Source organism: Sphingomonas sp. PvP055 (genome assembly GCF_040546365.1).
GTDB classification, from domain to species: Bacteria; Pseudomonadota; Alphaproteobacteria; order Sphingomonadales; family Sphingomonadaceae; genus Sphingomonas; species Sphingomonas echinoides_A.
In genome coordinates this window covers 2,459,405-2,688,834 of sequence record NZ_JBEPNS010000001.1, presented here as the reverse complement: position 1 = coordinate 2,688,834, position 229,430 = coordinate 2,459,405, and the positions used below count along the sequence as shown (strand labels likewise).

The following is a 229,430-nucleotide window of genomic DNA, read 5'->3' as shown; positions in this document are numbered from 1 at the left end:
TCGCGTTCCAGCTGGCGATCGAGCAAGCCAAGCCCGGATCGATCATGTGTTCGTACAACCGGGTCGACGGCACCCATGCGTGCGAGAACACATGGCTGCTGACCGATGTGCTGCGCCGCGACTGGGGCTTCAAGGGCTATGTCATGAGCGACTGGGGCGCGGCGCACAGCACGGTCGCCGCTGCCACCGCCGGGCTCGACCAGGATTCAGGGTTCCCGTTCGACAGCAAGCCGTTCTTCGGGCGCCCGCTGCGCGAGGCGATCGACCAGGGAACGGTCAAGCCGGCGCAGCTCGACCTGATGGTTGAGCGCATCCTGTACGGCATGTTCGCGCAAGGGCTGTTCGAGCATCCGTTGCAGCAACAACCGATCGACATGGTCGGCCATGCCGCCGTCACGCGGGCCGCCGCCGAAGCGGGGACGGTGTTGCTCAAGAACGCGCGCAACCTGCTGCCGTTGACCGCAAGCGCGAAGCGGATCGCGATCATCGGCGGTCATGCCGACAAGGGCGTGCTGGCGGGCGGCGGATCGTCGCTGGTCTACCCTGCCGAGGGCAATGCGGTGCCGGGGATCGCCCCGACGTTCTGGCCCGGGCCGGTGATGTATTATCCGTCGTCGCCGATGGCGGAAATCCAGCGGCAAGCGCCGGGCGCGGTCGTACGCTATGCGGACGGAAACGATCCGGCCGCCGCCGCGGCGCTGGCGAAGGACAGCGACGTCGTGATCGTGTTCGCGACGCAATGGGCGGGGGAATCGTTCGACGTAGCGATGGCGCTCGACGGCAAGCAGGATGCGTTGATCGACGCGATCGGTGACGCCAATCGCAACACCGTGGTCGTGCTGGAAACCGGCGGACCGGTGATGATGCCGTGGCTCGACAAGGTTGGTGCGGTGCTGGCGGCGTGGTATCCCGGCACCGCGGGTGGGGCGGCGATCGCCAACGTGCTGACGGGCAAGGTCAATCCGTCGGGTCGTCTCCCCGTCACCTTCCCGCGCGGGGTCGATCAGTTGCCCGATCCGGCGGTGCCGCACAGTGGCGACGTGGTGTACCGCGAAGGTGCGACGGTCGGGTATAAATGGTTCGATGCGAAGGCGTTCAAGCCGTTGTTCCCGTTCGGTTATGGTCTGTCGTACACGCAGTTTGCCGGGAGTGGGCTGAAGGCGGGCGTGGCGAACGGGGCGATCACCGCGCGCTTCCAGATGCGCAATACCGGTGCGCGGGCCGGGGCTGCGATCGGGCAGATCTATGTCTCGCCGGTTGCGGGTGGCTGGGAAGCGCCCAAGCGGCTTGGGGGTTTCGCGAAGGTGGCGCTGGCGCCTGGCGCGAGCAAGAGTGCGTCGGTGACGGTCGATCCGCGGCTGCTCGCGACGTGGGACGAGGCCGGGCAGCAGTGGCGGATTGCGGGTGGTGCGTACCGCGTGATGCTGGGGACCTCCGCTGCGGACATCGTGCAGACGGTGACGGTGACGGTCCCGGCGCGGACAATGCCCGCGACGTGGCGGGCGCGGTAAGACCGTCGTACCGTTGAGGCCGATCGAGTCCGGGTACAACCGCTCCCGGACTCGATCAGGCGCGCCACCCGGTGTCGATCTTGTCGACCAGCCGTACCATGGCGGCGAAATCGGCTTGGCCGGGGCCACCCGGAACTTGCGCCATGTGCAGGTCGCGCTGATGCACCGCGACCACCTCCGGCGACACTTCGAGTGGGGTGCCCATGCTCGCGGTAGCAATCTGGATCTCGCACGCGCGTTGCAGCGACCAATGCTTGATGAACGCTTCCGGCAAGGTCCGGCCCATCACCAGGATCCCGTGGTTCTTCAATAGCATCACGCGCTTGCTGCCGAGATGTTCGAGCAAGCGGGCGCCTTCTTCGTCGCGCACCGTCACGCCTTCGAAATCGTGATAGGCGATCTGGCCTGCGAAATTGCACGCGTAGAAGTTGGTCGGGCGTAACCCGCCCTCGACTGAGCTGACCGCCATGCCCGCGGTGGTATGAGTGTGCATGATGCAATGCGCATCGGGGAGGTGCCGGTGGAACAACGCGTGCTGGACGAACCCGGCGCGATTGACCGGGTAGGGGCTGTCGTCGAGCTTGTTGCCATCGATGTCGATCTTGACCAGGCTGGACGCCGTCACTTCGCTGAAATGCAGCCCGAACGGGTTGATCAGGAACGCGCCGTCCTCCTCGGGGATCTTGAGCGTGATGTGGTTGTAGATCATCTCCGACCAGCCGAGCATCGCGAACACGCGGTAGCAGGCGGCGAGCTGCTGGCGCGCTTCCCATTCGGCCTCGGACATCGACACGGTGCGGACTGCGGCGGTGGCCATGATCGTCTCCTATGCTGCTTTTCGTGAAATTATCGCATGATCGCTGGGGCCGCGCAAATCACAGGAGCGCCGCGATCTCGGCGGCGGTGAACCCCGCTTCCTGGAGGATCGCCGCGCTGTCTGCCGCGCCGGCCATCCGGGGCGGGACGGTCGCACTCGCGGAATAGCGCGGGGCAGGGGCGGGTTGGACGACGTTTCCGCTGGTGACGAACGTTCCCCGCGCGACGTTGTGCGGATCGGCGACGGCTTCGTCGAAACCGAGCACCGGGGCGACACAGGCTTCATGTCCGGCGAAGGCGTCGATCCAGGCGTCGCGCGAGCGTTCCCGAAACCGTTCGGCCAGCAGACCTTTCAGCTTTGGCCACTGCGCCACGGCGAACTGTCCGTCCCATTCCGCCCCGTCGAGTGCCATCACGCGGCGCAAGGCGGCATAGAATTGCGGTTCGATCGCACCGACCGCGATCCATTTGCCGTCGGCGGTTTCGTAGGTGTCGTAGAAGGGCGCTCCACCGTCGAGCAGGTTGTTCCCGCGCGCGTCGCTCCACATCCCCATCGCGCGGAAGCCCCAGACCATGCTGGAGAGGACGGCGGCACCCTCGGTCATCGCGGCATCGACGATCTGACCCTCGCCGCTTGCTTTCGCGTGGAGGATCGCGGCGAGCATCCCGAACGCGAGCATCATCCCGCCGCCGCCGAAATCCGCCGCGAGGTTGATCGGCGCGGCGGGCTTGCGGCCCGCCTCACCGAGCGCGTGGAGCGTGCCCGAGATCGCAAGATAATCGATGTCGTGCCCGGGCACGTCGGCGAGGGGGCCGGTCTGCCCCCAGCCGGTCATGCGACCGTAGACCAGCCGCGGATTGTCCGCGAGCAACAGATCGGGCCCCAGGCCAAGCCGCTCCATTACCCCCGGACGATACCCTTCGATCAGCCCGTCGCACGTGCCCGCGAGATGCCGCACCGCCGCGACCGCGTCCGGCCGCTTGAGGTCGAGCACGATCGTCCGACGCGATCGCAATAACGGGTCACGCGACGGGTCGGTAAGGCCGCCGCTGGAGGGCCGTTCGACACGGATCACCTCCGCGCCGTGGTCCGCGAGCATCATCCCGCAGAACGGCCCCGGCCCGATCCCCGCCAGCTCGAGGATGCGCAATCCAGCGAGGGGCGGGGGCGCGGGCATCAGAAGGCCGCGATGCCGGTGATCGCGCGCCCGAGGATCAGCGCGTGGACGTCGTGCGCACCTTCATAGGTGTTGACGGTTTCCAGGTTCATCATGTGCCGCATCACCTGATATTCGCCCGAAATGCCGTTGCCGCCGTGCATGTCGCGCGCCATCCGCGCGATATCGAGCGCCTTGCCGACGTTGTTGCGCTTGACGATCGAGATCATTTCCGGCGCGAACCGGCCCTGGTCCATCAACCGCCCGACCCGCAGGCTCGCCTGCAGCCCGAGCGCGATTTCGGTTTCCATGTCGGCGAGCTTCTTCTGGAACAGCTGCCGCCCCGCCAGCGGGGTGCCGAACTGGTTGCGATCGAGCCCATATTGGCGCGCTGCATGGAAACAGAACTCCGCCGCGCCGAGCGACCCCCAACTGATCCCGTAACGCGCGCGGTTGAGGCAGCCGAACGGACCCTTCAGGCCCTGCACGTTCGGCAGCAGCGCGTCTTCGCTCAGCTCGATTTCGTCCATCAGGATCATGCCGGTGATCGATGCGCGCAAGCTGAGCTTGCCCTCAATCTTCGGCGCGGACAGGCCTTTCGCGCCCTTCTCGACGAGGAAGCCGCGAATGCCGTCGCCGTGCGCGTCCGACTTTGCCCAGATCACGAAGACATCGGCGATCGGGGAATTGGAAATCCACGTTTTCGCGCCCGACAGCAGATAGCCGCCATCGACCTTCTTCGCGCGCGTCGTCATCCCGCCGGGGTCGGACCCGGCATCGGGTTCGGTCAGCCCGAAGCAGCCGATCCATTCGCCGGTCGCGAGCTTGGGCAAATACTTCTGCTTCTGCTCTTCCGAACCATAAGCAAGGATCGGGTACATCACGAGGCTCGACTGGACCGACATCATCGAGCGATAGCCCGAATCGATCCGCTCCACCTCGCGGGCAACGAGGCCGTAAGCGACATAGGACGCGCCGACGCCGCCATATTCCTCGGGCACGGTCGGGCCGAGCAGACCGAGCGCACCCATCTCGCGGAAGATCTCGGGGTCGGTCGTTTCGTTCTGGAATGCATCGACGATCCGCGGCGCGAGCTTGTCCTGCGCATAGGCGCGCGCGGTGTCGCGGATCATGCGTTCGTCGTCCTCGAGCTGGTCGTCGAGGAAGAAGGGGTCGGCCCAATCGAAACGCGCCATGTCGGCCATGAGATACTCCGTTGATTCTATCACGCGCTTCCCAGGCGAAGGCCGGGGTCCAGTTGCGGGACGATCGTTATCGAGCGCGGCGTGCGCAAACGGGATCGCTCACAACTGGCCCCCGGCCTGCGCCGGGGAGACGCGCAGGGATTAGGTGTTCAGCACCCGGTCGTCGAACAGGCCGAACACGATGGTGGAAGCGTAGTACGCGATCGCTTTGTCGCGCGGCATCGTGCCGGCCCATTTGCGCATGTCGAACGCCGCATTTTGCAAGGCCATCAACGCCTGCGCCGCGATCAGTGGATCGACCGCGCGGACCGATGCCTCGGCGACACCGTCGCTGATCGTCCCAGCGTAGCGCCGTGCGATCCGATTGGAGCGATCGACCATCGCCCGCCGTCCCTCGGCGGGGAGGCCAGACAAGGCGGTCGTCCGCAACAAGGGGCCGCGTTCCGAGAATTGCACGTCGAGCAACGTCGCGATCGTTCCTGAAAGCCGATCCCATTGCGACCCGCCGCGTTCGTCCGCGAGATGCTGCGCATCGGCGATCGTATCGAGGCTGCGTTTGTAACAAGCGAGCACCAGATCATCCTTGGCGTCGAGGTGATGGTAGAAGCTGCCCTTGGTGACGTTGAGCTGCGACGCAATCCGCTGGACCGACGCACCGCGATAGCCGAGCTCGTTGATCAGCCGGGTCGCTGCGAGTAGGAACGCCTCACGCCCGGGCTCGGGTTCGTCGTGCACCAGGTCGATCAGTTCGGGGTCCCAGCGCGCCTTGGGGGCGGCGATGCCGTGTGCAAACACGTCCATCAGGCGTTCCTCGACCCGGGCATATTGATCGGGTTCGTAGCGCACGAGCCAGATCGGCAACCAGAAGGTATTCTCCAGGAGGACGTGCGCGCGGGCGCCGAACAGATCGGTCTGGGCGCGGTTCGTGGCCGTGCCCCACAAGCTGCGGGTCTTGCGGAAGACTTCGCGCCATCCGGTCATCAGGCGACCGAGCACGGGTTCTTCCATCGCGCGTAGATCCGACAGGATCGCGAACGCGGTCTCTTCTCCACGCTGAATCGCCGCCAATCGCTCGAAATTGAGCGCGAGATAGCGCGCAACGCGGTCGCGTGGCGTCGCCTCCGCGAGCGATTCGTCGAGCATCGCCTGCAACCGCTCGAGCGTCTGTTCGAAACATGCTGCGGCAAGGTCTTCCTTGCGCTTGAAATAATAGGTGACGCTGGTGGTGTTGAGGCCAACCCGACGCGCGACGTCGGCGAACGTCATGCCCTTGGCACTCTGTTCGTTGATCGCCTCCGCCGCAGCGGCCAGGATCGCATCGCGCTTGGCGCGGAATCGCTTGGTGCTGGTGCCGGGATCCGCCGCCTCTGCGGTCTGTTCGATTGCTGTTTCCTCCATGCCGGAAACCTTACCAACATCTTTTAGAAGAAACAGTCCTTTTTCGATCGAGCCCGTGTGGCCGCAATTTCGTGTTCGAAGCGGCTTTACCGAAAACCCGGTACGGTATACCCAACGCCGGTGAAGGCCGCAAACGGCCACCCTTGGAGAGACGCGATGGACTTCAGCTTCACCGAACGCGAAACCTATTTCCGGGATCGCGTGAAGAGCTTCATCGACGAACAGATCCGCCCGCGCCAGTCCGAATATGACGCGCAGGCGCATGAAGGCGAGCGCTGGAAGGTCATTCCCGTGATCGAGGAGATGAAGGAGAAAACCAAGGCCGCCGGCCTGTGGAATTTCTTCATGCCCCCGCATTCCGGGCAGAATCACGTCGACGACACGTTCGAGTTCGAAGGCACCCAACTCAGCAATCTTGAATATGCGTTATGCGCCGAGGAGATGGGCAAGGTCGGCTGGGCGAGCGAGTGTTTCAACTGTTCGGCACCTGACACCGGCAACATGGAAGTGCTCCATCGCTACGGTACGCGCGAGCACAAGGATCGCTGGCTGCGGCCGCTGATGCACGGCGAGATCCGCTCCGCCTTCCTGATGACCGAACCGGCGGTTGCTTCGTCGGATGCGACCAACATCGAGACGTCGATCGTCCGGGACGGGGACGACTATGTCATCAATGGTACCAAATGGTGGTCGTCCGGCGTCGGTGACCCGCGCTGCAAGGTCGCGATCACGATGGGCAAGACCAACCCTGACGCCTCGCGCCACAGCCAGCAGAGCATGATCCTGGTGCCGATGGATACGCCCGGTGTGACGATCAAGCGGATGCTGTCGGTCTATGGCTATGACCATGCGCCGCACGGGCACGGCGAAGTGGTGCTCGAGAATGTCCGCGTGCCCGCCGAGAACATCCTGCTCGGCGAAGGCCGCGGGTTCGAGATCGCGCAGGGGCGGCTCGGGCCGGGCCGGATCCATCACTGTATGCGGACGATCGGCGTTGCCGAAACCGGGATCGAGGCGATGGCGAAGCGGCTGCTGAGCCGCGTCGCGTTCGGCAAGCGGATCGCCGACCAGTCGGTGTGGGAGCAGCGCATCGCCAAGGCGCGGATCGACATCGAGATGACACGGCTGCTGTGTCTCAAGGCTGCGGACATGATGGACAAGGCGGGCAATAAGTCCGCGCAGCTCGAGATCGCGATGATCAAGGTGCAGGCCCCCAACATGGCGCTGCAGATCCTCGACGATGCGGTCCAGGCGCATGGCGGCGGTGGGGTGTCGGGTGACTTCCACCTCGCGCATGACTGGGCCGCGCTGCGTACGCTGCGGTTCGCAGACGGGCCGGACGAGGTTCACAACCGCGCAATCGCGCGCAACGAGTTCGGCAAATATGCCGATCTGCCCGCGGCGGTCGCGGCGAAGGACGCGGTGCGGCGGTAACATACTCCCTCTCCCCGCTTGCGGGGAGAGGGTAGGGGAGAGGGGCAGTCCGCTAACACATGAGATCAGAGCCGATGTGGAGAGACTGCCCTCTCCCCGGCTCTCTCCTGCAAACGGGAGAGGGAGAAGACATGAAAGCCGCCGTCCTCCACGCCCCCAACACCGACCTCGTGATCGAGGATATTCGCGTCGCCGATCCGGCACCGCGCGAAGTGCTGATCCGCACCGTCGCGTGCGGGGTGTGCCGGTCCGACCTCCACTTCGTCGATGGTGCCTTCCCGCATCCGATGCCGACGGTTCCCGGCCATGAAGCCGCCGGGATCGTCGAGGCGGTCGGATCGGACGTCGCGCATCTGAAGGTGGGGGATCACGTCGTCACCTTCTTCACGGTGTTCTGCGGGTCTTGTGAGATGTGCGTGACGGGGCGGCCATCGTTGTGCGTCGATCCGTCGACCCGTCGGCCCAAGGGCGCGGACCCGCGGTTGAGCCTCGCTGACGGGACGCCGCTCGCGCCGTTCCTCAACCTGTCCGCCTTTGCCGAGATGATGCTGGTTCATGAGAACGCCTGCGTCGCGATCGACAAGGCGATGCCGCTCGACCGGGCGGCGCTGCTCGGGTGTGCGGTGATTACCGGGGCGGGATCGATCTTCAATGACAGCCAGTTGCGTCCCGGCGAAACCGTCGCGGTGATCGGGTGCGGTGGGATCGGGCTCGCTGCGATCAACGCTGCGAAGATCGCGGGCGCGGGAATGATCCTCGCGATCGACCCGGTCGCCGAGAAGCGCGCGTTGGCGGAGAAACTCGGCGCGACGCACAGCTTCGATGCGAATGCGCCGGATCTGGCGAAGCAGGTCGCGGCACTGACCGGGGGCGGGGTGCATTATGCAATCGAGGCGGTCGGGCGGTCCAACACCGCTGAACTTGCCTGGACGATCCTGCGGCGCGGCGGGACCGCGACGATCCTCGGCATGATCGCGCCGGGCAATGAGGTGAAGATCCCCGGCCCAACCTTCCTGACCGGCAAGAAGCTGCAAGGCTCGCTGCTCGGGTCGACCCGTTTCCCGATCGACATGCCGCGGCTCGTCCGGCTGTACCTCGATGGGAAGCTCGACCTCGATACGATGGTCGCCGAGCGGATCCGGCTGGAGGACGTCAACCACGCGCTGGGCAAGCTGCGCAGCGGGGACACCGTTCGCTCGGTGATCGAATTCGCATGACCGACTTTGCGCCACAGACGATGGCGGTCCCCGAAAAGGATCGCCTCGACGAGGATCGGCTGACCGCGTGGATGGCGGCGAACGTCGCCGGGTTCGAGGGCCCGTTGACCTATGCCAAATTCTCGGGCGGGCAATCGAACCCCACCTTTAAGATTTCCGCTGCCTCGGGCGACTATGTGTTGCGGCGCAAGCCGTTGGGCAATCTGCTTCCTTCCGCGCATGCGGTCGACCGCGAATATCGCGTGATCGCCGGACTGTACCCGACCGGCTTTCCGGTCGCGCGGCCGTATGGGCTGTGCACCGATCCGGCAGTGATCGGGACCGACTTCTACGTCATGGGGTTCGCCGATGGGCGAAATCTGTGGGACGGGACGCTTCCCGATTTTGCGCCCGCCGAACGGACCGGCATCTACAACGCCATGTGTGACACGCTGGCGGCGCTGCACACCACCGATCATGAAGCCGCTGGGCTCGGGGATTATGGTCGCCCGGGCAATTATTTCGAGCGGCAGGTCGCGCGCTGGACGAAGCAATATCGCGCGTCGGAGACCGAGCGGATGGAATCGGTCGAGAGACTGATCGACTATCTTGGGCGGACCGTGCCGCCGCAGACGCGCACGTCGATCGTCCACGGCGACTATCGCATCGACAACATGATTTTTCACAAGACCGAGCCGCGCGTGATCGCGTTGCTTGACTGGGAGTTGTCGACGCTCGGCGATCCGCTTGCCGATTTCAGCTATTTCCTGATGAGCTGGGTGACCGCGCCCGAGGGGCGTTCGGGCGTGCTTGGCCATACCGGGCCTGCGACGGGAATCCCGACGATCGACGAGATGGTCGCGCGCTATTGTGCCGCGACCGGGCGGGACGGGGTGCCCGATCTCAACTGGTACTTCTCGTACAATCTCTTCCGACTGACCGGGATCGTGCAGGGCATCAAGAAGCGGATCGTCGAGGGTACGGCATCGAGTGCGCAGGCCGAGAAATCGGCGGCTGGTGTGTATCGGCTTGCCGATGCTGCGTGGGAATTCGCGGTGAAGGCGGGGGCTTAAAGCACTCCCTCTCCCCTCAGGGGAGAGGGCTGGGGAGAGGGGCAGTATCGGGACGCGGCGCTTGTAACAGCCCCTCTCCCCGGCCCTCTCCCCGAAGGGGAGAGGGAGAAGAAGATGTCGCAATTTGATTTATCGGGCAAAGTCGCCATCGTGACCGGTTCGTCACGCGGGATCGGCAGGGCGAGTGCCTTTGAACTCGCGGAACATGGCGCCAAGGTCGTCATCTCGAGCCGCAAGCAGGATGCATGCGATGTGGTCGCCGCGGAGATCAACGCGCGGTTCGGTGCGGGCAGCTCGATCGCGGTGGCGGCGAACATTTCCGACAAGGCGGGGCTGCAACATCTGGTCGATGCGACCCGCACTGCGTTCGGGCAGATCGACGTGCTCGTCTGCAATGCCGCCTCCAACCCCTATTACGGCCCGCAAGCTGGCATCGCGGACGACCAGTTCCGCAAGATCCTCGACAATAACATCGTCTCCAACCACTGGCTGATCACGATGGTCGCCCCCGAAATGCGCGATCGGCGCGCCGGATCGATCATCATCGTGTCATCGATCGGTGGCTTGCGGGGGTCGACGCTGATCGGGGCCTATTGCATCTCCAAGGCTGCCGACATGCAACTGGCGCGCAATCTCGCGCACGAATTCGGCCCCGACAACGTCCGCGTCAATTGCATCGCGCCGGGGCTGATCAAGACCGACTTCGCGCGCGCCTTGTGGGAAGATCCCGACCGGATCGAAGCCGCGAACAAGACCGTGCCGCTGCGCCGGATCGGCGAGCCGGAGGAGATCGCGGGCGCGGTCGTCTTCCTCGCCAGCCAAGCGAGCAGCTTCATGACCGGGCAGACGATCGTGCTCGACGGCGGCGTAACGATTTAGGGGGAGGCCAGCATATGACGCAGCGTTTCACGGGCAAGTCGATCATCGTCACGGGCGCGGGGTCCGGCATCGGCCGCGCCAGCGCCTTGCTGTTTGCGCGGGAGGGCGGATCGGTGCTCGTCGCCGACCGCAGCGATACGGTGCACGAGACCGCGGCGCTGATCGACCAGGCGGGGGGCGCCGCCCACGCGATCCAGATCGATGCGGGCGACGAAGCGGATGTCGTCCGCGCGGTGCAGGTGGCGTGCGAATATTACGGCGGGCTCGACATTATGTTCGCCAACGCCGGGATTTCCGGCGGGATGGCGAACCTGTTCGATACCGACGTCGCGCTCATCACCGAGGTCTTGCGCGTGAACCTGATCGGTCCGTTCCTGGCGATCAAACATGCCGCGCCCAGGATCGCGGAACGTGGCGGCGGGGCGATCGTGCTGACCGCGAGTGTCGCGGGGATCCGGTCGGGGGCGGGATCACCGGCGTATTCGGCGTCGAAGGCGGGCGTGATCAACCTTGCGATGGTGTCTGCCCAGCAATTGGCGGGATCGAACGTGCGGGTGAACGCGATCTGCCCGGGGCTGACCGAAACCGGCATGACCAAGCCTACGTTCGACTATGCGCGCGAGGCGGGGAAGATCGATCGGGTCGGGCGGCTCAACCCGCTGCGGCGCGGTGCCCAACCCGAGGAACTGGCGGAGGTCGCGGCCTTCCTAGCGTCGGATGCCGCGAGCTACGTCAACGGTCAGGCGATTGCGGTCGACGGGGGGCTGTCGAGCAGCCACCCCGTCACCAAGCAGGAATATGGCAAGACCGCTGTCTGATCAGTCGAGCGCGGGGAGCGTTTTGGGTTCGTGGATCGGGCAGCGGTTGAAGTCGGCGCGGAAGTCCGACGACATCTGATACGCCGATTTGCGGACTCGGTTGATCTGGCCGAGCGGCTGGTGCGCGGCGAGCCCGGTCCACACGCTGAACCGCATCTCATCGTCGATCGCCTTGGCGCGGTCGGCCGTCCAGCTCGGCTGCGCGGAGGCGCGGAGCGTCGCCACCGTGGTGAAGGGGCTTTCCGCCTCATCCCAAACTTCATTGGCTTTCTCAATCGGCATGGTCTCCAGATCGCGGCACAATTGTACGCGAAGCTCCCAGACCGCGTCCCCCGCCGTCATCACGGCGTTGATTTCCTCGCGCAACGCGTTGGGGCGGTTGTGCGTGTCGACCTTCTCCTTGGTGTGCGCGGTCAGGTTCGGCGAGACCGGCGCGAGCGAGAATTTCGCGATATACTTGCCGAAACGGAAGGGCGTCGCGCTGTAATAGGTCTCGCCAAGCGGATGGATGTTGGGCGCGCCGCCGAGTGTCTGCAGCGCGGGGCTGGGCAAGCCGATCGCTTCCAGCGCCGCCTCGGTTCCGCGCAGGACGGCGGACAGCACCTTCTTTGCGCCCTCCGCCTTGTCGGTGGTCTTGGCGAGCAGCTTGAGGTTGGCGAGGAACGGCTTTGCGTTCGGCGTTGCGAAGGCTGGGCCGTTGATCATGATGAAGTCCTGCGTCGTCTCGCTCTCCGAGCCGGGGAGGCGATCGCCCGCAACGTCGAGCAACTTGAACGCAAGCCCGCGCGGCACGGAGATCGAATCGTCCAGGATATCGCCCGGGTTGGTCGAGAAACGCATCACGACGGGATGCTCGCCCGCCTCGGCGAAGACGCCCTGTGCGAGCTCGGCGGGCAGAGTGTCGTGGATCGTCAGCGTGCCTTCGAGCAGCCCGTGGCTTTTGGCATGGACCGACCGAACGGCATGACCGTAGTTTTCGGAGGTTGTCTCGAGGATGTCGTGGAGCGCCTTGTTGAGGCCTTGCGACGTTTCGCTCTCGTCTTCGGTGGTCGTCTCGACAGTGGGGGTGAAGGCGACGGGGGGCTTGAGCGCTTCGGACATCGGATACTCCATACAACGGTACGCCGATGATAACCTGCCGATCCGTTCGGTGTTCCGCTCGTCTATTTTGCCCATTTATTCTCGGAGGCGGATCAGCCCTTCCTGCGCGACACTTGCCACCAGCCGCCCGTCGCGCGCGAAGATCTTGCCGCGATTGAACCCGCGTGCGTGGCCCGCCCACGGGCTGTCGCACGCATAGAGCAGCCAGTCATCCGCGCGGAAATCCTCGTGCAGCCACAGCGAATGGTCGAGGCTCGCGGTCTGGAGCTTGTTCATCATCCAGTTGACGCCGTGCGGCAGCGTCGCGGTGCCGAGCAGCGACATGTCGGACGCGTAAGCGAGGATCGCGCGGTGCATCGCGGGGTCGTCGCCGATCGGTGCGACGACTCGGAACCAGCTGTTCTGGAACGGCGGATGCGGAACCGGATCGAGCCAGCTGCGCGGGGAGACCGGGCGGATCTCGACCATCCGCGGACGCAGGAACATCGTGCGATACCGTTCGGGGATCCGGTCGATCATCGCGAGCCGTAAGTCGCGATCGTTGGTCAAATCCTCGGGCGGGGGGACGTCGGGCATCGTATCCTGATGCGCGAGCCCATCCTCGGGGATTTGCAGCGAACAGGCGAGGTTGAGGATCGGCACGCCGCGCTGCGTCGCGATCACGCGGCGAGTCGAGAAGCTCTTGCCGTCGAAGTCCCGCACCACGCGGTATAGGATCGGGTGGTCTTCTGCGCCTGGTCGCATGAAATAGGCGTGGAGCGAATGCGCGGCCTTTGGCGCATCGGTCGACCGCTGCGCCGCCTGAAGCGCCTGCGCGATCACCTGTCCGCCGAACACGCGACCGAACCCGTCGTTGCCCCTCGGGCCACGGTACAGGTCGGTGTCGATCTCCTCGACGTCGAGAAGATCGATCAGGTCTTGCGCCAGGGTGGCGGGGTTTGGGTCGGTCATAGCCTGTCGGTAGTCACTTGGCGCTCCCCGGCCAAGACCGGGGAGGTGCTGCTGGGCAACGCGGCGGTCAATATCCCGCCGCGCGCGCGATCCGGTCCGCGTGGAAATTGGCGTCGCCGAACATCTCGGCGAGTACGCGCGCGCGCTTCATGTAGAAGCCGATGTCATATTCGTCGGTCATCCCGATCCCGCCGTGCATCTGGACACCTTCCTGCACCGACAGCGTCGTCGCGAGCGCGGTCATCGCCTTGGCGACTGACACCGCCTCGTCCGCATGCGCGCTGCCCGCATCGAGCAATTGCTGCGCCTTGAGTACCGCTGCGCGCGCGACTTCCATTTCCGAATAGAGATGCGCCGCGCGGTGCTGGAGCGCCTGGAAGCTGCCGATCAGCGTGCCGAACTGCTTGCGTTCCTTGAGATAGCCGACGGTCATGTCCATCGCGCCGCCGCCGACGCCGAGCAGTTCGGCCGACGCGCCCGTCCGCCCGGCGCGCAGGAGACGGTCGAGCGGGGTGCGCCCGCCGTCGACATCGCCGATCACCGCGTCGGCATCGACTTCAACGCCGTCGAACTCGAGCCGCGCTGCGATGCTGGAGTCCGCGAGGCGTTCGGGGGTGGCGGTCAGGTTCGCGGCGTCTTTGGGGATTGCGAACAGCGTGACGCCCTCGGTATCGGTCGCGCCGCCGGCGGTGCGCGCGGCGACGATCAGCAGGTCGGCGACGTGGCCGTGCGTGACGAACTGCTTTTTGCCCGACAGTTTGAAGCCGTTGCCCGAACGCTCGGCGCTCAGCGTGACGGTGTCGCGATGCTTCGCGCCCTCGTCGATCGCGAGCGCGGCGATGGTTTCGCCGCTCAGGATGCCGGGGAACCAGCGCGTGGCGTGCGCGCTGCCCTTGAGCGCCTCGACTGCGGCGACGGCGGTCGTGAGGAAGGGCGAGGGCGACAGGTTGCGACCGATCTCTTCCAGCACGACGCCCGCCTCGACATGGCCAAGCCCGAGACCGCCATCCGCCTCGTCGATCAGGATGCCGGTGAAGCCCATTTCGGCGAAACTGCGCCACAGGTCGCGGCTGAAGCCGGTCGCGTCGTCTGCGTCGCGAAGCCCGCGCATGTGGCTGACGGGGGCCTGCTCCGCGACGAAATCGCGGATCGTATCCTGGAGGGCGGTCTGGTCGTCGTTGAGATACAGGGGCATCGTTCTTCCTTCTTCTCCCTCTCCCCGGTGGGGAGAGGGTCGGGGAGAGGGGCGGTTCCGGGACGCTACCGTCCGCGTTTTTGCCCTCTCCCGACCTTCGCTTCGCTCGGCCACCCTCTCCCGCGGAGCGGGAGAGGGAGAATTACGCCGGCAATTCCAGAATGCGTTTGGCGATGATGTTGAGTTGGACCTCGCTGGTCCCGCCCTCGATCGAGTTCGCCTTGGTGCGCAGCCATGCGCGCGCTTCGCGGCCGCCGCCCGAGGCTTGGCTTTCCCATTCGAGCGCGTCGGAGCCGCCGGCTGCCATCTGGAGTTCGTGGCGGCTCTTGTTCAGCTCGGTGCCGTAATATTTCATCATCGAGGGCTGCGCGGGGTCGGCGCGGCCGGCTTTGAGTTCGTCGATGAAGCGTTCGGACATCGCCCCGAACGCCTTCGCGCGGACTTCGAACAGGGCGATCGTTGCACGCAGGAGCGGGTCGGCAAGGCGGCCTTCGTGGTCGAGGCCGACGGTCGCAATTGCGCCTTCTATTAACGGATTGCCGCCCGTACTTGCGAGGCCCATGCCGGAGATCATCTCGCGTTCGTGGCCGAGCAGATATTTGGCGACGTCCCAGCCCTTGTTCTCCTCATGGATGCGCTGGGACTTGGGCACCTTCACATTGTCGAAGAACGTCTCGCAGAAGGGGGAATAACCCGAGATCAGCAGGATCGGCTTGGTCGAGACGCCTTCGCTCGCCATGTCGAACAGCACGAAGCTGATCCCGCCTTGCTTGGACTCCTTCGAGGTGCGGACGAGGCAGAAGATCCAGTCGGCCTTGTCGGCGTAGGAGGTCCAGACCTTCTGACCGTTGATCACATAATGATCGCCCGCATCCTCCGCCGAGGTGGCGAGCGAGGCGAGATCGGAACCGGCGTTGGGTTCGCTATACCCCTGGCACCAGCGGATTTCGCCGCGCGCGATCTTGGGGAGATAGTCGAGCTTCTGCTCCTCGGTGCCATATTTGAGCAGTGCCGGTCCAAGCATTGAAATACCGAACGAGTTCAGCGGGTTGCGCGCCTTGATTGCCGCCATCTCTTCGCGCAGCACTTTGGTCTCGGCAGGCGAAAGGCCCCCGCCGCCATAAGCCGCGGGCCAGTCGGGGACGGTCCAGCCGCGCGACGCCATCGCGTCCATCCATTCTTTCTGGCCGGGTTGGAAGTCCGGGTTGCGCCCGCCCCAGCAGGCGTCTTTCTCCGAGCGGATGGGTTGGCGCATTTCGGGGGGGCAGTTCGCCTCCAGCCATGCGCGCGTTTCACTGCGGAATGTGTCGATATCCTGCGTCATTGGGTCAACTCCTCACCAGTTCGTGCGCCGCGCGCGCCACAGCGATCGCGGTAAAATCGCGGTTATAGTCGGCGATCACCTGCACCCCGATCGGCAGGCCATCGGGATCGGTCCCGATCCGAACGCTCGTCGCGGGGAGCATCGGGAAGGTGGCTAGACCGGGATAGGCCATCTGAAGTCCGGCGGGCGTGTCGAGCCCGTCGATCGCGGTGATGCGGGTCATCAGCGGGGTGTCGTCGTGGGGGTAGGCGGTGGTGCCCCAGATTGGCGCGATCACTGCGTCATAGTGCGTGAACAGACGCGCCCAGTCGCCTCGGCATTTGGCTTGCGCATCGATCAGCGTGAACCAGTCGGGCAAGGATAGCGGCTGGCCCCCGTCCATCGGCGCGCCGCGCGCCATCGCGACGACGAGCATGTGGATATAGGCGCCGTGTTGCGCGACGAGATCGGGCAGGAGCGCGCTGGCGTCGTCGACCTGCGCGCCTGCTGCCCGGAAGGCGGTGCCGACCGCGGCGATTGCTGCCTGGATCGCGGATTGCGATTTGGCGAGCGGGTGTTCGGGGAGGAGCAGGATGCGCCAGTCGCCTGAAGCGCGGGGGGCGGGTCTGGCGAGCGCATCGCCGCCCATGACGGTGAACAGCGCTTCGAGATCGTCGGGGTCGCGCGCGAGCGGGCCGACGACGTTGAGCGCGACGCCACAACTCTGTGTTCTTGGGAAGTTATGGCCAAAGGATGAGAGTGCGTTGTAGGTTGGTTTGTGACCCCAGATGCCGCAGAAGGCGGCGGGGAGGCGGATCGAACCGCCGATGTCCGAGCCGATCTCGATGGGGACGAACCCTGCGGCGAGCGCTGCTGCGGCGCCGCCGGAGGAGCCTCCGGGGACGCGGTCGTGGTTCAGGGGGTTGCGAGTGCGGCCGTAGACCGGGTTGTTGGTCTGGAGGTCCGCGAGCGCGACGGGGACGTTGGTCTTGCCGAGGATGACTGCGCCTGCGTTTTTGAGGCGGGTGACCTGGACGGCGTCTTCGGTTGCAACGAAATCGGCGTGGTCTTCGAACCCCCAGCAGGAAACTAGGCCGGCAACGTCGAAGCTTTCTTTCACCGTCATAGGGACGCCCAGAAGGGGGCGGGTGTCGTCCTTTGGACTGGCGTCGATGGCGCGGGCGGCTTCGCGGGCTTGGTCGAAATCTCGGACGACGACGGCGTTGATCTCGGTGTCGCCAGACTCGATGCGGGCGATCGCGGCTTCGCATTCTGCGAGCGCGGTGGTTTCACCGGCTCGGATGGCGGCAGCGGTTTGGAGGGCGGATTTCACTTCTCCCTCTCCCCGCAGGCGGGGAGAGGGCAAGCGAGGCGAAGCCGATGCGTGGGAGAGGGGCAGTACAGAGAGGTCGCTCTGCTGGACTGCCCCTCTCCCCGGCCCTCTCCCCGCAAGCGGGGAGAGGGAGAAGAAGAGTGCTTACCCATTGAACCGACCACCGCTTTCGGCCTTGCTCTTCAGCAGTTCCGCCACCGCGAACCCGTGCTTCTCCAGCCCCGCGACGATCGTCTTCAACCCCTCGGTATCCGCCCAGAACATCGGTCCGCCGCGATAGACCGGCCAGCCGTAGCCGTAGATCCACACCACATCGATATCGCTCGCGCGCTGCGCCATCTTCTCCTCGAGGATCAGCGCGCCTTCGTTGACCATCGTGTAAAGCGTCTTCTCGACGATCTCCTGATCGCTGATCTCGCGCTTCTGCAGGTTCGATTTGGAGCGGAAATCCTCGATGATCTCCGCGACCCGAGGCGAGGGCGTGGGGTTCCGTTTCTCGTCGTAATCGTAGAAGCCCTTGCCGGTCTTCTGCCCCCAGCGACCTTCGGCGGCGAGCGCGTCGCGGATGTTCTCGATCCGGGTGGGGTCGCGGTGCCAGCCGATGTCGACGCCGGCGAGGTCGCTCATCTGGAACGGCCCCATCGGCATGCCGAACGCGACATGGACCTTGTCGATTTGCTCGGGCGTGGCGCCTTCCATCAGCAGCTTCATCGCCTCGACCTGGCGGGGCTTGAGCATCCGGTTGCCGATGAACCCGTCGCACACGCCCGCGACCACCGCGACCTTCCGGATCGTCTTGGACAGCGCCATCACGGTCGCGAGCACATCGTCATCGGTCTGCGCGCCGCGGACGACTTCGAGCAATTTCATCACGTTGGCGGGCGAGAAGAAGTGCATGCCGAGCACGTCGCCGGGCCGGTTGGTCGCGGCGGCGATCTCGTCCACGTCGAGATAGGAGGTGTTGGACGCGAGGATCGCGCCGGGCTTGGCGATCGTGTCGAGCCGCGCGAAGATCTCCTTCTTGACGGCCATGTCCTCATACACCGCCTCGATGATGAGATCGCAGTCCGCGAGCGCGTCGAAATCGAGCGTCGGGGTAAGCGCGCCCATCGCGGCCTCGACCTGCTCGGGCTTCAACCGGCCCTTGGCGGCGGAGGCTTCGTAATTCTTGCGGATCGTGCCGGCACCGCGATCGAGCGCTTCCTGCGCCATTTCGACGATCGTCACCGGGATGCCCGCCGACAGGAAGTTCATCGAAATGCCGCCGCCCATCGTGCCCGCGCCGATCACGCCGACGCGCTTGATCTCGCGGAGCGGGATCTTCGGATCGATTCCGTCGATTTTGGCGGCCTGACGCTCGGCGAAGAAGATGTGGCGCTGCGCGGCGGATTGCACGCCCATCATCAGCTTCATGAATTCCTGGCGTTCGAACGCGATGCCCTCGTCGAAGCTCGATCCGTCGGTCGCTTTCTCGACGCAGGCGATGTTGGCGGCGGGGGCTTCGAAGCCGCGGAAGCGTTTGGCGTTGTCCTTCCTGAACTGGGCGACGGCTTCGGGGTCGGCCTGCGCCACCTTGTCGCGCGCGCGGGGCAGGGGCTTGGCGTCGGCGACTTCGCGCGCGAAGGCAATCGCGTCCGCTTCGAGACTGTTTTCGTTGGCAAGTCTGTCGATCAGCCCGGCGGAAAGCGCGAGCTTGGCCGGGATCGGGTCGCCCTTGGCGGTGAGTTCAAGCGCGAGTTTGACGCCCGCGATGCGCGGCAGGCGTTGCGTTCCGCCCGCGCCGGGGAGGAGGCCGAGCTTGACCTCGGGGGTGCCGATCTTGGCCGAGGGCACGGCGATGCGATAATGGCAGCCGAGCGTGACCTCGCACCCGCCGCCGAGCGCGGTGCCGTGGATCGCGGCGACGACGGGCTTGTCCGATGCCTCGATCATGTCGACCACCGTCGGGAGACCGGGCTCCTGCATCGGTTTGCCGAACTCGGTGATGTCCGCGCCCGCAAAGAAGGTGCGGCCGTCGCAGCGGATCACCATCGCCTTGACCTGCGGGTTGGCGAGGCCTTCCTTGATCCCGGCCTCGAGCCCCTGACGGACGGCGGCGCCGAGCGCGTTGACCGGTGGGTTGTTCGAGATGATGACGAGGACGTCGTCGTGGAGCTGAGTGGTGATCGGGCCGGTCATGTTTCTCTCCTCTTTGTTCTCCCGCGAAGGCGGGAGCCCAGGCCGCGGGCGCGGCGGTCGTATCTCTGGGCTCCTGCCTGCGCAGGAGCACGGCGGGGGTCAGGTCAGTGCACTGTAAATCAACGTCTTCAGCTCGCGGCGGATCGGGTAGAGGCTGGACGGCGAGACTTGCGTCATGAACACCATGTGCAACTGCTCCACGGGATCGATGAAGAAGGCGGTCGAGAACATCCCGCCCCAATAATATTCGCCGACCGAGCCGGGGATCATCGAGCGCGCGACGTCCACGTTGACCGCGAAGCCGAGCCCGAAGCCGGTGCCTGCGTTGGCGGCCTCGCTGAACAGCGACTTGGACATTTTCGACAGATCCGATCCGCCGGGAAGGTGGTTCATCGTCATCAGGTCGATCGTCTTGCGCCCGAGGATGCGGACGCCTTCGAGCGCGCCACCGCCCAGCAGCATCGTGCAGAAGCGGTGATAATCGAGCGCGGTCGAGACGAGCCCGCCGCCACCGGAGACCAGCTTCGGCACGCGGCTCCAGGCGCTTGCGGCGCCGCGATCGTAGAGGATGCGGCCCTTGTCGGGGACGAATGTGTAGCAGTCGGTGAGGCGGTCGATCTTGTCGTCGGGTACGTGGAAGAAGGTGTCGTCCATCCCGAGCGGCGCAAAGATGCGGTCGCGGAAGAAGGTTTCGAGCGGCATCCCCGATACGCGCTGGACGACCGCGCCGAGCACGTCGGTCGCGACCGAGTAGTTCCACGCGTCGCCCGGCGAGAATTCTAGCGGCAGTTTCGCCAGCGCGGCGATGAAGCCATCGAGGTCGTGGTTGCCGTGCCAGCTTTCCAGCCGCAGTTCGCGGTGCGCGGCGTCGACATTGGAGCGGTTCTGGAAGCCGTAGGTGAGGCCCGCTGTGTGGCGCAGCAGGTCGATCATCCGCATCGGCTCGGCGGTCGGGCGGTTCTGGAACGGCACGCCGCCACCGCCGCCGGCATAGACGCCAACCCCTTTGAACTCGGGGAGGACGTGGTGGACTGGCATGTCGAGCGCGACGCGGCCTTCCTCCACCAGCATCATGAATGCGACCGAGGTGACCGGCTTGGTCATGCTCGCGATGCGGAACAGCGAGCGTTCGTCGATCTGCGCTGCTTCGCCGTCGCGGGCCGAGCCGAGGGAGGAAAAGTGCGCGATCTCGCCGGCTTGGGCGATCAGGATCTGCGCGTGCGGGAGTTTGCCGGTGTCGAGATAGCGTTCCTGCAGGAATGCATCGATCCGGGCGAGGCGGCGCGCGTCGAATCGGCCGGTTACGGGTGACGCGATGTTCATCTCGGCTTCCATACCCCCCATTCGAAACGCTTGCCACCCTATTGCCTTGAGTGGCGCGCAAATCAACACTAACCTGCATGAAACAGCATCGCGCGGCAAACCCGACCTTCAACTTCGGGTAAGCGCGCCGTCAGGAGAGAGTCGTCTTGGATATGCAACCGCTTGTCGCGCTCGACCCGGCCTGGCCCCGGATGACGCTCGCCGATGTCACCGCCGCGCTGACCGCTGCAGGGACGAAGTTCGAGATGGAGACGGTCGACGTCGAGGGTGTGCCGACTCGCGTGTGGAAACATGCGCCGCCGTCGCTCGGCTGGCTCGCGGCGGCGTCGCGGGCGCATGGGGCGCGGGTGTTCACGGTCTATGAGGACGAGCGGGTTACGTATGACGCCAATGCGCGCGCGGTGGCGGCGTTGGCGCAGGCGTTGCTTGCGCGCGGGGTGGCGAAGGGGGACCGGATCGGGCTGGCGATGCGCAATCTGCCGGAGTGGCCGGTGATCTTCTTTGCCGCCGCGAGCGTGGGGGCGATCGTCGTGCCGCTCAACGCGTGGTGGACTGCGGGCGAGCTCGCGTACGGGATTACCGATTCGGGGTGCCGGATGCTGTTCGTCGATGACGAGCGGTATCGGCGGCTGGTCGAGCATGCCGCGGATTTCCCGGCGCTGGAGACGATGGTCGTGGCGCGCGCCTCGGCGCCGCTTGGCAGGAAGGCCGCGCGGTTGGAGGATCTGATCGGCACGCCGCACGCTTATGCCGCGCTTCCGGAGCCGGTTTGGCCGGAGGTGGCGGTCGCTCCGGATGATCCCGCGACGATCTTCTACACCAGCGGCACGACCGGCGCGCCAAAGGGGGCGCTGGGGTCGCATCGCAATCTGACGACCAACATCCTGTCGGCGGCTTATTCCTCCGCGCGCGCGAGCTTGCGGCGGGGGGAGGCCCCGCCCGAGCCTACGCCGAAGACGCTGCTGATGGTGATCCCGTTGTTCCACGTCACCGCCTGCTCGGCGACGATGATGGGGTCGATCGCGGCGGGGAACACGCTCGTCTTCATGCGCAAGTGGGACACCGTCCGCGCGATGGAGCTTATCGAGACCGAGCGGGTGCATCTGACCGGGGGCGTGCCGACGATCGCGTGGCAGATCCTCGAACATCCCGATCGCGCGCGCTACGATCTCTCCTCGCTCGAGGCGATCGCTTATGGCGGCGCGCCGTCCGCGCCCGAGCTGGTCAAGCGGATCTATACCGAATTCGGCGCGCTGCCCGGCAACGGCTGGGGGATGACCGAGACGATGGCGACCGTCACCAGCCATGCGGGCGAGGATTATCTCAACCGCCCGACCAGCGCGGGGCCGCCGGTCGCGGTCGCGGATCTCCGGATCATGGACGAAGCGGGCGAGCAGGAACTGCCCACGGGCGAGGTCGGTGAATTGTGGGCGCGCGGGGCGATGATCGTGAAGGGCTATTGGAACAAGCCCGAAGCGACCGCCGAGACCTTCGTCGACGGTTGGGTACGCACCGGCGATCTTGCGCGCGTCGACGACGAGGGGTTCGTCTATATCGTCGACCGCGCCAAGGACATGATCATCCGCGGCGGCGAGAACATCTATTCGTCCGAGGTCGAGAACGTCCTCTACGCGCACCCGGCGGTCACCGATTGCGCGCTGATCGGCGTGCCGCACCGCACATTGGGCGAGGAACCCGTCGCGGTGGTCCATCTCGCACCCGGCAAGACCGCAAGCGAGGCGGAGTTGCAGCAATGGGTCAAGGATCGGCTCGCGATCTTCAAGACGCCGGTGGCGATCCGCTTCGTCCCCGAGACGCTGCCGCGCAACGCCAATGGCAAGATCCTCAAGAAGGACCTGAAGACGTTGTTCGCCGACCGGTTCGAGGCGGCGGCCTGACCCTACGGCAGGGGTAGGCGAAGCACGCGCCCCACAGTATCGGGCAGCATGCCGCTGCGTTCCCGTCTCATCCTTCCGCTGGCGCGCCTGCGCCGGGGGATCCGCGCCAGCGAATTCGCGCTGATCGCGCTGGCCGTCGTGATCGGCGCGTCGGCGGGGCTCGGGACGGTCATTCTCGGCGCGCTCGCGCGGACGTTGCAGCACTGGATGTTCGCGCTGCCGACCGGGCAGCGGTTGAGCGCGACCGATTCACTCAGCTGGGCGCAGCTCGCGATGCTGCCGGTCGGGGGCGCGGTGCTGTCGATCTTTTCCTGGGGGGTGCGCAGCAAGCGGCGGCGGATGGTCGACGCGGTCGAGGCCAATGCGTTGCACGGCGGGCGGATGGCAGTGCCCGACAGCCTGGTCGTGGCGGGGCAGACGGTGATCTCGAACGGGTTCGGCGCCTCGGTCGGTCTCGAAGCGGCTTATGCGCAAATCGGCAGCGTGGTCGCGTCGGTGGCCGGGGCGGCGCTGCAATTGCGGCGCAGCGACCTGCGCAATCTCGTCGGCGCGGGGGCAGGCGCATCGATCGCCGCCGCGTTCGGCGCGCCGCTGGCGGGGGCGTTCTATGCGTTCGAGATCGTGATCGGCGCGTACACGCCCTCCGCCATCGCACCAATCGCGGCGGCGGCGATTTCGGCGGTGTTCGTTTCGCAGCTCTTCGGCGCGCAACCCTATGTCATCGACACGGTCGCGCTGTTTCCGTCCGAATCGCATCATTACCTTCTGTTTGCGGGGCTTGGCGGGCTGTGCGCGATCCTCGGGATCGGGTTGATGCGGCTCGTCGCGATCGTCGAGCAGGGATCGCGGACAATGCCGCTGCCCGACTCGATGCGCCCGATCCTCGGCGGCGCATTGCTGATGCCGATCGCCTTCTGGTCGCCGCAAGTGCTGTCGTCGGGACACGGCGCGCTCCACATGGATATCGCGGTCGGCGCATCGCTTGGTTTCGTGGCGCTGGTGTTTCTCGCCAAGGCATCCGCGTCGGTCGTGTCGCTCGGGTTCGGCTTCCGCGGCGGATTGTTTTTCGCGTCGCTGTTTCTGGGAACGTTGATCGGGCATTTGTTCGCGGGGGTGCTCGCGCTGATCGCCGGCTATCAGGTGGTCGAACCGCACGACGCCGCGATGGTCGGGATGGCGGCGCTGGCGGTGGCCGTCGTCGGTGGCCCGATGACGATGGCGATGCTGGTGCTGGAAGCGACGCAGGACTTTGCGCTGACCGGCGCGGTGCTGGCGGCGGCGCTGGTGTCGTCGACGATCGTGCGCGAGACGTTCGGCTATTCCTTCTCGACCTGGCGGCTGCATCTGCGCGGTGAGACGATCAAAAGCGCGCGCGACATCGGCTGGATCCGCGCGCTGACGGTGGGCAAGATGATGCGGCGCGAGACGCGTGCGACCGATTGCGAGATCAGCATCCGGGAATTTCGCCAGCGTTTCCCGCTCGGCTCCGCAAGCCGCGTAGTGTTGATCAACGCTACGCAACATTATGCCGGCATCGTCCAGACGCCGGTGGCCTATGCCGATGGTCTGGACCCCGATGCCGGCGTCGGCACGATTGCGATCAACGCGGAGGCGGCGCTTTCGGTCGATATGGACATCGTCACCGTGATGAAACGCTTCGACGCCTCGGGTGCTGACGAACTGGCGGTTCTCGATTCGGATCGCCACGTGGTTGGCATCCTGTCCGAATCCTATGTCCGGCGACGCTATGCGGAAGAGCTTGAGAAGGCCCAGAACGACTTGTTCGGCGAACGTTAGGCGTGTGAATTATATTGCTTAACCGGGGCAGGTTGTAGATCCGGGGCACATGATCCTCGTCATCGTCCACCATGTACGGTGGCATGACGGGTAAGACGCTGCGCGGGTGTGTCGCGGAGCTTTGTTGCTGACGTGTATGTCAGAGTGGTGGAGTAAAGCGTGAGTATCGTAGAGCGTATTCGCAAGCTGAGTGAAGCCCACACCCGTCTGATCGCGCTGAGCATCATCGCAATGGGCGTGCTCGAACGGCTCGTCTGGCTGCATCAGCACCCCGACACTAAAAACGGGTTGGCCGAGGCGTATAACGTCGCGGCGTCGTTCGCGCGCGACGGAACCATCGCGGATACATTTCGCAGAGGCAGCGGCCTTTCCACGCATTTCACGCCGGTCCTGCCGACCATAGCCGGATATGTCTATCGGACCTTCGGGCTTCAGACGTTTGCGGCGCAAGCGATCCTGACGACGCTGGCGCTGGGAACGGTGCTGCTGAGCGGGTATGTTCTGTTTCTCGTTTTCGAACGCTTGGGGATGCCGGTCGTCTGGCGGTTGATCGCGCTGGGCATCTTCAGCCTCCTTCCGCTCTTCCCGTATCTCGAGACGGTCATGTTCCAGATCTGGGAAGGTGGCCTGGCATGTTTGTTGAGCGCGTGGGTGTTGCTGCGTCTGCTCGACGCCGATCGGTCGCACGACGCGGGAATGCGACCCTGGATCGGCACGAGCTTCATTGCGTCGTTCCTGTTCTTCCTCAACCCCCCGTCGGGATTGGCGTGTTTCGTCATGATGGGGTTCTGGCTGTTGCGGCGGCGCCCGTTGCGGACGTGGCCCGGTCATGCGGCGTGGGGCGCGCTTGCACTGGCGCTCGTTCTGGCACCGTGGACGATCCGCAACTATGAGGCGTTCGGACAATTCATCCCGTTGCGCAGCAACATGGGGCTCGAACTCGCGCTCGCCAATCATCCGGCCGCGGTGAGCGGCAAGGATGCGCGGCAGGTGTTCGAGACACGCCTCAATACGATCCACCCGCAGACCAGTCAGGCTGCGTTCGACCGGATGGAGGCGATGGGCGGCGAACGCGTGTATGCCAAACGGTTGGGCGACGAGACGAAGCAGTGGATCGCCCACAACCCGGGCGCGTTTGCTACGCTGTCGCTCCGGCATCTCGTTCAATTCTATTTCCCGCCACGCTGGCAGTGGGAATTGAACCAGGGTGGCAACAGCGCGACGGGCGTGAAGCAGGCGCTGACCTGGCTGTTCGCGGGGATCGGGCTGTTGGGCGCGGTGTTGGGCGTCTTGGTCTGGCGGGGGCTGTTCTTTTACCCGGCGACGCTGATCATCGTTCCGGCGCTTCCCTACATGGTCGTCCAGCCGATCCTGCGGTACCACTATCTGATCTACGGGATCACGCTGTTCTTGGGGGTCGAGGTGGTTCGGCGTTGTATCGCCGCCATGGTTCCAAGCCGCGCATCCGCCGCTTAGGGCTTCGCGCCGTCAGGCCTGGCGGAGACCAAAGGCCGGACTGGTCGAGGAGGATGGCACCACCGCTTCGACCAGATCATAGAAGGGCGGAGGGTACCCACACCGGCGCTCTCCGTCGCGGCAAATTCAGCGGCGATTGCCCGGTGCCGGATAGGAAAGATACGCCAACCGCCGGACTTCGAGGCGTCCACGAACGACCGTATCGAGGATCAGTCCGGTGAAGACGTTGAGCGCGGCGAGCGTCACCAGTCCGGTGATCATGATGAACGTCGGGAAGCGCGGGACCAGGCCCGTGTTCGCATAGGTGATCGCCAGCGGCACCGACAGGATCGCCGCGAGCAGCAGGAATACCGCCCCGATCGCCCCGAAGAACAGTACCGGGCGTTCGATCCGGTACAGCGCAAGGATCGTGCGCAGGATGCGCCAGCCGTCGCGATAGGTCGACAGCTTCGAGGTCGAACCCTCGGGGCGCGCATAATAGGGCGTTTCGATCTCGGCGACGGGCATCTTGAGCTCGAGCGCGTGGACGCTGATCTCGGTCTCGATCTCGAACCCGGCCGACAGCGACGGGAAGCTCTTGGTGAAGCGGCGCGAGAAGACGCGATACCCGGACAGGATGTCGGTGAACGACCGACCGAACAGCTTGGCCAGCATCCCGGTCAGCAACGCATTGCCGAAGCGATGCCCGCGGCGGTACGATTCCTGGACTTCGCTGATGCGCGAACCGACGATCATGTCGAGCTGTTCCTCGACCAGACGCGCGATCAGCGCGGGGGCGGATGCGGCGTCATACGTCGCGTCGCCGTCGGCCATGATGTAGATGTCCGCGTCGATATCGGCGAACATCCGGCGGACGACCGCGCCCTTGCCCTGGATGCGTTCGCGGCGAACGATCGCGCCGGCGGCACGGGCCACTTCGACGGTACGATCCTTGCTGTTATTGTCGTAAACGTAGATTGTCGCGTCAGGCAACGCCGCGCGGAAGCCCGCGACGGTCTGCGCGATCGCGGCTTCTTCGTTGTAACATGGCAATAGCACGGCGATCGACGGCGCGGTCATTGATGATTCCCTCAACTCTGTCTGGATACCCCGCGTCAGGGTTTTCCGAGTCGGGCGATAGCTCGTGCCGCCGGATGTTACTACCTTTACGGTAACAAATTACGGCTGGCGCGGCGGAGACGCACGTATCCTTTTGGCACGGACGGGCTTCAGCGGCCTTTCGCGCCGATATCTTCGGCCAGTTCCTCGGAGCGCCGCTTGAGCTTGATTGCCTCGTCGATCAGCTCGGCGGCGTGGCTGGTGTCGCGTTCGCGAACCGCGAAGGTGACGCAATTCATCGCTTCCTTGTGCAATCGCGAGGCGCGGGACTGGGATCGGTCAGGTTTGGCGGGCATTGGTCTTCAAATACAAAAGGGGAGGCAATGCTTAAAAAAAGCGTCAGCCGGTCAATAGGTTCCAACTCAGCGGGTCGGATCGGGGGGGCGCTGTGACATGGCGCTCACGCCTGTGCCTGTGCAGCTTTATACCTTAACGCCTCAGGGGCATACCGTCGATTGCGCAACGGCGGAATGGCGCTACGGTCTCCGGCATGGCGGACCCTAACGATATCCCGACTGGTGCCTTCGGGCTGGCACCTTCCGGTGGCGACATTGAAGACGAGGCGCGTGTAGCGTTGAGACGAGACCGGCTGTTGGCGGCGTTGACGCTGACCGCAGGCGTTGGCCTGGCGATGGCGATGCCGTTCGCGCTCAAGGCCGGCGCGGAGTTCTTCCTGCCGACCACCACCGCGCTGGTGATCGCGGTGGCGCTGGTGCCCGTGCTGGAATGGCTCGAGCGGCGGCGGGTGCCGTCGGCACTGGCGGCGCTGACGTGCGTGTTGCTGTTCCTCGTCGCGGCGAACGTCGCGCTGGCGGCGATCGTCGTGCCCGCGACCGAATTCTTCCGCCGCCTGCCGGAGCGGATCGACCGGATTCAGATGAACATCGCGCCGCTGATCGACCTGTATTCGAGCCTCGAGAAATATCTCAATCGCACGGTACAGCATCTGGCGGCGTCGGGCCCGGTCAAATCTCCCCAGACCGCCGCCGTGTCCCCGCCGAGCTCGATCCTCGAGCTTGCCGCCACCTCCGCGCCGTCGGTGATCGTCCAGGTGTTCTTCGGGGTGCTGGTGGTGTTCTTCTTCCTCTCGGGCTGGACGCGGATGCGCAAGCGCACGATCACCAGCCGCGCAAGCTTCGGCGGCGCGATGGCGACCGCGCGGGTGATCCAGAGCGTGGTGGACGATACCTCGGCGTATCTCGGCACGATCACGATCATCAACTTCATGCTGGGCGTCGCGATTGCGGGCGTGTTGTACGTGATGGGGATGCCGTATCCGCTGATGTGGGGCGGGATCGTCGCGCTGCTCAACTACGTGCCGTATTTCGGGCCGATCGCGGCGGCGGGGTTGCTTGCGCTGGGCGGCTTGATGACGTTCCACGACATCTGGGTCGCGTTGCTGCCCGCGTTCATCATGATCGGCTTCCACGTCGTCGAGGCGAATGCGATCACGCCGCTGATCGTCGGGCATCGGCTGACGATCAACCCGATCCTGATTCTCGTCTCGATCAGTTTCTGGTCGTGGGTGTGGGGGACCGCGGGGACGCTGCTGGCGGTGCCGCTGCTGATTATCCTGCAGACCGTGGTGCGCGCGGCGGGCAAACCCGACATCGCCGGATTCTTGTTTGAACACGGCACGTTGACGCAACAGCGACGCGGAAGTTTCGCGCCATCGAGCGAGGAAGCAGAAACGGGTGTTGACAGGGTAGGGGGTGTCGCTTAACAGCCGCGCCTCACGCTTCTCAAGCGGGTGTAGCTCAGTTGGTTAGAGCGCCGGCCTGTCACGCCGGAGGTCGCGGGTTCGAGTCCCGTCACTCGCGCCATCCTTTCCCTGTTCGGGGATCGGTATGGTTGCGAAGCGCGTCATGATCCGGTTCATCGGGCCCTCGGGTTCGATCTGCGCGGGTGTAGCTCAGTTGGTTAGAGCGCCGGCCTGTCACGCCGGAGGTCGCGGGTTCGAGTCCCGTCACTCGCGCCATTCCTTCCACCCCAGCGGTGCGGGAATGGCGCTTCGAGGTCCGGCTCGGTCAGCCCCAGCGGCCCGTTTCCATCCAGACCAGCATCCGCCTGAGCGGCAGCACCCAGATCCACGCGATTCCGGCGACGAGATAATAGACCGCCTGCAATAGCGGGTGCCATCCGCCGACCACGGCGGACAGGCTTGCGGCGAGCACGCACCAGATCGTCACCGCAGCCAGGATGACGAGCATCCCGACGGGTTTGCGCCAGCTGGGGGTCATGGTTTGGAACTCATCGGCAAGGGGATCCACGCGGTTTCGGTGATGACGGCGTGGAGCGGCATGTCCCACGCATCGGTCGGCAGGGTTTCGACCTGCTGGACGCTCCACGCAACCCCGATCCGCTTGGCGTCGGGAAACTGCGCGAAGGCGCGATCGTAATAGCCCGCCCCCTGGCCGAGCCGATCGAGCTTGGCGTCGAACGCGAGCAAGGGGGTGAGGATGATGTCGGGCGCGAGGACTTGCGACTCACCGTGCGGCTGACGGAGACCTAAGGGGCCGCGATGGAGCGTCTCGTCGTCGTTCCAGCGCAGGAAGCGCATCGGCTGGTCTCGGCTGGTGACATGCGGCAGGGCGATCGCGCATCCCGCCGCTCGCGCCGCCTGGACGAGCGTAGCGGGGTCTGCCTCGCTGCCGACCGGGACATAGGCGCTGACGGTGAGGCCGGGCTTCAGCAGGGCGCGGAATGGCGCTGGCGCGGCGATGTCGGGTGCGCCTCCGGCAACGAAAGCGTCGCGGGCGGCGCGGATGCGAGCGCGCAGCACGGGTTTGTCGGTTGGGGGCATGGAGGGTTCGGTCATACGCGCCGCAATACGCCCAAGCGGTGCCGCGCGCACTGCCGCTTTACCGTCACCCGGCGAGGTGGTGTGCGTACCGCTCGCCGAGCGCGCCCGAGATGGCGCGGCGGGGCATGAAAGCGAAACGGAGGCGGGGTGGCGGGACCGCCGTGGCCGTGTGCCGGGTTATCCTCTGACGCACGGTACGTCAGGTGGGGATCATGTGCGTCGGGCCAGGGCCCGGGCAGGGACAACCCCCTTGGATGAAGAATAGCCTCAGGGATAATAAAGGCTCGTACCGGGCAGTGCCCGCCATGAATGGATATAGGCGCTTCCGCCTTATTGCTCAAGGCGGTCCGCGAGCAATTCGAGCTGCTCCGCGACCAGCCCCAACAGGACCACGTCGCTACTGATCACGGGCGCGACCGCGGGGCGGCGATTCGCTTCGTCGAGCGCGTCGGCGAGCATCAGCGCGATGAACAGCATGGTGCGTTCGCCGCTCAACCCGGCGGAGGCGCGCTCGGCCATTTCATATTTGTCCGCCAGCATCGCACCGAGGCGGCGAAGATGGTCTTCCTGTCCGTCCGGACAAGCGACGGTGTGGCGGCGCGTGCCGATCGTGAGCGTGATCTCGGCCATCAGGCGTCTCCCCCCTCGTCGACGTTGGTATCTGGATCTGTCTCGGTCTCGTCCGCGGTGGCGGCGTCCGCCGCCGCCAGGACCGTATCGAGCGTGGCGACCGTTTGGGTCATCCGGTCGCGCAGCGCATGATGCCGCTGCTCCATCCTGCTCAATGCGTCGGCGCGTTTCTGCGTCGCGATCTCGATCCGCGTAAGTGCGTCCTCGATCCGATCGACCATGATCTTCTGCGCGTCTTCGGGCGAAAGCGCAGCCGACGCCGTCGGCGCTGCCGAGGGCGCAGGGGGGGAAGCGGTACGATCGGACGCGACTGCTGGGGGTGCCTGGGTGGCGGTGGGGTCTGCCATCGTCGCGAGATAGCATGGCTCCGCCGCGCTACAAGGCGCATTTGTGACGGGATTGCGTCATGCCGGGCGGTTGACGCGCCCGCCCGCGCCCCGCAAAGACGCGCACGTCCCATAGGAGTCGGCGCAGCGGACATGCCGCGCCGCGCATGAGCTTGAGGAGCGCATTACGATGACGGTCAAGGTAGCGATCAACGGTTTCGGGCGTATCGGTCGCCTCGTCGCGCGCGCCATTCTCGAGCGTGCCGACAGCGGGCTCGAGCTCGTCACGATCAACGATCTCGCCGACGCCAAGTCGAACGCGTGGCTGTTCAGCCGCGATTCGGTCCATGGCCGCTATCCGGGTGAGGTCTCGGCCGAGGGCAACGACCTGGTCGTCGACGGCAAGCGCATCCGCGTCACCGCCGAGCGGGACCCCGCCAATCTGCCCCATGCCGAGCAAGGCATCGACATCGTGCTCGAATGCACCGGCTTCTTCACCGATCGCGAGAGCTGCCAGAAGCATCTCGACGCGGGCGCCAAGCGCGTGCTGATCTCGGCACCGGGCAAGGGCGTCGACCTGACGGTCGTCTACGGCGTCAACCACGACAAGCTCGAAGCCGGGCACACGATCGTCTCGAACGCATCGTGCACGACCAACTGCCTCGCGCCCGTTGCCAAAGTTCTGAACGACGCGATCGGGATCGAGCGCGGACTGATGACGACGGTCCATGCCTATACCAACGACCAGAAGATCCTCGACCAGATCCACCCCGATCTGCGGCGCGCGCGTGCCGCCGCGATGTCGATGATCCCGACCACCACCGGTGCCGCGCGTGCGGTCGGTGAAGTTTTGCCCGAACTCAAGGGCAAGCTCGACGGATCGGCGATCCGCGTGCCGGTTCCCGATGGCAGCCTGATCGACCTGACCTTCATGCCGTCGCGCGAGACGACCAAGGAAGAGGTCAACGCGATCCTCAAGGCGGCCTCCGAAAGCGGTCCGCTCAAGGGCGTGCTGGTGTTCTCGGACGAGCCGCTCGTTTCGATCGACATCGTCCATACGCCCGCCTCGTCGACGATCGACAGCCTGGAGACCGCGGTGATGGACGGCAAGCTCGTCCGCGTCGTCAGCTGGTACGACAATGAGTGGGGCTTCTCGAACCGCATGGTCGACACCGCGGGGGCGATGGGCAAGTTCCTCTGATGGGAACCCTGGCGGGGATCGCTCGCCACGGCCGGCCCAAGGGACCGATGGAGACGATCGACCACGTCGAGGTGACGTTGGACGGTGGTCTCCACGGCGACTTTCGCGGGACGGTCAAGCCCGGCGGGAAGGGGCGGCGTCAGGTGACGCTGCTCGAACGCGGCGACTGGGACGCCGCGATGGCCGAGGTCGGGCACAGCCTGCCGTGGCAGGAACGCCGCGCCAACCTGCTGGTCGACGGGCTCGACCTGCCGCAGGTTCCCGGCGCGCGCTTGCGCATTGGTGACACGGTCGAACTGATGATCACGCGCGAGACCGATCCGTGCGAGCGGATGGAAGCGCTCGCACCCGGTTTGCGCGCGGCGATGATGATCGACTGGCGCGGCGGCGTATGCTCGCGCGTCCTGGTCGGCGGGACGATCCGCGTCGGCGATCCGATTATACTTATCGAGGAGTGACGACATGACACGGGCCTTCAAGACGCTGGACGATATCGGCGATGTTCGGGGCAAGCGCGTGCTGGTGCGCGAGGATCTCAACGTGCCGATGCAGGACGGGGCGGTCAGCGACGACACGCGGCTGCGCTCCACGCTGCCGACCGTCACCGAACTGGCGGACAAGGGCGCGATCGTCCTGATCCTTGCGCATTTCGGGCGACCCAAGGGCAATCCTTCCGCCGAGCTGTCGCTCAAGCAGCTGGTCGAGCCTTATGCCAATGTGCTCGGGCGGCCGGTTACCTATGTCGACTGGGAAGGCGATGCGGCGGCGGTTGCAGCACTCGCGCCGGGTGATGTCGCGATCCTCGAGAATACGCGTTTCTTCAGTGGCGAAGAGAAGAACGATCCGGCCACGGTCGATCGGTTCGCATCGCTTGGCGATCTGTACGTCAACGACGCCTTCTCGGCCGCACACCGCGCCCACGCATCGACCGAGGGTCTGGCGCACAAGCTGCCCGCGTTTGCTGGGCGCGCGATGGAGGCTGAACTCGACGCGCTCGACAAGGCACTCGGCAATCCCGAGCATCCGGTTGCGGCGGTCGTCGGCGGGGCGAAGGTCTCGACTAAGCTCGACGTGCTCAAGCATCTCGTGACTAAGGTCGACCACCTCATCATCGGCGGCGGGATGGCGAACACCTTCCTCGCGGCGCGGGGCGTGAACGTCGGCAAGTCGCTGTGCGAGCATGAGCTGACCGGTACGGCGGACGAGATCTTCGCCGCGGCGGACGGTGCGAACTGCACGATCCATCTGCCGTATGACGTGGTGGTGGCGAAGGAATTCCGCGCCAACCCGCCGATCCGGACGGTCAACGTGCACGAGGTCGCGGCGGACGAGATGATCCTCGACGTCGGTCCGGCGGCGACCGAGGCGCTGGCCGACGTGCTCAAGAATTGTCGGACGCTGGTGTGGAACGGCCCGCTCGGCGCGTTCGAGACGCCGCCGTTCGACACCGCGACGGTCGCGCTGGCGAAGACTGCTGCGGCCTTGACCAAGAGCGGATCGCTCGTGTCGGTTGCGGGGGGCGGCGATACCGTCGCCGCGCTCAACCAGGCGGGCGTGGCGGAAGACTTCACCTTCGTCTCGACCGCGGGCGGCGCGTTTCTGGAATGGATGGAAGGCAAGGACCTTCCGGGCGTCGCGGCGCTAGCGCGCGGCTAAGCTTTCGGCATCTGTGAACGATTTCTTCTCTCCCGCGAAAGCGGGAGTTTTGCAAAACCGTCCGTCATCCTGAACTCGTTTCAGGATCCAGCCCTCCACAAGTCCTGACTAGGCCTGTCGCGCGGTGGATGCTGAAACGAGTTCAGCATGACGGAAGCCTTTGGGGCGCGGGGTGGCGATCAAACCTCGGATTGCCTCTATGCAGAGGTCTCGCATCGCAGGATCACGGCTACGTCAGGCGGGCTTCAGCCGCGCCTGGATCTCCTGAATCCGCGCGGCCTGCTTTTGCAACGCGGCCTGCGCCTTCTGCCGCAAGGTCGCGATCGCGGGATAGTCGGGCTTGCCCGCCGCTGCACGGGTCAGCGCCAACTCATCCAGATCGGTAATCGCGGACGACGTCGTCGCGCGGAGCCCGTCGAGCTGCCCTAGTGCCGTCTGCGCGGCGATCCAGCGGTCGCTGCCGACCGCATCCCCCTGCGCGGCCTTGGCGTTGCGGTCGGCGTCGTCGGCGGCGGCATCGAACGTCTTGGCGGCGGTATCGATCGCCTTCTCCAGATCGACCAGCGTCGCATCGGTCGCGGGCTCGGTCTCGACGATCATGACCGGCGCGACCGGCTCGGCATCGCTGCGCGATTCGATCGCTCGGGGCAGGAGCGAGGGGAATTCGGCGGACCGCGGTGTGGTGCACCCGCCCGTCACAAGGAGGAACGCCACGACGAGGCGGCTGGGATTTGCACGGTAGGTCATCTGCATTCGCTCTATGCCGATGGCTCCGCCCGCGCAACGTTCGAGGATCGGCACAAAAAATTGCCGCAACGCGGAAAAGGTCTTGCGCCCCCCGAACGGCCCGGCTAACAGCGCGTCTCCAGGCACCCATAGCTCAGCTGGATAGAGCATCAGACTACGAATCTGAGGGTCGGGCGTTCGAATCGCTCTGGGTGCACCATCTATTTCCGCGGGAGCGGGCAGGGGCCGGAACAGCAATGTTCCGGCCCTTTTTGCGTCTAGGCGCAAGGGTTTGCCGCGTTCCTGCGGAGGCAGGAACTCAGAGTGGCGTATGTCACCCGAGCGTTGTTCGGCTGGACCCTGGGCTCCTGCCTTCGCAGGAGCGCTGCAACGCTCAACAGCGCCGGAGACGGCCGCTTAGGCGCTCGCCTTGGCAACCTCGGCCAGCACGCGCTCGGCATATTCGGGGCGGCAGATCAGCACGTCGGGCAATAGCGGATCGCGGCAGTTATACACCAGGTCGCTGCCGTCGATGCGCGACGTGTGCAGTCCGGCGGCACGGGCGACCGCGACGGGAGCGCAATTGTCCCATTCATATTGTCCGCCCGCGTGGAGGTAGATTTCGGCGCGACCCTCGACCACCGCCATCGCCTTGGCGCCGGCGGACCCCATCGGGATCAGCTCCGCGCCGATCGCGGTGGCGACCGCGTTGACGATCGGATGCGCGCGGCTGCGGCTGACGACCATCCGCGGATGTGACGGGGCGGCGTCCCATTGCGGCGGTACGTCGTCCGACACGAAGACGCGTTCCGCCGCGGGCAAGGCGACTGCACCGACGGCGGGCACGCTGTCGATCGACAGGCCGATGTGCACCGCCCAATCGTCGCGCCGTTCGCGAAACTCGCGCGTGCCGTCGAGCGGATCGACGACCCATACGCGGCGTTGTGCGCAGCGCAGCCCGTCATCGGCGGATTCTTCGGACAGGATGAAGTCGTCGGGGCGCGCCGCGCGCAACAGATCGAGGATCAGCTCATTGGCTTCGGCATCCCCGCGCGGCCCCAAGTCCACGTCCGCGCACGCCCCCGCCTTGCACAGGTCGCGCAACAACACCGCTGCGGCGAGCGCGACGCTGCGCGCAACCTGCGCGTCGGTTTGATCGGTGGTGTTCAAAGATCGGGGCTCCACACACCGAGGATATGTTCGACGATTCGCTCGGCCGCAGCTTCTGGGCTCTCGCGGGTGGTGTCGATCCGGATATTGGGATGCTCCGGCGCTTCATACGGGCTGCTGATCCCGGTGAAGTTGGCGATCTCCCCGCTGCGCGCCTTGGCGTACAACCCTTTCACGTCGCGCGCTTCCGCTTCCGCCAGCGGCGTATCGACGAAGATTTCGACGAATTCGCCCGGGAGCATCGCGCGCACCATCTCGCGCTCGGCGCGGAACGGCGAGATGAACGCGGTCAGCACGATCAGCCCCGCATCGGTCATCAACCGCGCGACCTCGCCGATCCGGCGAATGTTCTCGACCCGGTCGGCGTCGGTGAAGCCGAGATCCTTGTTGAGCCCGTGGCGGACATTGTCGCCGTCGAGCAGGAAGCTGTGGCGACCGAGCGCGTAGAGCTTCTTCTCGACCAGATTGGCGATCGTCGACTTGCCCGAGCCCGACAGGCCGGTGAACCACAGCAGTCGCGGCGTCTGGCCCTTCTGCTGCGCGTGCGCTTCACGCGTGACGTCGATCGCCTGCCAGTGGACGTTCTGCGCGCGGCGCAGCGAGAAGCTCAGTAGCCCGGCGGCGACGGTCGCGTTGGTGGTGCGGTCGATCAGGATGAACCCGCCCAGGTCCGCGCCATCCTCGAACGGTTCGAACACCAGCGGGCGATCGGTATAGACCTCGGCGACACCGATATCGTTGAGGCCGAGCGTCTTGACCGAAAGTTCGGCCATCGTGTTGACGTCGATCGCGTGGCGCGGCTCCTGCACCGTCGCGCCGACGGTCTGCGTGCCGAGCTTGAGCCAGTAGCTGCGTCCCGGCAGCAGCGCGGTTTCGCCGAGCCATACGAGCGTCGCCTGGAACTGGTCGGCGACCTGCGGCGGCGCGTCTGCGGTGGCGAGAACGTCGCCGCGCGAACAGTCGATCTCGTCCGCGAGCGTCAGCGTGACCGACTGGCCTGCGACCGCCTCGGGCAGATCACCCCCCATCGTGACGATCCGCGCGACGCGCGAGGTGCGCCCGCTCGGCAGGACGCGGACGGGATCGCCGGGGCGGACGGTGCCGCTGGCGATCAGACCCGAGAAGCCGCGAAAGTCGAGGCTCGGGCGGTTGACCCATTGCACCGGCAAGCGGAACGCGCGCTGCTGCGCGGCATCGGTGCCGACGTCGACGGTTTCGAGATGGTCGATCAGCGTGGGGCCATCGTACCACGGCATCGCGGTCGATCCTGCCGCGATATTGTCGCCGCCGAGACCCGAGATCGGGATGGCAGTGAAATCCGCGATCCCGATCGAATCGGCGAACGTGCGATAGTCGGCGACGATCTGGTCGAACACGGCTTGATCGTAGCCGACCAGATCCATCTTGTTCACCGCGAGCACGACGTGGCGCAGCTTGAGCAGATGGACGAGGAAGCTGTGGCGGCGCGTCTGCGTCAATACGCCCTTGCGCGCGTCGATCAGGATGACGGCGGCGTCGGCGGTCGACGCGCCCGTCACCATGTTGCGGGTATATTGTTCGTGGCCGGGCGTATCCGCGACGATGAACTTGCGCCGCGCGGTCGAGAAGAAGCGATAGGCCACGTCGATCGTGATGCCCTGCTCGCGCTCGGCGGCGAGGCCGTCGACCAGCAACGCGAAATCGATGTTCTGCCCCTGCGTACCGACGCGCTTGCTGTCCGCCTCGAGCGCGGTGAGCTGGTCCGCGAAGATCGCGCGCGTGTCATAGAGCAGGCGGCCGATCAGCGTCGACTTGCCGTCGTCGACCGAACCGCAGGTGATGAAGCGCAGCAGCGACTTGCTCTGGTGCTGCGCGAGATAGGCGTGGATGTCCTCCGCGATGAGGGCGTCGGGCCGATACTCCCTCTCCCCATCGGGGAGCATCGGGTCGGTCATGCCCCCGGCATGACCTGAATGACGCGGGGCGTCATTCACCCGATGCTGGTAGGGGAGAGGGGCAGTATCGAGCGGTATCGCCTGCGGCAGCCCCTCTCCCCGGCCCTCTCCCCGGAGGGGAGAGGGAGAAGTCATGATCGTCCCCATCAGAAATACCCCTCCGCCTTCTTCTTTTCCATACTCGCGCTCTGGTCGTGGTCGATCGCGCGGCCCTGGCGTTCGCTCGTCGTGGTCAGGAGCATTTCCTGGATCACTTGCGTCAGGTCGGTCGCGTCGCTCTCGACCGCGCCGGTCAGCGGGTAGCAGCCGAGCGTGCGGAAGCGGATCGAGCGTTCGACCGGGACTTCGCCCGGCGCGAGCCGGAAGCGGTCGTCGTCGACCATCAGCAGCATCCCGTCGCGCTCGACCGTCGGGCGCGGGGCGGCGAGGTACAAGGGCACGATCTCGATCTGCTCGGCCAGAATATACTGCCAGATGTCGAGCTCGGTCCAGTTGGACAGCGGGAAGACGCGCATGCTCTCACCGCGTGCCTTGCGGGCATTGTAGAGCCGCCACAGTTCGGGGCGCTGCGCCTTCGGGTCCCAGCGTTGATGCGCGTTGCGGAAGCTGAAGATCCGCTCCTTCGCGCGGCTCTTTTCCTCGTCCCGGCGCGCGCCGCCGAACGCAGCGTCATAGCCGCCCGCGGTCAGCGCCTGTTTCAGCCCCTCGGTCTTCCACAGATCGGTGTGGAGGCTGCCGTGATCGAACGGGTTGATTCCCTGCGCCTCGGCGTCGGGGTTCTTGTGGACGATCAGCTCCATCCCCGCGTCGGCAGCGGCGCGATCGCGCAGCGCGTACATCGCGCGGAACTTCCACGTCGTGTCGACGTGGAGCAGCGGGAAGGGGGGCGTGCCGGGAAAGAACGCCTTTTTGGCGAGATGAAGCATCACCGCCGAATCCTTGCCGACCGAATAGAGCATCACCGGCCGTTCGGCCTCGGCGACGACTTCGCGCAGGATGTGGATGCTCTCGGCTTCGAGGCGCTGCAAGTGAGTGAGCGAAACGGTCATGGCTGGTCTGAATAAGGCACAATCGGCCCAAGGCGACGAACTTCTACTGTTGGGCGCAATAGTTCGCGTCGTCGCCAATCCCCGCCGGGGAGCGCCTGCCGCCAAGGTCAGCCGTGATCCCGCTCGACCGAGTCCAAAATCCGCGCGCCGGCCATGAACACTGCGATCGGGCAGACCGCGAACAGCAACCATCCGCCGAAGCCGGGATATTGTTCAAGATAGTGCGCGCCCCGCTCGACCGCGCCGACCGCCAAGGCGTAGATCACGCCAAAGGCTTCGAATTTGTTCTTGATGATGAACAGACTGGCGAATTTGGTCCACATGCGCCAACAGCCGCAACAACCGGGCCAACCCCGGATTGCCGCGGGTCCGGCTTAACCGGCGTGGTTAATCGTAAGTTAACGCGACAGGTGCCGCTTGGTCACCCCAGCTCGGTCAGCTCGAGCGCTTCGAGCAGCGCCGACCGGGCCGCGCGGATCGTATCGACCAATGCGAGATCCGGCCGTTCGCCGAGGATCTGCGCCGGTACGATCGTCTCCGGCCAGCTCTGCGCGATCACCCCGGCGATCCGGTCGAGCTTCGCCGCATCGACGAGGAAGCGCGGATCGACGGTCGCGGGATCGGCCACGACACGAAGCCGAAGACAGGCCGGGCCGCCGCCATTCGCCATCGACTGACGGACGTCTACCGTCCTGACGTCGCGGATCGGGCCGTTGCTCGCGGTCATCGCGGTCAGCCAGTCGGCGACCGCGGGGTCGGCGGTCGCTTCGGCGGGGACGATCAACGTGGTTCGTCCGTCCGGTGGCGTCACCAGCTGGGCGTTGAACAGATAGGACTTCACCGCCTGCGCGAGCGAAACCCGGTCGGCCGGGACCTCGACGATGTCGACCCACGGTGCCGCCGCCTGGATGGCGGCATAGGCAGCAGCGGGATCGGCGAATGCCTGTTCGTGGACGAACAGCACGCGCTCGTTCGCGACCGCCACGACATCGTTGTGGAACGCGCCAGCGGCGATCGCCGCCGGGGATTGCTCGACGAACACCGTCCGCGCCGGGTCGAGACCGTGCGCGCGGGCGATCGCCGCGCTCGCGTCGCGGGACTGGCGCGCGGGGAAGGCGCCGCCGGTCACGCCGTAGACGAAGACCTCGACCCCGGCTTCGTCGTGAGACGGCGCGAGGCGCATGTGGTTGGCCGCGCCTTCATCGCCGAACGGCGCGGGGACGGGCGGGTGATGCGCGAAATACGCGGGGTCCGCGAAGGCGAGCGCAAGCTGGCGCGCGGTATACGCCGCCTCGTGGCTGCGGTGCGGCATGGTGACGAGGTTTGCGGGCGTAAGGTGGCAGCGTCCGTCCGCGGCATCGGCGGCGGGGGACACCGTCGCGGCATTGGCCGCCCACATCGCCGACGCGGACATCGCCTGCGCGCGCAGCAGCGGCGGGGCGTCGGCATAGGTCGTCGCCAACGCCGCAAGCCAGCGATCGTCGGGCCGGTCGTGCGGCAGCAGGATCCCTTGCGGCAGCCCGAGCGCGAGACAGGCACGCATCTTGTCGATCCCCTCGAGCGCGGCGCGGCGCGGGTAGGAGGGGGTGCCGGCATTCTGCGTCGCGGCAAGGTTCCCGTGGCTCAGCCCCGCAAAATTATGGCTCGGGCCGACGATGCCGTCGAAGTTGATCTCGGTCGTCATCACACCCTCGCGACGTGGCAGACGGTGGCATCCTCGGCGATCTCGAGCGCGCGAGCGGATTTCGGCGAAATCACCACGCCGCCCGTGCACGACCGCACGTCGCCATAGACGCAACGGAAATCCGCAAGATGGCCGCTGGCGATCAACGACGCGTCGCCGCCGTCGAAATCGAGCGCGACGACGTTCGCGCTCTGCACGTCGCGGATCGTCCGGACGTCGTTCGTCCGCGCGATCATGGTCGGGCCGCCGTCGAAGATATCGACGTAATTCTCGAACGAAAATCCTTCGTTCTCCAGCATGCGCATCGCGGCGCGGCCTGAGGGATGCGGCAGGCCGATCACCGCGCGCGCGCTCTCCGGGAGCATCGCAGTATAGATCGGGTGTTTGGGGAACAGGTCGGCGATGAATTGGTGCCCCTGGACCGCGTTGAACTGGTCGGCGTCCTGGAAATTCATCCCGAAGAAGCGCCCGGCCAGCCCGTCCCAGAACGGCGAACCGCCCGCTTCGTCGATGATCCCGCGAAGTTCGGCAAGCACCCGGTCGGCGAACCGCGCGCGATGCTGCGCGATGAACAGATAGCGGCTGCGCGCGAGCAGCAGGCCGAGCCCGCCCGCACGTTCACCTGGATGGAGGAACAGCCCGCCGACTTCGCTGCACCCTTCGAGGTCGGTCGTCAGCCCGAGCATGTCGGCGCGGAAGGTCCGCCCGAGTTCCTTCGAATGCTGCGTCAGCGTGCCGAGCCGGTAGCTGTAGAACGGGTAGCTTTGCCCGACATGCGTAAAGATCTGGCACGTCCCGCGGACTTCGCCGGTATCGGTGTTCTCGAGTACCAGCACGAACAGATCATCGGCCTTGTCGTCCTCCGCGCGCGCGAAGGCGGCGGCGCTGCGTTCGAGTTTCGCGGCGAGCGCGGTCCGGTCGGGCGGCAGGTTGGTGAAGCCACCGCCGGTGAGCTTGGCCATTTCGTACAGCGGCTTGAGGTCGGCGTCGCACGCGGCGCGGATACGGTAGGTCACAACTGGCCCTTTTCGGCGATACGCAAGAGAGTGAGCGCGGACAGGGCCGCACGTTCCGGGAGGGAGTCGACGATCAGATATTCGTCGGGGGAATGGATCGCGCCGCCGCGCGCGCCCATCGTGTCGACCACGGGAACGCCGCACGCCGCGATCGTGTTGCCGTCGCACACCCCGCCGGTCGCGCGCCAGCCGATGTCGAGGCCGAGGTCGGCGCCGCACGTCTTGACCAGGTCGAACAGCTTGGCCGCGACGGGGTCGATCGGCTTGGGCGGGCGGTTGAAGCTGCCGTGCAGCACGATGGTCACGTCATGCTGCGCCGCGACCTCGGCGATCGTGGTGTCGAGCAACGCCTGCGCGCGGGCGATCGCGGCGGGGTCGGCGGGGCGGAAGTTGATGCGGAGGACGGCATGATCGGGGACGACGTTGTTGGGTCCACCGCCCTCGATCCGCGCCGGGTTGACCGCGAGGCCGTCGCCGCGCGCGGCGTGGAGGCGGACCGCGAGATCCGCGGCTGCGACGATCGCGTTGCGACCGTCCTCGGGGTTGCGCCCGGCGTGCGCGCTGCGCCCGGTGACGACTATCGAGAAGTTGCCCGTGCCCCCGCGTGCGCCCGCCAGCGTGCCGTCGGGGAGCGCGGGTTCGTATGTGAGCGCGGCGATCTTGCCCTGCGCCATCCGGCGGATCAGCGCGGAGGAGGAGAAGGAGCCGGTTTCCTCGTCGGAATTGATGACGACGTCATAGCCGATCCGGTCCGCCAGCGGGCTGGTTTCGACCGCGACCAGCGCGGCGAGCATCACCGCGAGCCCGCCCTTCATGTCCGCGACGCCGGGGCCGTTGAGCGTCCCGTCGTCGCGCATCGTCAGCGCCTGGAACGGGTGATCGATCGGATAGACCGTGTCCATATGGCCGGTCAGCAGCAGTTGCACCGGGGCTTCCGGGCGTACGCTGAGATGCAGGTGACGGCCATGATCGAGGACAGCAACGCTTCCGTCGGAGCCTACGCTCTCGGCGGTATCCCCTTCGATCAGCGCAACTTTTCCGGGAAGTGTGTCGAATGCCGTACGGAGCATGTCCGCAACCTCGGCCAATCCGCCAAGATTGCGCGTCCCCGAATTGACCGCCGACCATTGCTCGACCTGCTGCAGCATCGGCTGCGCCCGCGCGACCAAGATCGCCGCGGTTTCGTGTTCGTTCAATCCCCTCATCCAGGCAGCCTAGCGCTTCCTCTCGATCGGCTCCAGCCCGTTGCGAATGAAACCATCCACGGCTGCGGTGCGATGGCGGCTACGGCGTTCCTGCAGCAGCATGGCGTTTCAGCCCAGGTGCTTGGCGAACACGGCAAGGACTTCGCGGTACAGTGGCGCCTTGAACGGGACGATGATGTCGGGAAGGGTCGCGGGGTCGACCCACTGCCATTCCTTGAACTCCTCATGTTCGGTCGCAATATCGATGTCGCTGTCCAAACCCTTGAACCGGAACAGGAACCAGCGCTGCCGCTGACCCCGCCACTTGCCCTTCCACACGCGCCCGACGAGCTCCTCGGGCAGGTCGTAGAACAGTTCGTCGGGGGATATTGCGATCAGCTCGACCTTGTCGGCGGTGATCCCGGTTTCCTCGCGCAACTCGCGCAAAGCGGCGGTTTCGGCATCCTCGCCGTCGTCGATTCCGCCCTGGGGCATTTGCCACGCTTCGACTTGGGTATCGATTCGCTGGCCAACGAAGACTTTGCCGTCCGCGTTGAGGATCATCAGCCCGGCGCACGGGCGGTAGGGGAGCTTGGTCGGATCGCTCATGCCGCGGCCTGCGCCATCACGCGCTGCGCTTCCGCTTCAGCGATCATTGCCTTTGCAGCGGTCAGCGCGCCGGCGACGTCCCCGACCGACGACGGGATCGCCTTGCGCAGCGTGACGAAGCCATGAATGGTGCCGACGGCTTCCCGGAACACGACCGCAACGCCGGCCTCCGCCAGCGCAGCGGCATAGGCGCGGCCCTGGTCGCGGATCGGATCGAGGCTTGCCGTCACCACCACCGCGGGCGGCATCCCGGCGAGATCGCCGCGCAACGGCGACGCGCGAACATGCTCCGCCTCGGCTTGGTACGCGGCGTTGAACCAGTCCATCGTCGCGCGGGTCAGCAAATAACCTTCGGCGAACTGATCGTAGGACGGATAGGGCTTGGTCGTATCGGTCGCGGGATAGAAGGGCAGGTGCGCGATCACCGGGGCCGCGGCAGGCGCATCACGCAAGGCAGCCGCGACGACGATCGCGAGATTGCCACCCGCGCTGTCGCCGCACGGGACCAACGCGGTAACGCCGCGCCCGAGCTCGGCGGGCCCGCTGGCGGCCCAGCGCGCAGCCGCTTCGCAATCGTCCGGCGCGGCGGGCCAGGGGTCTTCGGGCGCGAGCCGATAATCGACCGCGAGCACGGGGAGATCGAGCGCGCGCGAAATCTCCGCGCAGAAGCTGGCGTGCGTCTCCAGATTGCCGATGACGAACCCGCCACCGTGATAGAAAAGCACGAGCGGCCCCGGCAGGCGATCTGCCTGAACGTCGAACAGCCGCGCGGGGATCGGTCCGGCGGGCCCGGGGATCGCGATGTCCTTGATCAGCCCCAGCGCGCCGACCGGTGGATCGGCGACGTCCTTCATTGCGGCATAAGCAGCGCGCGCGGCAGGGGGCTCCATCTCGTGCGTGCGGGGGCCAGGCAGATTGTTGAGAAACGCCAGAAAGCCCGCGACGTCCGGGCGGACGTAGGGGGAAGGGGGCGAGGTCGGGTTCTGGGTTGGCGTGCTGCTGTCGGCCATGCGGCGCTCTCCATTGGTCTCTGCCAGTCTCGTGCCTACCTAGGCACGATGATCCCGGTCGTCCATCACCCTGCCTATGTCGCTTCAGGACAGGCGAACAACCCCAGCCAGCTCAGCAAGAACGCGGCGATCCGCAACCGGCTGGAGGCGGAAGGCGCGGGCGTGGCGTGGCATGTGCCGGAGGCGATGCCGGTGCGCTGGCTCGAGGCGGTGCACGATGCGGAATATGTCGCCGAAGTGCTCAACGCCCGCGTGCCGCGCGAAAAGGAGCGCCGGATCGGCTTTGCGGTGACCGAGTCGGTGGCGGCGCGCGCAGCGGTGGTGCCGGGCGGGACCTGGCTCGCGGGCAAGCTCGCGCTGGAAACCGGGTTTGCGGCGAATACCGCGGGCGGGAGCCATCACGCCTTGGCGGCGACCGGGGCGGGCTATTGTGTCTTCAACGATCTCGCGATCGCCGCGGTCCGCCTGTCGGAGGAGGATGGACTGCGCGTGCTGGTGGTCGACTGCGACGTGCATCAGGGCGATGGCACCGCGGCGCTGACCGCGGGCTATCCGGGGATCGCGACCTATTCGATCCATGCCGAGAAGAATTTCCCGGCCCGCAAGGCGCGTTCCACCCTGGACGTCGCCTTGCCCGACGCGACCGACGATCCGCGCTATCTGGAGACGCTCGAAGCGACGCTGGTACCGCTGCTTGACGAGCTTCGCCCGCAGATCATCCTCTATCAGGCGGGGATCGACCCGCTCTTGAACGATCGGCTCGGGCGGTTGGCGTTGACCGACGCGGGGCTGGTCGCGCGCGAGACGTTGGTCGCGCGGCTGGCGATCGAACGGCAAATCCCACTGGCGAGCACGGTCGGTGGCGGCTACGGTGCCGACACGGTCGCGCTTGCCGAACGGCATGTCCGCGCGATCCTGACCTTGGGTGCCGCCTTCGCCGGTGCCGCCTGATCGGAAAGCAACAGTTGTCGCGCCCCTTACTGAAACTACCTTGGCCGTCCGCCGTTCGAGGCATAAGGGCATGACAACGATTACCCGTAGGACAAGACGCTGATGGCGACCGCCGCGCACGAAGTTACTCCCCAAGAAGCCTCCGCCCACCCCACCGCAGAGTCCGTCGTCGTCCGCTTCGCCGGCGACTCGGGCGATGGTATGCAGCTCACCGGGGGGCAGTTCACGCTGTCGACCGCGCTGTCGGGCAACGATCTGGCGACCTTCCCGGATTTCCCCGCCGAGATCCGCGCGCCGCAAGGCACGCTGTTCGGTGTGTCGGCGTTCCAGATCAACTTCGGCTCGACCGCAATCGAGACCGCGGGCGACGCGCCCGACGTGCTGATCGCGATGAACCCCGCCGCGCTCAAGGTGAACGCGCCCGCGCTCAAGCCGGGTGGCCTGATCATCGCGGATGAAGGCGAGTTCGGTGAGCGTAACCTTGCGAAGGCGAAATACGCCGCCAACCCGCTGACCGACGGCAGCCTCGCCAAGTGGCAGCTGCTGAGCTTCAACATCTCGCAGCTGACGCTGGACGCGGTGAAGCCGTTCGGGCTTGGCAACAAGGAAGCGCTGCGCTGCAAGAACATGTGGACTCTGGGGCTCGCGCTCTGGATGTTCGATCGTGACCGCGCGCCGATCGTCGACTGGCTCAAGACCAAGTTCGCCAAGGCGCCCGTCCTTGCCGAGGCGAACATCGCTGCGCTCAACGCGGGCCACGCTTATGGCGAGACCGCCGAACTCGCCGGCCCGATGAAGCAGCATCACATCGGCGTCGCGCCGACCGCGCCGGGGCTCTACCGCACCGTCACCGGTGCCGAGTCGATCTCGCTCGGTCTGGTTGCCGGCGTCCAGCTCGCCAACGTGCCGATGTTCTTTGGCGGCTATCCGATCACGCCCGCCTCGGCGATCCTGCACTTCCTGTCGCGGCTCAAGGAATATGGCGTCACCACCTTCCAGGCCGAGGACGAAATTGCCGCGATCGCATCTGCGATCGGCGCGTCGTTCGCGGGCCAGCTTGGCGTGACCTCATCGTCGGGTCCAGGGATCGCGCTCAAGGGCGAGGCGATGGGGCTGGCGATCATGACGGAGCTGCCGCTCGTCATCGTCAACTCGCAGCGCGGCGGGCCATCCACGGGCCTGCCGACCAAGACCGAGCAATCGGACCTGTATCAGGCAGTCTATGGCCGTAACGGCGATGCGCCGATGCCCGTCCTCGCCGCACGCTCGCCGTCGGACTGTTTCGACGTCGCGATCGAGGCGGTGCGGCTCGCGGTCCAGTACATGACTCCGGTGATGCTGCTGACTGACGGTTATATCGCCAATGCCGCCGAGCCGTGGCTCGTCCCCGACATGTCGAGCTACGCGCCGTTCCCGGTCGAATATCTCGAGGACGTCCCCGCCGAGGGCTTCCTGCCGTACGCGCGTGACGAGAATCTCAAGCGTCCGTGGGTCAAGCCCGGTACGCCCGGCCTGCTCCACCGCATCGGCGGGATCGAGAAGGCGATCGGCACCGGCAACATCGATTACGGCGCCGAGAACCACCAGAAGATGACCGAAATCCGCCGCGACAAGGTGGCGAACATCGCGGTTCCGGACCAGACCGTCGAACTCGGCGAGACTTCGGGCAAGCTCGCGATCGTCGGCTGGGGCTCGACCTTCGGGCCGATCCACCAGGCGGTTCGCCGTGCGCGCGCCAAGGGGCGTGACGTGGCGCACATCCACATCCGCCACATCTGGCCGATGCCGGCAAATCTCGGCGATTTGCTGCGGGGTTACGACACCATCCTCGTTCCGGAGATGAACACGGGGCAGCTCAAGACGGTGCTTCGCGACCAGTTCCTGGTCGACGCCAAGCCGCTCAACAAGGTGTCGGGCCAGCCGTTCCTCATCTCCGAGATCGAGGATGCGATCGATGGCCATCTGCCGGCCGAGGGCGACTTCGTGCCGCCGAGCGAAACTCAATTGCCCAGCCCGGAGGCTGTGAACCCATGAACGACATGACCCCCATCGTGAAGACCACGCCGAAGGATTGGGAAACCGACCAGGAAGTCCGCTGGTGCCCCGGCTGCGGCGACTATGCCGTGCTCAAGGCAGTGCAGCGCACCATGCCCGAAATCGGTGCGCGGCCGGAGAACACCGTGTTTGTCAGCGGCATCGGCTGCTCGTCGCGCTTCGTCTATTATATGGAAACCTACGGCTTCCACACGATCCACGGTCGCGCGCCGGCGGTGGCGACCGGCGTCAAGCTCGCCAACCCCGATCTCGACGTGTGGATCATCACCGGCGACGGTGATGCGCTGTCGATCGGCGGCAATCACACGATGCACCTGATCCGGCGCAATCTCGATTGCCAGGTGCTGTTGTTCAACAACGAGATCTACGGCCTGACCAAGGGGCAATATTCCCCGACGTCGCGCGTCGGCACGCGGACGCCGTCGACCCCGTTCGGGTCGGTCGACACCCCCGCCAACCCATGCGCGTTTGCGTTGGGCGCTGGCGGCCGGTTCATCGCGCGCGCGATCGACGTTCACAAGAACCTCGTCGGCGTCCTGAAGGCGGCGCATGCGCACAAGGGCACCGGCTTCGTCGAGATCTTCCAGAACTGCATCGTCTATAACGACGACGTCTTCGCGCCCTTCACCGAGAAGAAGAACGCGGCGGCGAACCAGATGTGGGTCGAGCATGGCAAGCCGTTGGTGTTCGAGAACGGCACCCGTGGGCTGGCGATGGACCTGGAGCGGTTGGTGCTCAAGGTCGTCGACGTCATCGACGGGGATTGGCAGGCGGCGGGCGTGATCGTGCACGATCAGACCAACCGGGGCCTTGCGCACATGCTGGTCGAGATGCCGTTCGGGACGTTCCCGATGGCGCTTGGCGTGCTGTTCGACGATCCCCGGCCGACGTTCGAGAGCGCTGTAGTGACGCAGAATGCCGAAGCGGCGAAGGGCAAGACGCCCGACCTGCAGAAGCTGCTGTCGCAGGGGCAGACGTGGCAAGTGGAGAAAGAGCCGCATTCGATGTGATCGTTCTGCCTTCAGAGGCAGAAGGGTTTGATCACGCAAAGGCGCGAAGACGCTAAAAGAGAAGAGGCGGTTGAGCGAAGCTCTGGAAACCCTGGCGCGGCATGCAGTGGACTGTGGGTTCAAGCTGCATGCGGCGCTTGGGCCTGGGTTGCTTGAGTCCGTTTATGAAGTCTGCCTGTTTGAAAGCCTCGCCAAGCGAGGCTTTTTTGTTGAGCGGCAGAAGCCAATCCCGATCCGGTTTGACGGACTGGTCATCACCGAGGGGTTCCGGGCCGATCTGCTGATCGAACGCCAACTGCTTCTGGAACTCAAATCCACCGAGAGCTTTGCGCCGGTGCATGCCAAGCAGGTGCTGACCTATTTGCGTCTGATGGACCTGCCGCTCGGCTTGCTGATGAATTTTGGTGCCAGCACCTTCAAAGAGGGCGTCCGGCGCGTTGTAAACAACTATGCCGGTTGATCCGGCGCCTTCGCGCCTTTGCGCCTTTGCGTGAGTAAAGCTTCTTGACCATCCCAACCCTCCTCTGGCTCCGCCGTGACCTCCGCCTGGCCGATCAGCCCGCGCTCCTTGCCGCGATCAACGAGGGCGCGGTGATTCCGGTGTACATCCTCGACGACGACACCCCCCAGAAATACGCAATGGGCGGCGCCTCGCGCTGGTGGCTGCACCATAGCCTCGAGAGCCTCGATGCTGACCTGCGCGAGAAGGGATCGCGTCTGATCCTTCGCCGCGGCTCTTGCGACACTGTGCTGAAGGATCTCGCCGAGGAAACCGGCGCGACGCAAGTTCACTGCATTCGGCATTTCGAACCGTGGTGGCGCAACGCCGAACGTGCGGTCGCCAAGCATCTGGACCTCGTCTGCCACGACGGTAATTACCTCGCGCCCCCGGGCTCGATCACGACCGGCAGCGGCGGGCAATATAAGATCTACACCCCGTTCTGGCGTGCATTGAAGCAGCACATGCCGCCCCCTGAACCGATCCACAAACCCGCCAAGATCCCGTCCCCGTCTAAGTGGCCAAAGAGCGACACGCTTGAGGACTGGAAGCTGTTGCCGATCAAACCCGACTGGTCGGCCGGTTTCTCCGACGACTGGACACCGGGTGAGGACGCTGCGCACCACCGGCTGTCGGCCTTCAAGAAGCAGGCAGACGACTATGACGACACGCGGAACTTCCCCTCGCAAGAGGGCAGTTCCCGCCTGTCGCCGCACCTGCATTTCGGCGAGCTGTCGGCGGCGCAGGTATGGCATGCCGTTGCCGACGTCGGCGGATCAGTCGATGTCTTCCTGAGCGAGATCGGCTGGCGCGACTATGCGCAAAACGTCATCCTGCAATATCCCGAATATGGCGCGAAGAACGCCCGCGAGAAGTATGACGCAATGCCGTGGCGTAGCGGCAAGCAGGCCGACGCCGATCTCAAGGCATGGCAGCAGGGCCGCACCGGTTATCCGATCGTCGACGCCGGGATGCGGCAGCTCTGGAAAACCGGCTGGATGCACAACCGCGTCCGGATGATCACCGCGAGCTTCCTGATCAAACATCTGCTGATCGACTGGCGCGAAGGCGAGCGATGGTTCTGGGATTGTCTGGTCGATGGCGATTACGGCTCGAATTCGGTCAACTGGCAGTGGACCGCGGGCACCGGAATCGATTCGAACATGTTCGTCCGCATTATGGCGCCGCTGGTCCAGTCGCCCAAGTTCGATGCGGGGGACTATATCCGCGAGTGGGTGCCCGAGCTCGCCGACGTGAAGGGCGATGCGATCCACGACCCCGAAGAGGCCGGCTGCCGTCCCAAGGATTATCCGGCCAAGATCATCGGCCACCGCGAGGCGCGCGAGCGCGCGTTGCAGGCGGCGAAACAGGTGCGCTGAGCGGCTTGGCAACCACGCCCCGGAATGCGAGGGGGGCGCGATGTTTGGGGTATTTGTAAAACCGTTCGACGCCGTGCTCGACCGGATCGATTCCGGTCTGATCGAGGGGTCGCTTGCCGCGACCTTGCCGGGGGGACGCAAGCGGCTGCTCGGCGGGCGCGCACCCGGGCCGGCGGCGGTGGTCGATCTGGTCAGCTGGCGCGCGCTGTTGCGGCTGGTGACGGGGGGCTCGGCGGGCTGGTATGTCGCTTGGTCCAAGGGGGAGTGGACGAGCCCCGATCCGACCGTGCTGTTCGAGCTGTTCATGCGCAACCGCGTCAGTCTGGGCGGGACGGCGCGGTCCGGCGGGATGATCCGTACGGTGCGCGGATGGCGCAACAGTCTGCGCCGCAATTCGCGCGCGGGGTCGCGGCGGAACATCCATTTCCATTACGATCTGGGCAACGACTTCTACAGTCTGTGGCTCGATCCGAGCATGATGTATTCGGCCGCTTTGTTCGATGAAGCGGCGATGACGACCGAGGATCTGACTGCGGCGCAGGCGCGCAAGAACGCTGCGATCCTCGATCGGCTGGAACTGGCACCCGGGCAGACCGTGCTCGAGATCGGCTGTGGCTGGGGCGGCTTTGCCGAGGCGGCGGCGCGGCGCGGGCTGCGGGTCGATGCGATCACGCTGTCGAGCGAACAGGAACGCGCGGTCAACGACCGGATCGCGGATGCCGGCCTGTCGGGTGTGACCGTTTCGCGCACCGATTACCGCGATGTCACCGGCCAGTATGACGGTATTGCGAGCATCGAGATGGTCGAGGCGGTCGGGCAGGACTATTGGGGCACATATCTCGCCGCGATCGCACGCGCGCTCAAGCCCGGTGGACGCGCGGCGATCCAGTATATCACGATCGATGACGCGATCTTCGAAGCCTATGCCGCGAACGTCGATTTCATTCAGCGGTTCGTCTTTCCGGGTGGGATGCTGCTGTCGGAAAGCCGCTTCCGCGCGCTGGCAGCGGAGCAAGGGCTCGAGTGGCGCGACAATCATCGATTCGGATTGCATTATGCCGAGACGCTGCGGCGCTGGCGCGTTGCGTTCGACGCGGCGGTCGCGGCGGGGCGGTTGCCCGCGAAGTTCGACCGCAAGTTCGTCGAGTTATGGCGCTATTATCTGATGTACTGCGAAGGCGGGTTTCGCGGGCAGGGGATCGATGTGGCGCAGGTGACGCTGGTAAAAGCGGGGGGCTGAGGGCTGTCAGCTTCGCCACCATTCGTCGTCATACCGGCAAGGGAGAGAGGTCTGCAAAACCGCCCGTCATCCTGAACTTGTTTCAGGATCCAGCCCTCCGCGAATCCGGACTATGCCTGTTGCGCGGTGGATGCTGAAACGAGTTCAGCATGACGGCAGCTTTTGGGGGCGGTCGACTAGCAAACCTCCGATTGCCTTTATGCAGAGGCCTTGCCTTCGCGGGAATGACGTACGGGGGGAGGGGATCTATCCCTCCCACTCGAAAACTCTCACCCGACCCGTTCGAAATGTCCCGTAACGAAATCCTCGGTCAGCAGTGCGACAATCCGGTCCGCGACCACGCTCGGCTCCTTGACCGACTTGGGGTCCTCGCCCGGATAGGCGCGGCGGCGCATGTCGGTGCGGGTTGCGCCAGGATCGACGATCGCGGTGCGAATCGCGCTGATCTGCTCCATCTCGTCGCCGTAGGCCGAGACGATCGTCTCGAACGCCGCCTTCGATGCCCCGTACAGCCCCCAATAGGCGCGCGGTTTCCGCCCGACGCTGGACGTCATGCCGATGACGCGCGCGCGCTTGGACTTGCGCAGCATCGGGTCGAACGCTGCGATCAGCGCGGCTTGCGCGCTGATGTTGAGCGTCAGCACCGCCGCCATTTCCTTGGGGTCGATCGCCGGGACGGGGGCGAGCGTCCCCAGCATCGCCGCGTTGAGCACGAGGATGTCGAGCGCCGGCCACCGCTCGCCGATCGCGCTGCCGAGCCGCGCAATCGCATCCGCCTGGGTCAGATCGAGCGGTGCAATCGTCGCCGAACCACCCGCATCGAAGATCGCATTCTCGACCGCCTCGAGCGACGCCGCGGTCCGTGCGGTCAGCACGACATGCGCGCCCGCTGCCGCCAGCGCGATCGCCGTTGCGGCGCCGATCCCCTTGCTGGCGCCGGTAACGAGCGCAACTTGCCCCGACAGCGGACGATCGACCGCGGCTGCGGCAGCGTTGATATCGGTCATCGCAGAGAGTCCTTAACTGACGCGTTCGGCCAATAGCGCGAACTGGTCGACCGACGAGACATCGTCCTGGTCGGTCAACGTCGTCGGGTAATCGCCGGTGAAGCAGGCATCGCAATGGCTCGGCCGGATCGCGTTGCGCTGCGGCTCGCCGAGCGCCTTGTACAGGCCGTCGATCGACACGAACGCGAGGCTGTCGGCCTTGATATACTCGGCCATCTGCTCGAGGTTCTTGGTCGCGGCGAGAAGCTTGGCGCGCTCGGGCGTGTCGACGCCGTAGAAGCAAGAATGCCGCGTCGGCGGGCTTGCGATCCGCATGTGGACCTCGGCCGCGCCCGCTTCGCGCATCATCTCGACGATCTTGAGGCTGGTCGTCCCGCGCACGATCGAATCATCGATCAGCACGATCTTCTTGCCCGCGATCAGCGCGCGATTGGCGTTGTGCTTCAATTTCACGCCAAGGTGACGAACCTTGTCGCCCGGCTGGATGAAGGTGCGCCCGACATAATGCGAGCGAATGATCCCGAGTTCGAACGGGATCCCCGACTCCTGCGCATAGCCCAGAGCCGCCGGGGTGCCCGAATCGGGGACCGGGATGACGAGGTCGGCGTCGACCGGGCTCTCGATCGCGAGCTGTGCGCCGATCGCCTTGCGCACGGTGTAGACGCTGCGGTCCTCCGAGATCGAATCGGGGCGCGAGAAGTAGACGAATTCGAAGATGCACGGACGCGCCGAGACGGGCGCGAACGGGCGATGCGAGGTGATCTCGCTACCCTTGACCATCACCAGCTCGCCCGGTTCGATCGATCGGACGAAGGTGGCACCGACCACGTCGAGCGCGACGGTCTCGGACGCGAAGATGACCGCCTCGCTACCATCCGACTGTTCGATCTTGCCCATAACCAGCGGGCGGATGCCGAGCGGGTCGCGGCACGCGATCATCCCCTCGGGGGTCATTACGATCAGCGAATAGGCCCCTTCGACGCGCTTGAGCGCATCGATGAACTTGTCGACGACGGTTCGGTAGTTGGAGGTCGCGACGAGATGGATGATCGTCTCGGTGTCGCTGGTCGACTGGAAGATCGAGCCGCGCCGGACGAGATCACGACGGAGCCGCAATGCGTTGGAAATATTGCCGTTATGCGCAATGGCGAACCCGCCCGAGGCGAGGTCGGCGTAGAGCGGCTGGACGTTGCGGAGCGCCGTCTCGCCGGTGGTGGAATAGCGCACGTGCCCGCACGCGACGGTGCCGCGCAGCGGGACCATGATGTCTTCGCGATCGAAATTGCCCGCGACGTGACCCATCGCGCGATGGGTATGGAATTCGGCACCGTCGAAGCTGGTGATCCCAGCCGCTTCCTGCCCGCGATGCTGGAGCGCGTGGAGCCCCAGCGCGACCAGTCGGGCGGCATCGGCCGCACCGGAGATACCAAAGACACCGCATTCTTCATGCAGTTTGTCCCCGTTTTCGGGGGCTTCGAACGGATTGGTTGTGAGCATTGGTGCCCTTCGGGGGAGGGTAGAGCTTCGAGGGGCCATATAGGGACCGACTTCGCGTTTGTCGCGCTTTTGTCACATCCCCCGGAGCGATTGGTCGCATTGGTCGTTTCCGGGGGCGCGCAGGATGGAATATTGCTCACCACGGGAGGATGAGGATGGCGAAGGATCACGGCCCGAGCGTCAAGGACGACGAGCTGTACGAAGAATTGCGGGCGGACGGCGCTTCGCCCCAGAAGGCCGCGCGAATCGCCAACGCCAAGGCAGCGGGCACGATCGACCATCGCGGCGGTGGCAAGCTGGAGGATCGGACCAAGGATGATCTGCTCGACGAAGCGGGCAAGATCGGGATCGATGGCCGGTCGACGATGACCAAGGAAGAGTTGGTGAAGGCGATCCGCAAGGGGTGACGCGCGCTGGCAACCGCGGTAGGTCGGCCGCATGGCAGACCTTCGCGAAACCGGGCTGGAGCTCGACCCAAAATATGACGCCGCCGGGCTGATTACCGCAGTCGCGACCAATCGCACCACCGGCGAGATGCTGATGCTCGCGCATATGAATGCCGAGGCGCTGCGGTTGACGGTCGAGACCGGCGACGCGCACTTCTGGTCGCGGAGCCGCAATTCCTTGTGGCGCAAGGGCGAAACGTCCGGGCACGTGCTGCGCGTCCACGACATTCGGATCGATTGCGATCAGGATGCGGTGTGGCTGATCGTCGATCCGGCGGGCCCCGCCTGCCACACCGGCGCGCGCAGTTGCTTCTACCGTCGGGTCGAGGGCGATCGGCTCGTCCGGGTCGCGTGAAGTTCGGGCTGCTCGCGGCGCTGGTGGTGCTTGCGGGATGTCGGCAGGCGCAACCCTCCGGTCAGCCTGCGACACCGGCACCGACCGGGCTCGAAGCGGCCGCGATCCAGGCGGGGATCATCCCCGACCCGGCGAGCACCGACATCACGGGGCTGTACGCTCGCGAAACCGACCGGGTGTGCATCGTCCCCAGCGCGACCGCGTATCGGATCGGCGTGACGGTCGACTATGACGACAGCGAACATTGCAGCGGGAGCGGGGTCGTGACGCGTGTAGGCGAAACGCTCCACGTGACGTTGGACACGGCGCGGACCGCCGCCGGATGCCGCTTCGACGCGCGCTTCGAGGGTGACCGGATCGTCTTCCCCGGGCGTTTGCCCGCCGGGTGCCAAGCCGTCTGTCAGGATCGCGCCTCGATCGCGGGGCTCGCCCTCGATCGACTCAGCGACGCTGCGTCCGAGGCGTCTACGCTGCGCGATCCACGAGGAAAGCTGTTGTGCGGGGATGACGCTCGCTCATGATCGTTTCGGCGTATTGACGTTCACGTAAAGGGCAACTAAATCGGTGGCATGAGCACCGGTGCCGCATATGCCCTCATCGATCGCCATCCGACGCGCGATCACTTCTCCATTTCCGACCTGTCGGCGGAATTCGACGTCACCGCGCGGGCGTTGCGCTTCTACGAGGATGAAGGCCTGATCGCGCCCGAACGGCGCGGAACGACTCGCATCTATTCGCAGCGTGATCGCGCCCGGCTCGCGTGGATCCTGCGCGGCAAGCGCGTCGGCTTCTCGCTCGGCGAGATCCGCGAGATGATCGACCTGTACGACATCGGCGACGGGCGGAAGATCCAGCGCCAGACGACGATCGAACGCTGCCGCGACCGGATCGCGCTGCTGACCGCGCAGAAACGCGACATCGATGCTGCGATCCACGAACTCGACGACTTCGTGACCTTGCTCGAAACCCATGGCTCATCCGGCCAGATGAAGGACTGAACCCATGCCCCAGTACACGCCCCCCGTCCGCGACACGCGTTTCATCCTCGATCATGTGATCGGCCTGCAGAGCCACGCCAATCTCCCCGGCTTTCAGAACGCGACCCCCGACGTGGTCGACGCGGTGCTCGAAGAGGGCGGCAAGTTCGTCGCCGAGGTGCTGTTCCCGCTCAATTATTCGGGCGACCAGGAAGGCTGCGTCCGCCACGACGACGGCAGCGTCACCACGCCCAAGGGGTTCAAGGAAGCGTATCAGGCCTTCGTCGAATCGGGCTGGGGCACGCTCAGTGCGCCGGAGGAATTCGGCGGGCAGGGGATGCCGCATGTCGTCTCGACTGCGTTCCAGGAGTATATGATCTCCGCCAACATGGCGTTCGCCATGTATCCCGGCCTGACGCACGGCGCGATCGCCGCGCTGCTGGTCAAGGGCTCGGACGAGCAGAAGGCCAAGTACGTCCCCAAGATGGTCAGCGGCGAATGGGGCGGGACGATGAACCTGACCGAGCCGCAGTGCGGCACCGACCTCGGCCTGATCCGCACCCGCGCCGAGCCGCAGGGCGACGGCTCCTATGCGATCACCGGCACCAAGATCTTCATCTCGTCGGGCGAGCATGACCTGACCAGCAACATCATCCACCTCGTGCTGGCGAAGACGCCGGGTGCGCCCGAAAGTTCGAAGGGCATTTCGCTGTTCGTGGTGCCCAAATTCATGGTCGGCGACGACGGCGCGATCGGCGCGCGCAACGCGGTGTCGTGCGGCTCGATCGAGCACAAGATGGGGATCCACGCCAATTCGACCTGCGTGATGAACTATGACGGCGCGATCGGCTGGCTCGTCGGCGAGGAGATGAAGGGCCTGGCGGCAATGTTCATCATGATGAACGCCGCGCGTCTCGGCGTCGGGTTGCAGGGCCTCGGCGTCGCCGAAGTCGCCTATCAGAATGCGGTGCAATATGCGCAGGACCGCCGCCAGGGCCGCTCGCTCACCGGCGCGAAGGAGCCGGGCGAGAAGGCGGACACGCTGTTCGTCCACCCCGACGTCCGTCGTATGCTGATGGAGTCGAAGGCGCTGACCGAAGGCCTTCGCGCCCTCTGCCTCTGGGGCGCGCTTCAGGCCGATCTCGAACATGCCGCGGTCAGCGACGAAGAGAAGCAGCTCGCGGGCGATCTGCTCGGGCTGCTGACGCCGGTCATCAAGGGCTATGGCACCGACAAGGGCTATGACATCGCGACCAACGCGCAGCAGGTGTACGGCGGCCACGGTTACATCGCCGAATGGGGGATGGAGCAATACGTCCGCGATGCGCGGATCGCGATGATCTACGAAGGCACCAACGGCGTGCAGGCGATGGATCTGGTCGGCCGCAAGCTCGCGCAGAACGGCGGACGCGCGGTGCAGGCGCTGTTCAAGGTCGTCGCCGAGGAAGTCGCCGCCGCCAAGGCCGATCCCGCGACCGCCGTGTTCGCGGGCGCGCTGGAAAAGGCGAAGGGCGAGCTCCAGCAGGCGACCCTGTGGTTCATGCAGAACGGCATGCAGAACCCCGACAACGTCGGCGCGGGCGCGCACAGCTACATGCATTTGATGGGGATCGTCGCGGTCGGGCTGATGTGGCTGCGGATGGCGGTCGCCGCGACCAAGCTGAAGGCCGCGGGCGAGGGGGACGTGAAGTTCCTCGACGCCAAGCTGATCACCGCGCGTTATTTCGCGGAGCGCGTGATGCCCGAGGCTGGCGCGCTGCGCCGCAAGATCGAGGGCGGGTCCGAGGCGCTGATGGCGCTTTCGCCGGAGATGTTTGAGGCGGCTTGAGGGTCGCGCTGACCTTGAACTAGGCGTCACCCCGGGCTTGGCCCGGGGAGCACCGAGGTATTGTCTCGCCATGCGCCGAAGCGTACCGCAGTGGATCGCGGCCATCACGGGGATGACGGTGGGGCGGGGCTGAACAGCGGCCGCGCAGCCGAGGTTTAACGCGCACTATGCAAGATGACGCCCTGTCGATAGGCGAGCTTCGCATCGCCGTGAACGCGCGTTCCGCGCCGCGTAACCTCGATCCCTATGGGACGATCGATTCGCGTCATCAACACCCCGAGGCAGTCATACTTTTCCATGCTGACCTCCCGGTCAGTTTCCACATGAATAGCAATACGTTCAGGGTCTCCGCTGAAATTGCGCAGCACAATGTCTTCGCCGAAAAATCGCCGGATCGTCTCGCTTATGAATCTCGCGTCATCACCGAGCAAAGGAACCGGTGAGGTGGGGTAGGGACTGAGGGCGGGCGGCGGGCATGGGAACAGCGTAGTCGGTTTCTAAACGTCCGTAATTGAGAACGTCATCGCGGATTGTGAACGTCCAAACATCTGCTCTAGTCGAACGGCCGTTTCCGAAAGATAGCTGTCGTCTGCTGCAGTAAAATCACTCAATCAGTTCCTAGTCGAATTGGTCGTGGTTCATGCGAGAACGCTTCCTGTTTCCAGGAAACAGCCTCCATGCACTCGCGAAAGACAGCAATTGCGTCACTCTTCTTAGCGACAGCGTCGGGGTCTTTCGCCGCGATGTGCTCAAACAGGGCAAAGGCGACAGCTGTGTCGCCAGCAGCAGCAGCTTGCAGCCGCATATCGGGATCGAGCATGTTCAGCCTTGTTGTTGTGTATGGCCCACGGTGACTTCGCGCTACGGAATGCGCAAGCTGATCGATAGCGGGGAAACTCGGCCGATCGTTGGTTTCCGAAGGCTGGGAGCAGCGCGTGCACTTGCCTTCGACTCCGCTTGCCGAGTCAAGACCGCGTTGATGGGGATGTTCATCCATTATTGCGCGGAACCGGAACCGCTGCGTTTTTGGCAGAGACCGGTTATCGTACGATCCCTGCAACGAAAGGCCCCCAATGCCCGCCACTCTGTACGGCATCCCCGCCTGCGACACCGTCAAGAAAGCCCGCACCTGGCTCGACGCCAACGGCATCCCCTACACCTTCCACAACTACAAGACCGCTGGCGTAGACCCCGCGCTGCTGCGCGGTTGGATCGACCAGCTCGGCTGGGAAACCGTCCTCAACCGCGCCGGCACCACCTTCCGCAAGCTCCCCGACGCAGACAAGACCGACCTCGACGCCGACAAGGCGCTCGCGCTCCTGCTCGCCAACCCCTCCGCCATCAAACGTCCGATCCTCGTCAAGGACGACGTGCTGCTGGCAGGCTTCAAGCCCGATACCTATGTTGAGGCCCTCAAGCCCTGACATGAAGGACCAAGCCCATGCCGACCGCACGCTGGAACGGAGCCGTGATCGCCCAGTCGGACGAGACCGTGATCGTCGAGGGCAACCATTATTTCCCCGCCGACAGCATCGTCGCCGACCTGTTCGAACCGAGCGCGACCCACTCGCATTGCCCGTGGAAGGGCGACGCGAGCTACAAGACGGTCGTCGTCGACGGCAAGCGCAACGTCGACGCGGCATGGTATTACCCCGACCCCAAGCCGAAAGCCGCCGAGATCAAGGACCGCTTCGCCTTCTGGAAGGGCGTCACGGTCGACTGACCGGGGGCGCCCGCCGTGCCCGACTGGCGCGCGGGCGCGCAAGCCGCTATTCGGGCGGGCATGTCCACGACCTTCACGATCGACACCGCGACCAGTCGCGCCAACCCCACGCCAGCGCCGATGAAGCGCCTCACCGTCCCCGCGATCCGCGCGAGTAAGGGGAAGGGCGCCGACCCGCTGGTGATGCTCACCGCCTACACGATCCGCACCGCGCAACTGCTCGATCCGCATTGCGACATGCTGCTGGTCGGCGACAGCTTGGGGCAGGTGATCTATGGCCTGCCCTCGACGGTCCCCGTCACGCTCGAGATGATGGCGGCGCATGGCGCGGCCGTGGTGCGCGGCAGCTATCATGCGGTGGTCGTCATCGACATGCCGTTCGGCAGCTACGAAGCCTCCCCCGAGAAGGCGTTCGAAAGCGCCGCATACCTCTTGAAGCAAACCGGCGCGGCGGCGGTGAAGCTGGAAGGCGGTACCGCGATGGCGCCAACCGTCCGCTTCCTCAGCGAACGCGGGATTCCGGTGGTGGGGCATGTCGGTCTCACCCCGCAGGCCGTCAACGCCTTGGGCGGCTATGGCGCGCGCGGGCGCAGCGCCGCCGAAGCCGAGAAGATCGTTGCGGATGGCTGCGCGATCGCCAAGGCGGGCGCGTTCGCGCTCGTCATCGAAGGCGTGGTCGAGCCGATCGCGATCGAACTGACCCGGATGGTCGCTTGCCCGACGATCGGGATCGGCGCGTCGGCACAGTGTGACGGACAGGTGCTCGTTACGGAGGACATGCTCGGCCTGTTCGAACGCACCGCGCGGTTCGTGAAGAAATACGACGATCTGGGTGGCCGCATTTCCGCCGCAGCCGCGACCTATGCGGCGGAGGTGCGTTCGCGCGCCTTCCCGGGTGCCGAACAGGTTTACGCGCCGAAGGATTGAGTCCCGACTGTTTCCCTATCGTACCGCAGCGTAACGATTGCCCGCTTTTGTTTGGGCAAGCGGAAGGCTAAGGTCCGCAGCTTCCCGCCCCGATCGATGGAGTTTCCCCAAGTGGCCGTGCCACCCAACACCGATGCCGCATTCCTCCGGGAAGTCGACGAGGAACTCCGCCGCGACCAGATGGCGACCGCTTGGCGCCGTTACGGCATCGCCGCGATTGCGATCGTCGTGCTGATCGTCCTCGGTTTCGGCGGATGGCAGATTTATCGCGCGCACCAGCAATCGGTTGCGGGCGAAGAGGGCGAGGCGCTGAGCAAGGCGTATGAGGACAGCGCCGCGCGCCGTCCGGCTGCAACGACCGAGTTTGCGGCGCTGACGGATTCTAACGTCGAGGGGTATCGCGCGCTGGCGCTGATGAGCCAGGCGGATGCGCTGCTGCAGAAGAACGATCTGCGCGGTGCCGCGGCCAAGTTCGCGACGATCGCCAACGACGGCTCGATCGGGCAGCCGTTCCGCGATCTTGCGCTGATCCGTCAGACCAGTGCGGAACTCGATACGATCAAGCCCGACGTCGTCGTCGCGCGGCTGCGCGGGCTCGCGGTCAAGGGCAATCCGTGGTTCGGCAGCGCGGGCGAAATGGTCGCCGTGTCGTATCTCAAGATGGGCCGTCGCGATCTCGCGGGCACGCTCTACGGCCAGATCGCGCGCGAGCCCGACGTGGCCGAATCGGTTCGGCAACGTGCCGTTCAGATGGCGGGCGTATTGGGCGTTGATGCTGTGAACCAGCCGAAGGAACAGAAGTCGCAATGAAGATGACCAATCGAGTTCTCCTGGTCGCGGTCTCCGCCATCGCCTTGAGCAGCTGCGCGACGTTCAAGGGGAAGAAGAAGACCCCGGTGCTCGGCAATCGCATCGCGATCCTGCAGGGCGAGAACGACGTGATCGCGGACAAGACGATCGCCGAGGTTCAGGTCCTGGTGCCGCCGGCAACGACCAACGACAGCTGGGCGCAGCCTGGCGGGAGCGCGTCGAAGTCGCTCGGGCAGTTGACGTTGGGTACCTCGCTCAATCGTGCGTGGAGCGTGACGATCGACGGGGGCAGCAACCGCCAGCGGCTCGGTGCGGCGCCAGTGATCGCGGGCGGCAAGCTGTACGCGATCGACGTCAACGCGATGGTCCACGCCTATTCGGCGAGCACCGGCGCCTCCGTTTGGGAAGCCAATATCGCGACGGCCGACAAGAAGGCGCGCAGCGCGCGCTTCGGCGGCGGCGTCAGCGTCGACGAGGGCAAAGTCTTCGCGACCGACGGCCTTGGCGACGTGGTCGCGCTGGATGCGGGGACCGGCAAGGAATTGTGGCGCGCCAAGCCCGGTGCGCCGCTGCGCGGTGCGCCCTCGGTCGCCAACGGCCAGGTCTATGTGCTGAGCCAGGACAACCAGTTGTACGTACTGTCGCAGGCCGACGGCACGGTGGTGTGGACCGCTTCGGGTTCGATCGAGACGCAGGGCGTGTTCGGCGTCGCAGCACCCGCGGTCAGCCAGGGTACGGTCGTTGCGGGCTTCTCCTCGGGCGAACTCAACGCCTATCGCTACGAGAACGGCCGCACCTTGTGGCAGGACGCGCTGTCGCGCTCGTCGATCTCGACCTCGGTGTCGTCGCTTGCCGATATCGATGCCGATCCGGTGATCGACCGCGGGATCGTCTTCGCGGTCGGGCAGGGCGGCCGCATGGTCGCGCTCGAGATCGTCTCGGGTCAGCGCCTGTGGGAACAGAACTTCGCGGGCATCTCGACCCCATGGGTCGCGGGCGAATGGGTGTTCATCGTCACCGACGATGCGCGTCTCGTCTGTCTGGCACGCGCGACCGGTAAGGTGCGGTGGATCAGCCAGCTCCGTCACTTCGAGAGCGAGAAGATCCAGAAGGACGGCACGATCAAGGACAAGAAGAAGTCGAATGCGATCACCTGGTATGGCCCGGTGCTCGCAGGCGGTCGTCTGGTCCTGACCAACTCGCTCGGCGAGATTGTCTCCGCGTCGGTCGAGGACGGCAAACTTGGCACCGTGATCGAAGCGAAGGCGCCGTTCACGCTGCCGCCGGTCGTCGCCAATTCGACGCTCTACGTGCTCGACCAGAAGGGCCGTCTGGCTGCATATAAGTAACCGCACCACGGCGGGGTGACGTGGACGTGCGCTTGCCCTAAGGGGAGCGCATGTCCAGTCTCCCTGTGGTCGCTATTATCGGCCGTCCGAACGTCGGCAAATCGACGCTCTTCAATCGTCTCGTCGGAAAGAAACTCGCGCTCGTCGACGATCGCCCCGGCGTGACTCGCGATCGGCGCGAAGGCGCGGCGACGCTCGTCGGCCTCGATTTCCGCGTCATCGACACCGCCGGTTACGAGGACAAGGACGCCGCGTCCTTGCCCGGCCGAATGCGCGCACAGACCGAGGCCGCGGTCGCGCAGGCCGACGTTGCGCTGTTCCTGTTCGATTCGCGCGCGGGCATCGTCCCGCTCGACGAAGAGATTGCACGCTGGCTGCGCGGATCGACCACCCCGGTCATTCTCGTCGCCAACAAGGCCGAGGGCAAGGCTGGCGCGGACGGCATTCTCGAATCGCTGTCGCTCGGCTTCGGCGATCCGGTCGAGCTGTCGGCCGAGCATGGCGAGGGTCTGGTCGAACTGTTCGATGCGCTGCTCCCCTTCATCGAACCCGAGAAGGATGCGGCGGGCGACGACATCCCCAATGCGGACGTAGATGAGGAATATGCCCCCGACGCGCCGCTCAAATTGGCGATTATCGGACGTCCGAACGCGGGCAAATCGACGCTGATCAACCGCATTCTGGGCGAAGATCGTCTGATTACCGGTCCGGAAGCGGGCATCACGCGCGATTCGATCGCGGTCGACTGGATCTGGCACGACCCCGAGCGCGAGCCCGGCGAGGATGCACGGAAAGTCCGGCTGATCGACACCGCGGGCATGCGCAAGCGTGCCAATGTGCAGGACAAGCTCGAGAAGCTGTCGGTCGCCGATGCGCTTCACGCGATCGATTTCGCCGAAGTCGTCGTGCTGCTGCTCGATGCGACACGCGGCCTCGAATCGCAGGACCTCCGCATTGCCGATGCCGCGCTCCAGGAAGGCCGCGCGCTGATCGTCGCGATCAACAAATGGGACGTGGCGGAGAATGCCTCCAGCCTGTTCAACGGCATCCGCACCGCGCTCGAGGACGGCCTCAGCCAGATCAAGGGCATGCCGGTGCTGACCGTCTCGGCGGCGACCGGCAAGGGGCTCGACACGTTGCTCAAGGTCGCGTTCGACACGCGCGATGCGTGGTCACGCCGCGTCGGCACGGGCGAACTCAACCGCTGGTTCGAACGCGCGGTCGAGGCCAACCCGCCGCCCGCACCGGGGGGCAAGCGGATCAAGCTGCGTTATCTCACGCAGGCGAAGACGCGTCCGCCCGGCTTCGTGCTGTTCGGCACGCGAGTCGATCAGTTGCCGACGAGCTATCAGCGGTATCTGATCAACGGCATCCGGCGCGATCTCGGGTTCGGTGCGGTTCCGGTGCGGTTGACGTTGCGGGCGCCGAAGAACCCGTTCGACCGGTAAGTGAGACTGAGGACCCGCAACGGGTAGGGATTTTTGATTGCCCGCTCTCATCAAACGAACGCCGCGATCGCGGCGCGGCGTACTCTGAAATCAGTTTAGGGTGACGCCGGGTGGGGGCACGCCGGGATTCTCATATCAGCCGTCATGCTGAACTTGTTTCAGCAACCACCGTGCAGCGTGCGTGGACCGTCATCGTGGCGCGGTGGACCCTGAAACGAGTTCAGGGTGACGCCGGTGTGAGAACGCCGGAAGGCGCAGACTTCACGCTCGCGGTTGCGCGCCCAGCACCTGATACGCCATCACCGCGGTCGCGACGGCGGCGTTGAGGCTGTCCGCCTTGCCCAGCATCGGGATCTTGACCAGTGTGTCGCATTCCGCGGCGTAAGCGTCGGGCATCCCCTGCGCCTCGTTACCAGTCAACAGGAAGGTCGGCGCCCGATACGTCGCCGCGCGGTAATCGGTCGTCGTGTCGAGGCTCAGCCCCACCAATTGCCCAGCGCCGCCGCGCAGCCACGGCACGAACGCTTCCCATTCGCACTGCACCACCGGCACGGTGAACAGCGCCCCCATGCTCGCGCGCACCGCCTCGACCGAGAAGGGGTCGACGCACTCCCCGATCAGGATGAGTCCGCCCGCACCGACCGCATCACCGGTGCGCAGGATCGTGCCAAGATTACCCGGGTCACGCATCCGCTCGGCCACCAGCCAGATCGCTGCGGAGTCGCGGTCAAGGCTGTCGAGCGTCCGGGTGAACTCCGCGAACACGCCGACCACTGCCTGCGGATTGTCTTTGCCCGACAGTTTGGAAAGGATGTCAGGAACGGTCTCGATCGCCTCGCCGCCGGCGGCCTCAACCGCATCGACGAGTGCCAGCACCAGCGGATGCGCTGCACTGTCGCGTGCAAAAAACAGGAACTCGGGAATACGCCCGACCGCTCGCGCTTCGGTGAGGATGCGCAGCCCTTCGGCCAGGAACAGGCCCTCTTCGCGACGATGGCGTTTCTCGCGCAGCGCGCGGACGCGCTTGATCAGCGGGTTGGAATAAGCGGTAATTTCACGGGGCATTGGGGCGATCAATCCTCGCCGAACTTGGCCTCGACCAGCTCGCATAGCGCACTGACGGCGGACTCGGCATGGTCGCCCTCGGCGGAAATGACGATCGTGTCGCCCATCGCGGCACCCAGCATCATCAATCCCATGATCGACGTGCCCGTCACCGATCCGGCACCGTCCTTCTCGACATGAAGTTCGCACGGCTGGGTGGCTGCGAGGGTGACGAACTTGGCACTGGCGCGGGCGTGGAGGCCACGGCGGTTGGTGATCAGGACGCTGCGGCTGACGGACATCAGGCGGCTGCCTCGCCCAGCACTTCGGAAGCGACCGAAATGTATTTGCGCCCGGCCTCGCGCGCGGCGGCGACCGCATCGACGACCTTCATCGTCTTGCGCGCCGATTCGAGCCGGATCAGCATCGGCAGGTTGATTCCCGCGATCACTTCGATCCGCCCGCGTTCGAGCAACGAGATTGCAAGGTTGGACGGAGTCCCGCCGAACAGGTCGGTCAACAGAATGACGCCACGTCCGGCGTCGACCTGGCCGATCGCGGTGGCGATGTCGTTGCGGCGTTCTTCCATGTCGTCTTCGGGGCCGATGCAGACCGTCGCCACGCGCTCCTGCTTGCCGACGACATGCTCCATCGCTGTCACGAATTCGTCGGCCAACCGGCCATGCGTCACGAGAACCAGCCCGATCATCGTACCGCCCCAATCATGCAACCGACCATTTCACGCTTCCGCCGTTCCGTCTTGCTGGCGATCATCGGGCACCCCTTCGAGCGAGTCCTGGGGGGCGGCGGCGAGATCGCGGTGTGTAACCGTGGGCGAAAATCCGGCGTCGCGCAACCGCGCCGCAACGCGTTCGGTGACGTGGACCGAGCGGTGTCTCCCTCCGGTACAGCCGAAGGCGATCGTCAGATACGACTTGCCCTCGGCGCGGTAGCGCGGGAGCAAGAGCAGGAGCAGGTCTTCGATCCGGCTGACCGCGGCTTCGTACGCCGGGTCCTGCGCGACATAGGCGGAGACGTCGGCGTCGAGTCCCGTACCGGGACGCAATTCGGGCACCCAGTGCGGATTGCGGAGGAACCGCATGTCGAACATCAGGTCGGCCCCGCGCGGAACGCCGCGCGCGAAACCGAACGACGTCACCGTCAAGGTCGGGCCGGCCTGGTGCTCCCGCGAGAAGGTATCGCGGACCTGTTCCGCAAGCTGGTTGCCGGTCATGTCGGTCGTGTCGATCAGGCGGTTCGCCCAGCGCCGCAATGGCGCGAGCAAGTCGCGTTCACGCGCGATTCCGTCGGCGGCGGGGCGGTCGACCGCGAGCGGATGGCGGCGGCGGGTTTCCGAATACCGCCGCTCGAGTTCGCCGCCTGCGCAATCGAGGAACAAGGTGCCGACGTCATGGCCATAGGTTTCGCGGAGATGCTTGATCCGGTCGACGATCCCGTCCGAGTCGAAATCGCGCGTCCGCACGCCGATGCCGATCGCGAGCGGCTGGCTCGATTGCTCCGCGCCCTGGGGCAAGGGCGAACTGAGAAGGCGGTCTAGCAGCGCTAGAGGGAAATTGTCGACGACCTCCCAGCCGAGATCCTCGAGCGTGCGGAGCACGGTCGACTTGCCCGCGCCGGACAGGCCGGTGACGAGCAGGATTTCCTTGGGGTCTAGCGTCATGACGCCTCTGTAGCGTGGCGGACCGCCATTTCCACCTTGATCGGCGCAGACGCCTCGAAAGGTGCGATCGCGATCTGCGGAATCGCAACCCCGTGATACGTTGCCTGCGTTTCGAGCGGCAGGCGTTCGACCGGCTGGTCCAGCCGTACCGCGAGCCTTATCGGAACGTCATCGATCGCATCGATGGGCATGATCCCGACCCCTCGAACCTCGATCTTCCCGCGGATCGTATCCGGCGCGGTTGCGCGGAGCGCGCCGTCGTGGACAGTTACGACGGTGTAATCGTCCGCGACCAGCACCGCACCGCGGTCGATGAGCCGGAGCGCGAGATCCGATTTCCCCGAACCGGACGGCCCGAGCAACAGCACCGCTACACCATCGATCGCGACCGTGGTGGCGTGGATCGGTGCAGGGCTCACCGCGGTTCCCCGACGGGCAAACACACCATGAACCGCGCACCGGAGACCCCGGTATGGCGGGCCTCGGCGGTGATCCGTCCCTGGTGCGCATCGACGATCGTGCGTGCGATGGCGAGGCCGAGGCCGGAATGCTTGCCGAACGCCTCGTCCGCCGGGCGCAGCGACTGGAACCGCTGGAACACTTTCTCGCGCGCGTCCGCAGGAACGCCGGGGCCCTCATCCTCGACCGCGATGACGACCTCCTCCGGCGTGCGGGACAAAGTGATGTCGATCCGTCCGGCTTCGGGTGAGAAGGACACGGCATTGTCGATCAAATTGTCGATCACGCGTTCCAGCCGCCCGCCTTCGCCCAGCACCACGAACCCCGCACCGCCGTCGTCATGCAGGTGAAGCCGAAGACCGATTCCCCGCTCGATCCCACGTTCCTCGCGACCCGCGATCAGCGCGGCAATCATCGCGCCCAGATCGACTTCCTCGAACTTCGCGCGGCTAAGCTGCGCATCCAGCCGCGACGCTTCGGCGATGTCGGTGATGAGCCGGTCGAGCCGATGGACATCGTCGCGGACGATTGCGAGCAGCCGCTCCTGGAGCTCGGCATCCTTGACCAGCGTCAGCCCCTCGACCGCCGAGCGCAGCGACGCGAGCGGGTTCTTCATCTCATGCGTCACGTCCGCCGCGAACGCCTCGATCGCGTCGATCCGCGCGCGCAGCGCAAGGCTCATGTCCGACAGCGCGCGCGCCAGCATCCCGATCTCGTCGCGGCGATAGGGCAGGCGGGGGACGACGACTTCGCGCGCGCGCCCCATCCGCACGCGCACCGCGGCATAGGCGAGCCTGCGCAACGGCCGGACGATCGTGCGCGCGAGGAACAGCGACAGCAGGATCGAGACGATCGAGACGATCATCAGCACGATCCCGAGCCGGAACCGCTCGACTCGAACGGTCTGTGTGATGTCGCGGACGTTGTTGGTCGTCATCACGACCCCCCCGTGCGCGAGTTGCGCGGCGGCGGTGATTACCGGGGTACGGTCGGGGGCGCGCCACACCGTCGCGGAGACGGTCGGGGTTGCGCGGACGGTCCGCACGTCCGGCCAGTTGAGCCCCGAGAGATGTTCGCGATACAGCGGCGCGCGCGGCGTGCCGACGACGGTGTCGATGATCGCGTCGAGGACACGCGCGGAGGCCTGGCTCCAGTCCTGCTTGTCCGGGTCCTGCAGCACGAAATTGCGAAGCCCGAGCTTGCGGGTATCGATGATCGGCAGGTCGCGTCCGTCGTAGATCCGCAACCGCACGCCCGTCGCGCGCGCAAGCCTGAGCGCCAGTTCGGGGCGTTGCTGCTCGGGGACCGAGACGATCGACTCGGCGACGAGCCGCGCTTCGCGGATCGACTGCCGCACGCGTTCGTCGACGATCCGGCTACGGTACGAATCGAGGTAGAAGAACCCGCCCGCCAGCATCGCCAGCGCGAAGACGTTAACGAACAGGATCCGCGGCGTGAGCGACACCCGCGCGGACCAGCGGAGCGACAGCGCGCGAGCATCCTCGTCGCGCGCGGGCTCGTCATTCCTCGGAGAATCGATAGCCCGCTCCATAGAGAGTTTCGATCGCGTCGAAGTTCGGGTCGACTTGCCGGAACTTGCGGCGGACGCGCTTGATGTGGCTGTCGATCGTGCGGTCGTCGACATAGATATCGTCGTGATACGCCGCGTCCATCAACTGGTTGCGGGTCTTCACGATGCCGGGGCGCTGCGCCAGCGTCTCGAGGATCAGGAATTCGGTGACGGTCAGCGTGACCGGCGCACCCGCCCAGGATACGCGGTGGCGCGCGGTATCCATCGCCAGCCGACCGCGGATCAGGCTGGTTTCGGCGGTGGGTTCCTCGCTGCCCGATCCGCCTTGCGATCCTTCCGCGCGCCGCAGGATCGCGCGGATCCGCGCGATCAGCAGGCGCTGCGAGAACGGCTTGGAGATGTAATCGTCCGCGCCCATCGCCAGCCCGAGCGCTTCATCGAGTTCATCGTCCTTCGAGGTCAGGAAGATGACCGGGACCATGCTCTTCTCGCGCAGGCGGCGCAGCAGTTCGAGCCCGTCCATCCGCGGCATCTTGATGTCGAGGATCGCAATGTCGGGCGGATTGTCGATCAACGCCTTGAGCGCGGTTTCGCCATCCGAATACAGCCGGGTCACGAAGCCTTCGGCCTGCAGGGTGATCGACACCGACGTCAGGATATTGCGGTCGTCGTCGACCAGCGCGATCGTTGCCGTCATCGGCGAAGGGCCTCGTGTCGTGAAAGGGCGGACCTAATCCATTACGGCCCGCGCCTCAATGCAAGCTGAACGGACACTGTCCCACCTTGTGATCGCACCGCCAATCGCTTGTTTGACCCTGCCTGTCCTCAGCGATATGCGCCAAGGATCGAAGCATAACGATGCCGACCCTCGATGGTCGGCACGGTAGGAGAGTGATATCGTGAGCGACCGCATCCCGGTTTCCGGGCTGGACACGCAGGGCATCGAGACCCGCGCCAGCCTCCATTGGAACCTCGTAACCGCCCGTCTGATCCAAGCGGCGATCTCCCGCGGCGAGGGCAAATTGTCCGCCGATGGTCCGTTGGTCGTCGAGACCGGCGCGCATACCGGCCGATCCGCTCAGGACAAGTTCATCGTGCGCGACGCCGAGACCGAGTCCACCGTTTGGTGGGGCAAGAGCAACAAGGCGATGAGTCCGCAGCATTTCGCCGCGCTCAAGACCGATTTCCTCGCGGCCTTGCGCCACAAGGAAGACCTGTTCGTCCAGGATTTGTTCGGCGGCTCGCAGCCCGAGCACCGCGTCAAGGTCCGCGTCGTCAACGAACTCGCGTGGCACAACAGCTTCATCCGCACGATGCTGGTCCGCCCGGCGGAGGCCGAGCTGCGCGACTTCGTACCCGATTACACGATCGTCGACTTGCCGAGCTTCCGCGCCTCGCCCGAGCGGCACGGCTGCCGCAGCGAAACCGTGATCGCGGTCAACTTCACCGAGAAACTGATCCTGATCGGCGGCACCCGCTATGCCGGCGAGATGAAGAAGTCGGTGTTCAGCCTGCTCAACTACCTGCTTCCGCCGACCGGTGTGATGCCGATGCACTGCTCGGCCAACATGGGCCCCGACGGCGATACTGCGGTGTTCTTCGGCCTGTCGGGCACCGGAAAGACGACGCTCAGCGCAGACGCCAGTCGCACGTTGATCGGCGACGACGAGCATGGCTGGTCCGACACCGCGGTCTTCAATTTCGAGGGTGGCTGCTACGCCAAGATGATCCGCCTCTCCGCGGACGCCGAGCCGGAAATTTTCGCGACGACCAAGCGCTTCGGCACGATCCTCGAGAACGTCGTGATGGACCCGGTGACGCGCCAACTCGACCTCGACGACGCGAGTCTCGCCGAGAACAGCCGGGGCGCCTATCCGATCGACTTCATCCCCAATGCGTCCGAAAACAACATGGGTCCGGTGCCGCGCAACATCGTGATGTTGACCGCGGACGCCTATGGCATCCTCCCGCCGATCGCGAAGCTGACGCCCGAACAGGCGATGTATCACTTCCTCTCGGGCTACACCGCACGCGTCGCGGGGACCGAGATCGGCGTCACCGAGCCCGATGCGACCTTCTCGACCTGCTTCGGCGCGCCGTTCATGGCGCGGCACCCGTCGGTCTACGGCAATCTGCTCAAGGAGCGGATCGCCAAGGGCGGGGTCGACTGCTGGCTGGTCAACACCGGCTGGACCGGCGGCAAGTACGGCGTCGGCAGCCGCATGCCGATCAAGGCGACGCGCGCGTTGCTCAACGCCGCCCTCGACGGTTCCTTGAACGATGCCGAGTTCCGCACCGACCCGAACTTCGGGTTCAAGGTGCCGGTCGCTGTGCCGGGGGTCGACAGCGCGATCCTCGACCCGCGCGCGACCTGGGCCGACAAGGAGGCGTATGACGCCACGGCGGCAAGACTCGTCGATCTGTTCGTTGAAAACTTCGCGCAGTTCGCGGAGCATGTCGACGAAGGCGTGCGCCAATCCGCGCCGAAGGTCCACGCGCCGGCCTGATCCGCCCGGGAACCGGCACCGGGCCTCTTGCGGAGGTTCCGATGCCGATTGCCGAACCAGGACCCAGACTGTTCCCCGATGACGCCGCAATTCGGCGCATCGGGGAGGGGTTGTTGGCTTGCACTCTGGCCAAGGCCGACTGGACGCACGAAGCGCATATCGCTGCGACGTGCTGGCTCTTGCGCGATCGGCCCGACGTAAACGTAGATGCGGAGATCGCGACTATCATCTGCCGCTACAACGAGTCGGTTGGCGGGGTGAATGACGACACCCGTGGCTATCACGCCACGATCACCCAGAGCTTCGTCGCGGGGATACGGTCCTATCTTGCGCATGCGGCCCCCGAGACGTCGCTGGCGGTGACCGTCAATACGCTGCTACAACGCGCGGAAGGGCGGCGCGACTGGCCGCTCCGTTTTTACTCCCGCGATCGATTGTTCTCGGTTGCTGCACGACGCGATTTCGTCGCACCCGATCTCGCGCCGCCTGCCGGGTGCGTGATAGGAGCGCGGTCGGCGTTAAGCAGCGTAAGAGGATGGATCGATGGGAATGTTCGACGGCGTGCTGGGACAGGTGCTGCAGAATGTCGACGTGGCGACGCTCGCCGCCAAGGTCGGGCTGACCCCGCAACAGGTCGAGCTCGCCTTGCAGGCGCTGGGGCAGGCGCACGCCGCGCCCGGGGATACGGTCGGCACCGCGGCGGCAAACACCGGACTTTCGCCAGAGACGCTGCAACAGCTGCTCCAGATGATCGGTGGCGAGGAAACGCTCGCCAAGGTCGCCGCAATGCTCGGCGCGCAGGGCGGGGTGCTTGGGCAGCTCGGCACGCTCGCGTCGGGGTTCTTCGCCAAGCGCTGAGGCGGAAATCGGGCTGCGGTCTGGCGCTTTGCGGGGTCGGCGGTTACATGGACCGCCACGACTCGCTTTTCTCTTCCCGCGCAGGACCGGCACCCATGGACATTCGCCTCGGACTCACTTTCGACGATGTCCTCTTGGTGCCCGCTGAATCGGACATCGTCCCGAGCCAGACCAACACCGCGACGCGCGTGACGCGCGGCATCTCGCTCGACATCCCGATCCTGTCGTCCGCGATGGACACCGTGACCGAAGCCGACATGGCGATCGTCATGGCGCAATTGGGCGGGATCGGCGTGCTCCACCGCAACATGGAAGTCGACGAGCAGGTTGCCGCGGTGCGCGCGGTCAAGCGGTTCGAAAGCGGCATGGTCGTCAACCCGATCACGATCGAGCCGCACGCGACGCTCGCCGATGCGCAGGCGTTGATGAAGCATCACCGGATCAGCGGCATTCCGGTCGTCCGCGCGGATGGTGTGCTCGTCGGCATCCTCACCAACCGCGACGTCCGCTTCGCCGAGAACCCGCGCCAGCCGGTCTCCGAGCTGATGACGCACGAGAATCTCGCGACCGTCTCCCCTGGCGTCACGCAGGAGGAAGCGCGTCGCCTGCTCCACCAGCGCCGGATCGAGAAACTGCTGGTGGTGGACGAGGCGTATCGCTGCATCGGCCTGATCACCGTCAAGGATATCGAAAAGGCCGTCACCTACCCGAACGCGACCAAGGACGCCGCCGGGCGGCTCCGCGTCGCGGCGGCGACGACGGTCGGCGACAAGGGGTTCGATCGTACAGCCGCGCTGGTCGATGCCGAACTCGATCTCGTCGTCATCGACACCGCGCACGGCCATAACCGCGACGTCGCGCGCGCGGTCGAGCGGGTCAAGAAGCTCAGCAATTCGGTCCAGGTGATCGCGGGCAACGTCGCGACCGCCGAGGCCACGCGCGCGCTGATCGATGCGGGCGCGGACGGGATCAAGGTCGGGATCGGCCCGGGCTCGATCTGCACCACGCGCGTCGTCGCAGGCGTCGGTGTGCCGCAGCTGACCGCCGTCATGGATTGCGCCGAAGTCGGCCAGAAAATGGGCGTGCCCGTCATTGCGGACGGTGGCTTGCGCACCTCGGGCGATCTCGCCAAGGCACTCGCGGCGGGCGCGTCGGCATGCATGATCGGCTCGCTGCTCGCGGGCACCGAGGAAGCCCCGGGCGACACCTTCCTGTTCCAGGGCCGCGCGTACAAGTCGTATCGCGGCATGGGCTCGGTCGGCGCGATGGGGCGCGGCTCGGCGGATCGCTATTTCCAGGGTGATATCAAGGACCAGATGAAGCTCGTTCCCGAAGGGATCGAAGGCCAGGTCGCATTCAAGGGTCCGGCGCGCGACGTGATCCACCAGCTCGTCGGGGGCATTCGCGCGGCGATGGGCTATACCGGATCCTCCAGCATCGCCGCGCTGCAGGAGCGTGCGCGCTTCGTCCAGATCACGGGCGCTGGCCTCAAGGAAAGCCACGTCCACGACGTCGACATCACGCGCGAAGCCCCCAACTACCCGACGCGGTAAACGCTTGGGCATAGGCGCAGGTCGGGGAACGACCGGCCTAAGGCCCGGTACCCCCTCCGCCGCGTTCGATCCATCACCGCAAGCCAGGGCATGGCAGGAAGCAGAATGACTGCTTCCTGCCATGCCTTCGCTGCGCTCTGGTTTCCTGCCAGAACATAGGGTAGGGGGGTATCCCTATGGGACATCTCAGCGATAAGAAGGGCGACTTGCTCGCCCGCGTGAAGCGGATCGCCGGACAGGTGGCGGCGGTCGAGCGAAGCCTGGAGCGCGACGCCGATTGCGTAGACGTCCTCCACCTCGTCGCGGCGGTCCGCGGCGCGGTCAACGGGCTGCTCGACGAGATCGTGGTCGACCATCTGCACGAGCATGTCGTCAAGCCAGGCCTGTCGGATGAGGCGCGCTCGAAAGGTGCCGAAGATCTGGTGACGGTGATCCGTCGGTACGTGAAATAGGACGTTCCATGGCGACCCACTCCGCAGTCGATACCGTACCGCACGACCACGTCTTTCTCAGCGCATCGCACGATGAGAATGCCCGGCGCACTCTCTGGGTCGTCGCGCTCACCGCCGTGATGATGGTCGGGGAGATCATCGCCGGCTATATTACGGGATCGATGGCGTTGCTGGCGGACGGGTTCCACATGGCGACGCACGCCGGTGCGCTCGGCGTTGCGGCAGCCGCCTACGCCTACGCGAAACGCAACGCCACGGATCGTCGCTTCAGCTTCGGCACGGGCAAGGTCGGGGACCTCGCCGGTTTTGCCTCTGCGCTCGTGCTCGGTCTCGTCGCCTTCGGGATCGGCGTCGAGTCGCTGTTGCGCCTGTATCGGCCGATCCACGTCGCGTTCGTCGAGGCGACGTGGATCGCGGTGGTCGGGCTGGGGGTCAACATCGTCAGTGCGTTCCTGCTCTCCGGCAGCCATTCGCACGGTCATGGTCACGGCCATAGTCATCCGCACCACGACCATCATGGCCATGACCACGGACCGGCCGTGAAGAGCCAGGACAACAATCTCCGCTCCGCCTATGTCCACGTCCTCGCCGATGCGCTGACGTCGGTGCTCGCGATCGCCGCGCTTCTGGCCGGTCGCTACCTCGGCTGGATCTGGCTGGATCCCGTGATGGGGATCGTCGGGGCGATCGTCATCGCACGCTGGTCGTGGACGCTGATGCGCGACACGGCCGCCGTCCTGCTGGACGCGACCGACGACCCTGTGGCCGACGAAGTCCGCGGCCTTCTGGGCGATGCGAATGGCGCCGACATTCTGGACCTGCACGTCTGGCGGATCGGACCCGAGGCTCATGCCGGTATCGTCAGCGTGGCAGCGGGGCCCGGGATCGACCAGCAGATGATCCGCCAACGCCTGCGTCCAGTCCACGAACTCGCCCATCTGACGGTGGAAATTCGATGAAGTCCCCGTGCGTCGAAATCTGCGCCTTCGACGGACGAACCGGTTGGTGCCGGGCGTGCGGGCGGACCAAGCCGGAGTGCCGCAGCTGGAAGAAGGCACAGCCGCATCAGCAGAGGAAAATTGCCGCCGACCTGCCGCGGCGGCTGTCGAAACTAGCGTCTGCCAAACCGGAGTAGCGGCGGCGTCCGCTGACGGTCGACAAATGGACGCTGAGCGACCACGAGCAGTAGTCCTGACCCGCACCATCGTTTCGCGAAGGCGCGAAACTGATCTAGGGGCAACCTTCAGATCCGCCAACACCCCGGAAAGACCGCCAATGACCCCCGCCGCAAGAACCCAGGCCGCGATCGAGCTGCTCGACGAGATCATCGTCGCCGCGCGCGATTCCGGCGCCGCGGCGGATACGCTGGTTGCCCGCTACTTCGCCAACCGGCGCTATGCCGGGAGCAAGGACCGTCGGGCCGTCCGCGAGCTGGTCTACGCTGCGATCCGCACGTTAGGCGAACGCCCGCGCTCTGGCCGGGCGGCAATGCTCGCGCTCGCCGCCGAGGACCCGGATCTCGCCGCGACCTTCGATGGCGTCGGCCATGGCCCTGCCGCGATCGGCGTCAGCGAAAGCAAGGCGTGGCCCGGGGTTGCGCCCAACTGGTTGCTGGAACGCCTCCGCGGGTCCGCGCTCGACGATAGCGAATTCCCCGCGTTGATCGACCGCGCGCCGCTCGACGTGCGCATCAACCGGGACAAGGCGGCCGACCTCGCGATCGACGGCGCCGAACCGATCGCTGGCCTGCCGGACGGGTTGCGGCTGCCGACCGGCACCGATGTCGACCGGATCGAAGGCGTCCCCGAGGGCGCGCTCGAAGTCCAGGACGCGGGCAGCCAGTTCGTCACGCTCGCCGCACAGGCCAAGCCGGGCCAGCGGATCGTCGATCTCTGCGCGGGCGCGGGCGGCAAGACGCTCGCGCTCGCCGCGGCGATGGGCGGGGAGGGGACGATCCTTGCGACGGATACCGATCGCAACCGGCTGTCGCGGCTAACCCCGCGTGCCGAGCGTGCGGGCGTCACGAACGTCGAAACGCGGTTGCTCAACCCGGGACGCGAAGCGGAGATGCTGGCCGACTGGGGCGGCAGCGCGGATTGCGTGCTGATCGACGCGCCGTGCTCGGGCACCGGCACGTGGCGCCGCAATCCCGAGGCACGCTGGCGGCTAAGCCCCGAACGGCTCGATCGTCTGGTCGCGACGCAGCAGCATGTCCTGTCGATCGGCGCGGCGCTCGTCCGGCCGGGCGGGGCGCTGGTCTACATCGTCTGCTCGCTGCTCGACGAGGAGGGGGCGAACCAGGTCTCGGCGTTCCTCGCGGACCATGCCGGCTGGCATGCCGAGCGGCTGTCCTTGCCCGCCGGTCGCGCCCATGGCGCGGGCCTTCGGCTGACGCCTGCGCACGATGCGACCGACGGGTTTTTTGTCGCACGATTGACGCGTGGGTGATACCGCTGTGCGCGTGACGAAGCTGGAGTATCTCATGCGCTACACCCCCGTTGCGATCGCGGCCGCGATGACGCTGCTGACGATCGGAACCGCCGTTCAGGGCCAGCGCGCCGAAGATGCGATCGACGCGCGCTCGCTCGCGCTGCTCGCCAAGGGGCGGGCGTTGCAGAGCGCGGGGAATCTTGATGGCGCGACCGACATGCTCGAGAGCGCGGTCACGGTCGACCCGCGCAATCGCGATGCCTTCGTCGCGCTCGGACAGGTCGCGCAGGCGCGCGCATTGCCCGGCAAGGCGATCCGACTGTACCGCGAGGCGCTATCGCTCGATCCGAACGACATCGCTGCATTGCGCGGGCAGGGCGAAGCGCTCGTCGCACGCGGGGCGGTGCAACGGGCGCGCGAGAATCTCGCCAAGATCCGGACGGTCTGCGCCAAGCGGGCCTGCCCGGAGATCGCGGCGCTGACTGCATCGATCGCCAAGGGGCCCCCGATCGTGACGGCGGCTGCGGCGACGGTCGTGCCGCCACCCGCGGGGACGCCGACCGCCAAGGACTGAGGCGGGGTCGTCTTGCTTACGGCCTGACCTTCCGGCCAGGGACGCGCGCCTAACCCAGCGCGCGCGCGACCGCGACGAATTCAGCGACGCTGACCGTTTCCGCGCGGCGAGTTGAATCGATGCCCACCGCCTCCAGCGCAGCGAGCGCGCCGGGCACGCCCTTGAGACTTTGCCGCAGCATCTTGCGGCGCTGACCGAACGCGGCGCCGGTCAGGCGTTCGAGCGTCGCGAAGCGAACGGCGTCGGGTGCGGCTTCGGGCACGATATGCACCACCGCAGACATCACCTTGGGCGGCGGCGTAAAGGCCGAGCGGTGGACCGGCATCGCCAGCGTCGCCTTGCTCCGCCACTGCGCCAGCACTGCTAGCCGCCCGTAAGCGTCGTCATCGGTCCTGGCGACGATCCGGTCGGCGACTTCGCGCTGGAACATCAGCGTCAGGCTTTGCCACCACGGCACCCAGTCCGCCGACAGCCACCGCACCAGCAGGGCGGTGCCGATATTATAGGGAAGGTTGGAGGCGATGTGCGGTTTGCCTTCAAACAAGGGCACCGCGTCGATCTCGAGCGCATCGCCTTCGATCACCCGCAACTGACCCGGAAAGGCTTCGCTCAGCTCGGCCAGCGCCGGGATACAGCGCCGGTCACGCTCGATCGCGGTTACCCGCGCCCCTGCGGCGAGCAGCGCGCGGGTCAGGCCACCCGGACCAGGTCCGATCTCCAACACTTCCGCGCCCTGCAAATCCCCCGGAATGCGCGCGATCCGCGCGAGCAGTTGCGCATCGAGCAGGAAATTCTGTCCCAACGCCTTGCTGGCGGCGAGCCCGTGGCGGGCGATGACGTCGCGCAATGGCGGCAGATCGGGGCGCGCGGGTGCCCCCTCGGGCGAACTCACGCGCCGATCGCGGCGCGACGATCGGCAGCGTCGCCCGCCAGCCGGATCGCCGCGATCATCGCGCCCGGTTCGGCAATGTTCTTGCCCGCGATATCGAACGCGGTCCCGTGATCGGGCGACGTCCGCACGATCGGCAAGCCCAACGTGATGTTGACGCCCTCGTCGAAATACAGCGTCTTGATCGGGATCAGCGCCTGGTCGTGGTAGCAGCACATCACCGCGTCATAGTTCAGCCGAGCGCGCGGGTGGAACAGCGTGTCGGCGGCGAACGGTCCGGTCGCAGCGATGCCCTCGGCGCACAAATGGGCGACCGCCGGGGCGATGATGTCGATTTCCTCGCGCCCGATCGCGCCGCTTTCGCCCGCATGCGGATTGAGCCCCGCGAACGCGATGCGCGGCGCTGCGATACCGAAGTTGCGAGTCAGCCCACGCGCAGTCGCGCGGCCCTTGGACACCAGCAGCTCGACCGACAGCAAGCCGCCGACATCCGCGAGCGCGACGTGAGTCGTCATAGGCACGACGCGCAGGTCGGGACCGGCCAGCATCATCACCGCATTCTCGCCCGCAATGCCGCAGCGTTCCGCAACGAATTCGGTCTGGCCCGGATAGTTGAACCCGATGTGGTAGAGCTGCGCCTTGGAGACCGGCGCGGTCACCAGCGCGCGCGCGGCGCCCGACCGGACGAGGCCCGCCGCAAGCTCCAACGCGCGCAACGCACAGCGCGCACCCGCGACGTCGGGATGGCCGGGAACGATCTCGCCGCCATCCTCCACCGTCAGCACGGGCAGGGCATGGTCGAACACGCCGCGCGCAGCGTCCGGGTGGAGGATCGCCTCGACCGGGCCATCCCATACCGCCGCGATCGCGCGCACGTCGCCCGTCGCGAAGAACGCCGGCAAACCGGCATCGCGTCGCTTCATCCAGGCCTTCGCCAGGATTTCCGGACCAATCCCGGCCGGGTCGCCCATCGAGACGACAAGCGGCGCGAGCTGCGTCGAGGCGACCGTCTCAACGATATTCGATGATCGCATCACGGCGGAGATCGCGCAGCAGCTGGTTGGCGCGCAGATTGGTGCGTGCGTTCTCCATCTGGCCGCGCACCTGCTCCACGCCGGGGACCGTACTGCCCGACGCTTCATCGCGACCGCACAGGACGAGCGACCGGATGCCGTCCTTGGCCGAACCGAACGGCGGGGTGGACTCGCCGACGCTCAGCTTTGCCATGATGTCGCGCAATGCCGGCGGAAGATCGCGGATCCGGACCGAATCATTGTCGACGACTTCGGCACCGAGCGCCGAGGCGACCTTGGCCACTTCGCCGCAACCCCGGATCGTCTTGGACAGTTTCGCGAATTCGGTCACTCGCGCGTCGGCCTGCGCCTGCGAGATCCCTTCGGGGAAGCGCACGCTGAGCTGCTTGAGCGTCAGGCGCGAATCGAGCGGGTCCGCGACGCCGACCTTGCGCGTGTCGACCAGATAGATGATCGAGAAGCCGCCGGGGACTTCGATCGGCCCGGCCAGATGCTCGGGCTGCATCGTCTTGATCGCCTCGACCAGCGACGGCGGAAGCTGTGCCAGCTGGTTCTCGTTGAGCCACCCGAGATCGCCGCCGGTCGAACGCGTCGACGCCTCCGACATGGCACCAGCGTAATAGCCGAAGCTGTCGTCGCCCTTCTCGCGCTTCTGGATCGACGCCATGATCTGCTGTTCCTGCGCGAACACTTCCTGGCGCGCGGTCACCGCCTGCGGATAGGTAGATCTCGCGCACGTGATATTCGGTCGTGCCCTGCTGCTTCTTCAGCTTGTCGATGATCGCCTGGACTTCCTCGTCGCCGACGCTGATGTCGACCTTGCGCCGCAGATAGCGGTTCCACGACAGCTCTGCCTCGACCTGCCGCTTGAACGAGCGTTCCGACGACCCGACGCTGCGCAGATAGGTGCGCATGTCCGCGGCCGACTTGCCGAAGTTGCTGCGGACGATCGAATCGTAGCTCTTGTTGACTTCCTCGAGCGAGATTTTGACGTCCGCGGTCTTGGCTTCCTGGATCTGGAGCGTCTCGTCGATCAGCTGACGGATCACGAGCAGGCGGTATTGCGCCATTTCCTGTTCGGACAGCTTCATGTCGCGCGCGGCGAGCAGAAAGGCGAGACGCTGGTCGACGTCGGTCCCGGTGATCACCGTTCCGTTGACGATCGCGGTTGGCTTGCGGACGTTGGGATCCACCTTGCCAAAAATCTCTGGATTGCTCGGCAAATTGAGATTGCCGGTGCGGTCGACCGATGCCTGCGGCGGGGCGCCTTCCTGCGGCGCGGCGTCGGGAGCGGTCTGCGCGATCGATCCTCCCGCCATGGCGAGAGAAGCCGCGAGCATCGTACCGAACCCGAAACGGCGCACCGTGCGCGCCGTCTTGCCTGTAGTCGTCGTCACCAAATCTCAATCCCATCCCGCATGGCCGAACCCTGGCCATGCCCCTAATGCGGCCATGTGGCTGAACCGTGGCTTAGCGGCCACAGGTCGTACGCCTAGTAGCGTTAGCGCCCCAAATTCTTGAACGCCAGCGTCAACAGATAGCTGTTGCCGCTGCGCGCGTCGCCGGTGTTCTGGTAATCGCGCCGCCACGTGACGCCGAGCCGAAGGCAATCGTCTTCATATTGGACACCCAGGCGGTGGCGGACCGGGTCGAATCCGTCCGCCAGCGACAACGAATCCTCGCTGCGATTGGTCAGGTCGACCACGGTCGAGCCGAACGCCGACCAGAACCGCGCGAACTGGATACGCCCGCCAAGGCGGATTTCCTCGCGGTCACGCAGATCCTCCAGCGTCGGGTCGATGTTGCGGTTGAGTCGGAGATAGCCGACCAGGAAATATGTGCTGCGCGAGCCGACGGTGGCGTCGAGCTCGTTGCGGCGCACCGCGAACCCGTCCTTGTCGAGCCGATAGCGATGGATCACCGACACGAAGTCGCGGAAGCGCAACTCGGTCCGTCCGACGACATCGGACAGGCGGCGCGACAGCCCGGTCCCGTCCGGAAAGAACGGCGTTTCGCTGTTGAGGCGGTAGCTCTGACCGATGTTGGTGCTGAACGACAGCCCGGGCAGGTCCACCTGCCAGTCGGCACCGTAAGTGAGGCGGGTCGAAGCCTCGAACCGATCGTACCCTGGGAAACGATTGAGCGCGAACAGGTTCGAATCTTCGAGATCGACCGAGCGGGCATCCTCGTTCGGAATCTCGAGCGAACCGGTCTGCGGCGAGGTCACCACCTGGAAACGCGGAATCAGCCGCTGCGTACCGCTCAAGAACGTGCCGATCAGCGGATATTTGATGTCGACCGCGAACGCGCCGATCAAGCGACCGTGGAACCCGTCCACGCCGCGATAGCTCGCCACCGACGTCGAGATCGCGTCGTTGGTGTTGTACACGTCGCCGCGTCCGAATGCGGTAAAGGTTACTTCCTGCCCCCAGGGGGTAACCTTGCGCAAATCCCAGCGGGCGCTGGCAAAGGCGCGCTGGGTGTCCTGCCCGTCGGTGCGGCTGATGGCGAGGCTGTTGACCTGGAATTCGAACGTGCCGCCCAGCAGGCTGTTGGGCATGCGGCGGCGATAGTCGATCGCGGGCAGTGCGAACGGCTGGGTGCCCTGTGGGTCGGCCGCCCGCAGCGTCTGCACATACCATCCCGCGAGCGAGAAATAGCTGTTTTCGTCGATCCGCTCGAGATTGATCGTCGTGCGCAACCGATCGTCGCGCGAGATGTCGTAGCGGCGCAGGAAGGTTCGGTCGCTGGCAAGCCGGAGCGAGCCGGACACGCTCCAATTGGGGTCGAGCTGGAACCGGCCCGAAGCGTCCAGATAACCGCGGAACGAGTTGGGCGTGTTGGGCGGGGTCGGTAGCAGCAAATTGTTGCTGCGCGGGCTTTCGGTGACATAGCCCGAAATCCGGTACGCACCGAGCGTGTTGAGCGCCTGATAGTCCGCCTGGAGCATCGGCAACACGCGGCTGAAGATCCGCGGCGTGATGGTCAGACCGCGGTTGGGCGACAGCGCGATATGATAGGGTTGCGCGAATTCAAGCCCGTTCACGCGTCCGTAGCGGAAATCCGGGCTCAGCAGACCGCTGTCGTTCCCGCCACCGATCGGGTTGGAGAAAGCGGGCAGCGGAATCGACGGCAAGCCGAACAGGTCGATCCGCGCGCCCTTGTAATAGATCCGGCTGCGCTCGGGCCGATAGATCACGCGGACCGCGGTGATCTTCCAGGACGGTTCCTTCGGGCAATTCGAAGCGTCGGTAACGGCGCACGGGGTATAGGCCGCGTCCTCCAGCGTGACGGTCTCGTCGAGCGCACGCGTGCCCTTGCGCGCCGCCAGCCTGCCGCCTTTTTCGAGGACCAGCAGCATGTTGTCGACCATGCCGTCCTTCAGCGCATCGGTCAGTTCGATCGAATCGCCATAAGCGGTGTCGCCGCCGGGATTGACGATCGCGATGTTGCCGGTGGCCATGACCTTGCCGGTCTTGCGGTTCCACACGACCTTGTCGGCGCGCAGGCGATCCCCCGCGCGGTACATGCGGACGTCGCCGGTCGCGGTGACGATCTCGTCGTCGATGTCATATTGCAACGTGGCGGCGTTGAACTGGACCTGATCGTCGCTGACGCTCGTCGTAGTGGCCGGGGGCGGCGGGGCGACGGTACGGGTCTGCAGATCCTGCGCGACGGCGGGAAGGGCGATCAGCGCGGCAGGCGCGACGCAAGTGGCGAGGAAAACAGCACGCTTCACGGCGGTAGAACATCCAAATGCGATGGGGCCGGCGGCCGTTGGTCGATCATGCCCTATCGCATCGACGCGGAGCCGCTGCAATCGCGCAAAGCGCGCTTTGCCAGCGACGGCGCACTGGCCTAGAGACTGACGACTCACCGTGACCGACCGATCGAGGCTTGTTTCCATGCATATCGAGTTTTCCAGTGCAGCCCCCGCAGCCGATGCGACGCTTGCCCTCATCGTCGAAAAGGACGGGCTGTCGCGGCTCGCCAGCGGCTTTGTCGAGCAGAGCGCGATCGATCTGCTCAAGGCCGCGGCCAAGGCGAGTCGCTTCGACGGCGAGACCGGCGCGATCGTCGAGACGTTCGTCGATCGGGACGGCAGCGCGCAGCGCGTGCTGTTGATCGGCGCCGGTGCCGGCGGCGAGATGGACTTTGAAAAGGCCGGCGGTGCCCTGACCGGACGCCTGCTCACGTCGGGAGTCACTCAGGTGAGCGTCGATTTCGCCGGTGCGGGCGCAACCGGCAAGGCCGCCGCACGGTTCGCCGGCGCAGCCGCGCAGCGCAGCTGGCGGCATGACATCTATCGCACCAAGCTGCCCGAAAAGTCGAAGCCGACGTTGACCAGCATCGTGCTCCACAACGCGCCCGACGGTACCGATGCCGCCTGGGCACCGCAGAAGGCGCTGACCGAGGGTCTCGAACTGACCCGCACGCTCGTCGCGGAACCGCCGAACGTCATTTACCCCGAGAGCTTCGTCGCCAAGGTGCTGGCCGAGGTCGAGGGGCTCGGTCTCGAAGTCACCGTCCTCGGCGAGGACGAAATGCACGCGCTCGGCATGGGCGCGCTGCTTGGCGTGAGCCAGGGCTCGGTCAAGAACGCGCAGCTGCTCGCGCTCAAGTGGAGCGGTAAGGGTGCTGGCGATCCCGATCTGGCGCTGGTCGGCAAGGGCGTGACGTTCGACACCGGCGGCATCTCGCTCAAGCCCGGCGCGGGCATGGAAGACATGAAGTGGGACATGGGCGGCGCAGGCGCGGTCGTCGGCGCGATGAAGGCGATCGCCGGGCGCAAAGCCAAGGCCAACGTCATCGGCGTGTGCGGCCTGGTCGAGAACATGCCCGATGGTAACGCGATCCGCCCGGGCGACGTGCTGACCTCGATGTCCGGCCAGACGATCGAAGTGCTCAACACCGACGCCGAGGGGCGTCTCGTGCTGTGCGACGCGCTGACCTGGGTCCAGCGGACGCATCGCCCCAAGACGATCGTCGATCTGGCGACGCTGACCGGCGCGATGATCGTCAGCCTCGGCCACGAACATGGTGGCTGCTTCGCGAACGACGATGCTCTGGCCGACCAGTTGCTCGCGGCGGGCAAGGCCTCGGGCGACCTGCTGTGGCGCTTCCCGATGAGCGATGCGTACAACAAGCTGATCGACTCGCCGATCGCCGACATGAAGAACGTCGGCCCGCGCGGCGCCGGATCGATCACCGCGGCGCAGTTCCTGCTGCGCTATATCGAGAATGGCGTAAAGTGGGCCCATCTCGACATCGCCGGGATGGTCTGGTCGGACAAAGCCGGTCCGAACTACGAAAAGGGCGCGACCGGCTATGGCGTTCGCCTGCTCGACCGGTTCGTGGCGGAAAACTTCGAAGGCTGATGTGCCAGCGGCTTCTGTTCTCCTGCGAAAGCAGGAGTCCAGGAGTCCGATAAGCCGCGGGTGTTATCTTGCATGACCTTGGGTTCCTGCTTTCGCAGGAATACGGCGAAGGAAAGCAATGCAGGTCGATTTCTACCACCTGACGCTCCAACCACTCGATCGCGTGCTTCCCCGGATCGCGGAGCGCGTGGTCGGGGGGGGCGGGCGTTTACTCGTCGTTGCCGAGAGCAGCGACCAGTGCGTCGCGCTCGACCGATTGCTGTGGACCTATGCGTCGGAAAGCTTCCTCCCGCACGCACAGGTCGCGGGGGATGACAGCGATGCGCTGCAACCGATCTTGATCTCAGCCGAGCCGAACGCCGCCAACGCCGCGCGCAACGTCGCGCTCGCCGATGGGGTGTGGCGCGAGGACGCGCTCGGCTTCGACCGCGCGTTTCATTTCTTCGACGACGAACGGATCGTAGAGGCCCGTGCTGCGTGGCGGGCGCTGGGTGACCGCGACGGCGTTGACCGGCGCTATTGGAAGCAGAATGACGAAGGCCGCTGGGAACAGGCTGCGTGACCTGCAGGGCGCGGCTTGCATCGCTCAAGCGCCCCGACTAGGGGTCGCGCACTTTCCACAGTTCATCATCAAGGAGCTTCACGGTCATGGCCGCGAACCGCACGTTTTCGATCATCAAGCCCGACGCGACGCGTCGCAACCTGACGGGCGCCGTCACCAAGATGCTCGAGGAAGCCGGCCTGCGTGTCGTCGCCTCCAAGCGCATCCAGATGACCCGCGAGCAGGCCGAGGGCTTCTACGCCGTCCACAAGGAACGCCCGTTCTTCGGTGAACTGGTTTCGTTCATGATTTCCGGCCCGGTCGTCGTGCAGGTCCTCGAAGGCGAGAACGCGATGCAGCGCAACCGCGACATCATGGGCGCAACCAACCCGGCGAACGCCGATGCCGGCACGATCCGCAAGGAGCTCGCCGAGTCGATCGAAGCCAATTCGGTCCACGGGTCGGACAGCGACGAGAATGCCGAGATCGAGATCGCCTATTTCTTCAAGCCCGAAGAAATCGTTGGCTGATTCCAACTGGCGCGTGCGGGCGGCGGGGCCGGCGGATGCCGATGCCCTGTCGCTCGTCGCGTCGGCGACGTTTCTAGATACCTACGCGGGGTCGCTCGACGGCAGCGACATGGTCGCGCACTGCGCCGCCAATAACCGGCCCGAGAAATTCGCGGGCTGGATCGCCGATCCCAGCGATGCGGTGACGATCGCCGAAATTATTCCCGGGTTTGCGCCGGTCGGGTACGCCGTGCTGACCAGCGCGGTCGACTTGCCCGTCGCGCCCGAACCCGGCGACATCGAGCTGCGCCGGATCTACACCCTGTCGCGGATGCGCGGGTCGAGGCTTGGCCCCGCCCTGATGCAGCATGTGCTGGACGATGCCGCCCGTCTGTCCTGCCGCCGGATCCTACTCGGCGTGTGGGGCGAAAACCACCGCGCGCACCGCTTTTACGAGCGCCAGGGCTTCACGGTCGTCGGAACGCGCCAGTTCCGAGTCGGCACCGTCGTTCACGACGATCTCGTCTACGCGCGGACGGTCGTCTGATCGGCTCAGGCCGCGAACTGCTCCATCGTGATCCGGTCATCGAGCGCATGTTCCGGGTCGAACAGCAACGTCAGCTCCCGGTTTCGGTCGATCACGATCTCGACCAAAGCCACGTCGCGAATCTCGCGTTGGTCCGCCACCGCGCTGACCGGACGCTTGCCGGGCTCGAGCACACGCAACCGGATTCGCGCCTTGTCCGGCAGGATCGCCCCGCGCCAGCGCCGTGGGCGGAACGGACTGATCGGCGTCAGCGCCAGCATGTTCGACCCGAGCGGCAGGATCGGCCCCTGTGCCGATAGGTTATAAGCGGTCGACCCCGCCGGAGTCGCGACCAGGATCCCGTCGCAGGCCAGTTCGGGCAGCACGACCCGGTCGTTGACCGTTACTTCCAGCTTGGCGGTCTGGCGCGTTTCGCGCAGCAGCGACACCTCGTTGATCGCCGGCAGCGCATGGACTTCGCCGCTGATCGTCGTCGCGGTCATCGCAAGCGGGACGACCTTGAACGCCTTGGTGCGTTCCAGACGCCCCTCAAGACCATGCGAGCGCCATTCGTTCATCAGGAACCCGATCGTGCCGAGGTTCATCCCGAACACCGGCACCACCGGTTTGCGCCGCTCGAGCATCGCATGCAGCGTCTGCAACATGAAGCCGTCCCCACCGAGCGCGACGATCATGTCGGCCTCCTCGGGCGGGACCCAGTCGTGACTTTCGTTCAGCGTCTGGAAAGCCGCTTGCGCCGGGGGGGTAGGCGACGCGACCAGCGCCCGTCGCAACGGCTGGTTCATCCGCCCGTGACGCTCATGTGCCGTGCGACCGCAGGGGCGGCGGCATCGATGTCAAAGTCGTGGCGCGCGGGCTTGGTCAGCATTGCGGCATCCAGCGCAGCATCCAGCCCATCGACGCCCTGTTCGCGCAACACCGCCTTGAGATCGACCTTATCGTCATGCCCTAGACACGTGTAGAGTACACCCTCGGTCGTCAAGCGCACGCGGTTGCACGTATCGCAGAAATTCCCAGTCAGCGGGGAGATTAGGCCAAGCTTGGTGGTCGTCCCGTCGACTCGCCAGTAGCGGGCGGGGCCGCCGCTGCGATGCGAATCCCGGACCAGCGGGAACTTGCCCGACAGATCGTCGAGAACCGCGGTGAGCGGAACGAAGCGGTCAGCGCGATCTTCGTCGATCTGGCCCAGCGGCATCGTTTCGATCAACGTCAGATCCAGACCTTCGGCAATGCACCAGTCGAGCATCGGAGCGATATGGTCCTCGTTCAGCCCCTTCAAGGCGACCATGTTGATCTTTACGGACAGCCCGGCATCGCGCGCAGCGAGGATGCCGGCCGTTACCCGGGCCACGTCGCCGTGGCGCGTGATGTATCGGAACGTCTCCGCGTCCAAGCTGTCGAGGCTGACGTTGATCCGCCGCATTCCCGCCGCGACCATCGCTGCGCTATGCTCGACCAGCGCATTGCCGTTGGTCGTCATCGTCAGCTCGTCGAGCCCGGTGCCGACGTGCCGGCCAAGACGCCGGACCAGTTCGCCCACATCGCGCCGCACGAGCGGCTCGCCGCCGCTAAGCCTGATCTTGTTCACGCCGCGCGCGATAAAGCGTTCCGCGATGATCGCGATCTCTTCCAGGCTCAACAATGCACTGCGCGGAAGGAACGTCATTTTTTCGGACATGCAATAGCGACACCGCAAATCGCACCGATCGGTCACTGAAATCCGCAAATAGCTGATCGTCCGCCCGTGGCGATCCTGCAGCGGGCGGTTGAGAGAGGGGGAAAGTATCGCCATCATCCTTGAGCTAAGCCTTGGGATCATGCGGAACAAGTCCGTCACGCACCCTAGGCCATCGTGTTGTAATCTTCTAAACCCCGCTCGGGCACATCTGCTCCCGCCGATCGAAGAAAGACGTCCGCCATCGCCCCGCCGTCCGCTCCTTTGTTCGTTTTGTCGTTCCGCCAACGCGACGAACTCGCTTCGATTGCCGCAACCGGCGGATGGCACGTCGTTGCGGCGCGCCGGGCGGGGGGTGCCGAACGGCGGTTCCTGTCGAGCGGCGCCGCGGTTGCGGTCGTCGATGCGCGGGGAGCAACCGCAGAGGGAATCTCGGCCACGGCAGCGCTGGGCAGCGCGGTCGAAGCCAATGGCGGCGCCCTGCTGACGCTCGTTTCGCGCGGCGAAAATGCCTCGATCACCGCGCTTTATGGCGCCGGGGCAACGCATTTCCTCGCAAGCCCCTTCAGCGATGCCGAATTCCTCCAGGCTTTGCGATTCGCCGCGCGGCATGCCGAGCGAATCGCACGCGAATGGCACACCGGCGCGGTGTTTACGCCGCTCGGGTGGCGGTACACGCTCGCTGATCGTTCGCTCGTCCTCACGCCAGGACTTGCCGCATTGCTCGATTGCGCAGAGACGCTGACGGTTCGGGAGATGCTGCGCCTTTTGGATCGAAACGACCGGCTGGCCGCAACGTCGGCGTTCCGGCGGATGTCGCCGCAACGATCCGCGACGGCATTTGCGCATGACATTGCGGGGGTCGGTCGGATCGTCCAGCACCTCCAGTTCGATGCCGCCGCTGGCCAGATCGACACGGTGGTCGAGCCGCTCGGCACGACGCCCGAACCCGCCGCCGAAGTCCGCGAGGCGCTTTCCGGCGCGCGCGACGCCGGAAGTGCGCGCCGCTGGATCACCCGTCATCTTGGGGAGGCGGCCGGCCCGCCGCTCCACCTCCTGCTCATCGCGCTCAATCGGTTCGAAACCGTCAACACCGCTTACGGGCGCGTGGCGGGGGACGCGCTGTTGCGATCCGCGCAAACCCGGATCAACGACGCGGTCGTCGAGATGCTCGGGCGGGATGCGCTGGTCGCGCGGATGGGTGGTTCGACCTTCATGGTTGCGACGCAAGCGCCGCGATCGCGCGTGGACCTGGTCGCGGAGCGAATCGTCGGGGCGCTGACTCGGCCGTTCGTCAGTGGCGATACGATTGCCCTGCTCGGATGCCGGATCGGGCTGGCGGAGGCGGGGCCGGAGGACGATGCCGCCCGGCTGCTGCGGCGCGCCAGCGAAGCGTTGGCTGAGGCGCGCGAATCAGACAGCGCCACGTTGCGCGTCGCCGACGCGGAGAATGGCGGGGCGACGATCGGACGACTGGCGGTCGAGCTGCACCATGCGATCGAACACGGTGACATCGGCATCCTGTTCCAGCCGCAGGTCTCGATCGCGACCGGAAAGATCGTCGGCGTGGAAGCACTTGCGCGTTGGCAGCATGCGACGTTCGGCACGATCGGGGCGGAAACACTGTTTGCCGCCGCGCAGCGCGCCGACCTCGAAATCGGACTGTCGGATCATATTCAGCAGCTCGCGCTCGCCAAGGCGGCGAAGTGGCCAGCGTTGCTTGCCGACGTACGCCTGTCGCTCAATCTCACCGCCGCCGATATCGCACGGCCCGGATTCGCCGACCTGTTCCTGGCACGGGTCGATGCCAGCGGGTTCTCCCGCAAATGCCTCACGCTCGAAATTACCGAAAGCGGGCTGATCGAGGATCTCGGCATCGCGTCGGCGTTGCTGTCGCTGCTGCGCGGGGCAGGGTGCCGGACCGCGATCGACGATTTCGGGACGGGCTATTCCAGCCTCGCGTATCTCAAGGCGCTTCCGCTCGATTATCTCAAGATCGACAAGAAGCTGGCGCAGGACATCACTGGCTCGCCGCGCGACCGGATCGTCGTGCGCGGCGTGATCGACATGGCGCGCTCGCTGGGGCTGACCGTCATCGCGGAGGGCGTCGAGACACAGGAACAGCTCGACGGACTGGCAACCGAAGGCTGCCAAATATACCAGGGCTTCCTCTGCGCCGAGCCGCTGACCGAACCCGCGCTGATCGCCCTGCTCGACCGGTCGTAACGAGCGGCGCTTAGCCCGCCGCCCGTGCCAGTCCCTTCGACAATTGCAGCGCACCATGCAGCCGCGCCTTGGGATCCCCCCAGCTGCGCGTCACCACCAGCTTCGAGTCGGGCCGCAACCGCGCTACGCCATCGAGTTTAGCGACCCACGCCAGCAAGCCATCGATATTGGGCGGCTTGTCGTCGAAGAACGACACGAGTGCGCCCTTCGGGCCGACATCGATCTTCGAAACGCACGCCTTCTTGGCGTTGAGTTTGATCTCGATGAGGCGGACGAGGTTCTCGGTCGGCCCCGGCAGCGCGCCGAACCGATCGATCAGTTCCGCCGCGAACCCTTCCAGCGCATTCTGGTCCTCGACGTCGTTGAGGCGGCGATACAGGCCCATGCGCAAGTCGAGGTCGGGGACGTACGTCTCGGGAATGAGGATCGGCGCGTCGACGGTGATCTGCGGCGAGAAATCCTTCGGCCGGAGGCGCTGCCCGCCCGCCTTGGCGTCCATGATCGCCTCTTCCAGCATCGACTGGTAGAGTTCGTAGCCAACCTCCTTGATATGCCCCGACTGTTCGTCTCCGAGCAAATTGCCCGCACCCCGCTGGTCGAGATCATGGCTGGCGAGCTGGAACCCGCCGCCGAGGCTGTCGAGGTCGGACAGGATCTTGAGCCGCTTCTCCGCGGTCTCGGTCAGGATCCGGTCGGCAGGGGTTGTGAGATAGGCGTAAGCGCGCGTCTTGGCGCGTCCGACACGACCACGAAGCTGATACAGCTGCGCCAGCCCGAAGCGATCCGCGCGGTGGATGATCATCGTGTTCGCGCTCGGGATATCGAGCCCGCTTTCGACGATCGTGGTCGAGACGAGCACCTCGAACTTCTTGTCGTAGAACGCCGACATGCGCTCCTCGACCTCGGTCGGCGACATCTGCCCGTGCGCGACGACGAAGCGGATCTCGGGGACGGATTCCCGCAGGAATTCCTCGATCTCCGGCAGATCCTTGATCCGCGGTGTCACGAAGAAGCTTTGCCCGCCGCGATAATGTTCGCGCAGCAGCGCCTCGCGGAGCACGATCGGATCCCACGGCATGACATAGGTCCGCACCGCCAGCCGATCGACCGGCGGGGTCTGGATCACCGACAATTCGCGCAGGCCCGACATCGCCATCTGGAGCGTCCGCGGGATCGGGGTCGCGGTCAGCGTCAGGACGTGGACGTTGGCCTTGAGCGACTTCAGGCGCTCCTTGTGCGTGACGCCGAAGCGTTGCTCCTCATCGACGATGACGAGCCCCAGGCGCTTGAAATCGATGCCCTTCGCCAGGATCGCATGCGTGCCCACGACGACGTCGAGCGTGCCGTCGGCAAGCCCCTCCTTGGTCGTCTTCGCTTCACCCGCGGGCACGAGCCGCGACAATCGCCCGACGTTGAGCGGAAAGCCTTCGAGCCGCGCCTTGAAGTTGTTGAAATGCTGCCGGGCGAGCAAAGTCGTCGGACAGACGATCGCCACCTGCAACCCCGCCATCGCCGCGGCGAAGGCGGCGCGGAGCGCGACTTCGGTCTTGCCGAAGCCGACGTCGCCGACCACGAGGCGGTCCATCGGCGTGCCCTTCTCGAGATCGCCCATGACGTCCTCGATCGCGCGATCCTGGTCCTCGGTTTCCTCATACGGGAAGCGGTCGACGAAGGCGGCATAGCCGCTGTCGCGTTCGATCGTGTCCGCCGGGCGCAACGCGCGTTCGGCGGCGGTCGCGATCAGTTCACCCGCGATTTCGCGGATGCGTTCCTTCATCCGGCTCTTGCGGCGCTGCCACGCCTCGCCACCCAGCTTGTCGAGGCTGGCACCGTCGGAATCGGCGCCATAGCGCGTCAAAACCTCCAGATTCTCGACAGGAACGAACAATTTATCGCCACCAGCGTACGTCAAAGCGACGCAATCGTGTGGTGCCTGGCCGACCGGGATTGAGGTCAGCCCCTCATACCGACCGATGCCATGATCGGCATGCACGACCAGATCGCCCGGGGTGAGCATCGCCAGTTCGGCGAGAAACGCATCCGCCGACTTCTTGCGCTTGGTCCGCCGCACGAGCCGGTCGCCCAGCATGTCTTGCTCGGTCAGCAGCGCGACTTCGGGCCCGGAAAAGCCATGATCGAGCGGGAGCACGAGCAAGGCGACCGATTTGGCACCGACGCCGAGCGCCGCCTGCCAGCTGTCGACCTTGACCGTGTTGGTCAGTTCGTGATCGGCAAGCAACCCAGCGAGGCGATCGCGCGACCCGGTCGAGTAACTGGCGAGGATCGCTTTCTTGCCGGAATTCCGAATCTTGTTGAGATGCTCTACGACGGCTTCGTAGATGTTGACGCCATTCGCCCGCTCCGCGCCGAAGTCGCGCGGGCCATCCACGCCGAAGTCGAGCACGCTCGCGCTCTCCGGTTCATGGAACGCGGTGATGCGGTGTGCGGGGGCGCCATCGAGCCGCTCGGCAAGGTCCGTAGCGGTCAGGTACAACGCGTCTGGCGGCAGCGGGCGATAACTGCCCGGGTCGCTCGACTGCGCCTTGACGCGATTGCCGTGGTAATCGGTGATCGCTTCGAACCGCGCCTCCGCCGCCGCAACCGCCCCGGCATCGCGGACCATGACCGCGTCGTCGCCGAGATGGTCGAACAGCGTCGCCATCTTCTCCTCGAACAGCGGAAGCCAATGTTCCATGCCCGCGAGGCGCCGCCCGTCGCTGATCGCCTGATACAGCGGGTCGCCCGTCGCGGTCGCGCCGAAACGTTCGCGGTAGCGCGCGCGGAACCGCTTGATGCTGTCCTCGTCAAGCAGCGTCTCCGAAGCGGGGAGCAGGACGAACCCGTCGATCCGCCCGGTGGTTCGCTGGTCCGCCGGGTCGAACGTGCGCACGCTCTCGATCTCGTCGCCGAAGAAATCGAGCCGAAGCGCCTGTGATTCCCCCGACGGATACAGATCGACCAACCCGCCGCGCACGGCAAACTCCCCAGCGTCTGCAACGGTTTCGACGCGGACATAGCCATTGGCTTGCAACAAGGTGGCAAGCCGGTCACGCCCGATCCGTTCCTTCGGCGCAAGCCGCGCGACGAGGTGGCGAATACGGAACGGCGTCAACGTGCGCTGCGCGATCGCGTTGACCGTCGTCACCAGCAACTGCGGGCCGCTCGGCTTCTGCTGGAGCCGGTGCAGCGTCGCCATCCGCTCCGCCATTACGCGCAACGTGGGTGACGCACGGTCGTATGGGAGGCAGTCCCACGCCGGGAAGGTCAGCACCTCCAGTTCTGGCGCAAACGTCTGCGCGGTCGAGGCGATCGCGCGCATCGCAGCTTCGTCCGGCGCGACGAACACTGCGCGTGCCTTGGCGGCGCGCGACAGGTCGGCGAGCAGCCACGGCTCGAACCCGGTCGGGACGCCCGCCAGCGTCAGCGGGGTCTTGGCGGTGAGGATCGTCTGAAGGTTGGGCATTCTTTTCTTTCTCCCTCTCCCCGCTTGCAGGGAGAGGGGGGTATTACTTGGCGACCGGCACGTAATTGAGCTGTTTCAACGCCTCGACGATCGACCCGGCATAGCGTTCCGGCGCGGGTTCCATACCGATCGCCCAGGCCATGATATCGACGTCCTGTTCCTCGATCAGCTCCTCGAACAGCGCGATCTCGGCATCGCTCCAGCGTGCGTGCGCGGAATCGAAGAACCCGCCGATCAGCAGGTCGGCTTCCTTGGTGCCGCGATGATGGCTGCGGAAATGCAAGCGCTTGAGGCGGATATCTCGGTCCATGCGGATCCCAACGACAATTGCCCGATACCCGCGCGCGGGTGCTGGCGGCGGGGATCGGGGAGGGGTAAGAGCGCTTCAGATAGACATGCGACCCGACATCCTCAATCCATTGTTCGCCGAAGTTACGGCATTGAAGGGCATCGGCCCCGCGCTCGCCAAGCCGCTCGAGCGGCTCGGGCTCGCACGCGTGGTCGACGTGGCGTTCCACCTGCCGACCGGCTGGGTCGATCGGCTGCCCCGCGAAGAGCTCGACCTGGCCGATTCGGGGCGGGTGATCGTCATCACGCTGACCGCCGTTTCGTATCGCAGCAGCAACGGGCGTGGACCGACCCGTGTTCAGGCGACCGACGCCAAGGGCAATTACGTCAGCCTCGTGTACTTCGGCGGACACCCCGGCTGGGCGAAGAAACTGGCGCCGCTGGGGGAACCGCGCCGCGTGTCGGGCAAGCTCGAGCATTACGGGCAGGACTTGCAGATGGTCCACCCGGACTATGTCCTGCCGCTCGACGAGGCAGGCGAGATGGTCGAGCGCGAGGCGATCTATCCGCTGTCGGAAGGCATGTCGTCGCGGCGGATGGGGCAGCTGACGGCGCAATCGGTCGAACGCGCGCCCGATTTGCCCGAATGGATCGAACCCGGCTTGCTCGCGAAACAGGAATGGCCCGCCTGGCGCGCGGCGCTCGCGCGGATCCATGCCGATCCCGCCGATGCGAAGGCCCGCGAGCGGCTCGCCTATGACGAGCTGTTCGCCAATCAATTGGCGTTGATGCTCGTCCGCCAGTCGTCACGTGCGCGCAAGGGGCGTGCGCTGGCCGGGGACGGGCGGCTGCGCGATGCGCTGAAACTCCCGTACGAGCTGACCGGCGCCCAGGCGCGCACCGTCCGCGAGATCGAAGGCGATCTGGCGCAGGCGCAACCGATGCTCCGTCTGCTGCAAGGCGATGTCGGATCGGGCAAGACGCTGGTCGCGGCGCTTGCGATGCTGGTCGCGGTCGAAGGGGGCGCGCAGGCCGCATTGCTCGCGCCGACCGAAATCCTCGCGCGGCAACATTATGAATCGCTGCGGCGGCTGCTCGGCGGCTTGCCGATCGAGATCGCGGTGCTGACCGGGCGGGACAAGGGCCGTGTGCGTGAGGGGGTCCTCATGGGGCTCGCCGCAGGGCAGATCCATATCCTGATCGGCACGCACGCGATCTTCCAGGAAACGGTCGCCTACAAGGACCTTGGCCTGGTGGTGGTCGACGAGCAGCATCGCTTCGGGGTCGCGCAGCGAATGCTGCTCCAGGCGAAGGGACGCAGCCCGCATTTGCTCGCGATGACCGCGACCCCGATCCCGCGGACGCTGACGCTCGCCAATTACGGCGAGATGGATGTCAGCCAACTCGACGAAATGCCCCCCGGGCGCCAGCCGATCGAAACGCGCGTGATCTCGGAGGATCGGCTCCCCGAAGTGGTCGAGGCGCTGGCGCGGCATCTCGCGGATGGCGGGCAAGCCTATTGGGTGTGCCCGCTGGTCGAGGAAAGCGAAAAGAGCGACATGGCGGCGGCGGAAGCGCGCGCGGAGACGTTGCGCGCGCGTTTTGGTGACGCGGTCGGGCTGGTCCACGGCCGGATGAAGCCTGCGGACAAGGACGCCACGATGCAGGCGTTCGCCGAGGCGCGGCACGGCGTTCTGGTCGCGACCACGGTGATCGAAGTCGGGGTCGACGTGCCCAATGCGACGCTGATCGTGATCGAGCATGCCGATCGCTTCGGATTGGCGCAGTTGCACCAGTTGCGCGGGCGAGTCGGTCGCGGCGGCGGCAAATCGAACTGCCTGCTCATCCGCGGCGGAAGCCTCAGCGAAACGTCCCGCGCGCGGCTTGCGCTGATGCGCGAGACGACCGACGGCTTTCGCATCGCCGAGGAGGATTTGCGGCTGCGCGGGGCGGGGGAGTTGCTCGGGACTCGCCAATCGGGCGAGGCTGGGTTCCGGCTTGCGACTCCGGAGATGCTGGGCGCGTTGCTTCCGGTGGCGACCGACGATGCCCGCTTGCTGATCGACCGTGATGGCGGGCTGGAAGGCGTACGCGGGCAGGCGGCGCGGACGGCGCTGTACCTGTTCGAGCGGGACGCCGGAGTCGCGCTACTACGTTCTGGCTGAGGTCAGCGCCGCATCGCCTCAAGGACACGGGGATAGTCCGCCGTGTCGATCGGGGTCGGGAAGGCGAAGCCCATCCGGCCGCCGAGCACCCAGCGGATTTCCGCATCCCAGGCGCCAACGATCGGCAAGCTGATTTTCACGAGATCACCGACGCCGCCGGGCATGTCGCCACGCGCCATCAGGCCCATCGCGGTGATGTTGACGATCAACAGGGTCATGCCGCTGCCGTTCGGCGCGATGAACCGCGCGCGAACCTCGACCTCGTCACGCTCCAAGGCGCGCGTGTGTGCCGTCGTCAGCGCCAATGCCTTTTCCATCACCGGGTCCCTCGTGCGGAGCCGCCATGGCTACCCGTCCCGCATGAAGCAGCACCCAACGATCTTGGTTAAGAGTGCAATGTCCTCGCCGTGCGTACCCTCGAAACGGCGGCGTAAATGGCTGCAATCATGCGCAGAAACGGCGATTATGCGCGGATAAGGATGCCGTGATGCTTCTTTCCGGCGGCAATCCGCACGGGATCGTCGCCGACGGTGACGACCAACGCCTCGTCAATGACCTTGTCGGCGCCGACACGCGCGCCACCGCCCTTGATCAGGCGCCGCGCCTCACCCTTGGACGCAGCGAGACCCAAGCCAACGAGAGCGTCGATGATCCCAATGCTGCCAGTGACCGCAAAGGTCGGCAACGATCCGCCAGCACTGCCTTCCTCAAATGTTTTTCTTGCAGTTTCAGCGGCTTCTGCGGCGGCGTCTTTTCCGCGACACAAGGCCGTCGCGGCGTCCGCCAGTATCTTCTTCGCCTCGTTGATCTCGGCACCATCGAGCGCCTCCAGACGCGCGATCTCATCGAGCGGAAGATCGGTAAACAATCGGAGGAACCGCCCGACATCCCGGTCATCGGTATTCCGCCAAAATTGCCAATAATCGAAATGCGGTAGCTGGTCCTCATGGAGCCACACCGCGCCCGCCATCGTCTTGCCCATCTTGGCGCCGTCGGCGGTCGTGATGAGCGGCGTCGTCACGCCGAACACTTCGGTCCCGTCCATCCGGCGCGCAAGCTCGATCCCGTTGACGATGTTCCCCCATTGGTCCGATCCGCCCATCTGCAGCCGGCACTCGGCGCGCCGCGATAGTTCAAGAAAATCGTAGGCTTGCAGGATCATGTAGTTGAATTCGAGGAAGCTGAGCGATTGTTCGCGGTCGAGCCGGAGCTTGACCGAATCGAAGCTCAGCATCCGGTTGATCGAGAAATGCTGCCCGACGTCGCGCAGGAACGGGATGTATTCGAGCGCATCGAGCCACTGTGCATTGTCGAGCATCACCGCATCGGTGGGACCATCGCCAAAGGTCAGGAATCGCTCGAAAATCCGCCGGATCGAGGCGACGTTGGTCGCGAGCGTATCCTCGGTCAGCATCTTGCGCGCTTCGTCCTTGAAGCTCGGGTCGCCGATCTTGCCGGTGCCGCCGCCCATCAGCACGATCGGCTTGTGCCCGCTCTGCTGGAGCCGCCGGAGCAACATGATCTGGACCAGGCTTCCGACGTGGAGCGAGGGGGCGGTGGGGTCAAAACCGATATATCCTGGAATGACTTGCTTGCTCGCCATCGCGTCGAGCGCGGCGGCGTCGGTCACCTGATGGATGTAGCCGCGCGTCGACAGGAGGCGGAGCAGGTCGGAAGAGAAGCTGGTCATGCGCGCTGCTCTACAAAAGTCCGATCGCCGCGTCACCCTGCAAGCAGCGGGTCAGATCGCGGGCAATTGCCGCTGCGGGTCGATCGGCGTGCGGCCCTTGCGCATCTCGAAATGTACCTCGGGTCGCGGGGCGCCTCCGGAATCCCCAGACATCGCAATCGTCTGACCACGGCGGACCGATTGTCCACGCTGAACGAGCAACTTGCTGGCGTGTCCGTAAACCGTCGCCCAGCCTTCGCCATGCCGGATGATGATCACGTCGCCCAATTGCGGAATGCCGCCACCCGCATAAGCGACGACGCCATCCGCGGCGGCGAGCACGGGTGTGCCGCGCGGGACCGCGATCTTGACGCCGTTGTAGCGCTCGCCACTCGCACCCGGCCCGAACCGCGTGACGATCCGGCCGTGGACCGGCCAGTCGAACCCGCTGCTCAACCGGGTCGGTGCCGCGATCGCCTGGGTCGGCGCCAGAACGCGCGCGGAGGATGTGGTCGGCCGCGCCGGGCGCTGGTTCGCGGCGAGCGCTGGCTCGCTACCGGTGACGAGATCGTCGATGTCGAGCGTGAAGGCGGCGGCGCGTTCGGCGGCGGTACTGCGCGACGCGGATCCCGGGATCAGGACGCGCATGCCGACGCGCAGTGTATAGGGTTCACGCAAATCGTTGGCGCTTACGATCCTCGACCAGTCGACGCCGTAAGCGCGCGATATCGCGATTCCGGTCTGCCCCGCCGCAACCCGGTGGTATCGTCCCCCCGGAATGGAAAGCCGCTGACCCGTGCGGACGGTAAACGGAGCGGCCAGCCCGTTGGCACGCGCGATCGCCTCCGATCCTGCGCCGGTGCGGTCACCGATTGCCCCGAGCGTATCGCCAGGGCGCACGACATAGGTCGAGGGGTCGACCTGCTGCGCGGACGGTGCGACCGGGCGGGCTTGCCAGGGGGATAGCGAGACTGGAGAGGAGCGGACCGTGCCGTGATCGTCGGGGTCAAGTCTCTCCGAATATCGCGGGCGATAGCCGCCTCGAGGCTCGTACGGCTGTTGATCGTCGCGGGGTTCGTATCGGCGTTCGGGGGCAGCGCGCACCGGACGGTGCGGGCGGCTTCGCGGCGGTGGTGGTTGTCGGTAGGCGTCGTCTCGCCAGTTGCGGGGCGTCTCGTCCGGTGCCGATCGCGGGACGGGGCGGGCCGGCGCTGCGCGAGGCGGAGCGTCCGGGCGCGGGTACTCCCCGACAGGTCGATCATCCTGCGGAATGCAGGCGGGCAAGGCGAGGACCATCGCCGCAACCGGAAAGACCATCATTCCGAAAGGTCCCTTCCGCATCCCTTTAGCCGTACCGCTCCGCGAGCATGGCCATCGACGAACGATGCGTCAGGTCGAGATGCAGCGGCGTTATCGCGATGTACCCGTCTGCAATTGCTTCCAGATCGGTCGAGTGTGCTGGCGTGTCCACCGCCTGGCCCAGCGCAAACCAGTGATACTCATACCCACGCGGATCACGGTTGGTGACGATGTTGAGCCGACCGTAATCGCGCAGTCCTTGCTGGACGACTTTGATGCCCTTGACGGCGTCCGCGGCGACCGCCGGGAAGTTTACGTTGACGAGGCTGCGCGGTTCGAGCGGCGCATCGAGCAGCGGACGCAGCACGCGTTCTCCCCAAGCCGCCGCCGCGTCGAACGGAACCGCGTCGCCGGCGCCTTCGCGGCTGTAGACCTGACTGAGCGCAATCGAGCGGACGCCCGCGAGCGCGCCTTCCATCGCCGCCGACACCGTCCCCGAATAGGTCACGTCCTCGGCCAGGTTCGCACCGCGGTTGACGCCGGACAGGATCAGGTCGGGTTTGTGATCCTGCATGATCCGCGCGAGCGCCATCATCACCGCATCGGTCGGCGTCCCGGCGACGGCAAAACGCTTGTCGCCATGGTGTCGAACGCGGATCGGACGGGTCAGGGTGAGCGAATGCCCGGCACCCGACTGTTCCTCCGCTGGCGCTACGACCCAGACGTCATCCGACAGGCGCGCGGCGATCGCTTCGAGAACCTTCAACCCGGGTGCGTGATAACCATCGTCGTTGGTCAGCAGGATCCGCATCAGCGCGCGGGCTCGAGCAGCGTCATCCCGCCGAGATACGGCACCAGCACGTCCGGAACGGTGACCGTGCCATTCTCCTGCTGATAATTTTCCAGTACCGCGACCAGCGTCCGACCGACGGCGAGGCCCGACCCGTTCAACGTGTGGACGAACCGCGTGCCCTTTTCGCCCTCAGGGCGATAGCGCGCGTTCATGCGCCGTGCCTGGAAATCGGTGCAGGTCGAACAACTGGAAATCTCCCGATAGCGATCCTGCCCGGGGAGCCACACCTCAAGGTCGTAGGTTCGCGCACCGGTGAACCCCATGTCGCCGGTGCACAGCTTCATCCGGCGGAACGCAAGACCGAGCGCGATCAGGATCGACTCGGCGCAGGCGGTCATCCGCTCGTGCTCGGCTTCGGAAGCCTGCGGGGGGACGATCGAGACCATCTCGACCTTCTCGAACTGATGCTGTCGAATGAACCCGCGCGTATCGCGTCCCGCAGCGCCGGCTTCGGACCGGAAGCAAGCCGTGAGCGCGGCAAAGCGCAGCGGCAATTCGGTCTCGCCCAGAATGCGGCCCGCGACGATATTGGTCAGGCTGACCTCGGCGGTCGGGATCAGCCAGCGCCCATCGGTGGTGTGGAACAGATCCTCGGCAAACTTGGGCAATTGCCCCGTGCCGAACAGCGCTTCGTCACGCACGAGCAGCGGCGGGACGACCTGTTCATAGCCGTGCCGGTCCGAAAGCGTATCGAGCATGAACTGCCCGAGCGCGCGGTGCAGCTTTGCGGCGGCACCGCGAACCAACGTGAACCGGGCGCCGGACATCGCTGCACCCGTATCGAAGTCCAGCCCGAGCGGCGGGCCCAACACGTCGTGCTCGATCGGTTTGAACGCGAAGGTCGGACGCGTCCCATGTTCGGCGACAACGACATTGTCGTCCTCATCGGCGCCTTCGGGGACATCGGCCAGGGGAAGGTTGGGCAAGACCGCAAGCCGTTCCTGCAGCGACTCGCCAAGCGCCTTTGCTTCCGCTTCGATCGCCGGAAGCCGTTGCTTCAGAACCGCAACTTCTTCCATCAAGGCAGCGGAGGCGGTTTCGTCCTTTGCAGCCTTGGCGGCGCCGATCGCCTTGGAAGCCTCGTTGCGTCGTGCCAGCGCGGTTTGTGCTTCAGTGGTCAGCGCGCGGTGGCGCTCGTCGAGCGCCACCAGATCACTGGCAACCGGGGCTACGCCGCGCCGGGCAAGCGCGGCATCGAAAGCGGCGGGATCGTCGCGGATAAGGCGTATATCGTGCATGGTCCGGCTATGACGCGGCCCTGACGGCTAGGCAAGCCGCCGCACTGCCTTCCGGGGTATCAGGGCAGGGTATCAGGACGTCGCGGCGGTGCGTCGACCCCAGCGATTGCGGATGACGAGTGCCGCTGCCGCCGCGCCGAACAGCCATACCATCGGAGGCGCCGGAACCGGGGCCGGAGGTCCCCCCGGGGACCCTGGGACGCCGGTTCCCCCGGCGCCGGGGAGGTCCGATGGCACCGTGCTGCTTCCGCCGGAAGAGGGACGTTCCGCTGGGGAACCGTTTTCCGCATCGCCATTCGTCGACGACCCAACCGTCGGCATACTCGTTGCACTACCTGATCCGCTTCCGGTTGATGAAGGGTTTGTCAGGAAAGTGGAACCACCCCTGGTTGATCCCGGACGGTTGGTACCGTCCCCCGGCAAGGAGCCGTCCCCCGGCAAGGAGACGGAGCCAGTACCCGGGGTGTTGGAACCAATGATCGTGGCCCTGCCTGGAGCGCCGGCACCCGGCCCGCCCGTAAATCCGGCGGACAAAAATCCATTGCCGCCGAAACCACCCGCTCCACCGAGGATCGTCGGCCCGCCATATCCCCCACCGGTAAAGCTGGCTGGACCCGAACTTCCGCCAAGGTAGGTCGACGGATCGTTCTGCGGAGCGAGCAGGGCGTTTTGCGGCACGCCGCTGGTGCAGGGGGCAACGGGCGCTGCACGAACGCTGCGGTGCGCAGCCACCGGACGTGCCGCGTGCGCTGCCGGCCTGATCTTTCGAGGGGCATGATATGCGCGCGGTGGCGCACGGTCGACCAGATGAACCGCGCCGCCGCCCATGACCGCCCCACCGCATACGCACGCACAGAGTTTGGCCGCAGCCATCCGAACTGACATCACGCTTCTCGCTACTTGTCCGCGAATACAAACGCGGTCTTCCGCCCCGAAGATTGCCAGAAGACAGGTGGAGATTGCGTTAAGTCGGCCGCCGTGCGCGCAGGGGTCTGGTACTCCGCGGCTGATTTGTCTCGGTATGAAACGACTTCCAGCAATGGGGTTGTCTTTCCCGTCTCAGGAAACCGTTTCCGTCAAAATTGAAGGCTGTCTCGCAATCATTCGGCAAGAAAGACCAGCCGCTTGGTAACAGTGCTGCTTGTGGAGTGGCGGCGTCATGCTATAGGCGCGCTCACTAGGGAGTTGGCCCGGGGGGGTCCGGAGATGCACAACGCATCCGGTGACCGAGCGGAGAGATTGGGATGGCGACGGTCTTGAATCGATTGGACGAATCCGAGCAGTTCGCGGTACCGGAAGGTACTGACGACGGTTACCGACCGAGCGCCGATGAGGCGTTCATGAATCCGCGGCAGCTTGCCTATTTCCGAAACAAATTACAGGCTTGGAAAGAAGCGATCTTGCGGGAGGCGGCGGGGACGTTGTCGCAACTGCAAGTGGACACGCTTCGCGAAGCGGACTTGACCGATCGCGCGTCGAGCGAGACCGATTGGTCGATTGAACTCCGCACACGCGATCGCCAGCGCAAGTTGATTTCCAAGATCGAAGCGGCGCTGCGGCGGATCGACGAGGGCGAATATGGATATTGCGACGTGACCGGAGAGCCGATTTCGCTCGCTCGCCTCGAGGCACGCCCGATCGCGACGATGACTGTCGAAGCGCAGGAGCGCCACGAACGACACGAGAAGGTTTCTCGCGAGGAATAGCCGGAGCGCCCCGGCCACCCCGATTTTAATCCGTTCTAAACCAGTTTTTGTGTATAGAAGCGCTTTGAACGGGATCGGCACGACCTTCTGCAATGGACCAGTATTCGTCAGAGCATCCATCCGTTTCCGCTGATGACGCGGAATCAAACCGGCAGGACCCGCGCGACAGCCTGTTCCTGATGGCACTGTTGCGACTGGCGAAGACCGACGAGGGGACCCCGGTCCGGGTGCGGAACCTCTCCGCGGGGGGTATGATGGCCGACTACCCTGAGGGGCTCGATCGCGATGTCACCCTTGAAGTCGAGATTCGCGGTATAGGTTGGGTTCCGGGACACGTTGCATGGTCGACCTCCGGACGAATCGGGATTGCTTTCAACCGTCCGATCGATCCGATGCTCGCGCGCAAACCTGTCGGGCAGGGGGCGCACACCCCGGTGTTCGTAAAACCGATCCTGCCGCGCGGTAACTTGCGTTAGATCGTCTAAAACGATCCGGGCGCATCGCGCCCGGACCAAGCGCCTTATTGAAGTTGTTCGATTTCCTGTTTGATCTGCAGCTTCTGCTTCTTCAATGCCGCGATCGTCGCCGTGTCGGGCAAGGGCCGTTGCGCCTCTGCGGCGATCTGACGGTCGAGCACTGCATGTTTGGCTGCCAGGGCCGAATGATGTGCGGTCTGCATACTCTGCGTACCTCCTTCATGTGCTGCTTGGGGAGATGAGTAAACCATCACCGGTTGCTCTTGTCTCCCTATGATTTCAGGATCGCGAGATACATTCACCGATTTGTGCGACCGATTGCATTTTATCCGGACCAAGCGGCTTCGATTTGCTAAGCGAGAAGGATCGAATGGGGACCCGATGGACGATAGCCTGATCGCAAAGCGCTTGGAGATTCTACGAGTCGAACATCGCGATCTGGATTCCGCAATCGCGGCGTTGCTGGACGGATCGTCGACCGATCAGCTTCAGCTTGCCCGCTTCAAGAAGCGCAAGCTGCGGTTGCGCGATGAAATAGTGCTGCTCGAGGACCAGCTGGTACCCGATATCATCGCCTGATTGCGGGAGTGTTCCGTTTTGGGACGATCGGCGGTTCGTCGCACGGGCCGGGCGAAACCGTACCGCGCGCGATGCATTTGTGCGAGATGGACGCAATGACCGCAGCTTCACACGAATCGCGAATGCACCGCCGCGTGATCGACACGCTCTACATGGACGCGATGATCCTCGCAGACGAAGCGCGGAGTTACTTCGACGACGGTGGACGCTGCGACCGCGACGCGTTGGAGCCGATGGCTCGCGTCTCGTTCAGTTGCGAATCGCTGAAGGTGACGACGCGGTTGATGCACGTGATCGCCTGGCTCCTGACGCAACGTGCGGTCGACTCCGGGGAGATGGAGTTGCGTGAGGCACTGGATCCGTCGCGCCGGCTCGCGGACGCGCCGGCCAGTGACGGCGTGGCGCTTTTCGCGCTGCCGGCGGGAGCGCGCCGTCTCATCGCCGCCAGTTGCCAGTTGCACGACCGCGTCGCCCGGTTGGACTCGGCGCAGGGAAGCACGCCGCCGGTGGTGTCCAGCCCGGTCCATTCGCTACAGGGGCGTCTGGCGCTCGCCTTCTAGCGCAGCTCAGACGTTCAGCCGCGCTTTCGCCGCTCGATACTGCCGCTCGAACCGATCGACCATGTCGGCAACCGACTCGACCCGGTCGATTACGCCGATGCCCTGACCCGAACCCCAAATGTCCTTCCATGCCTTGGGCTTCGATCCGTTGCCGGTGCCGAAATCCATCGTCTTCAGGTCCCCCTCGGGCAGATTGTCCGGGTCCATTCCGGCGCGTTCGATCGAACCGCGCAGGTAGTTGCCGTGTACGCCGGTGAACAGGTTGGAATAGATGATGTCGGACGCTTTGCCGTCGACTATCCCCTGTTTGTATGCCGCATCGGCATTGGCCTCGATGCTGGCGATGAACGGCGACCCGATATAGCCGAAGTCCGCGCCCATCGCTTGCGCGGCAAGCACCGCATCCCCCGTTGCGATCGACCCGGACAGCGCGAGCGGTCCATCGAACCACTGGCGGATCTCCTGAATGATCGCGAACGGCGAAAGCCGTCCCGCGTGCCCGCCAGCGCCAGCCGCCACCGCAATCAGGCCGTCCGCCCCTTTCTCGATCGCCTTGTGCGCAAACCGGTCGTCGATCACGTCATGCAGCGTGATCCCGCCCCAGCCGTGTACCGCGGTATTCAGGTCCTCGCGTGCGCCGAGCGAGGTGATCACGATCGGAACTTGCCATTTGGCGCAGGTCGCGAGGTCCGCTTCAAGCCGCTCGTTCGAGCGGTGCACGATCTGGTTGACCGCGAAGGGAGCAGCCGGGCGATCCGGGTGCGCGCGATTGTGCGCGGCCAGTTCCTCGGTGATCTGGTGAAGCCATTCGTCGAGTATCGCCTGCGGACGCGCGTTGAGCGCCGGGAAGGATCCGACGATCCCCGCCTTGCACTGCGCGATGACCAGTTCCGGTCCCGAGATGATGAACAGCGGCGAGCCGATGATGGGAAGCCGCAAGCGATCGAACAGCGGAGGAATGCTCATATGCGTTTCATAGCGCAACCGAAACGCCTGTCCAGCGAGCCTATAGTTGCAGCGGTAACTGAAACGCGTAAGGACCGTGAAAATCCTGCGATTCCGGAGTTCTGTGCGTGAAGATGTCCCTTGCCGCCGTTTTGCTGTCTGCCGTCGCGACTCCGGCGTTTGCCGTCGGGCAATTGCCGACCGGCGTTACCCCGTTGACCTATGACATCACGGTCCGTCCAAATGCCAAGGCGATGACCTTCGCTGGCGAAGAAACCGTGGCGATCGACGTAACCAAGCCGACGTCGACGATCGTCCTCAACGCCGCCGACCTGAAGATCTCGCGCGCGACGCTCGACGGCAAGACGGTGTCGTTCCGGCTCGACGAAGCCAAGCAGCAGCTCATCCTGACCCCCGGATCGACGGTAGCGGCGGGCAAACATGCACTCGCCTTTGCGTGGACCGGCACGATCAATACGTCCGCGGCCGGCCTGTTCGCGATCGATTATACCAACACTGACGGGTCCGCCTCGCGCATGCTCGTGACGCAGTTCGAAGCCCCCGACGCGCGCCGCTTCGCACCGCTGTGGGACGAACCCGCCTTCAAGGCGCGCTTCACGATCAGCACCGTTGCCCCCGCCGGGCAGACCGCTTTCTCGAACATGCCCGCCAGCAGCGTGACCAAGCAGAACGACGGCAGCACCCTGTATCGCTTCGCCGAAACGCCAAAGATGTCGAGCTACCTGATGTTCCTCGGCATGGGCGACGTCGAACGCAAGACGGTGATGGCGGGCAAGACCGAAATCGGCGTGATCACGCGGCGCGGCGTGGTCGATCAGGGGGACTATGCGCTGGCGCAGGGCAAGCGGCTACTGGCCTATTACAACGACTATTTCGGCCAGCCCTATCCGCTCCCCAAGCTCGACATGATCGCGGGGCCGGGGTCGAGCCAGTTCTTCGGCGCAATGGAGAATTGGGGCGCGATTTTCTACTTCGAGCCGGAACTGCTCTACGACGCGAAGCGCGCAACCCAGAGCGGCAAGCAGCGCATCTTCACCGTGGTCTCGCACGAAATGGCGCACCAGTGGTTCGGCGATATGGTGACGATGAGTTGGTGGGATGACCTGTGGCTCAACGAGGGCTTCGCCTCGTGGATGGAAAACAAGTCGAGCGTGGATCTTAACCCCGAATGGTATGCCGCCGCCACCGCGGTAGCGCAGGACCGCGAGGGGGCATTGCAGGTCGACTCGACCAGCGGCACGCACCCGATCATCCGCCACGTCGAAACGGTCGATCAGATTGGTCAGGCGTTTGACGGCATCACCTACATGAAGGGTCAGGCGGTCATCGGCATGCTCGAATCGACGCTAGGAGCGGATACGTTCCGCGCGGGCATCCGAAGCTACATGGCGAAGTACAAATACGGCAACACCGCCACGGATCAACTCTGGCAGGAATTGTCCGCCGCCGCCGGAACGCCGGTTGCGCCAATCGCGCATGATTTCACGCTGCAGCCCGGCGTGCCGCTGGTGACGATGGCGGGGTCGCGCTGTGTCGCCGGAAAGACCCAGGTCACCCTGTCGCAGAGCCGCTTCGCCTATGACGATTCCGCCAAGAAGGCCCAGACATGGCGCGTCCCGATGACGCTTGGCGTCCTTGGACAACCGGACAGTCGGGCGATCGTGCGGGGGCCAACGAACCAGGTCGTCACCGCACCGGGATGCGGCACGGTCGTGCTCAACCGCGAAAAAGCGAGTTACGCCCGGGTCCAGTATAGCGCGCCCGCGCACGCCGCAATCGTGCGCGATTTTGCCAAGCTCAAGCTGACTGACCAACTCGGTACGCTGGGCGACGATTTTGCTCTGGCCAAGAGCGGCAGTCAACAGCTCGACCGCTATTTCGCGGACGTCGGCGCGATCGGGATCGAAGCGAACCCATTGCTGTGGCAGACCGTTGCAAGTCAGCTGTCGGACCTCGATGGCCGGGTGGCGAAGGGGCCAACGCGCGACGCAGTCAGCGCCAAGATCGTGCGCACGTTGCAACCCGTTATGGCGCGTGTGGGTTTCGATGCTGGAAGCGACGAAGGCGCGTTGACCGCCACGCTGCGCGAGACGCTGATCTCCGTGCTGGGCAATCATGGCGACCCCGCTGTTGTGGCGAAATCACGCGCGTTGTTTGCAGCATTGCAGCAGAACCCCGATGCGATCCCCGCGGCGATCCGAGCGCCGATTCTCGGAGTCTTCGCACACAATGCAACATCGGCGGATTGGAACGCCTTGCTTGCACTGACCGTCGCCGAAAAGAATCCCGTGACCAAGAACAGCTACGTCCGCCTGCTCGGCGCAGCGAACGACGATGCACTGGCGCAGCGGGCGCTCGACTTGCTCGCAACGGACCGCTTTACGGCGCCACAGAAGGCCAGCTTGTTACGCACGGTCGCAAACGAGCATCCCGACATGGCGTTTGATTATGCTGTCGCGCACATCGCGCTGGTCAATACCCTGGTGGAGACAAGCACGCGTGCTGGCTTCGTCGCGGGACTTGGGGCAGGGTCGGACGATCCGGCAATGCCGGCCAAGATCAACGCCTTCGCTTCCGCCAATCTGCCCGCCGAGGCACGCGGGGCCGCGACACGCATCGTCTCGACGATGGCAGCGCGCCGTCAGGTCGATGCGCGGATCCGTGACGACGTTGCGGCATGGGGGCGGACTGCTTCCTGATCATCTGGGACCGGCCCCGCCGCTGACGTTCGGCGCGGGGCCGACCGGTTTCGATCAAGGAAGTCGAGGCGGCGTAAGGCGGCCGTTCCGTTTTCCGACCCGTTTGCTAGAATCAACCCTCTACATCGGTCGCCCACATTCGTTGGTCGACCGCTAAGAGCAGACGTAGCCAAGAACAGAATACCCCTCAAGGTGAGTATGGTCCTGCCTGCTGAGGCATGGTAATCGAATAGGTAACATAGAAAATAGCGATAGGCCGGGCCGGCACTATGCAGGATAAAATGGTGTATTTGTCCGGTGGAGGCTGCGCCGGAAATCACGGTATGCTTCCTTATAGCCTTTTCATTATGCCGCCTTCTGGAAAGAAGCGCTATCTGTATTCGCTGGACTTCGCGCGCGGCGCAGGCGCAATTGCAATTCTGTTCTGGCACTATCAGCACTTCTTCTATCATGGAGCCGATCATCGGCGATCCGTTCCGATCGAACAGCAGCCGCTCTATTCCGTCTTCGGCTTGCTCTACCGCCACGGGGATTGGGCGGTTCAGTTCTTCTGGCTGATTTCCGGCTTCGTTTTCGCGGCCACATACGCGGGTCAGCGCGTTCCGGCGGCGGCGGCGTTCGTTCGGGTGCGGGCGTCGCGCTTGTATCCGTTACACTTTCTCACGCTGATCGTCGTTGCTGTCCTCCAATACGGCAGCGTCGCCATGCTCGGGCACTCGCAGATTTACGGTAACAACGACGCGTATCATTTTGGCCTCAACCTGTTCTTTGCCGCCTCCTGGGGGTTCGAACGCGGGAGCTCGTTTAACGGACCAGTCTGGTCAGTGTCGGTCGAAGTTCTGGTCTATGCCGTTTTCTGGCTGTGCATGGGACGCATTTTCAAGCGGGGCGTCGTCTTTCCGCTGGGCGTTGCGGCGTCGGCGCTTTTCCTAAGGTTCATTGCCCCGCCCGGCGACCTGAAACAGATCAGCACGTGCTTGGCGTATTTCTTCATCGGAACCGCGGTGTATGTTGCTTATCGCGCGGTGGAAGCGAAACCGATCGTTCTCCTTGTCGCGGCGGTTCCGCTGGGCGTTCTGGGGATCGTTGCGAGCCAAATGTCCGGAACGGTAGGCACTGCGGGATCGGTCCTGTTCTTGAGCGGCATCCTCGTCGCGGTCTGCGCGGTGGAGGCGTCGACGCAGGGGAGGCATCTGGAACGACTGCGCTGGATCGGCGACAACAGTTACGGAACGTATCTCTGGCACGTGCCGATCCAGATAGCGACGTTGGTGCTGCTCGACCGGTTCCGGATCGACCACGACATTGCTCGCAGTCCGCTGTTCTTGGCGGGGTTCATCGCGCTTGTGATGATCGTCGCCAGAATCTCGTACCTCTGGTTCGAGCGGCCACTTCGCAACTGGCTTCGTACTTCGTCCTGAGCACGGACGAAGCCGCTCTCCGTTGCAGGGTCAGGCGCGGTCGCGCTCCGCCATATTGCTCCATGCGGAACGCATGGCGCGGTGTAACATCCGGCCCCGCGCCATCGACGCTCTGCGCAGCCGCCCGCTGGCAGCGACGAAGTCGAGTCCGGGCTGCGACGCCTGATCCAGTCCCTCGACCTGCATCAGCCAGAGCTGGCGGAACGCTCCATCCTTCTGGCGCAACAGTTGCTGCGGTGGTCCATCCTCGATCACGCGGCCACGCTCGACGACGATCACACGGTCGAACCCGACGATCGTGGACAGGCGGTGCGCGACGGCAATCACGGTACGGTTGCGAACGAGGGCGTCCAATCCGTTCTGCACTTCCAGTTCGCTTTCCGAGTCGAGCGCGCTGGTTGCCTCGTCGAGCAGGACGATGCGGGCGTTCTTCAGGAAGGCGCGCGCGATCCCGATGCGCTGGCGTTGGCCCCCGGAGAGGTTCGAGCCGCGCTCCCCTACGACGCTGTCATATCCGTGGGGCAGGCGTCGGATGAAATCGTCGCATCCGGCCGCCTCGGCTGCTCCGTAGACGTCCTCGTCGCTGGCGTCGGGTCGCGCAATCCTGATGTTGTCGATCACTGAGCGGTGGAATAGCAACACTTCCTGCGGCACCACTGCGATCGCATCGCGCAGCGATTCTTGCGTCACGTGGTCGATCCGATGCCCGTCGATCATAATATGGCCGATCTGCGGGTCGTGGAACCGCTGGATCAACTGCAGCAGCGAAGACTTGCCGCCCCCCGACGCCCCGACGATGCCGACCTTCTGGCCGGCGGGAACGGTCAGCGACAGGTCGTGGATGATCGGATCGCTGGCATCGTAGCCGAAGGTGACGTTGGCGAGTTCGACATGGCCTTCACCGACGCGCAGACGCGGGGCGTTGGGCACGTCGCTCAGCGTTTGCGGAACACCGATGATATCGAGCGTTTCGCGCAGATAGCTGAATTGCTGGCTGGTATCGATCACCGCCATCGCAAGATCGCGCGAACCGTGCAGGATCCGGAAGGTCATCGTGCTGATGATGACGACATCGCCGGTCGAGATCGCGCCGGTCGACCAGCGTCCGATCGCCCAGATCAGGGTCCCGCCGACCAGCACCGCCAGCGCGAGGTCGTGCAGGCCGCGCATCTGCTCGACGAAAAACCAGCCGCGCCGCTGTGCGCTTGCTTCCTCGTCGAGGAACCCTTCGAGCCGACTGAGTTCGCGGTCGCGCGCGGCGAAGGCCTTTACTACCCAGATGTTTCCGATGAGATCGATCAGCTCGCCCCCCGCGGTCCCGGCATGCTGTGCGAAGGCGGTGTGATGGACGTGTCCCCGCAGGCCGAGGAGGATCAGCACGGCGGTGACGCCAAGAAAAACGGCGCCCAGAATCGCCGCCATTGCGGCGTCAATCGTCACGAAAATCAACATGGCGCCGGCAAAAGTGATGAGAGGTGGCGTCACTTCGCGCAGCAATCGATGCACAATTGCACCAAAAATCCCGGCCAGCCCGGAGATGCGGTGCCCAAGCGATCCCGCCCGCTGGTTCTGGAAGAAGGGCATTTGGTGCCCGGTCAGGTAGTTGACCATGTCGAGGCGAATGCCGACACCGGAACTAACGGTCGCTTGCCCGAGGGTCAGCGCAGACGCTCGTTGCAGGACGCTCTCCAGAACCACCAGGCCAAGGAATCCGGCGAGCGCACCATACACCGCACCGCGGGCGCGAACCCCGCCGGTCATGGCGTCGATCAGCATCTTCATCGCATATTGCACGCCGATCGAACTGATCGATGCGGCGGCGACCAGAAGCCCCAGCACCATGAAAATACCCGGACGGGCGGCGACATAATGTGCGAGGAACCGTGTCGGGCTCTGCAGGAAGGGCAAGGAAGCGGCTCTGTCCATAATCCGCATTTGCTGCAACGCAGCACCCATGGATGCAACCCGAAGTTTCAGGATCAATCCGTATCCGGGGCAGTTGGTGCGTCAGACCGCATGAAATGAGCAGGTGGCCCATGCGGGCAACCCGGGCTGCGTCGCGATTTTCTGATGCAATTGTGAGGATGCGTCAGTCAATCCGCTTCAGACCCGTCGCATAGCGCTCCGCGTTCGACACGTAATGTCGAGCGGATACCAGCAACATGGCCTTCGCCGCCGCATCGAGTTCCCGAACCGCTCGGGCCGGACTGCCGACGATCAGGCTACCCGGCGGAAAGATCTTGCCCTCCGTGACAAGCGCGCCGGCGCCGACCAGCGAATCTTCCCCGATCACGGCATGATTGAGGATAGTCGCTCCCATGCCGACAAGCACACGATCGCCGATCGTGCAGCCATGCAGGATCGCGTGGTGGCCAATCGTGCAATCTTCGCCGATCGAGAGGGGCGCGCCAGGATCGGAATGCCCCATCGCGCCCTCTTGCACGTTGCTGCGCGCGCCGATTGTGATCTGGGTGTTATCGGCGCGGATTACGCTTCCGAACCAGACGCTTGCGTCTTCGCCGAGAACCACGTCACCGATCAGTTCGGCACTTGGTGCGACCCAAGTGTTGCTTTCCAGGGTGGGGGCTTTTCCGTCGATTTCGTACAGCGGCATGGGCCTAATCCTTAGTGGTGGATCCTCTTGTTGCCATACCGGCATGGAAAGTCAGCAAGGCTTTGGGTAACGTCCCCGAATGATGTCGCAATTTCCCGTAGTTTCGTGACGTCGCCGTTGCACATTTACGTCGATGCCGACGCCTGTCCGGTGAAGGACGAAATCTACAAGGTCGCGCTGCGGCGGTCGGTGCCGGTGACCATTGTCAGTAACAGTTTGATTCGTATCCCGATTCATCCGCTCCTCGGGCGGATTGTCGTTGGGGCTGGGTTCGATGCGGCCGATGACTGGATCGCCGAGCGCGCCGGCAGCGGGTCTGTTGTCGTGACCGGCGACATCCTCCTGGCCGACCGTTGCCTCAAAGCCCGCGCTATGGTGCTGGCACCGAACGGAAAACCGTTCACCACGGCGTCGATCGGGAACGCCATCGCGGTGCGCGCGATCATGGCGGATTTGCGGGCGGGGGGCGATGCGATCGGAGGGCCGGCACCCTTTGCGAAGACCGATCGGTCGCGCTTTTTGTCAGCGTTAGACGACGTTCTGGTGCGGCTTTCGCGCCGTTAGACACACGTTTGAGAACGAAAAAGGTTCCTTCCTGTCCGGAATGTGTGCGGTTTACGCCGGGCCACGTCGTCATTGCAGCAGGGAGACCTGCCTTGCCGATCGCGACGCTTAACCTGAATCACTTGTACACCATTTCGAACGATTCGTCGAGTTCCGAGACCGAGACGCACTGGACCGTCGTCATACCGTTCTTTAACGAACATGCGTTCATCGCGAGCACGTTGGAGAGCCTCGCCACGCAGGACGTGCCGTTCGTGCTGATCCTGATCGACAACGGCTCGACCGATGGGAGCGGCTCCGCGGCGGCGGCGGCCTGCCGGCGATTGGGACTTCGCTACACGCTGCTCGTCGAGCGGCAGCCGGGCAAGGTCAACGCGCTTACGACCGGGATCGCGCAGGTCGGAACCCGCTACGTCGCGACGTGCGACGCCGACACGGCGTACCCGAGCGATTATCTGCGGCAGGCGGGACGCTTGCTGGATGGTGGTGCCGTGGCGGCGGGGGCGTGCTTTGTCAGCCCCGGCGCCGACCCGCAGGAACAGGCGCGGGCCGGGCGCCGGATCGAACGCGCGGCCACCGTCTTTCCGCGCCAGTGCCATACCGGTGGTGCGGGGCAGGTCTTCCGCACCGCCGCCTTGCGGCGCGCCGGGCAGTTCGACTCGCGACGGTGGGGCTATGTGCTCGAGGATCACGAGATCATGCACCGGATCGCGCATTTGGGGGCGATTGCCTATAGCGGCGCGTTCCGGTGCACCCCGTCGCCGCGCGACCGTGACCGGGAATCGATCCGCTGGACGCTCAGCGAACGTCTCGCTTATCATCTGACTCCGGGGATCGCGCGCGACTGGTTCTTCTACTCGTTCCTGGCGCGGCGACTCGCGGGCCGCCGGCTGACCAGCGATCGTATTCGCGAACGGGCGTTCCAGACGCAGGACGGCGCGCCGCAGCAATCCGCCCACACCATCCTGCAAGAGGGGCGTCTGGCTGCCTGAACGTGCTTCGGTCGTGGCATACAAGCTTGCGAAGCGCGAAGATCACGGCTCTAGAATGGCAATAATGTCATGTGATTCTTCCAAACTGTGACCGAAACCGGGTTGAAGGCGGTGTTCCTGCAGGAGCGACCGATGCTGCTGCGCTTGCTGGCAGCGCGGTTGGGCACGATGGAGGATGCCGAGGACGCGTTGCAGGACATCTGGCTCAAGCTCGATTCGCTCGATGGGAGCGAGCCGATCGGACGTCCCGTCTCGTATCTCTGTCGGATGGCATCGAACCTTGCGACCGACAGGCGCATTGCCGCGGCGCGGTCCGGCTCGCGGGAAACATCATGGCATGACGTCCAACCGGCGGCTGATGAACATCCGGATGCGGAACGCACGCTGATCGGGCGAGAGCGGTTGCGCGAGATCGAAGCGGAAATCGCGACGATGCCGGAGCGCATGAGGGTGGCGCTGCGCCTGTACCGAATTGAGGAACACCCCCAGAAGGAAATCGCCGCACGGCTCGGAATGACGGTGAGCGGTGTCGAAAAACTGCTCCGCCGGGCGGTCAAGCAGATTTGCGATGGCCGTCGCGATGCAACGTCCGATGATAATCCGCCTTCGGAAAAGGAAACCAAGGCGGAATTGAGGCCGCTGAGTCGTCTGCAAGACGAAGGGAGTGGCCGTGAGTAGTGATGGCGCCGACAAGACCGATCAGGCGATCGACTGGCATTTGCGTCAGAACGACATGGACGACGCCGCGTGGCGGCGCTTCGTGGACTGGCTCGACGCGGATCCGGCAAACGCAGCGGCATATGATGCGGTCGCGCTCGATCTCGGCCTGATCGCCGATCATCCCGAACTGTTCCCAGTCGACGCCGCCGAAAGTGTGCCGCCCGCCGAGCGTCGCCGTGCGCGATCCTGGCTGCGGTGGGGCGTTGGCGGAGTCACGCTTGCGCTCGCTGCAAGCCTGTCGCTGGTCGTCCTCCCATCGCTTCCGAATACGGGCGCGGAACCCTATGTCGTAGCGACCAAACCCGGTGAGAAACGCGCGATCGCACTGGCCGATGGAACGCGGATTGACCTCAACGGCGCCACCCGGATCGAGCTTGATCGATCGAACCCGCGGATCGCGACGCTGGCGGCGGGGGAGGCGACCTTCCACGTCCGCCATGACGAAGACACGCCGTTCCTGCTGCGCTCGGGCCGCTTGAGCGTTCAGGACGTGGGTACCGTCTTCAACGCCGAACGCGAGGGCTACCGGCTCGATGTCCAGGTCGCCGAGGGTGCGGTGATGTTCCAGCCGCGAAAGGACAAGGTCCTGCTGCAAGCGGGCGCCGCCGTGACCGCGCGGGACGATACGGGGCATGTTGCGGTCTCGCGCGTCGATCCGTCCCGCGTTGGGGGCTGGCGGACCGGAGACGTCGTGTTCACCGGCGAACCGTTGTCGCGGGTGGTCAGCGTCCTGCGCCGTCTCGATGGCGTTGAAGTGGCGATCGAGCCGGTCTTGTCGCAGCGCCCCTTTACCGGCATGGTTCATCTGACGGGGGTAGCAGCGCAAGACGTGCCGCACATTGCCGCATTGATTGAGGCTGATTCGAATCACGATGGCAAGCGGTGGGTCATCTCACCCCGGTAGATTTCGGCTGTTTCGAGCATTCGCTCTTTACGGCATCGCCATGGGTATGGCCGCGCCCGCTGGAGCGCAGACCGTCCAGATCAAGCTGGCCTCAGGATCGCTTCAACAGGCATTGACCGAACTGGCCCGGCAGACCGGGGCCGATATCGTCAGTACCGAAACCGGTTTGTGGTCGTATGCTTCACCCGGAGTCTCGGGGAACATGACGGCGCGTGCAGCGCTTGAGCGATTGTTGCGGGGGACGGGGTTTCACGCAGTCCCGATCGGTCGTCATGGGTTTCGGATCGTACGAAACCCCGTTTCCGCGCCCAAACCGATCGCGCCGATACGACATCAGCCTGCAAAACATCCTCCCGTGGCGAAAGCGGAGCCTGGACCGTCGTCCAGCGGCAAGGACATCATCGTAACGGCGACAAAGCAGCAGTCCCCCTTCCTGCGCTTTCCCGGCAGCGCGATCCTGATCGAGGGTTTTGCGCCGGAGAAACGGGGGCTGCGACCGATCGACATGGACGATCTCACCCGCGCGACGCCGGTGCTGCAGAACACCGAGCTTGGCGCCGGCCGAAACAAGATCTTCATTCGAGGGATTGCCGACAGCAGCTTCAACGGCGCTACCCAGTCCACCGCCAGCCAATATTTCGACGAGGTCCCGCTCGGTTTTGCGGGGCCGGAACCCGCGCTGAACCTGTACGACATGCGCAGTGTGCAGGTGCTCGAGGGACCACAAGGCACGCTGTACGGGTCGGGGGCGATCGGGGGGATCATTCGCCTGACGCCCAACCCGGTCGATCTCGACAAACCTTCTGCGGCGCTGACGGCTGGGGTTACGACGACGGACGACGGTGCCCCCGGCTTCGATCTGGCGGGAATGGTCAACATGCCGCTCGTAGAAGGCCGTGGCGGCGTGCGCGTAGTCGGATATCGCCAACGGGCAGGGGGCTATATCGACGATCCAAGTCGGAATCTCTTCTCGATCAACCGGACCGATACGGTCGGTGGGCGTGTGACGGCACTTGCAGATGCTGGCGATGGCTGGACGGTGGAGTTCGGCGGGCTGTTCCAGGCGATCAACGCGGCAGATGCGCAATATGCCGAAGCCGGGGCGGGGGCACTCCAGCGCAAATCGCGCTTTGCGCAGCCGTATTCCAGCAGGATCAAGCTCGTGCGCAACGTTCTCCGCAAGCATTGGGACAACGGCCTCAATCTTGTGTCTGCGACGGGATATGTCGATGCGCAGACGGACGATACGTTCGATGCGACGCGCGCGCTCGGGAGTGTCGGGCCAGTGCTGTACCGCAATGTTCAGACCGACAAACTGTTCGTCCAGGAAACGCGGCTGACGCGCGCGCCGACGACGCGGATCGGCTGGTTGCTGGGCGTGTCCTATCTGAACGACCGCGACGTTCAGTCCCGCTCGCTCGGTCCACCAGGGCAGACCGCAACGATCATCGGGGTCACCAACCGCACGCAAAGCTATTCCGGTTTCGGTGAGGCGACGTGGCCGATCAGTCCTTCTTTCTCCTTGACGGCGGGAACGCGTTTGACCGCCGGGCGTACCGATGGCGAACCCACCGTCAACCCGCGGAACAAGGGGTTCATCCGCGGGCGGGGGACGTTCCGAGTCGATCCTACGCTTGCACTGTCGTGGCTGGTGGCACCGCATACCGCGGTGTTCGCGAAGGTGCAGTCCGGGTATCGGACCGGGGGGCTCGCGGTGGCGAACGGAGTCGGTCGGGTGACCGACTATCGTTCCGATTCCATCGTCGTCGGCGAAGCGGGGATAAGGCGACAACGCAGCGGAGAGACCGGCCTCGAGCTATCGAGTGCGGTTTCCTATGCGCGCTGGCGCTCGATCCAGGCCGACCTCTACAGCCGGCGTGGGCAACCCTACACCGCCAATATCGGCGATGCCGACATTCTGGCGATCGAGGCGCAGGGGGACTGGGCACCGGTGCGGGCGCTGCACGCCCACTTTTCCCTGCTGTACACCTATAATCTGGTCGACGGGGCGTTGGCGCAACTGGCGCGGAGCCGGAACCGCCGGTTGCCCGAGACGCCGCCGTTCGCGGGTAATACCGGGCTATCCTATCAGTGGGCCGGTCATGGCACGCAGCGGTTCGACGTCGGGGTGGACGCGCGATACGTCGGGCGTTCCGTGCTCGGCACGGGCGACTTTCTCGAGCTGAGTCAGGGGCAGTATGCGACGGTCGGCGCGCATCTCGGCTGGCGCTGGCGCAACGTCGACATGACGCTGACCGGCGACAACCTCACGAACGTCCGCGGGAACCGGTTCGCCTTGGGCAATCCGCTCATCCTCGCCACCCGCTCGCAGACGACCCCGTTGCGACCGCGTAACCTGCGGATTGGCGCATCGATCGTGTGGTGACAGCGCTCTGGGGAGGGGCCTCAAGGGGCGGATTTGGGGTCTGCGGCTTTCAGGACGGGTGCGGCCACGGTCGGGCGCGTGGCCGCAGCGGATTTTTCCTTGGGCGCCGCGTCTTTCCGACGGACGCCCGTCAACCCGTCCGATAGCATCGGGACATGCGGCGGCAGTGCCGCTGCAGGGCTGGCCTCCTCGTCGGCCTTCAACGACTCGCTGACGATCTGCGCCGTCGTGAGGAAGGTTTGCGCCTTCATGCACTGGTTGGCCGCCGGGCGACGGAATTCGCGGCAATTCCACAAGGCCTTGTCATAGCCGCGCGAGCGATCGCGCAGGTAGCTGAAGGCCATGGACGCGATCTGGGACGGCTGGAGCGGCAGCGTTGCCGGGGTCTTGGTCGGATCGATCCAGCCCATGACCTTGCAATAAGCGCGGTCCCCGCAGGTACGGGTCGCATATTGCGCGAACCCGTCGGGCGACATCGTGTCGGGATCCAGCGTCACGAGGAAGCTTCCCGATGCGCCACTGACGGCGGGCGGGAGCGGCGTTTCCGCGGCGGTCTGATCGTACAGCGGCCCGGCGGCGCCCAGGAACGGCCCACTCCCGTCGGCCGCGCCGCGATGCGCCTCCGAATAGGGCGCGAGCGCCGCGATGACGGGCTCGTCGCTCGATACGTGCCGGTTGAATGCCGGTGCGGTGCCCCACCATCCGGTCCAGCGGAAGAACAGGTGCGTATCGACCGCGGCGATCTTGTCGAGGCTGGCTTGCCAGTATGGGACGACCCAGTTGGTGTGGTAATGCGTCGCGTAGCCGACCTTGCCGAACACCGTTCCGTTCAACGCCGCCGCCGCCACGGTCCGCGCCCGGTTCCATTGCGTCTCGCTCCAGCGGTTGCGGATCAGCGCGCCGTCGCAGGCGAAGGTGAACTGGCAGCCGGTGCTGCGCTCCGAACCCTGGAAGACGACGCCGCAGATCGTCTTGGGGAACGCCGGGTGGCGGACCCGGTTGACGACCACCTGTGCGACCGCGCGCTGCCCGACGGTATCGTCGCCGGCTTCATAGAGGACCGCCGCCGCCATGCAGTCGGTCGCGCGCGCGCGTGCGGCCAGGTCGCCTGAGAGCCGGAACGGACGGGCTGCCGGGTTCGGGCCGTCGACGAAGGGAATGTCGGCATTGTAGGAGCGCGCATCCTGCGGATCGAGATCCTGGAACGCGACCGGTTCCACCGGCGGCAGCTCGGCCTTCGGGACGACGCGTTGCGGCACCGGGCGGATATGGTGGCGCCGCGGAACGGTCGGTGCGGTGCGGACGAGCAGGAGCGGAACCAGGATCGCCAAGAGAGCGATCACGATCAGGACTGCGCGCAAGGCGAGGCTTGGCGGCGGGGAAGGACGCACGAGTTTCAGCGGATCAACAGGGGGCGCAGAGACGGGTTCACGGAAGGCTCCTGACCGAGATGGTCGGCGCCCTTAGCGCATTTATGCGGCGATGCGAAATACACGTCGCGCGCGGCCCGATCGACCGGCGCGACGTGCGTCCCGAAACGGATCAGCTCTCGGGCAGGAAGTCCGGCACCGACAGATACCGCTCGCCCGTATCGTAATTGAAGCCGAGCACCCGGACGTTATCCGGCAAGTCCGGCAGTTTCTGGAGGATCGCCGCGAGCGTCGCGCCGGAACTGATCCCGACGAGCATGCCTTCCTCGGCGGCGGCGCGGCGTGCCATGTCCTTGGCCACCGCAGCGTCGACCTTGATCGCGCCGTCGATCACCTGGGTGTGGAGGTTGGCGGGAACGAATCCGGCGCCGATGCCCTGGATCGGATGCGGGCCGGGCGTACCGCCCGAGATGACCGGCGATGCATCCGGCTCAACCGCATAGACCTTGAGGTCGGGCCATTCCTTCTTGAGCGCCTCGGCCACGCCGGTGATGTGACCGCCGGTGCCGACCCCGGTGATGATCACGTCGATCGGCGAGTCGCGGAAGTCGTTGAGGATCTCGATCGCGGTGGTGCGGACGTGGACGTCGATGTTGGCGGGGTTCTCGAACTGCTGGGGCATCCATGCGCCCGGCGTCTGCTCGACGAGCTCGAGCGCACGCTCGATCGCGCCCTTCATGCCCTTTTCGCGCGGCGTGAGGTCGAAGGTCGCGCCATACGCGAGCATCAGGCGGCGGCGTTCGAGCGACATGCTCTCGGGCATGACGAGAACGAGTTTGTAGCCCTTGACCGCCGCGACCATCGCGAGGCCGACGCCGGTGTTGCCGCTGGTCGGTTCGATGATCGTCCCGCCCGGCTGGAGATGGCCGTCGCGTTCGGCCGCTTCGACCATGGCGAGCGCGATGCGGTCCTTGATCGACCCGCCGGGGTTCGAGCGCTCGGACTTGATCCACACCTCGGCGCCGGGAAAAAGCTTCTGGATCCGGATATGCGGCGTGTTGCCGATCGTATCCAGGATGGTGTTCGCCTTCATGACTGCGCAACTCCTGCGGGGGTCTTGGTTAAAGCTATGTCGGGCTGGTCGAACGTCTTGGCAAGCCTGAGTTCGGGAAACAGCCGGACCCAGAGGATCGTCACGACGATCGCGCCGATCCCGCCGAACATCACCGCGCCGACGGGGCCAAGCAGCGCGGCGAGCAGCCCACTCTCGGCTTCGCCGAGTTCGTTCGAGGCGGAAATCGTCAGCTGCGATACCGCGCTGACGCGCCCGCGCATCGCATCCGGCGTGTGCAACTGGATCAGCGACTGGCGGACATAGACCGACACCATGTCGCCACATCCGGCCACCGCGAGCGCGGCGGCGCTGAGCCACAGGTTCCGCGAAAGCCCGAAGACGAGCACCGCTGCGCCGAAGACCATCACCGCGGCCAGCATCTTGACCCCGACGTTGCTCTTCATCGGACGGACCGAGAAGACCAGCGCGGTGACGGTCGCGCCGGCGCCCATGCTCGCGGCCAGGATACCGAGTCCCTGCGGCCCGACATGGAGGATGTCGCGCGCAAAGACCGGCAACAGCGCGGTCGACCCCGCCAGCAGCACCGCGAACAGGTCGAGCGTGATCGTCGCCAGAACCAGCCGGTTGTGGCGGACGTAGGCGAACCCCTCGATAATCCGGTTAAGCGGGCGCTGGTCGGGTTGCGAGGGCGGCTGCGGGACCGGACCGATCAGGAACATCGCCACCAACGCCACGGTGAGCAGCGCGACGACGACGCCATAGGCAAAATCCGGATGCACCGCGAACATCAGCCCGCCAAGGCTGGGCCCGGCAATCGACCCGACTTGCCACGCGATCGAACTCACCGCGATCGCAGTCGGCAAGCTCGCGCGTGGGACGAGATTGGGCGCGAGTGCGGAATAGGCCGGCCCCGAGAAAGCGCGGACGATGCCGAACACGACTGCCGCGGTGAACAGCGCGGTCAGCGTGAGCGTATGCGTCGCGGTCAGCACGCCGAGCGTGGCGGCGGTCAGCAACATCACCGTGGTCGTCACCCGCACGATCCAGCGGCGGTCGACCGAATCGGCGACGAGACCGACGACCGGGGTGAGCAGGAACAGCGGCAGGAACTGCGCCGCGCCAATCATCCCGAGCAGGAACGCGGCTTCTCGAATCCCCATGGTGGCGCGCGCCAGACCGTACACCTGCCATCCGACGATCAGCGCCATGGCGGTGATCGCGACCGTCCCTGCGAGGCGTGACGCCCAATATGCGCGGAAATTGGGAATGCGGAACGGGTGGAGAGTCTCTGCCATTACCGCACGCCTTAGGCGCAGCCGCGCGGGGGCCGCAATCATCGACTTTCTTGCCCCGCTGAAACTTGCGTTCGTTCGGTCTGTCATCAGTGATTTGACGCCAGACATTGATATGCGCGGCGCAACGGGCCTATAGGCTCGCGACATTCCCCAGGATACGAGGTTGATCGTCCGTGGCCAAAGCCCCCGCCCTTCGTAAAGCTGAACCCCCGGTGCCGAACCGGGAGCGTCCCGATGAACCGAAGCCCTACGAGGCTTCGAAGGACGAGCTGATCGAGTTCTACAAGCAGATGTTGCTGATCCGCCGTTTCGAGGAAAAGGCGGGCCAGCTTTACGGTCTCGGCCTGATCGGCGGGTTCTGCCACCTGTACATCGGCCAGGAAGCCGTCGCGGTCGGCCTGCAATCCGCGCTGACCGAAAAGGACAGCGTCATCACCGGCTATCGCGACCACGGCCATATGCTGCTCTGCGGTATCCCGCCGCAGGACGTGATGGCGGAGCTCACCGGGCGCGCTGCTGGCATTTCGAAGGGCAAGGGCGGCTCGATGCACATGTTCTCCGTCGAACATAAGTTCTACGGTGGGCACGGCATCGTCGGCGCGCAGGTGTCGCTCGGCACCGGTCTCGGCTTCAGCCACAAGTACAAGGGCGACGGCGGCGTTTGCCTCGCCTATTTCGGCGACGGCGCGGCGAACCAGGGCCAGGTCTACGAGAGCTTCAACATGGCCGAGCTGTGGAAGCTTCCGGTCATCTACGTGATCGAAAACAACCAGTATGCGATGGGGACGAGCGTCAACCGCGCATCGGCCGAAGACCAGCTGTATCGTCGTGGCGAAAGCTTCCGCATCCCGGGTATCCAGGTCGACGGCATGGACGTGCTGGCGTGCCGTGGCGCCGCCGAGGAAGCGCTGGCGTGGGTTCGTGCCGGCAAGGGGCCGATCATCCTCGAGATGAAGACCTACCGCTATCGTGGCCACTCGATGTCCGACCCTGCGAAATATCGCAGCCGCGAGGAAGTCCAGGCGGTTCGCGACAAGTCCGATCCGATCGAGCACGTCAAGAAACTGCTCGAGGAAAAGGGCGTCACCGAAAGCGATCTCAAGGTCGTCGAGCAGCAGATCCGCAAGATCGTCAACGAGGCGGCCGATTTCGCTGAACAGACGCCCGAGCCCGATGCGGCCGAGCTGTATACCGACGTTCTGGTGGAAAAATACTGATGCCGATTGAGATCAAGATGCCCGCGCTTTCCCCCACCATGGAGGAAGGCACGCTCGCCAAGTGGCTGGTCAAGGAAGGCGACGTCGTGAAGTCCGGCGACATCATGGCCGAGATCGAAACCGACAAGGCGACGATGGAATTCGAAGCGGTCGACGAAGGCACGATCGGCAAGATCCTCGTCGCCGAGGGCACCGACAATGTGAAGGTCGGCACCGTCATCGCGACGCTGGACGGCGAGGGCGAAGAGCCGTCGTCGGGCGAGCGTGCGGGCGATTCCGCCAACGCGCAGCCGAAGGAAGAACAGCCCGCCGACAAGGCGCCGCCAGCCCCCGAAAGCAACGTGCCGATGGCCGCCGAGAGCGGCACGCAACAGCTCCACGCCGCTGCCGAGCAGAAGGCCAAGGTCAGCGACCCCGCGATCCCCGAGGGGACCGAGATGGTCAAGATCACGCTGCGCGAAGCGCTGCGCGACGCGATGGCCGAGGAAATGCGCGCCGACGAGCGCGTCTTCGTCATCGGCGAGGAAGTCGCGCAGTACCAGGGCGCGTACAAGGTCACGCAGGGCTTGCTCGCCGAGTTCGGCGACAAGCGCGTCATCGATACGCCGATTACCGAATACGGCTTTGCCGGCGTCGGGGCTGGCGCGGCGATGGGCGGGCTTCGCCCGATCGTCGAGTTCATGACCTTCAACTTCGCGTTGCAGGCGATCGACCACATCATCAACTCGGCCGCCAAGACCAACTACATGTCGGGTGGCCAGATGCGCTGCCCGATCGTGTTCCGTGGGCCCAACGGTGCGGCGTCGCGCGTCGGCGCGCAGCATTCGCACAACTTCGCGGCGTGGTACGCCAGTGTTCCGGGCCTGATCGTGATCGCGCCGTATGACGCGGCGGACGCCAAGGGGCTGATGAAGGCGGCGATCCGTACCGATGACCCGGTCGTCTTCCTCGAGAACGAGCTGCTGTATGGCCGCACGTTCGAGGTGCCCAAGCTCGATGACTACGTCCTGCCGATCGGCAAGGCGCGGATCATGCGCGAGGGCAAGGACGTGACGATCGTCAGCTATTCGATCGGCGTCGGGCTCGCGCTCGAAGCGGCCGAGAAGCTGGCGGGCGAGGGGATCGATGCCGAAGTGATCGATCTGCGCACGCTGCGCCCGCTCGATACCGAGACGGTGCTGGCAAGCCTCAAGAAGACCAATCGCCTGGTCATCGCCGAAGAGAATTGGGCGACCTGCTCGATCGCTTCGGAAATCCAGGCGGTCTGCATGGAGCAGGGCTTCGACGATCTCGACGCCCCGGTGCTGCGCGTCACGAACGAAGACGTGCCGATGCCGTATGCGGCGAACCTGGAAAAGCTGATGCTCGTCACCGCCGACAAGATCGTCGCTGCGGTGAAGAAGGTGACCTACCGCGGCTGAAGCCTTGGTATAGCCTTGTGAGAAAAAGAACGGCGCGGGGGGATCTTCCTACCGCGCCGTTTCTGCGTTTCAGCTGGTGTACAGATCACAAGTGGAGCGTTTGGCGGCGGGCGAAGGGTTGGACACGAGCGCGAACGTCCGCCGGTCCCGCACGATGAACGACGCGACCGAATGCAGCCGCTGGTTCCCGAGCAACCACGTTCCCGTCACGGGTACGTATTTGTAATTGACCTCGACGAACATCACGCCCGAGTCCTTGGGCGCGAACACCTTGCTGTCGGGATCGCCCATTCCGCCCTTGATGACGCTGCCGGGATGGCTCGCCGAATCGTCGGTTCCGTCGGTCTTGGTATTGGTTCCGGCGGTCGGATCATACGCCGCGCCGGTGTCGTCCGCGGTCGAGGGCGTGGTGCCCTTGATCGTCGTCCGCCCATAGCTCGAATCGTAGTCGGTGCCTTTCTGCAGCCCGAGACAGCGTTGCCAGTGGATCCGCTGAACGCCCCCCGATTCCTCCAGGCTCGAAACCGTGATGCGACCGTTGGTCGTCAGCTTGAGATCGTTGCTTTGCAGGCGAGTCGCCTGCAGCACGTCGTTGATATCGAATTCCCGCAGTTGCTGTTGCGCAAGCCCGTTATCGACTCCGACCCGAGACGCGTTGTCGGCAAGCGCGAGCGCGATCTGGCTGACCTTCATGTTCGCCAGCGCGAGGTTCGAAATCTCGATCCCGTACAGGCCAATGGCGAGGACGATCGGCAAGGACAGCGCGAACTCGAGCATCGCGACGCCGCGGCGATCCCCGCCCAGATGCTGCATCTTGGCGCGCGCCATCAGGAGCACACCGGCGCCGATGCGGTCGCCGTTCCGGTCTGCGTCTGGTAGGGCTGGTTCTTGAGGAGCGTGCTCGCGACGATCGTCTGCGTCGTCGGCCAGCCGAACAGCCCCGAGACCGGGAAGACGCGCATGTAGGTGACCCGCATCGTGTAGACGGTCACGTCGCTCGCGCCACCCTGACCGCTGTTCCCGGATCCCGGGCTCGCGTCCCATTTGCCGTTGCCGTTGATGTCGGAATAGCATTCGGTCGATTGCCGGATGCCGTCGTTATTGTCGTCGTTGAACGGTTCGGGACCCGCTTGCGCGAAACTGGTGAAGCTGGTGCGGGTCGAGCACCAGGTTCCGGCGGCCGGCGTGTCCGCACAGGATTGCGCCGTCGTGCCGATCAGTCCCGACATGACGCTCATGACGCGCTGGTCGAGCGTCCCGGTCTGATCCGCGCCACCCTGGATCGTGCCGTCGCGCGCCGCCTTCTGGACCGCGCCGTTGAGGACCGAGCGGCAATAGGTCTGGTACAACAGATCGCACAGACCCATCATCAGCATGATCATCACCGGCGCGACGAAGGTGAATTCCACCAGCGTCGCGCCACGGCGGTCGCGGATCAGCGCGCGCGGCTTCACTTGGAGACCCGCAGCATCGCGACTTGCTTCGCGATCGTCTGAAAGGCGTCATCCAGCCCCTTGTTGTTGCTGGCATAATAGGCCTGACCATCGGACGCGCAGGCGGTGAGCTGCGGGGTCAACGTCTGGCCGAACCCGATCACGAACACTTTGATGTTGCGGGCCTTCGCAGCGGCGCATTCGGCCAGGAAACGCTGGTTGTGGTAGTTGGTATAGGTCGTCGCATTGGACGAATTGCCGTCCGTGACGCGCTTGTCGTAATATTCGATGCCGTACATGCCGTAGATCTGCTCGTTCGGCGCCATGTCGCCGTCCGTCATGAAAATGATGTACCGGTTGGGGGCGTTGCGACCCGGCCATGCCGAGGTATCCGCCTTGAAGATGCCGTTCGGGGAAATCATCCGCGTTCCCCAGATCATCCCGGTGTCGTGATACGTACCACCCTGCGGAACGAAGTCGGATGCGTTGACATAGTCGCTGATCTGCGTGCGCGAGAGCGTGTCGAGCCGCTGGACTGGCTTGCCGCAGGACACGAAACCCGACGAGATGTTGGCGTACATGTTCAGCGCGGTGAATGGGCCAAGCTGGTTCGTGCCCGTATAGTCCCCATATGGACTGTTGGAGTTGCTGTAGCTTGGGTACGACGCCGAATCGAGGCTTGTGAACGAAGACCGGTAATAGATCACGTCCGACCACATTGGGCGCCACTTGGTGTCAGGATCGGAATTCGGAATGAAGTCCGGGTCGAGATCCTTGGGAAGGTTCTTCTGGTCGAAGGTCAGCGCGCCTGCCGTAGTGTCCCGTTCCTCCAGGCAACCCTGCCATTTGCTCGTCGCGCTCGTGATCTTGGTGGGATCGTCGGTCGTTTGACCCATGACGAGGGGTGCGACGTCCCACACTGCGTTTTCGTAGCGCCAGTTCGGTTTCTTGGGCGTGCCGGTAACGGTGCACGTGCCCAGACCATTCGATCCGCTTTGCCCGTTATTGTACGCGAAACTCGTGGTGTAGAGGGTCGCCTGGCCGTTGGTCGTGAAGCCCGTTGCGGGGCTTCGCCCGGCGTAGCCGTTGCACGTCGCGGTGGTCACGTTGTTATACGTCGCCGTCGAGTTTGAAATCGCGGTGTTGTTCATGTCCCCGATCACGCGACGCGTATCGTAATTCCAGCTGTTCACCATATAGAGCGGATAGTTCGCGATCTTGGTGTACGTCGGGTCGGTCGGCGATACCGCCGAGACGGCGAAACCGGCGTTGACCGTCGACGTGTAGGTGACGAAGCCGTAGCGGATATGGGTCGTCGGATCGGCAGTCTTTGCGACGGTATCGTAGAAGTTCAGCACGGCGGTCCGCACGCCGGACAGCTTCGAGCCGGAGACCTCCTGCGCATAATATCCCGTGGTGCCGTCGGGGCGCGTGTAGGTTTTCGTCGCGGGACTGCAACCCGACGTCTGCGATGCCAGGCATGCCATCGATCCGGTCGTGTCGAGCACGAACATCACGTCGGTGTCGGCGACGTCGTAGCGCGCTTCGCACGTGACGTTGATGGTCACCGCGCTGGTGCCGATGATCTTGGAGACCGTCATCGGAACGGTCGCGGAGGCGGTGCCGGCGACTTGATTGTCCGACGTCTTGGTCGGCGTGAAGCTCACCTTGGTGCTGCCGAAATAGCCGGGGGCGGCCGGCGAGGTCGTGTCCTTCTTGAAGTTGTTTCCGAAGAACGCCTGCGCCTGCGCGACGGCTTCCGTGTTGAGCGTCGCGCTGTCGCTGTCGATCAGACCCTTTCGGCCAGCCAGCGCCCCTGCGTCGCACGCTTGCTGCAAGCGGGTCTTGACGACATAGAGGCGGCTCATGTCGACGGCGGACCCCACCAACCCGGTCAGCGGGATCAGAAACATCGCCATCATGGCCAGCGTGTTGCCGCGAACGTCGCGCGCGAGCGTCGACATCAGGCCACGCGCGGGCGTTTTTGTCCTGGGTGCTTGCCCCGCCATGCTGCCTTCGTCCCTTGTACCTGATCACGCGTCTTGGCCTGCGGCTATGCCGCAGGAGGGGATAATCATGGGTGAGCGAGCATGGTTAAGCCCCGGTAACCCCGCGGCATTGCAGGGGTTAACATGAGCGCGACCGACGATCCCGAACGCGCGCTGGCGCTCTCCTATGCGCCGGTGGGGATGCGCGGTGCGATGGAGGCGCTGCTGGCGCTGGATGCGACGCTTGGCGGAATCCTGCGCACGACTCGCGAACCGATGGTTGGCCAGATGCGGCTGACCTGGTGGCACGAAGCCCTGTCCGCGCTCGATACCGCGCCGCCACCCGCGCAACCGGTGTTGCAGGCGCTGTCCGCCGACGTCGTCGCGCACGGGATCAGCGGGACGGTGCTGGCCGGGATGATCGACGGCTGGGAAATGTTGCTCGAGCCCGAACTGCTCGACCGGGATATGCTCGAAAGCTATGCGAAGCACCGCGGCGGGAAGCTGTTCCTGATCGCGGGCGAGCTCCTCGGGACGGGTCCGCGGGATCCGCTCGAGCGGGCCGGGGAAGGGTGGGCGCTCGCCGATCTTGCGCGGCATTCGCGCGATCCGGTCGCGGCCTCGCGAACGCGCGATCTCGCGATGACGGTCTTGTCCGATGCGATGCAGCAACGCTGGAGCCGCAATGCCCGAAGTCTCGGTGCCATGACGTTGAGTGCGCGGTTTGATCTGGCCGGCGACGGCGTCTCGGCGCCGGTCACCTCACCCGCGCGGATCGCGCGACTGGCGTGGCATCGGCTTTCGGGGCGCTAGGCTTTTCCGGCACCGCCAAACCGGATATCTCTCGGGTCGGGGACTTGGGGGATGAACGATGTGGCGGTATATCGCAGGATGTTTGGCCACGCTTGCCTTGGTGACGGCGGGCGTGTTGCTCTACAACCGCAACGCGCGGTCGGTTGCGGCTTTGCCGCTCGCAGCGATCCAGCAAGATGCGCGCGGTGGCGAAGACGCGAGCCTGCCGGATTCTGCCCCAGTCGCGTCCGAAGAGACGCGGGCGGCGAAGCGTTTCGCGCGGTATGACCAGGACGATAACGGCGCCGTTGCGCGGGAAGAGTATCTTGCGCCCCGCCGCAAGGCGTTCGCCAAGCTGGATGCCAACCATGACGGCGCGCTGTCGTTCGACGAGTGGGCCGCGAAGACCGAGGCCAAGTTCGCCCAGGCGGACGCGGACAAGTCCGGCAGCATGACCCCCGCCGAATTCGCCACGACCGCGCCGAAGCGCAAACCTCCGCGCATCCGGCGGGACTGTCTGCCAGCAAGTGCCGCCGCCGCACCCGCCGACGACGGCTGAACGATCAGGCCACCGCGAGCCAGTCGCCGAGCGCGGTGCGGGCGCGATCGGTGTACATTTTCTTCCGGTCGGCCTTCTTGGTCCGGCCGGGGATTGGCGGGAACAGGCCGAAATTGACGTTCATCGGCTGGTAGGTATCCGCGATTGCTGCGCCGGTAATATGGTGGAGGAGCGCGCCGAGCGCAGTCGTCACGGGTGGCGGCGTCATCGCGCGTCCGCCGAGTTCGGCCACCGCGAACCGCCCCGCCATCAGCCCGACCGCAGCGCTTTCGACATAGCCTTCGCACCCGGTGATCTGCCCGGCGAAGCGGACGTTGGGGCGCGACTTCAGCCGCAACGTCGGGTCGAGCAATTCGGGCGAGCGGATGAAGGTGTTGCGGTGCAGGCCACCCAGCCGCGCGAACTCGGCATTCTCGAGTCCCGGGATCGTGCGGAACAGGCGGACTTGTTCGGAATGCTTGAGCTTGGTCTGGAAGCCGACGATGTTCCACAGCGTCCCGCTGGCATTGTCCTGCCGCAACTGCACGACCGCGTACGGCCAGCGCCCGGTGCGCGGATCATCGAGCCCGACCGGCTTCATCGGCCCGTAGCGCAGCGTATCGACCCCGCGCGAGGCGGCGACTTCGATCGGCATGCAGCCTTCGAAATAGGGCGTGTTCTGCTCCCATTCCTTGAACTCGGTCTTCTCGCCTTCGATCAGACCGGTGTGGAAGGCGATGTACTGCTCCTGGTCGAGCGCGCAGTTGATGTAGTCCTTGCCTTCGCCCTTGTTCCAGCGCGACTGGAACCAGGCGGTGTCCATGTCGATGCTGTCGAAATGGACGATCGGCGCGATCGCATCGAAGAACGCCAGCGAGTCGGCACCCGTCGCGGACCCGATGCTCGACGCGAGCCCGGCGGCGGTCAGCGGGCCGGTTGCGACGATCACGGGGGTGTCCGGCAGGGTATCGACACGCTCCCGCACGACCGTGATGTTGGGATGCCCCTCCAGCGCGGCGGTCACGCCCGCCGAGAAGCCGTCGCGATCGACCGCGAGCGCGGACCCGGCGGGGACCTTGTGGATGTCGGCCTCGCGCAGGATCAGCGACCCCAGCGTGCGCATTTCCTGGTGGATCAGGCCGACCGCATTGCTGTCGGCATCGTCCGAGCGGAAGCTGTTCGAGCAGACCAGTTCGGCCAGCCCATCCGTCTGGTGCGCGGGGGTCATTTCGCCGCCGCGGTCCGCGGGCGCACCGCGCATTTCCGAGAGACGGACCTTGAAGCCCGCCTCGGCGAGCTGCCATGCGGCCTCCGACCCGGCGAGGCCACCGCCGATGATGTGAATGTCCTGTGTCATGCGTGTCTCTTTGGCGATCATGGCACACCGGTCAACCATTCCTCCGCAGGTCGAGGTGGTTGCGACCGGGTAACCCACGATACCATATGGCTATTGGCGGCATGGTTCGTCGCTCGACCGGGAACGCTTCGCATGAAAATCTTCACGATCGGCTATGAGGCTGCGACGATGGACGGGTTCCTGTCCGCGCTCACCAGGGCGGGCGTTGCGCGCGTCATCGACGTTCGTGCGTTGCCGTTGTCGCGGCGGCCCGGGTTCTCGAAAACGTCGCTGGCGGCGTCGCTTGCGACGGTCGGGATCGACTATATTCATCTGAAGGCGCTCGGCACGCCCAAGGCGGGGCGCGATGCTGCCAAGAAGGGCGACGTGGCGACGCTCGAAGCGGTTTACGCCGATCAGCTCGAACTTCCCGAGGCGCAGGTGCAGGCGGCCCGGATGCTCGAACTGGCGGCGGAGCGCCCTAGCGCGCTTCTATGCTACGAACGCGACCCCCGGCATTGCCACCGCACGCTGTTGCTGGAGGCGGAGGCAAAGGGGGCCGAGGTCGTCGACCTGTATGTCGATTAGGCGGGTAGTGGTCGGCGGTCAGCCCGCGACGGGCAGCGCCACCTTGCCATCATCGCCGCGCGTCAACGGACCGTAGGCAATCACCGTCTCGAGCAGTAACGGCCCGCCGTACAGATGCGGGAACAGCTGACCGCCGCGCGACTCTTCCCACTTCAGCCCCGCTCCGAACGATCCGAGATCGACCGCTGCGACATGCAGATCGCTTTGCCCGGCGAAATGCTTGTCGACGGTTTCGGTCAGCTGCGCGGCAGTCGACAGATGGATGTAGCCATCCGCCAGATCGACCGGGGCGCCCGCGAACGCCCCGTCCGCTTCCAGCGTCGTCATCTGCTCGGCGGTCAGCACCTTGTAGGCGGTGAGGGGCAGCTCGCTCATTCGCCATCCTCCGGGCCAGCCGCGCTGTCATCGCTGGTGTTCGCGCCATCGTCCGGCGCGAGTTCGACTTGGGTCAGATCGCGGACGTCCGCCTCGGCATCGCCTTCGGCTTCCTCGATCCGCGCCGCCGAGACGACATGCTCGTTCTTGCCGACGTCGAACAGCCGCACGCCCGCCGAGTTCCGCCCGATCACGCGCATCGAGCCGAGCGTGGTGCGGATCACCTTCGCCTGGTCGGTCACGAGCATCAGCTGGTGGCCCTTGGTCGCGGCGAAGCTCGCGACGACCGGACCGTTGCGCGGGATGTTGTCGATGTTGGTGATGCCCTGGCCGCCGCGCCCGGTGCGGCGATAGTCGTAGGCGGAGGACAGCTTGCCGTACCCGTTGGCGCAGACCGTCAGGATGAACTGCTCGCGCTCCATCAGTTCCTGATAGCGCCCCGTGTCCATCGTCGGCTCGCCCTCGCGCTCGCCCTTCCACGGGGCGAAGCGGAGGTAATCCTCGCGCTCCTCCGGCGTCGCGCCGACGCGGTGGAGGATCGAGAGCGAGATGACCTTGTCATCGCCCTTGAGCAGCATGCCGCGCACGCCGGTCGAATTGCGGCTCTGGAACTCGCGCACTTCGTCGGCGGCGAAGCGGATCGCCTTGCCCGCGCGCGTCGCGAGCAGGACGTCGTCATCCCCGCTGAGGAGCGCGACGCCGATCAGCCGGTCGTCGGCATCCACGCCTTCGAACTTCATCGCGATCTTGCCCGCGGTGGGCACGTTGGTGAACGCATCCATCGAGTTGCGCCGCACGCTGCCGCCCGCAGTCGCGAACATCACGTGGAGCTTGGCCCATTCGGCCTCGTCCTCGGGCAATGCCAACACGGTCGAGATCGTCTCGCCCTCGGCAAGCGGGAGCAGGTTGATCATCGGACGTCCACGCGTAGCCGCGCCACCTTCCGGCAGCTTCCAGACCTTCATCCGGTAGACCTTGCCGAGCGTCGAGAAGAACAGGACCGGGGTGTGGGTGCTCGTCACGAACAGGTTCGTGATCGCGTCCTCATCCTTGGTCGCCATCCCCGCGCGACCCTTGCCCCCACGCGCCTGCGCGCGGAAGGTGTCGAGCGTGGTACGCTTGATATAGCCCTGCATCGTCACGGTGACGACCATGTCCTCGCGCTCGATCAGGTCCTCATCGTCGATGCCGTCAGCGGCAGCGGCGATTTCGGTCTTGCGTGGCGTCGCGAATTCGGCGCGCACCGCGACAAGCTCCTCGCGCATGACCGCGTACAGCTTCGCGCGGTTGCCGAGGATCTCGAGCAGTTCGGAGATCGAATCGGCAAGGCCCTGGAGCTCGTTGCCGATCTCGTCACGGCCCAGCGCGGTGAGGCGGTGGAGGCGGAGATCGAGGATCGCGCGGACCTGCGCCTCGGACAGGCGATAGGTGTCGCCGGTGACCTCGGCTTCGACCGCCTCGACCAGCTTGATGTAGGGCGCGATCTCGGCGACCGGCCAATCGCGGCTGAGCAACGCTTCGCGCGCTGCGGCGGGGCTGGACGATCCGCGGATGATCTTGACGACTTCGTCGAGGTTGGTGACCGCGATGACGAGGCCGAGCAACAGATGCGCCCGCTCGCGTGCCTTCGCGAGCTCGAACTTCGAGCGCCGCGTGATCACTTCCTCGCGGAAGGTGATGAACGACGTCAGGATGTCGCGCAGGTTGAGCAGCTCGGGCCGACCGCCGCGAATCGCAAGCATGTTGGCGGGGAAGCTCGATTGCGCAGGCGTGTGCCGCCACAACTGATTGAGCACCACGTCCGGGGTCGCATCGCGCTTGAGATCGATGACGATGCGGACGCCTTCGCGGTTCGATTCGTCGCGAATGTCGCTGACGCCTTCGATCCGCTTTTCCTTTGCGGCGTCGGCGATCTTCTCGACCAGGCCGTTCTTGCCGGTCTGGAACGGGATTGCGGTCAGGACGATCGAGCGACGGTCGCCGCGGCCTTCCTCGATGACGTAGCGCGAGCGCACTATCACCGAGCCCCGCCCGGTTTCATACGCAGAGCGCGCACCCGCGCGGCCGAGGATGATCGCACCGGTCGGGAAATCGGGGCCGGGGACGATCTCGATCAGTTCGTCGGTGGTAACTTCGTCACGCGCGCCGGTCGAGGCATCGATCAGCGCGAGCGTCGCGTCGACGACTTCGCCGAGATTGTGCGGCGGGATGTTGGTTGCCATGCCGACCGCGATTCCGCCCGCGCCGTTGACGAGCAGGTTGGGAAAGCGTGCCGGGAGAACCGCAGGCTCGCGCTCCGAGCCGTCATAGTTGGGGACGAAGTCGACCGTGTCCTTGTCGATATCCTCGAGCAGCGAATTGGCCACCTTGGCGAGACGCGCCTCGGTATAACGCATTGCCGCGGGCGGATCGGGATCCATCGAGCCGAAGTTGCCCTGACCATCTATCAACGGCACGCGCATCGACCAGTCCTGCGTCATGCGCGCCAACGCGTCGTAGATCGAGCTGTCGCCGTGCGGATGGTATTTACCCATCGCGTCACCGACGATGCGCGCGCACTTGCGATACGGCCGGTTGTAGACGAACCCGCTTTCGGACGCGGACCACAGGATGCGGCGGTGAACCGGCTTCAGGCCGTCCCGAACGTCGGGCAATGCACGCGCGACGATCACGCTCATCGCATAGTCGAGGTAGCTCGACTTCATCTCGTCGACGATCGAGATCGGGGCAATATCGGAAGGGTCGGCGAGTAGCGTCTCGTCGGTCAATTTGCGGCGCCTTAGGCTGTGTTACGGGATTGCGACAACCCTAGCGGGTCGTGCGTGTGAATGCCACCCCCGAGCGGCATCCGGAACGATCAGAAGGGCACTTCTCCGCCCTCGTAATCGAACAGTTTTCCAGAGTCCGGCACCTTCAACCCCTCGATCGTGTCGAGCAATTGCAACGCGGCGCGCTCGGCATCGAACAGACGACCCGGCTGGACGTTGCCCTGGAACGGTTTGGACAAAGCGGTGTCTACGGTGCCGGGGTGCAGGCCGACGACGATCGCGCGGTCGTTGCGGCGCTTCTCCTCGATCGCAAGCGTGCGGATCAGCTGGTTGAGCGCCGCCTTGGACGCGCGATAGCCATACCAGCCGCCGAGCTTGTTGTCCGAGATGCTGCCGACGCGCGCCGATAGCGCCGCGAACACGCATCGTCCGCTGCGCGGCATCAGCGGCAGAAAGTGTTTCGCGACGATGGCGGGACCGATCGCGTTGATCGCGAAGGTCTTGGCAAGCCACTCGGGATCGAGTTCGCGGAGTGACTTTTCCGGGCCACGGTCGCCATCGTGCAGCACGCCGGTTGCGATGACGATCAGCGTGGGCGCCGGCCCCGTCGACACGGTCGCTGCCGCCGCTGCGATCGTCGCTTCGTCAAGCAAGTCGATATGCCGGTCGCCGCCATACGACCGTGCGAAACCGTACACCTTGTCGAAGGTCGCCTCTTCCACCAGCGCGGCTTCCAGTGCCGCACCGATCCCGCCGGATGCCCCGATGATGACCGCCGAACTCATGCGCGGGTGAACCGCCAGCGATCGGGCGTGCTTTCGTCCGGATCGAACCGATAGCCGTCGCTGTCGAATCCCTGCATCGCGTCGATGTCCGTGATGCGATGTTCGCACATCCAGCGCGCCACCATGCCGCGTGCCTTCTTGGCGTGGAAGCTGACGAACCTGGGACCGTCCGGGCCGGGTTCGCGAAAATCGACGTCGATGACCCGGATGTCGCCGAGCTTGCCGGAAACGGCGTAGAAATATTCCTGGCTCGCGAGGTTGAGAACGACCCCGGATCCTTCGTCGGCCACCGTCTGGCGGAGCGCGTGTGCGATCCGGTCGTCCCACCAGTCATAGAGCGTCTTGCGCCGGGGTGCCCACCGCGTGCCCATTTCGAGCCGGTATGGTCGCATCGCATCGAACGGGCGGAGCAGGCCGTACAGTCCGGAAAGAAGGCGAAGATGATCCTGCGCGAAATCGAGCGCGGGAGCATCGAGCGTCGCGGCCTCCAGCCCGGTGTAGACGTCGCCTGCAAACGCGAACAGCGCCGGGCGTTCGGGTGATTCGGGGAAGCTCGCAAAGCGATCGGCGTTGAGTTTCGCGAGCTTGGGCGAGATGCTCATCAATTCGGCCAGCCGTTTCTGCGACAGATGCGATGCCGCTTTCGCAAGCGTCGTGGCTTCGGCTTCGAACTCGGGACGGGTCGGATCGATCGGCGGCAGCGCGCTGTCGTAATCGAGCGTCTTGGCGGGGGAGAGCAGGGCAATCATGGTCCGTGGCGGTAGCCGTGCGGCGCTTGCGCGTCAAAGTGTTGCCACAGCCGGAAGACGGGAACTCGCGGCGGTTCAAGCGTTGTTCAGCACGGTCGCGACAATCGGTGTCGCTTGACGGTGTTACCCGTGACGCTAGAGCGGCTTGGCATTTCCCCCGCAAGGTCGCCCGTTCGAGGCATGAGGAGAGTTCGGCAATGAAGAAGATTTCGAAAATGGCACTGGCCGGGGCGCTTGTCGTCTCGATCAACGGTGCTGCGTTGGTCTCCCCGGCGTTCGCGAAGAAGAAGGAAGAAGCTTCCAACGCGCCCACGATCTCCAAGGAAGTTCGGGACAACTTCGTCGCGGCGAAGGCTGCGTTGGACGCAACCCCCAAGGATCTTCCCAAGGCTGAAGCCAGCATCACCGCGCTGGATGCCGCAGCAAAGTCGGATTACGAAAAGTACATCGCAACCAGCCTGCGTCTCGCTCTGGTCAGCGCGCAGAGCGCCAGCCAGACCGACGCACAGCGCGCCGCTGCGCTTGCCCCGCTGCTCGACGCGCTGATCGCCAACCCGGCGACCCCGAAGAACGAAGTCGCGATCCGCACCAACGAGCGCGCCGGCTTGTACTTCACGCAGAAGCAGTATGCCCAGGCCGCTGCTGGATACCAGAAGGCAAAGGACCTCGGGTACACCGATTCCGACCTGCTGCTGAACATGGCGCGTTCCAAGGTCGAAGCCGGCGACGTCGAGGGTGGCGTTGCGGCGCTCGATCAGGCGGTCAAGGTTGAGGAAGCCGCTGGTCGCGTGCCGCCTGAGGCGTGGTACAAGTACGCGTTCACGCGCCTGTACAAGGCTGGCAAGGATGAGGCTGGCGACGCATGGACCGCTGGTTGGCTGTCGCATTACGGCACCAAGCAGAACTGGCGCGCAGCAATCTACACGTTCGGCTTCCAGGGTCCGAACGCTGCCAAGTACAGCAAGAACCGCGTCGATCTGTTCCGCCTGATGTGGGCGACGAAGAGCCAGGCTGGCCAGACCGAATATCTGCAATATGCCGATTCGGCGCTGAAGGTCGGTTTGCCGAACGAAGCCAAGGTCGTTCTCGACGAAGGCATGGCGTCGAACGCGGTTCCGGCCACGAACGTCCTCGGCAAGGAACTGGCCGGTCTTGCAAAGACCGGTATCGCGGGCAGCACGCCGGCAGCGACCAAGGAAAAGAACGCACAGGCCGCCGCAAAGGGTGATCTGGCCGGGCAGGCGGGCGACGCCTATTTCGGCTCGCGCAACTATACCAAGGCGGTCGAGATGTACCGTCTGGCCGAGAGCAAGGGCCCGACCGACGCGGACCGCAACAGCCTGCACCTCGGTATGGCGCTGGCGCTGTCTGGCGACAAGGAAGGCGCGAAGGCCGCGCTCGCCAAGGTTGCGAGCGAGCCGAACAAGTCGATCGCGCGTCTGTGGCAGACCTACGTGGCGGCACCCCCCGCCGCGTAACGTCTTCACCAGGCATAAAAAAGGGCGGTCCGATCGGGCCGCCCTTTTTGTTTGTGGCGCTCAGGCGCTGCGGATCGGGATCCCGGGGAGCGACTTTGCGGTCCTGATCGTCAGTGACGTCTTGACGCTGGCGACGTTCGGCGCGGGGGTCAGCTGCGTCATCAGGATGTCCTGGAACCCCTTGAGATCGCTGGCGACGATCTTCAGAATGAAATCGATCTCGCCGTTCAGCATGTGGCATTCCCGGACTTCCGGGATGGTGGCGACGTGCTGTTCGAACGCGGCGAGATCCTGCTCGGCCTGGCTGCGCAAGCTGACCATGGCGAAAACCGTGATCGGATATCCGAGAGTTGCGGGGTCGATTTCCGCGTGATAGCCGAGGATGGCACCGGCTTCCTCGAGCGCACGGACACGCCGCAGGCAGGGCGGGGCGGTCAACCCGACCTTTTCCGCCAGATCGACGTTGGTCATGCGCCCGTCATCCTGGAGCAATTCCAGGATACGCCGGTCGATGGAATCAAAGGACATTACGTAAAGCTCCTGAGCAAAGCGCCGATCGCGTCGCATGGATGGCGCGCGATATAATATAATTGCGGCAGAACGCAATTGTCCCACATTGCTACGACGTAAAATCTTCGGTTCCGAAAGCGGTTGCGTCCGGGTAGAACCCAGGCGACGCTCAACCGTACTGACACCCCTGAGGATTGCCGCTTTTGCGTTTCGACGACAGCCTTGAAACCGTTCTGTCCGGCGACATGTCGTCCCCGATCGGCGCGCAACTCGCATGGCGGCAATTGGTCGATCTGGTCGGGCGGGGCCGGGTCGAGGCCAGTGACCGCGTGATCGAGCGGTTGCGGTCTATCCGCGCCGCCGTGCCGCCTCCGGTACGGACCGCGAGTGCGCGGGCGGTGGCAGACGCTTCTCCGCCGCTGTCCCTCGTCACGCTTTTTGCGGAGGACGAAATCGCGGTCGCCGCGCCGGTGTTGCGGGTCGTGCAGATGGTCCCGGCGGACTGGGCCGAACTGCTGCCGCTGCTGTCCCCGACGGGCCGTTCGATCGTCCGGCATCGGCGCGATTTGCCGTGCGAAGTGATTGCGATGCTCGCAAGCTTCGGTAGCGTCGATTTCGTGCTGGCGTCCCCGGATGCCCCGTCGAGTTCCTCTGTCGATTTTCCCATTACGACCCCGAGCGATCCAGACCCTATGGTGCCCGAGTCCGTCGATCCTGCGCCGGCCGAGGCGGAGGTTGCGGCGGAGGGGCGGGCACCGAGTGCCGCCCCCAACGGCGCCTCCGAAATTGCGGATATGCTCAAGCGGATCGCCGCGTTCCAGCGCGCCCGTGCGTCGTCTTCGCGGGATTCCGCCCCCGCGAACGACCCTGTCGTCGATTCCAGCGAGGAACGCTTTAATTTCGAAACCGATTCGGCGGGCGTGATCCGCTGGGTCGAAGGCGTATCGCGCACGACGATGATCGGGTTCACGCTTGCACAGGTCGCGAGCGAAGGACTGTCCGGTGTCGATGCTGCGGTCGCAGAGGCGTTCAAGGAGCGATCGGCATTTGCCGATCTCGGTCTCTTCGTCGCGGGACAGTCCGATGCTGCGGGCGCCTGGCGGCTCAGCGCGGTCCCGCTGTTCGATCGCGCGACGGGGCGGTTCAACGGTTACCGGGGGAATGCCTGTCGCCCGCACCCCGAGCGGGTTGCCGATGGCACGATGCCCAATGCCGCCGCGATCGCGGATGCGCTGCGCCAGCTCGTGCACGAATTGCGGACGCCGACCAATGCGATCGCCGGTTTCGCCGAGATGATCGAGACCGAAATGCTCGGTCCGGTGCCCGAGGTGTACCGCGGCGAGGCGACCGAAATCCGCAACCAGACCGCGGATCTGCTCGTCGCGATCGAGGATATGGACGCCGCCGCGCGGATCGAAGCCGACGCGGCGCAGCCACGGTCGGATGGATTTTCGATCGCCGATATGCTCGATCGGATCGCGACCGATCTGGCGCCGCTCGCAACCTTGCGCGGTGCGACGATCGCGCTTCATGGTCTGGACGAAACCCTGCGCATCCATGGCGACGGCCGTGCGATCGAACGGTTGATCGCGCGGTTGCTCGCGACCCTGGTCGCCGCGACGAATGCGCGCGAGCAGATCGGCGTGGTCGTGTCGCGCAAGACCCCGTCGCGGATCTGCCTGGTGTTCGATCGCCCGCGCGATCTGGCAAGTCCTGCCGACGAACCCGATTGGGACAACGATACACGCTCGCTTGGAACGGGCTTTGCGCTACGGCTTACCGGAAAGCTCGCGTCCGAGCTGGGCGGCACGCTCGACATCGACCGGACCGTCTTGACTTTGGAGCTGCCCATCGGAGACTTTGGACGGATGGGGCAGGTTCGCAGCAACTGACCGTGGTCGATCCGGCTTCATCGGACGGCTATCGGCCATCTCCGCCAGCGCAAGCGGACCGCATTGTCTGGCCTCCGTCTTTCGGGACACGCTTCATCGTCTTCGTCGACACCGAAGAGGAGTTCGACTGGAACGCGCCCTTGCGGCGGACCGGCTATGGTGTTTCGGCGATCGATGCGCTGCCGGCGGCGCATTGCCGTTTTGCAGAGCGCGATGTGCCGCTGACGCTGCTGGTCGACTATCCGATCGCGACCGATCCCCGCGCGATCGCCTGCGTCCAGGAGGTTCTCGCGGACCCCCGCTGCACGGTCGGCGCGCATCTCCATCCGTGGGTCAATCCGCCGTTCGATGAAATGGTCTCGGCGTATAACAGCTACGCCGGCAATCTCCCGCAGGAGACCGAGGCGGCGAAGCTGGACGTGTTGACCGACGCGATCGAATCCGCCTTTGCAATCCGCCCGCGGTCGTATCGGGCGGGCCGCTATGGGATCGGGCCTGCGACGCTCGGGCTGCTCGCATCGCGTGGGTATTTGGTCGATAGCTCGATGCGGTCGCGCTACTGTTATGCCGCCGACGGGGGGCCCGATTTCGGTGCGATCGACAATAATGCTTTTTGTACGGGTCCTGGCGGCGCGGTGATCGAGCTTCCGCTGACGACGGCGCATATCGGTCTGTTTCGTCGTGGCGGGGAAGGACTGTATCGGGGGCTCCAGCGAGTCCCGCGCGGACGCGGGATTTTTTCCCGGTTGGGCCTGCTCTCGCGAATCGCGCTGACGCCGGAAGACATGCCGGTCGCGGCGGCGCTCGAGGCGATTGCGGTCGTGCTGGGCGAGGGGCTCCGCTTGCTCAGCTTTGCCTTTCATTCTCCGTCGCTCAAGCCGGGGCATACGCCCTACGTCCGCGACGCGGAGGATTTGGCGCGATTTCACCACTGGTGGGACCGGATCCTCCAAGACTTGCAGCGGCGCGGCGTGGCGGCGGCATCGCTCGACGAGGTGATTGCGGCAGCGGGCTTGCCAGCGGCGCCCGGTGGACGCTAACGAACGGTTCGGGGGGCCTGTAGCTCAACTGGTTAGAGCTGGCCGCTCATAACGGCTAGGTTGCGGGTTCAAGTCCTGCCGGGCCCACCATTCTTTACTTGCCAACCGCCACCGCGCACGGCAAAGGCACCGGCACGCGACGCCCTGGTGTCGCAGTCCGGGAATGCCGGGCCAAGCGAACCCTTTTCGCTTCGCCCGAACGGGATCGGGGAGTGGCGCAGTCCGGTAGCGCGCCTGCTTTGGGAGCAGGATGTCGCAGGTTCGAATCCTGTCTCCCCGACCATCCTTTTCACCATCTATCCGCGTCTTCTTGACGGTTTTCCGCCGTTGCGGTTGCTCAGCTGTTGGCGACGATCTGCGCCGTGGGCGTCGGTGCGATCAAGCGCCACGGCGCCGGTCGGCCGAAGCGATAGCCCTGGACGAAGCGACAGCCCAGTTCGATGAGGATGTTCATCTGCGCCTCGTTCTCGACGCCCTCTGCGACGACCGTCTTTCCCAAACCGTGCGCAAGCCCGATGATCGCGCGAACAATCTCCTCGGCATTGTCGGATTCGTGCTCCAGCGCGGCGATGAACGACCGGTCGATCTTGAGCGTATCCACCGGGACTTGTCGCAAATGGCTGAGCGAGGCGTAGCCCGTTCCGAAGTCGTCCAGCGCGATCCGGACGCCGGCATCGTGCAGCGTGTGCAGCGTACCGATCACCCCGTCGGCCGCGCGGCCCAGCATCACGCCTTCGGTCACTTCAACACACAAAGCGGCCGGCGAAACCTGGAAATGCTCGAGCCGGGCCAGAACGCGTTTCGCCGCAACCGGACCGGACAATTGCGCCGACGTGAAGTTGACGCACAGATACGGGATTTCCATCGGATTGTCGCGAAGGAGCCCGAGTGCGATGTCGAGGACATGGTCCTGTACGCGCGGGCCGATCCGTTCCTCGACCAGGATATCGCCGAACTGGCTCGGGATGAGCAGACCATGTTTGGGGTGCTGCCAGCGTAACAGGCCTTCATATCCAACGACGCGATCTTCCTGCAGGTCGACCAGCGGCTGAAGATACAGGCGGAACTCATCGCGTTGCATGGCGAGTTCCGCTTCCTGCGCGAACGCCGTGCTGACTTCGAGCAACGTGCGCAGCGCGGCGTCGTAGCGGTGGTGGCGGCTTCGGCCCAGGCGCTTGGCCTGGTACAGCGCAAGGTCGGCGTTGCGATACAACAGGTCGGGCTCGCGCCCGTCGACCGGACAGCGTGCCGAGCCGATGCTGAGCGACAGCGCCCGCTGCTCGGTGCCATGATGCCAGATCGCGCCCTGCAACTGCATCAGGTCTGCCTCGACGAGCGCCGACCGGTCGTCGGCATCCGCGGCGACGATTGCGAATTCGTCCCCGCCGAGCCTGACCGGGATGGCGCCATGCGTTTCCGTCAGCGCAGCGAGGCGCGATGCGATGTGGCAGAGCATCGCGTCGCCGACCGCATGACCGTGTCGGTCGTTCACGTCCTTCAAATGATCGATATCGATCAGGAACAGCGTGAACGGTGCGTCGCGCCGGGTGGCCACGTGGGTTTGCAGCGCACTCTGGAACGCCGCCCGGTTGCCAAGGCCGGTCAACGGATCGGTCAGCGCGGCACTTCGCAGTTTCTCGGCCTCGATCAGCCCCCATTCGCGGCTTTGTCGCGCGAGCTCGAGCTCGTTGCACAAGGCGCGGAAGCGGTCCGACGTCGCAAGCGACAGGATGATGGCCTCGAACGCCAGCGCGGCGAACATCGCGATGTCGAGCGTATCGCCCTGCGGGAACATGCCGAGGTTGCGCAACACGCGCGCGGCAAAAATCGCGATGACGGGGCCCCAGCCGATGACATAGAACCAGACGACGCGGCTACCGCGCCGGATGGCGTACGCGATGCCCAGGAATGCCATGATCGCGCTGGCCATGACCGACAGGTTGAGCAAGCGATCCATCAGGATCGGGTGAAACACTGCGCCGTCGGTCGCAGCGAGCAATCCGAAAAGCAGCCCGATCCCGGCGAGCCCCCGGCCTGATCGATGCAACCACCGCGGTAGCAACCGGTCTTCGACGAGCGAAAGGAAGAACATGCCCCCGGCGGCGACGAGCAACCCGACCAGAATATAGTCGAGCGTGACCGCGCTCGGGCCGACCAGCCCGGGAATGAGGAGTCCCGCAACGTTCGACCAGGTCAAGCCATACGCCAGCGCGATCGCGATCCACGCAAGATACCATCGCTGGAACGGAAAGCGCCGACCCCGGTCGATCATCACGTTGTACGCGAATGCAGACAGCAATGTGCCGGAAAACAGTCCCATCAGGATCAACCAGCGATCGTGCGACTTCGCTGCTTCTTCGCGTGTCGCGGCGGTTACGGACCGGACCAGCGCCAGATCGTCGATTTTCTCAAACCCCAGGTAGACGGCGCGGATCTCGTTTCCACGGGGCTCGACCGGGAACCTCAGTACGCCACCCGGCGCACCGATACCCTGCATCTCGGTCCACCGTCGGTCCAGGCGGGTCACCGTTCCGTCGTGCTTGATCGTGATGAGGGCGACGCGTTCGAACCGCGTCTGGTCGACGATCAGGCGCCATTCCCGCGGCAGGCTGCCGATCGCGGGTGCATCGAGCCGAAGCCACGTCCACCGACGGGTGTCGGGGCGAACGCTCCTATCGCAGGTGTAGCGAAGACGCTCCACCTCCGCAGTGGAGGGGAGGGCTGTGTCGGTAACGGCGAAACACGTGCTCTGCAGCAACGGAACGGCCGCAAGAGCAGGGCATTCCGGCGTCAGTATCGCAACGCATAGCGCGAAAATGCGAATAACCTTGCCGAACACTTCGCCCCCCTACGAACAATCCATCGACCGCTGCCATATCGGAGTGTGCGTCTCGTTAACGGCACCCCTTTTGCAAGTTTGGTTTTAGCGAATTTCCCACAAAACCTGACGATGCCACCCACCGTCAGGATGAGCAACTCGTCCCCAGAAGACAAGCGTTCATGATCAATGACATGTTTCGCAAAGTTGGAACAGTTGGCGGCGCGTTCGCAATCGGCGAGCGTGGATGTTACCCGACCGACCTACAATCCCGGTGCACGTTTCAAGGGCGTTGCTCTACGCCAGTACGCAAACAATCCATAGCCCGCTCAAGGAAGCGCGCTGGAACCGGACCGATCGTTGGACCGGGATGATGAGGTCACCAGGGCCGGCAACGGGGATCGAAGGATCGTCCATCCGTCCGGAAGATAGTCGGCGGACATGTAGAAATAGAAAGCGCATGATCCGTCAGGACGGTAGCTCGCGCCTTTGAGGATCCCGAGCGCGGTCGTGCCGGTGAAGACCGGGGCGCCGCTGTCGCCACCCTTGCAGGTCGGCCCTGAGACGGCGACCCACGTCGGCAGGCACGCACCGCCGCACAGGTCGCCCGCGGGGGCGAAATCCGTAAACTGGACGACCGCGCAACTATACCCGGTCCGCTCGCCGCGATGGCATACGAAATCCCCTGCGCGCGTGCCGGCGCGGCTGCGCTGGCCGGTGACCGAACGGACGCGCGTCTTGGCGGTGTCGGCAAAGAAGGTCGGTGCCAGGGGTTCGGGGGACAGGTTGATCTGGACGTCGCGGTACCCCCAGCCCCATTGCGCGACGAACGGCAGAGGCACCAGCGCACCGGTGCGGTCTCGGTAGCTCAATTCGTCGACGCAGTGCGCCGCCGTCGCGATTGCCGAGCGCGTACCGTCGGTCACCGCAAACCCTGTGGTGCAGAGATACCGTTTGCCGTCCCCCGGATTGACGCCCTCGACCCGGGCTCCGCCTTCGACCGCGAGATTGACGTCGACATGGTCGACCGCACGAACCTGGACCGGGACACCCGCGATTGCTTCGATCCTCTGCCGGATCGCCTCGGTTCCATCGCGCGCGTCGCGGTTGCCGATCGTCAGGACAAGTTCGCCGGTGCGCGGGTCGAGCCCCATTCCGGGCGGGGTGCGCAACGCCGCGCGGATCGCGGCCTGGTGATTGGTCATCGCCCAGATCACTCGGTCACGCGTCACGGGTGCGCCGGTGCGGAAGATGATCGGAACCGAAGAAACGCCGACGGTGACGCGGCGTTCGGCGACCGGTTCTGTCCCGGTGAGATAGACGGAGATCCGATACGTCGGGCTATGGTCTATCGCGATACCGGCGAGCCGGTCTCGATACCGATCGGCAATCGCGTTCGTCGCAGTGACGCTCGCTTCCTGCAAAAGGAGACGCCGACGCGCTTCCGCGATCGAGACCGCAAAGTGCCGGGCATATTCCCGCGCATCGTCGGTGAGGGCCTCGTCGGTCGATTCGAGGATCGGCGCGGGGAGAGCCGTTGCGTCGACGGGCGCGGTCCGCACCGGATCGACCGGGAGGATCCGGACGATCGGTGGTGGTGCGGGGGGGGGCAGCGTTTGCGCCATCGCGGGCGAAACCTGGAGAAGAAGCAACGCTCCGACGAGCTGGACGATACGCACGAGACGATCGTACCAGCTTCGCCGGAGCAGTGCGAGGCCGCTTAGTGCGTCCAGGCGTCGAACGGGAGGTCGAGCGCCTCGGCGACGGCCTCATGCCGGATCTTGCCGTTGGACACATTCAGTCCGTTGGCGAGGTGGGGATCCGCCGCCATCGCCGCTTCCGCGCCAAGCCCCGCGAGCTTCAGGACGAAGGGCAGCGTCGCATTGTTGAGCGCGAAGGCCGACGTGCGGGCCACTGCGCCCGGCATGTTGGCGACGCAGTAGTGGATCACGCCGTCGACTTCGAACACCGGATCCTCGTGCGTGGTGGCATGGCTCGTCTCGAAGCAGCCGCCCTGATCGATCGCGATGTCGACCAGGACCGAGCCGCGCTTCATCGTCTTGAGCATGTCGCGCGTGACGAGTTTGGGCGCTGCGGCGCCGGGCACGAGCACCGCGCCGATGACCAGGTGCGCGTTCTTCACCGCGGCTGCGATCGCGGCCTTGCTGGCGTAGGCCGTCTTGATCTGGCTGCCGAAGAACATGTCGAGCTCGGCAAGACGCGCGTTCGAGATGTCGTAGATCGTGACGTCGGCGCGCATGCCGACCGCCATCTGCGCCGCGTTGACGCCAGACACGCCCCCGCCGAGGATCGCGACGCGCGCCGGGGCAACGCCGGGAACGCCGCCGAGCAGGACGCCGCGACCGCCCTGTTCCTTCTCGAGATAATGCGCGCCGACCTGGATCGACATGCGGCCGGCGACTTCGCTCATCGGCTTGAGCAGCGGAAGCGAGCGGTCGTGCGCGGTCACCGTTTCGTACGCGATGCAGGTCGCGCCCGACGCCATCAGCCCTTCGGCCTGCGGTTTGTCGGCGGCGAGGTGCAGGTAGGTGAACAGCAGATGGCGGCTTTCGAGCAACGCGATCTCGCTGGCTTGGGGCTCCTTGACCTTCACGATCATGTCGCTCTGCGCGAACACGCTGGCGGCATCCGGCAGGATCGACGCACCCGCCGCGACATAGTCCGCATCCTCGAAATCGATGCCGAGGCCAGCGCCGGTCTGGACCGCGACGCTATGACCCGCTGCAACGAGCTCGGCCACCGACGGCGGCGTGAGGCCAACGCGGTATTCGTGGTTCTTGATTTCCTTGGGGACACCGACGCGCATGAAACTCTCCATTTTCGTTGGCGGCAGAATACACCAGCCGAGCCGGAAAGTGCTTGCAAAGTCCGCGCGCGTCGGCCCTCCAACAGGACGATATTGCGTTGGATGCCGGTTTCGCGCACGGAATAGCCGTATGGATGCTATCGACGTCAAGATCATCGCGGAACTGGGGTCGGAGTCGGGCTTGACCAGCGAAGATCTCGGCGCCCGCGTCGGCCTGTCGCCGTCCGCCGCGCATCGCAGGGTCAAGGCGCTCGAACAGCAAGGCATGATTCTGGGCTATCGTGCCCGTTTGTCCCCTGCGGCGCGGGGCAACCCGTCGACCGTTTTCGTATCGGTCACGCTGACCGATCAGCGGCAGGCGACGATGCTGGCGTTCGAGCAAGCGCTTTCCCGCACCGCACAGGTCAGCGAGGCGCATCTGATGAGTGGTGAATCGGATTATCTGCTCAAGGTTCTGGTGCGCGAGGACGACAGCTACGAACGCATCCATCGCGAGGTGCTTTCGGTGCTTCCCGGCGTCCACCGTCTGGTGACTCAGTTCACGATCCGCACGCTTGCGACCGAGGCGTAAGGGTGGTCCCGCTTGCGGACATCCTGGCGGGGCGGCGCGTTGCGGGGGGACGGGGCGCGTGCTATTGCGCCGCACCATCGAGGCGCTGGCAACCTGCGGTCGATCCGACCTACTTGTTTGAAATCGGCTTGAGATCCAGAATATTGTGAGAACTGTGGACGCATCCGCAACTGACCTGACGACCGTAGGCGACCCCGCCACGATCGAGCCGGAACATCGCAAGAATGGGCTGCTTCGCCTGGCCGTCGGCGCGGTCGGAGTCGTGTTCGGCGACATCGGCACGAGCCCGATCTACGCGTTTCGAGAAACCTTCGCCGGGCATCACCGCCTTGCCGTCGATGCGCTGCACATCATGGGCGTGGTCAGCCTGATCTTCTGGTCGATGATGATCGTGGTGACGTTCAAATACGTCGCGATCCTGATGCGGGCGGACAATAAGGGCGAGGGCGGCAGTCTTGCCTTGCTCGCGCTGGTCAACGGACGGACGACGACGCGGCGCTGGTCGCGCGGGATCATCCTGCTCGGCGTGTTCGCGACCGCCTTATTCTACGGCGACAGCATGATCACGCCGGCGGTGTCGGTGCTGTCGGCGGTCGAGGGGCTCAAGGTCGCCGCGCCGGGCTTGTCGCAATTCGTGCTGCCGATCGCGATGGCGATCGTGATCGCGCTGTTCTCGATCCAGCGGAGCGGCACTGCGCGCGTCAGCCTGTTCTTCGGACCCGTGATGATCGTGTATTTTGCGGTCATCGCCGCGCTCGGCGTGTTGAGCATCGTCGAGACGCCCCAAATCCTGTGGGCGCTCTCGCCGCATTACGCATTTGAATTCTTCGCATCGGACCCGCTCCCAGCGTTCCTTGCACTGGGTTCGGTCGTGCTGGCCGTGACGGGCGCAGAGGCGCTGTATTCCGACATGGGGCATTTCGGGCGCAACCCGATCCGCGTGTCGTGGCTGTGCATCGTGCTGCCCGCGCTGATGCTCAACTATATGGGGCAGGGCGCGTTGCTCTCGCGGATCGGCATGCCTGCACTCGAGAGTCCGTTCTACATGCTCGCGACCGAGCATTTCCGCCTCCCCCTGGTGTTGCTGTCGATCGCGGCCGCGGTGATCGCTTCGCAGGCGGTGATCTCCGGCGCGTTCTCGGTGACGCATCAGGCGATCCAGCTCGGCTTCATCCCGCGGCTCCGCATCGAGCACACCAGTGCCGCGACGGTCGGCCAGATCTATCTGCCGTTGATCAACTGGATTCTCGGCACGATGGTGCTGCTGCTGCTGGTGTTCTTCCGGACGTCGTCGAATCTGACATCGGCGTATGGAATCGCCGTCACCGGTGCGATGCTGATCGATACGTGTCTGCTGTCGATCGTCCTGTTCCGCCTGTGGAACTGGTCCCGTCTGCTCGCCATCCCGCTGCTGGGGATCTTCTTCCTGGTCGACGGGGCCTATTTCACTGCGAACCTCACCAAGGTTTCCTCGGGCGGCTGGTTCCCGCTGCTCGTCGGGTTCTTCATCTTCGTGGTGCTGACGACCTGGTCGAAGGGGCGGCAGTTGATGATCGACCGGATGCGCGAATCGGCCATGCCGATCAAGGTGTTCATCCAGTCCGCGGCGACGTCGGCAACGCGCGTTCCCGGTACCGCGGTGTTCATGACCTCATCGCCCGAAGGCGTTCCGCATGCGCTGCTGCACAATCTCAAGCACAATAAGGTGCTGCACGAGCGGATCATCCTGCTCACGGTCAAGATCGCGGACGAACCATACATTCCCGAGGGGCAGCGCTGCTCGATCGACGACCTGGGCCTCGGCTTCCACCGGATGATCCTGCGGTACGGTTTCGTCGAGGAGCCTGACGTCCCGAATGCGCTCGCCAACGTGCACCGCTGTGGCGCGGAGTTCCGCATGATCGACACCAGCTTCTTCCTGGCCCGCCAGACGTTGTTGCCGTCGTCGCGTCCCGGAATGATGATCTGGCGCGAGAAGCTGTTCGCGTGGATGCTGCGCAATGCGGAAAGCGCGATGGAATTCTTCCGCTTGCCGACCAATCGCGTGGTCGAACTCGGCAGTCAGCTGGAGATTTGACCGTCGACGCCCCCCCTGGCGCCCCGATCATCGTGACGGCGCTGTTCGGCCCCGCGGACACGGCGTTCTTCGACGATCTGCGCCGCACGCACTTTCCGCCCGAGCGGAACCAGCTCGCCGCGCACCTCACCATGTTCCACCACCTCGCGCCGAGCCTGGAGCGGGAGTTGAAGCAGCGCCTGACCGCCGAGACGCGCAGTGTCCCGGCACCGGTCGCGCGAATTTCCGGGCTGCTGTCGCTGGGGCGCGGGGTGGCGTTCCGAATCGCCTGTCCTGAACTGGAAGAGATTCGGGCCGGCTTGGCCGAGGCGTTCGAGACGGTCCTTACGCCGCAGGATCGGGCGGGCTGGCGTCCGCACGTCACCATCCAGAACAAGGTCGAACCGGCTGTCGCGAAGGCGTTGAAGACGACTTTGGAGGCCGATTTCCGCCCGCGCGACGTCCGGATCGTCGGTCTGGCGAGCTGGTGGTATCGCGGCGGACCGTGGGAACCGCTGTCTCGTCACATATTTGCGTAAAAGGCGGTTGACCGCGCAACGGTCCCGCACCTATAGCGCCGCTTCTTCGATACGGCTTGGCGGAGTAGCTCAGCTGGTTAGAGCACGGGAATCATAATCCTGGGGTCGGGGGTTCAAGTCCCTCCTCCGCTACCAAATCGGTAGCGTCGCCGTATCGAAGTGCTAAGCGTGCGCTCCCAAACAGACATAGGGAGCTGGAACGTGTTCAGTCATATCATGGTCGGGTCGAACGATACCGACGCATCGCGCGCTTTCTACGACGCGACTTTGCAGGCGCTGGGCGGCAAGGCCGGGATGGTCGATCCGTCGGGTCGTGTCGTGTACATGCACGACGGCAGCCTGTTCATCGTCACCAAGCCGATCGACGGCGCTCCGGCGTGCCATGCCAATGGCGGGACGATCGGTTTCGCGGCCGAATCTCCAGAGGCGGCGGACGCCTGGCATGCCGCCGGGCTCGCCAGCGGCGGGACGGCGTGCGAAAATCCTCCCGGGGTCCGTGAAGGCTCGTTCGGCAAGCTGTATCTCGCATATCTGCGCGATCCTGCTGGCAACAAGCTGTGCGCGCTGTACCGGATGCCCGCCTGAACCCCGTAGCGCGCCGCTCAAGCCCTTGCTTGACGGCGCGCGCCACCCATGTTGTCAGCCGGCCCGCTACGCCCCTGAAGGCGGCGGGCCGACAGGACGAAAGTGATCATGACCACCTATACCACGCGCATGTTGATCCTCGGTTCGGGCCCGGCTGGGCTGTCCGCTGCCATTTATGGCGCGCGCGCCGGGATGAAGCCGATTCTCGTCCAGGGCATCCAGCCCGGCGGGCAGTTGATGACGACGACCGACGTCGAGAATTATCCCGGCTTTGCGGACGTCATCCAAGGTCCGTGGCTGATGGAGCAGATGCAGAAGCAGGCCGAGCATGTCGGTACGCAGTTGATGTACGATACCGTGGTCGAGGTCGACCTGACCCAGCGTCCGTTCCGCCTGATCGGTGACGGCGGCGACGTGTACGAGGGCGACGTGCTCGTCATCGCGACCGGCGCGCAGGCCAAGTGGCTCGGGCTCGACAGCGAGGATGCGCTGAAGGGCAAGGGCGTCAGCGCGTGCGCGACCTGTGACGGCTTCTTCTATCGCGGCAAGAAGGTCGCGGTGATCGGCGGCGGCAACACCGCGGTCGAGGAAGCGCTGTACCTGACCAATCATTCCCCCGACGTGACGTTGATTCATCGTCGCGATTCGCTTCGCGCCGAACGCATCCTCCAGGAGCGCCTGTTCGCACACAAGGGCGTGACGGTCCTGTGGAACAAGGAAGTCGACCAGTTCGTCGACGGCGGCGGGACGGCCGGGCTCGTCGCGATCGACCTGATCGACACGGTCACTGGCGAGAAATCGCGGCTCGATACCGAAGGTGGCTTCGTGGCGATCGGTCATCACCCGGCGACCGAGCTGTTCCGCGGGCATCTCAAGCTGGACGAAGACCATTATATCTGGACCGAGACCGGCTCGACGCGAACGAACGTGCCCGGCGTGTTCGCGTGCGGCGACGTGATGGACAAGGTCTATCGCCAAGCGGTCACGGCGGCTGGGACGGGCTGCATGGCCGCGCTGGATGCCGAGCGGTTCCTGGCCGAAATGGAATTCGAACTGGCCGAGGCTGCCGAATAGCACCGCAACCGGTGGCTGGAACGCCGGTCAGTCGCGCAGGATCGCGGCGAGGATCTGGCGTTCCAGCCACGCCGCGTCCGCCCCGCCGGCAAAGCTGTGGCTGGCGGTGTCGCAGACATGCACTGGCACAAGATCGCGCGTGGCACGGTCGCTCGTGTCCCAAACGTCTTGAAATGCGATGGCCGTGGCATCGTGCCGGGCGAGCAGGATCGTGGTTGCCGCCGCATTTCTGTTGATCGCCTCGATGCATTGGACGCGAAGGCTGTCGTTCCCTTGTGAACGCCTTTGAACCAGCTTTCCCAAGCCACGAGAAAGCTTGACGAGATCCACACCACCGCGGGCGAGGCGGAGCCACTCGCGCGGGTCGCGCAGTTTGGTGCGGTACCGTGCCCTTATCGCGGCTGCGGGCGGTAACGGATCGGTTTCTTCGATGACCCATGGATTGGCGAGGATCAGGCGATCCACGCCGGCGTCGGCGCCATACAGCGCCAGCGCCGTTGCGGCATCGCAATTCCCGAACGCGATCAGTCGATCGATCCGGGCGACCTCGCGAAACCATGTCGCCGCAGCGGTAATGTCCGGCCCGGAGGAACGAAAGCCGCGATTCTTTCCGGTTGAATCACCAATCCCGCGCCGATCGAACCGGAACACCGGGATCCCCTCAAGCGCCAGCCGCTGGGCGAGGAGCGCCATGCCGCGATGGGCGCCGATCCGTATTTCGTTTCCGCCGGAGACGATCAGCAGGCCGGTCGTGCCATGCGAACCGTCCAGCGTTCCGAGCAACGTTTCCCCCGCACAAGGAAATGCGGTTACCGTTCGCATGCGGCGATCCACGCGACGATGTCGCTCGCGAGCAGCGCGGCGAGTGCCGGGTCGTTGCCGGGTTCCGCGCGCCGCCACAGCGCTGATCCTTCGACCACTCGGTCAGCCGGTTGGGAAGCGTGGCTCAACCGGACGATACGCTGCGGAAGGTCACCGTCGCCGTCTGCACGCTCCGTCCGAAGGCTTTCCAGAAGACTCGCCGGAATCCGGTTCCCCGCGATCTCGACCAGCGGCGTGTCAGGATCCTGTTCGCCGGACGCTCCGGGAGCGAGCCGATCCGACGTGCGCCTGATCCGTTCGAGAACCTGAACGAGGTTGGCACCGCTTTGCGGCGCAAACATCCAGCGTCCGGCTTTTGCAAGATCCTGATCGAGCAACGCGCCGCTCCGCAGCGCGACCGAATAGGGCAGGTTGCGGTCCGACCGGCCGAACGCGGCGCCCGCCGCCGCCATAGCCGAGCGCATATTGGCGAGTGTACACGACCGCAGATCCGTCAGGCTTTCGCCTTGCCCGGGTACGTCCGGCAGGACGCTTGCGATATCACTGTCAGCAAGCGCGCGGCAGAGCGTGACGGCAAACGCGCGGAGGCGGTTGGCTTCCTCGAACAAGGGCAGGGTCACGATCGCCAATGGTCCTTCGGCAGGACCGAAACGCAGCATCAACTCTTTGCCGCCGCGCCAGACGTACTGGTCGATCACCCCGCCGTCATCGCGGCGCGTGCGCCGATGCGAAGCGGACGAGCGCGCCGAAACTCTCGAGCATTTCCCCGTCGACCTCGTCGTCTTCGATCAGAATGCCGAGCCGTTCCTCGATTTCGGTCAGCAGACCTGCGACCGCCATCGAATCGAGTTCGGGAAGCGCACCGAACAACGGCGTATCGTCCTGGAACGCCGCGACCCGCGCCTCGCTGAGGCCGAGCACGTCGCGCAGGCAGGCGCGGATGGTTGTGTCGATCTCGCCATGGTTTTCAGGGAGCACGGAACGCCTCGATTGGATCTGGTTACGGAGGGTTGCGATAGAGAATGCGCGGCGCGCTGCCAAGGGCACTGCGCGCAGGGCCTTCACAGCCGGGCACGGCGGGCTATCAGAGGGCATGATCCCGCTCGATCCCACGCCGCATCCGATCGATACGTTACCGTCGCGCGGAAACGCATCGGATATCGCCCTGCTCGATCATTACGGATCGGTGACATTCGCGGATCTGGAACGGATGACCGGTCAGATTGCGGCTCGGCTTGCCGCATTGGGCCTGCCGCCCGGCTCGCGGATCGCAAGCTGGTTGCCCAAGACGCGCCTCGCATGTGTGCTGCCCCTCGCCGTTCCACGCGCGGGGTTCGTGCACGTGCCGATCAATCCCATGCTCAAACGCGCGCAGGTTGCGCATATCGTCGCGGACAGCGGTGCGGCGATGCTAGTGACCCAACCCGGACGACGCGAAACGCTCGAAGCGGGAGATATTGGCGGATCTTGCACGCTTTTCCTCGAAGCAGATCTGAGCTTCGAGGGGGCAGTTTTGCCACCCTCGACCGCCGATACCGACACCCTGGCCGCGATCCTCTACACGTCCGGATCGACCGGGCGTCCCAAGGGGGTCATGGTGAGCCATGCCAATCTTTGGCTCGGCGCGATCAGTGTCGCGCGATATCTCGCGATCGAACCGAGCGACCGGGTGCTGGGTGTCTTGCCGTTGAGCTTCGATTACGGCCAGAACCAACTGTTCTCGACCTGGGCCGCCGGCGCGCGTTATGCCCCGCTCGAGTATCTGACGGCGCGTGATGTGGTGAAGGGGGTGGCCAGGACCGGGGCGACCACCTTGGCCGGCGTGCCGCCGCTGTGGGTTCAGCTGCTTGAGACTGCGTGGCCGGAAGACGTTGCAAGGCAATTGAAACGTTTGACGAATTCTGGCGGAGCGTTGACCTTGCCAATGATTGCCGGGCTCCGCGATCGGTTTCCCGAGGCGCAGATCTTTCCGATGTATGGCCTGACGGAAGCGTTCCGCTCCACCTATCTGCCGCCCGATCTCGTCGCGGATCATCCGGAGTCAATCGGCCGGGCCATTCCCTTCGCCGAAGTGCTCGTCGTACGCGCGGACGGATCGCAGGCGGACGCGGGGGAGGCGGGGGAACTGGTGCATGCCGGTCCGTTGGTCGCGAAAGGGTATTGGCAGGATGCCGAGCGGACCGCGCAACGCTTCCGCCCCGCACCGGCATGGGCGCGCGAAAGCGGGATGGCGGTGTGGTCCGGCGATACCGTGGTCGCGGACGCCGACGGCCTGTTGCGGTTCGTCGGCCGCGATGACGAGATGATCAAGAGCGCCGGGAACCGCATCAGCCCGACCGAGATCGAGGACGCGGTCCTTTCCGGTGGAGAAACGCGCGAGGCGGTCGCGATCGGCGTGTCCGATCCCCGGCTGGGGCAAGCGATCGTCGTGGTCGCGCGCGGGGACGGCACGCGCGAAGCCGAATTGCGCGCGCGATTGCGCCGCGAACTCCCGAGTTTCCAGCAACCGCAACGCTATGTCTGGCGGGCGGATTTGCCGCGCAACGCGAACGGAAAGCTCGATCGGGCGGCGTTGAAAGCGGAGATCACGGCATGAAACCGATGGGCGCCATTCCGGCAGACTTCGGGACGACCACGCCGCTGCAAATTGCGGGGCAGACTGCCGCCGAATGGGTCGCAAACGCCGGCGATACGCCGCTGTTCGTCTACGATTTCACGGTGATTGCCGCCCGAATAGCGCGCTTTCGCAGCGCAATGCCGACGGGTGTCGATCTGCACTATGCGATCAAGGCGAACCCGTTCGCGCCGCTGCTGGCGGCCATCGCCCCGCTGGTCGATGGCTTCGACATCGCCTCGGCCGGGGAGATGGATATGGCGTTGCCGCACAAGCCGGCGACGGCGATCAGTTTCGCGGGGCCCGGGAAACGCGACGACGCGCTGACGGCGGCAATCTCCGCCGGTGTCACGATCAACGTTGAGTCGGCAAACGAAGCCGCGCGCGCGCTCGACATTGCGGAGCGGGTCGGCGTGACCCCGCGGCTTGCGGTCCGGGTCAATCCGGATATCGAATTGCGCGGGTCGGGGATGCGGATGGGCGGGCGCGCTTCGCCGTTCGGGATCGATGCGGACGAAGCGGCGGCGGTTGCGCGAACGATCCTCGCCGCCGGGGCGGACTGGCGCGGGTGGCATATCTTTGCGGGATCGCAAGCGCTCGATCCCGCGGCGATCATCGAGACGCAGGCAGCAACGCTGGAACTCGCGGATCGGCTCAGCGAGGCGGCGGGCGCGCAGCCGCCGCTCGTCAACCTCGGCGGGGGTTTCGGCATTCCGTACTTTCCGGGCGAGCAGCCGGTCGACATCGAGGCGATCGGCGCGGCGCTCGGCGACCGGTTGAGCGAGCGTGACCGGACCGGCACCCGCCATGCGATCGAGCTCGGGCGCTGGCTGGTCGGAGAGGCGGGGGTGTATCTGACGCGGATCATCGATCGCAAGCACAGCCGCGGGGAAACCTTTCTGGTGGTGGATGGCGGCCTGCACCACCAACTCGCCGCCACCGGGAACCTCGGCACGGTGGTTCGGCGCAACTATCCCGTGGCGATCGCTTCGGGCGCGGGCGGTGCGATGGAGACGGTCAGCGTCGTCGGACCGCTGTGCACGCCGCTGGACCGCTTGGCCGACCGGGTTTCACTGCCGGAGGGACAGGTCGGCGACCTAGTCGCGGTGTTCATGGCCGGGGCGTATGGGCTCACTGCCAGTCCGACGGCGTTCCTGGGCCATGCGCCGCCGCGGGAACTGCTCGTGCGGGCTCCTGTCGAGCCCTAACGCTATCTTCACCCCTTCCGGGCCATAGCGGCACCATTACCGCGCGCGCGCCGCAGGACGTCAGACAAGACGCCACGGTCGCTGTGCCCGGCAGGAGGTGTTTATGGTGCGCGTTTCCCGGAGTATCGCAGGTATCGTGCTCGCGAGCGTCGTGGCGACGACGATGGGGGGATGCGCCAGCGCGGATCGCCCGGTGCTGCCGCAAGCGGCGTTCGTGGCCGCGCAGGACAAGCCGAGCGAAGAATATATCATCGGTCCGCTCGACCAGCTCAACATCTTCGTCTGGCGCAATCCCGAGCTGTCGACGAAAGTTCAGGTCCGCCCCGACGGCCGGATCACCACGCCGCTGATCAGCGACATGCCCGCAGTTGGCAAGACGCCGCGGATGCTTGCGGACGACATGAAAATTTCGCTCGGCGAATACATCAAGGACCCGATCGTCTCGGTGATCGTCGAGAATTTCTCGGGGACGTTCAGCCAGCAGATCCGGATCGTGGGGGCGACCGAGAAGCCCGCGTCGATCCCGTATCGCGCCAACATGACGTTGCTCGACGCGATGATCGCGGTCGGCGGGCTCAACCAATATGCCGCGGGCAATCGCGCCCGGCTGGTCCGCTACGATCGGACGAGCGGCAAGCAGGCCGAATATGCGCTGAAACTGTCGAGCTTGCTCAAGGATGGTGACAGCCGGGCCAACGTTCGGCTCGAACCCGGAGACGTCATCATCATTCCCGAAAGCATGTTCTGAGGGTGCGGCGGCAATGAACGGGTTGTTTAATGAATTGCGCCTCGTGGCGTATGCGATCTGGATGCGGCGGTGGACCGCGCTGGCGATCGCCTGGGGTGTCGCGCTGCTGGGGTGGCTGGTGGTTGCGCAAATCCCCAACGTCTATGAATCCCGCGCACGCGTGTTCGTCCAGCTTCAGACGGTCCTCCCGTCCGCCGTCGGGATCACGGTTGCCGATCAGCAGAAGGACGTCGATACGATCCGCCAGACGCTGACGTCGGCGACGAGCCTCGAAAAAGTCGTGCGGGGGACCGATCTTGCGGCGACGGTGCGAACCGATCGGGATCTCGCCGAGCGCGTCGCCGGTTTGCAGAAGGCGATCAAGATCACCGCGCAACAGGACAATCTGTTCGAGATCGTCGCGAGCGGGTCACGCCCGAAGGTGACGCAGCAGGTCGTGCAGAAGCTGATCGACCTGTTCGTCGAACAGAATCTGTCGGGCGACCGCGACGAGACCAGCCAGAGCCTGACCTTCCTCGACGCGCAACTGGCCGAGCGGCAGAAGCAGTTGGCGGACGCGGACGCCAAGCGCACCGACTTCCAGAATCGGTACCTGGGGAGCTTGCCGGGAACGGGGACCCTGACCGATCGGATGGCCTCCGCACGATCGGCTATGGCACAGGTCGAGAGCGATCTCGCCGCGGCGCAATCGGGGCTTGCCGCGGTCAACGGGCAGATGGCGGGGACACCGTCCAATATCGCAGGCGCTGCGGGTGCCGTCAGCATGGGGCCGGCCCGCGCCCGGTTGAACGCGATCCAGGGACAATTGGCGGACGCGCGCGCGCGCGGCTATACCGAGGCGCATCCCGATGTCGTCGCGCTGCGCAATCAGCTTGCGGCCGCGCAGGCTGCGGCGAAGGCCGAGCCGCTGATCGTCGGGGGCGGGGCAGGGGCTTCGTCCAATCCGGCCTATCTGTCGATGCGCTCGATCCAGGCCGAGAAACAGGCGCAAGTCGCGGCGCTCAACGCACGTCGGGCGCAGCTGCAGGCGGATCTCGACCGGATCACCGCGAAACTGTCGGGCGATCCGGCGGTCGCGGCGGAGCAGTCGCAGATCGAGAACGATTATCAGGTCCTGAAGGACTCCTACTCCAAGCTGCTTTCCGACCGCGAGACGATCAACTTGCGCGGGCAAGCGCAGACGCAGACCGACTCGATCAAGTTCAGCGTGATCGATCCCCCGTCGGCGCCGCGCGTTCCCGCGACCCCCAACCGGCCATTGCTGCTGACTGGGGTTCTGGTCCTCGCGATTGGCGCAGGCGTCGCGGGAGCGTTTGCGCTGGCGCAGCTCAAGACGACCTTTCCCACGGTCGCGCGGCTGGAAAAGGCGACCGGCATGCCCGTCATCGGCGGGATCGGCGAAATGCGCGGGCCCGCGCAAACGGCGACGCGGCGGCGCCTGCTGCTCTATTACGGCGGCGCATTCGCCGGATTGGGCGTGGCGTATGTCGGGCTGCTCGGTGTCGAAATGATCCAGCGAGGATTGGCAGCATGAGTGATCCCTTGGCGCGCACATCGCCCGCCTCGCTGCTCGAGCGCGCAGCGGCGGTCTATGACTTCGAGGCGCATCTGCGGAGACGGGATGCGGCGACCAGCCCGGTCGTTCGGGGGGCGCCGGATGAAACGCCTGAGGACGACCCCATCGTCGTTCCGGTACCGGAGAAATCCGCGCCACCGGCGCCGAACGCTCTCGTTCCAGGCGCCTGCGCGCACGTCGACCGAGCGTTGCTCGCCGAGCGGCACATGCTCGTGCCCGGCGCGGCGGTCGGTGCGCTGGCCGAGGAATTTCGGCTGGTGAAGCGGCACCTGTTGATGACAGCGCGGTCGCTGCGGCCGCACGACGACGTTGCCGCGCGCACCTTCCTGGTCACGTCGGCCAATCCGGATGACGGCAAGACTTATTGCGCGCTGAACCTCGCCATCTCGCTGGCGGCCGAACGCGATGTCGAGGTTCTCCTGATCGATGCGGATTTTGCCAAGCCGGACGTGATGTCCCGGATCGGGCTGCGCGAGGGGCCGGGGTTGCTGGATGCGCTGGCGGATCCATCGATCGCGCTGGAATCCTGCGTCATCCGGACGGATATCCCGCAGTTGAGCGTGCTGCCGTGCGGAACCAAGACGACGATGGATACCGAACTGGTCGCCAGCGCGCGGACCGGAGCGGTCATCGCGCAGTTGCTCGCGGCGGATCCGCGCCGGATCCTGCTGTTCGATTCGCCGCCGGTGCTCGCCGCCTCACCGGGCGCGGTGCTTGCGAGCCATGTCGGTCAGGCGATCGTCGTGGTGCGGGCGGATCGCACCGGCGAAAGCGATCTGCGCGAAGCCGTCGCGCTGCTCGACGGATGCGAGCACCTGCAGCTTTTGCTCAACGCGGTCGCTTATGCGCCGGGCGGGCGGCGGTACGGCAGCTATTACGAACGGCAGGACGGCGCGCAGTGACGTCCTGCCGCCGTTTGTGGGTTCTCGGGGTGGCGGCGATCGCTGCTTCCCCCGGGGAGTCCGCGGAGCGCCAGAAATCCGTCGCGCCGTATATCGAGATCGGTCAGGTCGTGACGGCGGATCTGACCAACGATGACGTACTGACCTATTCGACTCTCGCCGCCGGCGTCGAAGCATCGGTGCAGACGCGACGGACGCAGGCGCAGGTCAGCTATCGGTATGAGCGGCGGATCTCGTACAGCAAGCGCGTTGGCGACACCGACGTGCATAGCGGCCTCGCGCGCGCAGCGATCGGCGTTGCGCCGGGAGTCCGAATCGAAGGCGGGGCGATCGCCACGCGTGCGCGCTCTGACATAAGGGGGGGCGCACCGGTCAATCTCGTCGGAAATGTCGACAATATCGCACAGGTCTATTCGGCCTATGTCGGCCCGAGCCTGACCAAGACCGTCGGTCCGGTCGGGATCGCCGCGAGCTATCAATACGGCTACACCAAGACGGAGGCCCCAGGTCGGGTCGCGCTTCCCGCCGGAAGCCAGCCGCTGGACGTGTTCGACAGCGCACAAAGCCATGTCGTCACCGCCAGCGCCGGGGTTCGCCCGGGCCGGGTGCTTCCGGTCGGCGTCACCGTTTCCGGCGCATATGAGAACGACACCGCGTCGCAGCTCGACCAGCGGTACGAATCCGGGGTCGTCCGCGCGGAGGCGATCCTGCCGGTGGCGTCGACCCTCGCGGTCACCGCCGGGGCGGGGTATGAGAAGATCACCGTCATGCAGAAGGACCCGCTGCGCGATGCGGCTGGCGCACCGGTGGTGGATGCGCGGGGCAGGTTCGCGACCGATCCCGTAACCCCGCCGCGGATCGCCTATCAAACCGACGGGCTGATCTATGACGGGGGGATCATCTGGCGGCCAGGGCCACGCACGTCGCTGCAGGCGCGGATCGGGCAGCGTTATGGCGGTATGACCTATAGCGGAACGCTGACCTACGCCGCGTCGCGCGCGATCGGCATGCAGGTCGTGGTCTACGACAGTGTCGATACCTTCGCGCGGCAATTGCGACAGAGCTTGTCCGGCTTGCCGACGAGCTTCGTCGATCAGCGCGATGCCTTCGGGCAACAGTTCAGCGGCTGCACGTTTGGCGGGGCGGGCAGCGCCACAGGCGGCGGGGCAGGCGGGGCGGCGGGCGGATGCCTCAACGGCGTCTTCCAGTCGATCTCGACCAGCGCGTATCGCGCGCGCGGCGTGGACGGCGTCGTGTCGGCGCACCGCGGCGCGTTCAACGTCGGCGTCGGCGCGGGCTATGCCAGCCGGCGGTTCTCCACCCCGGTCGGATCGGGCTTCACCGTCGACGGGGTCACCGACCAGAGCGTCTACGCGCAGGCCTTCTTCGCCGTCCCGATCGACCGCGTCTCGGGTATCAACGGCAACGTCTTCGTCAACGCCTATGACAGCGGCATCGCGGCGGCACCGTCGATCTTCAGCACAGGCGCGACCGGGCTCTACTACCACAGTTTCGGCCGGATCGCCGCCCAGGCGTCGGCGGGGGTCTATGCGTTCAACCAGAAGGGCATCGACGATCAGCTCTCGGCACAGGCGCAGCTCGGGATGCGGTATCACTTCTGAAACGATCGACCGTGTAAAGGTTCGGCAAGGATGATGTTATGTACGATGATCATTACGGACTGACCGGGCGACCGTTCCAGCTGACCCCCGATCCGCGCTTCTGGTTCGAGACCGCGACGCACCGCAAGGCGATGGCGTATCTGGGCTTCGGCCTGGCGCAAGGGGAGGGCTTCATCGTCATCACCGGGGACGTCGGCGCGGGCAAGACGACGCTGGTCGGTCATCTGATCGCGACGACGGATCCGACCCGGTTGCACGTCGTCAAGATCGTCTCGACCCAGATCGAGGCGGAGGACCTGCTGCGGATGGTCGCCGCCGGGCTCGATATCGAGGGCAAGGGGCTGACCAAGGCGCAACTGCTCGCCGCGATCGAGCAGGGGCTGCACGGGATCGCCAGATCGGGGCGGCGGACCCTGCTGATCGTGGACGAGGCGCAGGCGTTGCCGGTCGCGAGCCTCGAAGAGCTTCGGATGCTGTCGAATTTTCAGGCCGGTGCGCAGGCGCTGCTGCAGATCGTCCTGCTGGGGCAGCCCGAGTTCCGCGACCGCCTGTACGGGTCGGATCGGCTCGAACAGCTCCGGCAGCGTGTGATCGCGGTCCATCACCTCGAACCGATGGGGCGGGAGGAAGTCGCGCCCTATATTCAGCACCGGTTGTCGGTGGTCGGCGGAGTCGACCGCCCGAGGTTTACGCGCGACGCGTTCGATACGCTGTACGACGTGTCCGAGGGGGTTCCGCGGCGGTTGAACCAGTTGGCGGGTCGGGTGCTGCTGTTTGGCGCGCTGGAGCAATTGACGACGATCGATGCGGACGCGGTCCGCGTCGTCGTTGCCGATATCGCCGGGGACTTGCCGGGCGCAAAGCTCGTCGCGCCGCTGGCCCGGGCTCCGAGCGTCGGGAGCGAGCCGACTCAAATCTTCCGCGTTGCGTCGCCCTCGAATGATCACGATCCTGTCCGTTCGATCGCGGCCCCAGACAAGACGCTCGATTCCGGTCAGGATCTGGATCAGGCAGGCAACGCGTCGTCGGCTGCGCTGGAGGGGCGGATCGCTAGGCTGGAAGCCCGGATCGAGGAACAGGACGTCGCGTTGCGCCGGGTGCTGACGCTATTGGTCGATTGGGCCGAAGCTGCACCCGGTCCGGCTGGTTTCGCTCACGGCAGCGGGAACTGAAGGCGATGCAACACGCAATGTCGGTCGACGTCGAGGATTGGTTCCAGGTCGGCGCGTTCGAAAAGGTCATCGACAAGGCCGACTGGGCGAGCCTGACCCCGCGCGTCGAGCGCAATACCGATGCTGTCCTGGCGCTGTTCGCCGACAGCGGGGTGAAGGCGACGTTCTTTACGCTCGGCTGGGTCGCGGCGCGCTATCCTGCGGTGATCCGCCGGATCGTCGAGCAGGGGCATGAACTGGCGAGCCACGGCTGGGACCATGCTCGCGTCTTCACGATGACGCCCGATGAATTCCGGAGCGACGTTGCCCGCGCGGGCTGCGCGCTGGAGGACGCGGGCGGGGTGGCGGTGACCGGCTATCGCGCGCCGAGCTTCTCGATCGATGCGCGTACCCCCTGGGCGCATGATGTGCTCGCGGAGGCGGGCTACGCCTATTCGTCGAGCATCGCGCCGCTGCGGCATGATCATTACGGCTGGCCCGAGGCGCCTCGCTACGCCTTTCGTCCCCGCGCGGATGCCGCGTTGATCGAAGTGCCCGTGACCGTGGCGGAATTGGGCCGTCGGCGGATGGCGACGGGCGGCGGGTTCTTCCGGCTGTTTCCCGCAGCGGTCACCGATTACGCGGTGCGTCAGGTCGATCGTGCGGGGCAACCGGCGGTATTCTACTTCCATCCTTGGGAAATCGATCCCGGCCAGCCCCGCGTGAACCACGCGCCGATGCGGTCGCGGTTGCGCCATTACAGTCGGTTGGGCGCAATGTCGGGCAAGCTTCGCGGGCTGATCGCGCGGCATGACTGGGGCCGGATGGATGCGATCGTCGCAAGGCTCGGTTCCGTTCCGGTCGGGATGGGCGCGTGACCATGGCTTTGCTCACGAAGCCGGTCGCGGTGCGGCTGGTGGATTTGCGCGACGTGCGGGAGCGGCTGCGGGTCGAGGTGTTCGTCCGGGCGCATCTGGCGGGAACGCCGTTCCACTTGCCTAAATGGAGCCTCGGCGTCGCGGAAGGGTGCCGGCAGACATGCCATCTGCTGGTCGCGGAACAGGCGAACGGCGGTTTGGCGGGGATCCTGCCGATGACAGAAATACAGTCAAGACTCTTCGGTAAGGCGCTGATCTCCAACGGGTTTGCGGTCGGTGGTGGAATCCTGGCGGAAGATCTGGCCGCAATCGCGCCGTTGGCCGAGGCGGCCGTCACGCTGGCCGCGCAACGCGGCTGCGCGACGCTCGAGCTGCGCGGCGGGCCGGTGCCGGAGGGGGCTTGGGCGGAGGATGCAGAGACCTATCTGGGGTTCGTGCGCGCGATCCCGGAGAGCGAGGCCGCGATCCTGGCCGCGATCCCTCGCAAACAGCGCGCCGAGGTGCGCAAGGCGCTCGACGGAGCGCTGACCGTGTCGGTCGGGACCAGCACCGAAGATCGCCGCGCCCACTACGCCGTTTACGCCGAATCGGTGCGCAATCTGGGCACTCCGGTGTTCCCGCGACGCCTGTTCGACGCCGTTCTCGACCGGTTTGGTGCCGATTGCGACATCCTGACCGTGCGATCGGACGGCACGCCCGTCGCGAGCGTGCTGAGCCTGTATTTCAACGGCACCGTCTACCCCTATTGGGGCGGCGGCACGCAGGCGGCACGGGCGCTGCGCGCAAACGACCGAATGTATTTCGCGCTGATGGCGCACGCCAGCGAGCGCGGCTGTTCGCGGTTCGACTTCGGGCGATCCAAGGCCGGGACCGGCCCCGCCGCGTACAAGAAGACCTGGGGGTTCGAACCGACCCCGCTCGTTTACGCCAAGCATGTCGCGCCGGGCGCCGAGGCCCGCGAAGTCAACCCGCTCGACCCGCGCTATGCCCGTAAGATCGACCTGTGGAAGAAGCTGCCATTGTGGGTCGCCAACGCGGTTGGGCCGCACATTTCGCGCGGCCTGGGGTGATGGGCGACATTCTGTTCCTCGGGCACCGCGTGCCCTATCCGCCCAATCGCGGCGACAAGATCCGCGGCTATCATGTTCTCCGCTATCTGTCCGAGCGCGCGCGCGTGCATCTGGTCGCGTTCGCCGATGATGCGCGTGATCTCAGCGGCGCGGGGGGGCTGTCGGCGATCACCGCCGATCCGACGATCGTCTGGCGGTCCGGATCGCGGGTGCGGTCCGCGGCAGAGGCGATCGTGCGTGGTGAACCGATGTCCCTGAGCGCGTTCCGCAACCCTTCGGTCAAGCGCGCCGTCGACAAGGTGCTGGCCGAGCATCCGATCGACACGATCTACGTCTTTTCCAGCCAGATGGCGCAGTATCTTCCCAGCAATCCGCGGCAGCGCGTCATCATGGATTTCGTCGACATGGATGCGGCGAAGTTCGAGGCGTATGCGGAAGGATCGCGCGGGCCGATGCGATGGGTGCTGCAGCGCGAAGCACGGTTGCTGCTGCGGCACGATCGCGGCATCGCGGAGACCGCGCACGCCAGCCTGTTCGTCAGCGCAGCCGAGGCGGCGATGTTCGCGGATAGGACCGGGCTCACCGATGTCCACGCGGTCGAGAACGGGATCGACACCGGGATGTTCGATCCCGCCGCGTCCTTCACCCCCGCCGATCTGCCCGCGCCCGCGATCGTCTTCACTGGGCAGATGGACTATCGCCCCAATATCGAAGCGGTCTGCTGGTTTGCCGAGACGATCCTGCCGCTGATCCGCCGACGCCATCCGGACGCGCGCTTCGCGATCGTCGGGCGGGCACCGACCGATGCGGTCCGCGCGCTGGCGACCCGTCCGGGGGTGATCGTGACCGGCGAGGTGCCCGATGTTCGCGGGTGGCTCGCGGCAGCTTCGGTGGTCGTCGCGCCGCTCAAGCTGGCGCGTGGCGTGCAGAACAAGGTCCTCGAAGCGATGGCGATGGCGCGACCGGTGGTGACGTCGCACGCCGCCGCCGAAGGGATCGACCACGCCGGCACGATCCGCACCGGCGAGACCGCGGCGCAGATCGCGGGCGGCAGTGGTGGCGGTGCTCGACGACCCGATCGCCGCGGCACGCATGGGGGCGGACGCGCGCGCGCAGGTGCAGCAGCGCTATAGCTGGGCGGCGCGGCTGGCGCCGCTCGACGCGCTGTGCGGCTTCGCGCCGACCGCACGCGCCGTCGTCGGCTGACATGACGAGCCTCGCGGGGGAGCGCGCCTATGCGATCGATCCGGGCCACACCGTGCGACCTGCGGCGACGGCGTGGCTCGATCCTCTCGCGTTGCTGGCGGCAACCGTCGCCGGACTGCTGGTGCTGTTCCGGCAGGATCTCGCGGTCCTCGCGCGGATCTGGTGGACCAGCACGACCTTCGGGCATTGCCTGTTCATCGCGCCGGTCGTCGGCTGGCTGGTGTGGCAGCGTCGCGACGGGCTGGCGCGGCTGACGCCGGTTTCGTGGCTGCCGGGCTTGCTGCTGGTCGCCGTGGGGAGCTTCGCCTGGGTGACGGGGGACGCGGCGGGCGTGGCGCTCGCGCGGCATCTCGGGCTGGTGCTGATGGTGCAGGGGACGGTGGTGACGATCCTCGGTCCCAACGTGGCGCGCGCGCTGCTGTTTCCGATTCTCTACGCCGGGTTCCTCGTCCCGTTCGGCGAGGGGTTGGAAGCGCCGCTGCAACGCGTGACCGTCGCGATGACGATGCCGCTGTTGCATCTGTTCGGCGTGCCCGCAACGGTCGACGGCGTGTTGATCACCATACCCAACGGCTATTTCGAAGTCGCCGAAGCGTGTTCCGGCGCGAAGTTCGTACTCGCGATGACCGCTTACGGTGCGCTGGTGGCGAATGTGTGCTTCGTTTCGTGGCGACGGCGCGTGGTGTTCATGGCGGTGGCGCTGGTCGTGCCGGTCCTGGCGAACGGCGTCCGCGCGTTCGGGACGATCTATGCGGCGTACCGGACGTCGGTCGCGCAGGCGACCGGGCTCGACCATATCGTCTATGGCTGGCTGTTCTTCGGGTTCGTCATGGCAGCCGTGCTCGCGGTCGGATGGCGGTGGTTCGACCGATCGCCGGACGCACCGATGTTCGACCCCGACCGCTTGCAGGCGATTCCCCGCTGGCGGGTCGATCCCGTCCTCGCCGGGATGCTCGTGCTGACGCTCGCGGCGGGCGGTCTCGCCTGGTCGGGCGCGATCGCGCATCGATCGCAAGCGGTGCCCGATCGGATCGCGGCGCCGGTGATCCCGGGGTGGCACCGCGTTGCACCCTCGGCAGCGTGGGAGCCCTATTATCCCGGCGCTGATCGGACGCTGTTCGTCCGCTATGCCGATGCGAACGGCGCGGTGGTGGACCTTGCGGTTGCGGTTTTCGGCAGCCAGCGCGAAGGGAAGGAACTCGTCGGCTTCGGGATCGGGGTGCTGCGCGCGGAAGACCGCTGGGTCCGGATCGGCGATTTGCCCGATCTGGCGGGGGGATCGTCGCTTCGGATCGTCGGGCCGGGGCGGATCGAACGCGAAGTGGTGACATGGTACCGGGTTGGTGACACGGTGACGCATGCGGGAAGTGTGGTGAAGTTGGAAACGCTTAGGGTTCGTCTGTTGGGAGGACCGCAACGCGCGGTCGCGGTGCACGTGTCGGCGGAACAGCGGCCGGGACACGCCCCACGAACCGACCTCGCGCGTTTCGTCGCCGCGCTCGGGCCGATCGATCGCCTCGCGGATCGCAGCGCGGGCGTGCTTCGCTGATGTGCGGGATTGCGGGGCTCTATTACACGGCGATGCCAAAGCCGGTGGACCCGGCGCGGGTGCGCGCGATGGCGGACGCGCAGGCGCATCGCGGGCCGGATGGCGCGGGGGTGTGGACCGCGCCCGGCGTCGGGCTGGGGCATCGGCGGTTGTCGATCATCGACCTCGAAGGATCGCCGCAGCCGATGACGAGCGCCGATGAGGCGCTGACGATCATATATAATGGCGAAATCTACAATTTCGCGGCCGTGCGGACCGAACTCGAAACGCTCGGCGCGACGTTCCGGACCGAGGGCGATACCGAGGTCCTGCTGCACGCGTGGGACCATTGGGGACCGGCGATGCTGCCACGGCTCAACGGGATGTTCGCCTTCGCGATACACGATGCGCGGCGGCAATGCCTGTTCCTGGCGCGCGACCGGTTGGGCGTGAAGCCGCTGCATTATGTGACGCTGGCTGACGGCGCGTTGGCATTCTCGTCAGAACTCAAGGGGTTGCTGGCGCATCCTCTGCTCCGGCGTGAACCCGATATTCGCGCGGTCGAGGATTATCTGGCCTACGGATACGTGCCCGACGACGCGTGCCTGGTGGCGGGCGTGTGCAAGCTGCCCGCGGGGCACGCGATGCTGATCGAGCGCGGGCGTCCGGTGCCGCTGCCGCAGCGCTGGTGGAGCGTCGACTTCTCGACCCGGGCAACGGGAAGCGCGCGCGATCTGGCCGCCGAACTGCAAGGGTTGCTGCGCGAGGCGGTCACCTCGCGGATGGTTTCGGACGTGCCGCTCGGCGCATTTCTTTCCGGCGGGGTCGACAGTTCGGCGGTGGTCGCGCTGATGTCGGAAGCGTCGCGCGGTGCGGTGCGGACCTGCACGATCGGGTTCGATGAGGCGAGCCTCGACGAACGTCGCTATGCGACGGACGTGTCGCGACGCTTTGCGACCGCGCACCGCGAGCGGGTCGTCGCGTCCGACGATTTCGCGTTGATCGATACGCTGGTCGCGGCGTTCGACGAACCCTTCGCCGATGCGTCCGCCCTCGCCACCTACCGCGTGTGCGAGCTGGCGCGCGAGGATGTGACGGTCGCGCTGTCGGGCGACGGCGCGGACGAGGCGTTCGCGGGATATCGCCGCTACAAGTTCCAGGCGGCGGAAGAGCGCGTGCGCGGGTTGTTGCCGCCGGACATGCGGCGCAGCGTGTTCGGGACGCTCGGGCACTATTATCCCAAGGCCGATTGGGCGCCACGTCCGCTCCGTGCAAAGACGACGCTGCTTGCCCTCGCCGAGGATGGCGCGGAGGCGTATGCGCGCTCGGTCGGCGTGACGACGCCTGCGCTGCGGGCTGCGCTGTTCACCGACGCCGCGCGGCGGGCGCTGTCGGGGCATCGCGCAGAGGACCGCTACGTCACCACGATGCGCGATGCGCCTGCGCGCGATCCGCTCGACCGCGCACAATATGCCGATTTGCAGCACTGGTTGCCGGGGGACATCCTGACCAAGGCGGACCGGACGAGCATGGCGGTCGGGCTCGAAGCGCGCGAACCGCTGCTCGATTACCGGCTGGTCGAGTTTGCGGCGAAGCTTCCGGTCGGGATGCGGCTGCGCGGCGGGCAGGGGAAGTGGCTGATGAAGAAGGCGCTGGAGCGCTATTTGCCCAACGACATCCTCTACCGGCAGAAGATGGGGTTCGTTACCCCGATCAGCGCCTGGTTCCGCGGACCGCTGGCGGATGAAGCCGCGGCGCTGGCGCGATCGCGCGTCCTCGGCGGGACGGGCTGGTTCGACCTCGCGACGATCGCGCGGATCGCGGCGGACCACCGCGCGGGCGTTGCGGAGCATGGGCGGACCTTGTGGCAGCTCGTCATGCTGGAACGGTCGATGGTGCGGCTTTTCGGCTGAAGCCCGCTTGCGCTAGGCGAACACCGCCATCGCCGCATGCAGGGTCAACGCGACCAGCGCGAGCGACGATCCGAGGAACAGCGCGAACCGCACCGACACCTTGTTGACGGTCGCCTGCCAGACGCTGTGCGCGATCCGGAGCAGGACATAGGCCCAGGCGATCCAGGCATTGACTCCGTTGCCGGTGCCGGTCAGCGCAATCACGCCGCAGACCGCATAGAACAGCGTAGGTTGTTCCATCAGGTGATTGTAATTATGCGCCTTCCACTGGACCTTCGGGGGTAGCCGTCCGTCCGCATCGGCGGGTTTGGTGCCGACCAGCGTGTTCAGGTCGACCCCGGATGCCTTCATCGCGGGCAGCCGCGTGAGCATCATCCACAGCAGCATGACGAGCGTCCAGGCGATCAGCACGACCACCGGTTTCAGAATTTCGCTATGCATCCGTCATGCCCTCTCCGATTGTGCAGCCATGCTGCCGGATCAGCGGGGCGGGGGCAACCCGTCGGACTTTACCGGCGCCCCATCACTTCGCCGATCCAGCGGTCATATTGGTCGGGCCACAGCGACCCGCTGTCGGTGGCCGGCAGCCGCGCGGCGAACCCGTGCCCGCCGCGGAGCAGGAAATGCGCCTCCACCGGGATCCGTGCCGCGCGCGCCCCCGCGAACAGGTCCATCGCGTTGGTGAACGGCACGGTCGGATCGTCCTGCGCGTGGACGATGAACAAAGGCGGCGTCTCGCGCGTGATGTTGCGGTCGCACGCATAGCGCCGTTCCATCGCCGGATCGGGGTTGGGACCGAGCAGATTGGTGCGCGATCCGCCGTGGCTGCGGCCCAGGTCCATGTTCGACACCGCGTACATCAACCCGCCGAAATCGGGCCGCGCGGACACTGCGTCGGCGGCGTCGACGCGGTGATAGACCGGCGTCTCATATTGCGTGAGCAGCGACGCGGCGAGATGCCCGCCCGCCGAGAAACCGAGCACGCCGATCCGGCGCGGGTCGATCCCGTAGCGTTCCGCGTTGTGGCGGATCAGCCGCAGGGCGCGCTGCGCGTCCATCAACGGTGTGTTGGCGCGATCGACCCAGCCTTCGCCCGGAAGCCGGTAATTGAGCACGAAGCCGGTAATCCCGCGTGCCGCGAGCACCAGCGCGATATCCAGGCCTTCCTTGCGGATCGAGGTGAAGCTGTACCCGCCGCCGGGCATGATCAGCACCGCGCGACCGTCGGGCCGACGCGGGCGCACCACGCCGACGTCCGGGCGGACGACGCCGCGCAGCCACAAGTCGTGATATTCGCCGGTCCGCCCGGTGATTTCGGATCGTGGGAGCGGTTCGGGTGTGCGGGCGCCGGGGGCCGCGCCAGCCCATAACGGGAAATTCTCGCGCGGGGGCCAGGTTGGCGTCGCGGAGAGTGAGATCGCCCCCGGCTGAAACGGGAGCGCGGTGCGTTGGGCAGCGGCCGCAGCAGGGGCTGCGGCCGCGCCGATCGAGAGCGCCAGGATGTTGCGACGATTCTGCATTCCGGGCGCTTAGCGGGTTCAGTCGAAGCTTGCACCCCAACGACGCTTCACGCGGTCCTTCCAGAGACCACGGTGATAAGCATCCGACGCCAGCAGCGGCATCACGCTGCCCGCTTCGGCGAACACCATCTGTTCGATCGCGGTGTTCACCTTGCCCCACGATGCCGCTTCCTGCAGCGTCGAGGACGAGCAGGCGCCGTCGCGCACGTCGGCGACGGTGATCTGCACTGCATATTTGTGGACCTGAACGTCGTCATGCCCGAGGATCTCGGCGCAGACGACCGTGTCCTGGATGAAGTTCTTGGGCACGCCGCCGCCGATCATGAGCAGGCCAGTGACACCCGCCTTGATCTTGATTTCGGTCAGCTCACGGAAATCGGCGATCGCGTCGAGCACCATGTACGGCTTGCCCGCCTTCACCGAATCGACCTGATGCTTGACGAGGCCGAAGCCCGCCGAGCTGTCGACGAACGCCGGGCAGAAGATCGGAACGTCATGCTCATAAGCGAGCTTGACCAGGCTGTTGTCCTTCTTGCCGTGCTCGACGAGATACTTGCCCATCTCGCGGATGAACTCGCGGCTCGAATAGGGGCGCGGTTCGAGCGTCTCGGCGATCTCGAAGATCGTGTGGTCGACGTGCTGGAGCTGTTCCTCGTCGATGTACGTGTCGTAGATCCGGTCGATCAGCAGCGAGCGCAGCGTGTCGTCGTCCGGCACTTCGAGCGCCTGGTAATGCTTGTGGCCAAGGCCCTCGAAGAAATCCATGTCGACGATCGACGCGCCGGTCGCGACGATGCCGTCGATCATGTTGTTGCGGAGCAGCTCGGCATAGAGATCCATGCAGCCGCCGGCCGAGGTCGAGCCTGCGATGACAAGGAAGATCGAGCAATCCTTGTCGGCGAGCATCTGGTTGTAGATGTCGGTCGCACGACCGAGGTCGCGGCTGGTGAAGCTCATCTTCTTCATCGCGTCGACGATCGGGCGCGCGTCGAACTTGGTGATGTCGATATGCTCGACGGTGGTCGAGAGCAGCTCGGCCTTGCGGTTGGTGTTGAGGACTTCGGTCATGGGGTCATACCCTTTTTCAACAGCCGCCGTCGTTTAGGGGACGCGGAAACCCGGAGAGAGGCGGTGCATCGCTGCACCGCCCCCCCGATTCGTATTGATTATGAAATGCCTGTTACAGCTTGACGACGTTCGACGCGACGTGCGGCATGGCTTCGCTGTACAGCGACACCATCGGTTCGTCCGCAACGATCACCGTCTCGTCCGATCCGAACCCGTTGAACGCGGTCCGCATCGCCGAACCATAAGCGCCGAGCATCCCGATCTCGAGATAGTCGCCCGCCTGGACGTCGGCCGGAAGGTAGAACGGTCCCGCCATGTGATCCATGTCGTCGCACGTCGGCCCGTAGAAGCTGAACGCCATGTCCTTCGACCGGCTCTCCGGCTCGCGCAGGAGCTCGACCGGGAAGCGCCAGCCGATGTGTGCCGCATCGAACAACGCGCCGTAAGCACCGTCGTTGATGTACAATTCGTCGCCGCGACGCTTTTCCACGCGCACCACGATCGAGCTGTATTCGGCGCACAGCGCACGACCCGGTTCGGCCCACAGTTCGGCCGAATAGCTGACCGGCAGCGATTCGAACGCACGGTGGATCGTCTCGAAGAAGTGCTCGAGCGGGGGAGGCTCCATGCCCGGGTAGGACGAAGGGAAGCCGCCGCCGACGTCGATCACGTCGACCGTAACCGCCGCATCGACGATCGCCGCACGAACCCGCTCGAGCGCGTTGGAATAGGCTTCGGGCGTCATCGCCTGGCTGCCGACGTGGAAGCAGATGCCGAGCGCATCCGCCGCCTGACGCGCGCGGAACAGCAATTCCCGGGTTTCGCCGGGGGCTGCGCCGAACTTCGAGGCGAGGCTGAGCTTCGAATGCTCCGACGAAACGCGCAACCGGACGCACAGCGTCAGGTCGGTCGCCTGGTCGGTGGCGTCCATGATCTTGTCCAGCTCCTCGATCGAATCGAGCGAGAAGGTGCGGACACCATAGTCGAAATAGGCAGAGCGGATCGCTTCGGGAGCCTTGACCGGGTGCATGAAGCACAGGGTTGCGCCCGGGATCGTCGTCGCGACGAGCCGGACTTCGGCGATCGAGGCCACGTCGTAATGCGTGATCCCCGAGTCCCAAAGGATTTTGAGCAACTCAGGAGCCGGATTCGCCTTGACCGCATACATCGAGCGACCCGGGAACTTCTCGACGAAGAACCGAGCCGCACGCGCTGCCGCGTGAGGACGAACCAGCGTAACCGGCTGAACCGGCCGCTGCTGAGCGATGTCGATACCCGAAACCGAGTTCGAAGGGGTCTTCGCTAACCCCAGCGCGCGATGATGCTTGTGCAACTCAAGGGACCTCCAAGTGGCTTGCGCCGAACGGTGAAAAAAGCTGCCTTGCGGTTGGAAGTCCCATGGGGCAGCGGATGGGCGAGATACGGTCGCGCTTTTGCAATGTAAAGCGGTTTTGGACCCCCGGAGACAGATGGTGACAATTTTAAGACAGCCGACACGGGCCGGGGTGCGGGATGCAGCGGCGAAGGTCGGCGCGGTGGTGCCACCAACACCTTTATTTTCCGTGGAAATATCGGGGGTTACGGTCGCTTTCAAAGCGGAAAATCTGCAGCCGATGGGCGCGTTCAAGCTGCGCGGGGCGTGGCATCGGTTGACCGCAATCGAACCCGATTTGCGATCCAGAGGCGTGGTCGCGTTCTCGTCGGGGAATCATGCGCAGGGTGTGGCGTGGGCAGCGAAGCGCCTCGGCATGCCCGCGACGATCGTGATGCCGTCGGACGCGCCCAAGGCGAAACGCGACGGCACGCTGGCGCTCGGCGCGGAGGTGGTCGCCTATGATCGCGCGACCGAGAGCCGCGAGGCGATCGCGGCGCGGCTGGCGGAGGCGCGTGGCGCAGTGCTGGTGCCGAGCTTCGATGATCCCTGGGTGATCGAGGGGCAGGGGAGCGCAGGGATCGAAGCGGCAACGCAAATGGCGGCGCTGGGGTTGGGGCGACCGCTGCACGTCGTGATCCCGTGCGGGGGCGGCGGGCTATCGGCAGGGATCGCGCTGGCGCTGCCCGACGCGACGATCACCGTGGTCGAGCCGGAGGGCTGGGACGACATGCGGAGATCGCTCGCCGCGGGACGGATCGAACCCGTCGGCGCGTCGCCACCCCCGACCGCGTGTGATTCGCTCCAGACGATGCGCGTTTCGCCGCTCACGTTCGACGTGTTGCTCCGGCGCGGTGCCACGGGGGTCGCCGTCAGCGAACGGGAGATCCGCGACGCACAACGCTGGGCGGCGGATACGCTGCGGCTGGTGGTGGAACCGGGCGGAGCGGTCGCGCTCGCCGCGATCCTGGCGGGCGAGGTGCCGCCTAAGCCGGGAATGCTCGTGCTGCTGTCCGGCGGCAACGTCGATCGCGCCGCTTATGCCGCGGTGCTGGCGGGGGCGGCATGAGCGGGATCGAATCGCTCGCACCCGCGATCGCGATGCTGGCGGCGTTCGCCTGTCTGATCGGGGGCGGTACGATGATCGTTCGGCGCAGCGACGTGCGCAAGGGCGTGTTGCTGATCGTGATGGCCGTGGTCCTCGTCGGGAACGTCGCGATCTGGACAGTGTAACGCCGCGCCAAGTGGCGTTTCTGGCGTGGCGGCGATAGGTTGCGGCGATGACACCACCGCCAGCCGATCCCCGTCACATGCTTTCGCTCGCACGCGGCCTTGCCGTTTTCGAGGCGCTGGCGGAACTCGGACCGGGCCAGAGCGTGGCGCGGATCGCCGAAGCGACGGGGCTGGCGCGCGCGGTCTGCGGGCGATGCCTGTTCACGCTCGAGGCGGCGGGCTACGTCGAATGCCAGGACCGGCGCTATGCCTTGCGGCCCAGCGTGTTGCGGCTGGCGGCAGGCTATATGGGCGAGCGGTCGCTGCCCGCGCTGGCGCAGCCGCTGCTCGACCGGTTGCGCGATGCGGTCGGCGAAAGCGCATCGCTCGGCGTGCTCGATCGCAGCGAGGTTCTCTATCTGGCGCGGGCGTCGCGCGACCGGATCATGGCGGTCGGCCTCCACGTCGGCAGTCGCCTGCCGCTCGCGACGAGTTCGATGGGCCGGGTGTTGCTCGCGCAGCTGCCCGACGAAGCGCGCGATGCGACGCTCGGCGACCACCCGCCGGTGGCGCATACGCCGCGCACGCTGACCGACCCCGAGGCGGTGCGTGAGGAGCTGCGGCGCGTCGCGGAGCGGGGGTATGCGCTGGTTGACCAGGAACTCGATCTCGGCCTGCGCTCGATCGCGGTGCCGGTCCGTGCGCGTGACGGGCGGGTCGTCGCGGCGATGAACGTCGGCGCGCATGCCTTGCGCGTTTCCGTGGCTGAGATGACCGAGACGATCCTCCCCCAGCTCATCGCGACCGCGGGTGAACTGGGCGGACAGCTCGGCTGAAAGGACTTGCCGAACATCCGGCATCGGCGTATTTCGATGATCGAACACTTAGTTCGTTAATCGAACAACGGAGAGGGTATGACCCGGAAGATTTTCGATACGCCAGCCGCGGCGCTCGACGGATTGCTCTTTGACGGCATGACGATCATGTCGGGCGGCTTCGGTCTCTCGGGCAACCCGGAAAGCCTGATCCCGGAAATTCGCGCGAGTGGCGTCACCGGGCTGACGGTGATTTCGAACAATGCGGGCGCGGACGGTTTCGGTCTGTGGATGCTGCTGGAAAGCCGGCAGGTGGCCAAGATGGTCTCCAGCTACGTCGGCGAAAACAAGCTGTTCGAACAACAATATCTTTCCGGCGAACTCGAGCTCGAGCTGACCCCGCAGGGCACGCTGGCGGAGCGCATTCGCGCAGGCGGCGCGGGCATCCCGGCGTTCTTCACCAAGACCGGTGTCGGGACCGTGGTCGCCGAGGGGAAACCGACCGAAACGTTCGACGGCGAAGAGTATGTCCGCGAAACCTGGCTCCGCGCCGATGTTTCGATCATCAAGGCGTGGCGCGCCGACCCGGCGGGCAACCTGATGTTCCGCAAGACCGCGCGCAACTTCAACCCCAACATGGCGACCGCCGGCAAGGTGACGGTCGTCGAGGTCGAGGAAATCGTCCCCGCGGGGACGTTCGACCCGGACTGCATCCACACCCCCGGCATCTATGTCGACCGGATCGTCCTCAGCACCATCAACGAGAAGCGGATCGAGAAGCTGACGACCCGCGCAAGGGAGGCCGCATAATGCCCTGGACTCGCGAACAGATGGCCGCACGCGCGGCGACCGAACTCAAGGACGGCTATTACGTCAATCTCGGGATCGGCATCCCGACGCTCGTCGCGAACTATATCCCCGAGGGGATCGACGTGACGCTCCAGTCCGAGAACGGCATGCTCGGTATGGGGCCGTTTCCGTTCGAAGGCGAGGCGGACCCCGACCTGATCAACGCGGGCAAGCAGACGATCACGCAGCTTCCGGAATCGAGCTTCTTCTCGTCCGCCGACAGCTTCGCGATGATCCGCGGCGGCCATATCGACCTGACCGTGCTCGGCGCAATGGAGGTGTCGGCGAACGGCGACATCGCCAATTGGACGATCCCGGGCAAGATGGTCAAAGGCATGGGCGGCGCGATGGACCTGGTCGCCGGGGTCAAACGTGTCGCGGTAGTGATGGACCATGTCAGCAAGAACGGCACGTCCAAGATCCTGCGCGAGTGCAGCCTGCCGCTGACCGGCAAGGGCTGTGTCGACCTGATCATCACCGATCTTGCGGTGATCGCGTGCGACAAGCCCGGTCTGCGGTTGCTCGAATGCGCCCCCGGGGTCAGCATCGAAGAGATCCGCGAGAAGACGGACGCCCCCCTTACGCTGGCGCAGGAGCTTGCCGCATGACCGATGCCTTCATCTGCGATGCAATTCGCACCCCGATCGGCCGTCTCAACGGTGCGCTCGCAAGCGTACGGGCGGACGATCTCGCGGCGATCCCGATCCGGGCGCTGATGGCGCGCAACGCCGGGGTCGACTGGCAGGCGGTCGACGACCTGCTCCTCGGCTGCGCGAACCAGGCGGGCGAAGACAATCGCAACGTTGCGCGGATGGCAGGCCTGCTGGCGGGTCTCCCGGAACAGGTGTCGGGCGCGACGATCAACCGGCTGTGCGGGTCGGGCCTGGACGCGGTCGGGTCGGCGGCGCGGGCGATCCGCTGCGGCGACGCGGACTTGATGATCGCGGGCGGTGTCGAGAGCATGACGCGCGCGCCGTATGTAATGGGCAAGGCGGGGAGCGCGTTCGATCGATCGCAGAAGATCGAGGACACCACGCTGGGCTGGCGGTTCGTCAACCCGGCGATGCAGGCGGCATATGGCGTCGACACGATGCCGCAGACCGCCGAGAACGTCGCCGACGACTGGGGGGTGAGCCGCGAGGATCAGGACGCCTTCGCCCTCGCCAGCCAGACCAAGGCCGCCGCCGCACAGGCAAATGGCCGCTTTGCCGCCGAGATTGTTCCCGTCACGATCCCGCAGCGCAAGGGCGACCCGGTCCTCTTCGATCGCGACGAACATCCGCGCGCGACGAGCCTGGAGGCGCTCGCCAAATTGCGCCCGGTCGTGCGCGCCGACGGCACCGTGACCGCGGGCAATGCGTCCGGCCTCAATGACGGCGCCGCGGCGATGCTGGTCGCGTCCGAAGCGGCGGCCCGCCGCCACGGCCTGACGCCGCGCGCGCGTGTGGTAGGCATGGCGGCGCACGGGGTTGCGCCGCGCGTGATGGGGATCGGCCCGATCGAGGCGGCCCGGCGCTTGCTGTCGCGCACCGGGATCGGTCTCGACCAGATCGACGTCATCGAACTGAACGAAGCGTTTGCCGCGCAGGCGATCGCGACGCTGCAGGATCTCGGTGTGGATCCGGCCGATCCGCGCGTCAATCCGAACGGCGGGGCGATTGCGCTGGGGCATCCGCTCGGCATGTCGGGCGCGCGGATCACGCTGTCGGCGGTCGAGGAATTGCAGCGGACGCAGGGGCGCTATGCGCTTGCGTTCATGTGTATCGGTGTCGGTCAAGGGATCGCGCTGCTCATCGAGCGGGTGTGACCCTGAACATCGCTATCGTCGGAAAGCATAGGAGCCCATAGCCAAAGAGCATTTGCTGTTCGCGTCGGCGATCCTACTTTCCATGATGTTGGCTGATCATGCCAGCGTGTAGGAATTGGAGAGTATTTCGTGATCAGCAAGCAACTCCTTGCTTCCGTCGCTGCTGCGGTCTGCGCCGTTTCCGGGCCTGCCGCCGCGCAAACGGCCGAGGTCGCGCGTGTCCTCGTCAAGAAGGGGCCGGTCCAGATCGAAGTGCTCGAACAGGGGCAGGGCAAGACGATCGTCATCCTGCCATCGCTGGGCCGTTCGGCGGAGGATTATGATGTCGTCGCGCAGTATCTTGCGAAGGACGGCTTCCGGGTCCTTCGCCCCGAACCGCGCGGTATCGGGAACAGCACGGGGCCGTTGGCCGATCTGACGCTACACGATTTCGCCGCTGACGTCGCGATGGTGATGGAGGATCGGAAGACCGGTCCCGCGATCATCGTCGGCCACGCCTGGGGCAGCCAGCCCGCGCGGATGCTGGCGGTCGACCGGCCGGATCTGGTGCGCGGCATCGTGATGGCGGCGGCGTCGGTCGGCAAGGTGCCGCCGGGGTCGAAGGAAAAGCCATACGGCCGGCTTCGCGACGCGATCGATGGGTCCGGCAATCCCAAGCTCCCCGTCGCGCAGCGGATCACCTATCTGAAACAAGCCTTCTTCGCGCCCGGCAACGATCCGCGCGCATGGCTTGGCGGCTGGTATCCCGAAGCGCACGACGCGCAGGCGCACGCCCGGAACGTCACCCCGGTCGACACTTATTATGCCGGGGGAACGACCGTGCCGATCCTTGATTTGCAGGGCGAGCATGACGCCGTCGTCGTCAAGAACGTGCTGCAGGCGCTGGTGCCGGAGCGCGTCGAGACCAAGGTGATCGCCGGGAGCGGCCACGCGATGGCGCCGGAACGCCCCAAGGCGATGGCCGATGCGATCGCGGCCTTCGCCAACCGGGTCTATGCGGCGGCGCCAGCACCCGCTCCCCGCTGAACGACCTGCGCCGCCGACCTTAGCGGACGGCGGACCGCAGATCCGCGGGCAAGTGATCGATCGGGCAATAGCGATAGGCGGTGCTTTGCCCGCGGATCTTGACCGAGAAGTTCAGGGCGTCGCGAACGGTGACCGTCTGGCGTTCGGTAAACCGCGGTGCCGGCCCGACGCCTGCATCGACGCAGGACTGGTCGACCACGAAGGTCGACCCGCGACGCGAGACGATTCGGACACGGCATGCGGAACTGTGCGCCCCGCTGATCCCGCGGCCGTCATATTGCCGGATCACCGCGTTGGGCGGAGCCTCGCAGCTTTGTTTGCCCGCAACATAGATGCCGGGTTTGAGCGGGTAGACCCCGCCCGGTTTCGGGGACCGATCGACACTGGCCCATACAGGCGCAAGGATCGTCGCGCCGGCCAGGGCGGTGATCGCCAGGAAAACAGGTGTTCGCATTGAGAGGCTTGTTCGCTCAGGCGGGACCCGCGTCAAGGCGTACCCGGAGAACCGCACGTCAAACGCAAATGTCTCCGGTGCGGCGATGCGCACCGGAGACGATGGTCGAGAAGTCGGCGATCGAGCTCTCGGCCTTAGAAGTTAAGTCGGAAGCCGATGTCGTAGCGCGGTCCGAAGTTCTGATAGTTGAGCAGCTGGTTATCGAAGCGACCCGTCGTGATGTACTTCGCGTTGAACAGGTTGGTGCCTTCGATGAAGACCTGCGCGGTCTTGTTGACCGCATAGGAGATGCTGCCGTCGAACTGCCCGTACGTCCGCACGAACACGGGTTCGTTGCCGGGGCCGCCCGCCAGCGTCTGCAGGAACCGCTCACGCCGGTTGTAGGCGATGCGGGCCGACAGACCGTACTTTTCGTAGAACACGGTCGCGTTCTGCGAATTGCCGATGCCTTCCGCCGCGAACGACTGGCCGATCTGCGTCACGTCGAAATTGCGGTTGGTGCTGACGAAGGTCGCATTCGCCTGCACGCCGAACCCGCTCAACACGCCAGGCGCCCAGTCGAGCGTATGGACGAGGTTGAGCTCCAGCCCGCGGATGTCGAGCGCGGTCGCGTTGCGCGGACGCCGCACGCTGAACCGCGCGGTGGTCGGGCTGATGATCAGGCCGCCGACCGGCAAGTTCCCGGCGTTGGCGATCGTGAACGTCTCCGGCGCGAAGGTCTGGACGATGAAGTCGTCGATGGTCTTGAAGAACACCGCCGCCGACAGCGTCGTCGTCCGGGTCGGATAATATTCGAACGACAGATCGAAGTTGGTCGCGCGATAGGGCTTCAGATCGGGGTTGCCACCGCTTGCGGTGAGCGTTGCCGGACGGAGCGTATCGTAGTTGAGGTTCGGCGCGAGATCGTTGATCGCCGGACGCGTGAGCGACTTATAGGCCGCGAAGCGCGCCTGGAACTTCGGCGCGATGTTCACGCGCACGTTCAGGTTGGGCAGGAACGTGTTGTAGGTGGACTGCTTGTCGACCGCGACCGTCTGGCGGTTGTTGGCGAAGACACCGTTGTAGATAGTCGGATCGCCCACAACCGGCAACAGATCGGTCAACTGCAACTGCTGCCCGAACGATCGCAGCTCGGTGTGCTCGTAGCGCGCACCGACGTTGACGAACCACGGAACGCCGCCAAGCGTGCCCTCGAAGTCGACGTCGGCATAGCCTGCGTAGACCGTCTCCTTGACGCGCGTCGAAGGCTGGGCGGTCGCGGCATAGCCGTTCGACGCCGCATACAGCGCAGCCGTCGTCCCCGGCGCGTTCCCGCGGGCGCGGTCCAGCGCCGCCGTGGCCGCCGGGCTGGTGAGGAAATTCAGATACGCACGCGGATCGAAGGTGAGGAACGTCGTCGGCAACCGGCTCGGGTTGAACGACCCGATCGTGAACGGCGACAGCAGCGACGGATCGGCGAAGGTCGAATAGCCGCAATAGACGCAACCGACGTTGGGATCGGACGTGACCGGCACGTTCTGTTTGTCGCGCGAGGTCCGCATCAGGCCGAAGCGCAACGTCTTCAGCGCGCCCGAATCCGCCTTCCACTCGGTGTTCAGGCGATATTCGGTAACCTTTTCGGTTACGTCATTGCCGCTGACGCCAGCGATATGGGTCTTGCCGAACGCCGGGTTCGTGAGAGCATCCGCCCGGTAGCCGAAGGTCGACGGGATTCCGCCATTCTCGCCCGCGGTGAAGCTGTACGGCGTCGCTGCGCCGATGACCGCGAAATAGCCCTGGCCGCCACCCTTGTTCTTCGCGCGCGATTGCGTCGCGTCGAGCACGACCTTGACGGTGTCACTCGGCTTCCACTCGACGTTGCCGCCGAATTCGTAGGTCGTCGTCTCGCGAACGCTGCCCGACGAGATGAAGTCGGCGTTGCCGTTCGTCGTCAGGCCAATAATCGACCGGTTGGAATCGATTGTTGCGTCGGTGTAGCTGGAAGGCTCGAACCAGCTGCCGAGGCCGCGCGTGGTCTGGTCGCTCTTGAACCGGTTGTACAAGCCGTCGACGGTCAGCGTGAGCGTGTCGGTCGGGGCATATTGCCCGACCAGCGTCGCGCCGAGGCGCGAGCGACGATCGACGGTGTTGGAAATGTCCTGGTTACGCGGCGCATAGACGTTCGTGTATATCGGCGCACTGTTCGCGCCGACCGACGTGCCGGGGATGTAGCCCCCGGTGGAGATCGAGTCGATCGAGGCGATGCGCTTCTGATAGGACAGCGACGCGAGCACGCCGATCCGGCCATCCGCGAACGTGTCGCTGAGCAGGCCGAACAGCTGCGGGGTGAACTTCTCGCTGTTCTTTTCGTACAGGCCCTTGGCGCTGAACACGCCCTTGAACTTCTTGAGGTCGAGCGGACGCGGGGTCTGGACGTTGATCGTCGCGCCGATGCCGCCGCCCTGCAGCGGCGCCTGCGTGCTCTTGTAGACCTGCGCGCCGCTGATCAGCTCGGCCGGGATGAGGTCGAACGAGAAGGCGCGGCTGTAATTGTCGGAGGCGAAGCTGCGACCGTTGAACAGCACGGTGTTGAACGCTGGCCCGAGACCGCGGACGGTAACGGACTGGCCTTCGCCGCTGCTGCGGTCGATCGCGACGCCCGGAATACGCTGGAGCGATTCGGCGACGTTGGCATCCGGGAACTTGCCGAGATCTTCGGACGAGATCGCATCGAGAATGCCCGAGGAATTGCGCTTCTGCGCAGCCGAGGAGGCGAGACTGCCGCGGATACCGGTAACGACGATGTCCGTCCCGGCGTTGTCCTGCGCGAGCGATGGCGGAACCGAGGAGGCGGTGGCAGAGTCTGCGGGAAGTTCGGTCTGCGGCGCTTGCTGAACCTGCGCCTGCGCTGGCATGGCAGCGGTCAGCATCGCCAGAGCGGCGACGGCAGTCCCACCCATCAGTGTGGCAACCCGCCGGTCAAAAACCGTGGTCCGCGAAAAGTCCGACATATATCCTCTCCCCTTGTCTGCTCATTTCGCATCATTCTGCGCGAATATGATGGAGCCTCCATATTTCATTTGTCCGATATATCAAGGTCTATTCGCAGCCTCTGATCTGCGGCATAAGCGGGGCAGGGAGAGCGCATGCAAAAGCAGCAGCAAACGGACAGCATTCCGGGCATCATCCGGACGATCGTAGTCGTCGGCGGGGGATCCGCGGGTTGGATCGCGGCCAATCGGCTCGCCGCGAAAGGCGCGCGCGGATCGGACGATATCGTCGTCAAACTGGTCGAATCCGCCACCGTCCCGACGATCGGCGTCGGCGAGGGAACGTGGCCGACGATGCGCAACACGCTCGCCAAGATCGGGATCGGCGAAACCGAATTCCTCCGCTCGTGCGACGCCGCCTTCAAACAGGGCGCGCGCTTCGTCGGCTGGAAGGACGGATCGCCGCGCGACGCGTATTATCACCCGCTCAATCCGCCCGCGGGCGCGGCGGACCTCAACTTGTCGCCGCACTGGCAGCAGGCGCTGGCGGATACGCCCGATCGCGATTTCGCCGACTGGGCCGATTTCCAGCAGGCGCTGTGCGATGCTGGGCTCGCCCCCAAGACGATCACCGCGCCGGAGTTCGGCGGGGTCGCGAACTATGCCTATCATCTCGACGCGGGGAAATTCGCGACCTTGCTCCACGACCATGCGGTCAATCGCCTGGGCGTCGAGCATGTCGTCGGGGACGTTACCAATGTGGTGATGGCCGACAATGGCGATATCGCCTCGCTGGAGCTGGCCGACGGACGCAGCATTGCGGGCGATCTGTTTATCGATTGCACCGGTTTCGCGGCGCTGCTGATCGGCAAGGTCTACGGCGTCCCGTTCCGCCCCTGCAACGACGTGCTGTTCGCGGACCGCGCGATCGCGATGCAGGTGCCGTATCTGACCGAAGACGCGCCGATCACCAGCCACACCGTCTCGACCGCGTCGGACGCGGGGTGGTTCTGGGACATCGGGCTGTGGGCGCGTCGTGGCACCGGCTATGTCTACAGCAGCGCGCACATCGACGACGATGCCGCCGAAGCCGCTTTGCGCGCCTATGTCGGGCCGCAAGCCGAGCAACTGTCGACGCGGCGGATCACGATCGAGGCGGGGCACCGCGCGCGGTTCTGGGAGAAGAACTGCGTCGCGGTCGGCCTGTCCGCCGGGTTCCTCGAACCGCTCGAAGCCTCCGCGCTGATGCTGGTCGAGGCGTCGATGGACGCGATCGCGGATCGCCTGCCGCGGACCCGCTCCGCGATGGACGTCGCCGCGCGCCAGTTCAACGACTCGTTCCGCCATCACTGGGACCGGATCATCGAGTTCCTCAAACTCCATTATGCGATCACCAAGCGGACCGACACCGCCTTCTGGCGCGACAATGCCGCGCTGGAATCGATCCCGGATTCGTTGAAGGAACGGCTCGAGCTCTGGCGGCAGCATCCGCCCGCACCGCAGGATTTCGCGCACGCCCGCGAAGTGTTCTCCTGGCCGAGCTACCAATATGTCCTCCACGGCATGGGGTTCGAGACGCAGTACCCTGTGGTGCCCGCGACATCCCCCGACGCCGCGCTTGCGCGCCGCTGGATCGGGCGGATGGAGCGGATGCGCGGGGATGCCGTGGCGCAGATGCCGCGCCATCGCACGTTGCTTCGCGCGATCCGCGAACACGGGTTGCAGGCGGTATGACCCGCCTGGTCGCGCTGGACCCCGCCCGGCATCACGCCGTCCACGTCGATCCCGTGGCCGGGGCGGCGGTGCGGCAATTCTGTCAGATCGGCGTGTCGGAGATCGCGCTCGCGGCGGCGGATATGCCGCTGTTCCTGGTCAAGGACGCGCAGACCGGCCGGTTCAACCTGATCGCGCTGTTCGGCCTGATCGAGCCGCGCAACCTGTTCTGGTACAATGACGCGATGCAGCTGACCTACCTGCCGCGCGCGGCGTCACTCACGGCGTTCCGGCTCGATGCGGGCGGGGCGGCGGGGCTGGCGCTCGACGAGGCGGATGCCGCGGTCGGCACGCGCGGACAAGCGCTGTTCGCAGCCGATCGCACCCCCGCGTCGTTCCTGGAGACGACCCACGACGCGCTGAACGCGGTCGTCGCCGACGTCGCAGCCGCGCAGACGTTGGTGGACGGGTACGCGCAGCAGCGGCTGATCCGCCCGTTGTCGCTCGTGCTGCGCCACGCCGACGGGCATGAACATGCCATCGGCGGTCTCTACGGCCTCGACGAGGATGCGCTGGCGAACCTCGACGACGCGACGGTGGTCGCGATGCACCGGGCGGACCGTCTCGCGCCCGCCGCGGTGATCGCGGCATCGCACGCGCAGGTCGAACGCTTGCGGCAATTGCACAACGCCGCAGGGTTGCGCGCGATTGAGGCCTTCACCCTGGCGCTTGCCGAATAATCCCTTTGGCAGCCCACCCGTAAGGTCGGTGTAAGCCACCCCTACTAGCGACGACAGACGGCGATGCGGGAACGATCGCGTTACCGGCACGACGTTTCGTGTTCCGTTGTTGCTTGGAGGATTGGTCATGACGTCCCGCTGGGTTCGTGCCATCGTCGCGACGATCCTCGCGATCGTTTTCGTCTCGATGGTCATCACCGGGTGCACGCTTGCCGCGCCCAACAATGCCGCGCCGACCTTCGCGATGACGTGCCTCGCGTTCGCCATCATCGCGTTCTTCGGCGGGCGGATGCCGACCGCGGTCGCGGTTGCGGTCGGCGCGCTCGAACTGGCCTTCATCCTCCCGGGCGAGGGGTTTGCGGTCAGCGATCCGGATCATGCGATGGGCCTGATCGCGGTGATCGCCACCGGGGCGATCATGGCGTGGTATGTCGGCCGCCGGGATACGCTTTCCGCGGCGCTGGCGGCGGAAGCCGAAGCCAGCCGGAACGTCGCCGAATGGCGCAGTGTGGCGCATTCCGAACTCGCGCACCGGCTGTCGAACGATCTGTCGATCATGGTATCGATGGCCGCGATCAAGGCGAGCGACGCGACCAGCCCGGAAGCGCGCGCGGTTCTGGCGGACATCAGCGGTCGGCTGGTCGTGCTGGGCCGGGTGTATCAGCGGCTGGAAGTCCGCGACCGGGATACCCAGGACGCCGTCGCCGCCCGCCAGTTCCTCCTCGACCTCTGCGACGACCTGCAGCTCTCCACCCTCAGCCTCGGTTCGATTTCGCTGCGCACCGACATCGACGAGACACTCCGCCTGCCGATCCGCACGCTGAGCCTCCTCGGCCTCATCACGAATGAAATGCTGACGAACGTCCGCAAACACGCGTTCCCGGATCACCATGGCGGCGAAGTCCTGCTGTATCTGCACCGGCACACTTTTCGCCCCGATTGCGTCGAGCTGATCGTGACCGACAACGGCGCGGGGTTCAGCGGAGGCGAGGCCAAGGGCCGTCGCGGGCGCAGCCTGCTGGTGATGCTGGCGAACCAGCTCGACGGAACGATCGCCTATGCGCGCATCTCGGGCACGACCGTCGCGACCTTGCAATTCGCCTTCCCGACCGCAACCCGCAAACCGCTCGGCGACGGATCGGCGGGCGAGGCACCGCGGGACCGGACGTGGGCTATCCCGCAGCCAGTGGAATGACCATGGCGAAGCGCGCCCCGCCGCCGGGGCCATCGCCAATGTCCAGATGGCCGTCGTGCAGGTCGACGATCCGCTGAACGATCGACAGGCCGATCCCGGCACTGTCGGAACGCTTGTGGTCGGCCCGCCAGAACCGCTGGGTCAGCAAGCTGCGGTCCATGACCGTAATCCCCGGCCCGTGATCGGTGACGATCAGTGCACCGGCAGGGTCGACCGCGATTTCGATCGATGTTCCGGCGGGCGTGTGGCGGACGGCATTGGTCAGGAAATTCGACAGCGCGATCGTCAGCAAAACACGGTTTCCGCGCACCCAGACCGGTTCGGCCGGAGCGTCGAGCGTCACCGGGTGCTGGCTTGCCAGCATTTTCGCGGCAGCCTCGCTCAGCGTCTCGTGCGCGACCGCGACCAGGTCGACCGCAAGCAGGTCTTCCCCCAGGATCGCGTCCGCGCGCGCCAGATCGTGGAGTTGCGACACGACGTGCGAGACACGGTCCGTTTGCGCGAGCAGGGCAGTACGCAACCTGTCGTCCCCAACCGAATCGAGCTGAATGCGCAGCGTCGCCAGCGGGGTGCGCAGTTCGTGGACGACGTTCCCGACGAATTCCGCCTGCGCGGCGAAGCTTTGCTCCAATCGTTCGATCAGGCCGTTGGTCGCCTCGACCAGCGGACGCACTTCGGTCGGCAAGCCCGCATCGGGCAGCCGGACATGCAAACTGCGCGGACCGATCGCGGCGGCGCTGGCCGACACGGTCCGCACGGTGCGCACCAGCAGCGCGATCAGCACGCTGTTGACGAGCGGGAGCAGCAGCAGGATCGGTAGCAACACCGCGAGATAGCGGGTGAGGAAGCTGCGGGTGATATCGTCGGTGATCGCCCCCGGACGCGTTTCGTCCTGCGACACCAGGATCCACAACGGCGTCGCGCCGACCCGCACCGGCACGCTGACCATGACGTAACTGCCGCGCTTGACCGCTTGCGGCGCGCGCCCTCTGGGAACGACCCTCCAGGGGACGTCGCCGGCGTGGGGACTGGCCATCACTCTGCGGCCCGAAGCGCCGAGAATGGCGAAAGCCCGGCCGTCATAGGTGCCCGCGTACAGCGCCTCGAGCGCTGGGGGGAGCAGCACGCGCCCGGGAGACGCCGCCACCGTCACCTCCGCCGCGATCGCCTGCGCCTGCGAAACGAGCAGTTCCTTCTGATAGACCGCCTTGGTCCGATGCAGCACCGATCCGGTCAGCAACGGGATCAGCACCAGCACCAACAGGATCGCGCCGCCTTCCAGAAGCAGGATCCGCGCGATCAGCGACCGCGGCCAGCCGATCTTCATGCCGCCGCGCGCAGCATATAGCCGACCCCGCGGATCGTCTCGATCACGATCGTCGCACCCGCCTGTTCCAGTTTCCGGCGCAGGCGATGGACATAGACTTCCACCGCGTTCGATCCGAGCGACTCCGACAAGCCGAACAGCTGGTCCTCGATCGTCGCCTTGACCACGACCCGCCCCGACCGGCGCAACAGCACGTCGACCAGGTCGAGTTCGCGCGCGGACAACAGCACGGCCTGACCCTCGACCGTCAGCGCCCGCGCCGACGGATCGAACCGCAGATTCCCGACCGCGAGTTCCGTCCCCGCGAACCCGCCCTGCCGCCGCAGGACCGCGCGGAGCCGCGCCACCAGTTCCTCGACGTCGAACGGCTTGGCCAGATAATCGTCGGCGCCGTGATCGAGCCCGCCGATCCGGGCGGCGGTATCCCCGCGCGCGGTCAGGATGATGACGGGGACGGGATCATGCCGCGCCCGCAAGCTCCGCAGGACTTCCATCCCGTCCGCATCGGGCAAGCCGAGATCGAGGACGACAGCGCTGTACCGGGCCGCGGCGGCCATCTGCAACGCGTCCCCGGCGGTCGCCGCATGGTCGCTGGCAATGCCCCGCCGCGTGAGCGCGGCGGCGAGCGCCTCGGCCAGCTCGCGATCGTCTTCCACCATCAACAACCGCATCGTCTTGCCCCGGACTTTCCTGCCAACCCGCTCTTGCAGAAACCTTTCGGGTAAAAATAGGTCTGTAAGCCTGCTGTAAGCCAAGCCTCCTAGTGCGCCGCGACGACATGCCTCGCAAGCGAGTTTGACATCGAGATGACGGCGACGACCGACCACGCAATTGTTCTGCCGACCCCAACCAAGCTGGACCGCCGCGCACAATTTCGGCTGCTGGGGATCGCCGCCCTGATCATCATTGCGATCTTCGTGCTGGTGGCGATCATCCGCGCCGCGACCAAGCCCGCCGAACCCGTGACGCACGCCGCCCCCGCCGGGTCCTTCGCACCGACGCGCGACCAGCTTGCCGCGATGAAGCTGATGACCGTGCGCGACGGGTCCGCGGTCGGCGGGATCCAGGCAACCGGGACGATCGCGGTCAATGGCGACAGCAGCACGCCGGTGCTGCTTCCCTTCTCGGGGCAAGTCGCGGCAGTGTTCGTCCAGGCCGGGCAGAAGGTTGTGCGCGGGCAGCCGTTGCTGCGGATCGCGTCCCCTGATTTCGTCGAGGCGCGCGACCAGTTCCTCACCGCCAGCGCCCAGCGCGCGACCGCCGCCGCGCAGGTCCGCATCGCGCAGGATACCGCGACCCGCCAGGCTGCAATCTACCAGACCGCGGGCGGCGCGCTCAAGGATTACCGCCAGGCGCAAAGCGATCTGGTGACCGCACAGTCCGCGCTCCGCTCCGCCGACGCCGCGCTGGCGGCGACGCGCGACAAACTATCGTTGCTGGGGAAGGGCGCGACCGAGATCCGCGGGATCCAGGCGGGCGGCGATGCGATTTCGTCGCAGACCGTGTACCGCGCGCCGGTCGCCGGAACGATCGCGACGCGCGACGTCGCGCCCGGGCAGTATGTCACCGCGGGCGGGGACAAGCCGCTGATGACGATCGCCGACGCAAGCCGCGTCTGGCTGATCGCACAGCTTGCCGAGGGCGATGCCGCGAGCGTCCATCTTGGCGACCATGTCCGCGTCACCACGCCAGCCTATCCCGGTCGCGTGTTCGACGCGGTGATCGACAATATCGGCGCCGCGCTCGATCCCGCGACGCACCGCCTCCCGGTCCGCGCGACCGTACGCAACGACGACACTGCGCTCAAACCGCAGATGTTCGCGAACTTCACGATCGAGCAGCGCAGCGGCGAACCGACCGGGATCTACGTCCCCGCCGACGCGGTGATCCACGAAGGCGACAAGGCGACCGTGTGGGTCGCCGGACCCAAGGGCTATCTCTACGCGCGTCCGGTCCAGGTCGCGGACAGCAGCGGCGGGGTCGATCACATCGTCGCGGGTCTGAAACCGGGCGAGCGGATCGTCACGTCCGGCGCGCTGTTCGTCAACGAAGCAGGACTCTGACGTGAACGGCATCGTCGGTTTCGCGCTGCGCCAGCGCGTCCTCATCCTGATGCTGCTGGTCGGGTTGATCCTGGCCGGGGGGATCGCCTTCTATAATCTCAACATCGAGGCCTATCCCGATCCGGTTCCCCCGATGGTCGAGGTGCTGACGCAGAGCAACGGCATCTCCGCCGAGGAGATGGAACGCAACGTCACGATCCCGATCGAAGTGGCGATGGCGGGCGTCCCGCATATCACCGCCGTCCGCTCGATCTCGCTGTTCGGCCTGTCCGACATCCGGATCCAGTTCAGCTACGACTATACCTTCGCCGGCGCCGAGCAGAAAGTGCTGGGGCGCCTGTCGCAGCTCGGCAATTTGCCGGGCGGCGCGCAGCCGCAAATCTCGCCGACCAGCCCGATCGGCGAAATCTACCGCTACCGCATCAGCGCGCCCAAGGGCTATTCGGTGATGGACCTCAAGACGCTGCAGGATTGGGTGCTGCAACGCCGGTTCAAGCGCATTCCCGGCGTCGCGGACGTGACCGGCTGGGGCGGCAAGTTGCGCACCTATGAGGTGGTGGTCGACAACGACCGGATGGTCGCGCACGGCGTGACCGTGGCGCAAGTGCTCGCCGCGATCGGCAAGGGCGACAGCAACGTCGGCGCGCAGACGATCAACTTCGGGTCGCAAGCGGCGATCGTCCGCGGCGTCGGGCTGATCCAGTCGACCGACGCGATCCGCAATGCGCTGGTCGCGACCAACGCGGGCAACCCCGTGCTGGTCAAGGACGTCGCGACGCTCCGGATCGGCAATGCCCCGCGGCTCGGCATCGCGGGCGAGGGGCTGGACGACGACATCGTCATGGGGATCGTGCTGATGCAGCGCGGTGCGCAGTCGATGCCGACGATCAACGCAGTCCAGAAAGAAGTCGAGACGATCAACGCGAGCGCCATCCTGCCCCCCGGCGTCAAGCTCGAACGGATCTACGACCGGTCCGAGCTGATCGGCGTGACCACCCACACCGTGATGCACAATCTGGTCGAGGGGATCTTGCTGATCTTCGTGCTCCAGTGGCTGTTCCTCGGCAATTTGCGCAGCGCGGTGATCGTCGCGCTGACCATCCCGTTCGCGCTCGCGTTCGCGGTGATGATCCTGACGGTGCAGGGCGAATCCGCCAATCTGCTGTCGCTCGGTGCGCTCGATTTCGGGCTGGTGGTGGATGCCAGCGTCATCATGGTCGAGAACATCTTCCGCCACATGGTCGAACGCTCCGCCGCGATCGACAGCGGCCATACCCACGCAACGCCTGCAAGCCGCTTCTCCGCGATCCTCCACGGGTCGAGCGAAGTCAGCCGCGGGATCTTCTTCGCCGCAGCGATCATCATCGCGAGCTTCATCCCGCTGTTCACGCTGACCGGGGTCGAGGGCCACATCTTCGGCCCGATGGCGAAGACCTATGCCTATGCGATCGCGGGCGGGCTGATCGCGACCTTTACGGTGTCGCCGGTGCTGTCCGCACTGCTCCTCCCGGACTCGCTCGACGAGGTCGAGACCTGGGTCGTGCGCAAGCTCCGCGCGGTCTATGAGCCGGCGGCCGCGTTCGCGCTGTCCAACCGGATCGTCACGCTCGGCGGCGCGGCGTTGCTGCTCGTCACCGCGCTGGTCGGGATGCGTTCGCTCGGGGTCGAGTTCCTGCCGCATCTCGAGGAGGGCAACCTTTATATCCGCGCGTCGCTGCCGGGGTCGATCTCGCTCGAGGCGGGGCAACCCTCCGTCAACGCGATCCGCGACATGATCGCCGCCTATCCGGAAGTGCAACGCGTCATCTCGACGCATGGCCGCCCCGACGACGGCACCGACGCGACCGGCTTCTTCAACGCCGAATTCTACACGCCGCTGAAACCCGCCGACCAATGGCCCGCGGGCGTCACCAAGGAAACGCTGACCGCCGAGTTGCAACACCGGCTGCACGCGCGCTTCCCCGGCGTCGACTTCGAATTCTCGCAATACATCCAGGACAATGTCGAGGAAGCCTCGTCCGGGGTGAAGGGCGCCAATTCGGTCAAGGTGTTCGGCCCCGACCTCCCGACGCTGCAGCATCTGGCGGAGCAGATCCGCGATCAGATGGCGAAGGTGCGCGGGGTCGCCGATCTCGGCATCTCCAATTCGCTCGGCCAGCCGACCGTCCAGATCGACATCGATCGCGGCGCGGCGGCGCGCTACGGCCTGACCCCGGACGACATCAACACCGCGGTCGCGGCGTCGATCGGCGGGCAAAGCGGCGGCGACCTGTACGAGCGCGGCACCGACCGGCACTTCCCGATCGTCGTGCGGTTGAAGGACGCGCAGCGCGACAGCCTCGAGGCGCTCCGCCGCATCACGATCGGCGCACCGTCGCCGACCGGGACCGGGTCGGTCCAGGTGCCGCTGTCCGAAGTCGCGAACGTTCGCCTGACGACCGGTGCCTCGTTCATCTACCGCGAGCATCAGGAACGCTACGTCCCGATCAAGTTCAGCGTGCGCGGACGCGATCTCGGCGGCACGGTGGACGAGGTGCAGGCGCGGATCGCGAAGACGATCACGCTGCCACCGGGCTACAGCCTCGAATGGGCGGGCGAACTGGGCAGCCTGACCAGCGCGGTCAACCGCCTCGAAATCGTCGTCCCGATCAGCCTCGTGCTGATCCTGGTGCTGCTCTACGCCAACTTCTCCTCGGTCCGCGACACGCTGCTCAGCTTCAGCGTAATCCCGATGGCGATCATCGGCGGCGTGCTCGCGCTCGCGCTGACCGGCACGGCGTTCAGCATCTCGGCGGCGATCGGCTTCGTCGCGCTGTTCGGGATCGCGGTGATGGACGGCATCCTGATGGTGACGACCTTCAACCAGCATATCGACCAGGGGTTCGATCGCGACGCGGCCTTGGCAGGCACGGTCCGCACCAGCCTGCGGCCGGTGGTGATGACGTGCCTTGCCGCCGCGATCGGGCTGCTGCCCGCCGCCATCTCGTCGGGGATCGGCAGCCAAGTGCAGAAGCCGCTCGCGCTCGTCGTGGTCGGCGGGATGGGGCTCGCGCCGATCCTGATCCTGCTGGTGCTGCCGGTGCTGATCGGACGCTTCTCGCGGCATGTCGGGCCGGAAGATCGCGGCGCGCACGGGCGCGACGTCGGGCATCATCCGCATCCCGGTGCGGCGCAGGGAGAACCGGCATGAAGCGGTTATCGATCGCCGTCCCGCTGCTGCTGATCGGCTGCACGGTCGGCCCGCAGCACCCGACCACCGCGCTGTCGCTCGCGCCGCCGACCCAGGCCGGACGGATCACCGCGACCAGCGGCGTCGACCAGACGATCCAGCCGGGCATGGCGCTCGATCCCGAATGGTGGCGGCGGTTCCGCAATCCCGCGCTCGACGCGCTGGTCGACCGCGCGCTCCACGCCAACAACGATCTCGCGACCGCCGACGCCGCGCTCCGCCAAGCGCAGGCGCAGGTGACCGTCGTCGCGGGGGCGGGGAAGCCACAGGCGGACCTGTCCTACCAGGGCCAGCGTGCGCGGGTTTCCAAGGCGCTGCAAAGCCCGCTCGCCGATCCCAGCCAGACGCTCTACTCGCTGCACACCGCGCAGCTCTCGGTGACGTATCCGCTCGACCTGTTCGGCGCGTCGCGCAACCGCACGCGGTCCGCGCGCGCGGCGGCGGAGGTCGCCGCAGACCGGCTGCTCGCCGCGCGCTCGACGATCGTCGCCAACCTCGTGCTCGCGGTGATCCAGCATGCGTCGCTTTCCGCACAGATCGCCGCGGCGAACGACAGTATCGCGGGCAATCGCGACATCCTGCAATTGCTCAACCGCCGGGAGCGGCTGGGCGATATCGGCGCGGCGGACGTTGCGGCGCAACAGACCGTGCTGGCAACCGCCGAGGCGTTGCTCCCCCCGCTGATCCGCCAGCGCGATCATCAGCGCACGCTGATCGCGATGCTGCTCGGCGTCGCGCCCGGCCTGCCGCTGCCGCCCTTGCCGGCGCTGGAGACGCTGACGCTGCCGGATACGCTCCCGGTCGGACTGCCCGCGCAGATCGTCGCCGCGCGCCCCGACGTCCGCGCCGCCGAAGCGCAGATGCGCGGCGCTGGCGCGGATGTCGGCGTGGCGATCGCCGCGCGTCTGCCCAACATTCTGCTGACCGCCACCGGGGGCAGCACCGCGCTCGATATCGGCGGCCTGTTCGCCAGCGGGAACCCGTTCTGGGCGCTGCTCGGCGGGGTGACGCAACCGCTGTTCCACGCCGGGGCCTTGCGCGCGCAGCAGCACGCGGCGGAAGCGGCGCTCGACGGGGCGAAAGCGCAATATCGCAGCGCCGCGTTGCAGGCCTTCGCCGACGTCGCCGACAGCCTGTCGGGGCTCCGCACCGATGCGACCGCGCTCGACGCCGCAACCCGCGCGAACGATGCGGCGACGCAGAACCTGACGTTCACGCGGCGGCAACTGACGCTTGGCGGGGTAGGGACGCTGACCGTCTTCAACGCGACGACGGCAAGCGCGCAATCGAATGCGTTGCTGATTCAGGCGCGCGCGATGCGCCTGGCCGACACCGTCGCGTTGTACCAGGCGGTCGGGGGCGGGGTGATCGCGCCAGCAAACCGGGGGGAATCCTGATGGGCGGATTGGTCGGCGGCGTCAGCAGCAAGATCGTTCTCGTCGCCGCGACGCTGACGTTCACCGCGCGGGTCGATCGGGAGCATGTCCGCGCGATGCTGGCGCCACAAGCGGCGGTGTCCGCGGTGAGCGCGCGGCTGTCGCAGAAGGTGCACTTGCCGGGCGACGACGATGCCACCGCCAGACGCCGCGCCCGCGACCGCATCGACATCGGGATCGGTGCCGAGGAAATGCGCGTCGACGCGAAGATCGTGTCCGACGCCACGCTCCCCAAGGACGTCGATCTGCGGATCGGGCGCGACATGCTGGACCATATGATCGACGTCGATCTGAAGCGGCACCGGATCCGTCTGCTGCTCCGCTCCGAAGCCGCCGGGGCGACGCGCGGGCGTACCGCCATCCCGCTGACACCGCGCGCGGACGGGCGCTGGACCATGCCCGCGACCGTGGCGGGGATCGCGGGCGAAACCGCGATCCTCGACTTCGCCAGTACGGCGGAAGTGCAAGTTCCCGCGGCTGCGGCGGACCTCGCCCGGATCGCGGATGGCGCGAAGGTCGCGGTCACGCTCGGGGCGGCGCGACCGATCGACCTCAGGGTCCAGCGCGATGCCGGGGCGGAGGCGCTACCGGTCGTCGGCTGGCAGACGTTCGCCGGGCGCGATGTCCTGCTCGATCTCGGGCACGATCGCATCTGGCTCGAAGGCGCTGCCGGGAAGACCGCACGGTCCGGGTCCTGACCGCACGTTGCGCCGCGCGGGGCTCAGTCCGCCTGGTACAGCGAGCCGCGCAGATTGATCGCGTCATATTGGTCGAGCAGCGCGCTGACTTCGGCAACGACCGCTTCCTGCTCCGCGCGCACCCGCGCGGAGGCATCTTCGGTCGGAACGCCGTTCCTGCCATCGTGGATCGAAAAACCGTTATCGATCAGCCAGATCGTATCGGCTGCGCGGGAGCGCTGGCGGCGCAGGTGTACCGCCCATTGCTCGATCAATCCTGCCGGAACCTGCCGTTCGATTTCGCCCATGGCGCCGCCTAGCGCAGATTTAGTTAACGCGCGATTTCATTTACGCCCGCGTCGACATTAGGATGACATCGCGCGCGTCGGCGCTTTGGTTCGGAACCGATCGTCCGTTACTCCCCCCTGAAAGGGAGGGGTAGGGGGTGGGTCGGTATGAGGGAAGCCCAGAGCCCAGCCATAGGCTGATGGCCCCTTGGTTCGGGAACGATCATCCGTAACTCCCCTCCCTGAAAGGGAGGGGTCGGGGGGTGGGTCGGCATGCGGAGAGAACAGACCCAGCCACGGGCCAACCCACCCCCGGCCCCTCCCTTCCAGGGAGGGGAGGGAGGGCGACCCGTGCCCTGCGCCCCCCGCCCAACGACGCCGAAGGCGTTCAGCTCCGCCGCAGCCGCGCCCTCGAAAGACGCCGATCCTCGAGCGAAGAGTACAGCGAGATCTCACCGTTGCGCCCGGAGGCCCTTCGGTTCGGGACCGATCATCCGTAACTCCCCTCCCTGAAAGGGAGGGGGTGGGGGTGGGTCGGCATGCGGAGAACCCAGACCCCAGCCACGGGCCAACCCACCCCCGCCCCCCCCTTCCAGGGAGGGGGGGCATGGCGATCCGTGCCCTGCGCCCTCCGTCCCACCGACGCGCGTCACCGTATCGCAGAACGCATTCAGCTCCGCCGCAGCCGCGCCCTCGAAAGACGCCGATCCTCAAGCGAAGAGTACCGCCAGATCTCACCGTTGCGCCCGGAGGCCCTTCGGTTCGGGCCCGATCATCCGTAACTCCCCTCCCTGAAAGGGAGGGGTTGGGGGTGGGTCGGCATGCGGGGAGCCCAGACCCCAGCCACGGGCCAACCCACCCCCGGCCCCTCCCTTCCAGGGAGGGGAGGCGGGGCGACCCGTGCCCTGCGCCCCCCATCCCACCGGCGCGGGTCACCGTATCGCAGAACGCATTCAGCTCCGCCGCAGCCGCGCTCTCGAAAGCCGCCGATCCTCGAGCGAATAGTACAGCCAGATCTCACCATTTCGACTGGTGACCGAGGCGGCAAAGGCGATGTCGCTCGCCTCACGATCCGCCACCGGCGGCGGCGTGATCAGCGGCTCGATGCAGCGGTCCACGACGCGAGTCAGTTCCCGGTCGAACGCCACCCAGCCGATCCGCCACCGCGCATCGTGCGTCGCGCCGTTATAGAACATCACCGGCATCTCGGGGTCGTCGAGCAGCATCGGGCCGGTCGACAGGTGCCAATTGTCCCACCCGTTCTCGCGCGGCATGAACGGTGTCGGCTGCTCGTCCCACGGCCCATCCACCTTCGCGCCGATCGCGAGGCCGACCCGGCTCGCCTCGTCTGCGGCATATTCGTAGAACAGGCTCCAGCGCCCGTCCTTCTCGCGGTCGACCGTCGCTTCCTTGGTGTTGCCGAGCGACTTGGTCGACGCCAGCGCGACGCCCGCCTTGGCCAGCGCGTCGACGCTCGGCCCGACCGCATAGAACATCTCGCCATGCGCCATGTCGGCTTCGACGCCGGTGTAATAGACGATGTAGCTGCCGTCCGCCATTTTCACGACGGTCGGATCTTCCACCCCGCCCGAGTCCTTCTCGCCAGCGCTACCGGGCAGGATCGAGGGGTGATCGAGCATCGCGAAGTGGACGCCGTCGTCGCTCCAGCCCGCCCAGATGATCCCGGTGTCGGTCATCGGTTCGCCCGGACGCGTCACCGCACGGACCATGATCCCGAACCGCCCGTCCGGCTCCGTCCAGACATATGGGCTCATCAGGTCGCGCGTCATCAGCCGGTCCGGCCCGGTGAGATGGATGTCCTGCAGTTCGTGAACGTTGAAGTCGACGGCACCGGACGACGGATAGACCATCACCTTGCGGTCGCCGCTGACGCTGTCGCCGGCCAGCTGCGACCGGACGACCGGCACGCCGGGGGCGATCTCGGTCTGGTTGGTCGCCGCCGCTGCGGACATGGGCTTCGCGCGCGGAGTATTGGTCATGCGCCGAGCGCCTGCATCAGCGACAGGCCACCGTCGATCACGATCCGTGCGCCCGTGATGTAGGATGCCTTGTCGGAGGCGAGGAACACCGCGAGATCGCCGACCTCCTCGGGCCGCCCCGCGCGATCCATCGGAATGTTGCGTTCGAGCGTTTGTCGGTACGCCGCATCGGTGCTGGCGCGTTCGTTCATCGGCGTCAGGATCATCCCCGGCTCGATCGCGTTGACGCGAATGCCGTTGGGGGCCTCCTCGATCGCGAGCGTCTCGATCAGGTTGGTCAGCCCGCCTTTCGCCGCGCAATAATCCGCCCCGCCGGCGCGGACCGCATAGGCGTGGATCGACGAGATATGGAGGATCGCCCCCGGGCTGTTAACGGGTCGGTCGCGGACGAACCGGCGCGAGGTGAGGAAGGCGCCCGTCAGGTCGGTGTCGAGCATGCGCTGCCACTGTGCCATCGTCATCTGCCGCACGGGCACGCCCGCCATGTTGATCCCGGCGGAATTGACCAGCACGCGCACCAGCCCGAACGCCTGCTCGGCCGCTGCGAATGCCGCCTCGACCGACGCTTCGTCGCCGACGTTGCACTGGATCGCAATCGCATCCCCGCCCGCCGCCTTGACCTTCGCAACGGTGTCGCTGCCGTCGTTCCCGGTGTCGTGGAACAGCACCGCCACCCTGTCGCCCAACGCGCCGAACGCAATCGCGCACGCCGCACCAATCCCGCTTTCTCCGCCACTTACCAATACGCATCGACCGGTCGTCATTGCATCGTCCTCTTCGCACCCGATGCAATCCTATCGTCGCGCAAGTCTCCGCGATCAATTCTCAACTTTGTCATGTTGGGATGGGTGCGGCGTCTCCCTCACGCCGTCGACAACAGCCACAGTGCGAACAAAGCCGTCATGGGGATGCCCAGGTCATAAGCGACCGCCTTCCAGACCCCGCCATAGATTTCCGTCGCAGCGATCGCCTGAGTCTGCCGCTTGATATGGGTGCACCCGAAGATGACGGCGGCGAGAATGACGATCGTCGACGTTTGTGCGGCGCCTTCTGCGGCAAACCACGTCCAAACGGGCGCATTCAGCGGTCGAACGGCGTAAAACAGCGCGCATATCAGGACCGAAACGACGCAAATCTCGCCCGCCGTTTGCACTGCGTAATAGCCGAATGGGGGCGGGTTGACAGTTCCATCGCCAAGCGTCCGGTCGATGGCGAAGGCGATCCAGCTGACCGCCGCCCGCATCGCCGCGATCACCAGGAAAAGGATGCAAGAACAAGCCGCTAAAACCATCGGGGCGCCGGCGGTGGTGAAGGCAGCATCCCAATATCCGGCGGCAGTTCCCATGCGGGTCAAGGCCGCCTCGACGATCTTGACCGCCGGAGACAGCATCACGTTCATCGCAGCGACCCACAGACCGGCTGCCACCCAGAGCTCGACGCGCCCGAATTTCCCATGCGATTGCAGATACGTACGATACCGAGACGGCGTTAGCCACAGCGGGATCAACACCAAACCAAGCTTCTGGAGGACCCCGGATCCCGTCACGGCATCGCGCAAAACGCGCATCGGATCGCCCCGATACTCCGAGGCTTTGTTCCTCAAGCTTGCGATATCGAACGCCATATGCCGCCAACCTCCGCAGGATCGCCTGTCCCCGCGGCAAGGATAGAACGAAAAGGGAACGGTTGGCAAGGGTCGAGAATATCGCGCTCTTTCAGGCCGCTACGGCGTGGAGTGCCGCCATCCGCGACACGAACGGACCGGTCTCGGCAAGCGGCACGGGGCGGCTGTAATAATATCCCTGCGCGCTGTCGCACTTCTCCGCCGCCAGAATATTCAATTGATCCAGCGTCTCCACCCCCTCGGCAATCGACATGATCCCCAGGCTGCTGCACAAACCGGTCACCGCACGGACGATCGCAAGACTGTCGCTGTTGGTGCCGAGCTCGCGCACGAACGACTGGTCGATCTTGACCCGATCGAACGGGAAATTCCGGATGTGGCTGAGCGACGAATAGCCGGTGCCGAAATCATCGAGCGAGATCAGCACGCCCAAGCGCTTGATTTCCTTCAATTGCGTGATGACGCTGGCGGTGTCCTCGAGCATCACGCTTTCGGTGATCTCGAGTTCGAGGCGCCGCGGATCAAGCCCGCTGTCGCGCAGCGCGCGCGCGACGAGCGCGGGCAGGGTGCCCGACTTGAACTGAACCGCCGACAAGTTGACGGCGATCTTGACGTTTTCCGGCCAGCACGCGGCATCGTGACACGACCGCATCAGAATGACCTCGCCAACGGCGCCGATCAGTCCGATCTCTTCACAAACGCTGATGAATTCGCCGGGGGAGATGACCCCCCGTTCGGGATGGTACCAGCGCGCAAGTGCCTCGAAACCAACGACGGTCTGCGTCTCGATATTGATTTGCGGTTGATAATGGACCTCGAATTCGTTGGAATTCAAGGCGCGCCGCAACTCGATCTCGAGCTCACGGCGGCGCGTCGCGAAGACGTGCATGTCCGGGGTATAGAAGCGGTAATTCCCGCGTCCGTCCCGTTTCGCGCGATACAAGGCTAGGTCAGCGTCGCGGAGCATCGTATCGGGGTCGAGCGCCTCGACCGTACCCATCGCGACGCCGACGCTCGCGCCGATCTGGATGTGGTGGCCGGCGATTTCGAACGGCTGCGTCAAGGTTTCGATGATGCGCCGACACAGCTGCTTCACCACGCGATCTGACGTAACATGTTGCACGAGGATCGAAAACTCGTCGCCGCCGAGACGGGCCACGACGTCGTGTGGACGCACCAACGCCACGAGCCGGTCTGCAACCGCAACCAGCAGGGCATCGCCAACCGGGTGTCCCAACGTGTCGTTGACGAGTTTGAACCGATCGAGGTCCAGGCACAGCATCGCGCATCGATCGCCGCGGCGGGCATTGCGCATCATCTCCGCCAGTCGTTCGTGGAGGAGTGTCCTGTTGGGCAGATCGGTCAGCGCGTCGTGTCGCGCGAGATGCGCGATCTGCGCCGACGCGTTGCGGGCCTCGGTAACGTCGGCAACCGTGTCGAGAAAACCGCCATCGACCAACTGGTTGCGCTCGATCGTGATCGTCCGTCCGTCCGGCCAGCGCTGTTCGATCTTCGCGCCGGGATCGGATGCGATATCGTGATACTCGCGGATCAAACGGCGCTGCGCGGTCGGCGTACCGATCGAAAGGCAGGGGCTACGCTCAAGTGTCTGATCCAGCGTCAGTCCAGCGGGCGCTTCGCTCAGGCGATAGATGTCGAGGAAGCGCTGATTGGTGAGAACCAGCCGCCCGGCCGGGTCAAAGAGCGCAAGCCCCTGATTCATATTGTCGAGCGCAGCCTTGAAACGGACGTTCTGGAGCGCGCTTTTCGACAGCGCTTCTTCCAGTTCTTCCGCCATTAACCGGTTCGCGCGATCCGTCCGCCGCCGATCGACGTCGGTTTCCGCATAGGTTTCGGAGACCAGCGCGAGCAGCCGATCGAGGTCCACACCGCCATCGGGAAGCCGGGCCCGCTGAACCTGTCGCGCCAGGGTCTGGTGCAGCGGCGACGGTCGAGGATCGATGGTTGCCGTCGAAGGCGTCATTCGCGCTCGCCGATCAGCGTGATCGTCATCGTCTGGTTGTGGAGGCACGGCACCCCGGTCACATTCTGTGGTGCGATTTCGCCATAGGAATAGAAGCCGGCAAGCGCGATGTCGGCCCCTAACACTGCGGAAACCGCCGCAATTTCCTCTTCGGTACGGTGGCCCATCAGCAACCGGCGTCCGACACAACTGATCGCCAGACAGGCCGAGGGCGCAACGCCCCAAGGCTTGGCCTGATCAACGGCATACTGTGCCGCAGTCGATGCACCCCCGATCAGATCGTCGAAAATCCCGCGCATCAGCCGCGCCTTCCACCCCTGCGGCATGTCGCCCGCAAAGGTCAGCGTGCCCCTGTCGCGATCGATGGCGAGGAGCGTGCGGACCACGCGGTCGTCGGGTCTCACAGGATCCCAGATCTCGAGCGGATACAGCAACCCGGATGCAGGTAAATTCTCTGCTTCCTCACCGAGATAGCGTTCGTACAGCGCGAGTGCGGGTTCGTGGTCGAGTCCGCCCACTTCCGATCCGTTCGCGTCGCTGATCGTCCGAACGGGCCCGAAGGGCTGCCATTCTCCGGCGCTGCCGTGCGCAAACCGGACATGCTCGCCGTAGAAGCCCACGGCGGCCACCCCGTTCGAAAGACATTCTCCACGCGCCAGGACCCGCGTGTCAGCAAAGCGCGGCCCATCGCCCGCCAGACCGCCGCTCAGGGCAACGCCGTCTCCGACCCCACTGCGCAAACCGGCGACCAAGGCGCTGCCGTTGACGTTCAAGCCGCTGGACAGGACGAAGATCCCCGACAGCGTCTCGTCCGCAAGCTCCTGCGCAAGCGCCACACCCGTTGCAAACGAGCAATCCGGAGAGGGAAGTGGCTGAACGGCCAATTTGAGCCTCGTCTTCGCGAAGCCCATGCCGAGGATGACGACCGCGTCGTCATCGAGCCGATTGTCCTCGACCATGGTTCCCGAACTGCAGCCGATCAGGATGGCGTCGTGGTAACGGTGAACCAGATCGTCCCTGAATCCGGTGTCGGCAAAGCGCCCGGTTGGTGCGAAGACGATCACCAGATCGGGACTTGCCGGAAACGTCTCGGTCGGGTTGCCACCGTTGATACGCTTGGACCACACAGCCAAAGTCCTCAGAAGAAACCGGTAAGGCGATCCTTTAGCGTTCCATTCGTTTCGGCTTCATTGGCAGGGCACTAAGGGTAAACCCGTATCGAACGCCGTGGCGCCGGTTGAAGCGCTTCCCCGCACCGGCTTGACGAAAATCCGGCCGCGGAAGGTACACTGCTTTGCAGGGGCGCGGGCAAACGCGCCGTGGCAATGCTCGGTGGAAATGCACGGCGCCGGACCACCGCTCGGATGCGTCCGGTCTGGTGTGAAGATTGCGACGGCGGCGACGTGCTCAGATTTGCGAATAAGGCGCGGGGGACAGGATCATGTTGTCGATTCCGGTCGTAATTTCCGGATCGGTCAATCCCGGAGTCGCAATGAGACGCTGCCACGCAGGGTCCTTACCGAAAATCCCCCAATTCCGTTCGCGCGTGGCGAGATCCGGAAAGGTCAGCAGGTACGTCAGGCTCGGCAGGCGGGCCCCGGTCAGGTCCTTCGCGAAGAAAACTGGCTTCAGTCCGGTACGACGGAAGATATCGATCTCGCCACCGGTGTCGAACATGCCGATCTTGGTCGTCCCGGCCTTGTTGTTGTGGCTGAAATACGTCCTGAGTTCGAAGATCCGCGCTGCGTTGTTCCTCGTGGCGTCTGGAATTTCGACGTGGGGAAAATGGGGAAACGCTTCCATCAGCTTGACGTCCAACGCCCTGTACGGAGGCCCTTCCGGCGTGGCGTTGGAGAAGGGCTCGGCGTCGCTCGCATAGGTTGGATCGGTAGCCAGCTTGTCGGGCAGGGCGAGGAAGTCGGCGATCGAGCGATGAGAAAGGAGAACGAGGACGCTCGGACTTCCCGGGCCGATGCTGACAGTGAATACCCCGACGGGTCCACAACCCGCGCGTCGCGCAGCCGGGATCAAGGCATCTTTCAAATAGGCGTCCAGCCGGATCCGCATCGTGCCATTCACCAGGTGATAGGTTCGAAGCTCGTAAACGTCCCGGGTCATCGTGGCGTTGACGGGCTCCGCTCGGGCCGCAGTGCTGGCCATGGTCACGCCACTCACGACCGCCCCCGCAAGCAGGGACCGTCGGTCAATCGAGTACGGCATCCTATTCTCCCCGGAGTCGCGTTTCCAGGTAGGAACCCGATGCGGCAACGATCGTCAACCCGGCGCCGAGAGTGGACCGCAGATGGTCGAACCAGAGGAAAAAGGGTCATACTCTTAGGCGCATCGCGATCCGTCCCCTTGATTGTCAGGAACGCAGGGCACGGATGGGCGCTGTGCGGCTGAAAAGAAGAGCGCGGGTGTTCTATCGACCGTCCTCCGGTTCGACGCCGCCTATGGTATGGCTCCTCGCCCGAAGCAGCTGCATCGGCCAGCGTCGCTGGGAGTGTAAAACCTCTGCCTTGCCGTGCCCCGCCAATGTCTCAACGACCGCATCGGCGAGCGCCAGTCCAAGCGCCTCCAGGTCCAGGGTGAAACAGGTAAGTTCCGGCAACAGGCTGCGGCATGCCGGATTGTCGCGCAGCCCGATCACGGCAATGTCCTGCCCGGGCTCCAGCCCCATCGCCCGAAGCGCGCGATACGCGCCCACCGGCGCGGTCTCCCCCATCAGCAGCAAGGCGGTCGGCCGGTCGGGCAACATCATCAACTCGCGGGCGGCGAACTCGCCGTCGCTCTCGTCAGTGTCACCGGTATGGATCAGCACTGGGTCCCACGCGATCCCAGCCGCTTTGATCGCCGCTGCGTAGCAGGCGATGACGATCTGGCTGTTGTTGATCGTGGCGGGCGGAGCGACCAGACCGATCCGGCGATGGCCGTTTGCCACGAACAGCGCGATCGCCTCGCTGACAACGGTTTCGAAGTCGAGATCGATCGAGGTGAACGGTCGCTCCGTTTCCGATCGGCCGAGCGCCACGAAGGGAATGTTCTGTTTCTGCAGCAAGGCGATTCGCTCGTCGTGAACCTGCGTTGCCGACAGCAACCAGGCATCCACGGTTCCGCGCGAAACGTGGCGGCGCAGGAACGTGAACGAATCTTCTCCCTTCCGCGCCAGCAGGACGGCCAGATCCAGTCCGTGTTCCGCCAAACCGCTTTGCACGCCTTCCCACAAGGCCATGAAGAACGGTTCGCCATGAACCGCGCTGTCGTGCTCGAGCGTAAGCATGAAGCCGACCGTTCCGGTACGCCCGCTGCGTAGCGTTCGTCCGGACTGGTTGGGCGTGTAGCCGAGCGTATTCGCTGCCTCGATCACGCGCTGGCGTGTCTGCGGGTTCACGTCCTTGCGGTCGTTGAGCGCACGGGAAACCGTGCCGATCGACAGGCCGAGGTGCGTCGCAAGAGAACGGATATCCATGCGTCTCAATTGGGCCTGCGCCGACTTTACGCAAGCGGATTGACAGCTGGAAGGCGAACGACCAAAACACGCCCGAAAACGTTTACGGTCGCGCTTAAGACGACTCGGAGGATGGTTGTTTGGATACGTTGATTCTTGAATCGCGGGCGATCGCATGGACTTATGACGGGGTCTGGCTGCGGATCGAGGCGTATGGCGTCGACGGCCTGCGCGTGCGCGCGTCCGCCCATTCCGAGCGCCCGGCCAGCGCTGGCGCGCTGCTTGAAGTCGCCAGTCCCGCGCCCGTCATTTCCCGGAACGGTGCCGTCGCACGGATCGAGAACGGTCGCATCGTCGCGGAAGTGGACCTCCAGGGACGCGTGCGGTTTCTCGATGCGGACGGACGATTGCTGCTCGAAGAGAAATGGCGGCAGCGCGACACCGTCACGAAATTCTGGACGGTCGGTACCCAAGACGTCCGGATGATCAGTGCGCTCGGCATTGCCGGTCGGGAGTTCAAGCCAGTGTCCGGGGAGGTGTCGCGCATCACTGTCCGGTTCGAGGCGAAACCGGGCGAGCGTCTTTTTGGCATGGGGCAGTATCAGCAGCCCAATCTCGATCTTGCGGGTTGTTCGCTGGAACTGGCGCAACGCAATTCGCAAGCCAGCGTGCCTTTTGTCGTGTCCAGCGAGGGCTACGGCCTGCTGTGGAACAGCCCCGCGATCGGAGACGTGAATTTCGCCGCCAATGGCGCCACCTGGACGTCGCAAGCAGCGCGCGAAATGGATTACTGGATCACGGCGGCCGATACACCCGCCCAGTTGGTCCGCAATTACGCCATGGTTACGGGCACCGTGCCGACCATGCCGGATTTTGCGCTCGGCTTGTGGCAAAGCAAGCTGCGCTACCGCACGCAGGACGAACTGCTCGCTGTAGCCCGCGAATATCGCGATCGCGGGATCCCGCTCGCGGTGATCGTCGCGGACTTCTTTCATTGGCCGGTTCAGGGCGATTGGCGGTTCGATCCGCGCGAATGGCCAGATCCCGCTGCGATGACCGCCGAATTGAAGGCGATGGGCACGGAACTGCTGGTCTCGGTCTGGCCCACGGTCGATCCGCGATCGGAGAATTACGCGGAGATGGCCGAGAAGGGGTATCTCGTGCGGACCAAGCGCGGCATCGACGTGCAGCAGGAGTTCCTCGGCAACACGCGTTTCATCGATCCGACGCACCCGGGCGCGCGGGCGTTCCTATGGGATCGGCTGAAGCGCAACTATCTCGACAACGGCGTCGGCCTGTTCTGGCTGGACGAAGCCGAACCCGAATATGGCGCCTACGATTACGACAATTATCGGTATCACGCGGGCGAAGTGCTGGCGGTCGGGAACGCTTATCCGCTGCACTTTGCCCAGGCAGTGGCGGACGGAATGCGCAAGGAGGGCTCTCGCGACGTTGTCAGCCTGATTCGCTGCGCTTGGGCGGGAAGCCAGCGCTATGGTGCGCTGGTCTGGTCGGGCGACATCCACAGCTCGTTCGAGGCAATGCGCAACCAGTTGAGCGCGGGGCTGAACATGGGGATGGCGGGGATTCCGTGGTGGACCACCGATATCGGCGGTTTTCATGGCGGGAATGTCGAGGACCCCGCCTTTCATGAGTTGATGGTGCGCTGGTTCCAATGGGCGGTGTTCACGCCGGTCCTGCGCATGCACGGCCACCGCGACCCGATCACGCCGCCAGCCGAGCCGTTCCGCGACGGCGTGGCGCAATGTGACACGGGTGCCGGCAACGAACTGTGGAGCTTCGGCGAGCCGGTCTATCAAGTCCTTTGCCGCTACGCCGCCCTGCGCGAACGATTGCGCCCTTACGTTGCAGGATTGATGGCTGAGGCCCATGCGCACGGCGACCCGTTGATGCGGCCGATGTTCTACGATCACCCGGGCGACGAACGCTCATGGGCGCTGGACGACCAGTATATGTTCGGGCCGGATCTCCTGGTCGCGCCGATCCTCGCCGCGGGCGTGACCGAGCGCGACGTCTGGTTGCCGGCCGGCGATTGGGTGGATGCCTGGACCGGCGAAGCCCGTGCCGGCGGGGAGACCGTCCCGTGCCCGGCACCATCGCACCGAATTCCAGTGTTCGTCCGCGCGGGTGCGGCAGTGGCGGCGGCCTTCGCCAACGCCTGAAATTGACCGGACACGCGCAAAGCGGCCGATGATTGGAGAGGAAGAATGGCAGTGACAGCGTTAGCGCAGGATGGCGGAGGGAGCGGGATCGTACCGCTTGCGACAACACCCGTGGAGCGCGTGCCGTTCTTCGAGAAGGTCTGTTACGGCTTTGGCGACGCTGGCGGCACAATCATCACCGGGCTGATCGCCAATTTTCTGACCTTCTATTACACCGACGTGTTCGGGCTCGCCCCGGGCATCGTCGGGATCCTGTTCCTGTCGTTGCGCGTGTTCGATGCGGTTTCTGACCCGCTGATCGGCATCATGGCGGACCGGACGCAAACGCGCTGGGGCAAGTTCCGCCCCTATCTGTTGTGGACGGCGATCCCGGTAGGCCTCAGTTGCTTCCTGACCTTCCAGTCCCCGAACTTCGGCTATGACGGCAAGGTCGCTTATGCCGCCGCGACCTATTTCCTGCTCGCACTATTCTATTCGCTCAACAACGTGCCCTATTGTGCGCTCATCACACGCATGACCGATAGCGCGCGCGAGGGCGTGTCGTGCCAGTCGGTGCGGTTCGCGATGGTCGCGGTGGCATCATTCGCGGTTTCGGTCGGGCTCCCGATCATGGTGCGGCAGCTCGGCGGTGGGGACGTCGCGCGCGGATACCGCGACGGCGTGGCGATCCTGTCGCTGGCCGCGGTGGCGATGTTCCTGATCTGCTTCCTGTTCGTGCGCGAGCGCGTGCCGGAAACCGGCGCCGAGGAGCCGCCTCTTCGCGTCGCGATCGCCAACACGCTCAAGAACGACCAGCTTCGTCTTACTTTCCTGATGACGCTGCTTCTGATCGGCATCTTCAACACCAAGGGCGGCGCCGCGCTCTATTTCATCACCTATGTCCTGAACGGCGATGCCACCTATCAGGCGTTGTTCTTCGGCACCGCCACCGCGGGCGGCTTGCTCGGCTCGATCGTCGTGCAGGCCTTCACCCGCCGCTTCGACGTCAAGACGGTGTACGTCTGGGTCAACCTACTGCTCGTCGTAGGGCATTTCGGCGCGTATTTCGTGCCGGGTAGCTACCCGATGCTTTGGCTGGTCCTGGTCGGGCTGTGCTGCACGGTGTTGGGCTGCACGCTGCCGTTGCACTTCACGCTGATCCAGCTGGCCGACCAATATGGCGAGTGGAAGCTCGGCATGCGCTCGTCGGGGATGAGCTTCGCGTTCAACCAGTTCTTCGTGAAGCTCGCATGGGCGCTGGCGGGGGCACTGATCAGCGGTGTGCTGGTGATCGTGTCGTACAAGGCGGGGGCAGGTAACCAGACGCCTTCGTCGCTGACAGGGATCCGCCTGCTCTCCACCGTCATCCCCGGCCTGCTGCACCTCGCGCTCGCGCTGACCGCGAGCCGCCTGATCCTCAACCGAGCGACGATTGACCGCATGACCGCGGCACGCGCGGCATGACCTTTTCCCTCTCCAAAGCGGACTTTCCCGACATGGCCTCCTCGCGATCCCGCCCCACCGTCAAACTGCTCATCGCGGCTTTGCTAGGCTCCGCTGCCGTAACAGGCGTTGCACAAACCGCGCCTGAGCAACTGACGGTCGATCTCGGCAGCGATACCGGGCCGTTCCACGGCGGCGCCTCTGGCACGCTGTATGGCCTGTACGATGCCCGGCTGCCGCACCCCAATCTCATCGAGGGGATCGCACTGCGCACCGTGTCGACAAAGGCGCAGGACGGGCCGCAGCATCCCGGCGCGGACGCGCTGGAAGTCTCGACGCTGCTGACCGACGCTTCAGGTGGCGACACCTACATCTACATGACCGACATCAACCGCGAGTTTCCCTACAATTGGAAGACCGGTGACTGCGCGCAATCGGTCACCGCTTATCTCGAGAAACTGCGAGCACAGGCGCAACAGGTGCGCGGCATGGCGCCGCGCTACCGCGACCGGATCGTCTTCGCTCCCTTCAACGAGCCCGAGGGGAACATGTTCGGGGATGGACCCAAGAGCTGCAACGGGATCAAGTGGCAGACCAACCCGACCGTGTTCTTCGATGCATGGGACCGTGCCTATCGGCTGATCCGTCAGATCGTTCCAGGCGCGCGCATCGCAGGTCCGAACACCAGCATCCTCTACGACGAGGTCGAGGGGTTCCTGAAACACACGGTTGCGCAAAATACGGTGCCGGACGTCGTGACGTGGCACGAACTGAGCAATCCCGCGACTGTGCGCACCAGTGTCCGGAAGTATCGGAGCTGGGAAGACAAGATCTTCGCGGGCACGCGCTGGCAGGGGCGGCACCTGCCCATCAACGTCAACGAATATGCGTATAATTATCATACCTCCGTCCCCGGCCAGATGGTCCAGTGGATTGCCGCGATCGAGGATTCGAAGATCGACGCGGACATTGCGTATTGGAACATCGACGGCAATCTGAGCGACTCTGCCGTCCAGGCAAACCGGGGCAACGGCCAGTGGTGGCTGCTCAACAGCTATGCGACGATGAGCGGGCACAGCCTCGCCGTCACCCCGCCGCACCCGGATGAAAGCTACACGCTCCAGGGTGTCGCCACGCTTGACCCGGCGCGGCGGCAGATGCGGTTGCTGTTCGGCGGCAAGACCGGCGCGGCGAAGGTATCGCTTGCCAAGGTGCCGGCGTGGTTCGGCACGACGGCGCGAGTGCGTGTCCGCCAGATCGGCTGGACCGGGCCGCTCGGCGATGCGCGCCCGCCGGAGTTGGTCGCGGATCGCAGCGTGGCGATTGACGGCGGTGCGGTAAGCCTCGCTTTCGGGGATGGAACGCTACCGGCGCTGCACGAGGAAGCGGCGTATGAGGTCGTACTCACGCCTGGCAGGGGCGACGCACGAGCCGACGCCCCGACGATCGGATGGCGACAGGATTATGAAGCCGAGAAGGCGACCCGGCGCGGCACTGGACTGAAGGTGCGCGGTCCGGAAGGGTCTCCAAAGGCCGTGGATCGGTTCTACACCTCCGGCGGCTATTCAGTCGAAGGGATCGCGACCGGCAACGATGCCGCGCTCGACTTCGCGGTCGATGTGCCGGCGGACGGACGCTACGCCCTGCGGATCCTTGCGAGCACCTTCAACAAGGACCCCAAGGCCGAGACGCAGGGGCCGACCAACGTCTTTCTGCGCATCGATGGCAAGGCGGCGGGCGAAGGCGAACTGTTCCTGCCGCTTGGCTACAAGCCGTCGGTGCTCGACCATGTCGATACGGTAATTCCGCTCAAGCGCGGGCGTCATGTGCTGACGCTGGCGACGAAGAGCCTCGATGGGCGGCGGCGGACGATCGGCAACGCACTGGTCGATCGCATCACGCTCGCGACCGCCCCAACCGCGGGGCAGGCGACCGTTTACGACGGTGTCGATGCGACGGCGAAAGACGGTAAGCTGACGTTCTGGGTCTATGCCGCACAGGATGGGCTGGCTCGGCTTGCGTTGGACGGTGGCGACAAACCTGCGCTGCAAGTCAACGGACGCGATCTGGCGGGCGGCGGCGTGGCGGATGCGTTCCTGCTCGGTGGGATCAACAAGGTCGTGGTTTCCGGCGTGTCGTCGGTCCAACGCCTCCGCGTAACCGAATTGTCGGCGGGCACTGGCCGGACCTATGAAGCCGAAGCGGCGAAAGTTGCTGGCACCGCCCGGGTCACTGCGGCATCGCTGGCGAAGGGCGGACAGGCGGTGTTCGACATCGGCGGCGCACCGGGCAACGGCAACACGCTGACCTTCCCGGCGGTCACGGTTGATACGGCCGGCGATTACGCGCTGACGATCCGCTTCTCGAACGACGAGCAGTCCAAGGCCACGCATTACAATCCCGACCCGCTCGCACGGATCGCGCGCATCTCGGTCAACGGCGCCGCACCGGTTCTCGCGACGTTCCCCAACAGCTTCCACCGCAACAACTGGTGGGAGATGACGGTCCCGGTGACGCTGCGGGCGGGCACCAATGCAATCCGCATCGCGGGCGAGGAACAGCCCGACTGGGACCGCAAGACCTACGCCTCGCAAGTGTGGCCGCAAGTGCTGCTGCGCTCGAAATACGCCCCCAACATCGATCGGATCACCGTCACGCGATTGCCGGGCATCGCCACGACACCGGCCAAATAAACCAAACATAAAATCCAAGGGAGGAAAGAACATGAACATCAAAGCACTCGCACGTCTTTCGGCATCCACCGCGACGCTGATGATCCTCGCAGCGGCTGGCCCCGCCTTTGCACAGCAGCAACAGCAGCCCGTTCAGCCCGAAGCCGGGACCGACGGCACTCCGGTGCCCCCGGCAACCGCAACCGCTGACGGGGTGGCGGCGGACGATATCGTCGTCACGGGTCTTCGCAGAAGCTTGAGCAGCGCGCAGAACATCAAGCGCAACTCCGACGCGATCGTCGATGCGCTGGTCGCCGAGGATATCGGCAAGTTCCCGGACAACAACGCCTCGGAGGCAATCGCGCGGATCACCGGCGTGCAGGTGACGCGCTATCTCGACGAGGCCAATGGCGTGCTGATCCGCGGGCTGCCCAACGTGCAGACGACGGTGCAGGGGCGCGAGATCTTCACTGCCGACGGTCGTTCCGTTTCGATCCAGGATTTCCCGGCGCAGGCGCTGTCGCGCGTCGAGGTCTACAAGGCGACGACTGCAGACAATCTGGAAGGCGGGATCGCCGGTCTGATCGACGTCGGCCTGCGGCGTCCATTCGACTTCAAGGGCTTCCAGCTCGCTGGCGCCGCGCGCGGCGTCTACAACACCGAATCCCGGAAAGTGGATCCGATCGGCAGTTTGCTCATCAGCAACCGCTGGCAGACCGGGATTGGCGAGATCGGCGCGTTGGTGAACGTGTCCTTCACCCAGACGCGTTATCTCAACTCGGTCCGCTATCAGGGCTTTCAGGACAACGTCCCCGCAGCGCAGCAGGTTTTGCCAGCATCGGTCGGCCGCAACTTCACCTTTCCGCAGGATATCGGGCTGTTCTACGGTCGTGGAACCCGCCAGCGGCCTTCGGTCAACGGTTCGTTGCAATGGAAGCCCGCCGACAACCTGACGTTCTACGCCGATGGTCTGTGGCTCGCCTATCGCAACAAGACTGCCAACGACTTCTTCGGCGTGCCGATCCAGTCCAGCACCACCGGGGGAACCCCTCCGACGATCCGCAACGCCGTGTTGACGCCGGACGGCACGACGCTTGCGTCGTTCGATACCGATCTCGGTATCGTCAACGGACCGACGAAACAGGCAGGCCGTAACAACACCGACACGTTCCAGGGCGCGCTTGGTACGAAGTGGGATATCGGCAACGCCGTCATCACCAGCGATCTCGCCTATACAAAATCGATCGTCGACAACACCTATTATGAGTTCCAGACGCAACTCGCCAATCCGCTGTCGCTGGCGGTGCGGCTGAACGCGCAACGTAGCGTCGACTTCACCCCAAGCGGCGTCGATTTCGCCAATCCGGCGAGTTACTACATGCGGGGTCTTTACGAGAACCGCCAGCGTTCGGAAGGCCAACAGTGGCAATGGCAGGGCAACATTGCGCTCGACACCGGCTCGTCGCTGTTCCCCAAGTTCCAGTTCGGCCTACGCTACGCCGACCGCACCGCCAGTTCGGTCTATGGCGATCGGTATGCATCGCTTGCCAGTCTGCGCGACCCAATCTCGCGCGTGCCGGGAGTCTCGGACGGGGCGGTCATCGAACCGGGATTTCATAACGACGACGTTCAGCAGTTCCGGTCGTGGTTCGCCCCCAATTCGAACATTCTGAACAACCGTATCAACGACGTGCGCGACTATGTGCGTGATGCGCTGGTCCGCTCCAACGCGGATGCCGGAACACAGGCGACATGGGCGTCGGGGCGGCCGATGCTCAATCCGCTGTCCGCGTTCAAGGCACGCGAGCAGGTGTTCACCAGCTACGCACAGGTCAAATACGCCTTCGATATCGGCATTCCAATCGACGGCGCGATCGGTTCGCGCGTCATCATCACGCGCAACAAGCTGAACGGCACCAACTCCATTCCGACCGCGACCGGCACGGCACTGGTACCGATCGATTCCTCGCAGCAGTATATCGACATCCTGCCGAACATCAGCGCGCAGTTGCACTTCACCGACCGGTTGAAGTTGCGCCTGTCGCGCACCGAAGCGCTCAGCCGGCCAGGCTTCAATCAGATCAACCCGACGCTGACCGTCCAGCAGGGAACGATCGGCGGCAACCTTTCCTATACCGGCAACGGCGGAAACCCGGAGCTTCAGCCGATCCGCTCGAACAACTACGATGCCTCGCTGGAATATTATTTCTCGCGGACGGGATCGGTTTCGGTCGCCGGCTTCTACCGCGAGATCAACGGCTTCATCAATTCGTTGCCGCAGGTGGTCAGCGTGCAGCCGTTCGGCGACATTCTGGTCTATCGCCCGTCCAACGCCGGCTCGGGCAAGATCAAGGGGATCGAGGCCGCAGCGACGACCTTCTTCGATTTCCTGCCTGGAGCGCTGCGCGGGTTCGGTGCGCAGGCGAACTTCACGTACATCGACGGCGAGCAAACGCTCCAGTCCGCCGCCAATTTCACGGGGGGTAAGAACACCTTGCCGGGTGTGTCCAAGTACAGCTTCAACGTTATCGGCCTGTACGAGCTCGGGCCGACCAGCGTGCGCCTTGCCTATAATTATCGCAGTGCCAACGTCGATGGTTTCGGTGCGCCCGGCGTGTACACGACCGTCTATTCGGGCGCAGTCGGGCGTCTCGATTTGTCGGCCAGTTACAATCTGACGGACAAGGTAACGTTCACGGTGGATGCGACCAACCTGCTGCAAACGCCGTACTACAGCTACGTAAAATCGCCGGAATATCCACGGGACGTCCGGTGGGAGGCGAGCCTGATCTCGGCGGGTGTCCGCTTCCGTCTGTAGTCGACGATGGGGGGAGGGCGGACGTGTTCGCCCTCCCGGCCCCCGGGAATCATCTGGCGATCAAATGGAACGGCACATCGACATAGCTTGGATCTGCGCCGCCCAGTCCGACATCAAAACCACACGCACAAGGCGGCACCACATCCTGATACACACCAGCGTCGGCCCCACTGATGGAAACCCTGATCCGGTGCCCTGTCTTGATCCGCGCCGATAGCGGAAACATCACGAGAGAGACGGTTTCCATCCGACCCGGCGGCATCGGCGCATAATCGGCACGTGCGAGGGTCTGAAAGGGGCCAGCTTGCCAATAGGGCGGGGGCGAGGCGCTGATCTTCCTCCGGCTCAACCGCAGTACGCCTTCGGTCAGGTACGTCACCCGGCCATCGGACGCTACATCCTCCAGATAGGCATGAACGAGGCCGTCGGGTTGATCCGAAGCGAGTTTGAGCGCGACGACCGGATGGCCCGTCACGTCTGCGTCCGCCGTCAGCGGCGCACTGGTGAAGGACAGCATCTTGCCGGCTTGGCCAGTGCGGTTGTCATAGACGACATCTCCGCCGCCATTCTGCGTTGCCCAACGATTGGCTGGCCCAGTGGTCGCATCAAAATCGATGCGATAATGTAAGGTGGCGGGTGCGGTTGGTGTTCCCGACCCCAATGCCAGCCCTTTGTCCGGCGTCAGGTAGAACCGTTTGAGGTTCACGTTTTGAGGTGGCCATTTGCCAACCGTTTGCCACTGCCCGTCCCCCAGGGTGGGGCGCGAACTACGGATGGGTTTACGTGCACGGCCGCCGTCGACGGTCAGCCTGATCTTTCCAGCGACGATCCCGCTCGCATCGCCGTATCCGGAGGTCCGTCGTTTCCCGCATGTTCCGGACGATTTCTGACGTAACGCGTGTGCGCTCCAGCCGTTCGGTCTGTTGCGTGTCGCGCCGGCGTTGTTGGATCAGCATACACTGCAAATGGTCACGACCGGCGAACGCCCCGAAGTTGGCGCAAGTCTGCTTGTCTTGCGCGAGTGATATTCGCTCGCGCTCTCGCGGGGTTTCGCAGCTGGCCAAGGCCAGGACGGGCAGGATTGCAACGCCGATCGGCCAAATGTGCCGACGGCGAAAGGAGGGAAAATAGTCGTACATCGCTGATCCCGCTTCCGGGATTTCATAGTTATCTCAGAGATCAAGATTTCAGCCCGCAAACCGCAACGATAGGTCGAGTGCGGCCGGGCGGATCTTGAACGGTCTTTATCGACCGCAAGACCGGCGTTGGCGGCGCAAGATTGCGCCAGCATGGCGGATGAGCTCAGAACCTCAGCGCGGCAGGAATTCCACGCGCACGACCGTGCCGCCCGACAAGGCATCGAAGATCGCCACCCGCCCGCCATGACGTTCGATCACTTGGTGCACCAGATGAAGGCCAAGCCCGCTTCCCGCGGATCTTGGCCGTAGGCGATGGAACGGTTCGAAGACGCGCTCGCGTTCTTCTCATGGAATGCCCGGGCCGTCGTCTTCCACTTCGAACGCGGCACCCAGGACGCGGACCACAACCCGGCTGCCGCCATGGTCGATCGTATTCTGTACGAGGTTCGTCACGACCCTCTCGATCGCCCCGACATCCCCTTGGATCGGCCACGCCGCATCGATTACCACTTCGATCGTACGATCCGTGGCGATCAGCAATGGCGCGAGCTCAGCGGCGACGTGCTTGACGAGCGTTACGAGATCCACGTCGCCCCTCATTCCGACTGCATCCAGTCGCTGGAAATCGAGCAATTGCTCCGCAAGGGTGGCGAGCCGCTCGAGATCGCTCCCAAGGGCGCGCGTGGATGCCTCGGCGGCTGAGTTGATCTTGAGGCTAAGGATGGCGATCGGTGTTCGCAGCTCGTGCGCCGCGGAGGCGATGAACCGCCGCTGGCGTTCATACCCCTCGTCAAGGCGGTCGAGGACGTGGTTTACCGCGCGGACCAGCGGAAGGATCTCGGCCGGCACCTGTGCTTCACGCAGCCGCCAGCCGCGTCGGTCGATCTGGATATGCTGTGCTTCCTCGGCAATCCTGTTCACGCCCGCGAGCGATCGGTTGACGATCCAAGGCGTCACGATCATCGACGTCACGCCGAGCAACACGATGATGACGATGCTGGCGGCGTTCGAGGCTGCGAGGATGAGGAAGCTCAACAGAGTGAATTTCCCGTGCGCGAGAATGGTGAGCGTCCCGGCGCGGGAATCCTCGGAGCGGATCACGGCGGACAAACGATAAGGCGGTGACCGATCTCGTATTTGTACATTGATCAGCCGATGCAACGCCCCGGCAAAGTTTGCATATTCCCGCGGTACGCGTCCGTATGTGACGGTTCGGCCGATATTGTCCTCGGCGATAAACCAGAGGCCTGGCGCGTCTGCGCGAAGCTTTGCCAGTTCCGGCGTGTTGCGTACCATCAGGCGACCAGCTTCGGCGCGCTCGATGGAGCCAGCGATGACGCCGGGAATGATATCATCGACAAATACCGCGTCGTTATTCATCCGGGTCGCGAAGATCAGGACGATTGAGAAGAGGAGGAAGACCGTCACGAATTGAAAAAGCAGAGGTTGCAGGATGAGAGAGCGCTTCAGCGAACGCGGCTTCCGGCTCATGTTGATGCCCTGAGCAAATATCCGACGCCCCTGACCGCGTGGATTTCGAGCCCTGCACCTGCCTCACTCAGCTTCCGGCGAAGCCGCGAGACGTGCGAATCGAGAATGTTAGATTGAACCTCGTCGTCGAACCCGTAGACCGCTTTTTCCAACGACTCGCGAAGCACCGTCCGCCCGCGACGCTTCATCAACGTCGCCAGGACCAGCAACTCCCGACGGACCAGATCGAGCCGAACGCCCGCGACCAGGGCTTCGTCGTGCACCACATCGAAGACCAGCGCTCCAGCGCGGATCTCCTCGACCCAAAGCACGGCGGGGCGACGGCGAACCGCGCGGATCCGTGCGAACATCTCTTCAAGCGCGAACGGCTTGATGAGATAATCGTCTGCGCCCTCGTCTAGACCAGCGACACGGTCACGGACGTCTCCGCGCGCGCTCAGCACGATGATCGGGAGTCCCGGATGTTCGGTCTGCAATACGCGAACGAGCGACAGTCCATCACCATCGGGCAGCGTCCTGTCGAGCAATATCAGATCGTAAGAAATTGACCGAACCGCCTCATGCGTCATAGCCAAACGAGCGACATGGCCGACGACGAATAACTCGCGCTGCAACACATTGCGCAATGTCTCGGCAAGTTCGATCTCGTCTTCTACTATGAGGATCCGCACCGAGGCCCCTTCGGTCAATGAAACAGGATCTTCCCGACGCATCATAATGTACGTGAACAAGATTTTGCTTGCCCTGCATTGCGGCAACATTGCGGATGTTGAAGAAATAAGGCCGTTCGGTCCTCCTGACCGCGGTAGAGCGATCATCAACGGGATCGCGTGCCGTCAAAGACTCTCGGTATGCCGATAGCGTCGGTTGCCCAACCTTCAGCCTGCGACGACCGGCAAGGAAAGCGCCGATCCCCTGCGCGATGTCCGCGACATCGTTCGCAACGGCCGCAAGCCTGCGGCTACCGGGTTACGGCAACGCGTTCCGTGCGGTGGTTCGGTTACTCCGTTCCGCGGGTGATTGTCTCGTCCAGACTGGCGACCGGAATTCCCAGTTTCGTGATGACCATCCGGTTACGGGAACGCTGTCCGCCGGGCTGAAGGTACAGCCACTGTTGCGCGTGCATCCCGCCTTTCAGCCGGAACGACAGATGGAGTGCATTGCCGTGGGTGTCACCCGTGACCGGCCCGATTGCGCCTGTCAGCGTTCCGCCAAAGCGGCCGGGCGCGACCGGGCGCAAACGCCAAATGCGATGGACGACGGGGCGATCGCCCCGGCGCACGTCTTGCGTCAGGACGATCGTTCCGTCGGGCTGTACGACGCCATGCCCCGTCACCCGAACGGTTTGGCGCGCCTTCGTGATCACCTTCAGGCTGCCGACGCCGCGTGTATCGCCCGCAAAAAAAACCGTTGGGTCGAACGCGGGCGCGGACGCCCGCGCCCGTTGCAGATGCCCCGCTGGAACACAGGCCCCAAGCAGCAACGTTGCCGTGAGCAGGGGCGTTGTCCGCGGCATGACCTTACTGGACCGGCGCACTGGGGCGGCCGGCAGGTGCCAGCGCACGGCCGTTGTTGAGGTCTGCCCCGGTGTTGGGGTCGGTCGGGGTCGACTGGATCATCGCCCGCATCTGCCACTGATATTTGTCGATCGCATGCTGGACCTCCTGTAGCAGGTTGGACGTCGTCGGGTCCTTGTCCTCTGTTGCCTTGATTCCCTGCGCGATCTCGTCGCTCGTCACGCGATAATATTGTGCGAACCATTGGATGACCTGCGCATCATCGACGAAGCCACCCGGAAATTCGGGGATCCGGCTGGTGCGGACGATCGTGTTGGCGCGGCCGTCGGAGGATACGCCGATGCCTTGAAGCCGTTCGGCGATCTCGTCGGCATATTTGGCAACGCCCTCATAATGGTCCTGCAAGAGTTCGTGCAGTGGGTAGAACAACGTCCCCGAGACGTTCCAATGCGCCTGCTTGGTTTGGAGTTGAAGCTGCTGCAATTCGGTCAGCGTCTGTTGCAAAGCGCGCGTCGACGCACGCAAATCGTTGCCCTGCGGTCCGGAATGGATGCGGTCTGTGACACTATTGAGCGGGAAGGGGCCGTTCGGTTGCTGGGGCTGCGCCAGCGCGGGCGCCGCGGTCAGCAACGATGCGGCGATAATGAAGATGGAACGCACGAGAATTCCTTGGACTAGGGCAGACGGCAATCGCCGAAACCCGGACGCGATGCCTGCCGGTGGGGACTGGGAGCGTGAACGTGTATCCCCCGAACAGGTTGTCTAAATTCGCGTTCAGACAGCGGGCGCGGGACCGACCAGCGACGCCGTGCTACCGGTATCGGCGAAGCGCAGCGCGAACCCGTGAAGCTCGGCAATCGCCTTTACCAGACTGAGACCCAGCCCGGCGCCTTCGCAGTCATGCCGACCGCGGTAGAAGCGTTGCGTGACGAGCGCTCGCTCGCCGACCGGGACTCCGTCGCCCTCGTCGGCGACCGCAATCACGATGCTGCCGCGGTCCTTCCGCACGGTCACCGTCACGCGACCGCCGGGGGGCCCGAACTTCATCGCATTGTCGATCAAGTTGGACAGCGCTTCCATCAACAGGCTCGCATCGCCTTCGACAACGCCTTTGAACTCAACCACGCAAGTAAGCGTCATGCCCCGATCTTCCGCGGTCGGGAGATGGAGGTCGCACGCGTCCTGCGCCAGACGTCCGAGGTCGACCGCGGCGAAGCGGCTACGGCGGGCGTGATCCTCGAGCTCGCGGATCCGCAGCAGCGCGGCGACGATCCCGAGCAACTGGTCGATCTCGGCGAGCGACGCATCGGCGGTCGCCTTGCTCGACGGGTTGCCCGGATCGCGCAGCCCACGTTCGATCCGCGCGCGAAGTCGAGTCAACGGGGTGCGCAACTGATGCGCGATATCGTCGCCAACCCCGCGCATTTCGACCACAAGCGCCTCTATTCGGTCGAGCATGGTGTTGATATTCGCGCATAACAGACCAAAACTATCAGGGTTTTCCCCGACCGGAAGCCGTCGCTCAAGGTCGCCCGCGACGATCCGCTCGGTCAGTGCGCGGACCGCATCGACCTGTTGCGCCGCACGGCGCCCTGCGAAAAGCCCGATCCCGATTGCTAGCAGAACACCGGGAAGCAGCCCGAAAACAAGCGATTGTTCGATAACGCGCAACGCTTCCTGCGAATCGTCGAGATCGACCCCGGTGAGCAGGCGCGCGCCATCAGGCATCGCGCAGACCGCGATCCGCGCGACGTCACTATCCTTGCCAGGCAGCTCGGTCGGGCGCACCGCGGCCACGAACGACGCTGCCCCCACGACCGTCGCGGCAGGAAGCGCGGCAACATTGCCCGCGATCAGCGACCCGTCGCGTGCGAACAACGCGAGGAAACGGTTGCGATGGATGTCGCGAGTGAGCGCTTCACGCAGTTCGGATCGCCGCAGCGTTCCAGCAAGGTGCGCGAACGCACTGCAATCCTGCTGGAAGCTGCGTTCCGATTCCCGGCGGTGGGCGCCGGAGGCGAGCAACCAGAACAGCCCCGCCAGCACGAGCGACTGGGCAACGAGCAGGAACGCGATTGCGCCACCCCAGCGCCAGGTCGCGCGCGCCCGGGGGTCAGCCGAGGATTTCGAAGACATAGCCTTGCCCCCGAACATTGCGGATCAGTTGGGGTTCGCCTTCGGCATCGACCTTGCGCCGCAACCGTCCGATATGAACGTCGACGACGTTGCTATTGGGCTCGAAACTATACCCCCAAACGTCCTGCAGCAGCATCGAGCGGGTAATGATCCGCCCCGGACGCCGGACGAGATACTCAAGCAATTTCAGTTCCCGCGGAAGCAGGTCCAGCGCGCGGCCCGCGCGGGTCGCGGTCCCCTTCAAAAGGTCGAGGTCGAGCGGGCCGACGAACAGCCGTGTGTCGCGCGACTCGTTGGGGCGGCGCAGCAGCGCCTGCACCCGCGCGACGAGTTCGATCAGCGCGAACGGCTTGGGCAGGTAATCGTCGCCGCCTGCGCGCAAGCCCCGCACCCGATCATCGAGGCTGCCGAGCGCGCTTAGCACGAGCGCAGGTGTGCGGCGGCCTTCGCCGCGCAATTGCTGGATCAGGTCGAGACCCTCACCATCGGGAAGCTGTCGGTCCACGATCAGGAGATCCACGCCTTCACTCCGTGCCGCATGAAGCCCCTGCGCTACAAGCGCGCAATGCGTTACGTCATAGCCGCTTGCGGTGAGCTCGAGCGCAATCTCGCTCGCGGTGCCCGCGTCGTCCTCGATGAGCAGAATGTGCGTCACACATCCGCTTCGCCGGTTATGGATAGCACCGTCAACTGAATAGCAGTTCAGACTCTGAACTAGGATTTAGTCGACGGGGGCCGGGGCGGGTGCGTAACGCCGACCTGGAGTAATGGGATTACCAATGCGAAATTTGCTTATCTGCCTGGCCATCGTCGGGGTGCCCACCGCCAGTGCGGCGCAAGTGGCAGGTCAAACAACAGCAATGTCGCTCGACCGGCTGGTGCAGGACGTTGTCGCGAACAATCCGGAACGCCAATTCTACCAGCACCAGATCGAGACCGCAGGGGTCGAGCGCGCCGCCGCCGGGCGGTGGGCGGACCCCGAGGCGGTGGTCGAGTTCGGCCAGCGGAACGCGAACGATCGCACCACTGGGGCGCCGCTGGGGGACGGGACGACCTATGCGGTGTCGGTCGTCCAGCCAATCGAGTTCGGTGGTCGGATTGCTTTGCGGCGGGCGATCGCCGAACGACAGATCGAGCTTGCCAGAATGGGGCTGCAGCAGTTCGACGCAACACTGGCAGCCCGCGCGCGCACGCTTGGCTACGCGCTATTCGCCGCCGACGAGAAAGCGAACGTCGCGCGCACCGTTGCGGAGCGGATGCGCGGGCTCGCGCGGATCATCGTGGCGCGCGATCCCGCCGGTCCAGCGCCGCGACTGGAGGCGGCGTCGTTGCAGGCGGGTGCAATAAGCGCCGAACGCACCGCAGCGCTGGCGGACGCCGAGGCGAATTCGGCGCTGTACGAACTCAACCAGTTGCGCGGCGCCGCTTTTGCGGCGCGGATCCGGATCGTGCGTCCCGACATGAGCCTGCCCGCGCTCGGATCGAGCGAGCTGCTCGCGGAGCGGGCGAGCGCAAACAACTTCGAACTCAAGGCCTTGCGCGCGCAATTTGAGCAGCAGGGGCTGCGCGTCGATCTTGCTCGTAAGGCACGGGTTCCGGTCCTCGGCGTCGGGCCCTATTATGACCGCGCGCGCTCGGACATTCGCGAGACCAATTACGGTGTGCGCCTGTCGACGACGATCCCCTTGTGGAACCGTCAGGCCGGGGAGGTCGCGGTCGAGCAGGGACGGCAGGCGCAAGCGAACGCTACGCTGATCAATGCCGAACGACGCATCGCGCGCGACGTGTTCGACCAGGCGGCGCAATATGAGGCCAAACGTCAGGCGCTGACCAAATGGGACGGCGCGTCGACGCAGAGCTTTGCCAGCGCAGCGGAAGACGCGGACCGCAATTACCGGCTCGGCGCGATCCCGCTGACGACGTACATGCAGATGCAGCAATCCTATGTCGAGGCAACCAACGCCCTGCTTTCGACCCGGCGCGAGGCGCTCGAGTCGTTGTTGATGTTGCGCGCGCTCAACGGCGGCACCGCGCTCGTCCGATGATCGGCTGGCTGCTCGCCTTCGTCACGCGTAATCGGCTGGTCGTCGCAGCCGTCACGGCGGTGATCGCTGCGATCGGCATCTGGTCGTTTGCAACGCTGCGGATCGACGCGATCCCGGACATCACCGGCGTCCAGGTTCAGGTCAACACGATGGTTCCCTCGCTGGCCCCCGAGGAAATCGAGCGGCTTGCAACCTTGCCAATCGAACGCGCGATGGCGGGACAACCGGGGCTTAAAGAAACACGCGCGCTGACCAAGACCGGGCTGTCGCAGGTCACGCTCATCTATGAGGACGGCACCGACCAGATGCGCGCGCGGCAGCTCGTCACCGAGCGGTTGAACGCTGTCCGCGACCAATTGCCGCCGGGCGCCTCGCCGCAGCTCGCGCCGATCACGACCGGGCTGGGTGAGATCTATTATTACACGCTCGAATGGAAGCGCCCGCCGCCGGAGATGGACCCGCAGCGGCAGTTGATGGAGCTGTACGAGGCGCAGGAATACACCGTCCGCCCGATGTTGCGCGCGGTGACGGGGGTAGCCGACGTCAACACCAACGGCGGACTCGAGCAGCAGTTCGTCGTCGAGCCGGATCCGTTGCGGCTGACGATGCACGGCGTCACCGCTGCCGAACTCGCGGCTGCGGTCGGCAAAAATGTCGATAATGCGGGCGGCGGGATCATCGCGCGCGGGGCAGAGCGCTTTACGGTGCTGACCAACGGCCGCGTCAGGAATGCGACCGATATCGGCGCGATCCCGGTCAAGTTCGCAGGCGGCATCCTGCCGCTTCAGGTTCGCGATGTTGCCAATGTCGTCATCGGCGCGGCACCGCGCCAGGGAGCGGCCACGCAGAACGGACGCGAGACCGTCCTAGGCACGGTGATGATGCTGGTCGGCCAGAACAGCCGCGAGGTCGCATTGCGCGCGGAACAGGCGCTCCCCGATATCCGCGCGGCACTGCCCAGGGGCATGGTGATCGACCAGCAGTATAGCCGCGCCGAGCTGGTCGACCGCACCATCTCGACGGTCGAGCACAATCTCGGCGAGGGTGCACTGCTCGTTGCGCTGGTGCTGTTGTTCGTGATGGGCAACTGGCGTGCGGCGCTGATCGTGACGCTGGTCATCCCGCTCGCGTTCCTCGTCACGGTGACAGGGATGAACGCGATCGGCGTGTCGGGTAATCTGATGAGCCTTGGCGCGCTCGATTTTGGGCTGATCGTCGACGGGGCGATCGTCGTTGTCGAGAACAGCTTGCGGCTGCTTGCCGAGCGCCGCCGCGCCAAGGGAGAGGATCTGACTTCCGAAGAACGTCGCGCTACCGTGGCGGACGCGGCGCGGATGGTCGCGCGCCCTACGCTGTTCGGGATCGCGATCATCGCTTTGGTCTATGTCCCCGTCCTCAGCTTCGGCGGGGTCGAGGGCAAGCTGTTCCAGCCGATGGCGCAGGCGGTGATGCTCGCGATCGTCGCAGGGCTGGCGTGGACCTTCACGATCGTCCCCATGCTGTCCGCCTGGCTGTTGCGCGCGCCCGTGAGCGAGAAGGAAGACGGCCGGCACGCGGGGGTGATCGGCTACGCGGAGCGTGGCTATGCGCCGGTGCTCGAGCGCGCGATCGCGCATCCGTGGCTGCTCGTGATCGGGGCGGCCGCGCTTCTGGCAGTGACGTTTCGGGGTGTTCCGGACGCTCGGCTCGCAATTCACCCCGCAGCTCGACGAGGGCGCGATCACCGCGATGGTCTATCGCCCGGTCGGCATGTCGCTCGAACGCAGCCTTGCGATCGAGCGGGAAACCGAGCGCCAGATCAAGCGGCACTTCCCGCAGGTGACGCATACCTTCTCGCGCATCGGGACCAGCGAAGTCGCGACAGATCCGATGCCGCCCAACGAGAACGACCTCTACATATTTTACGCGCCCCAGAAGGACTGGCCGACCGGGAACGGCGCGCCGAGGAGCAAGGACGAGTTGGTCGAGGGAATTCGCAAAATCGGTGAGGAGGTCTATCGCGGCCAGACGTTCGAGTTCGCTCAGCCGATCGAGATGCGGTTCAACGAAATGCTCGAGGGCGTGCGCGCGGATGTTTCGGTCAAAATCTTCGGCGATGATTACGACGTGCTCGAACGCGCGGCGAAGCAGGCGAAAGCCATCCTCGAGAAGCAGGCGGGCACCGAAAGCGTCGAGTTCGAGACCGCGGGACGCCCGAAGAGCATCGTCGTCGAACTCGACCATGCTGCCTTGTTGCGGCTTGGGTTGAGCACTGCGGAGGTCAACGCGGCGATCACTGACGCGGTCGCGGGGTCGGAGGTCGGATTCATCCCGCACAATGAAGCGAGGCACGCAATCGTCGTGCGCATGGCCGAAGGTCTCCGCGCGAACCCGGCCGCGATCCTCGCACTGCCGCTGCGCGTCGGCGACTACGGCATGGTGCCGCTGTCCCGCGTCGCGCGGCTGCGGGAGACGCGAACGGTCGAGCCGATCCTGCACGACAGCGGCAACCGTCGTGCGGCGTTGATGGTCAATCTCAAGACCAGCGACCTCGCCGGCTACGTCGCGCGTGCGCGCGCCGCGGTCGACGGTCAGGTCGAGCTGCCGCCCGGCTACCGGATCGAATTCGGCGGCCAGTTCCACCAGTTGGAGGCTGCGCAGAAGCGCCTGTCGATCGTCGTCCCCGCCGCGCTGCTGCTAATCTTCCTGCTGGTCTACGCGGCGCTCGGCAGCATCAAGGAGGCGGTGATCGTCTATACCGGCATCCCGTTTGCGGTAACCGGGGGTGTGCTGGCGTTGTGGCTGCGCGGGATGCCGTTCTCGATCACGGCGGCCATCGGGTTCATCGCGCTGTCAGGAATCGCGATGCTCAACGGGCTGGTGCTGGTGGATCATATCAACAGTCTGCGCGATGGTCGCGACGGCGACGCGCTGCCGGTCGACGAGGCAGTTCGCCAAGGCGCACGCGACCGGTTGCGCCCGGTCCTTTCAACCGCGCTTGTTGCGGCGATCGGCTTCGTGCCGATGGCGATCGCTAGCGGTGCGGGCGCCGAAGTGCAGCGCCCCTTGGCGACGGTGGTGATCGGAGGAATCGTTACCTCGACCCTGCTGACACTCGTACTGTTGCCGAGCCTTTACCGCCTCGTCATGCGGAATCCTGTGTCGGCTGGAGCGATGGCAAATAGAGGATCGGTAGGCTCTCGATAGCGCTGCAACTCAAAACATGCGCGGGAGCACGTCGGCAGACCGGTCGCGGTCGAGGAAACGGTGTTTGAGCGCCCCCGCGACGTGCAACGCGATAAGGCCAAGCAGCGTGTAGGCGAGGGTGCTGTGAAGCCACTGGAAAACGCGGAACCGCGCATCGTTCTTGGGCAGCAATTCGGGCAAATGCATACCGAAGAAGAAGACACCGTCGCTCTCTGTGTAGCTGCTCGACATCGCATAGCCCATGAGAGGTACAACGATCAGCAGGAGGTACATCGTGCGGTGGACCATTTCTGAAAGCACGCGCTCGTGGCGGGGAAGGGCGGCTGGTGGATGCGGGAGCGTGGATTGAGAGCGGATCGCGAGCTGAACCAGAACGATCGCAACCACCAGCACTCCGAATGATTTATGCCACGGGTAAAAAACGGTAAACTTTACCGCCGCGGCATCGGGCAGGCCAGTCATCGTCCACCCAGCGGCGATCAGGCTTAGCACAAGTCCGGCGCGCACCCAGTGCAGAATGCGCAACGATCGCGGGTATCGGTTTGCCAACGTGTCGGACATTGTCATTCTCCCGCGGAGGTAAGCAGTCCGCCAGCCGAACGATAGCGCGGAAAGGCAATTGCGCAGGCGGTACAGACGTTCTCGACACGATGATACGACTATCCCCCGAAAGCGCGCGCAGTTGAACTAACGACCAACCGTCCTGCCCGATGCCGGCGGGAGGTCTTAGCAACGGGGTCGAACGCGAGACCGGGACCGTTATTAGGGATCAGGCAAGAGCCGGGCCGGTCAGGCCTGAAATAACAAGGCACAAAGCTGCATGCTCCAGTTGTGGCCCACCGATCGGCAGGCCGCCATCCAGCGCGAGCGTCGCCATTCCATGGACCGCGGACCAACACGCCAGCTTTGCCGCTTCGGGGTCAGCGGGAGAAAGCTCCAGAACCCGCCGTACCATCACCCCATAGGCATTCCCTTCGTCGGTCGGGGGGCCGGAATCCTGGCAGTCGAACATAAGACGAAATAATGCCGGCCGCGCACGGGCAAAGGCTAGGTAGGCTTCTCCCTGCGCAACGAGCGCAGAGCGCGCGTCCGGCTGTTCGTCAGCAGCCAGCAATGCACTCCGGAGATCCTCGAATCCGCGCATTGCCACAGCCGCGAGCAGAGCCGCTTTGTCGCGGAAGTGCCGGTACGGCGCCATCGCCGAAACACCTGCTTCGCGGGCGAGCGCTCGTAGACCGACATCCTCGCCCCGCTCCAGAGCGGCTAACGCGGCGGCGAGAAGCTGTGCTCGCAAATCGAAGTCATGGGCATCGGGCATGTTTACACCGTACACAATTAGTCTATGTTTACACCGTACACATCATGGAGTGATGGAATGCAAGTACCTGTGAACCGTCAGTCCGTGGACCTTTCAAACTATCCCGACATCGTCATGATCATGTTGGGCTTCAAACTGAAGGGATGGCGGGGCCTGCTGGCATTACGCCGGATCGGACCTGGGTTACGTCAAATCGCGCGTGATCGCCCGGAGGGTCTCTTGGCACACGAGGGCATGATGTTTAGCCCGATGCACATCGGGTTCCGCCAATATTGGCGCGATCTGGACACTCTTGAGCAGTTTACATGTAGCGAACCTCATTCGGCTTGGTGGCGGCAGATCCGCGAACTTTCGGCTCACGCGGGCTTCTGGCACGAGACGTACCACGCCAAGGGGGGTGTGGAGGCGCTTTACGTAGGCATGCCCCGACCTGTCGGCCTCCAACACTTCGCACCCGAACGGCGCCCGGTCGGGCCGTTCATGTCGGCCAGATCCCGTGTTCAGGGGGGTGTGCGATAAACCTCGAGCAGCGCCCGGAGACGGCCGAGGACCGAACAAGTTGGAACAGCATCGCTTCCAGCCTCTGCCCTAACATCCCGGATGAATTGCCTTGCTCCCGGGCAATTATCATATATTTCGGTGCAAACGATTGCGCTCGAAGCGATCGATGGGAGACGTTGCGATGAAGCTGGCTCAGGTGTTTCTCACCGGATTGATCGGCGTGGCTGCCACAACGCCTGCTATTGCCAAGGTGACGGCTCCCCAGGACGCACGCATATTCCGTCTCGACGGAGGTGGTGTAACGTATGCGCTTGGCGTCGATAAGAACGGATATCTACAGCCGCTCTATTGGGGTGCATCGCTGGCGCCCAAAGACCCCCTCGTTGCCACTGACCCGGTGAAAGTTGGTGATCCAGTGCTGGTAAAGGCGCCGGGCGAGCTCTCCGGCTTCGATCCTGCCGGCTCAGTGACGTTGCAGGAATATCCGGGTCAGGGCGAGGGATTGGTCAGCGATCCCGGCATCAAGGCCATCTTTGCGGACGGCAACCGCGATCTCGTTCTCAAATACAAGTCGCACCGCGTGCAGGGCGAAACGCTAACGATCGAGCTGGTGGACATCCGGCGTCCATTGTCCGTGACGTTACACTATACGATTGATCCCGAGACCGGAGTCCTGGCGCGATCGGCGTCGGTTCGTAACGGCGATCGGCGCGAGGTTCGGGTCGATCAAATCGCCTCAGCTGTGTTCACCCTGCCGGTTGGTGATGATTACCGACTGCACTACCTCACCGGTCGCCACGCAGCCGAATGGACAAAGAAAGACGTCGCAGTCACGCCGGCGCTCACGCTGCTGGAAAGCCGGCGTGGCTCCACCGGGCACGGCAACAATCCGTATTTCGCAATCGGTCGCGAAGGTGTCACCAGCGAGGACTCAGGGCCGGTCTGGTACGGCGCGCTGGCATGGTCTGGATCGTTCCGGATCAGTGTCGGTCAAGACAATCTCGGTCGTATCCGCATCATGGGCGGATATAACCCTTATGACTTTTCGTGGACGCTGAAGCCTGGGGAAGTCCTGGATACGCCTGTTTTCTATGCCGGCTATTCGAACGGCGGGATGGGCGGGGCATCGCGCACCTTTCACCGCTTTCAGAACGCGCATATCCTCCCGGGCGGCGAACGCGCCAAGCCACGCCCGGTGGTGTACAACAGTTGGGAAGCGACCGCCTTCGACGTCACCGAGGCCGGTCAGGAAGCCTTGGCCGAGAAGGCGGCCAAGATCGGGGTCGAACGGTTCATCGTCGACGACGGCTGGTTCGGTGCGCGGAACAGCGACAAGGCCGGGCTTGGGGACTGGACGGTCAACCGAACCAAATTTCCGAACGGGCTGAAGCCCCTGATCGACAAGGTGCAATCGCTCGGAATGGATTTCGGCTTGTGGGTCGAGCCGGAGATGGTGAACGTTGATAGCGACCTGTACCGCGCGCATCCCGATTGGGTCCTGAACTACCCGGATCGGCCACGCACCGAAGGCCGCAACCAGTTGGTGCTCAACCTCGCGCGCACCGACGTGCGCGATCACCTGCTCGCTGTGCTCGACAAGCTGGTAAGCGACAACACCATCGCGTTCCTGAAATGGGATTATAACCGTAACTGGACCGAAGCCGGATGGCCGGCGGTGCAAGTAAAGGATCAGCAGCGGGTCTACGTTGAGTACGTCCGGAACCTCTACTATATCCTGTCCGAACTGCGACGACGTCATCCCAAGCTGGAAATCGAGAGCTGCTCGGGCGGTGGTGGCCGCGTCGACCTTGGCATCCTCGGACTTTCCGACGAAGTATGGCCATCCGACAATACCGATCCGGCCGACCGTTTGATGATCCAAGACGGCTTTACACAGGCCTATCCCGTATCGGTGATGATGGCATGGGTGACTGACAGCCCCAACTGGGCGAACACCCGCGCGACGTCGCTCGATTATCGCTTCCTGTCGTCGATGCAGGGTGGATTGGGGATCGGTGCCAATCTGGACAAATGGCAGGCGGGGGACTTCACCACGGCCGCAAAATGGGTCGCGGCGTATAAGAGCATCCGCCAGACTGTGCAGCGCGGGCAACTTTATCGCATCGACCCACCAACAAAGGACAATGCGTCGTCAGCGACGATGTATGTGGGCCAGGACCGACGTCAGGGCGTGATGTTCCAAATGCTGCATTCGTCGATGTGGCGCGACAATCCGGTTGCCGAGCATCCGCAGGGGCTCGACCCTGCCCAGACCTATTCCGTCCGTGTGCTTGGCGGTGCGGCACTCCCGGAGGGCGTGCCTGCCCGCGCCAGCGGCGCCTACTGGATGGAACGCGGGCTCCGCGCCCCTTTAAAGGGTGATTTTGTGGGAACCGCTTTCGTGTTCGACGCCGTAAATTAGGGTCTCCCCGGGTCGTGGGGAGAGATAGCTTAGGCTGAGGCGGCGATTTCGCGCAACGCGCTTTCGAACGCCTCAGACGGCTGCCCTCCGGAGATCAGATAGCGATCGTTGATGATGACGGCAGGCACCGCGCTGATCCCGTGCGATTGCCAAAATTTCTCCGCAGTCCGGACGTCGTCTGCATATTCGTCCGATGCAAGGATCTCTGCCGCGCGCTTCGGGTCGAGGCCGACTTTCGCAGCGGCGGCGGTCAGCACCTCATGGTCGGACGGGTCCTGCTGGTCGGTGAAGTACGTGTCGAACAGCGCGCGCTTGAGCGCCGCCTGCTTACCCTCGATGTGCGCCCAATGCAGCAGCCGGTGCGCGTCGAAGGTGTTGTAGATGCGGCTCGTATCCGACATCCGCATCGCGAATCCGAGATCAGCAGCGCGCTCCCGGATCATCGCGCGACTGGCGGCCGATTGTTCGGGCGTGGACCCATATTTCTCGGCGATGTGTTCGGCGATGTTCTGACCATCCGCACCCATTTGCGGGTTTAGCTCGAACGGCTGGAAAGTGATCTCGGCGGTGATCAAGTCGCCGGTGCGGGCCAACGCCTCTTCAAGCCCGCGCAGACCAATGATGCACCAGGGACATGAAATATCGGATACGAAATCAATCTTCATGGGCTTCGACATGTGGCACCACTTCAGGTTGGAGTTGGCGATGCGACATAGGACCGCGCCGTGCCAAATGCACTATCGTCACACGCCGCAGTACGATTCAGGCCCGCGCCAAAACTCCAGAACGTGCTTGGGGCATCGCCTTGAGGAACAACTTCGCAGAGGTCGGGTACCAGTTTTCGAGCATAGGGTGACCGAACCGGAAGCGATGTTGTCGCTGACATGTGCTTCAATGGCGAAGCCCAATCGCGTCTATCATCGCCACCCTCGAAGCACTGGGCTGGTTTGGAACAACAAACGCCTGCACATTCATTTGAACGATACATCGTTCTTCGCAACTGCAAAAACTGGTTTTATGGAGGCTAAGTCGGTGCAGCCGGAACCAGCACTAGCTTACTTTTTCGTCTGTAAGGGTCCCGCCGCGGCAACGCCTGTTTCCGTCGCGTTATGAACTGGCTACAATCGATCGAGATCGCTCCTCGTCAAAGATGGGCACCGACAGGAGAGACCTGATGCGAAGAATGTCCACAACGGTTCTGTGCGTCGTGGCGTTGTCAACGGCACCCGCAGTAGCGCGAGAGGCAAGGTCCAACGCGATTTCGGCGTCGGAACGGGCGGAGGGGTGGCGACTGTTGTTCAACGGTCATGACCTCGACGGCTGGCGATCGTTCGATGGCAAGGCTCCCTCTCCGTCGTGGACGGTGCGTGACGGCGCACTTGAACTCACCGCGACGAGCGGGCGCATGAGCGGCGGAGATCTGGTGAGCGCCGACAGCTATGGCGCGTTCGAACTGACGCTGGACTGGAAGGTCGCGAAAGGCGGCAACAGCGGCGTTCTGTACCTCGCGCGCAACGTGCCCCAGACCCGGCAGATCTATGAAACCGGGCTGGAGATGCAGATCCTGGATGACGTCGGCCATCCCGACGGCAAGATTCCCTCGCATCACGCCGGAGCGCTATACGATCTGACGGTGCCGCCCCCCGGGATAGCGCGGCCCGTCGGCAACTGGAATCACGCTCGGTTGCTCGTCGAGCCCGGTCGTATCCGCCAATGGCTGAACGGGAAACCGACCGCCGACGTTTCCTACGGCGACGATGCCTGGCGTCAACGAGTGGCAGCGTCGAAATTTGCCAAGATGCCGTTCTTTGGAACGTTTCCCAGCGGCTTGATCGCACTGCAGGATCATGGCGAGCCAGTGGCGCTCCGCAACATCAAGCTCCGCGTTATCGGGCCAAGTGCGGTGGGGGCGAGGAAGTGAAACGGAACGCGAAATCCACGTCGGATCCGCAGGCCGATGTTATCATCGTCGGATCAGGGGCGGCAGGTGGCATGGCGGCCTACACCCTGACCAAGGCCGGGCTACGGTGTATCCTGCTCGAGGCAGGGCGCGATTATGATCCCCAGGCCGAAGTGAACATGTTTGCCCCCGAGAGCGACGCGCCGTTGCGCGGTGCAGCCACGCCCGACAAGCCGTTCGGCTATTTCGATGCGACGGTCGGCGGCGGATGGCAGGTGGAGGGCGAGCCGTACACGTTGCGCGAGGGCTCCGATTTCCGTTGGTATCGCCCGCGCATGCTGGGCGGACGGACCAACCACTGGGGGCGGCACGTGCCCCGGCTTGGGCCGTATGACTTCAAACCGTTCTCGCGAGATGG

At 65.3% G+C, this 229,430-nt stretch carries 201 protein-coding genes, 6 tRNA genes and 4 pseudogenes (2 of these 211 running past the window's edge); 113 read left to right on the top strand and 98 right to left on the bottom strand.

All coding sequences use genetic code 11. The features are described from left to right. A protein-coding gene (locus ABIC16_RS12700; protein ID WP_354291379.1) for a glycoside hydrolase family 3 C-terminal domain-containing protein crosses the window boundary here: on the top strand, positions 1 to 1,511 show its 3' portion. The gene continues 751 nt to the left of window position 1, outside the view; 1,511 of the gene's 2,262 nt are visible here — the last part of the coding sequence; the start codon falls outside the window, past its left edge; the stop codon is at positions 1,509 to 1,511. 55 nt (positions 1,512 to 1,566) lie between these two features. Here the strand turns inward: ABIC16_RS12700 and ABIC16_RS12695 are convergent, their stop codons facing one another. The 4 genes from ABIC16_RS12695 to ABIC16_RS12680 form a co-directional block, all read right to left on the bottom strand. Next, positions 1,567 to 2,328 carry a class II aldolase/adducin family protein gene (locus tag ABIC16_RS12695; protein WP_354291378.1) on the bottom strand — a complete coding sequence of 254 codons (762 nt, stop codon included), beginning with the start codon at positions 2,326 to 2,328 and terminating at the stop codon, positions 1,567 to 1,569. A gap of 58 nt (positions 2,329 to 2,386) precedes the next feature. Then, positions 2,387 to 3,505, bottom strand: a complete 1,119-nt coding sequence (locus ABIC16_RS12690) for a CaiB/BaiF CoA transferase family protein (RefSeq protein WP_354291377.1) — start codon at positions 3,503 to 3,505, stop codon at positions 2,387 to 2,389. Further along, the gene (locus ABIC16_RS12685) at positions 3,505 to 4,689 is read right to left on the bottom strand and encodes an acyl-CoA dehydrogenase (RefSeq protein WP_354291376.1); all 1,185 of its coding nucleotides are present in this window, start codon (positions 4,687 to 4,689) and stop codon (positions 3,505 to 3,507) included. The genes ABIC16_RS12690 and ABIC16_RS12685 overlap by 1 nt, the downstream gene beginning before the upstream one ends. Positions 4,690 to 4,830: 141 nt before the next feature. Next, complete coding sequence (locus ABIC16_RS12680) at positions 4,831 to 6,087, bottom strand: TetR/AcrR family transcriptional regulator (protein ID WP_277968163.1); 1,257 nt, start codon at positions 6,085 to 6,087, stop codon at positions 4,831 to 4,833. A 156-nt stretch (positions 6,088 to 6,243) separates the two neighbouring features. Between ABIC16_RS12680 and ABIC16_RS12675 the strand changes: the two genes are divergently transcribed. From ABIC16_RS12675 to ABIC16_RS12655, 5 genes are all read left to right on the top strand, one after another. Then, positions 6,244 to 7,521 (top strand): acyl-CoA dehydrogenase family protein, encoded by a 1,278-nt coding sequence (locus ABIC16_RS12675; RefSeq protein ID WP_277968164.1) that lies wholly within the window; start codon positions 6,244 to 6,246, stop codon positions 7,519 to 7,521. A 131-nt stretch (positions 7,522 to 7,652) separates the two neighbouring features. After that, positions 7,653 to 8,738: a Zn-dependent alcohol dehydrogenase gene (locus ABIC16_RS12670; RefSeq protein WP_354291375.1), complete on the top strand. Its 1,086-nt coding sequence runs from the start codon at positions 7,653 to 7,655 to the stop codon at positions 8,736 to 8,738. Then, a complete protein-coding gene (locus ABIC16_RS12665; protein WP_354291374.1) occupies positions 8,735 to 9,790 on the top strand; it encodes a phosphotransferase family protein in 1,056 nt (351 codons plus the stop codon). Before ABIC16_RS12670 ends, ABIC16_RS12665 begins: the two co-directional genes overlap by 4 nt. 114 nt (positions 9,791 to 9,904) lie before the next feature. Beyond that, complete coding sequence (locus tag ABIC16_RS12660; protein ID WP_354291373.1) at positions 9,905 to 10,669, top strand: SDR family oxidoreductase; 765 nt, start codon at positions 9,905 to 9,907, stop codon at positions 10,667 to 10,669. Positions 10,670 to 10,683: 14 nt separating this feature from the next. Further along, positions 10,684 to 11,487, top strand: a complete 804-nt coding sequence (locus ABIC16_RS12655; RefSeq protein WP_354291372.1) for an SDR family NAD(P)-dependent oxidoreductase — start codon at positions 10,684 to 10,686, stop codon at positions 11,485 to 11,487. On the opposite strand, the gene ABIC16_RS12650 is transcribed toward ABIC16_RS12655, so the two are convergent. The 7 genes from ABIC16_RS12650 to ABIC16_RS12620 form a co-directional block, all read right to left on the bottom strand. Beyond that, a complete protein-coding gene (locus ABIC16_RS12650; RefSeq protein ID WP_354291371.1) occupies positions 11,488 to 12,588 on the bottom strand; it encodes a catalase family protein in 1,101 nt (366 codons plus the stop codon). 75 nt (positions 12,589 to 12,663) lie between these two features. Beyond that, entirely contained in the window at positions 12,664 to 13,539 is an 876-nt protein-coding gene (locus ABIC16_RS12645) for an acyl-CoA thioesterase (protein ID WP_354291370.1), read from the bottom strand. Between the two features lie 67 nt (positions 13,540 to 13,606). Continuing rightward, the gene (locus ABIC16_RS12640; RefSeq protein ID WP_354291369.1) at positions 13,607 to 14,734 is read right to left on the bottom strand and encodes an acyl-CoA dehydrogenase family protein; all 1,128 of its coding nucleotides are present in this window, start codon (positions 14,732 to 14,734) and stop codon (positions 13,607 to 13,609) included. Between the two features lie 142 nt (positions 14,735 to 14,876). Next, positions 14,877 to 16,058 (bottom strand): acyl-CoA dehydrogenase family protein, encoded by a 1,182-nt coding sequence (locus ABIC16_RS12635; RefSeq protein WP_354291368.1) that lies wholly within the window; start codon positions 16,056 to 16,058, stop codon positions 14,877 to 14,879. A gap of 4 nt (positions 16,059 to 16,062) precedes the next feature. Then, complete coding sequence (locus ABIC16_RS12630; RefSeq protein ID WP_354291367.1) at positions 16,063 to 17,370, bottom strand: amidase family protein; 1,308 nt, start codon at positions 17,368 to 17,370, stop codon at positions 16,063 to 16,065. Between the two features lie 144 nt (positions 17,371 to 17,514). Continuing rightward, on the bottom strand, positions 17,515 to 19,548 hold the full coding sequence (locus ABIC16_RS12625) for a 3-hydroxyacyl-CoA dehydrogenase NAD-binding domain-containing protein (RefSeq protein ID WP_354291366.1): 2,034 nt from the start codon (positions 19,546 to 19,548) through the stop codon (positions 17,515 to 17,517). A gap of 99 nt (positions 19,549 to 19,647) precedes the next feature. Beyond that, positions 19,648 to 20,883 (bottom strand): serine hydrolase domain-containing protein, encoded by a 1,236-nt coding sequence (locus ABIC16_RS12620; protein ID WP_354292317.1) that lies wholly within the window; start codon positions 20,881 to 20,883, stop codon positions 19,648 to 19,650. A gap of 140 nt (positions 20,884 to 21,023) precedes the next feature. On the opposite strand from ABIC16_RS12620, the gene ABIC16_RS12615 reads away from it, so the two are divergent. The 3 genes from ABIC16_RS12615 to ABIC16_RS12605 all read left to right on the top strand — a co-directional run bounded on the left by ABIC16_RS12615 (position 21,024) and on the right by ABIC16_RS12605 (position 26,042). Next, on the top strand, positions 21,024 to 22,769 hold the full coding sequence (locus ABIC16_RS12615; protein ID WP_354292316.1) for a class I adenylate-forming enzyme family protein: 1,746 nt from the start codon (positions 21,024 to 21,026) through the stop codon (positions 22,767 to 22,769). A 48-nt stretch (positions 22,770 to 22,817) separates the two neighbouring features. Further along, on the top strand, positions 22,818 to 24,566 hold the full coding sequence (locus ABIC16_RS12610) for a chloride channel protein (protein ID WP_354291365.1): 1,749 nt from the start codon (positions 22,818 to 22,820) through the stop codon (positions 24,564 to 24,566). Between the two features lie 159 nt (positions 24,567 to 24,725). Then, complete coding sequence (locus ABIC16_RS12605; protein ID WP_354291364.1) at positions 24,726 to 26,042, top strand: hypothetical protein; 1,317 nt, start codon at positions 24,726 to 24,728, stop codon at positions 26,040 to 26,042. Positions 26,043 to 26,168: 126 nt separating this feature from the next. Here ABIC16_RS12605 and ABIC16_RS12600 read toward each other — a convergent pair whose 3' ends face one another. Both ABIC16_RS12600 and ABIC16_RS12595 read right to left on the bottom strand, forming a co-directional pair. Further along, complete coding sequence (locus ABIC16_RS12600; RefSeq protein WP_277968178.1) at positions 26,169 to 27,101, bottom strand: glycosyltransferase family 2 protein; 933 nt, start codon at positions 27,099 to 27,101, stop codon at positions 26,169 to 26,171. A 149-nt stretch (positions 27,102 to 27,250) separates the two neighbouring features. After that, positions 27,251 to 27,436, bottom strand: coding sequence for a hypothetical protein (locus tag ABIC16_RS12595; RefSeq protein WP_277968179.1), 186 nt, complete (start codon positions 27,434 to 27,436; stop codon positions 27,251 to 27,253). A 194-nt stretch (positions 27,437 to 27,630) separates the two neighbouring features. Here ABIC16_RS12595 and ABIC16_RS12590 point away from each other — a divergent pair, with 194 nt between their 5' ends. From ABIC16_RS12590 to ABIC16_RS12580, 3 genes are all read left to right on the top strand, one after another. Further along, positions 27,631 to 28,863, top strand: coding sequence for an AI-2E family transporter (locus ABIC16_RS12590; RefSeq protein ID WP_277968180.1), 1,233 nt, complete (start codon positions 27,631 to 27,633; stop codon positions 28,861 to 28,863). A gap of 23 nt (positions 28,864 to 28,886) precedes the next feature. Continuing rightward, positions 28,887 to 28,963, top strand: a tRNA-Asp gene (locus tag ABIC16_RS12585). A 78-nt stretch (positions 28,964 to 29,041) separates the two neighbouring features. Then, a tRNA-Asp gene (locus ABIC16_RS12580) sits at positions 29,042 to 29,118 on the top strand. Between the two features lie 49 nt (positions 29,119 to 29,167). Here ABIC16_RS12580 and ABIC16_RS12575 read toward each other — a convergent pair. From ABIC16_RS12575 to ABIC16_RS12560, 4 genes are all read right to left on the bottom strand, one after another. Then, positions 29,168 to 29,380, bottom strand: coding sequence for a DUF2842 domain-containing protein (locus tag ABIC16_RS12575; protein WP_131528558.1), 213 nt, complete (start codon positions 29,378 to 29,380; stop codon positions 29,168 to 29,170). Then, positions 29,377 to 29,958, bottom strand: coding sequence for a 5-formyltetrahydrofolate cyclo-ligase (locus ABIC16_RS12570; protein ID WP_354291363.1), 582 nt, complete (start codon positions 29,956 to 29,958; stop codon positions 29,377 to 29,379). Before ABIC16_RS12570 ends, ABIC16_RS12575 begins: the two co-directional genes overlap by 4 nt. 315 nt (positions 29,959 to 30,273) lie before the next feature. Then, positions 30,274 to 30,573: a cell division protein ZapA gene (locus ABIC16_RS12565; RefSeq protein WP_277968183.1), complete on the bottom strand. Its 300-nt coding sequence runs from the start codon at positions 30,571 to 30,573 to the stop codon at positions 30,274 to 30,276. Continuing rightward, positions 30,573 to 30,920 carry a hypothetical protein gene (locus tag ABIC16_RS12560; protein WP_354291362.1) on the bottom strand — a complete coding sequence of 116 codons (348 nt, stop codon included), beginning with the start codon at positions 30,918 to 30,920 and terminating at the stop codon, positions 30,573 to 30,575. The genes ABIC16_RS12565 and ABIC16_RS12560 overlap by 1 nt, the downstream gene beginning before the upstream one ends. A gap of 169 nt (positions 30,921 to 31,089) precedes the next feature. Here ABIC16_RS12560 and gap point away from each other — a divergent pair, with 169 nt between their 5' ends. Genes gap through ABIC16_RS12545 form a run of 3 tightly spaced genes read left to right on the top strand, consistent with a single transcriptional unit; the run spans position 31,090 to position 33,756 of the window. Further along, positions 31,090 to 32,100, top strand: coding sequence for a type I glyceraldehyde-3-phosphate dehydrogenase (gap, locus tag ABIC16_RS12555; protein WP_354291361.1), 1,011 nt, complete (start codon positions 31,090 to 31,092; stop codon positions 32,098 to 32,100). Continuing rightward, positions 32,100 to 32,558: an MOSC domain-containing protein gene (locus tag ABIC16_RS12550; RefSeq protein ID WP_354291360.1), complete on the top strand. Its 459-nt coding sequence runs from the start codon at positions 32,100 to 32,102 to the stop codon at positions 32,556 to 32,558. Before gap ends, ABIC16_RS12550 begins: the two co-directional genes overlap by 1 nt. Before the next feature lie 4 nt (positions 32,559 to 32,562). Continuing rightward, complete coding sequence (locus ABIC16_RS12545; protein ID WP_354291359.1) at positions 32,563 to 33,756, top strand: phosphoglycerate kinase; 1,194 nt, start codon at positions 32,563 to 32,565, stop codon at positions 33,754 to 33,756. A 234-nt stretch (positions 33,757 to 33,990) separates the two neighbouring features. Here the strand turns inward: ABIC16_RS12545 and ABIC16_RS12540 are convergent, their stop codons facing one another. Continuing rightward, positions 33,991 to 34,503, bottom strand: a complete 513-nt coding sequence (locus ABIC16_RS12540; RefSeq protein ID WP_277968188.1) for a hypothetical protein — start codon at positions 34,501 to 34,503, stop codon at positions 33,991 to 33,993. A 122-nt stretch (positions 34,504 to 34,625) separates the two neighbouring features. Here ABIC16_RS12540 and ABIC16_RS12535 point away from each other — a divergent pair. Then, positions 34,626 to 34,702, top strand: a tRNA-Arg gene (locus ABIC16_RS12535). A gap of 197 nt (positions 34,703 to 34,899) precedes the next feature. Here the strand turns inward: ABIC16_RS12535 and ABIC16_RS12530 are convergent. From ABIC16_RS12530 to ABIC16_RS12490, 9 genes are all read right to left on the bottom strand, one after another. Then, entirely contained in the window at positions 34,900 to 35,652 is a 753-nt protein-coding gene (locus tag ABIC16_RS12530; RefSeq protein WP_354291358.1) for a 3'(2'),5'-bisphosphate nucleotidase CysQ, read from the bottom strand. After that, on the bottom strand, positions 35,649 to 37,586 hold the full coding sequence (gene cysN / locus ABIC16_RS12525; protein ID WP_354291357.1) for a sulfate adenylyltransferase subunit CysN: 1,938 nt from the start codon (positions 37,584 to 37,586) through the stop codon (positions 35,649 to 35,651). The genes ABIC16_RS12530 and cysN overlap by 4 nt, the downstream gene beginning before the upstream one ends. Before the next feature lie 146 nt (positions 37,587 to 37,732). Beyond that, a complete protein-coding gene (gene cysD / locus ABIC16_RS12520; protein ID WP_354291356.1) occupies positions 37,733 to 38,635 on the bottom strand; it encodes a sulfate adenylyltransferase subunit CysD in 903 nt (300 codons plus the stop codon). Positions 38,636 to 38,742: 107 nt separating this feature from the next. Further along, a complete protein-coding gene (locus ABIC16_RS12515) occupies positions 38,743 to 38,958 on the bottom strand; it encodes a hypothetical protein (RefSeq protein ID WP_277968215.1) in 216 nt (71 codons plus the stop codon). Between the two features lie 98 nt (positions 38,959 to 39,056). Beyond that, positions 39,057 to 40,319, bottom strand: coding sequence for an N-succinylarginine dihydrolase (locus ABIC16_RS12510; protein ID WP_354291355.1), 1,263 nt, complete (start codon positions 40,317 to 40,319; stop codon positions 39,057 to 39,059). Continuing rightward, positions 40,319 to 41,335 (bottom strand): arginine N-succinyltransferase, encoded by a 1,017-nt coding sequence (locus ABIC16_RS12505; protein WP_354291354.1) that lies wholly within the window; start codon positions 41,333 to 41,335, stop codon positions 40,319 to 40,321. The genes ABIC16_RS12510 and ABIC16_RS12505 overlap by 1 nt, the downstream gene beginning before the upstream one ends. Further along, complete coding sequence (locus tag ABIC16_RS12500) at positions 41,332 to 42,540, bottom strand: hydrolase (protein WP_354291353.1); 1,209 nt, start codon at positions 42,538 to 42,540, stop codon at positions 41,332 to 41,334. Before ABIC16_RS12500 ends, ABIC16_RS12505 begins: the two co-directional genes overlap by 4 nt. Before the next feature lie 108 nt (positions 42,541 to 42,648). After that, positions 42,649 to 43,128 (bottom strand): RNA pyrophosphohydrolase, encoded by a 480-nt coding sequence (locus ABIC16_RS12495; protein ID WP_354291352.1) that lies wholly within the window; start codon positions 43,126 to 43,128, stop codon positions 42,649 to 42,651. Continuing rightward, positions 43,125 to 44,138 carry an alpha/beta hydrolase gene (locus tag ABIC16_RS12490; protein ID WP_354291351.1) on the bottom strand — a complete coding sequence of 338 codons (1,014 nt, stop codon included), beginning with the start codon at positions 44,136 to 44,138 and terminating at the stop codon, positions 43,125 to 43,127. The genes ABIC16_RS12495 and ABIC16_RS12490 overlap by 4 nt, the downstream gene beginning before the upstream one ends. A 48-nt stretch (positions 44,139 to 44,186) precedes the next feature. On the opposite strand from ABIC16_RS12490, the gene ABIC16_RS12485 reads away from it, so the two are divergent. The 6 genes from ABIC16_RS12485 to ABIC16_RS12460 all read left to right on the top strand — a co-directional run bounded on the left by ABIC16_RS12485 (position 44,187) and on the right by ABIC16_RS12460 (position 51,272). Continuing rightward, a complete protein-coding gene (locus ABIC16_RS12485; protein WP_277968221.1) occupies positions 44,187 to 45,089 on the top strand; it encodes a histone deacetylase family protein in 903 nt (300 codons plus the stop codon). A 102-nt stretch (positions 45,090 to 45,191) separates the two neighbouring features. Further along, positions 45,192 to 47,123, top strand: coding sequence for a 2-oxoacid:acceptor oxidoreductase subunit alpha (locus ABIC16_RS12480; protein ID WP_354291350.1), 1,932 nt, complete (start codon positions 45,192 to 45,194; stop codon positions 47,121 to 47,123). Next, a complete protein-coding gene (locus ABIC16_RS12475; RefSeq protein WP_277968223.1) occupies positions 47,120 to 48,154 on the top strand; it encodes a 2-oxoacid:ferredoxin oxidoreductase subunit beta in 1,035 nt (344 codons plus the stop codon). Before ABIC16_RS12480 ends, ABIC16_RS12475 begins: the two co-directional genes overlap by 4 nt. 70 nt (positions 48,155 to 48,224) lie before the next feature. Beyond that, on the top strand, positions 48,225 to 48,614 hold the full coding sequence (locus ABIC16_RS12470; RefSeq protein ID WP_354291349.1) for a GxxExxY protein: 390 nt from the start codon (positions 48,225 to 48,227) through the stop codon (positions 48,612 to 48,614). A 44-nt stretch (positions 48,615 to 48,658) separates the two neighbouring features. Further along, the gene (locus ABIC16_RS12465; protein ID WP_354291348.1) at positions 48,659 to 50,032 is read left to right on the top strand and encodes a cryptochrome/photolyase family protein; all 1,374 of its coding nucleotides are present in this window, start codon (positions 48,659 to 48,661) and stop codon (positions 50,030 to 50,032) included. 40 nt (positions 50,033 to 50,072) lie between these two features. Continuing rightward, a complete protein-coding gene (locus ABIC16_RS12460) occupies positions 50,073 to 51,272 on the top strand; it encodes a class I SAM-dependent methyltransferase (RefSeq protein ID WP_354291347.1) in 1,200 nt (399 codons plus the stop codon). 269 nt (positions 51,273 to 51,541) lie between these two features. Here ABIC16_RS12460 and ABIC16_RS12455 read toward each other — a convergent pair whose 3' ends face one another. Continuing rightward, positions 51,542 to 52,279, bottom strand: a complete 738-nt coding sequence (locus tag ABIC16_RS12455; protein WP_354291346.1) for an SDR family NAD(P)-dependent oxidoreductase — start codon at positions 52,277 to 52,279, stop codon at positions 51,542 to 51,544. A gap of 12 nt (positions 52,280 to 52,291) precedes the next feature. Further along, positions 52,292 to 53,776 (bottom strand): amidophosphoribosyltransferase, encoded by a 1,485-nt coding sequence (gene purF / locus ABIC16_RS12450; protein ID WP_277968228.1) that lies wholly within the window; start codon positions 53,774 to 53,776, stop codon positions 52,292 to 52,294. 155 nt (positions 53,777 to 53,931) lie between these two features. On the opposite strand from purF, the gene ABIC16_RS12445 reads away from it, so the two are divergent. From ABIC16_RS12445 to ABIC16_RS12420, 6 genes are all read left to right on the top strand, one after another. Then, a complete protein-coding gene (locus ABIC16_RS12445; protein WP_354291345.1) occupies positions 53,932 to 54,183 on the top strand; it encodes a Rho termination factor N-terminal domain-containing protein in 252 nt (83 codons plus the stop codon). 31 nt (positions 54,184 to 54,214) lie between these two features. Then, on the top strand, positions 54,215 to 54,577 hold the full coding sequence (gene hisI / locus ABIC16_RS12440; RefSeq protein ID WP_354291344.1) for a phosphoribosyl-AMP cyclohydrolase: 363 nt from the start codon (positions 54,215 to 54,217) through the stop codon (positions 54,575 to 54,577). Continuing rightward, a complete protein-coding gene (locus ABIC16_RS12435; protein ID WP_354291343.1) occupies positions 54,574 to 55,098 on the top strand; it encodes a hypothetical protein in 525 nt (174 codons plus the stop codon). Before hisI ends, ABIC16_RS12435 begins: the two co-directional genes overlap by 4 nt. A gap of 48 nt (positions 55,099 to 55,146) precedes the next feature. Further along, positions 55,147 to 55,575 (top strand): MerR family transcriptional regulator, encoded by a 429-nt coding sequence (locus ABIC16_RS12430; protein WP_354280744.1) that lies wholly within the window; start codon positions 55,147 to 55,149, stop codon positions 55,573 to 55,575. A 4-nt stretch (positions 55,576 to 55,579) separates the two neighbouring features. Beyond that, the gene (locus tag ABIC16_RS12425) at positions 55,580 to 57,382 is read left to right on the top strand and encodes an acyl-CoA dehydrogenase C-terminal domain-containing protein (protein WP_354291342.1); all 1,803 of its coding nucleotides are present in this window, start codon (positions 55,580 to 55,582) and stop codon (positions 57,380 to 57,382) included. A gap of 167 nt (positions 57,383 to 57,549) precedes the next feature. Then, positions 57,550 to 57,825, top strand: a complete 276-nt coding sequence (locus ABIC16_RS12420) for a hypothetical protein (RefSeq protein WP_354291341.1) — start codon at positions 57,550 to 57,552, stop codon at positions 57,823 to 57,825. Positions 57,826 to 57,989: 164 nt separating this feature from the next. Here the strand turns inward: ABIC16_RS12420 and ABIC16_RS12415 are convergent, their stop codons facing one another. After that, a complete protein-coding gene (locus ABIC16_RS12415; RefSeq protein WP_354291340.1) occupies positions 57,990 to 58,202 on the bottom strand; it encodes a hypothetical protein in 213 nt (70 codons plus the stop codon). Positions 58,203 to 58,455: 253 nt separating this feature from the next. Between ABIC16_RS12415 and ABIC16_RS12410 the strand changes: the two genes are divergently transcribed. From ABIC16_RS12410 to der, 6 genes are all read left to right on the top strand, one after another. Then, positions 58,456 to 58,806 carry an ArsC family reductase gene (locus ABIC16_RS12410; RefSeq protein WP_354291339.1) on the top strand — a complete coding sequence of 117 codons (351 nt, stop codon included), beginning with the start codon at positions 58,456 to 58,458 and terminating at the stop codon, positions 58,804 to 58,806. Positions 58,807 to 58,823: 17 nt separating this feature from the next. After that, complete coding sequence (locus ABIC16_RS12405; protein WP_277968237.1) at positions 58,824 to 59,105, top strand: DUF427 domain-containing protein; 282 nt, start codon at positions 58,824 to 58,826, stop codon at positions 59,103 to 59,105. 60 nt (positions 59,106 to 59,165) lie between these two features. Beyond that, the gene (gene panB, locus ABIC16_RS12400; protein WP_354291338.1) at positions 59,166 to 60,032 is read left to right on the top strand and encodes a 3-methyl-2-oxobutanoate hydroxymethyltransferase; all 867 of its coding nucleotides are present in this window, start codon (positions 59,166 to 59,168) and stop codon (positions 60,030 to 60,032) included. Between the two features lie 111 nt (positions 60,033 to 60,143). Next, the gene (locus ABIC16_RS12395) at positions 60,144 to 60,842 is read left to right on the top strand and encodes a tetratricopeptide repeat protein (RefSeq protein ID WP_277968239.1); all 699 of its coding nucleotides are present in this window, start codon (positions 60,144 to 60,146) and stop codon (positions 60,840 to 60,842) included. Further along, on the top strand, positions 60,839 to 62,191 hold the full coding sequence (locus ABIC16_RS12390; RefSeq protein WP_354291337.1) for a PQQ-binding-like beta-propeller repeat protein: 1,353 nt from the start codon (positions 60,839 to 60,841) through the stop codon (positions 62,189 to 62,191). Before ABIC16_RS12395 ends, ABIC16_RS12390 begins: the two co-directional genes overlap by 4 nt. 50 nt (positions 62,192 to 62,241) lie before the next feature. Further along, entirely contained in the window at positions 62,242 to 63,639 is a 1,398-nt protein-coding gene (der, locus tag ABIC16_RS12385) for a ribosome biogenesis GTPase Der (protein ID WP_242186904.1), read from the top strand. Positions 63,640 to 63,900: 261 nt separating this feature from the next. Here the strand turns inward: der and ABIC16_RS12380 are convergent, their stop codons facing one another. The 7 genes from ABIC16_RS12380 to ABIC16_RS12350 are packed head-to-tail and all read right to left on the bottom strand — an operon-like array spanning position 63,901 to position 69,051. Next, entirely contained in the window at positions 63,901 to 64,704 is an 804-nt protein-coding gene (locus ABIC16_RS12380) for a TrmH family RNA methyltransferase (RefSeq protein ID WP_354291336.1), read from the bottom strand. Between the two features lie 8 nt (positions 64,705 to 64,712). After that, positions 64,713 to 64,985, bottom strand: coding sequence for an HPr family phosphocarrier protein (locus tag ABIC16_RS12375; protein ID WP_354291335.1), 273 nt, complete (start codon positions 64,983 to 64,985; stop codon positions 64,713 to 64,715). Further along, complete coding sequence (locus ABIC16_RS12370; protein ID WP_277968243.1) at positions 64,985 to 65,392, bottom strand: PTS sugar transporter subunit IIA; 408 nt, start codon at positions 65,390 to 65,392, stop codon at positions 64,985 to 64,987. The genes ABIC16_RS12375 and ABIC16_RS12370 overlap by 1 nt, the downstream gene beginning before the upstream one ends. A gap of 30 nt (positions 65,393 to 65,422) precedes the next feature. Next, the gene (gene rapZ, locus ABIC16_RS12365; protein ID WP_277968244.1) at positions 65,423 to 66,364 is read right to left on the bottom strand and encodes an RNase adapter RapZ; all 942 of its coding nucleotides are present in this window, start codon (positions 66,362 to 66,364) and stop codon (positions 65,423 to 65,425) included. Then, positions 66,361 to 66,783, bottom strand: a complete 423-nt coding sequence (locus ABIC16_RS12360) for an HPr kinase/phosphorylase (RefSeq protein ID WP_354291334.1) — start codon at positions 66,781 to 66,783, stop codon at positions 66,361 to 66,363. The genes rapZ and ABIC16_RS12360 overlap by 4 nt, the downstream gene beginning before the upstream one ends. Continuing rightward, a complete protein-coding gene (locus ABIC16_RS12355; protein ID WP_277968246.1) occupies positions 66,780 to 68,375 on the bottom strand; it encodes a sensor histidine kinase in 1,596 nt (531 codons plus the stop codon). The genes ABIC16_RS12360 and ABIC16_RS12355 overlap by 4 nt, the downstream gene beginning before the upstream one ends. Further along, the gene (locus ABIC16_RS12350; protein ID WP_354291333.1) at positions 68,344 to 69,051 is read right to left on the bottom strand and encodes a response regulator; all 708 of its coding nucleotides are present in this window, start codon (positions 69,049 to 69,051) and stop codon (positions 68,344 to 68,346) included. The genes ABIC16_RS12355 and ABIC16_RS12350 overlap by 32 nt, the downstream gene beginning before the upstream one ends. 202 nt (positions 69,052 to 69,253) lie before the next feature. On the opposite strand from ABIC16_RS12350, the gene ABIC16_RS12345 reads away from it, so the two are divergent. The 8 genes from ABIC16_RS12345 (at position 69,254) to ABIC16_RS12310 (ending at position 76,728) form a co-directional block, all read left to right on the top strand. After that, positions 69,254 to 70,861: a phosphoenolpyruvate carboxykinase gene (locus ABIC16_RS12345; protein WP_354291332.1), complete on the top strand. Its 1,608-nt coding sequence runs from the start codon at positions 69,254 to 69,256 to the stop codon at positions 70,859 to 70,861. 543 nt (positions 70,862 to 71,404) lie between these two features. Continuing rightward, the gene (locus tag ABIC16_RS12340; RefSeq protein ID WP_354291331.1) at positions 71,405 to 71,719 is read left to right on the top strand and encodes a hypothetical protein; all 315 of its coding nucleotides are present in this window, start codon (positions 71,405 to 71,407) and stop codon (positions 71,717 to 71,719) included. A 95-nt stretch (positions 71,720 to 71,814) separates the two neighbouring features. Then, a complete protein-coding gene (gene guaB, locus ABIC16_RS12335) occupies positions 71,815 to 73,272 on the top strand; it encodes an IMP dehydrogenase (protein ID WP_354291330.1) in 1,458 nt (485 codons plus the stop codon). A 176-nt stretch (positions 73,273 to 73,448) separates the two neighbouring features. Continuing rightward, on the top strand, positions 73,449 to 73,724 hold the full coding sequence (locus ABIC16_RS12330; protein WP_354291329.1) for a metal/formaldehyde-sensitive transcriptional repressor: 276 nt from the start codon (positions 73,449 to 73,451) through the stop codon (positions 73,722 to 73,724). Positions 73,725 to 73,732: 8 nt separating this feature from the next. Then, positions 73,733 to 74,683 carry a CDF family Co(II)/Ni(II) efflux transporter DmeF gene (gene dmeF, locus ABIC16_RS12325; RefSeq protein WP_354291328.1) on the top strand — a complete coding sequence of 317 codons (951 nt, stop codon included), beginning with the start codon at positions 73,733 to 73,735 and terminating at the stop codon, positions 74,681 to 74,683. Beyond that, positions 74,680 to 74,859 (top strand): DUF1289 domain-containing protein, encoded by a 180-nt coding sequence (locus ABIC16_RS12320; RefSeq protein WP_354291327.1) that lies wholly within the window; start codon positions 74,680 to 74,682, stop codon positions 74,857 to 74,859. Before dmeF ends, ABIC16_RS12320 begins: the two co-directional genes overlap by 4 nt. A gap of 140 nt (positions 74,860 to 74,999) precedes the next feature. Further along, positions 75,000 to 76,172, top strand: coding sequence for an RsmB/NOP family class I SAM-dependent RNA methyltransferase (locus tag ABIC16_RS12315; RefSeq protein ID WP_354291326.1), 1,173 nt, complete (start codon positions 75,000 to 75,002; stop codon positions 76,170 to 76,172). 34 nt (positions 76,173 to 76,206) lie between these two features. Then, positions 76,207 to 76,728 (top strand): tetratricopeptide repeat protein, encoded by a 522-nt coding sequence (locus tag ABIC16_RS12310; RefSeq protein WP_354292315.1) that lies wholly within the window; start codon positions 76,207 to 76,209, stop codon positions 76,726 to 76,728. A 49-nt stretch (positions 76,729 to 76,777) separates the two neighbouring features. On the opposite strand, the gene rsmA is transcribed toward ABIC16_RS12310, so the two are convergent. The 4 genes and pseudogenes from rsmA to ABIC16_RS12285 all read right to left on the bottom strand — a co-directional run bounded on the left by rsmA (position 76,778) and on the right by ABIC16_RS12285 (position 82,390). Next, complete coding sequence (gene rsmA, locus ABIC16_RS12305) at positions 76,778 to 77,620, bottom strand: 16S rRNA (adenine(1518)-N(6)/adenine(1519)-N(6))-dimethyltransferase RsmA (protein WP_354291325.1); 843 nt, start codon at positions 77,618 to 77,620, stop codon at positions 76,778 to 76,780. Beyond that, positions 77,617 to 78,588 carry a 4-hydroxythreonine-4-phosphate dehydrogenase PdxA gene (gene pdxA / locus ABIC16_RS12300; RefSeq protein ID WP_502958347.1) on the bottom strand — a complete coding sequence of 324 codons (972 nt, stop codon included), beginning with the start codon at positions 78,586 to 78,588 and terminating at the stop codon, positions 77,617 to 77,619. Before pdxA ends, rsmA begins: the two co-directional genes overlap by 4 nt. Before the next feature lie 40 nt (positions 78,589 to 78,628). Further along, positions 78,629 to 80,051, bottom strand: a pseudogene (locus tag ABIC16_RS21185) (peptidylprolyl isomerase). 101 nt (positions 80,052 to 80,152) lie between these two features. Continuing rightward, a complete protein-coding gene (locus tag ABIC16_RS12285) occupies positions 80,153 to 82,390 on the bottom strand; it encodes an LPS-assembly protein LptD (RefSeq protein ID WP_354291322.1) in 2,238 nt (745 codons plus the stop codon). A 166-nt stretch (positions 82,391 to 82,556) separates the two neighbouring features. Between ABIC16_RS12285 and ABIC16_RS12280 the strand changes: the two genes are divergently transcribed. The 4 genes from ABIC16_RS12280 (at position 82,557) to ABIC16_RS12265 (ending at position 85,626) form a co-directional block, all read left to right on the top strand. Then, entirely contained in the window at positions 82,557 to 84,029 is a 1,473-nt protein-coding gene (locus ABIC16_RS12280) for a leucyl aminopeptidase (RefSeq protein WP_354291321.1), read from the top strand. A gap of 118 nt (positions 84,030 to 84,147) precedes the next feature. Beyond that, a complete protein-coding gene (locus tag ABIC16_RS12275; RefSeq protein WP_354291320.1) occupies positions 84,148 to 84,591 on the top strand; it encodes a DNA polymerase III subunit chi in 444 nt (147 codons plus the stop codon). Positions 84,592 to 84,677: 86 nt separating this feature from the next. Beyond that, the gene (ndk, locus tag ABIC16_RS12270; RefSeq protein ID WP_056058698.1) at positions 84,678 to 85,100 is read left to right on the top strand and encodes a nucleoside-diphosphate kinase; all 423 of its coding nucleotides are present in this window, start codon (positions 84,678 to 84,680) and stop codon (positions 85,098 to 85,100) included. Next, positions 85,093 to 85,626, top strand: coding sequence for a GNAT family N-acetyltransferase (locus ABIC16_RS12265; protein WP_354291319.1), 534 nt, complete (start codon positions 85,093 to 85,095; stop codon positions 85,624 to 85,626). Before ndk ends, ABIC16_RS12265 begins: the two co-directional genes overlap by 8 nt. 5 nt (positions 85,627 to 85,631) lie before the next feature. Here the strand turns inward: ABIC16_RS12265 and ABIC16_RS12260 are convergent, their stop codons facing one another. Next, positions 85,632 to 86,411, bottom strand: coding sequence for an NAD kinase (locus ABIC16_RS12260; protein WP_354291318.1), 780 nt, complete (start codon positions 86,409 to 86,411; stop codon positions 85,632 to 85,634). Beyond that, a complete protein-coding gene (gene moaA, locus ABIC16_RS12255; protein ID WP_354291317.1) occupies positions 86,408 to 87,421 on the bottom strand; it encodes a GTP 3',8-cyclase MoaA in 1,014 nt (337 codons plus the stop codon). The genes ABIC16_RS12260 and moaA overlap by 4 nt, the downstream gene beginning before the upstream one ends. A 144-nt stretch (positions 87,422 to 87,565) precedes the next feature. Between moaA and ABIC16_RS12250 the strand changes: the two genes are divergently transcribed. Beyond that, positions 87,566 to 89,527 (top strand): putative bifunctional diguanylate cyclase/phosphodiesterase, encoded by a 1,962-nt coding sequence (locus tag ABIC16_RS12250; RefSeq protein ID WP_277968264.1) that lies wholly within the window; start codon positions 87,566 to 87,568, stop codon positions 89,525 to 89,527. Between the two features lie 10 nt (positions 89,528 to 89,537). Here ABIC16_RS12250 and mfd read toward each other — a convergent pair whose 3' ends face one another. Together mfd and ABIC16_RS12240 are read right to left on the bottom strand one after the other, a co-directional pair. Then, positions 89,538 to 92,990: a transcription-repair coupling factor gene (mfd, locus tag ABIC16_RS12245; RefSeq protein ID WP_354291316.1), complete on the bottom strand. Its 3,453-nt coding sequence runs from the start codon at positions 92,988 to 92,990 to the stop codon at positions 89,538 to 89,540. Between the two features lie 43 nt (positions 92,991 to 93,033). Continuing rightward, positions 93,034 to 93,300 (bottom strand): FAD assembly factor SdhE, encoded by a 267-nt coding sequence (locus ABIC16_RS12240; protein WP_354291315.1) that lies wholly within the window; start codon positions 93,298 to 93,300, stop codon positions 93,034 to 93,036. An 85-nt stretch (positions 93,301 to 93,385) separates the two neighbouring features. Between ABIC16_RS12240 and recG the strand changes: the two genes are divergently transcribed. Then, positions 93,386 to 95,443: an ATP-dependent DNA helicase RecG gene (recG, locus tag ABIC16_RS12235; protein ID WP_354291314.1), complete on the top strand. Its 2,058-nt coding sequence runs from the start codon at positions 93,386 to 93,388 to the stop codon at positions 95,441 to 95,443. Positions 95,444 to 95,445: 2 nt separating this feature from the next. On the opposite strand, the gene ABIC16_RS12230 is transcribed toward recG, so the two are convergent. The 5 genes from ABIC16_RS12230 to serS all read right to left on the bottom strand — a co-directional run bounded on the left by ABIC16_RS12230 (position 95,446) and on the right by serS (position 100,502). Beyond that, positions 95,446 to 95,760: a PilZ domain-containing protein gene (locus ABIC16_RS12230; protein ID WP_277968268.1), complete on the bottom strand. Its 315-nt coding sequence runs from the start codon at positions 95,758 to 95,760 to the stop codon at positions 95,446 to 95,448. A 146-nt stretch (positions 95,761 to 95,906) separates the two neighbouring features. Further along, a complete protein-coding gene (tyrS, locus tag ABIC16_RS12225; protein WP_354291313.1) occupies positions 95,907 to 97,133 on the bottom strand; it encodes a tyrosine--tRNA ligase in 1,227 nt (408 codons plus the stop codon). A 51-nt stretch (positions 97,134 to 97,184) separates the two neighbouring features. Further along, positions 97,185 to 98,216 (bottom strand): peptidoglycan DD-metalloendopeptidase family protein, encoded by a 1,032-nt coding sequence (locus tag ABIC16_RS12220; RefSeq protein WP_354291312.1) that lies wholly within the window; start codon positions 98,214 to 98,216, stop codon positions 97,185 to 97,187. Between the two features lie 241 nt (positions 98,217 to 98,457). Further along, positions 98,458 to 99,222 carry a 5'/3'-nucleotidase SurE gene (gene surE / locus ABIC16_RS12215; protein ID WP_354291311.1) on the bottom strand — a complete coding sequence of 255 codons (765 nt, stop codon included), beginning with the start codon at positions 99,220 to 99,222 and terminating at the stop codon, positions 98,458 to 98,460. After that, entirely contained in the window at positions 99,222 to 100,502 is a 1,281-nt protein-coding gene (gene serS / locus ABIC16_RS12210; protein WP_354291310.1) for a serine--tRNA ligase, read from the bottom strand. Before serS ends, surE begins: the two co-directional genes overlap by 1 nt. A gap of 1,244 nt (positions 100,503 to 101,746) precedes the next feature. Here serS and dksA point away from each other — a divergent pair. Further along, positions 101,747 to 102,208, top strand: coding sequence for an RNA polymerase-binding protein DksA (dksA, locus tag ABIC16_RS12205; protein WP_277968272.1), 462 nt, complete (start codon positions 101,747 to 101,749; stop codon positions 102,206 to 102,208). 92 nt (positions 102,209 to 102,300) lie between these two features. Continuing rightward, positions 102,301 to 102,684 carry a PilZ domain-containing protein gene (locus ABIC16_RS12200; RefSeq protein ID WP_277968273.1) on the top strand — a complete coding sequence of 128 codons (384 nt, stop codon included), beginning with the start codon at positions 102,301 to 102,303 and terminating at the stop codon, positions 102,682 to 102,684. A gap of 44 nt (positions 102,685 to 102,728) precedes the next feature. Here the strand turns inward: ABIC16_RS12200 and ABIC16_RS12195 are convergent, their stop codons facing one another. Then, entirely contained in the window at positions 102,729 to 102,887 is a 159-nt protein-coding gene (locus ABIC16_RS12195; protein WP_277968274.1) for a YdcH family protein, read from the bottom strand. Between the two features lie 178 nt (positions 102,888 to 103,065). On the opposite strand from ABIC16_RS12195, the gene ABIC16_RS12190 reads away from it, so the two are divergent. After that, the gene (locus ABIC16_RS12190; RefSeq protein WP_277968275.1) at positions 103,066 to 103,263 is read left to right on the top strand and encodes a YdcH family protein; all 198 of its coding nucleotides are present in this window, start codon (positions 103,066 to 103,068) and stop codon (positions 103,261 to 103,263) included. 95 nt (positions 103,264 to 103,358) lie between these two features. After that, positions 103,359 to 103,823 (top strand): DUF1465 family protein, encoded by a 465-nt coding sequence (locus ABIC16_RS12185; RefSeq protein ID WP_354292314.1) that lies wholly within the window; start codon positions 103,359 to 103,361, stop codon positions 103,821 to 103,823. 6 nt (positions 103,824 to 103,829) lie between these two features. On the opposite strand, the gene ABIC16_RS12180 is transcribed toward ABIC16_RS12185, so the two are convergent. Further along, positions 103,830 to 104,789 (bottom strand): NAD(P)H-dependent flavin oxidoreductase, encoded by a 960-nt coding sequence (locus ABIC16_RS12180; RefSeq protein ID WP_354291309.1) that lies wholly within the window; start codon positions 104,787 to 104,789, stop codon positions 103,830 to 103,832. A 113-nt stretch (positions 104,790 to 104,902) separates the two neighbouring features. On the opposite strand from ABIC16_RS12180, the gene ABIC16_RS12175 reads away from it, so the two are divergent. Together ABIC16_RS12175 and ABIC16_RS12170 are read left to right on the top strand one after the other, a co-directional pair. Then, positions 104,903 to 107,488 carry a M1 family metallopeptidase gene (locus ABIC16_RS12175; protein WP_354292313.1) on the top strand — a complete coding sequence of 862 codons (2,586 nt, stop codon included), beginning with the start codon at positions 104,903 to 104,905 and terminating at the stop codon, positions 107,486 to 107,488. Positions 107,489 to 107,835: 347 nt separating this feature from the next. Next, entirely contained in the window at positions 107,836 to 108,909 is a 1,074-nt protein-coding gene (locus ABIC16_RS12170; protein ID WP_354291308.1) for an acyltransferase family protein, read from the top strand. Between the two features lie 30 nt (positions 108,910 to 108,939). Here the strand turns inward: ABIC16_RS12170 and ABIC16_RS12165 are convergent, their stop codons facing one another. Continuing rightward, complete coding sequence (locus ABIC16_RS12165) at positions 108,940 to 110,835, bottom strand: ABC transporter ATP-binding protein (protein WP_354291307.1); 1,896 nt, start codon at positions 110,833 to 110,835, stop codon at positions 108,940 to 108,942. Positions 110,836 to 110,998: 163 nt separating this feature from the next. Then, a complete protein-coding gene (locus ABIC16_RS12160; protein ID WP_354291306.1) occupies positions 110,999 to 111,523 on the bottom strand; it encodes a gamma carbonic anhydrase family protein in 525 nt (174 codons plus the stop codon). A 117-nt stretch (positions 111,524 to 111,640) separates the two neighbouring features. Here ABIC16_RS12160 and ABIC16_RS12155 point away from each other — a divergent pair, with 117 nt between their 5' ends. The 5 genes from ABIC16_RS12155 (at position 111,641) to ABIC16_RS12135 (ending at position 117,089) form a co-directional block, all read left to right on the top strand. Further along, a complete protein-coding gene (locus tag ABIC16_RS12155) occupies positions 111,641 to 112,087 on the top strand; it encodes a YaiI/YqxD family protein (RefSeq protein WP_354292312.1) in 447 nt (148 codons plus the stop codon). 122 nt (positions 112,088 to 112,209) lie between these two features. Continuing rightward, positions 112,210 to 113,079: a glycosyltransferase family 2 protein gene (locus tag ABIC16_RS12150; RefSeq protein WP_354291305.1), complete on the top strand. Its 870-nt coding sequence runs from the start codon at positions 112,210 to 112,212 to the stop codon at positions 113,077 to 113,079. A gap of 87 nt (positions 113,080 to 113,166) precedes the next feature. Beyond that, positions 113,167 to 113,757, top strand: coding sequence for an RNA polymerase sigma factor (locus tag ABIC16_RS12145; protein ID WP_354291304.1), 591 nt, complete (start codon positions 113,167 to 113,169; stop codon positions 113,755 to 113,757). After that, entirely contained in the window at positions 113,750 to 114,703 is a 954-nt protein-coding gene (locus ABIC16_RS12140; protein ID WP_354291303.1) for a FecR family protein, read from the top strand. The genes ABIC16_RS12145 and ABIC16_RS12140 overlap by 8 nt, the downstream gene beginning before the upstream one ends. Before the next feature lie 355 nt (positions 114,704 to 115,058). After that, entirely contained in the window at positions 115,059 to 117,089 is a 2,031-nt protein-coding gene (locus tag ABIC16_RS12135) for a TonB-dependent receptor (RefSeq protein ID WP_502958308.1), read from the top strand. A 20-nt stretch (positions 117,090 to 117,109) separates the two neighbouring features. Here the strand turns inward: ABIC16_RS12135 and ABIC16_RS12130 are convergent, their stop codons facing one another. The 3 genes from ABIC16_RS12130 to ABIC16_RS12120 all read right to left on the bottom strand — a co-directional run bounded on the left by ABIC16_RS12130 (position 117,110) and on the right by ABIC16_RS12120 (position 120,829). Then, positions 117,110 to 118,432: a cell wall hydrolase gene (locus ABIC16_RS12130; RefSeq protein WP_354291301.1), complete on the bottom strand. Its 1,323-nt coding sequence runs from the start codon at positions 118,430 to 118,432 to the stop codon at positions 117,110 to 117,112. 199 nt (positions 118,433 to 118,631) lie between these two features. Continuing rightward, positions 118,632 to 119,552, bottom strand: coding sequence for a cysteine synthase A (gene cysK / locus ABIC16_RS12125; RefSeq protein WP_277968284.1), 921 nt, complete (start codon positions 119,550 to 119,552; stop codon positions 118,632 to 118,634). Beyond that, positions 119,549 to 120,829, bottom strand: a complete 1,281-nt coding sequence (locus tag ABIC16_RS12120; protein ID WP_277968285.1) for an MFS transporter — start codon at positions 120,827 to 120,829, stop codon at positions 119,549 to 119,551. Before ABIC16_RS12120 ends, cysK begins: the two co-directional genes overlap by 4 nt. Positions 120,830 to 121,002: 173 nt before the next feature. Here ABIC16_RS12120 and pdhA point away from each other — a divergent pair, with 173 nt between their 5' ends. Next, positions 121,003 to 122,046, top strand: a complete 1,044-nt coding sequence (pdhA, locus tag ABIC16_RS12115; RefSeq protein ID WP_277968286.1) for a pyruvate dehydrogenase (acetyl-transferring) E1 component subunit alpha — start codon at positions 121,003 to 121,005, stop codon at positions 122,044 to 122,046. Next, positions 122,046 to 123,467 carry a pyruvate dehydrogenase complex E1 component subunit beta gene (locus tag ABIC16_RS12110; RefSeq protein ID WP_354291300.1) on the top strand — a complete coding sequence of 474 codons (1,422 nt, stop codon included), beginning with the start codon at positions 122,046 to 122,048 and terminating at the stop codon, positions 123,465 to 123,467. The genes pdhA and ABIC16_RS12110 overlap by 1 nt, the downstream gene beginning before the upstream one ends. A 69-nt stretch (positions 123,468 to 123,536) precedes the next feature. Here ABIC16_RS12110 and ABIC16_RS12105 read toward each other — a convergent pair whose 3' ends face one another. From ABIC16_RS12105 to ABIC16_RS12095, 3 genes are read right to left on the bottom strand one after another with little or no spacing between them, the layout of a single operon-like run. Beyond that, positions 123,537 to 124,295, bottom strand: a complete 759-nt coding sequence (locus ABIC16_RS12105; RefSeq protein WP_354291299.1) for a TadE/TadG family type IV pilus assembly protein — start codon at positions 124,293 to 124,295, stop codon at positions 123,537 to 123,539. Then, on the bottom strand, positions 124,295 to 124,921 hold the full coding sequence (locus tag ABIC16_RS12100; RefSeq protein WP_354291298.1) for a TadE/TadG family type IV pilus assembly protein: 627 nt from the start codon (positions 124,919 to 124,921) through the stop codon (positions 124,295 to 124,297). The genes ABIC16_RS12105 and ABIC16_RS12100 overlap by 1 nt, the downstream gene beginning before the upstream one ends. Further along, a complete protein-coding gene (locus ABIC16_RS12095; RefSeq protein WP_354291297.1) occupies positions 124,918 to 126,864 on the bottom strand; it encodes a TadE/TadG family type IV pilus assembly protein in 1,947 nt (648 codons plus the stop codon). Before ABIC16_RS12095 ends, ABIC16_RS12100 begins: the two co-directional genes overlap by 4 nt. Positions 126,865 to 127,032: 168 nt before the next feature. Here ABIC16_RS12095 and ABIC16_RS12090 point away from each other — a divergent pair, with 168 nt between their 5' ends. Together ABIC16_RS12090 and ABIC16_RS12085 are read left to right on the top strand one after the other, a co-directional pair. Beyond that, positions 127,033 to 127,701 carry a squalene/phytoene synthase family protein gene (locus tag ABIC16_RS12090; RefSeq protein WP_354291296.1) on the top strand — a complete coding sequence of 223 codons (669 nt, stop codon included), beginning with the start codon at positions 127,033 to 127,035 and terminating at the stop codon, positions 127,699 to 127,701. A 58-nt stretch (positions 127,702 to 127,759) separates the two neighbouring features. Then, entirely contained in the window at positions 127,760 to 128,239 is a 480-nt protein-coding gene (locus ABIC16_RS12085) for an EF-hand domain-containing protein (protein ID WP_354291295.1), read from the top strand. Between the two features lie 4 nt (positions 128,240 to 128,243). Here the strand turns inward: ABIC16_RS12085 and trmFO are convergent, their stop codons facing one another. Further along, the gene (gene trmFO, locus ABIC16_RS12080) at positions 128,244 to 129,575 is read right to left on the bottom strand and encodes a methylenetetrahydrofolate--tRNA-(uracil(54)-C(5))-methyltransferase (FADH(2)-oxidizing) TrmFO (protein WP_354291294.1); all 1,332 of its coding nucleotides are present in this window, start codon (positions 129,573 to 129,575) and stop codon (positions 128,244 to 128,246) included. A 132-nt stretch (positions 129,576 to 129,707) separates the two neighbouring features. Here trmFO and ABIC16_RS12075 point away from each other — a divergent pair, with 132 nt between their 5' ends. Next, complete coding sequence (locus ABIC16_RS12075) at positions 129,708 to 130,142, top strand: DUF488 domain-containing protein (protein ID WP_354291293.1); 435 nt, start codon at positions 129,708 to 129,710, stop codon at positions 130,140 to 130,142. Between the two features lie 18 nt (positions 130,143 to 130,160). On the opposite strand, the gene ABIC16_RS12070 is transcribed toward ABIC16_RS12075, so the two are convergent. From ABIC16_RS12070 to yaaA, 4 genes are all read right to left on the bottom strand, one after another. After that, a complete protein-coding gene (locus ABIC16_RS12070) occupies positions 130,161 to 130,517 on the bottom strand; it encodes a DUF952 domain-containing protein (RefSeq protein WP_354291292.1) in 357 nt (118 codons plus the stop codon). Then, the gene (gene gyrA / locus ABIC16_RS12065; RefSeq protein WP_354291291.1) at positions 130,514 to 133,285 is read right to left on the bottom strand and encodes a DNA gyrase subunit A; all 2,772 of its coding nucleotides are present in this window, start codon (positions 133,283 to 133,285) and stop codon (positions 130,514 to 130,516) included. Before gyrA ends, ABIC16_RS12070 begins: the two co-directional genes overlap by 4 nt. 89 nt (positions 133,286 to 133,374) lie before the next feature. Then, positions 133,375 to 134,070, bottom strand: coding sequence for an SDR family NAD(P)-dependent oxidoreductase (locus ABIC16_RS12060; RefSeq protein WP_354291290.1), 696 nt, complete (start codon positions 134,068 to 134,070; stop codon positions 133,375 to 133,377). After that, a complete protein-coding gene (gene yaaA, locus ABIC16_RS12055) occupies positions 134,067 to 134,819 on the bottom strand; it encodes a peroxide stress protein YaaA (protein WP_354291289.1) in 753 nt (250 codons plus the stop codon). The genes ABIC16_RS12060 and yaaA overlap by 4 nt, the downstream gene beginning before the upstream one ends. A gap of 197 nt (positions 134,820 to 135,016) precedes the next feature. On the opposite strand from yaaA, the gene ABIC16_RS12050 reads away from it, so the two are divergent. Continuing rightward, positions 135,017 to 136,297, top strand: a complete 1,281-nt coding sequence (locus ABIC16_RS12050; RefSeq protein ID WP_354291288.1) for a tetratricopeptide repeat protein — start codon at positions 135,017 to 135,019, stop codon at positions 136,295 to 136,297. A 60-nt stretch (positions 136,298 to 136,357) separates the two neighbouring features. On the opposite strand, the gene ABIC16_RS12045 is transcribed toward ABIC16_RS12050, so the two are convergent. Further along, complete coding sequence (locus ABIC16_RS12045; RefSeq protein WP_277968300.1) at positions 136,358 to 136,825, bottom strand: Lrp/AsnC family transcriptional regulator; 468 nt, start codon at positions 136,823 to 136,825, stop codon at positions 136,358 to 136,360. 185 nt (positions 136,826 to 137,010) lie between these two features. On the opposite strand from ABIC16_RS12045, the gene ABIC16_RS12040 reads away from it, so the two are divergent. The 4 genes from ABIC16_RS12040 to ABIC16_RS12025 all read left to right on the top strand — a co-directional run bounded on the left by ABIC16_RS12040 (position 137,011) and on the right by ABIC16_RS12025 (position 140,022). Next, a complete protein-coding gene (locus ABIC16_RS12040; protein WP_354291287.1) occupies positions 137,011 to 138,699 on the top strand; it encodes a sensor histidine kinase in 1,689 nt (562 codons plus the stop codon). A 2-nt stretch (positions 138,700 to 138,701) separates the two neighbouring features. Continuing rightward, a complete protein-coding gene (locus ABIC16_RS12035; protein ID WP_354291286.1) occupies positions 138,702 to 139,739 on the top strand; it encodes a polysaccharide deacetylase family protein in 1,038 nt (345 codons plus the stop codon). 13 nt (positions 139,740 to 139,752) lie between these two features. Continuing rightward, a tRNA-Ile gene (locus ABIC16_RS12030) sits at positions 139,753 to 139,829 on the top strand. Positions 139,830 to 139,945: 116 nt separating this feature from the next. Beyond that, positions 139,946 to 140,022: transfer RNA gene (locus tag ABIC16_RS12025), tRNA-Pro, on the top strand. A 54-nt stretch (positions 140,023 to 140,076) separates the two neighbouring features. Here ABIC16_RS12025 and ABIC16_RS12020 read toward each other — a convergent pair. The 3 genes from ABIC16_RS12020 to ald all read right to left on the bottom strand — a co-directional run bounded on the left by ABIC16_RS12020 (position 140,077) and on the right by ald (position 145,384). Then, complete coding sequence (locus ABIC16_RS12020) at positions 140,077 to 142,497, bottom strand: putative bifunctional diguanylate cyclase/phosphodiesterase (RefSeq protein ID WP_354291285.1); 2,421 nt, start codon at positions 142,495 to 142,497, stop codon at positions 140,077 to 140,079. A gap of 389 nt (positions 142,498 to 142,886) precedes the next feature. Further along, positions 142,887 to 144,236: a chymotrypsin family serine protease gene (locus tag ABIC16_RS12015; RefSeq protein WP_354291284.1), complete on the bottom strand. Its 1,350-nt coding sequence runs from the start codon at positions 144,234 to 144,236 to the stop codon at positions 142,887 to 142,889. A gap of 41 nt (positions 144,237 to 144,277) precedes the next feature. Beyond that, complete coding sequence (gene ald, locus ABIC16_RS12010) at positions 144,278 to 145,384, bottom strand: alanine dehydrogenase (RefSeq protein ID WP_277968305.1); 1,107 nt, start codon at positions 145,382 to 145,384, stop codon at positions 144,278 to 144,280. A 130-nt stretch (positions 145,385 to 145,514) separates the two neighbouring features. On the opposite strand from ald, the gene ABIC16_RS12005 reads away from it, so the two are divergent. The 6 genes from ABIC16_RS12005 to trxB all read left to right on the top strand — a co-directional run bounded on the left by ABIC16_RS12005 (position 145,515) and on the right by trxB (position 150,209). Continuing rightward, complete coding sequence (locus ABIC16_RS12005) at positions 145,515 to 145,955, top strand: Lrp/AsnC family transcriptional regulator (RefSeq protein ID WP_277968306.1); 441 nt, start codon at positions 145,515 to 145,517, stop codon at positions 145,953 to 145,955. A 175-nt stretch (positions 145,956 to 146,130) separates the two neighbouring features. After that, entirely contained in the window at positions 146,131 to 148,032 is a 1,902-nt protein-coding gene (locus ABIC16_RS12000) for a potassium transporter Kup (protein WP_277968327.1), read from the top strand. Continuing rightward, positions 148,029 to 148,550 carry a 2'-5' RNA ligase family protein gene (locus tag ABIC16_RS11995; protein WP_354291283.1) on the top strand — a complete coding sequence of 174 codons (522 nt, stop codon included), beginning with the start codon at positions 148,029 to 148,031 and terminating at the stop codon, positions 148,548 to 148,550. Before ABIC16_RS12000 ends, ABIC16_RS11995 begins: the two co-directional genes overlap by 4 nt. A gap of 58 nt (positions 148,551 to 148,608) precedes the next feature. After that, positions 148,609 to 148,685, top strand: a tRNA-Met gene (locus ABIC16_RS11990). 66 nt (positions 148,686 to 148,751) lie between these two features. Continuing rightward, entirely contained in the window at positions 148,752 to 149,135 is a 384-nt protein-coding gene (locus ABIC16_RS11985; protein WP_354291282.1) for a VOC family protein, read from the top strand. Positions 149,136 to 149,243: 108 nt separating this feature from the next. Beyond that, positions 149,244 to 150,209 (top strand): thioredoxin-disulfide reductase, encoded by a 966-nt coding sequence (gene trxB, locus ABIC16_RS11980; protein WP_277968309.1) that lies wholly within the window; start codon positions 149,244 to 149,246, stop codon positions 150,207 to 150,209. Positions 150,210 to 150,236: 27 nt separating this feature from the next. On the opposite strand, the gene ABIC16_RS11975 is transcribed toward trxB, so the two are convergent. The 3 genes from ABIC16_RS11975 to ABIC16_RS11965 are packed head-to-tail and all read right to left on the bottom strand — an operon-like array spanning position 150,237 to position 152,009. After that, a complete protein-coding gene (locus ABIC16_RS11975) occupies positions 150,237 to 151,031 on the bottom strand; it encodes a hydrolase 1, exosortase A system-associated (protein ID WP_354291281.1) in 795 nt (264 codons plus the stop codon). Beyond that, positions 151,019 to 151,729 carry a hypothetical protein gene (locus ABIC16_RS11970; protein ID WP_354291280.1) on the bottom strand — a complete coding sequence of 237 codons (711 nt, stop codon included), beginning with the start codon at positions 151,727 to 151,729 and terminating at the stop codon, positions 151,019 to 151,021. The genes ABIC16_RS11975 and ABIC16_RS11970 overlap by 13 nt, the downstream gene beginning before the upstream one ends. Before the next feature lie 7 nt (positions 151,730 to 151,736). Continuing rightward, positions 151,737 to 152,009 (bottom strand): acyl carrier protein, encoded by a 273-nt coding sequence (locus ABIC16_RS11965; RefSeq protein WP_277968312.1) that lies wholly within the window; start codon positions 152,007 to 152,009, stop codon positions 151,737 to 151,739. 115 nt (positions 152,010 to 152,124) lie between these two features. On the opposite strand from ABIC16_RS11965, the gene ABIC16_RS11960 reads away from it, so the two are divergent. The 12 genes and pseudogenes from ABIC16_RS11960 (at position 152,125) to ABIC16_RS11905 (ending at position 167,447) form a co-directional block, all read left to right on the top strand. Beyond that, positions 152,125 to 153,627: an AMP-binding protein gene (locus tag ABIC16_RS11960; RefSeq protein WP_354291279.1), complete on the top strand. Its 1,503-nt coding sequence runs from the start codon at positions 152,125 to 152,127 to the stop codon at positions 153,625 to 153,627. Further along, on the top strand, positions 153,624 to 154,853 hold the full coding sequence (locus ABIC16_RS11955) for a pyridoxal-dependent decarboxylase, exosortase A system-associated (RefSeq protein WP_354291278.1): 1,230 nt from the start codon (positions 153,624 to 153,626) through the stop codon (positions 154,851 to 154,853). Before ABIC16_RS11960 ends, ABIC16_RS11955 begins: the two co-directional genes overlap by 4 nt. A 97-nt stretch (positions 154,854 to 154,950) precedes the next feature. Further along, positions 154,951 to 155,601, top strand: coding sequence for an XrtA/PEP-CTERM system exopolysaccharide export protein (locus ABIC16_RS11950; RefSeq protein ID WP_354291277.1), 651 nt, complete (start codon positions 154,951 to 154,953; stop codon positions 155,599 to 155,601). A 13-nt stretch (positions 155,602 to 155,614) separates the two neighbouring features. Further along, on the top strand, positions 155,615 to 157,135 hold the full coding sequence (locus ABIC16_RS11945) for an XrtA system polysaccharide chain length determinant (RefSeq protein WP_354291276.1): 1,521 nt from the start codon (positions 155,615 to 155,617) through the stop codon (positions 157,133 to 157,135). After that, positions 157,132 to 158,079 carry a P-loop NTPase family protein gene (locus ABIC16_RS11940; protein WP_354291275.1) on the top strand — a complete coding sequence of 316 codons (948 nt, stop codon included), beginning with the start codon at positions 157,132 to 157,134 and terminating at the stop codon, positions 158,077 to 158,079. The genes ABIC16_RS11945 and ABIC16_RS11940 overlap by 4 nt, the downstream gene beginning before the upstream one ends. Then, positions 158,076 to 159,701 (top strand): hypothetical protein, encoded by a 1,626-nt coding sequence (locus tag ABIC16_RS11935; protein ID WP_354291274.1) that lies wholly within the window; start codon positions 158,076 to 158,078, stop codon positions 159,699 to 159,701. Before ABIC16_RS11940 ends, ABIC16_RS11935 begins: the two co-directional genes overlap by 4 nt. A gap of 38 nt (positions 159,702 to 159,739) precedes the next feature. Continuing rightward, positions 159,740 to 160,873, top strand: a complete 1,134-nt coding sequence (locus ABIC16_RS11930; protein ID WP_354291273.1) for an ExeA family protein — start codon at positions 159,740 to 159,742, stop codon at positions 160,871 to 160,873. Between the two features lie 5 nt (positions 160,874 to 160,878). After that, on the top strand, positions 160,879 to 161,730 hold the full coding sequence (locus tag ABIC16_RS11925; protein WP_354291272.1) for an XrtA system polysaccharide deacetylase: 852 nt from the start codon (positions 160,879 to 160,881) through the stop codon (positions 161,728 to 161,730). Positions 161,731 to 161,732: 2 nt separating this feature from the next. After that, the gene (locus ABIC16_RS11920) at positions 161,733 to 162,800 is read left to right on the top strand and encodes a FemAB family XrtA/PEP-CTERM system-associated protein (RefSeq protein WP_502958307.1); all 1,068 of its coding nucleotides are present in this window, start codon (positions 161,733 to 161,735) and stop codon (positions 162,798 to 162,800) included. Beyond that, positions 162,800 to 164,006: pseudogene (locus tag ABIC16_RS11915) on the top strand (TIGR03087 family PEP-CTERM/XrtA system glycosyltransferase). Before ABIC16_RS11920 ends, ABIC16_RS11915 begins: the two are co-directional and overlap by 1 nt. Before the next feature lies 1 nt (position 164,007). Then, complete coding sequence (gene xrtA, locus ABIC16_RS11910) at positions 164,008 to 165,555, top strand: exosortase A (RefSeq protein WP_354291269.1); 1,548 nt, start codon at positions 164,008 to 164,010, stop codon at positions 165,553 to 165,555. Next, a complete protein-coding gene (locus ABIC16_RS11905) occupies positions 165,555 to 167,447 on the top strand; it encodes an XrtA/PEP-CTERM system amidotransferase (RefSeq protein ID WP_354291268.1) in 1,893 nt (630 codons plus the stop codon). The genes xrtA and ABIC16_RS11905 overlap by 1 nt, the downstream gene beginning before the upstream one ends. A 12-nt stretch (positions 167,448 to 167,459) precedes the next feature. Here ABIC16_RS11905 and ABIC16_RS11900 read toward each other — a convergent pair whose 3' ends face one another. From ABIC16_RS11900 to ABIC16_RS11885, 4 genes are all read right to left on the bottom strand, one after another. After that, positions 167,460 to 167,888: an MAPEG family protein gene (locus tag ABIC16_RS11900; RefSeq protein WP_277971060.1), complete on the bottom strand. Its 429-nt coding sequence runs from the start codon at positions 167,886 to 167,888 to the stop codon at positions 167,460 to 167,462. Between the two features lie 68 nt (positions 167,889 to 167,956). Further along, positions 167,957 to 168,967 carry an alpha/beta hydrolase gene (locus ABIC16_RS11895; RefSeq protein ID WP_354291267.1) on the bottom strand — a complete coding sequence of 337 codons (1,011 nt, stop codon included), beginning with the start codon at positions 168,965 to 168,967 and terminating at the stop codon, positions 167,957 to 167,959. A gap of 18 nt (positions 168,968 to 168,985) precedes the next feature. Beyond that, a complete protein-coding gene (locus tag ABIC16_RS11890; RefSeq protein ID WP_131528249.1) occupies positions 168,986 to 170,035 on the bottom strand; it encodes a 1,9-bis(guanidino)-5-aza-nonane synthase in 1,050 nt (349 codons plus the stop codon). A gap of 112 nt (positions 170,036 to 170,147) precedes the next feature. Further along, positions 170,148 to 171,368 (bottom strand): type III PLP-dependent enzyme, encoded by a 1,221-nt coding sequence (locus ABIC16_RS11885; protein WP_277971062.1) that lies wholly within the window; start codon positions 171,366 to 171,368, stop codon positions 170,148 to 170,150. Positions 171,369 to 171,504: 136 nt separating this feature from the next. On the opposite strand from ABIC16_RS11885, the gene ABIC16_RS11880 reads away from it, so the two are divergent. From ABIC16_RS11880 to ABIC16_RS11850, 7 genes are all read left to right on the top strand, one after another. Next, on the top strand, positions 171,505 to 172,476 hold the full coding sequence (locus ABIC16_RS11880; RefSeq protein ID WP_354291266.1) for a threonine ammonia-lyase: 972 nt from the start codon (positions 171,505 to 171,507) through the stop codon (positions 172,474 to 172,476). Then, a complete protein-coding gene (locus tag ABIC16_RS11875) occupies positions 172,473 to 172,640 on the top strand; it encodes a hypothetical protein (protein ID WP_354291265.1) in 168 nt (55 codons plus the stop codon). Before ABIC16_RS11880 ends, ABIC16_RS11875 begins: the two co-directional genes overlap by 4 nt. Before the next feature lie 77 nt (positions 172,641 to 172,717). Next, a complete protein-coding gene (locus ABIC16_RS11870) occupies positions 172,718 to 173,455 on the top strand; it encodes an IclR family transcriptional regulator domain-containing protein (protein ID WP_354291264.1) in 738 nt (245 codons plus the stop codon). A 78-nt stretch (positions 173,456 to 173,533) separates the two neighbouring features. Next, positions 173,534 to 174,244 carry a CoA transferase subunit A gene (locus ABIC16_RS11865; protein ID WP_277971066.1) on the top strand — a complete coding sequence of 237 codons (711 nt, stop codon included), beginning with the start codon at positions 173,534 to 173,536 and terminating at the stop codon, positions 174,242 to 174,244. Next, a complete protein-coding gene (locus tag ABIC16_RS11860) occupies positions 174,244 to 174,891 on the top strand; it encodes a 3-oxoacid CoA-transferase subunit B (protein ID WP_354291263.1) in 648 nt (215 codons plus the stop codon). Before ABIC16_RS11865 ends, ABIC16_RS11860 begins: the two co-directional genes overlap by 1 nt. Further along, complete coding sequence (gene pcaF / locus ABIC16_RS11855; protein WP_354291262.1) at positions 174,888 to 176,090, top strand: 3-oxoadipyl-CoA thiolase; 1,203 nt, start codon at positions 174,888 to 174,890, stop codon at positions 176,088 to 176,090. Before ABIC16_RS11860 ends, pcaF begins: the two co-directional genes overlap by 4 nt. Before the next feature lie 129 nt (positions 176,091 to 176,219). Next, positions 176,220 to 177,116 carry an alpha/beta fold hydrolase gene (locus tag ABIC16_RS11850; protein ID WP_277971069.1) on the top strand — a complete coding sequence of 299 codons (897 nt, stop codon included), beginning with the start codon at positions 176,220 to 176,222 and terminating at the stop codon, positions 177,114 to 177,116. 19 nt (positions 177,117 to 177,135) lie between these two features. On the opposite strand, the gene ABIC16_RS11845 is transcribed toward ABIC16_RS11850, so the two are convergent. Both ABIC16_RS11845 and ABIC16_RS11840 read right to left on the bottom strand, forming a co-directional pair. Beyond that, complete coding sequence (locus ABIC16_RS11845) at positions 177,136 to 177,570, bottom strand: hypothetical protein (protein ID WP_354291261.1); 435 nt, start codon at positions 177,568 to 177,570, stop codon at positions 177,136 to 177,138. Between the two features lie 134 nt (positions 177,571 to 177,704). Further along, positions 177,705 to 180,509 carry a TonB-dependent receptor gene (locus ABIC16_RS11840; protein WP_354291260.1) on the bottom strand — a complete coding sequence of 935 codons (2,805 nt, stop codon included), beginning with the start codon at positions 180,507 to 180,509 and terminating at the stop codon, positions 177,705 to 177,707. A gap of 186 nt (positions 180,510 to 180,695) precedes the next feature. Here ABIC16_RS11840 and ABIC16_RS11835 point away from each other — a divergent pair, with 186 nt between their 5' ends. The 3 genes from ABIC16_RS11835 to ABIC16_RS11825 all read left to right on the top strand — a co-directional run bounded on the left by ABIC16_RS11835 (position 180,696) and on the right by ABIC16_RS11825 (position 184,187). Continuing rightward, a complete protein-coding gene (locus tag ABIC16_RS11835; RefSeq protein WP_354291259.1) occupies positions 180,696 to 182,273 on the top strand; it encodes a tryptophan halogenase family protein in 1,578 nt (525 codons plus the stop codon). Further along, positions 182,270 to 182,992 carry a SapC family protein gene (locus tag ABIC16_RS11830; RefSeq protein WP_354291258.1) on the top strand — a complete coding sequence of 241 codons (723 nt, stop codon included), beginning with the start codon at positions 182,270 to 182,272 and terminating at the stop codon, positions 182,990 to 182,992. The genes ABIC16_RS11835 and ABIC16_RS11830 overlap by 4 nt, the downstream gene beginning before the upstream one ends. Positions 182,993 to 183,119: 127 nt before the next feature. After that, positions 183,120 to 184,187 (top strand): sensor histidine kinase, encoded by a 1,068-nt coding sequence (locus tag ABIC16_RS11825; protein ID WP_277971074.1) that lies wholly within the window; start codon positions 183,120 to 183,122, stop codon positions 184,185 to 184,187. Here ABIC16_RS11825 and ABIC16_RS11820 read toward each other — a convergent pair. Next, positions 184,165 to 185,514: a sensor histidine kinase gene (locus ABIC16_RS11820; RefSeq protein WP_354291257.1), complete on the bottom strand. Its 1,350-nt coding sequence runs from the start codon at positions 185,512 to 185,514 to the stop codon at positions 184,165 to 184,167. The two genes, ABIC16_RS11825 and ABIC16_RS11820, sit on opposite strands and share 23 nt — an antisense overlap. Then, positions 185,511 to 186,185 (bottom strand): response regulator, encoded by a 675-nt coding sequence (locus ABIC16_RS11815; protein WP_277971076.1) that lies wholly within the window; start codon positions 186,183 to 186,185, stop codon positions 185,511 to 185,513. The genes ABIC16_RS11820 and ABIC16_RS11815 overlap by 4 nt, the downstream gene beginning before the upstream one ends. 135 nt (positions 186,186 to 186,320) lie before the next feature. Between ABIC16_RS11815 and ABIC16_RS11810 the strand changes: the two genes are divergently transcribed. From ABIC16_RS11810 to ABIC16_RS11795, 4 genes are read left to right on the top strand one after another with little or no spacing between them, the layout of a single operon-like run. Beyond that, entirely contained in the window at positions 186,321 to 187,577 is a 1,257-nt protein-coding gene (locus ABIC16_RS11810; RefSeq protein WP_354291256.1) for an efflux RND transporter periplasmic adaptor subunit, read from the top strand. Between the two features lies 1 nt (position 187,578). Then, complete coding sequence (locus tag ABIC16_RS11805; RefSeq protein ID WP_354291255.1) at positions 187,579 to 190,767, top strand: efflux RND transporter permease subunit; 3,189 nt, start codon at positions 187,579 to 187,581, stop codon at positions 190,765 to 190,767. Continuing rightward, positions 190,764 to 192,203, top strand: a complete 1,440-nt coding sequence (locus ABIC16_RS11800; RefSeq protein WP_354291254.1) for an efflux transporter outer membrane subunit — start codon at positions 190,764 to 190,766, stop codon at positions 192,201 to 192,203. Before ABIC16_RS11805 ends, ABIC16_RS11800 begins: the two co-directional genes overlap by 4 nt. Further along, positions 192,203 to 192,940 carry a hypothetical protein gene (locus tag ABIC16_RS11795; RefSeq protein ID WP_354291253.1) on the top strand — a complete coding sequence of 246 codons (738 nt, stop codon included), beginning with the start codon at positions 192,203 to 192,205 and terminating at the stop codon, positions 192,938 to 192,940. Before ABIC16_RS11800 ends, ABIC16_RS11795 begins: the two co-directional genes overlap by 1 nt. A gap of 23 nt (positions 192,941 to 192,963) precedes the next feature. Here the strand turns inward: ABIC16_RS11795 and ABIC16_RS11790 are convergent, their stop codons facing one another. The 8 genes from ABIC16_RS11790 to ABIC16_RS11755 form a co-directional block, all read right to left on the bottom strand. Further along, positions 192,964 to 193,227 carry a hypothetical protein gene (locus ABIC16_RS11790; RefSeq protein WP_277971081.1) on the bottom strand — a complete coding sequence of 88 codons (264 nt, stop codon included), beginning with the start codon at positions 193,225 to 193,227 and terminating at the stop codon, positions 192,964 to 192,966. Positions 193,228 to 194,159: 932 nt separating this feature from the next. Then, a complete protein-coding gene (locus tag ABIC16_RS11785; RefSeq protein ID WP_354291252.1) occupies positions 194,160 to 195,206 on the bottom strand; it encodes a glycoside hydrolase family 130 protein in 1,047 nt (348 codons plus the stop codon). Then, positions 195,203 to 195,970 carry an SDR family NAD(P)-dependent oxidoreductase gene (locus ABIC16_RS11780; protein ID WP_354291251.1) on the bottom strand — a complete coding sequence of 256 codons (768 nt, stop codon included), beginning with the start codon at positions 195,968 to 195,970 and terminating at the stop codon, positions 195,203 to 195,205. Before ABIC16_RS11780 ends, ABIC16_RS11785 begins: the two co-directional genes overlap by 4 nt. Positions 195,971 to 196,068: 98 nt before the next feature. Next, on the bottom strand, positions 196,069 to 196,809 hold the full coding sequence (locus ABIC16_RS11775; protein ID WP_354291250.1) for a hypothetical protein: 741 nt from the start codon (positions 196,807 to 196,809) through the stop codon (positions 196,069 to 196,071). Between the two features lie 112 nt (positions 196,810 to 196,921). Further along, positions 196,922 to 198,814: a putative bifunctional diguanylate cyclase/phosphodiesterase gene (locus ABIC16_RS11770; protein WP_354291249.1), complete on the bottom strand. Its 1,893-nt coding sequence runs from the start codon at positions 198,812 to 198,814 to the stop codon at positions 196,922 to 196,924. Next, entirely contained in the window at positions 198,811 to 199,941 is a 1,131-nt protein-coding gene (locus tag ABIC16_RS11765; RefSeq protein ID WP_354291248.1) for an FIST signal transduction protein, read from the bottom strand. Before ABIC16_RS11765 ends, ABIC16_RS11770 begins: the two co-directional genes overlap by 4 nt. A 280-nt stretch (positions 199,942 to 200,221) precedes the next feature. Then, the gene (locus ABIC16_RS11760) at positions 200,222 to 200,974 is read right to left on the bottom strand and encodes an NIPSNAP family protein (RefSeq protein WP_277971370.1); all 753 of its coding nucleotides are present in this window, start codon (positions 200,972 to 200,974) and stop codon (positions 200,222 to 200,224) included. 262 nt (positions 200,975 to 201,236) lie between these two features. Continuing rightward, positions 201,237 to 202,283, bottom strand: a complete 1,047-nt coding sequence (locus ABIC16_RS11755) for a substrate-binding domain-containing protein (RefSeq protein ID WP_277971371.1) — start codon at positions 202,281 to 202,283, stop codon at positions 201,237 to 201,239. A 119-nt stretch (positions 202,284 to 202,402) separates the two neighbouring features. On the opposite strand from ABIC16_RS11755, the gene ABIC16_RS11750 reads away from it, so the two are divergent. From ABIC16_RS11750 to ABIC16_RS11735, 4 genes are read left to right on the top strand one after another with little or no spacing between them, the layout of a single operon-like run. Further along, the gene (locus ABIC16_RS11750) at positions 202,403 to 204,445 is read left to right on the top strand and encodes a glycoside hydrolase family 31 protein (protein WP_354291247.1); all 2,043 of its coding nucleotides are present in this window, start codon (positions 202,403 to 202,405) and stop codon (positions 204,443 to 204,445) included. A 45-nt stretch (positions 204,446 to 204,490) separates the two neighbouring features. After that, positions 204,491 to 205,888 (top strand): MFS transporter, encoded by a 1,398-nt coding sequence (locus tag ABIC16_RS11745; RefSeq protein WP_354291246.1) that lies wholly within the window; start codon positions 204,491 to 204,493, stop codon positions 205,886 to 205,888. Continuing rightward, positions 205,885 to 208,560 (top strand): cellulosome protein, encoded by a 2,676-nt coding sequence (locus ABIC16_RS11740; protein ID WP_354291245.1) that lies wholly within the window; start codon positions 205,885 to 205,887, stop codon positions 208,558 to 208,560. Before ABIC16_RS11745 ends, ABIC16_RS11740 begins: the two co-directional genes overlap by 4 nt. Before the next feature lie 31 nt (positions 208,561 to 208,591). Continuing rightward, positions 208,592 to 211,357: a TonB-dependent receptor gene (locus ABIC16_RS11735; RefSeq protein ID WP_277971375.1), complete on the top strand. Its 2,766-nt coding sequence runs from the start codon at positions 208,592 to 208,594 to the stop codon at positions 211,355 to 211,357. Between the two features lie 49 nt (positions 211,358 to 211,406). Here ABIC16_RS11735 and ABIC16_RS11730 read toward each other — a convergent pair whose 3' ends face one another. The 7 genes and pseudogenes from ABIC16_RS11730 to ABIC16_RS11700 form a co-directional block, all read right to left on the bottom strand. Beyond that, positions 211,407 to 212,132 (bottom strand): CocE/NonD family hydrolase, encoded by a 726-nt coding sequence (locus tag ABIC16_RS11730; protein WP_354292311.1) that lies wholly within the window; start codon positions 212,130 to 212,132, stop codon positions 211,407 to 211,409. A 535-nt stretch (positions 212,133 to 212,667) separates the two neighbouring features. After that, a pseudogene (locus ABIC16_RS11725) lies at positions 212,668 to 213,792 on the bottom strand (sensor histidine kinase). A 191-nt stretch (positions 213,793 to 213,983) separates the two neighbouring features. Further along, a complete protein-coding gene (locus ABIC16_RS11720; RefSeq protein WP_354291244.1) occupies positions 213,984 to 214,703 on the bottom strand; it encodes a response regulator in 720 nt (239 codons plus the stop codon). Positions 214,704 to 214,987: 284 nt separating this feature from the next. Then, entirely contained in the window at positions 214,988 to 215,503 is a 516-nt protein-coding gene (locus ABIC16_RS11715; RefSeq protein WP_354291243.1) for a DUF3833 family protein, read from the bottom strand. Positions 215,504 to 215,507: 4 nt separating this feature from the next. Next, on the bottom strand, positions 215,508 to 216,164 hold the full coding sequence (locus ABIC16_RS11710; RefSeq protein ID WP_277969376.1) for a Dps family protein: 657 nt from the start codon (positions 216,162 to 216,164) through the stop codon (positions 215,508 to 215,510). Between the two features lie 114 nt (positions 216,165 to 216,278). Continuing rightward, on the bottom strand, positions 216,279 to 217,640 hold the full coding sequence (locus ABIC16_RS11705) for a sensor histidine kinase (protein ID WP_354291242.1): 1,362 nt from the start codon (positions 217,638 to 217,640) through the stop codon (positions 216,279 to 216,281). Further along, positions 217,618 to 218,295 carry a response regulator transcription factor gene (locus tag ABIC16_RS11700; RefSeq protein WP_354291241.1) on the bottom strand — a complete coding sequence of 226 codons (678 nt, stop codon included), beginning with the start codon at positions 218,293 to 218,295 and terminating at the stop codon, positions 217,618 to 217,620. Before ABIC16_RS11700 ends, ABIC16_RS11705 begins: the two co-directional genes overlap by 23 nt. Positions 218,296 to 218,419: 124 nt before the next feature. Here ABIC16_RS11700 and ABIC16_RS11695 point away from each other — a divergent pair, with 124 nt between their 5' ends. The 3 genes and pseudogenes from ABIC16_RS11695 to ABIC16_RS11685 all read left to right on the top strand — a co-directional run bounded on the left by ABIC16_RS11695 (position 218,420) and on the right by ABIC16_RS11685 (position 222,871). After that, a complete protein-coding gene (locus ABIC16_RS11695) occupies positions 218,420 to 219,685 on the top strand; it encodes a TolC family protein (protein ID WP_354291240.1) in 1,266 nt (421 codons plus the stop codon). Next, positions 219,682 to 221,292 (top strand): annotated as a pseudogene (locus ABIC16_RS11690) (efflux RND transporter permease subunit); the annotation flags it as partial. The gene ABIC16_RS11695 and the pseudogene ABIC16_RS11690, both read left to right, overlap by 4 nt. 121 nt (positions 221,293 to 221,413) lie before the next feature. Then, positions 221,414 to 222,871 carry an efflux RND transporter permease subunit gene (locus ABIC16_RS11685; RefSeq protein WP_354291239.1) on the top strand — a complete coding sequence of 486 codons (1,458 nt, stop codon included), beginning with the start codon at positions 221,414 to 221,416 and terminating at the stop codon, positions 222,869 to 222,871. Positions 222,872 to 222,880: 9 nt separating this feature from the next. Here the strand turns inward: ABIC16_RS11685 and ABIC16_RS11680 are convergent, their stop codons facing one another. Next, positions 222,881 to 223,432 (bottom strand): cytochrome b, encoded by a 552-nt coding sequence (locus ABIC16_RS11680; protein WP_354291238.1) that lies wholly within the window; start codon positions 223,430 to 223,432, stop codon positions 222,881 to 222,883. A gap of 208 nt (positions 223,433 to 223,640) precedes the next feature. After that, complete coding sequence (locus ABIC16_RS11675; RefSeq protein ID WP_354291237.1) at positions 223,641 to 224,189, bottom strand: TetR/AcrR family transcriptional regulator; 549 nt, start codon at positions 224,187 to 224,189, stop codon at positions 223,641 to 223,643. Between the two features lie 24 nt (positions 224,190 to 224,213). Here ABIC16_RS11675 and ABIC16_RS11670 point away from each other — a divergent pair, with 24 nt between their 5' ends. Both ABIC16_RS11670 and ABIC16_RS11665 read left to right on the top strand, forming a co-directional pair. Next, positions 224,214 to 224,708, top strand: a complete 495-nt coding sequence (locus tag ABIC16_RS11670; RefSeq protein ID WP_354291236.1) for a monooxygenase family protein — start codon at positions 224,214 to 224,216, stop codon at positions 224,706 to 224,708. Positions 224,709 to 224,871: 163 nt separating this feature from the next. After that, a complete protein-coding gene (locus tag ABIC16_RS11665) occupies positions 224,872 to 227,112 on the top strand; it encodes an alpha-galactosidase (protein ID WP_354291235.1) in 2,241 nt (746 codons plus the stop codon). Positions 227,113 to 227,141: 29 nt separating this feature from the next. Here the strand turns inward: ABIC16_RS11665 and ABIC16_RS11660 are convergent, their stop codons facing one another. Next, complete coding sequence (locus ABIC16_RS11660; RefSeq protein ID WP_354291234.1) at positions 227,142 to 227,777, bottom strand: DsbA family oxidoreductase; 636 nt, start codon at positions 227,775 to 227,777, stop codon at positions 227,142 to 227,144. Between the two features lie 187 nt (positions 227,778 to 227,964). On the opposite strand from ABIC16_RS11660, the gene ABIC16_RS11655 reads away from it, so the two are divergent. From ABIC16_RS11655 to ABIC16_RS11645, 3 genes are all read left to right on the top strand, one after another. Continuing rightward, positions 227,965 to 228,225: a hypothetical protein gene (locus ABIC16_RS11655; RefSeq protein WP_354291233.1), complete on the top strand. Its 261-nt coding sequence runs from the start codon at positions 227,965 to 227,967 to the stop codon at positions 228,223 to 228,225. A 181-nt stretch (positions 228,226 to 228,406) separates the two neighbouring features. Next, the gene (locus ABIC16_RS11650; RefSeq protein WP_354291232.1) at positions 228,407 to 229,033 is read left to right on the top strand and encodes a 3-keto-disaccharide hydrolase; all 627 of its coding nucleotides are present in this window, start codon (positions 228,407 to 228,409) and stop codon (positions 229,031 to 229,033) included. Then, a protein-coding gene (locus tag ABIC16_RS11645; protein ID WP_354291231.1) for a GMC family oxidoreductase crosses the window boundary here: on the top strand, positions 229,030 to 229,430 show its 5' portion. Its footprint extends 1,306 nt past the window's final position; 401 of the gene's 1,707 nt are visible here — the first part of the coding sequence; it begins with the start codon at positions 229,030 to 229,032; the stop codon falls past the right edge of the window. The genes ABIC16_RS11650 and ABIC16_RS11645 overlap by 4 nt, the downstream gene beginning before the upstream one ends.

Coding starts and splice junctions, on each gene's coding strand:
- ABIC16_RS11845 (WP_354291261.1), bottom strand. CDS start 177,570: ATGCGAACACCTGTTTTCCTGGCGATCACCGCCCTGGCCGGCGCGACG.
- tyrS (WP_354291313.1), bottom strand. CDS start 97,133: ATGACCAGCTTCTCTTCCGACCTGCTCCGCCTCCTGTCGACGCGCGGC.
- ABIC16_RS11900 (WP_277971060.1), bottom strand. CDS start 167,888: ATGCATAGCGAAATTCTGAAACCGGTGGTCGTGCTGATCGCCTGGACG.
- ABIC16_RS12565 (WP_277968183.1), bottom strand. CDS start 30,573: ATGGCCGAGATCACGCTCACGATCGGCACGCGCCGCCACACCGTCGCT.
- ABIC16_RS12695 (WP_354291378.1), bottom strand. CDS start 2,328: ATGGCCACCGCCGCAGTCCGCACCGTGTCGATGTCCGAGGCCGAATGG.
- ABIC16_RS12165 (WP_354291307.1), bottom strand. CDS start 110,835: ATGGACAGAGCCGCTTCCTTGCCCTTCCTGCAGAGCCCGACACGGTTC.
- ABIC16_RS12380 (WP_354291336.1), bottom strand. CDS start 64,704: ATGCCCCGTGAAATTACCGCTTATTCCAACCCGCTGATCAAGCGCGTC.
- yaaA (WP_354291289.1), bottom strand. CDS start 134,819: ATGATTGCCCTGCTCTCCCCCGCCAAGACGCTCGATTACGACAGCGCG.
- ABIC16_RS12595 (WP_277968179.1), bottom strand. CDS start 27,436: ATGCCCGCCAAACCTGACCGATCCCAGTCCCGCGCCTCGCGATTGCAC.
- ABIC16_RS11665 (WP_354291235.1), top strand. CDS start 224,872: ATGAAGCTGGCTCAGGTGTTTCTCACCGGATTGATCGGCGTGGCTGCC.
- ABIC16_RS12410 (WP_354291339.1), top strand. CDS start 58,456: ATGCCCGCCACTCTGTACGGCATCCCCGCCTGCGACACCGTCAAGAAA.
- ABIC16_RS12690 (WP_354291377.1), bottom strand. CDS start 3,505: ATGCCCGCGCCCCCGCCCCTCGCTGGATTGCGCATCCTCGAGCTGGCG.
- ABIC16_RS11685 (WP_354291239.1), top strand. CDS start 221,414: ATGGTCTATCGCCCGGTCGGCATGTCGCTCGAACGCAGCCTTGCGATC.
- cysK (WP_277968284.1), bottom strand. CDS start 119,552: ATGAAGGCGAACACCATCCTGGATACGATCGGCAACACGCCGCATATC.
- ABIC16_RS12650 (WP_354291371.1), bottom strand. CDS start 12,588: ATGTCCGAAGCGCTCAAGCCCCCCGTCGCCTTCACCCCCACTGTCGAG.
- rapZ (WP_277968244.1), bottom strand. CDS start 66,364: ATGACGCTAGACCCCAAGGAAATCCTGCTCGTCACCGGCCTGTCCGGC.
- ABIC16_RS12495 (WP_354291352.1), bottom strand. CDS start 43,128: ATGAGCGATCCGACCAAGCTCCCCTACCGCCCGTGCGCCGGGCTGATG.
- ABIC16_RS12680 (WP_277968163.1), bottom strand. CDS start 6,087: ATGGAGGAAACAGCAATCGAACAGACCGCAGAGGCGGCGGATCCCGGC.
- cysD (WP_354291356.1), bottom strand. CDS start 38,635: ATGACCGTTTCGCTCACTCACTTGCAGCGCCTCGAAGCCGAGAGCATC.
- ABIC16_RS12670 (WP_354291375.1), top strand. CDS start 7,653: ATGAAAGCCGCCGTCCTCCACGCCCCCAACACCGACCTCGTGATCGAG.
- panB (WP_354291338.1), top strand. CDS start 59,166: ATGTCCACGACCTTCACGATCGACACCGCGACCAGTCGCGCCAACCCC.
- ABIC16_RS12340 (WP_354291331.1), top strand. CDS start 71,405: ATGGGAATGTTCGACGGCGTGCTGGGACAGGTGCTGCAGAATGTCGAC.
- ABIC16_RS12075 (WP_354291293.1), top strand. CDS start 129,708: ATGAAAATCTTCACGATCGGCTATGAGGCTGCGACGATGGACGGGTTC.
- ABIC16_RS11945 (WP_354291276.1), top strand. CDS start 155,615: ATGAACGGGTTGTTTAATGAATTGCGCCTCGTGGCGTATGCGATCTGG.
- ABIC16_RS11835 (WP_354291259.1), top strand. CDS start 180,696: ATGCAAAAGCAGCAGCAAACGGACAGCATTCCGGGCATCATCCGGACG.
- ABIC16_RS12455 (WP_354291346.1), bottom strand. CDS start 52,279: ATGACCGATATCAACGCTGCCGCAGCCGCGGTCGATCGTCCGCTGTCG.
- ABIC16_RS11720 (WP_354291244.1), bottom strand. CDS start 214,703: ATGATGCGTCGGGAAGATCCTGTTTCATTGACCGAAGGGGCCTCGGTG.
- ABIC16_RS12550 (WP_354291360.1), top strand. CDS start 32,100: ATGGGAACCCTGGCGGGGATCGCTCGCCACGGCCGGCCCAAGGGACCG.
- ABIC16_RS12090 (WP_354291296.1), top strand. CDS start 127,033: ATGAGCGCGACCGACGATCCCGAACGCGCGCTGGCGCTCTCCTATGCG.
- ABIC16_RS12480 (WP_354291350.1), top strand. CDS start 45,192: ATGGCGACCGCCGCGCACGAAGTTACTCCCCAAGAAGCCTCCGCCCAC.
- ABIC16_RS12200 (WP_277968273.1), top strand. CDS start 102,301: ATGGACCAGTATTCGTCAGAGCATCCATCCGTTTCCGCTGATGACGCG.
- ABIC16_RS12330 (WP_354291329.1), top strand. CDS start 73,449: ATGGGACATCTCAGCGATAAGAAGGGCGACTTGCTCGCCCGCGTGAAG.
- ABIC16_RS12475 (WP_277968223.1), top strand. CDS start 47,120: ATGAACGACATGACCCCCATCGTGAAGACCACGCCGAAGGATTGGGAA.
- dksA (WP_277968272.1), top strand. CDS start 101,747: ATGGCGACGGTCTTGAATCGATTGGACGAATCCGAGCAGTTCGCGGTA.
- ABIC16_RS12660 (WP_354291373.1), top strand. CDS start 9,905: ATGTCGCAATTTGATTTATCGGGCAAAGTCGCCATCGTGACCGGTTCG.
- ABIC16_RS12280 (WP_354291321.1), top strand. CDS start 82,557: ATGCATATCGAGTTTTCCAGTGCAGCCCCCGCAGCCGATGCGACGCTT.
- ABIC16_RS12070 (WP_354291292.1), bottom strand. CDS start 130,517: ATGAGCGAGCTGCCCCTCACCGCCTACAAGGTGCTGACCGCCGAGCAG.
- ABIC16_RS12260 (WP_354291318.1), bottom strand. CDS start 86,411: ATGAACCAGCCGTTGCGACGGGCGCTGGTCGCGTCGCCTACCCCCCCG.
- ABIC16_RS11895 (WP_354291267.1), bottom strand. CDS start 168,967: ATGCAGAATCGTCGCAACATCCTGGCGCTCTCGATCGGCGCGGCCGCA.
- ABIC16_RS11715 (WP_354291243.1), bottom strand. CDS start 215,503: ATGCCGCGGACAACGCCCCTGCTCACGGCAACGTTGCTGCTTGGGGCC.
- ABIC16_RS12375 (WP_354291335.1), bottom strand. CDS start 64,985: ATGTCCGTCAGCCGCAGCGTCCTGATCACCAACCGCCGTGGCCTCCAC.
- ABIC16_RS11790 (WP_277971081.1), bottom strand. CDS start 193,227: ATGGGCGAAATCGAACGGCAGGTTCCGGCAGGATTGATCGAGCAATGG.
- ABIC16_RS12560 (WP_354291362.1), bottom strand. CDS start 30,920: ATGGCAGACCCCACCGCCACCCAGGCACCCCCAGCAGTCGCGTCCGAT.
- ABIC16_RS12415 (WP_354291340.1), bottom strand. CDS start 58,202: ATGCTCGATCCCGATATGCGGCTGCAAGCTGCTGCTGCTGGCGACACA.
- ABIC16_RS12675 (WP_277968164.1), top strand. CDS start 6,244: ATGGACTTCAGCTTCACCGAACGCGAAACCTATTTCCGGGATCGCGTG.
- der (WP_242186904.1), top strand. CDS start 62,242: ATGTCCAGTCTCCCTGTGGTCGCTATTATCGGCCGTCCGAACGTCGGC.
- ABIC16_RS11825 (WP_277971074.1), top strand. CDS start 183,120: ATGACGTCCCGCTGGGTTCGTGCCATCGTCGCGACGATCCTCGCGATC.
- ABIC16_RS11840 (WP_354291260.1), bottom strand. CDS start 180,509: ATGGGTGGGACTGCCGTCGCCGCTCTGGCGATGCTGACCGCTGCCATG.
- ABIC16_RS12600 (WP_277968178.1), bottom strand. CDS start 27,101: ATGACCGCGCCGTCGATCGCCGTGCTATTGCCATGTTACAACGAAGAA.
- ABIC16_RS12665 (WP_354291374.1), top strand. CDS start 8,735: ATGACCGACTTTGCGCCACAGACGATGGCGGTCCCCGAAAAGGATCGC.
- ABIC16_RS12060 (WP_354291290.1), bottom strand. CDS start 134,070: ATGAGTTCGGCGGTCATCATCGGGGCATCCGGCGGGATCGGTGCGGCA.
- ABIC16_RS11695 (WP_354291240.1), top strand. CDS start 218,420: ATGCGAAATTTGCTTATCTGCCTGGCCATCGTCGGGGTGCCCACCGCC.
- ABIC16_RS11890 (WP_131528249.1), bottom strand. CDS start 170,035: ATGACCGAAGTCCTCAACACCAACCGCAAGGCCGAGCTGCTCTCGACC.
- ABIC16_RS12170 (WP_354291308.1), top strand. CDS start 107,836: ATGCCGCCTTCTGGAAAGAAGCGCTATCTGTATTCGCTGGACTTCGCG.
- serS (WP_354291310.1), bottom strand. CDS start 100,502: ATGCACGATATACGCCTTATCCGCGACGATCCCGCCGCTTTCGATGCC.
- surE (WP_354291311.1), bottom strand. CDS start 99,222: ATGCGGATCCTGCTGACCAACGACGATGGTTATCACGCACCCGGGTTG.
- ABIC16_RS11670 (WP_354291236.1), top strand. CDS start 224,214: ATGTTTACACCGTACACATCATGGAGTGATGGAATGCAAGTACCTGTG.
- ABIC16_RS11740 (WP_354291245.1), top strand. CDS start 205,885: ATGACCTTTTCCCTCTCCAAAGCGGACTTTCCCGACATGGCCTCCTCG.
- recG (WP_354291314.1), top strand. CDS start 93,386: ATGCGACCCGACATCCTCAATCCATTGTTCGCCGAAGTTACGGCATTG.
- ABIC16_RS11795 (WP_354291253.1), top strand. CDS start 192,203: ATGGGCGGATTGGTCGGCGGCGTCAGCAGCAAGATCGTTCTCGTCGCC.
- ABIC16_RS11920 (WP_502958307.1), top strand. CDS start 161,733: ATGGCTTTGCTCACGAAGCCGGTCGCGGTGCGGCTGGTGGATTTGCGC.
- ABIC16_RS12515 (WP_277968215.1), bottom strand. CDS start 38,958: ATGTGGACCAAATTCGCCAGTCTGTTCATCATCAAGAACAAATTCGAA.
- ABIC16_RS12570 (WP_354291363.1), bottom strand. CDS start 29,958: ATGACCGAACCCTCCATGCCCCCAACCGACAAACCCGTGCTGCGCGCT.
- ABIC16_RS12045 (WP_277968300.1), bottom strand. CDS start 136,825: ATGTCCTTTGATTCCATCGACCGGCGTATCCTGGAATTGCTCCAGGAT.
- ABIC16_RS11760 (WP_277971370.1), bottom strand. CDS start 200,974: ATGGCCAGCACTGCGGCCCGAGCGGAGCCCGTCAACGCCACGATGACC.
- ABIC16_RS11785 (WP_354291252.1), bottom strand. CDS start 195,206: ATGACCAATACTCCGCGCGCGAAGCCCATGTCCGCAGCGGCGGCGACC.
- purF (WP_277968228.1), bottom strand. CDS start 53,776: ATGCTCACAACCAATCCGTTCGAAGCCCCCGAAAACGGGGACAAACTG.
- ABIC16_RS12645 (WP_354291370.1), bottom strand. CDS start 13,539: ATGACCGACCCAAACCCCGCCACCCTGGCGCAAGACCTGATCGATCTT.
- ABIC16_RS12310 (WP_354292315.1), top strand. CDS start 76,207: ATGCGCTACACCCCCGTTGCGATCGCGGCCGCGATGACGCTGCTGACG.
- ABIC16_RS12160 (WP_354291306.1), bottom strand. CDS start 111,523: ATGCCGCTGTACGAAATCGACGGAAAAGCCCCCACCCTGGAAAGCAAC.
- ABIC16_RS11870 (WP_354291264.1), top strand. CDS start 172,718: ATGCTTTCGCTCGCACGCGGCCTTGCCGTTTTCGAGGCGCTGGCGGAA.
- ABIC16_RS12110 (WP_354291300.1), top strand. CDS start 122,046: ATGCCGATTGAGATCAAGATGCCCGCGCTTTCCCCCACCATGGAGGAA.
- ABIC16_RS12430 (WP_354280744.1), top strand. CDS start 55,147: ATGAGCACCGGTGCCGCATATGCCCTCATCGATCGCCATCCGACGCGC.
- ald (WP_277968305.1), bottom strand. CDS start 145,384: ATGCGCGTCGGTGTCCCCAAGGAAATCAAGAACCACGAATACCGCGTT.
- ABIC16_RS12390 (WP_354291337.1), top strand. CDS start 60,839: ATGAAGATGACCAATCGAGTTCTCCTGGTCGCGGTCTCCGCCATCGCC.
- ABIC16_RS12005 (WP_277968306.1), top strand. CDS start 145,515: ATGGATGCTATCGACGTCAAGATCATCGCGGAACTGGGGTCGGAGTCG.
- mfd (WP_354291316.1), bottom strand. CDS start 92,990: ATGCCCAACCTTCAGACGATCCTCACCGCCAAGACCCCGCTGACGCTG.
- ABIC16_RS12460 (WP_354291347.1), top strand. CDS start 50,073: ATGTTTGGGGTATTTGTAAAACCGTTCGACGCCGTGCTCGACCGGATC.
- ABIC16_RS12610 (WP_354291365.1), top strand. CDS start 22,818: ATGCCGCTGCGTTCCCGTCTCATCCTTCCGCTGGCGCGCCTGCGCCGG.
- ABIC16_RS11800 (WP_354291254.1), top strand. CDS start 190,764: ATGAAGCGGTTATCGATCGCCGTCCCGCTGCTGCTGATCGGCTGCACG.
- ABIC16_RS12540 (WP_277968188.1), bottom strand. CDS start 34,503: ATGACCTACCGTGCAAATCCCAGCCGCCTCGTCGTGGCGTTCCTCCTT.
- ABIC16_RS12180 (WP_354291309.1), bottom strand. CDS start 104,789: ATGAGCATTCCTCCGCTGTTCGATCGCTTGCGGCTTCCCATCATCGGC.
- ABIC16_RS12405 (WP_277968237.1), top strand. CDS start 58,824: ATGCCGACCGCACGCTGGAACGGAGCCGTGATCGCCCAGTCGGACGAG.
- ABIC16_RS11675 (WP_354291237.1), bottom strand. CDS start 224,189: ATGCCCGATGCCCATGACTTCGATTTGCGAGCACAGCTTCTCGCCGCC.
- ABIC16_RS12655 (WP_354291372.1), top strand. CDS start 10,684: ATGACGCAGCGTTTCACGGGCAAGTCGATCATCGTCACGGGCGCGGGG.
- ABIC16_RS12485 (WP_277968221.1), top strand. CDS start 44,187: ATGATCCCGGTCGTCCATCACCCTGCCTATGTCGCTTCAGGACAGGCG.
- ABIC16_RS12320 (WP_354291327.1), top strand. CDS start 74,680: ATGAAGTCCCCGTGCGTCGAAATCTGCGCCTTCGACGGACGAACCGGT.
- ABIC16_RS12315 (WP_354291326.1), top strand. CDS start 75,000: ATGACCCCCGCCGCAAGAACCCAGGCCGCGATCGAGCTGCTCGACGAG.
- ABIC16_RS12575 (WP_131528558.1), bottom strand. CDS start 29,380: ATGACCCCCAGCTGGCGCAAACCCGTCGGGATGCTCGTCATCCTGGCT.
- dmeF (WP_354291328.1), top strand. CDS start 73,733: ATGGCGACCCACTCCGCAGTCGATACCGTACCGCACGACCACGTCTTT.
- ABIC16_RS11960 (WP_354291279.1), top strand. CDS start 152,125: ATGATCCCGCTCGATCCCACGCCGCATCCGATCGATACGTTACCGTCG.
- pdxA (WP_502958347.1), bottom strand. CDS start 78,588: ATGGGCGACCCGGCCGGGATTGGTCCGGAAATCCTGGCGAAGGCCTGG.
- ABIC16_RS11660 (WP_354291234.1), bottom strand. CDS start 227,777: ATGAAGATTGATTTCGTATCCGATATTTCATGTCCCTGGTGCATCATT.
- ABIC16_RS12620 (WP_354292317.1), bottom strand. CDS start 20,883: ATGGAAGCCGAGATGAACATCGCGTCACCCGTAACCGGCCGATTCGAC.
- ABIC16_RS12490 (WP_354291351.1), bottom strand. CDS start 44,138: ATGGCCGACAGCAGCACGCCAACCCAGAACCCGACCTCGCCCCCTTCC.
- ABIC16_RS11820 (WP_354291257.1), bottom strand. CDS start 185,514: ATGAAGATCGGCTGGCCGCGGTCGCTGATCGCGCGGATCCTGCTTCTG.
- ABIC16_RS11810 (WP_354291256.1), top strand. CDS start 186,321: ATGACGGCGACGACCGACCACGCAATTGTTCTGCCGACCCCAACCAAG.
- ABIC16_RS11780 (WP_354291251.1), bottom strand. CDS start 195,970: ATGACGACCGGTCGATGCGTATTGGTAAGTGGCGGAGAAAGCGGGATT.
- ABIC16_RS11735 (WP_277971375.1), top strand. CDS start 208,592: ATGAACATCAAAGCACTCGCACGTCTTTCGGCATCCACCGCGACGCTG.
- ABIC16_RS11745 (WP_354291246.1), top strand. CDS start 204,491: ATGGCAGTGACAGCGTTAGCGCAGGATGGCGGAGGGAGCGGGATCGTA.
- ABIC16_RS12085 (WP_354291295.1), top strand. CDS start 127,760: ATGTGGCGGTATATCGCAGGATGTTTGGCCACGCTTGCCTTGGTGACG.
- hisI (WP_354291344.1), top strand. CDS start 54,215: ATGGCAGACCTTCGCGAAACCGGGCTGGAGCTCGACCCAAAATATGAC.
- ABIC16_RS11865 (WP_277971066.1), top strand. CDS start 173,534: ATGACCCGGAAGATTTTCGATACGCCAGCCGCGGCGCTCGACGGATTG.
- ABIC16_RS12545 (WP_354291359.1), top strand. CDS start 32,563: ATGACACGGGCCTTCAAGACGCTGGACGATATCGGCGATGTTCGGGGC.
- ABIC16_RS12240 (WP_354291315.1), bottom strand. CDS start 93,300: ATGGACCGAGATATCCGCCTCAAGCGCTTGCATTTCCGCAGCCATCAT.
- ABIC16_RS11875 (WP_354291265.1), top strand. CDS start 172,473: ATGAGCGGGATCGAATCGCTCGCACCCGCGATCGCGATGCTGGCGGCG.
- ABIC16_RS12275 (WP_354291320.1), top strand. CDS start 84,148: ATGCAGGTCGATTTCTACCACCTGACGCTCCAACCACTCGATCGCGTG.
- trmFO (WP_354291294.1), bottom strand. CDS start 129,575: ATGACACAGGACATTCACATCATCGGCGGTGGCCTCGCCGGGTCGGAG.
- ABIC16_RS12445 (WP_354291345.1), top strand. CDS start 53,932: ATGGCGAAGGATCACGGCCCGAGCGTCAAGGACGACGAGCTGTACGAA.
- ABIC16_RS12105 (WP_354291299.1), bottom strand. CDS start 124,295: ATGGCGCGCGCCAAGATGCAGCATCTGGGCGGGGATCGCCGCGGCGTC.
- ABIC16_RS11860 (WP_354291263.1), top strand. CDS start 174,244: ATGCCCTGGACTCGCGAACAGATGGCCGCACGCGCGGCGACCGAACTC.
- ABIC16_RS12685 (WP_354291376.1), bottom strand. CDS start 4,689: ATGGCCGACATGGCGCGTTTCGATTGGGCCGACCCCTTCTTCCTCGAC.
- ABIC16_RS12350 (WP_354291333.1), bottom strand. CDS start 69,051: ATGACGGCAACGATCGCGCTGGTCGACGACGACCGCAATATCCTGACG.
- ABIC16_RS11940 (WP_354291275.1), top strand. CDS start 157,132: ATGAGTGATCCCTTGGCGCGCACATCGCCCGCCTCGCTGCTCGAGCGC.
- ABIC16_RS12500 (WP_354291353.1), bottom strand. CDS start 42,540: ATGAGGGGATTGAACGAACACGAAACCGCGGCGATCTTGGTCGCGCGG.
- ABIC16_RS11925 (WP_354291272.1), top strand. CDS start 160,879: ATGCAACACGCAATGTCGGTCGACGTCGAGGATTGGTTCCAGGTCGGC.
- ABIC16_RS11830 (WP_354291258.1), top strand. CDS start 182,270: ATGACCCGCCTGGTCGCGCTGGACCCCGCCCGGCATCACGCCGTCCAC.
- ABIC16_RS12355 (WP_277968246.1), bottom strand. CDS start 68,375: ATGGAGCGGGCTATCGATTCTCCGAGGAATGACGAGCCCGCGCGCGAC.
- ABIC16_RS12590 (WP_277968180.1), top strand. CDS start 27,631: ATGGCGGACCCTAACGATATCCCGACTGGTGCCTTCGGGCTGGCACCT.
- ABIC16_RS12190 (WP_277968275.1), top strand. CDS start 103,066: ATGGACGATAGCCTGATCGCAAAGCGCTTGGAGATTCTACGAGTCGAA.
- ABIC16_RS11755 (WP_277971371.1), bottom strand. CDS start 202,283: ATGGATATCCGTTCTCTTGCGACGCACCTCGGCCTGTCGATCGGCACG.
- ABIC16_RS12425 (WP_354291342.1), top strand. CDS start 55,580: ATGCCCCAGTACACGCCCCCCGTCCGCGACACGCGTTTCATCCTCGAT.
- ndk (WP_056058698.1), top strand. CDS start 84,678: ATGGCCGCGAACCGCACGTTTTCGATCATCAAGCCCGACGCGACGCGT.
- ABIC16_RS12370 (WP_277968243.1), bottom strand. CDS start 65,392: ATGATCGGGCTGGTTCTCGTGACGCATGGCCGGTTGGCCGACGAATTC.
- ABIC16_RS12510 (WP_354291355.1), bottom strand. CDS start 40,319: ATGACGACCGAGATCAACTTCGACGGCATCGTCGGCCCGAGCCATAAT.
- ABIC16_RS11705 (WP_354291242.1), bottom strand. CDS start 217,640: ATGTCTTCGAAATCCTCGGCTGACCCCCGGGCGCGCGCGACCTGGCGC.
- ABIC16_RS12095 (WP_354291297.1), bottom strand. CDS start 126,864: ATGTCGACGCTCGCGCGCGACGTTCGCGGCAACACGCTGGCCATGATG.
- guaB (WP_354291330.1), top strand. CDS start 71,815: ATGGACATTCGCCTCGGACTCACTTTCGACGATGTCCTCTTGGTGCCC.
- ABIC16_RS11770 (WP_354291249.1), bottom strand. CDS start 198,814: ATGACGCCTTCGACGGCAACCATCGATCCTCGACCGTCGCCGCTGCAC.
- pcaF (WP_354291262.1), top strand. CDS start 174,888: ATGACCGATGCCTTCATCTGCGATGCAATTCGCACCCCGATCGGCCGT.
- ABIC16_RS12195 (WP_277968274.1), bottom strand. CDS start 102,887: ATGCAGACCGCACATCATTCGGCCCTGGCAGCCAAACATGCAGTGCTC.
- ABIC16_RS11955 (WP_354291278.1), top strand. CDS start 153,624: ATGAAACCGATGGGCGCCATTCCGGCAGACTTCGGGACGACCACGCCG.
- ABIC16_RS12625 (WP_354291366.1), bottom strand. CDS start 19,548: ATGACCGGCCCGATCACCACTCAGCTCCACGACGACGTCCTCGTCATC.
- ABIC16_RS12230 (WP_277968268.1), bottom strand. CDS start 95,760: ATGGAAAAGGCATTGGCGCTGACGACGGCACACACGCGCGCCTTGGAG.
- ABIC16_RS12635 (WP_354291368.1), bottom strand. CDS start 16,058: ATGACGCAGGATATCGACACATTCCGCAGTGAAACGCGCGCATGGCTG.
- ABIC16_RS12185 (WP_354292314.1), top strand. CDS start 103,359: ATGACCGCAGCTTCACACGAATCGCGAATGCACCGCCGCGTGATCGAC.
- trxB (WP_277968309.1), top strand. CDS start 149,244: ATGACCACCTATACCACGCGCATGTTGATCCTCGGTTCGGGCCCGGCT.
- ABIC16_RS11930 (WP_354291273.1), top strand. CDS start 159,740: ATGTACGATGATCATTACGGACTGACCGGGCGACCGTTCCAGCTGACC.
- cysN (WP_354291357.1), bottom strand. CDS start 37,586: ATGACCGACCCGATGCTCCCCGATGGGGAGAGGGAGTATCGGCCCGAC.
- ABIC16_RS11905 (WP_354291268.1), top strand. CDS start 165,555: ATGTGCGGGATTGCGGGGCTCTATTACACGGCGATGCCAAAGCCGGTG.
- ABIC16_RS12050 (WP_354291288.1), top strand. CDS start 135,017: ATGAAGAAGATTTCGAAAATGGCACTGGCCGGGGCGCTTGTCGTCTCG.
- ABIC16_RS11680 (WP_354291238.1), bottom strand. CDS start 223,432: ATGTCCGACACGTTGGCAAACCGATACCCGCGATCGTTGCGCATTCTG.
- ABIC16_RS11880 (WP_354291266.1), top strand. CDS start 171,505: ATGGTGACAATTTTAAGACAGCCGACACGGGCCGGGGTGCGGGATGCA.
- ABIC16_RS12175 (WP_354292313.1), top strand. CDS start 104,903: ATGTCCCTTGCCGCCGTTTTGCTGTCTGCCGTCGCGACTCCGGCGTTT.
- ABIC16_RS12420 (WP_354291341.1), top strand. CDS start 57,550: ATGCAAGATGACGCCCTGTCGATAGGCGAGCTTCGCATCGCCGTGAAC.
- ABIC16_RS11815 (WP_277971076.1), bottom strand. CDS start 186,185: ATGCGGTTGTTGATGGTGGAAGACGATCGCGAGCTGGCCGAGGCGCTC.
- xrtA (WP_354291269.1), top strand. CDS start 164,008: ATGACGAGCCTCGCGGGGGAGCGCGCCTATGCGATCGATCCGGGCCAC.
- ABIC16_RS12615 (WP_354292316.1), top strand. CDS start 21,024: ATGCAACCGCTTGTCGCGCTCGACCCGGCCTGGCCCCGGATGACGCTC.
- gap (WP_354291361.1), top strand. CDS start 31,090: ATGACGGTCAAGGTAGCGATCAACGGTTTCGGGCGTATCGGTCGCCTC.
- ABIC16_RS12120 (WP_277968285.1), bottom strand. CDS start 120,829: ATGGCAGAGACTCTCCACCCGTTCCGCATTCCCAATTTCCGCGCATAT.
- ABIC16_RS11975 (WP_354291281.1), bottom strand. CDS start 151,031: ATGCGAACGGTAACCGCATTTCCTTGTGCGGGGGAAACGTTGCTCGGA.
- ABIC16_RS12640 (WP_354291369.1), bottom strand. CDS start 14,734: ATGCCCCTGTATCTCAACGACGACCAGACCGCCCTCCAGGATACGATC.
- moaA (WP_354291317.1), bottom strand. CDS start 87,421: ATGATGGCGATACTTTCCCCCTCTCTCAACCGCCCGCTGCAGGATCGC.